This window comes from Neobacillus sp. B24 (genome assembly GCF_055381825.1).
The window spans coordinates 1,413,996-1,644,681 of the sequence record NZ_AP035777.1; the positions used below are offsets into that span (position 1 = coordinate 1,413,996).

The 230,686-nt window shown below is 42.5% G+C and carries 222 protein-coding genes, 21 tRNA genes, 3 rRNA genes, 4 pseudogenes and 2 riboswitches (2 of these 252 only partly in view); of the genes and pseudogenes, 166 read left to right on the top strand and 84 right to left on the bottom strand.

All coding sequences use genetic code 11. From position 1 onward, the window contains the following. A protein-coding gene (locus tag ACZ43M_RS06975) for an NAD(P)/FAD-dependent oxidoreductase (RefSeq protein WP_464506688.1) crosses the window boundary here: on the top strand, positions 1–52 show its 3' portion. 1,073 nt of this gene lie to the left of the window's left edge; only the last 52 of its 1,125 coding nucleotides appear in the window; its start codon lies off the left edge, out of view; it ends in the stop codon at positions 50–52. A gap of 295 nt (positions 53–347) precedes the next feature. Here ACZ43M_RS06975 and ACZ43M_RS06980 read toward each other — a convergent pair whose 3' ends face one another. Then, the gene (locus ACZ43M_RS06980) at positions 348–1,784 is read right to left on the bottom strand and encodes an IS6 family transposase (RefSeq protein ID WP_464503290.1); all 1,437 of its coding nucleotides are present in this window, start codon (positions 1,782–1,784) and stop codon (positions 348–350) included. A gap of 164 nt (positions 1,785–1,948) precedes the next feature. Here ACZ43M_RS06980 and ACZ43M_RS06985 point away from each other — a divergent pair, with 164 nt between their 5' ends. From ACZ43M_RS06985 to narI, 6 genes are all read left to right on the top strand, one after another. Next, positions 1,949–2,167: a hypothetical protein gene (locus tag ACZ43M_RS06985; RefSeq protein WP_464506689.1), complete on the top strand. Its 219-nt coding sequence runs from the start codon at positions 1,949–1,951 to the stop codon at positions 2,165–2,167. A gap of 134 nt (positions 2,168–2,301) precedes the next feature. Then, a complete protein-coding gene (locus ACZ43M_RS06990; protein WP_464506690.1) occupies positions 2,302–3,558 on the top strand; it encodes an ATP-binding protein in 1,257 nt (418 codons plus the stop codon). A gap of 126 nt (positions 3,559–3,684) precedes the next feature. Continuing rightward, positions 3,685–7,374, top strand: coding sequence for a nitrate reductase subunit alpha (locus ACZ43M_RS06995; protein ID WP_464506691.1), 3,690 nt, complete (start codon positions 3,685–3,687; stop codon positions 7,372–7,374). Next, the gene (gene narH, locus ACZ43M_RS07000; protein WP_464506692.1) at positions 7,364–8,935 is read left to right on the top strand and encodes a nitrate reductase subunit beta; all 1,572 of its coding nucleotides are present in this window, start codon (positions 7,364–7,366) and stop codon (positions 8,933–8,935) included. The genes ACZ43M_RS06995 and narH overlap by 11 nt, the downstream gene beginning before the upstream one ends. After that, positions 8,892–9,458, top strand: a complete 567-nt coding sequence (narJ, locus tag ACZ43M_RS07005) for a nitrate reductase molybdenum cofactor assembly chaperone (RefSeq protein ID WP_464506693.1) — start codon at positions 8,892–8,894, stop codon at positions 9,456–9,458. The genes narH and narJ overlap by 44 nt, the downstream gene beginning before the upstream one ends. 107 nt (positions 9,459–9,565) lie before the next feature. After that, complete coding sequence (narI, locus tag ACZ43M_RS07010; protein WP_464506694.1) at positions 9,566–10,288, top strand: respiratory nitrate reductase subunit gamma; 723 nt, start codon at positions 9,566–9,568, stop codon at positions 10,286–10,288. Positions 10,289–11,232: 944 nt separating this feature from the next. Here the strand turns inward: narI and ACZ43M_RS07015 are convergent. Further along, positions 11,233–11,658, bottom strand: coding sequence for a hemerythrin domain-containing protein (locus ACZ43M_RS07015; RefSeq protein ID WP_464506695.1), 426 nt, complete (start codon positions 11,656–11,658; stop codon positions 11,233–11,235). Between the two features lie 68 nt (positions 11,659–11,726). Next, positions 11,727–13,214, bottom strand: a complete 1,488-nt coding sequence (locus tag ACZ43M_RS07020) for a nitrate/nitrite transporter (protein ID WP_464506696.1) — start codon at positions 13,212–13,214, stop codon at positions 11,727–11,729. Between the two features lie 144 nt (positions 13,215–13,358). On the opposite strand from ACZ43M_RS07020, the gene ACZ43M_RS07025 reads away from it, so the two are divergent. The 13 genes from ACZ43M_RS07025 to ACZ43M_RS07085 all read left to right on the top strand — a co-directional run bounded on the left by ACZ43M_RS07025 (position 13,359) and on the right by ACZ43M_RS07085 (position 25,858). Further along, complete coding sequence (locus tag ACZ43M_RS07025; protein WP_464506697.1) at positions 13,359–14,036, top strand: hypothetical protein; 678 nt, start codon at positions 13,359–13,361, stop codon at positions 14,034–14,036. A 1-nt stretch (position 14,037) separates the two neighbouring features. Next, positions 14,038–14,772, top strand: coding sequence for a hypothetical protein (locus ACZ43M_RS07030; protein WP_464506698.1), 735 nt, complete (start codon positions 14,038–14,040; stop codon positions 14,770–14,772). 177 nt (positions 14,773–14,949) lie between these two features. Next, a complete protein-coding gene (locus ACZ43M_RS07035) occupies positions 14,950–15,804 on the top strand; it encodes an SAM hydrolase/SAM-dependent halogenase family protein (protein ID WP_464506699.1) in 855 nt (284 codons plus the stop codon). 16 nt (positions 15,805–15,820) lie between these two features. Next, a complete protein-coding gene (locus ACZ43M_RS07040; RefSeq protein WP_464506700.1) occupies positions 15,821–16,390 on the top strand; it encodes an ECF-type riboflavin transporter substrate-binding protein in 570 nt (189 codons plus the stop codon). A gap of 61 nt (positions 16,391–16,451) precedes the next feature. Beyond that, a complete protein-coding gene (locus ACZ43M_RS07045) occupies positions 16,452–18,164 on the top strand; it encodes an ABC transporter ATP-binding protein (protein WP_464506701.1) in 1,713 nt (570 codons plus the stop codon). Next, positions 18,155–18,985, top strand: coding sequence for an energy-coupling factor transporter transmembrane component T family protein (locus ACZ43M_RS07050; RefSeq protein WP_464506702.1), 831 nt, complete (start codon positions 18,155–18,157; stop codon positions 18,983–18,985). Before ACZ43M_RS07045 ends, ACZ43M_RS07050 begins: the two co-directional genes overlap by 10 nt. A gap of 263 nt (positions 18,986–19,248) precedes the next feature. After that, positions 19,249–19,482, top strand: a complete 234-nt coding sequence (locus ACZ43M_RS07055) for a histidine kinase dimerization/phospho-acceptor domain-containing protein (protein WP_464506703.1) — start codon at positions 19,249–19,251, stop codon at positions 19,480–19,482. 43 nt (positions 19,483–19,525) lie between these two features. Continuing rightward, positions 19,526–20,806 carry an ATP-binding protein gene (locus tag ACZ43M_RS07060; RefSeq protein ID WP_464506704.1) on the top strand — a complete coding sequence of 427 codons (1,281 nt, stop codon included), beginning with the start codon at positions 19,526–19,528 and terminating at the stop codon, positions 20,804–20,806. Positions 20,807–21,001: 195 nt separating this feature from the next. After that, entirely contained in the window at positions 21,002–22,552 is a 1,551-nt protein-coding gene (locus ACZ43M_RS07065; RefSeq protein WP_464506705.1) for an NAD(P)H-hydrate dehydratase, read from the top strand. 62 nt (positions 22,553–22,614) lie between these two features. Further along, complete coding sequence (glsA, locus tag ACZ43M_RS07070; RefSeq protein WP_464506706.1) at positions 22,615–23,544, top strand: glutaminase A; 930 nt, start codon at positions 22,615–22,617, stop codon at positions 23,542–23,544. A 127-nt stretch (positions 23,545–23,671) separates the two neighbouring features. Beyond that, the gene (locus ACZ43M_RS07075; protein WP_464506707.1) at positions 23,672–24,460 is read left to right on the top strand and encodes an arginase family protein; all 789 of its coding nucleotides are present in this window, start codon (positions 23,672–23,674) and stop codon (positions 24,458–24,460) included. Positions 24,461–24,504: 44 nt separating this feature from the next. Beyond that, on the top strand, positions 24,505–25,407 hold the full coding sequence (locus tag ACZ43M_RS07080; RefSeq protein WP_464506708.1) for a Gfo/Idh/MocA family protein: 903 nt from the start codon (positions 24,505–24,507) through the stop codon (positions 25,405–25,407). A gap of 100 nt (positions 25,408–25,507) precedes the next feature. Continuing rightward, a complete protein-coding gene (locus ACZ43M_RS07085) occupies positions 25,508–25,858 on the top strand; it encodes a nitrous oxide-stimulated promoter family protein (protein ID WP_464506709.1) in 351 nt (116 codons plus the stop codon). A 47-nt stretch (positions 25,859–25,905) separates the two neighbouring features. On the opposite strand, the gene ACZ43M_RS07090 is transcribed toward ACZ43M_RS07085, so the two are convergent. The 3 genes from ACZ43M_RS07090 to ACZ43M_RS07100 all read right to left on the bottom strand — a co-directional run bounded on the left by ACZ43M_RS07090 (position 25,906) and on the right by ACZ43M_RS07100 (position 30,312). Next, positions 25,906–27,396: a peptide MFS transporter gene (locus ACZ43M_RS07090; protein WP_464506710.1), complete on the bottom strand. Its 1,491-nt coding sequence runs from the start codon at positions 27,394–27,396 to the stop codon at positions 25,906–25,908. A gap of 201 nt (positions 27,397–27,597) precedes the next feature. Further along, positions 27,598–28,626 carry a GIY-YIG nuclease family protein gene (locus tag ACZ43M_RS07095; RefSeq protein ID WP_464506711.1) on the bottom strand — a complete coding sequence of 343 codons (1,029 nt, stop codon included), beginning with the start codon at positions 28,624–28,626 and terminating at the stop codon, positions 27,598–27,600. A gap of 777 nt (positions 28,627–29,403) precedes the next feature. Next, positions 29,404–30,312 carry a nuclease-related domain-containing protein gene (locus ACZ43M_RS07100; RefSeq protein WP_464506712.1) on the bottom strand — a complete coding sequence of 303 codons (909 nt, stop codon included), beginning with the start codon at positions 30,310–30,312 and terminating at the stop codon, positions 29,404–29,406. 222 nt (positions 30,313–30,534) lie between these two features. On the opposite strand from ACZ43M_RS07100, the gene ACZ43M_RS07105 reads away from it, so the two are divergent. Beyond that, positions 30,535–30,834 carry a hypothetical protein gene (locus ACZ43M_RS07105; RefSeq protein WP_464506713.1) on the top strand — a complete coding sequence of 100 codons (300 nt, stop codon included), beginning with the start codon at positions 30,535–30,537 and terminating at the stop codon, positions 30,832–30,834. A gap of 64 nt (positions 30,835–30,898) precedes the next feature. On the opposite strand, the gene ACZ43M_RS07110 is transcribed toward ACZ43M_RS07105, so the two are convergent. From ACZ43M_RS07110 to ACZ43M_RS07135, 6 genes are all read right to left on the bottom strand, one after another. Next, entirely contained in the window at positions 30,899–31,258 is a 360-nt protein-coding gene (locus ACZ43M_RS07110; protein WP_464506714.1) for a DoxX family protein, read from the bottom strand. Between the two features lie 88 nt (positions 31,259–31,346). Then, entirely contained in the window at positions 31,347–32,312 is a 966-nt protein-coding gene (locus tag ACZ43M_RS07115) for an AtpZ/AtpI family protein (protein WP_464506715.1), read from the bottom strand. Continuing rightward, positions 32,309–32,683 (bottom strand): ATP synthase F0 subunit B, encoded by a 375-nt coding sequence (locus tag ACZ43M_RS07120; protein WP_464506716.1) that lies wholly within the window; start codon positions 32,681–32,683, stop codon positions 32,309–32,311. The genes ACZ43M_RS07115 and ACZ43M_RS07120 overlap by 4 nt, the downstream gene beginning before the upstream one ends. Positions 32,684–32,700: 17 nt before the next feature. Then, entirely contained in the window at positions 32,701–33,075 is a 375-nt protein-coding gene (locus ACZ43M_RS07125) for a F0F1 ATP synthase subunit A (protein ID WP_464506717.1), read from the bottom strand. 11 nt (positions 33,076–33,086) lie between these two features. Next, positions 33,087–33,449 carry a F0F1 ATP synthase subunit A gene (locus ACZ43M_RS07130; protein WP_464506718.1) on the bottom strand — a complete coding sequence of 121 codons (363 nt, stop codon included), beginning with the start codon at positions 33,447–33,449 and terminating at the stop codon, positions 33,087–33,089. 229 nt (positions 33,450–33,678) lie between these two features. Then, positions 33,679–33,981: an EthD family reductase gene (locus ACZ43M_RS07135; protein WP_464506719.1), complete on the bottom strand. Its 303-nt coding sequence runs from the start codon at positions 33,979–33,981 to the stop codon at positions 33,679–33,681. A gap of 280 nt (positions 33,982–34,261) precedes the next feature. Here ACZ43M_RS07135 and ACZ43M_RS07140 point away from each other — a divergent pair, with 280 nt between their 5' ends. The 21 genes from ACZ43M_RS07140 (at position 34,262) to ACZ43M_RS07240 (ending at position 59,064) form a co-directional block, all read left to right on the top strand. Next, positions 34,262–35,026, top strand: coding sequence for a MerR family transcriptional regulator (locus tag ACZ43M_RS07140; protein ID WP_464506720.1), 765 nt, complete (start codon positions 34,262–34,264; stop codon positions 35,024–35,026). A 209-nt stretch (positions 35,027–35,235) separates the two neighbouring features. Next, complete coding sequence (locus tag ACZ43M_RS07145; RefSeq protein ID WP_464506721.1) at positions 35,236–36,249, top strand: ABC transporter ATP-binding protein; 1,014 nt, start codon at positions 35,236–35,238, stop codon at positions 36,247–36,249. After that, positions 36,230–37,198 (top strand): ABC transporter ATP-binding protein, encoded by a 969-nt coding sequence (locus ACZ43M_RS07150; RefSeq protein ID WP_464506722.1) that lies wholly within the window; start codon positions 36,230–36,232, stop codon positions 37,196–37,198. The genes ACZ43M_RS07145 and ACZ43M_RS07150 overlap by 20 nt, the downstream gene beginning before the upstream one ends. Before the next feature lie 48 nt (positions 37,199–37,246). After that, entirely contained in the window at positions 37,247–38,872 is a 1,626-nt protein-coding gene (locus tag ACZ43M_RS07155) for an ABC transporter substrate-binding protein (RefSeq protein WP_464506723.1), read from the top strand. 61 nt (positions 38,873–38,933) lie between these two features. Continuing rightward, a complete protein-coding gene (locus ACZ43M_RS07160) occupies positions 38,934–39,941 on the top strand; it encodes an ABC transporter permease (protein ID WP_464506724.1) in 1,008 nt (335 codons plus the stop codon). 13 nt (positions 39,942–39,954) lie between these two features. Beyond that, positions 39,955–40,854 (top strand): nickel transporter permease, encoded by a 900-nt coding sequence (nikC, locus tag ACZ43M_RS07165; protein ID WP_464506725.1) that lies wholly within the window; start codon positions 39,955–39,957, stop codon positions 40,852–40,854. A gap of 438 nt (positions 40,855–41,292) precedes the next feature. Then, positions 41,293–41,802, top strand: coding sequence for a shikimate kinase (locus ACZ43M_RS07170; RefSeq protein ID WP_464506726.1), 510 nt, complete (start codon positions 41,293–41,295; stop codon positions 41,800–41,802). 15 nt (positions 41,803–41,817) lie between these two features. Beyond that, positions 41,818–42,582 (top strand): type I 3-dehydroquinate dehydratase, encoded by a 765-nt coding sequence (gene aroD / locus ACZ43M_RS07175; RefSeq protein WP_464506727.1) that lies wholly within the window; start codon positions 41,818–41,820, stop codon positions 42,580–42,582. A gap of 206 nt (positions 42,583–42,788) precedes the next feature. After that, entirely contained in the window at positions 42,789–43,826 is a 1,038-nt protein-coding gene (argC, locus tag ACZ43M_RS07180) for an N-acetyl-gamma-glutamyl-phosphate reductase (RefSeq protein WP_464506728.1), read from the top strand. 68 nt (positions 43,827–43,894) lie between these two features. Further along, positions 43,895–45,121: a bifunctional ornithine acetyltransferase/N-acetylglutamate synthase gene (argJ, locus tag ACZ43M_RS07185; RefSeq protein WP_464507981.1), complete on the top strand. Its 1,227-nt coding sequence runs from the start codon at positions 43,895–43,897 to the stop codon at positions 45,119–45,121. Between the two features lie 14 nt (positions 45,122–45,135). Further along, positions 45,136–45,933, top strand: coding sequence for an acetylglutamate kinase (argB, locus tag ACZ43M_RS07190; protein ID WP_464506729.1), 798 nt, complete (start codon positions 45,136–45,138; stop codon positions 45,931–45,933). Next, the gene (locus ACZ43M_RS07195) at positions 45,933–47,132 is read left to right on the top strand and encodes an acetylornithine transaminase (RefSeq protein ID WP_464506730.1); all 1,200 of its coding nucleotides are present in this window, start codon (positions 45,933–45,935) and stop codon (positions 47,130–47,132) included. The genes argB and ACZ43M_RS07195 overlap by 1 nt, the downstream gene beginning before the upstream one ends. Positions 47,133–47,137: 5 nt before the next feature. Further along, the gene (locus ACZ43M_RS07200) at positions 47,138–48,214 is read left to right on the top strand and encodes a carbamoyl phosphate synthase small subunit (RefSeq protein ID WP_464507982.1); all 1,077 of its coding nucleotides are present in this window, start codon (positions 47,138–47,140) and stop codon (positions 48,212–48,214) included. After that, entirely contained in the window at positions 48,201–51,401 is a 3,201-nt protein-coding gene (carB, locus tag ACZ43M_RS07205) for a carbamoyl-phosphate synthase (glutamine-hydrolyzing) large subunit (protein ID WP_464506731.1), read from the top strand. The genes ACZ43M_RS07200 and carB overlap by 14 nt, the downstream gene beginning before the upstream one ends. Further along, complete coding sequence (argF, locus tag ACZ43M_RS07210; protein WP_464506732.1) at positions 51,385–52,335, top strand: ornithine carbamoyltransferase; 951 nt, start codon at positions 51,385–51,387, stop codon at positions 52,333–52,335. The genes carB and argF overlap by 17 nt, the downstream gene beginning before the upstream one ends. Positions 52,336–52,419: 84 nt before the next feature. Then, positions 52,420–53,634 carry an argininosuccinate synthase gene (locus tag ACZ43M_RS07215; RefSeq protein WP_464506733.1) on the top strand — a complete coding sequence of 405 codons (1,215 nt, stop codon included), beginning with the start codon at positions 52,420–52,422 and terminating at the stop codon, positions 53,632–53,634. 67 nt (positions 53,635–53,701) lie between these two features. Then, positions 53,702–55,078 (top strand): argininosuccinate lyase, encoded by a 1,377-nt coding sequence (gene argH, locus ACZ43M_RS07220; RefSeq protein WP_464506734.1) that lies wholly within the window; start codon positions 53,702–53,704, stop codon positions 55,076–55,078. 305 nt (positions 55,079–55,383) lie between these two features. After that, the gene (locus tag ACZ43M_RS07225; protein ID WP_464506735.1) at positions 55,384–56,241 is read left to right on the top strand and encodes a carbon-nitrogen hydrolase family protein; all 858 of its coding nucleotides are present in this window, start codon (positions 55,384–55,386) and stop codon (positions 56,239–56,241) included. Between the two features lie 11 nt (positions 56,242–56,252). Then, a complete protein-coding gene (locus tag ACZ43M_RS07230) occupies positions 56,253–56,915 on the top strand; it encodes a GNAT family N-acetyltransferase (RefSeq protein WP_464506736.1) in 663 nt (220 codons plus the stop codon). Between the two features lie 20 nt (positions 56,916–56,935). Further along, positions 56,936–57,607 (top strand): GNAT family N-acetyltransferase, encoded by a 672-nt coding sequence (locus tag ACZ43M_RS07235; protein ID WP_464506737.1) that lies wholly within the window; start codon positions 56,936–56,938, stop codon positions 57,605–57,607. A 76-nt stretch (positions 57,608–57,683) separates the two neighbouring features. Then, positions 57,684–57,795, top strand: a riboswitch (SAM riboswitch). Between the two features lie 66 nt (positions 57,796–57,861). Then, positions 57,862–59,064 (top strand): homoserine dehydrogenase, encoded by a 1,203-nt coding sequence (locus tag ACZ43M_RS07240; protein WP_464506738.1) that lies wholly within the window; start codon positions 57,862–57,864, stop codon positions 59,062–59,064. A 344-nt stretch (positions 59,065–59,408) separates the two neighbouring features. On the opposite strand, the gene ACZ43M_RS07245 is transcribed toward ACZ43M_RS07240, so the two are convergent. The 3 genes from ACZ43M_RS07245 to ACZ43M_RS07255 all read right to left on the bottom strand — a co-directional run bounded on the left by ACZ43M_RS07245 (position 59,409) and on the right by ACZ43M_RS07255 (position 60,832). Next, complete coding sequence (locus ACZ43M_RS07245) at positions 59,409–59,594, bottom strand: YfhD family protein (RefSeq protein WP_464506739.1); 186 nt, start codon at positions 59,592–59,594, stop codon at positions 59,409–59,411. A 105-nt stretch (positions 59,595–59,699) separates the two neighbouring features. Beyond that, positions 59,700–59,837, bottom strand: a complete 138-nt coding sequence (locus tag ACZ43M_RS07250; protein ID WP_464506740.1) for a YfhE family protein — start codon at positions 59,835–59,837, stop codon at positions 59,700–59,702. Between the two features lie 95 nt (positions 59,838–59,932). Beyond that, complete coding sequence (locus ACZ43M_RS07255; protein ID WP_464506741.1) at positions 59,933–60,832, bottom strand: TIGR01777 family oxidoreductase; 900 nt, start codon at positions 60,830–60,832, stop codon at positions 59,933–59,935. A gap of 71 nt (positions 60,833–60,903) precedes the next feature. On the opposite strand from ACZ43M_RS07255, the gene recX reads away from it, so the two are divergent. Continuing rightward, positions 60,904–61,710, top strand: a complete 807-nt coding sequence (gene recX / locus ACZ43M_RS07260; RefSeq protein WP_464506742.1) for a recombination regulator RecX — start codon at positions 60,904–60,906, stop codon at positions 61,708–61,710. 455 nt (positions 61,711–62,165) lie between these two features. Here the strand turns inward: recX and ACZ43M_RS07265 are convergent, their stop codons facing one another. After that, complete coding sequence (locus ACZ43M_RS07265; protein WP_464506743.1) at positions 62,166–62,840, bottom strand: SDR family NAD(P)-dependent oxidoreductase; 675 nt, start codon at positions 62,838–62,840, stop codon at positions 62,166–62,168. 75 nt (positions 62,841–62,915) lie between these two features. Here ACZ43M_RS07265 and ACZ43M_RS07270 point away from each other — a divergent pair, with 75 nt between their 5' ends. Further along, positions 62,916–63,239 (top strand): YfhH family protein, encoded by a 324-nt coding sequence (locus ACZ43M_RS07270; protein ID WP_464506744.1) that lies wholly within the window; start codon positions 62,916–62,918, stop codon positions 63,237–63,239. A gap of 48 nt (positions 63,240–63,287) precedes the next feature. Here the strand turns inward: ACZ43M_RS07270 and ACZ43M_RS07275 are convergent, their stop codons facing one another. After that, the gene (locus tag ACZ43M_RS07275; RefSeq protein WP_464506746.1) at positions 63,288–63,464 is read right to left on the bottom strand and encodes a small, acid-soluble spore protein K; all 177 of its coding nucleotides are present in this window, start codon (positions 63,462–63,464) and stop codon (positions 63,288–63,290) included. 132 nt (positions 63,465–63,596) lie between these two features. Between ACZ43M_RS07275 and ACZ43M_RS07280 the strand changes: the two genes are divergently transcribed. Beyond that, the gene (locus ACZ43M_RS07280; protein WP_464506747.1) at positions 63,597–63,866 is read left to right on the top strand and encodes a YfhJ family protein; all 270 of its coding nucleotides are present in this window, start codon (positions 63,597–63,599) and stop codon (positions 63,864–63,866) included. A 28-nt stretch (positions 63,867–63,894) separates the two neighbouring features. Here the strand turns inward: ACZ43M_RS07280 and ACZ43M_RS07285 are convergent, their stop codons facing one another. Further along, positions 63,895–64,875, bottom strand: a complete 981-nt coding sequence (locus tag ACZ43M_RS07285; protein WP_464506749.1) for a metal-dependent hydrolase — start codon at positions 64,873–64,875, stop codon at positions 63,895–63,897. Between the two features lie 240 nt (positions 64,876–65,115). Here ACZ43M_RS07285 and mutY point away from each other — a divergent pair, with 240 nt between their 5' ends. Continuing rightward, positions 65,116–66,207: an A/G-specific adenine glycosylase gene (gene mutY / locus ACZ43M_RS07290; RefSeq protein WP_464506751.1), complete on the top strand. Its 1,092-nt coding sequence runs from the start codon at positions 65,116–65,118 to the stop codon at positions 66,205–66,207. 163 nt (positions 66,208–66,370) lie between these two features. Here mutY and ACZ43M_RS07295 read toward each other — a convergent pair whose 3' ends face one another. Further along, complete coding sequence (locus tag ACZ43M_RS07295; RefSeq protein WP_464507983.1) at positions 66,371–66,553, bottom strand: hypothetical protein; 183 nt, start codon at positions 66,551–66,553, stop codon at positions 66,371–66,373. Positions 66,554–66,667: 114 nt separating this feature from the next. Between ACZ43M_RS07295 and fabL the strand changes: the two genes are divergently transcribed. From fabL to ACZ43M_RS07325, 6 genes and pseudogenes are all read left to right on the top strand, one after another. Further along, positions 66,668–67,417, top strand: a complete 750-nt coding sequence (gene fabL / locus ACZ43M_RS07300) for an enoyl-[acyl-carrier-protein] reductase FabL (protein ID WP_464506752.1) — start codon at positions 66,668–66,670, stop codon at positions 67,415–67,417. Between the two features lie 71 nt (positions 67,418–67,488). Further along, positions 67,489–67,662 (top strand): annotated as a pseudogene (locus ACZ43M_RS07305) (gamma-type small acid-soluble spore protein); the annotation flags it as partial. A 60-nt stretch (positions 67,663–67,722) separates the two neighbouring features. Then, a pseudogene (locus ACZ43M_RS07310) lies at positions 67,723–67,848 on the top strand (gamma-type small acid-soluble spore protein); the annotation flags it as partial. A gap of 268 nt (positions 67,849–68,116) precedes the next feature. Continuing rightward, complete coding sequence (locus ACZ43M_RS07315) at positions 68,117–68,374, top strand: YgaB family protein (RefSeq protein ID WP_464506753.1); 258 nt, start codon at positions 68,117–68,119, stop codon at positions 68,372–68,374. A gap of 175 nt (positions 68,375–68,549) precedes the next feature. Then, the gene (gene ntdP, locus ACZ43M_RS07320) at positions 68,550–69,080 is read left to right on the top strand and encodes a nucleoside tri-diphosphate phosphatase (protein WP_464506754.1); all 531 of its coding nucleotides are present in this window, start codon (positions 68,550–68,552) and stop codon (positions 69,078–69,080) included. A 78-nt stretch (positions 69,081–69,158) separates the two neighbouring features. After that, positions 69,159–70,928 carry an ABC transporter ATP-binding protein gene (locus ACZ43M_RS07325; RefSeq protein ID WP_464506755.1) on the top strand — a complete coding sequence of 590 codons (1,770 nt, stop codon included), beginning with the start codon at positions 69,159–69,161 and terminating at the stop codon, positions 70,926–70,928. Positions 70,929–71,067: 139 nt separating this feature from the next. Here the strand turns inward: ACZ43M_RS07325 and ACZ43M_RS07330 are convergent, their stop codons facing one another. The 3 genes from ACZ43M_RS07330 to ACZ43M_RS07340 form a co-directional block, all read right to left on the bottom strand. Then, a complete protein-coding gene (locus ACZ43M_RS07330; RefSeq protein WP_464506756.1) occupies positions 71,068–72,141 on the bottom strand; it encodes an FUSC family protein in 1,074 nt (357 codons plus the stop codon). Positions 72,142–72,443: 302 nt separating this feature from the next. Then, on the bottom strand, positions 72,444–76,913 hold the full coding sequence (locus ACZ43M_RS07335; RefSeq protein WP_464506757.1) for a glutamate synthase-related protein: 4,470 nt from the start codon (positions 76,911–76,913) through the stop codon (positions 72,444–72,446). 302 nt (positions 76,914–77,215) lie between these two features. After that, a complete protein-coding gene (locus tag ACZ43M_RS07340) occupies positions 77,216–78,511 on the bottom strand; it encodes a glutamate-1-semialdehyde 2,1-aminomutase (RefSeq protein ID WP_464506758.1) in 1,296 nt (431 codons plus the stop codon). A gap of 851 nt (positions 78,512–79,362) precedes the next feature. Between ACZ43M_RS07340 and ACZ43M_RS07345 the strand changes: the two genes are divergently transcribed. From ACZ43M_RS07345 to perR, 7 genes are all read left to right on the top strand, one after another. After that, entirely contained in the window at positions 79,363–80,382 is a 1,020-nt protein-coding gene (locus tag ACZ43M_RS07345; protein WP_464506759.1) for an ABC transporter ATP-binding protein, read from the top strand. After that, positions 80,375–81,166: an ABC transporter permease gene (locus tag ACZ43M_RS07350; RefSeq protein WP_464506760.1), complete on the top strand. Its 792-nt coding sequence runs from the start codon at positions 80,375–80,377 to the stop codon at positions 81,164–81,166. Before ACZ43M_RS07345 ends, ACZ43M_RS07350 begins: the two co-directional genes overlap by 8 nt. A 3-nt stretch (positions 81,167–81,169) precedes the next feature. Further along, positions 81,170–81,955, top strand: a complete 786-nt coding sequence (locus tag ACZ43M_RS07355; RefSeq protein ID WP_464506761.1) for an ABC transporter permease — start codon at positions 81,170–81,172, stop codon at positions 81,953–81,955. 104 nt (positions 81,956–82,059) lie between these two features. Next, positions 82,060–82,452 carry an ion channel gene (locus ACZ43M_RS07360; protein WP_464506762.1) on the top strand — a complete coding sequence of 131 codons (393 nt, stop codon included), beginning with the start codon at positions 82,060–82,062 and terminating at the stop codon, positions 82,450–82,452. 75 nt (positions 82,453–82,527) lie between these two features. Then, positions 82,528–82,995 (top strand): thioredoxin-dependent thiol peroxidase, encoded by a 468-nt coding sequence (gene bcp / locus ACZ43M_RS07365; RefSeq protein ID WP_464506764.1) that lies wholly within the window; start codon positions 82,528–82,530, stop codon positions 82,993–82,995. Positions 82,996–83,182: 187 nt separating this feature from the next. Continuing rightward, a complete protein-coding gene (locus ACZ43M_RS07370) occupies positions 83,183–83,731 on the top strand; it encodes a cob(I)yrinic acid a,c-diamide adenosyltransferase (protein WP_464506765.1) in 549 nt (182 codons plus the stop codon). Positions 83,732–83,875: 144 nt separating this feature from the next. Then, entirely contained in the window at positions 83,876–84,313 is a 438-nt protein-coding gene (perR, locus tag ACZ43M_RS07375; RefSeq protein WP_464506766.1) for a peroxide-responsive transcriptional repressor PerR, read from the top strand. A 93-nt stretch (positions 84,314–84,406) separates the two neighbouring features. Here the strand turns inward: perR and ACZ43M_RS07380 are convergent, their stop codons facing one another. Continuing rightward, the gene (locus ACZ43M_RS07380) at positions 84,407–84,757 is read right to left on the bottom strand and encodes a YgzB family protein (protein WP_464506767.1); all 351 of its coding nucleotides are present in this window, start codon (positions 84,755–84,757) and stop codon (positions 84,407–84,409) included. A 151-nt stretch (positions 84,758–84,908) separates the two neighbouring features. Between ACZ43M_RS07380 and ACZ43M_RS07385 the strand changes: the two genes are divergently transcribed. The 20 genes from ACZ43M_RS07385 (at position 84,909) to ACZ43M_RS07480 (ending at position 93,821) form a co-directional block, all read left to right on the top strand. Next, on the top strand, positions 84,909–85,784 hold the full coding sequence (locus ACZ43M_RS07385; RefSeq protein WP_464506768.1) for a nucleotidyltransferase-like protein: 876 nt from the start codon (positions 84,909–84,911) through the stop codon (positions 85,782–85,784). A gap of 273 nt (positions 85,785–86,057) precedes the next feature. Next, positions 86,058–87,607 (top strand): 16S ribosomal RNA (locus tag ACZ43M_RS07390). 199 nt (positions 87,608–87,806) lie between these two features. Continuing rightward, a 23S ribosomal RNA gene (locus ACZ43M_RS07395) occupies positions 87,807–90,744 on the top strand. 201 nt (positions 90,745–90,945) lie between these two features. After that, positions 90,946–91,062: ribosomal RNA gene (gene rrf / locus ACZ43M_RS07400) — 5S ribosomal RNA — on the top strand. The 16S, 23S and 5S rRNA genes sit together here with 15 tRNA genes alongside, the layout of an rRNA operon. An 11-nt stretch (positions 91,063–91,073) precedes the next feature. After that, positions 91,074–91,148: transfer RNA gene (locus ACZ43M_RS07405), tRNA-Asn, on the top strand. A gap of 27 nt (positions 91,149–91,175) precedes the next feature. Beyond that, positions 91,176–91,248 (top strand) — tRNA-Thr (locus ACZ43M_RS07410). Positions 91,249–91,264: 16 nt separating this feature from the next. Next, positions 91,265–91,339, top strand: a tRNA-Glu gene (locus tag ACZ43M_RS07415). Positions 91,340–91,345: 6 nt separating this feature from the next. Further along, positions 91,346–91,421: transfer RNA gene (locus tag ACZ43M_RS07420), tRNA-Val, on the top strand. Positions 91,422–91,580: 159 nt separating this feature from the next. Further along, positions 91,581–91,654, top strand: a tRNA-Met gene (locus tag ACZ43M_RS07425). Between the two features lie 3 nt (positions 91,655–91,657). Further along, a tRNA-Asp gene (locus tag ACZ43M_RS07430) sits at positions 91,658–91,734 on the top strand. Between the two features lie 8 nt (positions 91,735–91,742). Continuing rightward, a tRNA-Phe gene (locus tag ACZ43M_RS07435) sits at positions 91,743–91,818 on the top strand. Between the two features lie 15 nt (positions 91,819–91,833). After that, positions 91,834–91,906 (top strand) — tRNA-Thr (locus tag ACZ43M_RS07440). A gap of 28 nt (positions 91,907–91,934) precedes the next feature. Then, a tRNA-Tyr gene (locus ACZ43M_RS07445) sits at positions 91,935–92,019 on the top strand. A gap of 5 nt (positions 92,020–92,024) precedes the next feature. Next, positions 92,025–92,098 (top strand) — tRNA-Trp (locus ACZ43M_RS07450). Positions 92,099–92,109: 11 nt separating this feature from the next. Next, positions 92,110–92,185: transfer RNA gene (locus ACZ43M_RS07455), tRNA-His, on the top strand. Positions 92,186–92,224: 39 nt separating this feature from the next. Then, a tRNA-Gln gene (locus ACZ43M_RS07460) sits at positions 92,225–92,299 on the top strand. 5 nt (positions 92,300–92,304) lie between these two features. Beyond that, positions 92,305–92,379, top strand: a tRNA-Gly gene (locus ACZ43M_RS07465). A gap of 8 nt (positions 92,380–92,387) precedes the next feature. After that, positions 92,388–92,462: transfer RNA gene (locus tag ACZ43M_RS07470), tRNA-Cys, on the top strand. A gap of 6 nt (positions 92,463–92,468) precedes the next feature. Then, positions 92,469–92,549 (top strand) — tRNA-Leu (locus tag ACZ43M_RS07475). A gap of 723 nt (positions 92,550–93,272) precedes the next feature. Continuing rightward, positions 93,273–93,821 carry a YhcN/YlaJ family sporulation lipoprotein gene (locus ACZ43M_RS07480; RefSeq protein WP_464506769.1) on the top strand — a complete coding sequence of 183 codons (549 nt, stop codon included), beginning with the start codon at positions 93,273–93,275 and terminating at the stop codon, positions 93,819–93,821. 61 nt (positions 93,822–93,882) lie between these two features. Here the strand turns inward: ACZ43M_RS07480 and ACZ43M_RS07485 are convergent, their stop codons facing one another. Next, positions 93,883–94,524 carry a DUF421 domain-containing protein gene (locus ACZ43M_RS07485; RefSeq protein WP_464506770.1) on the bottom strand — a complete coding sequence of 214 codons (642 nt, stop codon included), beginning with the start codon at positions 94,522–94,524 and terminating at the stop codon, positions 93,883–93,885. A 258-nt stretch (positions 94,525–94,782) separates the two neighbouring features. Here ACZ43M_RS07485 and ACZ43M_RS07490 point away from each other — a divergent pair, with 258 nt between their 5' ends. The 3 genes from ACZ43M_RS07490 to ACZ43M_RS07500 all read left to right on the top strand — a co-directional run bounded on the left by ACZ43M_RS07490 (position 94,783) and on the right by ACZ43M_RS07500 (position 96,996). Next, positions 94,783–95,634, top strand: coding sequence for an aldo/keto reductase (locus ACZ43M_RS07490; protein WP_464506771.1), 852 nt, complete (start codon positions 94,783–94,785; stop codon positions 95,632–95,634). Between the two features lie 35 nt (positions 95,635–95,669). Continuing rightward, positions 95,670–96,266, top strand: coding sequence for a histidine phosphatase family protein (locus ACZ43M_RS07495; protein WP_464506772.1), 597 nt, complete (start codon positions 95,670–95,672; stop codon positions 96,264–96,266). Between the two features lie 205 nt (positions 96,267–96,471). Then, positions 96,472–96,996 (top strand): CBO0543 family protein, encoded by a 525-nt coding sequence (locus tag ACZ43M_RS07500; RefSeq protein ID WP_464506773.1) that lies wholly within the window; start codon positions 96,472–96,474, stop codon positions 96,994–96,996. A 78-nt stretch (positions 96,997–97,074) separates the two neighbouring features. Here ACZ43M_RS07500 and ACZ43M_RS07505 read toward each other — a convergent pair whose 3' ends face one another. Beyond that, positions 97,075–97,377 (bottom strand): hypothetical protein, encoded by a 303-nt coding sequence (locus ACZ43M_RS07505; protein WP_464506774.1) that lies wholly within the window; start codon positions 97,375–97,377, stop codon positions 97,075–97,077. Positions 97,378–97,545: 168 nt separating this feature from the next. Here ACZ43M_RS07505 and ACZ43M_RS07510 point away from each other — a divergent pair, with 168 nt between their 5' ends. After that, complete coding sequence (locus ACZ43M_RS07510; protein ID WP_464506775.1) at positions 97,546–98,727, top strand: NupC/NupG family nucleoside CNT transporter; 1,182 nt, start codon at positions 97,546–97,548, stop codon at positions 98,725–98,727. Positions 98,728–98,836: 109 nt separating this feature from the next. On the opposite strand, the gene ACZ43M_RS07515 is transcribed toward ACZ43M_RS07510, so the two are convergent. After that, on the bottom strand, positions 98,837–100,237 hold the full coding sequence (locus ACZ43M_RS07515) for a 6-phospho-beta-glucosidase (protein WP_464506776.1): 1,401 nt from the start codon (positions 100,235–100,237) through the stop codon (positions 98,837–98,839). 344 nt (positions 100,238–100,581) lie between these two features. On the opposite strand from ACZ43M_RS07515, the gene ACZ43M_RS07520 reads away from it, so the two are divergent. Together ACZ43M_RS07520 and ACZ43M_RS07525 are read left to right on the top strand one after the other, a co-directional pair. After that, complete coding sequence (locus tag ACZ43M_RS07520; protein WP_464506777.1) at positions 100,582–101,394, top strand: putative protein N(5)-glutamine methyltransferase; 813 nt, start codon at positions 100,582–100,584, stop codon at positions 101,392–101,394. Between the two features lie 144 nt (positions 101,395–101,538). Then, a complete protein-coding gene (locus ACZ43M_RS07525; protein WP_464506778.1) occupies positions 101,539–101,682 on the top strand; it encodes a hypothetical protein in 144 nt (47 codons plus the stop codon). Positions 101,683–101,802: 120 nt separating this feature from the next. On the opposite strand, the gene ACZ43M_RS07530 is transcribed toward ACZ43M_RS07525, so the two are convergent. Beyond that, positions 101,803–102,087 carry a hypothetical protein gene (locus tag ACZ43M_RS07530; protein WP_464506779.1) on the bottom strand — a complete coding sequence of 95 codons (285 nt, stop codon included), beginning with the start codon at positions 102,085–102,087 and terminating at the stop codon, positions 101,803–101,805. A gap of 294 nt (positions 102,088–102,381) precedes the next feature. Here ACZ43M_RS07530 and ACZ43M_RS07535 point away from each other — a divergent pair, with 294 nt between their 5' ends. The 9 genes from ACZ43M_RS07535 (at position 102,382) to ACZ43M_RS07575 (ending at position 110,107) form a co-directional block, all read left to right on the top strand. Beyond that, complete coding sequence (locus ACZ43M_RS07535) at positions 102,382–102,888, top strand: RNA polymerase sigma factor (RefSeq protein WP_464506780.1); 507 nt, start codon at positions 102,382–102,384, stop codon at positions 102,886–102,888. Beyond that, positions 102,881–103,822: an anti sigma factor C-terminal domain-containing protein gene (locus tag ACZ43M_RS07540; RefSeq protein ID WP_464506781.1), complete on the top strand. Its 942-nt coding sequence runs from the start codon at positions 102,881–102,883 to the stop codon at positions 103,820–103,822. Before ACZ43M_RS07535 ends, ACZ43M_RS07540 begins: the two co-directional genes overlap by 8 nt. A 362-nt stretch (positions 103,823–104,184) precedes the next feature. Next, on the top strand, positions 104,185–105,351 hold the full coding sequence (locus ACZ43M_RS07545; RefSeq protein WP_464506782.1) for a two-component system sensor histidine kinase NtrB: 1,167 nt from the start codon (positions 104,185–104,187) through the stop codon (positions 105,349–105,351). A 261-nt stretch (positions 105,352–105,612) separates the two neighbouring features. After that, on the top strand, positions 105,613–105,960 hold the full coding sequence (locus ACZ43M_RS07550; RefSeq protein ID WP_464506783.1) for an ArsR/SmtB family transcription factor: 348 nt from the start codon (positions 105,613–105,615) through the stop codon (positions 105,958–105,960). A gap of 41 nt (positions 105,961–106,001) precedes the next feature. Next, a complete protein-coding gene (arsB, locus tag ACZ43M_RS07555; protein ID WP_464507984.1) occupies positions 106,002–107,042 on the top strand; it encodes an ACR3 family arsenite efflux transporter in 1,041 nt (346 codons plus the stop codon). A gap of 27 nt (positions 107,043–107,069) precedes the next feature. After that, positions 107,070–107,492 (top strand): arsenate reductase (thioredoxin), encoded by a 423-nt coding sequence (gene arsC / locus ACZ43M_RS07560; RefSeq protein WP_464506784.1) that lies wholly within the window; start codon positions 107,070–107,072, stop codon positions 107,490–107,492. Positions 107,493–107,583: 91 nt separating this feature from the next. After that, positions 107,584–107,937 carry an arsenite efflux transporter metallochaperone ArsD gene (gene arsD, locus ACZ43M_RS07565; RefSeq protein WP_464506785.1) on the top strand — a complete coding sequence of 118 codons (354 nt, stop codon included), beginning with the start codon at positions 107,584–107,586 and terminating at the stop codon, positions 107,935–107,937. A gap of 25 nt (positions 107,938–107,962) precedes the next feature. Continuing rightward, positions 107,963–109,732, top strand: coding sequence for an arsenical pump-driving ATPase (gene arsA, locus ACZ43M_RS07570; protein WP_464506786.1), 1,770 nt, complete (start codon positions 107,963–107,965; stop codon positions 109,730–109,732). Between the two features lie 204 nt (positions 109,733–109,936). Continuing rightward, complete coding sequence (locus ACZ43M_RS07575) at positions 109,937–110,107, top strand: hypothetical protein (RefSeq protein WP_464506787.1); 171 nt, start codon at positions 109,937–109,939, stop codon at positions 110,105–110,107. A 67-nt stretch (positions 110,108–110,174) separates the two neighbouring features. Here ACZ43M_RS07575 and ACZ43M_RS07580 read toward each other — a convergent pair. The 4 genes and pseudogenes from ACZ43M_RS07580 to ACZ43M_RS07595 form a co-directional block, all read right to left on the bottom strand. Beyond that, a pseudogene (locus tag ACZ43M_RS07580) lies at positions 110,175–111,040 on the bottom strand (permease). Between the two features lie 15 nt (positions 111,041–111,055). Continuing rightward, entirely contained in the window at positions 111,056–111,250 is a 195-nt protein-coding gene (locus ACZ43M_RS07585) for a hypothetical protein (RefSeq protein WP_464506788.1), read from the bottom strand. Positions 111,251–111,315: 65 nt separating this feature from the next. After that, the gene (locus ACZ43M_RS07590; protein WP_464506789.1) at positions 111,316–111,480 is read right to left on the bottom strand and encodes a hypothetical protein; all 165 of its coding nucleotides are present in this window, start codon (positions 111,478–111,480) and stop codon (positions 111,316–111,318) included. A gap of 72 nt (positions 111,481–111,552) precedes the next feature. Then, positions 111,553–111,879 carry an ArsR/SmtB family transcription factor gene (locus ACZ43M_RS07595; RefSeq protein WP_464506790.1) on the bottom strand — a complete coding sequence of 109 codons (327 nt, stop codon included), beginning with the start codon at positions 111,877–111,879 and terminating at the stop codon, positions 111,553–111,555. Between the two features lie 489 nt (positions 111,880–112,368). Between ACZ43M_RS07595 and ACZ43M_RS07600 the strand changes: the two are divergent. Together ACZ43M_RS07600 and ACZ43M_RS07605 are read left to right on the top strand one after the other, a co-directional pair. After that, positions 112,369–112,814 (top strand): annotated as a pseudogene (locus tag ACZ43M_RS07600) (ArsI/CadI family heavy metal resistance metalloenzyme). Between the two features lie 95 nt (positions 112,815–112,909). Continuing rightward, on the top strand, positions 112,910–113,968 hold the full coding sequence (locus ACZ43M_RS07605; RefSeq protein ID WP_464506791.1) for a DUF3231 family protein: 1,059 nt from the start codon (positions 112,910–112,912) through the stop codon (positions 113,966–113,968). Positions 113,969–114,132: 164 nt separating this feature from the next. Here the strand turns inward: ACZ43M_RS07605 and ACZ43M_RS07610 are convergent, their stop codons facing one another. The 5 genes from ACZ43M_RS07610 to ACZ43M_RS07630 form a co-directional block, all read right to left on the bottom strand. Continuing rightward, complete coding sequence (locus ACZ43M_RS07610; protein WP_464506792.1) at positions 114,133–114,471, bottom strand: hypothetical protein; 339 nt, start codon at positions 114,469–114,471, stop codon at positions 114,133–114,135. 123 nt (positions 114,472–114,594) lie between these two features. Continuing rightward, positions 114,595–116,217, bottom strand: a complete 1,623-nt coding sequence (tnpC, locus tag ACZ43M_RS07615) for an IS66 family transposase (RefSeq protein ID WP_464507943.1) — start codon at positions 116,215–116,217, stop codon at positions 114,595–114,597. 47 nt (positions 116,218–116,264) lie between these two features. Beyond that, on the bottom strand, positions 116,265–116,624 hold the full coding sequence (tnpB, locus tag ACZ43M_RS07620; RefSeq protein ID WP_464503325.1) for an IS66 family insertion sequence element accessory protein TnpB: 360 nt from the start codon (positions 116,622–116,624) through the stop codon (positions 116,265–116,267). Continuing rightward, a complete protein-coding gene (gene tnpA / locus ACZ43M_RS07625; RefSeq protein WP_464503324.1) occupies positions 116,618–116,944 on the bottom strand; it encodes an IS66 family insertion sequence element accessory protein TnpA in 327 nt (108 codons plus the stop codon). The genes tnpB and tnpA overlap by 7 nt, the downstream gene beginning before the upstream one ends. Before the next feature lie 69 nt (positions 116,945–117,013). Continuing rightward, complete coding sequence (locus ACZ43M_RS07630) at positions 117,014–117,166, bottom strand: DUF4177 domain-containing protein (protein ID WP_464506793.1); 153 nt, start codon at positions 117,164–117,166, stop codon at positions 117,014–117,016. Between the two features lie 188 nt (positions 117,167–117,354). On the opposite strand from ACZ43M_RS07630, the gene ACZ43M_RS07635 reads away from it, so the two are divergent. From ACZ43M_RS07635 to ACZ43M_RS07650, 4 genes are all read left to right on the top strand, one after another. After that, positions 117,355–117,726, top strand: a complete 372-nt coding sequence (locus ACZ43M_RS07635; RefSeq protein WP_464506794.1) for a PH domain-containing protein — start codon at positions 117,355–117,357, stop codon at positions 117,724–117,726. A 47-nt stretch (positions 117,727–117,773) separates the two neighbouring features. Further along, entirely contained in the window at positions 117,774–118,394 is a 621-nt protein-coding gene (locus ACZ43M_RS07640; protein ID WP_464506795.1) for a hypothetical protein, read from the top strand. 883 nt (positions 118,395–119,277) lie between these two features. Beyond that, positions 119,278–119,682, top strand: coding sequence for a transcriptional regulator SpxA (spxA, locus tag ACZ43M_RS07645; protein ID WP_464506797.1), 405 nt, complete (start codon positions 119,278–119,280; stop codon positions 119,680–119,682). Positions 119,683–119,785: 103 nt separating this feature from the next. Further along, entirely contained in the window at positions 119,786–120,763 is a 978-nt protein-coding gene (locus ACZ43M_RS07650; protein WP_464506798.1) for a ring-cleaving dioxygenase, read from the top strand. Between the two features lie 54 nt (positions 120,764–120,817). Here ACZ43M_RS07650 and ACZ43M_RS07655 read toward each other — a convergent pair whose 3' ends face one another. From ACZ43M_RS07655 to ACZ43M_RS07670, 4 genes are all read right to left on the bottom strand, one after another. Then, a complete protein-coding gene (locus tag ACZ43M_RS07655) occupies positions 120,818–121,054 on the bottom strand; it encodes a helix-turn-helix domain-containing protein (protein WP_464506799.1) in 237 nt (78 codons plus the stop codon). A 211-nt stretch (positions 121,055–121,265) separates the two neighbouring features. Next, positions 121,266–121,403 carry a YvrJ family protein gene (locus ACZ43M_RS07660; RefSeq protein ID WP_066308016.1) on the bottom strand — a complete coding sequence of 46 codons (138 nt, stop codon included), beginning with the start codon at positions 121,401–121,403 and terminating at the stop codon, positions 121,266–121,268. 71 nt (positions 121,404–121,474) lie between these two features. Then, positions 121,475–121,693, bottom strand: a complete 219-nt coding sequence (locus ACZ43M_RS07665) for a DUF2922 domain-containing protein (protein WP_464505202.1) — start codon at positions 121,691–121,693, stop codon at positions 121,475–121,477. Between the two features lie 72 nt (positions 121,694–121,765). After that, the gene (locus ACZ43M_RS07670) at positions 121,766–121,984 is read right to left on the bottom strand and encodes a DUF1659 domain-containing protein (protein ID WP_464506800.1); all 219 of its coding nucleotides are present in this window, start codon (positions 121,982–121,984) and stop codon (positions 121,766–121,768) included. 321 nt (positions 121,985–122,305) lie between these two features. Here ACZ43M_RS07670 and ACZ43M_RS07675 point away from each other — a divergent pair. The 5 genes from ACZ43M_RS07675 (at position 122,306) to ACZ43M_RS07695 (ending at position 122,809) form a co-directional block, all read left to right on the top strand. Then, positions 122,306–122,396 (top strand) — tRNA-Ser (locus ACZ43M_RS07675). Positions 122,397–122,456: 60 nt separating this feature from the next. Beyond that, positions 122,457–122,532: transfer RNA gene (locus tag ACZ43M_RS07680), tRNA-Val, on the top strand. 6 nt (positions 122,533–122,538) lie between these two features. Then, positions 122,539–122,615: transfer RNA gene (locus tag ACZ43M_RS07685), tRNA-Arg, on the top strand. An 8-nt stretch (positions 122,616–122,623) separates the two neighbouring features. Next, a tRNA-Pro gene (locus tag ACZ43M_RS07690) sits at positions 122,624–122,700 on the top strand. Between the two features lie 27 nt (positions 122,701–122,727). Beyond that, positions 122,728–122,809, top strand: a tRNA-Leu gene (locus ACZ43M_RS07695). A 118-nt stretch (positions 122,810–122,927) separates the two neighbouring features. Here the strand turns inward: ACZ43M_RS07695 and ACZ43M_RS07700 are convergent. Both ACZ43M_RS07700 and ACZ43M_RS07705 read right to left on the bottom strand, forming a co-directional pair. Further along, positions 122,928–123,299, bottom strand: a complete 372-nt coding sequence (locus ACZ43M_RS07700) for an MFS transporter (RefSeq protein ID WP_464506801.1) — start codon at positions 123,297–123,299, stop codon at positions 122,928–122,930. 107 nt (positions 123,300–123,406) lie between these two features. Then, complete coding sequence (locus tag ACZ43M_RS07705) at positions 123,407–124,099, bottom strand: MFS transporter (RefSeq protein WP_464506803.1); 693 nt, start codon at positions 124,097–124,099, stop codon at positions 123,407–123,409. A 235-nt stretch (positions 124,100–124,334) separates the two neighbouring features. Between ACZ43M_RS07705 and ACZ43M_RS07710 the strand changes: the two genes are divergently transcribed. Then, positions 124,335–125,276 carry an alpha/beta hydrolase gene (locus tag ACZ43M_RS07710; protein WP_464506804.1) on the top strand — a complete coding sequence of 314 codons (942 nt, stop codon included), beginning with the start codon at positions 124,335–124,337 and terminating at the stop codon, positions 125,274–125,276. A gap of 83 nt (positions 125,277–125,359) precedes the next feature. Here ACZ43M_RS07710 and ACZ43M_RS07715 read toward each other — a convergent pair whose 3' ends face one another. Continuing rightward, positions 125,360–128,488, bottom strand: a complete 3,129-nt coding sequence (locus tag ACZ43M_RS07715) for a S8 family serine peptidase (protein WP_464506806.1) — start codon at positions 128,486–128,488, stop codon at positions 125,360–125,362. Between the two features lie 554 nt (positions 128,489–129,042). Here ACZ43M_RS07715 and ACZ43M_RS07720 point away from each other — a divergent pair. Continuing rightward, positions 129,043–129,192: a hypothetical protein gene (locus ACZ43M_RS07720; RefSeq protein ID WP_464506807.1), complete on the top strand. Its 150-nt coding sequence runs from the start codon at positions 129,043–129,045 to the stop codon at positions 129,190–129,192. Positions 129,193–129,261: 69 nt separating this feature from the next. Here ACZ43M_RS07720 and ACZ43M_RS07725 read toward each other — a convergent pair whose 3' ends face one another. From ACZ43M_RS07725 to ACZ43M_RS07745, 5 genes are all read right to left on the bottom strand, one after another. Further along, positions 129,262–129,690, bottom strand: coding sequence for a spore coat protein (locus tag ACZ43M_RS07725; RefSeq protein ID WP_464506808.1), 429 nt, complete (start codon positions 129,688–129,690; stop codon positions 129,262–129,264). A 27-nt stretch (positions 129,691–129,717) separates the two neighbouring features. Then, entirely contained in the window at positions 129,718–130,305 is a 588-nt protein-coding gene (locus tag ACZ43M_RS07730) for a spore coat protein (protein ID WP_464506810.1), read from the bottom strand. A gap of 135 nt (positions 130,306–130,440) precedes the next feature. Beyond that, a complete protein-coding gene (locus tag ACZ43M_RS07735) occupies positions 130,441–130,656 on the bottom strand; it encodes a spore coat protein (RefSeq protein WP_464506811.1) in 216 nt (71 codons plus the stop codon). A gap of 187 nt (positions 130,657–130,843) precedes the next feature. Then, positions 130,844–130,917: transfer RNA gene (locus ACZ43M_RS07740), tRNA-Gly, on the bottom strand. Between the two features lie 168 nt (positions 130,918–131,085). Beyond that, positions 131,086–131,757 carry a B3/B4 domain-containing protein gene (locus tag ACZ43M_RS07745; protein WP_464506812.1) on the bottom strand — a complete coding sequence of 224 codons (672 nt, stop codon included), beginning with the start codon at positions 131,755–131,757 and terminating at the stop codon, positions 131,086–131,088. Between the two features lie 107 nt (positions 131,758–131,864). On the opposite strand from ACZ43M_RS07745, the gene queG reads away from it, so the two are divergent. From queG to ACZ43M_RS07795, 10 genes are all read left to right on the top strand, one after another. Then, positions 131,865–132,998, top strand: coding sequence for a tRNA epoxyqueuosine(34) reductase QueG (queG, locus tag ACZ43M_RS07750; protein ID WP_464506813.1), 1,134 nt, complete (start codon positions 131,865–131,867; stop codon positions 132,996–132,998). Between the two features lie 124 nt (positions 132,999–133,122). Then, positions 133,123–134,007, top strand: coding sequence for an amidase domain-containing protein (locus tag ACZ43M_RS07755; RefSeq protein WP_464506815.1), 885 nt, complete (start codon positions 133,123–133,125; stop codon positions 134,005–134,007). Positions 134,008–134,077: 70 nt separating this feature from the next. After that, the gene (gene trmL, locus ACZ43M_RS07760; RefSeq protein WP_464506816.1) at positions 134,078–134,551 is read left to right on the top strand and encodes a tRNA (uridine(34)/cytosine(34)/5-carboxymethylaminomethyluridine(34)-2'-O)-methyltransferase TrmL; all 474 of its coding nucleotides are present in this window, start codon (positions 134,078–134,080) and stop codon (positions 134,549–134,551) included. A 58-nt stretch (positions 134,552–134,609) separates the two neighbouring features. Continuing rightward, the gene (gene nfsA, locus ACZ43M_RS07765) at positions 134,610–135,359 is read left to right on the top strand and encodes an oxygen-insensitive NADPH nitroreductase (RefSeq protein WP_464506818.1); all 750 of its coding nucleotides are present in this window, start codon (positions 134,610–134,612) and stop codon (positions 135,357–135,359) included. Between the two features lie 386 nt (positions 135,360–135,745). Next, positions 135,746–137,641: a PrkA family serine protein kinase gene (locus tag ACZ43M_RS07770; protein WP_464506819.1), complete on the top strand. Its 1,896-nt coding sequence runs from the start codon at positions 135,746–135,748 to the stop codon at positions 137,639–137,641. 293 nt (positions 137,642–137,934) lie between these two features. After that, positions 137,935–139,101, top strand: coding sequence for a sporulation protein YhbH (gene yhbH / locus ACZ43M_RS07775; protein WP_464506821.1), 1,167 nt, complete (start codon positions 137,935–137,937; stop codon positions 139,099–139,101). Between the two features lie 140 nt (positions 139,102–139,241). Beyond that, positions 139,242–140,435 (top strand): N-acetylglucosamine-6-phosphate deacetylase, encoded by a 1,194-nt coding sequence (nagA, locus tag ACZ43M_RS07780; RefSeq protein WP_464506822.1) that lies wholly within the window; start codon positions 139,242–139,244, stop codon positions 140,433–140,435. Then, positions 140,432–141,154 (top strand): glucosamine-6-phosphate deaminase, encoded by a 723-nt coding sequence (gene nagB / locus ACZ43M_RS07785; protein ID WP_464506824.1) that lies wholly within the window; start codon positions 140,432–140,434, stop codon positions 141,152–141,154. Before nagA ends, nagB begins: the two co-directional genes overlap by 4 nt. Positions 141,155–141,197: 43 nt before the next feature. Then, positions 141,198–141,920: a GntR family transcriptional regulator gene (locus tag ACZ43M_RS07790; protein WP_464506825.1), complete on the top strand. Its 723-nt coding sequence runs from the start codon at positions 141,198–141,200 to the stop codon at positions 141,918–141,920. A 146-nt stretch (positions 141,921–142,066) separates the two neighbouring features. Beyond that, the gene (locus tag ACZ43M_RS07795; RefSeq protein WP_464506827.1) at positions 142,067–143,128 is read left to right on the top strand and encodes a CAP domain-containing protein; all 1,062 of its coding nucleotides are present in this window, start codon (positions 142,067–142,069) and stop codon (positions 143,126–143,128) included. A 41-nt stretch (positions 143,129–143,169) separates the two neighbouring features. Here ACZ43M_RS07795 and ACZ43M_RS07800 read toward each other — a convergent pair whose 3' ends face one another. Together ACZ43M_RS07800 and ACZ43M_RS07805 are read right to left on the bottom strand one after the other, a co-directional pair. Beyond that, entirely contained in the window at positions 143,170–144,435 is a 1,266-nt protein-coding gene (locus ACZ43M_RS07800) for an ATP-binding protein (protein WP_464506828.1), read from the bottom strand. Between the two features lie 195 nt (positions 144,436–144,630). After that, positions 144,631–145,290: an FMN-dependent NADH-azoreductase gene (locus ACZ43M_RS07805; protein ID WP_464506830.1), complete on the bottom strand. Its 660-nt coding sequence runs from the start codon at positions 145,288–145,290 to the stop codon at positions 144,631–144,633. 228 nt (positions 145,291–145,518) lie between these two features. Here ACZ43M_RS07805 and ACZ43M_RS07810 point away from each other — a divergent pair, with 228 nt between their 5' ends. Further along, positions 145,519–146,544 (top strand): PAS domain-containing protein, encoded by a 1,026-nt coding sequence (locus ACZ43M_RS07810; protein ID WP_464506831.1) that lies wholly within the window; start codon positions 145,519–145,521, stop codon positions 146,542–146,544. Positions 146,545–146,705: 161 nt separating this feature from the next. Next, positions 146,706–147,716: a DUF1646 family protein gene (locus ACZ43M_RS07815; RefSeq protein WP_464506833.1), complete on the top strand. Its 1,011-nt coding sequence runs from the start codon at positions 146,706–146,708 to the stop codon at positions 147,714–147,716. A 62-nt stretch (positions 147,717–147,778) separates the two neighbouring features. Here ACZ43M_RS07815 and ACZ43M_RS07820 read toward each other — a convergent pair whose 3' ends face one another. Together ACZ43M_RS07820 and ACZ43M_RS07825 are read right to left on the bottom strand one after the other, a co-directional pair. Continuing rightward, the gene (locus tag ACZ43M_RS07820; protein ID WP_464506835.1) at positions 147,779–148,900 is read right to left on the bottom strand and encodes a metallophosphoesterase; all 1,122 of its coding nucleotides are present in this window, start codon (positions 148,898–148,900) and stop codon (positions 147,779–147,781) included. Between the two features lie 81 nt (positions 148,901–148,981). Next, positions 148,982–151,120, bottom strand: a complete 2,139-nt coding sequence (locus ACZ43M_RS07825; RefSeq protein WP_464506836.1) for a YhgE/Pip family protein — start codon at positions 151,118–151,120, stop codon at positions 148,982–148,984. Between the two features lie 205 nt (positions 151,121–151,325). Between ACZ43M_RS07825 and ACZ43M_RS07830 the strand changes: the two genes are divergently transcribed. The 6 genes from ACZ43M_RS07830 to ACZ43M_RS07855 all read left to right on the top strand — a co-directional run bounded on the left by ACZ43M_RS07830 (position 151,326) and on the right by ACZ43M_RS07855 (position 155,134). Next, a complete protein-coding gene (locus ACZ43M_RS07830; protein ID WP_464506838.1) occupies positions 151,326–151,646 on the top strand; it encodes a hypothetical protein in 321 nt (106 codons plus the stop codon). A gap of 169 nt (positions 151,647–151,815) precedes the next feature. Further along, positions 151,816–152,490, top strand: a complete 675-nt coding sequence (locus ACZ43M_RS07835) for a P-loop NTPase family protein (RefSeq protein WP_464506839.1) — start codon at positions 151,816–151,818, stop codon at positions 152,488–152,490. Between the two features lie 5 nt (positions 152,491–152,495). After that, positions 152,496–152,726 carry a 4Fe-4S binding protein gene (locus tag ACZ43M_RS07840; protein ID WP_464506841.1) on the top strand — a complete coding sequence of 77 codons (231 nt, stop codon included), beginning with the start codon at positions 152,496–152,498 and terminating at the stop codon, positions 152,724–152,726. Positions 152,727–152,744: 18 nt separating this feature from the next. After that, positions 152,745–153,809, top strand: a complete 1,065-nt coding sequence (locus ACZ43M_RS07845) for a 3-methyl-2-oxobutanoate dehydrogenase subunit VorB (protein ID WP_464506842.1) — start codon at positions 152,745–152,747, stop codon at positions 153,807–153,809. Then, positions 153,806–154,564 (top strand): thiamine pyrophosphate-dependent enzyme, encoded by a 759-nt coding sequence (locus ACZ43M_RS07850; RefSeq protein ID WP_464506843.1) that lies wholly within the window; start codon positions 153,806–153,808, stop codon positions 154,562–154,564. Before ACZ43M_RS07845 ends, ACZ43M_RS07850 begins: the two co-directional genes overlap by 4 nt. A gap of 18 nt (positions 154,565–154,582) precedes the next feature. Beyond that, entirely contained in the window at positions 154,583–155,134 is a 552-nt protein-coding gene (locus ACZ43M_RS07855; protein ID WP_464506845.1) for a 2-oxoacid:acceptor oxidoreductase family protein, read from the top strand. A gap of 1,494 nt (positions 155,135–156,628) precedes the next feature. Here the strand turns inward: ACZ43M_RS07855 and ACZ43M_RS07860 are convergent. Further along, positions 156,629–157,531, bottom strand: coding sequence for a nuclease-related domain-containing protein (locus tag ACZ43M_RS07860; protein WP_464506846.1), 903 nt, complete (start codon positions 157,529–157,531; stop codon positions 156,629–156,631). Positions 157,532–157,756: 225 nt separating this feature from the next. Between ACZ43M_RS07860 and ACZ43M_RS07865 the strand changes: the two genes are divergently transcribed. Further along, positions 157,757–158,098, top strand: a complete 342-nt coding sequence (locus tag ACZ43M_RS07865) for a cupin domain-containing protein (RefSeq protein WP_464506848.1) — start codon at positions 157,757–157,759, stop codon at positions 158,096–158,098. A gap of 26 nt (positions 158,099–158,124) precedes the next feature. Here ACZ43M_RS07865 and ACZ43M_RS07870 read toward each other — a convergent pair whose 3' ends face one another. After that, entirely contained in the window at positions 158,125–160,299 is a 2,175-nt protein-coding gene (locus ACZ43M_RS07870; RefSeq protein WP_464506849.1) for an MMPL family transporter, read from the bottom strand. 211 nt (positions 160,300–160,510) lie between these two features. Between ACZ43M_RS07870 and ACZ43M_RS07875 the strand changes: the two genes are divergently transcribed. The 5 genes from ACZ43M_RS07875 to ACZ43M_RS07895 all read left to right on the top strand — a co-directional run bounded on the left by ACZ43M_RS07875 (position 160,511) and on the right by ACZ43M_RS07895 (position 165,308). Next, the gene (locus ACZ43M_RS07875; RefSeq protein ID WP_464507985.1) at positions 160,511–161,449 is read left to right on the top strand and encodes a sugar-binding transcriptional regulator; all 939 of its coding nucleotides are present in this window, start codon (positions 160,511–160,513) and stop codon (positions 161,447–161,449) included. 226 nt (positions 161,450–161,675) lie between these two features. Further along, the gene (locus tag ACZ43M_RS07880; RefSeq protein ID WP_464506851.1) at positions 161,676–162,791 is read left to right on the top strand and encodes an IS4 family transposase; all 1,116 of its coding nucleotides are present in this window, start codon (positions 161,676–161,678) and stop codon (positions 162,789–162,791) included. 199 nt (positions 162,792–162,990) lie between these two features. Further along, positions 162,991–163,665 carry a deoxyribose-phosphate aldolase gene (deoC, locus tag ACZ43M_RS07885; RefSeq protein ID WP_464506852.1) on the top strand — a complete coding sequence of 225 codons (675 nt, stop codon included), beginning with the start codon at positions 162,991–162,993 and terminating at the stop codon, positions 163,663–163,665. A 19-nt stretch (positions 163,666–163,684) separates the two neighbouring features. Then, positions 163,685–163,858 (top strand): XapX domain-containing protein, encoded by a 174-nt coding sequence (locus tag ACZ43M_RS07890; RefSeq protein WP_464506854.1) that lies wholly within the window; start codon positions 163,685–163,687, stop codon positions 163,856–163,858. Between the two features lie 121 nt (positions 163,859–163,979). Continuing rightward, complete coding sequence (locus ACZ43M_RS07895) at positions 163,980–165,308, top strand: IS3 family transposase (protein WP_464506855.1); 1,329 nt, start codon at positions 163,980–163,982, stop codon at positions 165,306–165,308. A gap of 68 nt (positions 165,309–165,376) precedes the next feature. Here ACZ43M_RS07895 and ACZ43M_RS07900 read toward each other — a convergent pair whose 3' ends face one another. Further along, positions 165,377–166,378: an anion permease gene (locus ACZ43M_RS07900; RefSeq protein ID WP_464506856.1), complete on the bottom strand. Its 1,002-nt coding sequence runs from the start codon at positions 166,376–166,378 to the stop codon at positions 165,377–165,379. Between the two features lie 11 nt (positions 166,379–166,389). Then, positions 166,390–167,007 (bottom strand): DUF47 domain-containing protein, encoded by a 618-nt coding sequence (locus ACZ43M_RS07905; RefSeq protein WP_464506857.1) that lies wholly within the window; start codon positions 167,005–167,007, stop codon positions 166,390–166,392. Positions 167,008–167,341: 334 nt separating this feature from the next. On the opposite strand from ACZ43M_RS07905, the gene ACZ43M_RS07910 reads away from it, so the two are divergent. Beyond that, entirely contained in the window at positions 167,342–167,596 is a 255-nt protein-coding gene (locus ACZ43M_RS07910; protein WP_464506858.1) for a GlsB/YeaQ/YmgE family stress response membrane protein, read from the top strand. A gap of 31 nt (positions 167,597–167,627) precedes the next feature. Here the strand turns inward: ACZ43M_RS07910 and ACZ43M_RS07915 are convergent, their stop codons facing one another. Next, positions 167,628–168,551 carry an RluA family pseudouridine synthase gene (locus ACZ43M_RS07915; RefSeq protein ID WP_464506859.1) on the bottom strand — a complete coding sequence of 308 codons (924 nt, stop codon included), beginning with the start codon at positions 168,549–168,551 and terminating at the stop codon, positions 167,628–167,630. Between the two features lie 112 nt (positions 168,552–168,663). Between ACZ43M_RS07915 and ACZ43M_RS07920 the strand changes: the two genes are divergently transcribed. The 4 genes from ACZ43M_RS07920 to ACZ43M_RS07935 all read left to right on the top strand — a co-directional run bounded on the left by ACZ43M_RS07920 (position 168,664) and on the right by ACZ43M_RS07935 (position 172,907). Further along, positions 168,664–169,062, top strand: coding sequence for a YhcU family protein (locus ACZ43M_RS07920; protein WP_464506860.1), 399 nt, complete (start codon positions 168,664–168,666; stop codon positions 169,060–169,062). A 187-nt stretch (positions 169,063–169,249) separates the two neighbouring features. After that, positions 169,250–170,989, top strand: a complete 1,740-nt coding sequence (locus tag ACZ43M_RS07925) for a phospho-sugar mutase (RefSeq protein WP_464506861.1) — start codon at positions 169,250–169,252, stop codon at positions 170,987–170,989. A 145-nt stretch (positions 170,990–171,134) separates the two neighbouring features. Next, the gene (locus ACZ43M_RS07930; RefSeq protein WP_464506862.1) at positions 171,135–172,250 is read left to right on the top strand and encodes a GAF domain-containing sensor histidine kinase; all 1,116 of its coding nucleotides are present in this window, start codon (positions 171,135–171,137) and stop codon (positions 172,248–172,250) included. 12 nt (positions 172,251–172,262) lie between these two features. Further along, the gene (locus ACZ43M_RS07935) at positions 172,263–172,907 is read left to right on the top strand and encodes a response regulator (RefSeq protein WP_464506863.1); all 645 of its coding nucleotides are present in this window, start codon (positions 172,263–172,265) and stop codon (positions 172,905–172,907) included. 108 nt (positions 172,908–173,015) lie between these two features. On the opposite strand, the gene ACZ43M_RS07940 is transcribed toward ACZ43M_RS07935, so the two are convergent. Further along, on the bottom strand, positions 173,016–173,270 hold the full coding sequence (locus ACZ43M_RS07940; protein ID WP_464506864.1) for a YhdB family protein: 255 nt from the start codon (positions 173,268–173,270) through the stop codon (positions 173,016–173,018). Positions 173,271–173,408: 138 nt separating this feature from the next. Here ACZ43M_RS07940 and ACZ43M_RS07945 point away from each other — a divergent pair, with 138 nt between their 5' ends. The 3 genes from ACZ43M_RS07945 to ACZ43M_RS07955 all read left to right on the top strand — a co-directional run bounded on the left by ACZ43M_RS07945 (position 173,409) and on the right by ACZ43M_RS07955 (position 176,629). After that, on the top strand, positions 173,409–174,377 hold the full coding sequence (locus tag ACZ43M_RS07945; RefSeq protein ID WP_464506865.1) for a M14 family zinc carboxypeptidase: 969 nt from the start codon (positions 173,409–173,411) through the stop codon (positions 174,375–174,377). Between the two features lie 190 nt (positions 174,378–174,567). Then, on the top strand, positions 174,568–175,980 hold the full coding sequence (locus ACZ43M_RS07950) for a SpoVR family protein (RefSeq protein ID WP_464506866.1): 1,413 nt from the start codon (positions 174,568–174,570) through the stop codon (positions 175,978–175,980). Positions 175,981–176,113: 133 nt separating this feature from the next. Beyond that, positions 176,114–176,629 carry a DUF3189 family protein gene (locus ACZ43M_RS07955; protein WP_464506867.1) on the top strand — a complete coding sequence of 172 codons (516 nt, stop codon included), beginning with the start codon at positions 176,114–176,116 and terminating at the stop codon, positions 176,627–176,629. Positions 176,630–176,694: 65 nt separating this feature from the next. Here the strand turns inward: ACZ43M_RS07955 and ald are convergent, their stop codons facing one another. Both ald and ACZ43M_RS07965 read right to left on the bottom strand, forming a co-directional pair. Further along, complete coding sequence (ald, locus tag ACZ43M_RS07960) at positions 176,695–177,828, bottom strand: alanine dehydrogenase (RefSeq protein WP_464506868.1); 1,134 nt, start codon at positions 177,826–177,828, stop codon at positions 176,695–176,697. Between the two features lie 125 nt (positions 177,829–177,953). Then, the gene (locus ACZ43M_RS07965; protein WP_464506869.1) at positions 177,954–179,189 is read right to left on the bottom strand and encodes a PucR family transcriptional regulator; all 1,236 of its coding nucleotides are present in this window, start codon (positions 179,187–179,189) and stop codon (positions 177,954–177,956) included. A gap of 176 nt (positions 179,190–179,365) precedes the next feature. Between ACZ43M_RS07965 and ACZ43M_RS07970 the strand changes: the two genes are divergently transcribed. Further along, positions 179,366–180,178 (top strand): 5'-nucleotidase, lipoprotein e(P4) family, encoded by an 813-nt coding sequence (locus ACZ43M_RS07970; RefSeq protein ID WP_464506870.1) that lies wholly within the window; start codon positions 179,366–179,368, stop codon positions 180,176–180,178. A gap of 80 nt (positions 180,179–180,258) precedes the next feature. Here the strand turns inward: ACZ43M_RS07970 and ACZ43M_RS07975 are convergent, their stop codons facing one another. From ACZ43M_RS07975 to atpB, 5 genes are all read right to left on the bottom strand, one after another. Further along, on the bottom strand, positions 180,259–180,624 hold the full coding sequence (locus ACZ43M_RS07975) for a cytochrome-c oxidase (RefSeq protein WP_464506871.1): 366 nt from the start codon (positions 180,622–180,624) through the stop codon (positions 180,259–180,261). A 146-nt stretch (positions 180,625–180,770) separates the two neighbouring features. Continuing rightward, complete coding sequence (locus ACZ43M_RS07980; RefSeq protein WP_464506872.1) at positions 180,771–182,027, bottom strand: DUF445 domain-containing protein; 1,257 nt, start codon at positions 182,025–182,027, stop codon at positions 180,771–180,773. A gap of 114 nt (positions 182,028–182,141) precedes the next feature. Beyond that, entirely contained in the window at positions 182,142–183,113 is a 972-nt protein-coding gene (locus ACZ43M_RS07985) for an AtpZ/AtpI family protein (RefSeq protein ID WP_464506873.1), read from the bottom strand. Beyond that, positions 183,113–183,508, bottom strand: coding sequence for an ATP synthase F0 subunit B (locus ACZ43M_RS07990; RefSeq protein WP_464506874.1), 396 nt, complete (start codon positions 183,506–183,508; stop codon positions 183,113–183,115). The genes ACZ43M_RS07985 and ACZ43M_RS07990 overlap by 1 nt, the downstream gene beginning before the upstream one ends. Before the next feature lie 26 nt (positions 183,509–183,534). Next, positions 183,535–184,248, bottom strand: coding sequence for a F0F1 ATP synthase subunit A (atpB, locus tag ACZ43M_RS07995; protein ID WP_464506875.1), 714 nt, complete (start codon positions 184,246–184,248; stop codon positions 183,535–183,537). Positions 184,249–184,567: 319 nt separating this feature from the next. Here atpB and ACZ43M_RS08000 point away from each other — a divergent pair, with 319 nt between their 5' ends. Next, positions 184,568–185,107 (top strand): hypothetical protein, encoded by a 540-nt coding sequence (locus ACZ43M_RS08000; RefSeq protein WP_464506876.1) that lies wholly within the window; start codon positions 184,568–184,570, stop codon positions 185,105–185,107. Between the two features lie 42 nt (positions 185,108–185,149). On the opposite strand, the gene ACZ43M_RS08005 is transcribed toward ACZ43M_RS08000, so the two are convergent. Beyond that, positions 185,150–185,455 (bottom strand): HesB/YadR/YfhF family protein, encoded by a 306-nt coding sequence (locus ACZ43M_RS08005; RefSeq protein WP_464506877.1) that lies wholly within the window; start codon positions 185,453–185,455, stop codon positions 185,150–185,152. 261 nt (positions 185,456–185,716) lie between these two features. Between ACZ43M_RS08005 and ACZ43M_RS08010 the strand changes: the two genes are divergently transcribed. After that, on the top strand, positions 185,717–186,013 hold the full coding sequence (locus ACZ43M_RS08010; RefSeq protein ID WP_464506878.1) for a hypothetical protein: 297 nt from the start codon (positions 185,717–185,719) through the stop codon (positions 186,011–186,013). Between the two features lie 51 nt (positions 186,014–186,064). On the opposite strand, the gene ACZ43M_RS08015 is transcribed toward ACZ43M_RS08010, so the two are convergent. The 4 genes from ACZ43M_RS08015 to ACZ43M_RS08030 all read right to left on the bottom strand — a co-directional run bounded on the left by ACZ43M_RS08015 (position 186,065) and on the right by ACZ43M_RS08030 (position 189,996). Further along, complete coding sequence (locus tag ACZ43M_RS08015; protein WP_464506879.1) at positions 186,065–186,250, bottom strand: hypothetical protein; 186 nt, start codon at positions 186,248–186,250, stop codon at positions 186,065–186,067. A 102-nt stretch (positions 186,251–186,352) separates the two neighbouring features. After that, positions 186,353–187,705 carry a hemolysin family protein gene (locus ACZ43M_RS08020; RefSeq protein ID WP_464506880.1) on the bottom strand — a complete coding sequence of 451 codons (1,353 nt, stop codon included), beginning with the start codon at positions 187,703–187,705 and terminating at the stop codon, positions 186,353–186,355. A 292-nt stretch (positions 187,706–187,997) separates the two neighbouring features. Beyond that, positions 187,998–189,305 (bottom strand): hemolysin family protein, encoded by a 1,308-nt coding sequence (locus ACZ43M_RS08025; RefSeq protein WP_464506881.1) that lies wholly within the window; start codon positions 189,303–189,305, stop codon positions 187,998–188,000. A 121-nt stretch (positions 189,306–189,426) separates the two neighbouring features. Continuing rightward, complete coding sequence (locus tag ACZ43M_RS08030; RefSeq protein WP_464506882.1) at positions 189,427–189,996, bottom strand: GNAT family N-acetyltransferase; 570 nt, start codon at positions 189,994–189,996, stop codon at positions 189,427–189,429. A gap of 163 nt (positions 189,997–190,159) precedes the next feature. Then, positions 190,160–190,268: riboswitch (TPP riboswitch) on the top strand. Positions 190,269–190,390: 122 nt separating this feature from the next. Between ACZ43M_RS08030 and thiT the strand changes: the two genes are divergently transcribed. The 6 genes from thiT (at position 190,391) to ACZ43M_RS08060 (ending at position 196,275) form a co-directional block, all read left to right on the top strand. After that, a complete protein-coding gene (thiT, locus tag ACZ43M_RS08035; protein ID WP_464506883.1) occupies positions 190,391–190,984 on the top strand; it encodes an energy-coupled thiamine transporter ThiT in 594 nt (197 codons plus the stop codon). A 137-nt stretch (positions 190,985–191,121) separates the two neighbouring features. After that, entirely contained in the window at positions 191,122–191,346 is a 225-nt protein-coding gene (locus ACZ43M_RS08040; RefSeq protein ID WP_464506884.1) for a FeoA family protein, read from the top strand. Further along, positions 191,346–193,349, top strand: a complete 2,004-nt coding sequence (feoB, locus tag ACZ43M_RS08045) for a ferrous iron transport protein B (protein ID WP_464506885.1) — start codon at positions 191,346–191,348, stop codon at positions 193,347–193,349. Before ACZ43M_RS08040 ends, feoB begins: the two co-directional genes overlap by 1 nt. A gap of 22 nt (positions 193,350–193,371) precedes the next feature. Beyond that, positions 193,372–193,527 carry a FeoB-associated Cys-rich membrane protein gene (locus ACZ43M_RS08050; RefSeq protein WP_464506886.1) on the top strand — a complete coding sequence of 52 codons (156 nt, stop codon included), beginning with the start codon at positions 193,372–193,374 and terminating at the stop codon, positions 193,525–193,527. A gap of 125 nt (positions 193,528–193,652) precedes the next feature. Beyond that, complete coding sequence (locus tag ACZ43M_RS08055; protein ID WP_464506887.1) at positions 193,653–194,108, top strand: helix-turn-helix transcriptional regulator; 456 nt, start codon at positions 193,653–193,655, stop codon at positions 194,106–194,108. Between the two features lie 130 nt (positions 194,109–194,238). Then, positions 194,239–196,275 carry a transglycosylase domain-containing protein gene (locus ACZ43M_RS08060; protein ID WP_464506888.1) on the top strand — a complete coding sequence of 679 codons (2,037 nt, stop codon included), beginning with the start codon at positions 194,239–194,241 and terminating at the stop codon, positions 196,273–196,275. An 874-nt stretch (positions 196,276–197,149) separates the two neighbouring features. Here ACZ43M_RS08060 and ACZ43M_RS08065 read toward each other — a convergent pair. Continuing rightward, a complete protein-coding gene (locus tag ACZ43M_RS08065; protein ID WP_464506889.1) occupies positions 197,150–198,064 on the bottom strand; it encodes a nuclease-related domain-containing protein in 915 nt (304 codons plus the stop codon). A gap of 164 nt (positions 198,065–198,228) precedes the next feature. Between ACZ43M_RS08065 and ACZ43M_RS08070 the strand changes: the two genes are divergently transcribed. The 3 genes from ACZ43M_RS08070 to ACZ43M_RS08080 all read left to right on the top strand — a co-directional run bounded on the left by ACZ43M_RS08070 (position 198,229) and on the right by ACZ43M_RS08080 (position 202,723). Next, on the top strand, positions 198,229–198,558 hold the full coding sequence (locus ACZ43M_RS08070) for a YbjQ family protein (RefSeq protein WP_464506890.1): 330 nt from the start codon (positions 198,229–198,231) through the stop codon (positions 198,556–198,558). Positions 198,559–198,959: 401 nt separating this feature from the next. Beyond that, positions 198,960–200,711 (top strand): ABC transporter ATP-binding protein, encoded by a 1,752-nt coding sequence (locus ACZ43M_RS08075; RefSeq protein WP_464506891.1) that lies wholly within the window; start codon positions 198,960–198,962, stop codon positions 200,709–200,711. Beyond that, a complete protein-coding gene (locus ACZ43M_RS08080; protein WP_464506892.1) occupies positions 200,708–202,723 on the top strand; it encodes an ABC transporter ATP-binding protein in 2,016 nt (671 codons plus the stop codon). Before ACZ43M_RS08075 ends, ACZ43M_RS08080 begins: the two co-directional genes overlap by 4 nt. Positions 202,724–203,301: 578 nt before the next feature. Here the strand turns inward: ACZ43M_RS08080 and ACZ43M_RS08085 are convergent. Further along, on the bottom strand, positions 203,302–203,922 hold the full coding sequence (locus ACZ43M_RS08085) for an NAD(P)-dependent oxidoreductase (protein ID WP_464506893.1): 621 nt from the start codon (positions 203,920–203,922) through the stop codon (positions 203,302–203,304). 288 nt (positions 203,923–204,210) lie between these two features. On the opposite strand from ACZ43M_RS08085, the gene fumC reads away from it, so the two are divergent. Further along, on the top strand, positions 204,211–205,590 hold the full coding sequence (gene fumC / locus ACZ43M_RS08090) for a class II fumarate hydratase (RefSeq protein ID WP_464506894.1): 1,380 nt from the start codon (positions 204,211–204,213) through the stop codon (positions 205,588–205,590). An 80-nt stretch (positions 205,591–205,670) separates the two neighbouring features. Here fumC and ACZ43M_RS08095 read toward each other — a convergent pair whose 3' ends face one another. Further along, positions 205,671–205,874 carry a small, acid-soluble spore protein, alpha/beta type gene (locus tag ACZ43M_RS08095; protein ID WP_464506895.1) on the bottom strand — a complete coding sequence of 68 codons (204 nt, stop codon included), beginning with the start codon at positions 205,872–205,874 and terminating at the stop codon, positions 205,671–205,673. 434 nt (positions 205,875–206,308) lie between these two features. Between ACZ43M_RS08095 and ACZ43M_RS08100 the strand changes: the two genes are divergently transcribed. Continuing rightward, positions 206,309–206,551: a hypothetical protein gene (locus tag ACZ43M_RS08100; RefSeq protein WP_464506896.1), complete on the top strand. Its 243-nt coding sequence runs from the start codon at positions 206,309–206,311 to the stop codon at positions 206,549–206,551. 37 nt (positions 206,552–206,588) lie between these two features. Here the strand turns inward: ACZ43M_RS08100 and ACZ43M_RS08105 are convergent, their stop codons facing one another. The 8 genes from ACZ43M_RS08105 to ACZ43M_RS08140 all read right to left on the bottom strand — a co-directional run bounded on the left by ACZ43M_RS08105 (position 206,589) and on the right by ACZ43M_RS08140 (position 214,196). Next, a complete protein-coding gene (locus ACZ43M_RS08105; protein WP_464506897.1) occupies positions 206,589–207,701 on the bottom strand; it encodes an ABC transporter ATP-binding protein in 1,113 nt (370 codons plus the stop codon). Between the two features lie 108 nt (positions 207,702–207,809). Then, positions 207,810–208,715: a PucR family transcriptional regulator gene (locus ACZ43M_RS08110; RefSeq protein WP_464506898.1), complete on the bottom strand. Its 906-nt coding sequence runs from the start codon at positions 208,713–208,715 to the stop codon at positions 207,810–207,812. Between the two features lie 92 nt (positions 208,716–208,807). Beyond that, on the bottom strand, positions 208,808–208,978 hold the full coding sequence (locus ACZ43M_RS08115) for a hypothetical protein (RefSeq protein ID WP_464506899.1): 171 nt from the start codon (positions 208,976–208,978) through the stop codon (positions 208,808–208,810). Between the two features lie 77 nt (positions 208,979–209,055). Then, positions 209,056–209,265, bottom strand: a complete 210-nt coding sequence (locus tag ACZ43M_RS08120) for a YheE family protein (RefSeq protein WP_464506900.1) — start codon at positions 209,263–209,265, stop codon at positions 209,056–209,058. Between the two features lie 62 nt (positions 209,266–209,327). Next, entirely contained in the window at positions 209,328–210,374 is a 1,047-nt protein-coding gene (locus ACZ43M_RS08125) for a YheC/YheD family endospore coat-associated protein (RefSeq protein WP_464506901.1), read from the bottom strand. Then, complete coding sequence (locus ACZ43M_RS08130; protein ID WP_464506902.1) at positions 210,371–211,735, bottom strand: YheC/YheD family endospore coat-associated protein; 1,365 nt, start codon at positions 211,733–211,735, stop codon at positions 210,371–210,373. Before ACZ43M_RS08130 ends, ACZ43M_RS08125 begins: the two co-directional genes overlap by 4 nt. Then, a complete protein-coding gene (locus tag ACZ43M_RS08135; RefSeq protein WP_464506903.1) occupies positions 211,713–212,816 on the bottom strand; it encodes a YheC/YheD family endospore coat-associated protein in 1,104 nt (367 codons plus the stop codon). Before ACZ43M_RS08135 ends, ACZ43M_RS08130 begins: the two co-directional genes overlap by 23 nt. 3 nt (positions 212,817–212,819) lie before the next feature. Then, positions 212,820–214,196 (bottom strand): YheC/YheD family endospore coat-associated protein, encoded by a 1,377-nt coding sequence (locus ACZ43M_RS08140; protein WP_464506904.1) that lies wholly within the window; start codon positions 214,194–214,196, stop codon positions 212,820–212,822. A 146-nt stretch (positions 214,197–214,342) separates the two neighbouring features. Between ACZ43M_RS08140 and ACZ43M_RS08145 the strand changes: the two genes are divergently transcribed. From ACZ43M_RS08145 to ACZ43M_RS08165, 5 genes are all read left to right on the top strand, one after another. Further along, on the top strand, positions 214,343–214,690 hold the full coding sequence (locus ACZ43M_RS08145) for a YlbF/YmcA family competence regulator (RefSeq protein WP_464506905.1): 348 nt from the start codon (positions 214,343–214,345) through the stop codon (positions 214,688–214,690). 147 nt (positions 214,691–214,837) lie between these two features. Beyond that, positions 214,838–215,707, top strand: coding sequence for a Cof-type HAD-IIB family hydrolase (locus ACZ43M_RS08150; RefSeq protein WP_464507986.1), 870 nt, complete (start codon positions 214,838–214,840; stop codon positions 215,705–215,707). Between the two features lie 350 nt (positions 215,708–216,057). Next, positions 216,058–217,569 carry a coproporphyrinogen III oxidase gene (locus ACZ43M_RS08155; RefSeq protein WP_464506906.1) on the top strand — a complete coding sequence of 504 codons (1,512 nt, stop codon included), beginning with the start codon at positions 216,058–216,060 and terminating at the stop codon, positions 217,567–217,569. 798 nt (positions 217,570–218,367) lie between these two features. After that, positions 218,368–219,987 (top strand): long-chain fatty acid--CoA ligase, encoded by a 1,620-nt coding sequence (locus tag ACZ43M_RS08160; protein ID WP_464506907.1) that lies wholly within the window; start codon positions 218,368–218,370, stop codon positions 219,985–219,987. A 136-nt stretch (positions 219,988–220,123) separates the two neighbouring features. Continuing rightward, on the top strand, positions 220,124–220,915 hold the full coding sequence (locus ACZ43M_RS08165) for an enoyl-CoA hydratase (RefSeq protein WP_464506908.1): 792 nt from the start codon (positions 220,124–220,126) through the stop codon (positions 220,913–220,915). A 32-nt stretch (positions 220,916–220,947) separates the two neighbouring features. On the opposite strand, the gene ACZ43M_RS08170 is transcribed toward ACZ43M_RS08165, so the two are convergent. Further along, positions 220,948–221,133, bottom strand: coding sequence for a YhzD family protein (locus tag ACZ43M_RS08170; protein ID WP_464506909.1), 186 nt, complete (start codon positions 221,131–221,133; stop codon positions 220,948–220,950). Between the two features lie 123 nt (positions 221,134–221,256). Between ACZ43M_RS08170 and ACZ43M_RS08175 the strand changes: the two genes are divergently transcribed. From ACZ43M_RS08175 to ACZ43M_RS08200, 6 genes are all read left to right on the top strand, one after another. Next, complete coding sequence (locus ACZ43M_RS08175) at positions 221,257–222,156, top strand: ABC transporter ATP-binding protein (protein ID WP_464506910.1); 900 nt, start codon at positions 221,257–221,259, stop codon at positions 222,154–222,156. Continuing rightward, positions 222,149–223,402 carry an ABC transporter permease gene (locus ACZ43M_RS08180; protein ID WP_464506912.1) on the top strand — a complete coding sequence of 418 codons (1,254 nt, stop codon included), beginning with the start codon at positions 222,149–222,151 and terminating at the stop codon, positions 223,400–223,402. Before ACZ43M_RS08175 ends, ACZ43M_RS08180 begins: the two co-directional genes overlap by 8 nt. 112 nt (positions 223,403–223,514) lie before the next feature. After that, the gene (locus ACZ43M_RS08185; protein ID WP_464506913.1) at positions 223,515–224,732 is read left to right on the top strand and encodes a metallophosphoesterase family protein; all 1,218 of its coding nucleotides are present in this window, start codon (positions 223,515–223,517) and stop codon (positions 224,730–224,732) included. Positions 224,733–224,747: 15 nt separating this feature from the next. Next, entirely contained in the window at positions 224,748–227,735 is a 2,988-nt protein-coding gene (locus ACZ43M_RS08190; RefSeq protein ID WP_464506914.1) for an ATP-binding protein, read from the top strand. Between the two features lie 51 nt (positions 227,736–227,786). Next, complete coding sequence (gene yhaM, locus ACZ43M_RS08195) at positions 227,787–228,731, top strand: 3'-5' exoribonuclease YhaM (RefSeq protein WP_464506915.1); 945 nt, start codon at positions 227,787–227,789, stop codon at positions 228,729–228,731. An 86-nt stretch (positions 228,732–228,817) separates the two neighbouring features. Beyond that, positions 228,818–229,003 (top strand): sporulation YhaL family protein, encoded by a 186-nt coding sequence (locus tag ACZ43M_RS08200; protein ID WP_464506916.1) that lies wholly within the window; start codon positions 228,818–228,820, stop codon positions 229,001–229,003. A gap of 65 nt (positions 229,004–229,068) precedes the next feature. Here ACZ43M_RS08200 and ACZ43M_RS08205 read toward each other — a convergent pair whose 3' ends face one another. Next, positions 229,069–229,941 (bottom strand): peptidylprolyl isomerase, encoded by an 873-nt coding sequence (locus ACZ43M_RS08205; protein ID WP_464506917.1) that lies wholly within the window; start codon positions 229,939–229,941, stop codon positions 229,069–229,071. 218 nt (positions 229,942–230,159) lie between these two features. On the opposite strand from ACZ43M_RS08205, the gene ACZ43M_RS08210 reads away from it, so the two are divergent. Then, positions 230,160–230,252: a YjcZ family sporulation protein gene (locus ACZ43M_RS08210; protein ID WP_464506918.1), complete on the top strand. Its 93-nt coding sequence runs from the start codon at positions 230,160–230,162 to the stop codon at positions 230,250–230,252. Positions 230,253–230,309: 57 nt separating this feature from the next. Here the strand turns inward: ACZ43M_RS08210 and ACZ43M_RS08215 are convergent, their stop codons facing one another. Continuing rightward, positions 230,310–230,489 (bottom strand): hypothetical protein, encoded by a 180-nt coding sequence (locus ACZ43M_RS08215; protein WP_464507987.1) that lies wholly within the window; start codon positions 230,487–230,489, stop codon positions 230,310–230,312. Between the two features lie 178 nt (positions 230,490–230,667). On the opposite strand from ACZ43M_RS08215, the gene ACZ43M_RS08220 reads away from it, so the two are divergent. Further along, on the top strand, positions 230,668–230,686 hold the beginning of the coding sequence (locus ACZ43M_RS08220) for a DUF1878 family protein (RefSeq protein ID WP_464506919.1). The gene runs 320 nt beyond the window's last position; only the first 19 of its 339 coding nucleotides appear in the window; its start codon is at positions 230,668–230,670; its stop codon lies off the right edge, out of view.

Sequence of the window (230,686 nt, forward strand, 5' to 3'; positions counted from 1 at the left end):
GATAGATCCAAAGAATTATGATGTGGGGGAAGCTATGTTGTCACAACGATAAAAATGGATATCCCTTTATAAAATGGTGAATTCTATCATAAAGGTAGTGTCAAAAGTTCTATGAAAACTCCTTAAGGGGTTAGGTTCCTTTCCACATATTGGGTGCGTCGGCCCCGCAACCGCTCTTGACAAACACGCCAATGGTTTGAGATTCCTTTATCAAGGGCGACGGGGACAAAAAGAAGGCATGCCAAATAGCCCTTGGTATTTCCATTTTAAACCATTGGCAAGTTCGGTTTGTCAAGAGTTCGCTTCGCCGGTTGCTAGTGGGTTCAAGGGCTCTGCTAAACAAAAAGTTAGACTGTTTGTTCAATGATCCAATCTTGAGCTAAACCTATTAATTTAGTCCAGCGTGCAGGCATATTCGGTCGCAGTAAGAGCTCTGGATTAACCACTGGCACATTACCTTCTAACGCTGAGTGAGGCCGTAAAAAGTTAAAGTAAGCCACAAAAAGCGTCACAAACGAAACAGACCCATGTTCGGACCCAAACCCGTGTGTTGAGCGATAATTGCCCTTAAATGTGCGATTGAGTCTTTCAATCACTTGTTTGAGAGGCCTATACTCCTTTGATACAGGATCTTCATTGGTAAGCCCAATGACCTGAGTAATGTCAAAGTGAATATCATGCTGGGCGTAAAAGTGTTGGGCTAAGAGATATATCGGATTGCCGTCCACCACAAATGTAAGATCTTCCGGAATCTCTTTAAATTTCATTAGGACATCATCAATGGCACGGATTGCTGTCGCTGTATCTCGATTTGCTGACACTGGATAAGACAGAATGATCTTTTTTACCGCATCAAAGAAGAAGAACAAGTAATGCCAACGACCTTGAACCCTAATATAGGTTTCGTCCCCACAGAACTGATCAGAAAGCTCGTAGGGATAGTGGTCTACGTAAGGTTTAAGGATTAATGCAACTGCGTTCTCGTAATTTAAAATGCTTTGATGCGATATAGAAACACCATGGATATCTTTCATGAGTGCAGCTGTCTTCCGGGCCGAAAGGCCATAGTTAACGTGATAGGTTAAAATAAGCCCCAATGTATGTGGCGACACATAAAGCCTGGCCAAGTCAACCTTTGGTTTCTTAGGAGAAGCCTTTGACAATGGCTGAAAATCAATGTGGAACTGCCGGAAGATATATCTTAATTTAAAGGCTTGTGGATCCTTTTTAAACTGTTTCTTCTCTTTCGCAGACATGCCATTCAGTTTCTGCTGGTAGTAGGAACAGTCATTATTTTTACACTTGTACACGTCAAAGTCTTTTCGCTCTTTGACTTTCTCAAGGGTCCTAGAACAATGAGGACACTTCAAAATAGCCTCCTTCGAATAGCGATTTTTATCATTGAAAAGACAGGCACACACCTTACATTGAAACTGTCCTTTGCCTCCATTATTGGCATAAAGATAATCCGCTGGAGCACCACACTGCGGACATTTCATTGACTTGGGCACACATGCCTTTGTATTCGAACGCCTTTGAACAGGTTTTAGTTGTTTACCGTTCTTCTCCAGGTATTCGGTTAGGAGGCTTCGGTAATCAAGTTTCTGAATGGTTTCGATGATCGGAAGATCATCCACCTGGAGTTTACGATAAGGTTTATTTACAGGTTTTTCCTCAGGCTTTTCAAACATCCCCTTCCCAATAAGAAGGGTAAGTAATGTTCGAATTATTTGTTCTTGGTACTTAATAAAAGTTAATAAATAGGTTATAATTTGAGGGTACAAATTGTCACTTCCTATCTAGGTTGTTGAGAGTGTGGTAACCTCAATTATCCTTAGATTTAAGGGGGTGGCAATTTTTTTGCTTATAAAGCCCTCTATAATAGGATTCTATAGCCTATTTCTTATAAAAGTTTTTACAATACGATCATAAAAAGGGAGGTTTTTATATGAACATATTTAATGGTATGAACCACGACGATAAAGAGCAGCTCACGGAAATTCTTGAGCAGTCTATTGAAATAGAAGAGGACCTTATGAGGACGTATTTGATTACCGCCGAACGGGTTCACGATGATGCCCAACTGAAGGAACGGCTCGAAAATTTTGCACAAGGAAATGCCAAAAGAACGAAGCAGCTGATCGATGAACTAAACGACGAAAAATAAAGGACTCCGGTTGGGGTCCTTTTTACCTAATATTTGATTTAAAACCAAAAAAATCTTACTATAAAGTATGGGAAATTCCAAAAAACAGCAAGGGGAATATTAGAATAGAAGGCACTGGCCTTCGGGGAGTTTATATGTCAATTGATGTCAAAGTGATTCTTTACCAGGTTTTAATCGTGCTCTTTCCCATTTTGGTTTATCATTTATTTTTTCATGAAAAAAACAGCGACCGTAGAAAACCTTACTCCAAACTAACCTTCATCATGGTAATCATCCTTGTGCTTTCCATGTCGTTTCCGATTCAATTTTCTGATGGCTACATATACGATTTTCGTATTATTCCGTTTATCATTTCATTTGTTTATGGGGGAACCATCCCCGGGTTAATCACCGGAGTGGTATTGCTGGCTTACCGGTTTATCATCGGCGGAGACGGATTTTATGTGGTGCTTGTAAATTATAGTTTCACATGTATGGTTCTAATATTTATGGGGGAAAAGATACATTCCTTCCAGAAAAAAGGCAAGCTCATTTTTGTCAGTGTTGTCTTTTGGATCAACACGCTTATTGTCTTGCTAACCTTGTTATGCCAGAATGAAGTACAGCAAATCTATTTTATGATTGTTTTTTATACCATTACCTGGATTTGTTTGCTAATGGTGGTGTTTGTGATAGAAAACGTCATTCAGCAAGTGGAAATTCGTGAACAATTGCATAAGGACGAACGCTTGAACGTCGTCAGCCAGCTTGCGGCATCCGTAGCCCATGAAGTGAGGAATCCGTTAACGTCGGTGCGCGGTTTTTTGCAATTATTGTCTGATGACGAAAATCTGAAGCAAGCGCAGAAATCGTATATTGACATTGCTTTAAATGAGTTGGGCCATGCTCAGGCCATCATCAATGATTATTTGTCCTTGGCGCGTCCCAATACCGAAGAGCTTTCGGTAATCGATTTGTCCGAAGAAATCAGAAAAACGATTGCCCTGATGACCTCATTCTCCAATATCCAGAACATTCCGATTGGGACAAGGATTCAAGATGCTCTTTTTATAAGAGGCAACAAGGGAGAAATGAAGCAGGTTTTGGTCAATATTATTAAGAATGGGATTGAGGCGATGACGACGGGCGGCACGCTATCCATCCATGCTTTTGAAAAAAATGGTGTTGTTTTCATCGAAATCACCGATACGGGAAAAGGTATGACCAAGGCGCAGCTTAAAAAGTTGGGTACACCTTTTTATACGACGAAAGAAAAGGGAACCGGTGTCGGACTGACGATTTCATTCCAGCTTGTTCAGGCGATGAAGGGCAGGATTGAGGTTCAAAGCGAACCAGGAAAAGGGACGACTTTTACCATTCAATTTCCTGGCATAAAAGAAAATTTGCAGTAGCAGAGTCTTTCTAATCTTAGAAAGGCTCTTTTTTTATTAGATGTTTTTTCCAGTCTATCTACATATTAAAAGGTTGATTAGGAGATATGTAAAGATAGGAAATCTATGATGAAAGGAGCAGAAAACATGCGTAAAAAAGTATCGCCGCTTTTGAAGAAGCTGACCTATTTTGGCCGAACTCATGAAATCGCTGAAAACAGTACGCTTCAGGAGGCTGACCGCGAATCAGAGAAGTATTATCGCGAACGATGGCAGCATGATAAAATAGTCCGCACGACTCACGGAGTCAACTGCACGGGTTCCTGCAGCTGGAAGGTTCATGTGAAAGATGGAATTATCACTTGGGAAACGCAGCAAACAGATTATCCCACCACTGGGCCAGACATGCCAGAATATGAACCAAGAGGATGCCAGCGGGGAGCCTCGTTTTCCTGGTATACATATAGTCCAATCCGGGTTAAGCACCCGTATGTCCGGAGCGAGCTGCTGCGGTTATGGCAGGATGCGCGTGGAAGCTTTGATGATCCGGTTGAAGCCTGGAAGTCTATTGCCGATGACCCTGAGAAAAGAAAATTGTACAAAACGGCCCGCGGCAAGGGGGGGTTCGTGCGTTCATCTTGGGATGATCTCTATGAATTAATCTGCGCGCAAATGATTCATACATTACAAGAGTATGGACCTGACCGAATCGTCGGTTTTTCCCCAATTCCGGCGATGTCAATGGTCAGCTATGCGAGCGGGGCGAGATTTATTACGATGATTGGCGGAACCTTGCTCAGTTTCTACGATTGGTATGCCGACCTGCCGCCGTCTTCGCCGCAGGTATGGGGCGAACAGACAGATGTTCCGGAAACATCGGATTGGTACAACTCTACTTATCTGCTTGTCTGGGGTTCCAACGTACCGCAGACGAGGACACCTGATGCCCATTTTATGGTTGAGTCCCGGTATAACGGGACAAAGGTTGTCTGCGTCAGCCCGGATTATGCGGATTTCGTCAAGTTTGCCGATAACTGGCTGCCGGTACAGGCCGGGATGGACGGGGCGCTCGGAATGGGTATGACTCATGTGATTTTAAAAGAATTCTATGTTGACCGGCAGGTTCCTTTTTTCGAAGATTACGTCAAGCAATATACCGACCTTCCTTATTTAATCACCTTGAAAAAAGAGGGAGAAGAATATGTTGCTGGCCGATTCCTGCGGGCTAGTGATATAGGAATGCAAAGTGCACAAGCCGATTGGAAGACGATAGTTCTCGATAAAAAGTCTGGAAAGTTTGCCGCACCAAATGGCAGCATGGGGCACCGCTGGGAAAACATGGGGGAATGGAATCTCGAGATGAGAGATTCCGATAATGGGTTGCCCGATCTGGACCCAGTACTTTCGTTACTAGGCATGGAAGATGAGACAGGGATATTAAAACTGCCCTATTTCGGTGCTGAGCAAAATGAGATTCTTAAGCGTGGTATCCCGATTAAAAAAATTCAGCAAAACGGCGAAACCATCTATGTCACGACTGTATTTGACACACTGATGGCACAGGCAGGCGTAAAGCGCGGCAGCTTGCCTGGTGATTACCCGGCCGATTATGATGACCCGAAACCGCACACGCCGGCATGGCAGGAGGCCATCAGTGGGATTGACCGCCAGCTTTGTGCGCAAATTGCCAGGGAGTTCGCCCAAAACGCGATTGATTCCGGCGGACGTTCGATGATTATCATGGGTGCAGGAATTAATCACTGGTACAACTCGGATGCGATTTACCGGACGATTTTAAATTTGGTACTGCTGTGCGGCTGTGAAGGTGTTAACGGCGGCGGCTGGGCCCACTATGTCGGTCAGGAAAAAGTCCGGCCGCTTGAGGGCTTTCAGACGGTTGCGATGGCCCGGGATTGGGGTGGACCGCCGAGAACGCAGAACGGGACATCATTTTTCTACTTTGTTACTGAGCAGTGGCGCTATGATGACCAGCTTCCTGAGGCGCATCTATCACCGCTTTACAATAAGCCTCGCTGTAAAACGATGGCTGATTACAATGCGCTTGCGGTCAGGCTTGGCTGGGTAGCTTCCTATCCGCAATTTAATACGAATACTCTTAAACTCTATGAACAGGCGAATGCCTCGAAGCCGGAAGATGTCGCGAAATATGTAGCTGACCAAGTGAAAAAGGGTCAGTTGAAGTTTTCAGTAGAAGAACCGAGCAACCCAGTCAACTTCCCGCGGACGATGTTTGTTTGGCGGGCCAATCTCATCGGCAGTTCCTCAAAGGGGCACGAATATTTCTTAAAATATATGCTTGGCACCCATTCTGGTGTGCTGGCCGAACCGTATAAGGACCTCGGCACAACCGATGTGGACGAAAAGGCTCCGATACCGGAGGAAGGCAAGCTGGACCTGTTGATTGACGTTGATTTCCGGATGACAAGTACCGGATTGTATGCGGACATCATTCTTCCAGCGGCCACCTGGTACGAAAAATATGACATCTCGAGCACGGATACTCATCCGTTTATTCATCCGTTTAACCCGGCGATTACCCCGCCATGGGAAGCACGGACAGACTGGGATAATTTTAAAAAATTAGCGCAAACCTTTTCAGAAATGGCAAAAAAGTACTTCCCTAACCCAGTGAAGGATGTTGTCACGACCGCATTGCTGCATGATTCGCCAGATGAGATCTCACAAAAGTTCGGCCAAGTGCCAGATTGGAAGCAGGACGGAACTGACCCTGTTCCGGGACAAAACTTCCCGCGGGTGCACGTGGTGGAACGTGATTTTACTAAGGTATTTGACAAGTATGTCGCGCTCGGGACCTTTGTCAACGATAAAATTGGCGCTAAGGGATTAGTCTGGGACGTGCAGGAAGAGTACGACGAGCTAAAGGATATACTTGGAATCGCGAGGGATTCCGACACGTACAGTGATTGCCCGGATCTATCATTTGACCGGAATGTCGCCGAGGCGATTTTGACATTATCGAGTACAACGAACGGATCGGTTAACCAAAAAGCTTGGGTTGATTTAGAGAAGAAAACAGGACAAAAGCTAAAACATTTAGCGATTGAACGGGCCGAAGAGCATATCTCCTTTGATGAAATTTCTGCTCAGCCGCGAAAGGTGATCACCTCACCAGTTTACAGCGGAATTGAAACAGGTAACAGGCGCTATGCACCGTTTGTGATTAATCGGGAGCATCTGGTTCCATTCCGAACACTGACGGGAAGGCAGAGTTTCTATCTCGACCATGAAATGATGTTTGAATATGGCGAGGCCCTCCCGGTGTTTAAGGGCCCGATTAAACGGCTGGCTTTTTACGATAAGGACTGGAAGCCGGAGAGCACCAACCAGGAAATTCGCTTGCGTTATTTAACGCCGCACTATAAATGGTCATATCACAGTACATATTGGGATAACCTGCTCATGCTGACTTTATTCCGCGGCGGACCACATATTTGGATGAATCTAGAGGATGCCAAATCCGTTGGTATTGACGATAATGACTGGCTTGAGCTGTATAACCGGAACGGAGTCGTCGTGGCCCGTGCCGTTGTCAGCCACCGGATTCCAAGAGGGATTACCTATATGTATCACGTTCAAGAACGAACAATTAACGTACCGGGATCAACGATTACGAAGGACCGCGGTGGTACCTTCAACAGCCCGACCTGTTTGACGATGAAGCCAACCCATTTAATCGGCGGCTACGCGCAGCTAAGCTACGGCTTCAATTATTACGGACCGACTGGTAATCAGCGCGATGAACAAGTCATGGTTCGCAGATTGGATAGAAGTGAGGTGGATTGGCTTGAAGATTAAAGCACAGTTTGGCATGGTGATGAATCTTGATAAGTGTATCGGCTGTCACACATGCAGCGTCACCTGTAATAATACTTGGACAAACAGACCCGGAGCCGAGTATATGTGGTGGAACAATGTTGAGACAAAGCCGGGTGTAGGCTACCCTCAGGAATGGGAGAATCAAGATACCCATAAAGGCGGCTGGGAACTGCGGAATGGAAAAGTTGAGCTGAAAGCCGGAGGCCGTCTCAGCAAATTGTTGAATATTTTTTACAATCCAAACATGACTGGCATTGATGATTATTACGAGCCATGGACCTATAATTACGACCATCTTATTAAGAGTCCCCGTAAAGAACATCAGCCAGTCGCCCGGCCGAAGTCGCTGTTGACGGGTGATTTCATTGATTTGAAGTGGGGGCCGAACTGGGAGGATGACCTTGCCGGGGTATATGAAACCGGAAAGCGCGACCCGAACATGAACCAGGTCGATGCCCAGGTAATCAGCGATTTCGATCAGGCATTCATGATGTATTTGCCGCGGATTTGTGAGCACTGCATCAATCCGTCGTGTGTTTCCTCCTGTCCGTCGGGAGCGATTTACAAGCGGGATGAAGACGGAATTGTTTTGGTAGACCAGGACGCGTGCCGAAGCTGGCGCTTTTGCACAACGGGGTGCCCGTATAAAAAGACTTATTTTAACTGGAAAACAAACAAGGCGGAAAAGTGCACGTTCTGCTTCCCGAGGATTGAGAACGGACAGCCAACCGTTTGCTCGGAAACCTGTGTCGGGCGGCTTCGGTATATTGGGATTGTGTTATACGATGCTGACAAGGTCACAGCCGCAGCCTCTGTTCCGGATGATAAAGATTTGTATGAAGCACAGCTAGGTGTCTTTTTGGATCCGAACGATCCAGAGGTGATTAAGGAGGCCCGTGCACAAGGCATTCCGGAAGACTGGCTGGAAGCAGCTAAGAAATCACCGGTTTATAAGCTAGCGGTTCAGCACAAGGTGGCACTGCCGCTGCATCCGGAATACCGAACTATGCCAATGGTGTGGTATATTCCGCCGCTATCGCCGATTATTAACCAATTTGGTGGACAAATTGATCATCTTGATCCGAATGTGGTTTTTCCAACGATTGACCAATTCCGGATTCCGATTCAATACTTGGCCAATCTGCTGACTGCCGGTGACACGGAAGTCATCAAACGCGTGCTGCGCAAGATGGTGGCCATGAGAACGTATATGAGAAGCCATAATTTGAAAAAGCCATTTGATGATCAAGTGCTGGCTGCGGCCGGGCTGGATCAGGAAAGTGCGATTGAATTGTACGAGCTGTCGGCAATCGCAAAATACAATGACCGTTACGTGATTCCGAAGTCACACCGCGAAAATGCTGGAGATATGTATGCCGCCCAAGGCTCTACCGGCTATGATTTTATGGAAAGCTGCGACGGCTGCAGCGTCAGTGAGGCAGCAGGCGGCGATGAAGGTCTGTTTGCGTTCAGTGAACAGTATTGGAGGGATTTTAGTGGAGTTTTCGATGACGTGGGCGGAAAAACAGTTGATTTTTAAACTTTGTTCGATCATGCTCCGCTATCCTGACCGAGCCTGGGTTCATAATGAGGAAATATTGGAGTTAGTGGAGCAGCTTGAGGACGGGAAAATGAGGCGGGCCTTGCTGGGTTTCTTAGATTATGTGCAGGAAACGAGCTGGGAAAGCCTTACGGAAAACTATGTCAGATGGTTTGATTTGAGTGAATCGACAACGTTGTATTTGACGTATGGCATTTTTGGCGACAATCGCGAGCGCGGCCCGGCCTTCGTTCAATTAAAAATGGAATTTGCCAAGGCAGGATTTTATTTAACCGAGAATGAACTGCCTGATTATTTGCCGCTCGTGTTGGAGTTCGCCTCGATTGCTGAACCGAAACATGTCCAGAAGGTATTGGGGATTCATGGGAAGGCGATTGCGAAACTTCATGAAACACTGCAGGGGGAGCAAAACCCTTATGCTACAGTAGTGGAGGCTGTTTTGGCGGCAATGGCAAAGTTGATGCCGGAGCGGGAACAAAATGTTAATCATAATGCCAGTTAATTTTTGAGGTCGAATTGGTGGTGCTGCGGGTTTTTGTATACGTTGATGGTGGTTGAGAAACAGTCGCAGCACGAGTGCCAGTTCATCTTTGGCGGAGGGATACCAGAATGTTAACGTTAAATTATGTAGATTATTTTCTATGGGTGGTCGTCCCCTATTTATCCTTAACGATTTTTGTATTGGGTCACATTTATCGTTATAACACTGACCAATTTGGCTGGGGGGCCAAGTCCAGCGAATTTCTTCATAAGGACAATTTATTAAAGTGGGGCAGCATCCTGTTCCATTATGGAATTGTGTTTGTTTTTTTCGGGCATGTCGCAGGGGTGTTGATTCCAAAAGGGGTATTTGACTTCTTCGGCATTACGGAGCATATGTACCACTTCGGGGCGTTCTGGTTCGGTGGGCTCGCCGGAGTGGCAACCGTCATCGGCGGCTTCCTGTTAACGGCGCGGAGGTTGACAAATAAGCGGGTGTCACGTAACGGCAGGGCAATTGATTTGATTACACTGTTATGGCTCGGAGTTGTTATTGTGGTTGGGTTCACCAACACGGTCGGATATACCGCTTCGGGCGGCGAATTTGATTACCGTGAAACGATCGGGCCATGGTTTCGCGGGGTGTTAACGTTCAGGCCATTTCCGGAGCTGATGGCGTTCGCCCCGATTGGATTCAAGCTTCATGTATTTACAGCGTTTTTGCTGTTTGCCCTATGGCCGTTTACAAGGCTCGTTCATGTCTGGAGCCTGCCACTGGAATACTTGGGACGAAAGTATGTCGTGTATCGAAAAATGAATCCTCGAAAAGCGGCATTGGAGCGGAAGAATTGATTAATGGATGTGTGGCACGTAGAAGTGTGTGGTTCTACGTGCCTGTTTTGTGTGTGAGGATGTGAATTTGGTCACGTAGAAAGGTTCTACGTGACCATTTTGTGTGTGAGGATGCGAATTTGGTCACGTAGGAAGGTTCTACGTGACCATTTCGCGTGTGAGAAAGCGAATCTGGTCACGTAGAGAGGTTCTACGTGCCCATTTTGTGTGTGAGGATGCGAATTTGGTCACGTAGGAAGGTTCTACGTGACCATTTCGCGTGTGAGAAAGCGAATCTGGTCACGTAGAGAGGTTCTACGTGCCCATTTTGCGTGTGAGGATGCGAATTTGGTCACGTAGAAAGGTTCTACGTGACCATTTCGCGTGTGAGAAAGCGAATCTGGTCACGTAGAGAGGTTCTACGTGCCCATTTTGCGTGTGAAAATGAAAATTTGGTCACGTAGAAAGGTTCTACGTGCCCATTTTGCGTGTGAGGATGAAATTTTGGTCACGTAGAGAGGTTCTACGTGCCCATTTTGCGTGTGAGGATGAAATTTTGGTCAGGTAGAGAGGTTCTACGTGCCCATTTTGCGTGTGAAAATGAAAATTTGGTCACGTAGAAAGGTTCTACGTGCCCATTTTGCGTGTGAGGATGAAATTTTGGTCACGTAGAGAGGTTCTACGTGCCCATTTTGCGTGTGAGGATGAAATTTTGGTCAGGTAGAGAGGTTCTACGTGCCCATTTTGCGTGTGAAAATGAAAATTTGGTCACGTAGAAAGGTTCTACGTGCCCATTTTGTATGTGCGGATGCGAATTTGGTCACGTAGAGAGGTTCTACGTGCCCATTTTGTGTGTGCGGATGCGAATTTGGTCACGTAGAGAGGTTCTACAGTGAACAGCCGAATTTTGACGTGAGCCGCAAAGCCCAAATTAAAAAGAACCCCACTAATTAAAAAGGGTTCCTTTACTCTTCCAACAAATACTTTTCCTCTTCATGATTATGAATCTCCGCCAGCACACCAATTGCCTTAAAACGGTCAATCACACCCTCGGTGATCCCTTCCGAATCCATCAACCCCTTAATCTCCCTGACAATAATCCGAAACAGTTCATGATCTCGTTTCAATCCTACCACCGCGTCGGTCAAATCCGGATTCTGCTCAACTTTTTCCTGATAAAAGTTCTCCTCTTCCGAATCCGCATGTGCAACCAGCCGCTTCTCCCAATGGTCGACAAGAGCTTCCGCAGCAATCCGTGTGTTTCGTTCCTGATGCTCCGCTTTTTCCTGGCGAACTTTCAGCAGCAGGTCAAGCAGTTCTCTGCCTTCCGACACAACTCCATCATGAATCGAGCGGTGGGCATCCAACTTATATAAAGAAGGTCCTGACATTGTAAAAATCTCCTTTTTCAAATACTATCCTTCATTATAAGCATGATTGCCCGCCAGTAAACCCGCCATTATTTCAACTCATTGAACATCCCCACATAATTCAACGGGGTGCCATTTTCGTCTTTAATTGAACTAATGGTCAGTAACTCTAAATAAACCTGGCCATTTTTCTTCTTGTTCCAAATTTCGCCCTGCCAATGCCCGCTTTTATTGATTTCATCCCACATATTATCGTAGAAGGCCTTATCATGCTTACCGGAACGGAGCACGCCCGGTGTTTTCCCGACCACCTCGTCCTCTGCAAATCCGGTTACGGCAGTAAATGCCGGGTTCACCCGCTGGATGACGCCATTTAAATCGGTAATCATGATACCTTCCATTGTATGTTCAATCACCCGGTCAGAAACCGTCAGTTTATCATGGAAATAAAGCCCCGTTACAATCAGCCCGGCGGCGAGCGAAAATTCGGACAGTGCCATGAATCCGATCGCATAATGCCCGGTCCAGTTAAACAAGATCGTTAATACAATCGGCGGGAAGAAACCGCCGAGACCGCCCATCGCCGCGACAATCCCGTTGACAATCCCAGCTTGTTTTGAAAAATAAAGCGGTACGAGTTTAAACACAGTACCATTGCCGACGCCAGCGGAAATGGCGACTAAAATGCAGCCCACTGTATAAATAGGAAGTGATGGTGTAAACGACAATAGGAATCCAGCAAAGGTGATACAGTTAAACACTATAATTAAGATGATATAGGAATTAAATTTATCCGCCAGCCAGCCGCCAATCGGACGGAAGACGGTCGCAACTGCAATAAAGCCTGCGGTCCTAAAACCTGCATCCACTTTTGTCAAATGAAAGTGATTAACAAGGAACGACGGCAAATAAACGGTAAACGCCACAAACGAACCGAAGGTAATAAAATAAAATAAACATAAAAACCAAAGCTTGTAGCTTTTGTAAACACCCTTAATTTGCTCGGTAAGCGAGGAATTTACTTTTGGTTCTTTACGGTCTCCAAAAATAAAGGTCAGAATCGCAAATACTGCCACTAAAATGATGTATAACTGGACCGTCCTTCTCCAGCCAATACTATTGGCCAAAATTGGCGCTGAAAACGAAGTAAACGCGGTACCAATATTCCCCGCTCCGTAAATACCGTTGACAAAACCGTGCCGTTCTTTCGGATAATATTTCGGCACCGAGGTTACCCCGATGGAGAATACTGCCCCGCCGACACCAAGCGCGAGTCCGCCAATAATTAAATCTGCGAACGAGTTGGCAATGCTTATATAGAAAATAGGCAATATCAAAAACAGTAATCCAATTGTAAACATCCATCTGGCGCCGAATTTGTTTGTCCAATAGCCAATCGGCACCCGCAAAATGGAGCCGAGAATAACCGGGACGGCCGTCACGATGGATAGCTGGCCCGGTGTTAGTTTGATATCAGTTTGGATAAAAGAAATTAGCGACGAAATGATTACCCAGACCATGAATCCGATAATTAAGTTAATCGTTTGCAGTAACAGCTGCATATTGCCTTTGGCCATTGAAATTTCACCTCAAAACATAGTATCAACAAATAGTTTTTACAAAAAGCCCAATTATAACCTTGATATATATAAATTGGAAAATAGGTCTGGTCGACTCTGGTAAAATGTATTAATGTTAATGATAAAAAGTGGTGATGTTCATTGGGGATCATCGGAATACTGTTTGAGGTAATTGGCTGGGGAGCTGTCGGTTTCATAGCTTATAGGTACTATAAAAAACAAGAAACTAAACCAAAGATTTGGAAGATTATTGCCCTTATTTTTATTGGATTATTTTCTTTTTCAATCAATTGGCCCTTATTTGATAACCTTATTCGAATTTCAATTTTACCGCTCGGTGTATGGATTTTGTATTTTTTAAAAGGGAATCGGGGAAACTGGCCTACATATAGGCAATACGCATGGCTCGGTTTTTTTGCTAATTTTATATTTTTGGCCACCGCGTTGCTTAGCATTTTGGTGAATCAGGCTGTGTATCCAATAGATAAACCGCAAACCTATCTAGCAAATGTTGAGGATGCATCGATTATCAACATCCACCCCGCGGGCAAAACCGCTGCCAGCTTAAATAAGGATATTTTAAAAAAGGACATTGCTCATATGACCGAGGAACAGATTCAGGGCCAAGGTTGGTATGAACAATCTGAGACTAGCGAAGTGTTTCCCTATCAGTTGATTGGTGCCCAGCCCATGTTTGGCAGCAATCTTCAGGCAGCTGTTATTTATGTAGAAAATGATGGCAAAGGTCTGCTAATCCAAACGCCAAAGAAACATTATTATTTTCGCTCCGCTGAATCCTTTCTAAAGGAGGGAAATTAATATGAAAAAATTCATTCTTGGTGGTTTGGCGGTTGTCATTGTGCTGTCGGCGGCATTGAGTTATTGGTTTTATTTTTCAAAACCTGAGGATTATCCAAAAGATAAACAACTGCTGGAGGAGATCAATACCGTTTTTCCGGAAGTGGCCGCTGAAACTATTCAGGATAAAATTAACATTGATGAACGACATAAACTTGTACCCTTTATTACGAAAGCGAACACTTACGGCTTAAGCTATTGGGTTTGGACGAAACACAAATGGAGACCCGCTAGTATCGATAATGTCGGCGAGCCGCGAATTTGGAAGATTAAGAGTAAGGATGCTTCTTCCTATCAAATTGTTTGGAATATCCATCCTGATGATAAGGTAAGTATCATGAAGTTTTACATGCTAAAGGCTCGACAGTATCTGTTTCAAAATGGCGAAAACTTTTACTTTCCAAGAATTCAATTGGAGAAAGTTGTTTCCCTGCAACATCAATCATATGGTGTCATGAAGCTTCCGAGTGAGTGGACGTCAGTAGTTGATTCCCTTGGAAAAACACAGGCGGGGAATCAGTGGGGCTTAGGGTTCAATAACGAGTTTCCTGCTAGGAGTTTGTCCTTTGGCTGGACACCGTATAACGACGCTAATGAGGAAACATTCCCTAAGAAATCTGTTAATGGCAATTCTTTTTCAGATGGTGATGAATTCATTGATATTGTCCCTTTTGTAAATAAATCAGACCTTGAGTAATGGGGAAATAGTTTATGATTGAAACAGCTTTGGCTTTCCTGTATGATTATGATAACTATTTTTTCAGAATATTAACGATACGTTCTTATCGCCTTGATAAGGCGTGTTTTTTTAGCAAATAAAAAAATATACTAGTTTCATGGTTTGCACATAAAATATGGAAAAGGGTGGAATGAAATGAGTGAAGCATTGGTATTGCAATCGGACTTTGGCATTAGTGATGGGGCGGTTAGTGCGATGTATGGGGTTGCCTATTCTGTTAGCCGCAATATCCGGATATTTGATTTAACCCATGATATTCCCCCGTACAACATTTGGGAGGCATCCTATCGGCTATTGCAAACGATTGCGTATTGGCCAAGTGGGACGGTGTTTGTGTCTGTTGTCGATCCGGGTGTAGGTTCACAGCGGCGCAGTATTGTGGTAAAAACCGTTGATGAGAAATATATTATTACACCGGATAACGGCACATTGACCCATATCAAACACTTTACCGGGATTGCAGAGGCGAGGGTTTTGGATGAAACCGCTAACCGGCTGCCGAACTCCGGTGAGTCGTATACGTTCCATGGCCGGGATATTTATGCGTATACAGGCGCGCGCCTAGCGTCAGGTGTGATTTCGTTTGAAGAGGTTGGGCCTCAGGTGAAGGCAGAATCGGTGATTGAGCTGCCGTTGCCCCATGCCTACCTAACGGATAAAAAAGTCACTGGAATTATTGAAGTTCTGGATGTTCGGTTTGGGAATTTGTGGACTAATATACCTCGTAATCTATTAAAAGAGGCCGACATCCATTATGGGGATCGATTGAAGGTGACGATTGGCAACGGCACCCGTCAAGTGTATGAAAACATCATGACCTTTGGCCGTTCGTTTGCTGATAGTTTGGTAGGAGAGCCGCTTGTTTATGTGAATTCGTTAGACAATCTCGGTGTGGCGATTAACCAAGGGTCATTTGCCAGTGCCTATCATATCGGGTCCGGGGTTAATTGGACAATGACGTTGAAAAAGGCTGAGAAACAATTTTATTAAGGAGAGTGAAGTGTGAATGGGTGAAAGTAAATTATCAACGAAAACGATTGTGGCGATAGGGATCGGAACTGCCGTATTCGTGATTTTGGGTCGGTTTGTTTCCATTCCGACTGGAATTCCGAATACGACGATTGAAACCTCGTATGCGTTTCTGGCGCTAATGGCAGTAATCTTTGGGCCAATTGCCGGCGGCTTGATTGGGTTAATCGGCCATGCATTAAAGGATGCGATTTTCTATGGCTCGCCGTGGTGGAGCTGGGTGGTTGTTTCTGCCTTCGTCGGACTGTTAATCGGAGCAGCTGCTCGAAAAATCAACATTGAAGACGGCGAATTTGGCGCAAAACAGATGGTATCGTTTAACATTGCTCAGGTGATTATTCAGGCAATTGGCTGGATTTTAATTGCCCCGACACTTGATATTTTAATATACGCCGAGCCGGCCAATAAAGTATTTATTCAAGGCGTCGTGGCCGGTGTTTCCAATATGGTAACCGTTGGGGTGATCGGCACGTTATTATTGGCTGCCTATGCCAAAACACGAAGCAAGACCGGTAGTTTGGAAAAAGACGAGAGTATTCAAAAATAGTGATAAACAATGGTCTGTCCGTTCGCGGCCAGGCCTTGTTTTTTCGAGGAGAAACAGTTAGATGAAAAAACCAATTATTGAGTTTGCGCATTTCGGCTTCAAATACCGTAGCCAGGCTAAACCCACTTTAGATGAAATTAACTTGACCATTTATGAGGGGGAAAAGGTTTTGATTGTCGGGCCGTCGGGTTCGGGGAAAAGTACCATTGGCCATTGCTTGAATGGGTTGGTGCCGTTTTCGTATCGCGGCGAGATTACCGGAAGTCTAAAAATTAACGGGAAGGAAACGAAGCAGGAGAGTATTTTTTCCATGTCCAAAATGGTCGGGACGGTATTGCAAGACCCGGACGGCCAATTTATTGGTCTAACGGTTGCTGAGGATATAGCTTTTTCCTTGGAGAACGACTGTATGCCGCAGTATGAAATGAGGGGGAAAGTTCAGGGGATTGCGGAGCTTGTTGGGATGGAGGAGCACCTTGGTCATTCTTTGCATCATCTATCCGGCGGCCAGAAGCAAAAAGTGGCGCTCGGCGGGGTGATGGTGGATGATGTCGACATTCTTCTGTTTGATGAGCCGCTGGCGAACCTTGATCCCGCCTCCGGTAAATACGCGATTGAGTTAATTGACCAAATACATAGGGACTTTAACAAGACAGTGATTATCATTGAGCATCGGCTCGAGGATGTGCTGCAGCGTCCTGTTGACCGAATTATCGTGGTGTACGACGGCCGTATTGTTGCGAACCAGCATCCATCACAGCTGCTCGCGGCGGATGTGCTGGGAGAATGTGATGTGCGGGAGCCGTTATATGTACGGGCTTTAAAATATGCCGGCTGTACGGCTACACCGGAAATGAAGCTAGAGCACATCGAGAGTTTGGATATTGAGCCTTTTAAAGACAAGCTGGTGGAGTGGTTCCAGGCTGGGGAACCGGCTGTACCGGGAACAGTGGGGGCACCAATTTTACAATTGGAGAATATCCAGTTTAGCTACCAATCTGATCGAAGAATCCTTGACGATGTTTCTTTTTCCATTGGAAAAGGGGAGATGGTCAGCATTGTTGGCAGGAACGGGGCTGGGAAATCGACGCTGACAAAGCTGATTTGCGGATTTGAAGTGCCCGACTCTGGAAGGATTCTCATCGAGGGCCGTGATGTAGCGGGGGATACAATCAAAGAACGTTCTTTGAAGGTTGGCTTGGTGATGCAAAACCCAAACCATATGATATCCAAGCATCTAATTTTTGATGAAGTCGCGCTTGGGCTGGTTGTAAGGGGTGTGCCGGAAGCGGAGATAAAAAGGCGTGTGGAGGAGACATTGGAAATTTGCGGTTTGCTGCCGTATCGGAAGTGGCCGATTTCCGCTTTGAGCTTTGGGCAAAAGAAGCGAGTGAGTATTGCCTCGATTTTAGTGCTGGAGCCTAGAATACTGATTCTGGATGAACCCACTGCTGGTCAGGATTTTCGCCGCTATACCGAAATCATGGAGTTTTTGCGGGAGCTGAATCGGCATGGGATTACCATTTTACTAATCACCCATGATATGCACTTGATGCTGGAATATACGGAGCGTGCGATTGTTTTGGGTGATGGCAGGGTGATTGGTGATGATACTTCGATTAATGTGCTGGCAGACCCCGGTGTGGTTGGGCAGGCAAACCTGAAGGAAACGTCGTTATTTGCACTTGCGGACATGGCTGGCATTTCACAATCCCAGGAGTTCGTCCTGCGGTTTATTGCGCATGACAGGAGGGTGGGGCGGCAATGGCAGTAGACATGCTTTCTTATATTGATCGGCGTTCTCCTATTCATCTATTGACCGGTGCGACAAAGCTGCTTTGTTTTATCATGTGGTCGTTTGCCGTGATGCTTACCTATGATACACGGATTCTCTTATTATTATTTATTGTTAGTATCGTCGTTTTTATCGTCTCAAAAATTAGACTGGCCGAGATTGGCTTTGTCCTAGCGTTTATACTGGTGTTTTTGCTGATTAATAACGTGGCCATTTATATTTTCTCCCCGCAGGAGGGTGTGAATATTTATGGCTCTCAGCAGGTAATAGTCGAATTCGGCGGGCGGTATAACTTAACGCTGGAGCAATTATTCTATCAGTTTAATGTTACCTTGAAGTATTTCACGGTGATTCCGGCAGCGCTGCTATTTATCGTAACGACCCACCCGTCAGAATTTGCTTCATCGTTAAATAAATTGGGAGTCAGTTACCGGATTGCCTTTTCCGTCGCGATTGCCCTCCGCTATATTCCTGACATTCAACGGGATTATCGCAACATCGCCCTGTCGCAGCAAGCAAGGGGCCTCGATATGTCACGGAAAGAAAAACTGTCCAAACGGATTAAAAACGCCGTTTCAATCATCTTGCCATTAATCCTGTCAAGCCTAGACCGCATTGAAACCATCAGCAACGTCATGGAACTCCGCGGCTTCGGCAAAAACAAACAACGCACCTGGTACAGCGCCCGCCCCTTCAAAATCGGCGACTATATCGCACTAGCGCTAATCGCGGGACTGTTAGTGCTATCTCTGGCCGTAACCTACTACGACGGCAACCGGTTCTACAACCCATTCACGTAGGGAATAGTAGTATTGGTGTCAGGCACCAGCCGTGGACATTTGTCCGCGAGGGGTGGACAACTATTGGTCCTTCTGTTAGAAGGGCCTGTTTTTATGGGTAAAGTGTAAAAAAAATGGTTCTTTAGCACTATGTTCGGGGGAGAATATTCCATAGTTTATAGTATATACATGTCATAATTTTCTAGTAAAATATATTTAGTTAGTAGAAATATTCGAAATATTAGTAACTGATGGTATAAATGTTTGAAAGGAGTTTTTATATAATGAAAACGGGCGAAGGGACACTCAGTGAATTGGGAAGTCACCATCATGTGAGCCAATTAGCCTCTATCGGGCAAATTGCGGCGGGGATTGCCCATGAAGTAAGGAACCCATTAACAGCAGTAAAAGGGTTTTTGCAACTTCTACAACAAGATCAAAGGGTGGAATATATTGACATTGCTCATTCAGAGTTGGATAATGCACTGAAGACACTAAACAACCTTCTCAAAGCCTGATTTGGAGGATGAAGAATATCAAAGTATATATTTATCAGTAGAAATGGAATCAATCATTAATTTGTTTCAGGATAAAATGTACCAAATAGATGTGATCACCGATTTTAAGGATACAGATTCAGCCATTTACGGTCGAAAAAATCAGTTTAAGAAAGCGTTCTTTAATTTGATAAAAAACGCCATAGAGGCAATGAAGGGCACGGGGACACTCACACTGACACATCGTGTGATTGGTCATGAGGTAATTGTTACAATAAAGGATACAGGAGTGGGGATTCCGGAGGAGAAGCTTTCCCTTTTAGGTACACCTTTTTTTACAACAAAGGACGACGGGACTGGAATGGGGCTTGCTCAGGTTTTTTCGGTTATTTACCAACACGGCGGGAATATCATCGTTGAGAGTAAGGAAAGTCAGGGGACGGTATTTACTATTAAAATACCGCAGCACCACAATAAAACACAACGTGGAGTGAGGAAATTGGATATCCTTTATGAAGAAACCTATAGTATTAAAGACTTCTTCTTGGAAAATCAGAAATTATTTGAAGATCGATTGCTAACAGAGGCTACTAATGTTAGAGACAAAATCGAAGAGATACATAATATTGGAAATATTAATCTATTAAGCAATGCCCATAAGCTTGTATTATACGTAGTAGAGGGCAGGGAGCATGAGTTAATTTCGTTTGCAAAGCAGGAAGGCCGGGCTTGGGCAACCCATTCCTTGACTCTTGCCTTCAAGCTGGAGTGGATCCAGGCAATAAGAAGGACGCTTTGGGATTTCTTATACAACTTTGACACCTTAACGAATGTGGAAAGTGACCGAGCTGACTTTTTCACCATGGAAAAAAGTATTAATGAATTGATTGATCAATTTTTCACCTATTTCTTTATCAGCTATAATAAATATAAGGATGAGCAATTGGATAAGCAGAGACTGCTCGTTGAAAACTTGTCTGTTCCGATTATCCCGATTAATACTAATATTTGTATCCTGCCGCTAATCGGGGCAATTGATGAAATTCGGGTTACTACGATTCAGGACAAAGTGTTTGCTGAGGTTGAGAATCGGCAGATCCAAACGTTAATTATTGACCTTTCTGGTGTTGCTTCTATGGGACAGAGCGCAGCACATAGTTTTATAAAAACTATTGATGGCTTATCGATGATGGGTTGTTCCACAATCCTGACTGGCATGCGTTCAGAGATCGTCAAGCACATGATTTCTTTGGGGATCCCTTTATACAAAAAAGCTGCCTTTAAAGGGACTCTGCAGCTTGCATTAAATGATGTAATCTTTCAGACAGAATCACTTGAATCATAATAAAGAAGGGGTGGCCTTGCATTGGCCACCCCTTTGTTCCATTAATGGGTAATTGGTGTCAGGCACCATCCGTGGACATTTGTCCGTGCGGGGTGGACAACTCTGAACTTCATCCTTCGTTCACTTCATTATGTGCGGTAGGGGGTTGGTTTCTTATATAATGAGGGAAAAGGGTTGTCTGAGGAGGGATTGGCTGTGTTTGTTGCGGGGCAGAGGGAAATGCAGTTGATGGACAGGTATATGATGGAACGGCTTGGGCTGCCGGGTGTAGTGTTGATGGAGAATGCGGGGGCAAGGGTGGTTGAGGAGATTCTTGCATGTTTTCCATCCAGTAAGGCGCGGGTTCTTGTTCTTGCTGGCGGCGGGAATAATGGCGGCGATGGGTTTGTGATTGCCCGCCGGCTGATTGACTTGGGAATCGAGGCGCAGGTATGTTTGCTTGCTGACCCTGTTCGAATCAGCGGGGATGCTAAGGTCCATTACCATGTGTACAGTAATCGAGAGCTGCCAATCTATTATTTGCATGAAGTTTCTCCGGTAAAATTGAAAGCAAAACTGGAGTGGGCTGATGTTATTGTTGATGCGATATTGGGTACAGGGGTTAACGGTCCTGTCAGGGATCCGCTGGGCGAAGTGATTACGCTAGTAAACCAATATAAAGGGAATAAATTGATCCTATCTGTAGACATCCCTTCCGGTATAAGCAGTGATACGGGGAGAGTAGATGGAGTCGCCATCAAGGCAGACAAAACGGTCACCTTTGTTTTTCCGAAAAAAGGGTTCTTTCTTAACCAAGGTCCTCATTACATCGGAGAGTGGAAGGCAGTTGATATTTCAGTTCCCCCTTCGATTGCTAAGGAACTAGGGCTCCACATGCCCAAATTGATTACCGAAGATCTTGTGGTAAATTCGATTCCCAAAAGGCCGGCAACCGGCCACAAAGGGACATTCGGTCATGTCCTTGTCCTTGGCGGTTCCCGGCCATATGTTGGCGCACCGATTTATAGTGCAAAAGCAGCGCTTCATTCCGGAGCAGGATTGGTCACGTTGGCTGTTCCTGAAAGCCTTTATCCAATGGCGGCGGCTCAATGTTCCGAGGCGTTATTACTACCGTTACCGGAGGGAAATGGCCATTTTGCCGCAAGGGGTATCCACGAGCTTGCACCTGTGCTGCAGCAATTTGATTGTGTCGCAATTGGACCGGGAATGGGCAGGTTTCCAAAGGGAGAAGAGTGGCTCAAATCATTGCTTCACGTATTAACTGGACAGCCGCTTATCGTAGATGCCGATGGTCTATATTTGCTTCGCAACAACTTAGACCAAGTGAGAAATTACCATGGGCCAATTATTTTTACTCCACACCCTGGTGAGATGGCTAGGTTGGCGGGGAAATCAGTTCAAGAAGTGGAAGCAGACCGCTTGGAAATGGCGACAACCTTTGCAAAGGCGAATAACATATTTTTGTTGTTAAAAGGTCATCGCACTGTTATTGCTGCCCCAACTGGTGAGGTATACATCAACCCTTACGGCCATGATGCCCTGGGCAAAGGAGGAAGCGGCGATGTGCTGACGGGTCTTATCGCCTCCTTCTTGGCTCAGGGAGCTTCGCCGATTGCTGCAGCTATTTCGGCCAGCTATCTCCACGCCCGTGCAGGGGAAGAAAAGGCTAAAACCTTATCAAACTACGGTGTTATGCCTATGGATATTATTGATGGAGTAAAAGAACTATTGAGGGATTCCTTCTGAATGAAGGGCTTCTTTTTTCATAAAAACTTCTATCTTACCTCATACTACTATGGGTGATGTTTATGGGATGTCAATCAAATGATGAATTAAAGGCGTTTGTTGATGAAGCACGAAAAGTAACAAAGGACGGGAAGGTTGCCGATTACATACCTGCCCTGGGAAAGGCGGATCCTCAGGAATTGTCGATTGCCGTTTACTATCCGGACGGGCAGTGCTTTTCTGCAGGGGATGTTCAAACCAAGATCACGCTTCAAAGCATTTCTAAGGTAATCAGCCTCGCCCTTGTCTTAATGGACAGAGGCAGGGATACTGTGTTTAAGCGGGTAGGAATGGAGCCGACCGGAGACCCATTTAACTCGATTGCAAAATTGGAAACGATGGCGCCAGCCAAACCGTTAAACCCAATGATTAATGCGGGGGCGCTGGTCGTGACCCATATGATTAAAGGCAACTCGGTAAATGAACGATTTCTACGGCTGGCTGAATTTGTCCGGGAGATGGCCGGTGATTCTGCCATCAGTTTCTGTGAAGAAGTGGCCCGTTCCGAATTCGAGACGGCCAACCTAAATCGCTCTTTATGTTATTTTTTAAAGCAGCATCATATCATTGAAGAAGACGTGGAGGAGCTGCTGGATTTATATACGAAGCAGTGTGCGATTGAAATGGATTGTCTCGGGCTGGCACGGATTGGCCTGGTATTTGCCATGAATGGCAAGGATCCGCAAACTGGAAGGCAAATCATGCCGGTTGAGATTGCCCGGATTTGCAAGACGTTTATGGTGACATGCGGGATGTATAACGCTTCTGGAGAAATTGCCATCAAGGTTGGTATCCCGGCAAAAAGCGGTGTGTCTGGCGGTATCATGGGGGCAGTACCGGGAAAGGCTGGCATCGGCATTTTTGGCCCGGCGCTGGACGAGAAAGGAAACAGCATTGCCGGCATCAAGCTGCTCGAACTCCTTTCGAAGCAGTACAACTTAAACATGTTTTAACAGGGCAGCCATAGGTAAATGGGCTGCTTCTTTCTTTTTTAAAAGGACAAAGATGATATAATAAAACTATAAAACTATATTTCTAATAACCTTATTTTTCAAAAAAATAACAGGGAGATGAGGAATCATGGGGTTATTAAGAAAAGAAATCTCTATTCTGCATTTTGATGAACAGTACTCTACACAAAGGAACCTGCTCCTGACTCAGCATGAAGATCTAGATTTTCGAAACATTAACCACGTGAACCTTTATTGCGAAGAAACATCGCTCCGCCAAATCGCAAATGGTCTGGAAAAACGAAGCCAAAAAGGCATCACCTTTATTGGCAGCGGGAACTACCACTATGTTTCCTTTCTGCTGCTAAAGGAATTGACAAAGCCCTTTACCCTTGTACTATTTGATAACCATCCCGACCTCGGTTCGGCACAACTTCAAGATGAACCATTGCTCTCGTGCGGCTCATGGGTGTCCTATGCCCTGAAAGAATTACCGTTATTACGGCAAGTTGTCATCATCGGTCCCACTACCTTCATAGATCATTACCCAACCAGCCCTCGTGTGGTCATCTTTCCCTTTGATGGCAGACACCAATACTCGATTAAATCCATTCTTTCAGCCATTCATACGGAACATGTTTATATTAGCATTGATAAAGACGTCATAAGCCCAAGTGAAGTCAGTACCAACTGGGACCAGGGCATAATGACGATTAAAACCCTGACACATTTTTTGCAAGCTATTTTTAAACAAAAGCAGGTGGAGGGAATCGATATTTGCGGTGAAGCCCAAGTATCGCCTGTAAACGCGTTTCTTCCAGACTATCAAACGATAATTTCAAAAAATGAGCAAGCAAACCTGAAAATTGTACAAACTTGTCTGGATGCCGCTTATCAACAGACTCAAGGTGCATCATAATGGTAAAATAAACATATTAAAAAGGAAAGAGGAGATGTGCCATTATGAAATTTGGAGTTATCGGGCTTGGTGATATTGCTCAGAAGGCCTATTTGCCGGTGTACAGCGCCATCAAGGATGTGGAATTTCATTTTTATACAAGAAATCAGGATAAGCTGAGGGGCATCGCTAATCAGTATCGGTTTGCGCATATGCATGAAAGCCTTGAGGCCCTAATCGACAGCGGCATCAATGGAGCTTTCGTTCATTCTTCAACATCTTCCCATGAGGAGATTGTACAGCTGCTGTTAAATAACAATATTCACGTATTTGTGGACAAGCCGATTACAGATAATTACGAGGGAGCCAAACGGCTTGTGGAAATGGCGGAAGAAAAAGGGCTTACCTTGATGGCCGGTTTTAATCGAAGATATGCGCCATCTTATAACAAGTTGAAAGAAGTTGGAAACCCTAATCTAGTATTGGTTCAGAAAAACCGTCACAACCTGCCAGGCGAGCCTAGAACGTTTATTTTTGATGATTTTATCCATGTGGTGGATACGATGCGCTATTTATTCCCGCATCCGGTGCATCAGTTACTTGTAAATGGTAGAAAGGAAGACGGCTTGCTATACCATGTCGTAGTTCAATTTCTATCAGTAACCGGCGAGACGGCCATTGGCATCATGAACCGGGACAATGGAACGAATGAAGAAATTGCTCAGGTTATGGGGCCGCTAGAGAAACGCACTGTTCACAATGTCTCGGAATTAGTAATCTCAAAGGGGATGGAGACATTTGAGGCCCGGGGGAATGATTGGGAGCCAACTTTGTCTAAGCGCGGGTTCGAGGGAATGGTCACAGACTTTATTCAGGCGGTACAGACCAATTCCAAGCCGGCCATCACGGCAGAGGATGCACTTAAAACCCATGAAATTTGCGAAAAAATCCTGGACGCACTTGAATAAAATTTAAATTGTGCGGGAATTGTAAAATCTCTTCCATCAATCCGAAATCTCCTGTGCTATGGTTAAGATAGGAAGATGAATTGGATGGGGGTTTTTCTATATGGGTGCCCGCTTAATTGAACCGAATACAGGTCCAAACATTCAAAAAGAAAAAGAAATTGTCAAAGAGATGATCACGATTTATTGCAGCAAGAAGCATAGACATGTTAATGGAGTTCTTAAAAATGGGATATGCAAAGACTGTGAGGATTTAAAACACTATGCCCTTATGCGGCTGACATTCTGCCGCTTTGGCGAGGACAAGACCGCTTGCTCTAACTGCAAAATTCATTGCTACAAGCCAAAATACCGTGAAAAAATGAAGGTCGTCATGCGCTATTCCGGACCTTGGATGATGCTTTATCATCCGGTTTACGCAGTAAAGCATTTGTTCAATGGAAGATTTAAATAAAGTAAAAGGGTGCAATCTCTTAACGAGACTGCACCCTTTTTGCATTATTAGCGAATGCCCTTCATCAGGCTCTGAATTTTCGGAGCCATCATTAGTAGAAGGATTCCTAATACTAGTGAAGCACCACCGATAATTCCGAAGTAGGCCATTTCGTTTTCAGTTGTATAGAATTTCACGATTTGTGCATTGATTGCTTGCGCTGCTGCACTGGACAAGAACCACAAGCTCATGGTTTGTGCCGAGAACGCTGCTGGAGCCAGCTTAGTTGTAGCAGATAAACCAACAGGTGATAAGCATAATTCCCCAAGAACTACAATTAAATAGCTAAGCACTAACCATAATGGGTTAACTAGTGCATCTGTACCGCCAAAGTAGGCAGGAAGCAGAATCACGATAAAAGATAGACCAGCGAACAACAATGCCAATGAGAATTTTTGTGGAATGGTTGGCTCATATTTTCCAAGCTTCACCCACAACCAGGCAAAAACTGGTGCTAATGTAATGATGAATAATGGGTTAAGTGATTGGAACCATGCTGGAGAAATCTTGATTCCGGCAAAGTTTAATTGTGTACGAGTATCCGCATAGCTTGCCAAGATGGTTGATCCTTGCTCTTGGATCGCCCAGAACATAACGGATGCAATAAATAACGGAATATATGCGATCAGACGAGAACGTTCTATATCTGTCGTTTTTTTGCTGCGGTACATCACAATGAAATACATTGTAGGAATTAAGATACCAAGAATACCAATCAGATTAACGAAAGTTTCAAAAGTTAAGTATCCAGTAGAAATGGCGATGACTGCTAAAATAACAATGACAACGACAGCAATTCCAATAATAGTAAATACCTTTTTCTTTTCAGCAGGTGACAGTGGATTGGAAACAGTCGTACCTGCAAGACCAAGATTCTTTTTCTTGGTTAAAACAAACATGATTAAGCCCACGAACATACCGATCGCTGCGATACTAAAGCCTGCATGGAAGCTGTAATCCATCAGGGAGCCAACGATTAATGGTGAGATGAAGGCACCAAGGTTAATTCCCATATAGAAAATACTAAAGCCGGCGTCACGACGATTGTCGTTTTCTGCATACATTTCACCAACAACGCTGGAAACGTTTGGTTTTAGTAACCCAGTCCCAAGAACGATCAATACCATCGAAACGAAGAATAAAGTGATGGTTCCCGGAATAGCCAAGGCAATATGACCAAGCATAATTAGAATACCACCGTAGAACACGGCCTTTGAAGTACCGAAAACCCGGTCAGCTAACCAGCCGCCGATAATCCCGGACATGTATACCAGCGATCCGTAAATGGACATGATCGAAAGGGCAAGTGTCTTGTCCATTCCGAGTCCGCCTTTGGTAACTTCATAGTACATATAGAATACAAGGATAGCTCTCATTCCATAATAAGAGAAACGCTCCCAGAATTCAGTGAAGAACAGTGTGAATAGTCCTTTTGGATGTCCAAAAAATCCCTTCTGAGGTACACTGTCCACAATCTTCTGTCTATTTAAGTTTGACATGTAATTTACCTCCTTTTATTATTCTATAATACTTTCTAAAGTTTGGAATCGTCAAAAACTTTTTTTTGGAAATACATTTACAATTTAGAAAAACCCTTGATATTATTATGTTTTACAGAGCTAATTTTTAAAAAGAAAGTTATTTTAAAATAGTAAATATATTTCCATTATTCAAATAAAAAAGCCCTTGAAAAGGACTTTTTAAAGTAATTCGCCCATAACGCTGCTTTGTGCAGCCTGGTCTTTCGGTATGATGATAGATCGGCACTGGCTGCTTTTTAAATAGCTGTAAATGATTTGTGCTTCGTCCAAGTCATCTCGTGTAACCGTTAAAGATGGCGTCCCTTGCTTGAAATATTTCGTGATCTGACCTGCCAATTCTGTTGAGTTCGCTTGTCCCCTACTATATTTCTTTGAAAAAAGCACTTTATTGCCTTTTATTAAAAAGAACTTAAACGTCGTTTCATCCAAGTCCTCAATAACCGCAATGTTTTGATTCTCCTCAGTAAATTCGATGACCCGCTCTTTATTGAGTAGGAAGTTGACTCTATCTAGTGAGTCTCTTAGCTTTGCCGCTGTTTCAAAGTCATACTGTTGGGCGGCAGCTTGCATTTTCTGTTCTAGTTCTTCAAGAATGCTCATGTCTGAGCCGTTAAACATAGCGATGATTTTATCGATAATCCTGTTGTATTCTGCTAGTGCTGTTCCGCCGATACATACGCCGATGCACAGTCCTAAGGCGTGGTTCAAACAAGGTGTGTTTTGCTTAGCTCGGCCGCAGCAGTTGATTTTAAAGGTATCTTTAAGTGCTTGAAGCGCTTTTTCCACGGTATGTTTGCTAACAAATGGACCGAAATGAAGGCTCCCGTCCTTAGGGGTGTCAGTTAGGTCAAACCTGCGCAATTCTTTATCACTCCGTACTGTTATATAGGTATAGGACTGCGGGTTTTTCATTTTCCGGTTGTAATAAGGCTTCATTTTCTTGATTAATTTGCATTCCAGCATAAATGCTTCAAATTCGGTATCGGTGTTGATGGTATCGAGGTCTTTGATTGAGGCTGCCATCTTTTTAACCTTTGGTGTATGGGCTTTGGATTGATAAAAGTAGGACTGTACCCGTTTCTTCAGGTTCTTGGCTTTCCCTACATAAATAATGGTGTTTTGGCTATCCTTCATGAGATAAACGCCTGGGGTTGAGGGAAGGTTTTTTACTTTTTCTTTAAGATTCATAGACGACCCACTCCTTTCCTGTTTATAGTGTAGCATATAGGTCTCTTTGGGTGCGGTATTCCACTATTTACCGATGTTTTTCCTCTATCTACCAATCCTTCCTATATATTGAAATTAGAATACAAGAGTACATTTTTAATATAAAGGGAGAGAGTGTATATGAGGAAACAGAGAAAGAAATTGAAGGTGACAGAAGGGGTGTCAGCGGTAAAAAAGAAGGTTTGATTTTTCCCATGAAGGCGGGAAAAGGGGGAGGACGGTAAAAAAGAATAGTTTATTTTTCCCGTGAAGATGCCAGAAGGGGTGCCAGCGGTAAAAAAGGGGTTTGATTTTTCCCGTGAAGGTGCCAGAAGGGGTGTCAGCGGTAAAAAAGGGGGTTGATTTTGCCCATAAAGGTGGAAAAGGGGGAGGACGGTAAAAAAGAATGGTTTATTTTTCCCGTGAAGGTACCAGAAGGGGTGCCAGGGGTAAAAAAGAAGGTTTGATTTTTCCCATGAAGGCGGGAAAAGAGGGGCGACGGTAAAAAAGAATGGTGTATTTTTCCCGTGAAGGTGCCAGAAGGGGTGTCAGGGGTAAAAAAGAAGGTTTGATTTTTCCCATGAAGGCGGGAAAAGAGGGGCGACGGTAAAAAAGAATGGTTTATTTTTCCCGTGAAGGAATTAAGAAGGGTTCACGAGTAAAAATGAACGATTTATTTGAATGAGAAATTTTTGCAAACAAAGAAAAAGAGACCCTGTATCATAATGAAAAATATGATACAGAATCCCCCATCAAGGATTACACTTTTAAAATAAAATAACGAGTTTTTGTATTTCCGATAGAATGAAAGTTTTGTAATAATATTCTTCTAATTGTCTTTCGAGACACCATTCCTCCACACCATTCATAAACCAGACTTGTTGTTATCTTCATCCCCGGAAAAAGCATCATCAACTCCCGTACACTCCGCAAAACGGCCGCATCTACTGCTTCCTCAGCCCCGCAATCATCACATACAACTTTTTCCCCCTTTACGGATGTCGAAAGTTTATGACAAGAGGAACTCATGATACCCTTTCGGAGTTCTTCGAAACTATACTGAGGATAGGAAGCATAAGGAGAATCTACCAAATCCAGTGATACCAAGAGGTCCGCAAGCTTTTCTTGGGCATTATTGAGCTTCGAGTACTCGTTATTTAATTTTTTCAAAAAGCGGTTTACTTGTGACGGGTGAATAACGAATTCATTTTGAGGAGCATTGTACAAGGTAAACTCGGGGTTAATATAGACCAGGTAAGACCGGATGTCAAAGTGGAATCCGTATTGTTGAAGTAATTGACGAAATAAGTCCTCGGCACGTTGTAACTGGTTCAGTGGATCCTTCAAAAACTTATCTGCTTTCTTGAAATGTCCTTCGGAGTCATAGTGGTAGTCGCCTTCAAAGTTTTTAATATCAATGAGGTAGATTTTTTTTAGAAAAATTAGGATTTTATCAATTTGAAAGGTGCTATCCCCCGACTTGAGCAACAGCCCGTTGATAATCCAGCATTTGCTGTGGAGCAGCTCGTCGGTCAAGGAATCAAACTTTATCTCACCAACTAAGCCTTTTTCTATTTTCCACTTTTCGTCTTCCAGTAAATCCATCCTTCCATTCAATGACCTTGCCATTAACAATTCTTTCGGCACCTGCCGCGGTTTCTTTATCATAATTCACCATCCTATTTTTAATTGAATACCACTTTTATAGTACAAAAGTTTCAGACCGATTTAGACAAAATATATGTATTTTCTGTTAACAATCATTTGAGCTTCGGCAATGCTGTAGAAAAAATAATAACGCTGTATATATTTGTTTATCGATAGTGATTGAATGCGTTTTCAATTCCCTTGATAATTTAACTTGTGGTGACTGGAGATATTAAAATTCCTGTGCTTGCGATGCATGACATTGGCGACCTGTTTGTTCCGTTTAGCATGGAGCAGATTTATGCCAAGAGAATTAATGAAAAAGGTAACTCCGATTTGTTCGTTCCAAGGGCTATTAGGGGTATTGGACACTGTGACTTTACAGAGGCGGAAGAAGTGGCAGGATTCTCTGACCTTGTTAAATGGGTGGAAGAAGGGAAAAAGCCTGAAGGGGATGACATTTTGAACCCACAGGCAGTAGCTGCCCCAACATTCGGCACAAAATTTACGAGTGAATTACGTGGATTCGATCCATTGAAATAACAACTTGAAAATGGGATTATCCCCAAAGTCATTTAACTGACTTTGGGGATAGTCCCGATTACTTTTATTTAGGATACCTTTTATATAAAGCAATCAACAAAACTAACATGACGATGTCCAACCTGGCATTAAAGGCAAACTGCAAAATTCCCGAACTCAGGAGCGGCAATTTTGTGAGCAGGATGGCGGCAATCATAATGGTAATAAGGGGAATGACGGCGTTTTTTACATAACGGTTTGCTAAAATTAATCCTCCGCAGCCAATCTCCAGCAGGATAACGATCTTTAACATCAACTGTGAATAAGGGAGTCCGATGTTAATAAAATGATTGGCGATATCGGCGTTCAGTAGTTTCATAAGTCCAGAAATGATAAAAACATATGCCACTGCATAGCGAATCCATTTCATGGCGGTAAAATTCATGTTTGTCCCAGCCTCCTTTATAAACCTTATGCAGCAAGGGGGACAAACCATGACTACAAAAAACAGCAGGTTCTGAAAACCTGCGTCATTAACCGCCAACGAGTTTTTTCTCAGGTTTCTGGTTGGTGATCAGCCCATCGTAGTCGGTAAAATAAAAGTCAATCGGCGGCATGCTGTCGAGATAATGGCCTTGGAGAAGCTGGTGGTAGTTGACCCGACATAGTGGATCGTATGGACGGATTGGGCACGTTTTATTTACTTTATAGAACAAGTAAACAGCTTTTTGAACTTTATCGAGAAGGGGAGGGATGTCCTTATCTGTTTCCTTATAAATGGTGAACGTCTCTTTTGACATATAATACGACTGAGCGGGAATTCCGCCAAGATACGGAGCCAGTTGTTCAAAATCAATGCTGTAGTCGTCTTTTATCAAGATACTGCGGCTAATCCCTTTTGGCAGATCGGCCGCGAATTGGCGGACACCTTCACGGATATCGGAAAGCGTTACCGGAATCACCGGCCAGTCCCCGGTCTCAGGCTTTTTCTTGATGCCAATTTTAACAGGCGGTATTTTTCCTTTCTCCCCATGGGTGCCAAGGTATTTTATCATCATTGCGTAGCCTACCAAGCTTCCAATCGCGATTCCTAAAAAGATTCCAATAATGGTGAAGCCCGGGTAGATTCCCAATTGCGCATCCAATTTTGTCCCGTGCTGATAACCGCCGTAAATTGATAAGGCAAGTGCAACCCCAACCATCAGATGGAGCGATAGGGTTTGCACCAGAAAATTGATGAATGCTTGGAAGTTAGATTCTGTGCTGGTATAAAGCGTTGCAAGAAACCTGGTCACATCCGTTTTTAATTCCTCGGAAATCGGCAGCCCCTCCATAAAATTTTCAACGATGTGCTTTGAATCTTCAGGGTCATTTTTCAAGGTATAAGCGAACTTTTCGAAATTTCCTTTTCTATATTGGACATAGACCTTTTTAGGCTCGTTTTCAATGATCATTTTTTCAATTAACTTCCCGTGTTCTTTGACGAATTCATATTTCATGATGCACCACGACCTTTCAGCCCCCGCAATTCGTTTTCATAGGCTTCCGTCCGGATGGTGAAGGCTTCTTTTCTGGCTGCTTTTAAAATAATATTCGCTTCTTCGCGGGCTTTCGCAATGATTTGCTTGGCCTCCTGGCTTGCTATGTCCGTCATTTCCCGCTGCTTCAACAGCTCCTCTTCGGCTTCACGTTTATAGGTTTCAGCCAGGTTTAGTTGGTTATCAATAGATTCTCTTCGATTTTCCATCGCATCCACGAGCTTACCGAGAAACTTTTTCTTAAGAATCCAAATTAAAGCGGTAAAGATGACTGCTTGATAGATCATTGTCCCCAATGACACCGGCATCCCGAAAATTTCAAATTCCCCCATTTTTTCCACCTCCTTACTTACGCTTCGGCCTCATTTACCCGTTGGCCGATATAAACCATAAACAGTGTCACGAAAATGTAAGCTTGAATCCCGCCAATGAACAGGCAAAATACCTGCCAAATCATCATTGGTATCGCTGCAAGCAGACCAGTGCCGATTCCAATAAAGATGCCGGATTGGAATCCTTTCCAAGCGGCAGCGGCAAGAATGCCCAGCATCACTTCCCCAGCATAAATATTCCCGAATAACCGGAGTCCAAGGGTAAGCGTCGTGCAGAACTGTTCTAAAATATTGATAGGGAACAAGGCCTTAAATGGTTTGAAAAAGCTTAAGAAGTAATTTTTCCATCCATGGAGGCGGATGTGGATAAAATGAGTGTAAACAATCATCATGATGGCGAGCGTCATCGTGACATGCGCATCGGCGGTGGGTGACTTCCACCAGGTGGCTTGATCTTCTCCGGCGATGAAGGAGAAGGGGACGCCCAGTGTGTGTTGGCAATGAACAGATAGAGAATCAGCCCGACGCCGCCGGCGAGGATGAACAGATTGTCTTTTCGGCCCATGGAGTTCATCATGATATTTTGGATAAATTCGATGACCCATTCCAATAAATTTTGCATTTTACCGGGTTTTTTCGTCGTGACCTGCCGTGTGCAGAGATAGGCAAATACTAGTACAACAAGGGCGGCGGTGGTACTGGTTAAAATAATAGAGAGGTCGAAGGTTAACCCAAAGATTTGAACGAGAGGACGTGTGGTGTGCATAGATAATCCCTCCTTTCTGGACTAATTTGCTGACAGAAAGTGCAGGGGGAGTGGAGTTGGAGAGTATGGTACCTTATAGTTCTATTGTACTACTGTTTTTTGTGAAAAGGTATACTTAGAGTGTTAATAATTTTGAGATTCTGAATATTAAACTTCCTACTATTGTAATAAGGAGAATATAAAAAAGGAAGACCCGTGTTGATTGGATCTTCCAGCTTCTTGTGAAATCTTAATCTGTAATTAAAATGACAGGCGGCTTATGCAAAAATGGCATAAGATTTATTACATCGCCTTGGACATCCCGGCCTTCAGCGGATGATAATGCTTGAGTTAGTTCTTGAGGAGTCTCGAAAATAAGCTCAGCACAAAGATAGGGTTGTTCAGCAGTGTTTTGTGCTTGCAGGACGCGATGAACTTCAGCAGCTTTTATATGAGGCAGCTTTTGTGCTAACGGAATATGCACATTAAAATAATAGTTTTCAAATCCTTCTTGATCCTTCGGTTGATCATAAATTACTACCAATTTAGCCATCACAATTTCCCCTTCCAACAAATAGATTTACAAGCTCACCCCTCTATTATAAAAGGAAAAAAGACCCAACATTAACAAAACCGTTCGACATCTTTTTCTTTGGTTTTAATTTGGGGTTTTATTCCATTTGGTGTCAGGCACCACTTGTGGACATTTGTCCTCCTGACGTGGACAGTCGCCGAACTCAACCTTTTTCATTTCTCTTGAAAAAATAGGCATACTAGTGGTTGACTTTGACGCTGCGTAAAGGTGTATTGTTGTTGTTGAGGAGGTGAACAGCATGGAGTATACGGTTCAGAAGCTTGCCAGTTTGGCGGGGGTTAGTACGAGGACGCTCAGGTATTATGATGAAGTGGGTATTCTTAAGCCGGCAAGAATCAATTCGTCAGGCTACCGGATTTATGGTCAACAGGAAGTGGATATGCTGCAGCAAATTCTCTTCTATCGGGAATTAGGTTTAAGCCTTGACCATATTAAAGCAATCGTGACCGACCCTGGCTTCGATCGCAAGAAGGCACTCAAGGAACATCGCCAGCAGCTCCTCGAAAAACGAAAGCAATTGGATTTATTAATTGCCAATGTCGAAAAGACCATTGAGGCGACAGAAGGGAGAATGAACATGTCTAATAAAGAGAAATTTGAAGGCTTCAAGAAAAAGCTGATAGATGATAATGAGCAGAAGTACGGCAAGGAGATTCGTGAAAAATATGGCGACGAAATGGTGGAACAATCTAACGCCAAACTCATGAATATGACCCAGGAGCAATATGAGGAAGTGACGGCTTTAGCAGAGCAAGTGACACTGACCCTCGCTGAGGCGGTTAAAACTGGTGACCCAGCTGGGGAGTTGGCGCAAAAAGCCGCAGAACTTCACAAAAAATGGCTCACTTACTATTGGAAAGAATACAGTAAAGAGGCCCATGCCGGTCTTGCCCAAATGTATGTCGACGACGAGAGATTCACGGCCTATTACGATAAGGAGCAACCGGGAACAGCACAATTCCTCCGAGATGCAATTCTTATTTATACTGGTTTAAAGCAATAGAGTAAAATTTGGCATCTGACACCCACAACGGGAGTCAGGTGCCTTTTTTTGACAATTTTCCCCGAAACATCCTAAATTCCCCATACAAATTTTGACAAAATTCTTGTTGGGCATTATGCCATAATAGTCATAATATTGGATAATTTTAAAAGTTTTGCCATGTCAATACTATCTGGTACTAGATTTGAAAAAAAGTAGGTGTAAGCAATATGGACAAACAATCGATCCTGCAAATAAATGATTTAAAGGTATCCTTCCAATCGGGCAAAAAGCTGCTTCCAGCTGTCGATGGCATCAGTTTCCAACTGAAGGAAGGGGAAATCCTCGGCATTGTCGGTGAATCCGGCAGCGGGAAGAGCGTAACATCGCTGGCAGCCATGGGACTGATTCCTTCACCGCCCGGCAAAATTGAAAATGGAGACATTATTTTTGAAGGAAAAAACCTCACACATATCTCGGAAAAAGAATGGCGAAACATCCGAGGCAATCAGATTTCGATGATCTTTCAGGAGCCGATGACCTCGTTAAATCCGTTGTTTACGATTGGCAATCAGCTCACCGAAGCCATCCGATTACATACGGACCTCTCCAAAAGAGAAGCCAAGGTCCGCAGTATTGAATTACTTAAACTAGTTGGAATTCCGCGGGCGGAAGGGATTCTATCTGAGCATCCGCACCAGCTTTCAGGCGGTATGCGGCAGCGGGTAATGATTGCGATGGCCATGGCCTGTAATCCAAGGGTGCTGATTGCGGACGAGCCGACAACCGCACTCGATGTGACAATCCAGGCGCAAATTCTCGCCTTAATGAAAGACTTAAATAAAAAGACGAACACCTCTATTATTCTGATCACCCATGATTTGGGAGTTGTCGCTGAAATCTGCGAGCGCGTTATCGTTATGTACGCCGGCCAAATTGTCGAGCAGGGCGATGTGAAAAAAATCTTAAAAGACCCGCAGCACCCTTATACGAAGGGCTTATTGAAATCAGTTCCAGATTTAAGAGCCAAGAAGGAGCGGCTCTACAGTATTCCTGGGACGGTACCTGTTCCAGGGTCCATTCAGGCAGGCTGTCGCTTTGCCGCGAGATGTGCTGACCGCTTCGAAAAATGTCAGGTGTCAGCGCCGGATTTATATCATTCGGAAAATGATGGACATGAAGTCCGCTGTTTCCTGCACACCATGAAGGAAGGGAGTGAACACCATGTCGGAGTTACTTCTTGAAGTAAATGGCTTGAAAAAATACTTTCCGATCGCAAGCGGCCTGTTTGGCAAAAAACAGGGTGAAGTCAAAGCGGTCGATGATGTTTCTTTTTACGTCAGAAAAGGCGAAACGCTGGGAATCGTTGGCGAGTCCGGATGCGGAAAATCAACGACCGGCCGCCTGCTCATGCGGCTCATCGAAGCCAGTGACGGGAGAATTATTTTTGAAGATAAAGAGATTACTAAGATGTCAAAGCAAGAGTTACGAAAAATTCGCCGTGATATCCAGATGGTATTCCAGGACCCGTATGCCTCGCTGAATCCCCGGCATTCGGTCGAGCAAATTCTCGAAGAACCGCTGATTGTTCATGGAATCGGGACAAAGGAGGAGCGTCAGAAGCGGGTAAAGGAAATGCTTGAAGTTGTCGGCCTAAGCAGCTATCATGCCAAGCGCTACCCGCATCAGTTCAGCGGCGGCCAGCGCCAGAGGATTGGCATTGCTAGAGCGCTGATGACGAAACCTAAGTTGATTATCGCTGATGAACCGGTGTCGGCCCTCGATGTTTCAATCCAGGCCCAGGTTCTCAATTTAATGAAGGACATTCAGGAGGAGTTTCAACTAACCTACATATTCATTGCCCACGACTTAGGGGTTGTCCGCCATATTAGCGACCGGGTCGGCGTGATGTATTTAGGCAGATTAATAGAATTGGCAGAAAGTGAAGAACTCTACGAAAATCCGATGCACCCATACACAAAAGCACTACTGTCAGCGGTTCCGATACCGGATCCGGATTTAAAGAAACAACCCATTTTAATACAGGGCGAGCTGCCCAGCCCGGCTAATCCGCCGTCTGGCTGCGCTTTCCACACAAGGTGTTCGCAGGTAATGGATATTTGCAAATCGGCCAGACCCGCCGAACACAATCACAACGGTCACTATGTTGCCTGTCACTTATATAACTCGTGAGAGGCGCATTGATGATATAAAAACAAATTTTACACAGGGGGAAACAGAATGAAGAAGAATTCTTTTAAAATGCTGTTGATTGCCATTATGGCCATTAGCATGTTTCTAGTTGGCTGCAGCGGCAAATCGGAAGAAACAGGCGGAAAGAAGGAGCCTGCGTCAAACGGCGGTTCCAGTTCAGGTTCTACTAAGGATACGCTTGTTTTCGGGCGCGGCGGTGATTCCACATCCCTAGACCCAATCACGACAACAGAAGGGGAAGCTTTTAAAGTAACTGAGAATATTTTTGAAACATTGATCCAGTTTGGGGATCAAGATATGTCCCTTAATCCTGGGCTTGCTGAATCGTGGGAGCCTTCCGAAGATGGATTAACTTACACCTTCAAGCTTCGCAAGGGTGTTAAATTCCATGACGGAACCGACTTTAATGCAGATGCCGTTGTCTTCAACTTCAAACGCTGGGCAAGTGGGAATGCAGATAAGTTCCCTTACTACTCCAACTTCGGCGGCTATGAAGGTGATGCCGGCCACGTGATTAAAGAGGTAAAAGCGGTTGACGAGAATACAGTGCAATTTGTGTTAAATCGAACTCAAGGTCCATTCCTAAAGAACCTTGCCATGTCTCCATTTGGTATTGCCAGCCCGGCAGCCATTGAGAAGTATGGTGATGACTTCAGAAGCCATCCAGTAGGTACAGGTCCATTCAAATTCGTGGAATGGAAGCAAAATGATACTGTAACGCTTGAAAAGAACCCTGATTACTGGCAAGAAGGACTGCCAAAATTAAATAAACTGATTTTCCGGGTTATTCCTGAAAACACAGCGCGCTTGAATGCGCTTGTCAATGGAGAAATTGACATTATGGATGGCCTAAACTATTCCGATGAGAAAACGGTCACATCAAATGCAAACCTGCAGGTTGTAGAACGTCCATCGATGAACGTTGGTTACCTAGGTATGACAGCAACACGGAAACCATTTGATAACAAGCTTGTTCGCCAAGCGATTAACCATGCGATTGATAAGAAAGCCCTTATTGAAGCTTTCTATGCAGGAAAAGCAGAACCGGCGATTAACCCAATGCCGCCGAATATTGATGGCTATAACAAAGACATTAAGGATTACCCTTATGATTTGGAAAAAGCAAAAGAGCTGTTGAAGGAAGCAGGCTATGAAAAAGGCTTCGAAATCGACCTATGGGCAATGCCTGTGGCTCGTCCATATATGCCGGAAGCGCAGAAAGTTGCTGAAGTAATCCAAGATAGCTTGAGCAAGATTGGCGTAAAGGCCAATATCAAATCTGCTGAATGGGCTACCTATTTGGATGACGCAGCAAAAGGCAAGTTTGATATGTTTATGCTTGGCTGGACAGGTGACAATGGCGATGCTGATAACTTCCTGTACACATTGCTCGACAAAGATAGCATTGGTAGCAACAACTATTCCTACTACAGCAATGATGAACTTCATGATATCTTGATTGCTGCGCAATCTGAGCCTGACAAAGACAAACGTAATGAGCTTTACAAGAAAGCCCAAGAGATTATTAAAGATGATGCTCCATGGGTGCCGCTTGTACACTCTAGACCGTTATTGGCTGCTGCAAAGGATGTATCAGGTTATTTGCCGCATCCAACCGGCTCTGAAGCTTTGACAAAGGTTGAATTCAAATAATGATTCCAGGAAGGGGAGGTAGTACTAACTCCCCTTTTTTTCAAAAAAGAGGTGAAAAGAATTGTTCACTTATACGATTCGCCGCGTGTTGTCTTTAATCCCCGTACTATTTGGGATGACGCTTGTTGTTTTTGCCATTATACATGCGATTCCGGGAAATCCCGCCCAAGTCATCCTTGGACAAAAGGCCACTGCCGAAGCGATTGCCACTTTAACAAGAGAGCTGGGGCTGGACCGGCCGTGGTACATACAATATTTTGATTATGTTGGACAACTCCTTCAAGGAGATTTGGGGACCTCCTTAAGAACAAGAGGTCCGATTAATGTAGAGATTTGGCCGTTTCTAGCAGCGACAGCCGAATTGACGCTTGTGGCGATGATCATTGCTGTCGTGATTGGCGTTAATGCAGGGATTATCAGTGCCTGGTTTTCAAGGTCATGGTTTGATTATGGCGCTATGGTACTGGCGCTCATCGGGGTATCGCTGCCGATTTTTTGGCTCGGCTTAATGTTTCAATGGGCTTTTTCAATTGAATTGGGCTGGCTTCCGACAACCGGCCGGGAAAATGTCCGTGATCCTGTTACGGCCATAACAAACTTCTATCTCATCGACTCCTTGCTTCAAGGGAGACCTGATCAATTTGTTACCGTATTGAAGCATTTGATTATGCCAAGTGCCGCGCTTGCGACCATTCCTATGGCGATTATTGCGAGAATGACCCGGGCGACAATGCTTGAGGTCATGAAGTCCGATTATGTACGGACCGCGAGAGCCAAGGGCCTGAGAATGTTCTGGGTGGTGTACAAGCATTCCTTGAAAAATGCCATCATCCCTGTTTTGACCGTTATCGGTTTACAAACCGGACTTCTTTTGGGCGGAGCGATTTTAACAGAAACGATCTTCGGTTGGCCTGGTATTGGCCGTTATTTATACGAAGCCATCGCCTACCGTGATTATCCGGTTATCCAGTCGGGGATCCTACTCATCGCTGCGATCTTTGTTTTGATTAACTTGGTTGTCGATCTGCTGTATGTCCTGGTCGATCCAAGAATCAAGTACAACAAATAAGGAGGGATAAAGAATGGCAGAACTAGTGAAAAATACAGCCGATATCTCGATGATACCCGCCGAAGAAAAGCTGATTCCTCCTTGGAAAGAGGCATTGCAATCTTTTTATAAAAATAAACTAGCCGTTATTGGAATGGCGATTGTGCTGTTTTTTATTGTGCTTGCCGTAATTGCACCTTGGGTAGCACCCTATGGCTTTAAGGAGCAGGTGCTGGCCGACCGGATGCAGGCCCCGTCGAGCAAGCATTGGTTCGGCACAGATGACTTTGGCCGCGACATTTTCTCGCGAATATTATATGGGGCGCGGATCTCTTTATGGGTAGGATTCTTCTCCGTTTTAGGATCCGTTGTCGCCGGGACTTTTCTCGGTATTGTCGCCGGATATTACGGCCGCTGGGTTGACGGGATTATTTCACGTGTGTTTGATATTATGCTGGCGTTTCCTAGTATTCTCTTGGCGATTGCAGTGGTATCGATTTTAGGACCATCTTTACAGAATGCGTTGATTGCGATTGCAGTTATTAATGTGCCGAACTTTGGCCGGCTTGTCCGCTCTAGGGTGCTTAGTGTGAAGCAGGAGGAATATATCATGTCTGCCCGCGCCATCGGAATGAAGGACTCACGAATTCTGTTCCGGCATATTTTGCCGAATAGTATCTCGCCGGTTATCGTTCAAGCGACGCTGGCTATTGCCACGGCAATTATTGAAGCGGCTGCACTGGGGTTCTTGGGATTGGGTGCCCAGCCGCCAGAGCCAGAGTGGGGCAAAATGCTTGCTGACTCGAAAAACTACATTACCCAAGCACCGTGGACATTGTTTTTCCCGGGGATTGCGATTATGCTGACTGTACTTGGGTTTAACCTGATGGGGGACGGCCTGCGGGATGTACTCGATCCGAAAATGAAGCAATGAACGTGGAGGCTCCGATGAGGAGTCTCTTTTTATATGGGTAAATTAGCAGAATATTTTATGTCTTTGAATGAAATATAGTGTAATATGAAAATAACTTTTATAAAAAGCGCTATTGAGGACAATGTTCGTGAATTTTCAGGGGTAAGTGTCCTCAATAAGGCGGATAGAGGACACTTTTGGTTAGAATTAAGGCGGTGGTGTCCTCAATAAGGCGGATAGAGGACACATTTGGTTAGAATTAAGGCGGCGGTGTCCTCAATAAGGCGGATAGAGGACACATTTGGTTAGAATTAAGGCAGAAGTGTCCTCAATAACGTGAATAGAAGACACTTCTTGATAGTTTTATGTTCAAACTGTCCTTAATACATATGGAAAAATAGTTTCCGTAACATTTTCGTTGGGTAATTTTAAAATTAGTAGAATGGATGGAGTTTTTTTATGGTACATAATGGGAAAACCCTGGTATTTATAGGATTTATGGGGGCCGGCAAGACGACGGTAGGAAAACTGGTGGCCCAGAAATTAAATAGAAAGTTTATCGATACAGATGACGTGATTGAAAAGGAATTTGGTATGCCAATACCAGAAGTTTTTAAAAAATACGGGGAACCGGTATTTAGAGAAAAGGAAAAGAGCGTAATAGCCGACTTAACAGGAAAAACGAATTTGGTACTATCTTTAGGTGGGGGAGCCTTTTTACAAGAAGAAATCCGCGAAGCATGTTTATCCAATGCAAATGTCATTTTTCTAGATATATCATTTGAGAGCTGGAAAGACAGGCTGGAGCTAATTATTGATAACCGCCCTGTACTTCAAGGCAAATCAATGGAAGAAACTAAAGAGCTTTATAAAAAACGGCAGGAGGTTTACGCAAACCACCATATAAAAATACAGGTAGATAACAAAACTCCTGACGAGATTGCTGATGAAATATTGGCGAAATTATAAGAAGGTGTGACTTAAATGAAGAAAGTAATTAATGTTGGAGGGGTCACAATTGGTGAAGGAGCCCCGAAAATCTGCGTCCCACTGGTTGGCATAACGCTGACTGAATTAATAGAAGAAACTCAATTTTTAAAGGAACTGGACTTTGATCTGGTCGAGTGGCGGGTAGATTACTTTGAAAGTGTTGAAGATATTGAAAAGGTTAAAGACGCACTTTTACAACTTCGAACAATACTTAAAGACGCACCGCTTATTTTTACTTTTCGAAGTAAGCGGGAGGGCGGCGAAAAGGAAGTCAGCAATGAGTATTATTTCGAACTAAACAAAGCAGTGGCTGAAACAGGTTTGGCAGACTTTATTGATGTTGAGCTATTTAATGAAGAAAAGGACATCAAAAATCTGATAGAATTTGCTCATAAAAACAAAACCCTTGTTATTATTTCAAATCATGATTTTCATAAGACACCTCCAAAAGAAGAAATTGTGACAAGGCTGCGTAAAGCTCAGGAATTAGGAGGGGACATTCCAAAGATAGCTGTTATGCCAACGAGTACTGTTGACGTTCTAACATTGTTGGAGGCGACCAATACCATGTACAAGGAGTATGCTGATACGCCAATCATTACGATTTCAATGGGTGGTACTGGACTTATAAGCCGATTCTCAGGAGAGGTGTTTGGCTCAGCCATTACATTTGCATCTGCTAAAAAAGCTTCAGCACCGGGGCAGGTGTCTATAGGGGAATTAAAAAAGGTTTTGGATTTAGTACATTCCAATTTATAAAGCATTCTATAGGGACCTTGATGGTCTCTTTTTTTATGCAGCTATGCATGATGGTTGTATAAATATAAACAAATAATTGAAAGCGTTTACAAAATAAAGTGCGTAAAAATTAAATAAATAATGAAAAATAAGTAATTTATGGATTGAATAATTATATACATGTATGTATAATAATTCATTATAAAACAATGCGGGAGTGAGAGAAATTGAAGGCTGCGATAATTGGCGGCACCGGGTATGGCGCAATTGAGTTAATAAGGCTTTTAAAAAAGCATCCTAATATTGAACTTGGTACAGTTGTTTCTAACTCCCAGGCAGGAAAGAGCTTTAGTGAAGCATATCCGCACCTAACTGGATTAATAGAACAACCTTTGGAAAAATTCAATCCAAAAAGTTTAGCAGAAGATAACGATCTCGTTTTCCTGGCAACTCCTTCAGCGGTCAGCAGCAATCTTGTTCCGCAGCTCAGGGAATACAGCTTGAAATGTATTGATCTATCCGGGGACTTTCGACTAAGGTCCACCGAAGAATATGAAACGTGGTATAAGCATGCAGCTCCACCGGGAAATTACCTAAACGAAGCGGTGTATGGGCTAAGTGAAATTTATGACGAACAAATAAAAAATGCAAATTTAATAGCAAATCCAGGATGTTACCCTACCGCGGCAACTCTCGGATTGATTCCGATTTTAAAAAATAATGTAGCAGATTACGAGAGTATCATTATAGATGCAAAATCGGGTGTCAGCGGTGCAGGAAGGGGACTTTCGTTAACCTCTCACTACGCTGAAATCAATGAAAACCTAAAGGCCTACAAACTGGGAGCACACCAGCATATACCGGAAATCGAACAGGTTCTTTCAGATGAAAGCGGGAATCCAATAACGGTTACCTTCACAACGCACTTGGTACCGATGAACCGCGGAATTATGTGTACAACTTATGTGAAACTGAAAAACAAACTCTCTACAGAAGACGTCCATCAACTATACGATGAATACTACAAAAATAAACCATTTGTAAGAATCAGGCCTCTGGGAACAGTACCGTCAACAAAAGAAGTTCTCGGAAGCAACTTTTGTGACATCGGTCTTCATGTCGATCAACGTACAAATCGCCTAACAATCATTTCAGTGATTGACAATCTAGTAAAAGGCGCCGCAGGCCAGGCCATCCAAAACGCAAATATCATGTTTGGCTGGGATGTCAGGACGGGGCTTGATGACATCCCAATATATCCATAATGAAAAAATAGCTTAATAGGTAAAGAGCTTTACGAACGAACAGGGACCAAAAGGGGGAAATTACAATGATTCAAGCCACATCCAGTCAGAAAATAGTTGTACTTGAAGAAGAAGGCGTTACTTTACCGCAAGGGTTTAAGGCGGGGGGCATGCATTGCGGGGTTAAACGGAAACGGCTTGATCTCGGTTATATAGTTTCAGAGGTCCCGGCAGCAGTTGCGGGAGTATATACGACAAATATTTTTCAGGCAGCACCGCTTCTGGTGACTCAAGAAAGCATAGCAAAGGAAAATAAAATTCAAGCGATCATAGTGAACTCCGGAAACGCCAATGCCTGTACAGGGGAACAAGGGTTAAAGGATGCAGTTACAATGCAAAATGACTTTGCAGATCAGCTAGGGATCGATCAGCATTTGGTAGCAGTTACATCAACAGGGGTGATCGGCGAATTGCTGCCAATGGATAAAATTCAGGCAGGAATTAGTCAAATTCTTAATGATGAATATGAAGCTCAAGACAATTTCCTGCAAGCAATCCTGACAACCGACACTTGCGTGAAGCACACCGCAGTTCAATTACAACTTGATGGCAAAACCATTAGCATCGGCGGGGCATCAAAAGGTTCCGGCATGATTCATCCAAACATGGCTACCATGCTCGGCTTTGTCACAACAGATGCAAATGTTGCTCATGAAGACCTTTTAGCCGCGCTTAGAGAAGTGACAAATCAAACCTTTAACATGATAACTGTCGATGGTGATACGAGTACAAATGATATGGTTCTGGTTATGGCTAACGGACTTGCAGGGAATGATCAACTGACAAAAGACCACCCAGAGTGGGATACATTTGTGAATGGATTAAAGATTGTCAGTGAATCTCTAGCGAAAAAAATTGCCCGAGATGGAGAAGGAGCAACAAAGCTAATTGAAGTTCAGGTGAACGGAGCATTTAGTTACGAGGCGGCAAGAGCTGTTGGTAAATCCATTATTTCTTCTAATCTTGTAAAATCGGCTATCTTCGGAACAGATGCAAACTGGGGCCGAATCGTTACAGCAATCGGGTATAGCGGAGTTCCGGTGGAGCCAAACGGAGTCAAAGTTGCTTTAGGATCATTCAAAGTATTTGAAAACGGCCTGCCATGCCCATTTGATGAAGCGGCAGCCAAGAGTTATCTGGAGCAAGAAGTTGTCCAAATTTATGTTGACCTAAACCAAGGCGGCTATAGTGCTACCGCATGGGGATGCGACCTTACTTATGACTATGTGAAAATTAACGCATCCTACCGCACTTAAAGGAGGAACTCCAAATGAAATATTTAGTCATAAAGTGCGGTGGAAGTGTGTTAGAAAATCTACCAAGGTCATTTTATGAAGACATTGTCCGGATGCAGGAGTTAGGGGAATGGACGCCCGTCCTTGTCCATGGCGGCGGTCCTTTAATCAATCAACTTTTAAAAAGCTTAAACATAGAAACGAAGTTCATTAATGGCCTCAGAGTGACCAACCACGATGTTCTCGACATTGTAGAGATGGTCTTAAGTGGAATGGTCAATAAACAAGTCGTCAGAAACATTGTAGAAGTAGGCGGCAGCGCCATTGGCGTGAGCGGCGTGGATGGCAATCTGCTCCAAGCAGAACCAACTTCCGATGCCAAAACACTTGGTTACGTTGGAGAGGTGGTCGGTGTAAATAAAAAAGTCATCGATGGAATCGTTAGCCAAGGGTGCATTCCCGTGGTTTCGCCGATTGGAATCGATACATGCGGCCAGCGTTACAATATCAATGGCGACATCGCTGCCTCCGCTGTTGCGAAAGCACTCGAGGCGAAATTATGTTTTATCAGTGATATCCCAGGAATCTTAGTTGAAAAAAATGGCGTAAAAACAAAAGTAGATAAAGTCTCAAAAGCCATTATCGAGGAAATGATCGAAAATCAAACCATCTACGGTGGGATGATTCCGAAGGTTAAAGCGGCTATTGATGGCCTAGTTCATAACATCCCTGAAGTCGCCATCATTAACGGCTTTGAAAAAAGCAGTTTACTAGATTACGTGAACGGAAAACAAATCGGTACTAAAATCGTTTTAGAAGAGGAGATAGCGTAATGCCAAATAATAATACCATATCTCAACTTTCGCCTGTCATGCCAACCTACGCCCGCTTTCCAGTGACGCTGGTCAAGGGAAAAGGCAGCTATGTATGGGATGACAAGGGTACACAGCTATTAGATTTCACCTCCGGCATTGCCACCTGCAACCTCGGCCATGTACCGGAACCAGTTAAAGCAAAGCTCGAAGAACAGCTGCAAAACCTGTGGCACTGTTCAAACTTATATAACATTCCGAATCAAGATCAACTGGCAGCCCTGCTAACAGCCAATAGCTGCGGTGACCAAGTGTTTTTCTGTAACAGCGGAGCAGAAGCCAATGAAGCGGCGATCAAGCTTGCTAGAAGATATGCCAACAAGGTGAAGGGAAGCGGTTCGTCAGAAGTCGTAACTTTCAAGCAATCGTTTCACGGGCGGACATTGGCAACCCTAACTGCAACTGGCCAGGAAAAAATCCAGCATGGCTTTGCGCCATTAATGCCAGGTTTCAGCTACCTGCCATACAACGACATTGAAGCGCTTGATGAACTGGAATCCAAACTGCCGGCAGGCGTTCTGCTTGAACTTGTCCAAGGGGAAGGCGGCGTTATTCCTGCCAATCCAATCTGGGTGCAAAAACTAGCAGAAATCTGCAAGCAACACAACATTCTTCTAATGGTCGATGAAATTCAAACGGGTATTGGCCGGACAGGGACACTTTTTGCATATGAGCAATATGGCATTGAGCCAGACGTCATCAGCGTTGCCAAAGGCCTCGGTTCCGGTTTCCCAATCGGTGCGATCATCGCGAAAGAAGAAGCTGCAAAGGGCTTCGAACCTGGCAGCCATGGCAGCACATTTGGCGGAAATCCGCTTGCAACTGCTGCAGGGGTGGCAACCATTACACATATAGTTGAAACCAACATACTTAACCAAGCAAACGAAATGGCACCGTACCTGGACCTTCAGCTCCAAGGCTTGAAACAAAAATACGATTTTATTAAAGACATCCGCGGCAAAGGGCTGCTAAAAGGGCTGCTAGTCGAAACCGATGCAGCAGCCATTGTCAAAAAAGCCATCGAGCATAAGCTGCTGATTTTAACAGCAGGACCAGATGTGGTACGAATTTTGCCGCCATTAACTGTGACGAAGGACGAAATAAACGAATTTACTATAAAGCTGGAAAAAACCTTCCTAAGTTTAGAGAAAGGCGAGTGAGTGATTTGGAGCAGGGTTACCTTACTTTGGAAACGGGAGAGGTCTTTGAAGGCATATTGATTGGAGCTGACAAAGACTCCCTCGGAGAAGTCGTTTTTAATACAAGTATGACTGGGTATCAGGAAATCATCACCGACCCTTCCTATGCCGGTCAAATCATCACGTTTTGCTATCCGATTATCGGAAACTACGGCATCAATGCCTTGGACGATGAAAGCATTTCACCTGCACTCGCAGGTGTCGTGATCGGCGATTTATGTGAAACACCAAGCCATTATCAATCATTCCAAAAATTTTCCGAGAAACTAAAGCAGGCCGGCGTTCCGGGGATTGCTGGAGTAGACACAAGGCTGCTTGTAAAAACCATTCGCAGCCGGGGCACGGTCAAAGGCTTTTTAAGCAAAATGTCAGAAGCAAGCTTCCCAGCAGCCGAGCAAGCACCACTATGGGTGGATCAAGTTTCCACAAAGAAGACGCAATACTTCAAAAATAACGGCCCGCATGTGGTCCTGATGGATTTTGGCTTTAAAAAGTCAATCCTAAACGCCCTGCTGGCAGAAGGCTGCGCCGTCAGTGTAGTTCCGTATAATACATCATTTGAAAAAATAAAAGCCCTAAATCCGGATGGCGTCTTACTTAGCAACGGCCCTGGCGACCCGATGTCCCTGAAAAAGTGGTTCCCGGAAATTAAAAAAATCAGCCAGCATTATCCGACACTTGGAATTTGTCTAGGGCACCAGTTAATCGCCCTTGCCTATGGCGCCAAAACTGAAAAGCTTGCCTACGGTCATCGCGGCGGCAACCATCCAGTAAAGGAATTAAATACTGGAAAAGTGAAAATTACAGCCCAAAACCACGGCTATGTAGTCGTTGATAACAGCATTGACAGTAAGGTGTTCGATGTCACCTACCGGAATGTAAACGACAAGTCGATTGAGGGTTTGCAGCATAAAACTTATCATATTAAAACTGTACAATTTCACCCGGAAGCCCATCCGGGGCCAAGTGATACCGCACATATTTTAACAGAATTTGTTACACAGATTGCATCAATGGGAGAGACACGTTATGCCGTTAAATAAAAATCTGAAAAAAGTGCTAGTAATTGGCTCAGGTCCGATTGTCATCGGGCAGGCAGCAGAATTTGACTATGCTGGCACACAGGCGTGCATCGCCCTGAAAGAAGAAGGACTGGAAGTGGTCCTCATTAATAATAACCCGGCAACGATCATGACCGATGAGGCCGTTGCCGATAAAGTATATATCGAGCCGTTAACGGTTGAAAGTATTGAAAAAATTATTGTAAAAGAAATGCCGGATGGGGTCATTGGTACCCTTGGCGGTCAAACCGGCCTAAACCTTGCCGTTCAGCTCTTTGAACAGAAGATCCTTGAAAAATACAATGTCGAGCTGCTCGGAACGTCCGTTGAGTCGATCAAAAACGGAGAGGACCGTGAGCGATTCCGCAACCTGATGCTGCAAATTGGCGAACCGATTCCAGAATCGGCCATCATTCACAGCTATGAAGAGGGCCTGGAGTTCGTAGGGCAAATCGGCTACCCAGTCATTATTCGACCGGCATACACGCTGGGCGGGGACGGCGGCGGCTTTGCCTATAACGAAGAGGACTTGGAAGTTGTTCTGAAAAAAGGTCTGGCAGCCAGCCCGATTCACCAGGTGTTGGTCGAGAAAAGCATCAAGGGCTGGAAGGAAATTGAATATGAGGTCATGCGTGATGCCAATGATACATGCATCATCGTTTGCAACATGGAAAACATGGACCCGGTCGGTGTTCACACTGGCGATTCCATTGTGGTCGCCCCGTCGCAAACGTTGACAGATGTACAGTATCAAATGCTCCGTGACGTTTCGATAAAGGTGATTCGGGAACTCGAGATTATTGGCGGCTGTAACATTCAGTTCGCGCTCCACCCTGAATCCAACCAGTATTACATTATTGAAGTCAATCCAAGGGTGAGCCGTTCATCGGCACTTGCTTCAAAAGCTACCGGCTATCCGATTGCAAGGATGGCGGCAAAGTGCGCGATTGGCTACCACTTGGATGAGATTGTGAATCCGATAACAGGCAATACCTTTGCCTCGTTTGAACCAGCGATTGATTATATTGTCGTAAAACTGCCGCGCTTCCCGTTTGACAAGTTCCCTGAAGCGGACAGAACACTGGGGACACAAATGAAAGCCACCGGTGAAGTAATGGCGATTGACCGGACGTTCGAAGGGGCGCTTAACAAAGCGATTCGCTCCATGGAAATGAACGTATATGGGTTATGCCGCGAAGGATTTTTAGCAGAAGTGGATTTGGAACCCCTTCTTGAAACAGCCAACGATCAGCGGCTGTTCGTCATCGCTGAAGCTTTTAAGAGAGGCTGCACTCTTGAGCAAGTTCAGCAGTTAACCCAAATCGACCCATGGTTTTTACACAAAATCAGCTCAATCGTCGCGTTGGAAACAGAGCTTGCAACCTACCAATGGAGCAATGTCCCGCTTCAGCTTTTAAAACAAGCCAAGCGCAATAACATTGCCGACAAGCTATTATCGCAAATTTATCATATTCCGGAAAAACAAATCAGAAGCAAGTGGAAGGAACAAAACTGGAAGCCAGGCTATAAAATGGTTGATACATGTTCGGCCGAATTTGATGCCGTCACACCATACTACTATTCTACTTGGCACGGCTTTGATGAAGTGGAGCCGACGGAAAAGAAAAAAATCCTTGTTATTGGCAGCGGCCCAATCCGGATCGGTCAAGGAATTGAGTTCGATTACTGTTCCGTGCACGCCGCGAAGGCCCTCAAGAAAAAAGGCTACGCAGCGGTTGTCATCAACAACAATCCAGAGACAGTAAGTACCGATTATTCCGTTGCTGACAGCTTATACTTTGAACCGCTCGCAGCCGAAGATGTTCTTCATGTAATTGAAAAAGAACAGGTAGAAGGTGTGCTGATTCAATTCGGCGGGCAAACGGCGATTAATTTGGCCCACGAGTTAGAAGCAGAGGGCATTAACATTTTGGGAACGTCGGTGAAGGATGTTGACCGTTTAGAGGACCGGAAAGAATTTTATGGCTTGCTGGAGGATCTGCAGATTCCACATATTGAAGGGAAAATGGCCCAAACACCAGATGAACTTTTCATTGGTGCTGCGGAGCTCGGGTATCCCGTTCTAGTAAGGCCATCGTATGTCATCGGCGGCCAGGCGATGTTTACGATTTTTTCAGAAGAGGAATTATCGGGCTATATCAAACAGCTAGATTCACACGAAAAAATGTGGCCGTTATTGGTAGATAAATATGTGCCAGGGCTGGAATGCGAGATTGATGTCATCAGTGACGGCGAGCAGATTGTCGTACCGGGCATCTTTGAACATATTGAAAAAGCCGGCGTTCACTCCGGTGACAGTATTTCAGTGTTTCCGCCAATTACGATCACCCCAAAAATGAAAGAAACGTTAATAAATTACGCTGATCTAATTGCGAAAGAAGCGCAAATCGTTGGGATGATGAACATACAATTTGTCATCCACGAAGATACGGTTTATGTACTTGAAGTCAACCCGCGCTCGTCGCGCACCGTGCCAATCATCAGCAAAGTGACTGGAATACCGATGATTGAATTGGCCGTTGGCGCACAATTGGGAGATACACTTACTGGTTATACTCCAGGACTCCAGCCGGAACCAAATTATTTTTCCGTCAAAGCACCGATTTTCTCCTCCAGCAAACTAAAAGGAGTGGACCATGTGCTCGGACCGGAAATGAAATCGACAGGTGAAGCACTCGGGCTTGGCCAGAGCTATCAAGAAGCGTTTGAAAAAGCGATTCCTTCTCTTGGTGGAGGAAACTATATTTTATGTTCCATCTCCGACCGTGAAAAGCCGGTCAGTCTTCCGATTATTGCGGAACTGGTTAAAACAAATAAGCTCGCCGCAACCGAGGGCACGGCGGAATATCTGCAAAGCCACGGCATCACTGTTGAAGTAGTAGTCAAGGATGAAAACGATGTCCTGCAATTTTTCAAAAATCAAAAGGTAAAAGGTGTTATCAATATTCCGAATCAAGGCCGTAACAAACAGAAATTCGGCTTCCAAATCCGCGAACATGCCGTCCGCTACAAGGTGCCAGTGTTTACTCATTTGGATACGGTGAAAGCGATGATTGGGCTGCCAACGGTTTCGGATTATTACGTTCAGACGGTCAGCGAGTTCTACGAATTGGAAAAGAGAGGTGTTGTCCATGCTAAAGGCAACTAATATAGACTTAAAAGGGAAAGACTTCTTACAGCTATCTGACTATACAAGCGAAGAAATTCTTTATTTGCTAGATGTGGCCCAGGAATTGAAGGCATTGCAAAAGCAGGGAAAACCACAACCCTATTTGAACGGAAAGGTATTGGGGATGATTTTTGAAAAATCATCCACCCGTACTAGGGTGTCATTTGAAGTTGGCATGCTTCAGCTTGGAGGTCATGCGATTTTCTTAAGTTCCAAGGATATTCAGTTGGGGCGCGGTGAAAGTATTTCCGATACGGCAAAGGTACTGTCACGCTATGTTGATGGCATCATGATCCGTACATTCGCCCACGATTCAGTGGAAGAATTGGCAGAGCATGCCACAGTGCCAGTCATCAATGGACTGACCGACCTGCAGCACCCGACTCAAGTAATGGCTGATCTGTTAACGATTCTTGAGCATAAAGGCAAGTTATCGGGCCTGAAATTGGCCTATATTGGCGACGGCAATAATAACATGGCCCATTCCTTAATGGAAGGCGCCGTCAAGGTTGGAATGGATATCTCGGTTGCCTCCCCGCCGGGCTATTTGCCGAATGGCTATATTACTGAAAGAGCAATTAAAGCTGGCAAACAACATGGATGCAATGTGACGATTACCAACGATCCGGTGGAAGCTGTTTCCGGGGCAGATGTGATTGTGACCGATGTTTGGACCTCCATGGGGCAAGAGGAAGAGACTCAAAAACGATTGCAAGCATTCCAGGCCTACCAAGTCAATGCAGAATTATGCAAGTATGCAAAAGAGGATTTCCTGTTTTTACATTGTCTGCCGGCCCATCGCGGCGAAGAGGTAACCGCAGAAATTATCGACGGCCCGCATTCAGTTGTTTTTGATGAAGCGGAAAACCGCCTTCATGCCCAAAAAGCAATTTTAAAATTATTACTAGCTTAATAGTGGATTTTTTCGAGAAGTTATGTATAATAATACTTATGAATGAATAATAATACGAACATCAAATGGTAAGGAGCGTTACAAATGGCAAAGGAAAAAATTGTGTTAGCCTACTCAGGCGGTTTAGATACATCGGTTTCGGTGAAATGGATTCAAGAAAAATACGGCTATGACGTCATCGCGTTAGGGCTGGATGTCGGTGAAGGCAAAGACTTGGAAGCTATTAAAAATAAGGCGTTGAACGTCGGGGCGATCAAGGCCATCATGGTTGATGCCAAAGAATTGCTAGCCAAGGATTATATTTTACCAGCTTTAAAGGCTAATTGTTTATATGAAGGGAAATACCCACTATCCTCCGCACTATCAAGACCGTTAATTTCAAAATTATTGGTCGAGGTGGCAGAGCAAGAAGGCGCTGCTGCGGTTGCCCATGGCTGTACCGGAAAAGGAAACGACCAAGTTCGTTTTGAGGTTTCTGTTCAAGCATTAAATCCAAGCTTGAAAGTAGTTGCGCCAGTACGTGAATGGGGTATGACCCGTGACGAGGAAATCAAATATGCCGAGAAAAACGGGATTCCAATTCCAGTAGACTTGGATAATCCATTCTCGATTGACGCCAACATTTGGGGCCGCGCCTGCGAAGCAGGTGTGCTCGAGGATCCTTGGGCTGAGGCACCTGAAGAGGCTTATGACTGGACCAATCCGATCGAATTGACTCCAGATGCTGCAGAGTATGTGGAAATCGAATTCGAACAAGGCGTTCCAGTTGCCCTTAATGGCGATAAATTACCGTTAGTTCAGTTGATTGAAACGTTGAATGCACTTGGCGGCAAGCACGGTGTCGGGCGTATCGATCATATTGAAAATAGATTGGTAGGAATCAAGTCTCGTGAAGTTTACGAAAATCCAGCAGCTTTGATTTTAATCAATGCTCACAAGGAGCTTGAGTTTTTAACATTGCCACGCGAGGTAACTCAGTTTAAGACCCAAGTGGAGCAGCAAATGGCGAAAATCATTTATGAGGGCCTTTGGTATTCACCATTAAAAGCTGCGCTTGATGCGTTTATCGACGAAACGCAAAAAGTCGTGTCAGGCACCATCCGGGTCAAGCTTCATAAAGGCAATCATACCGTTGTCGGCCGTAAATCCGTACACAGCCTTTACAATGAGGAATTGGCCACGTATACAAAAGGCGATGCTTTTGATCATAACGCGGCTGTTGGCTTCATCAAGCTTTGGGGACTGCCGACAAAGGTTTATACAGAGGTAAATAATAAAGCGACAGTTTTAAATAAATAATAGGAATTGGAGCGGATTGCCCTCGAAACTTCTTTTCGGGGGCTCCCATTTTTAGGAGGATATTTCAATGTCAAAGTTATGGGGCGGACGTTTTACAAAGGAAACAAACAAGCTAGTTGAGGAGTTCACCGCATCGATTTCCTTCGACCAAAAGCTGGCCAAAGAAGATATCGCCGGGAGCCTCGCTCATGTGCAAATGCTTGGTGAATGCAGCATCATTCCTTTGGAGGATGCGGAGAAAATTAAAGCCGGCCTGCTAAAGATTAAGGAAAAAGTAGACCGCGGTGAAGTGGAATTTTTAGTGGAAGATGAAGATATTCATATGAATATTGAGCGGCAGTTGATTGAAGAGATTGGTCCTGTGGGCGGCAAACTCCATACTGGACGCAGCCGTAACGACCAGGTTGCCACCGACATGCATCTTTATTTACGGACAAAAACAACTGAGCTGATTAAATTGGTGGAGGATGTCCAGAAGGCAATTATCGGTCAAGCAAAGGAGCATGTGGAGACGCTGATTCCGGGCTACACCCACCTGCAGCGTGCCCAGCCTGTTTCCTTTGCCCATCATTTAATGGCGTATTTCTGGATGTTCGAGCGCGATAAAGAAAGATTGCTAGATTCATTGAAACGGGTGAACTGGCTGCCACTGGGATCCGGGGCTTTAGCTGGGACAACTTTCCCGATTAACCGTGAACTTGTCGCAGGGCAGTTGGGCTTTGAAACGATTTATCCGAATAGTATGGATGCCGTCAGCGACCGTGATTTTATCCTCGAGTTTCTGTCGATTGGCTCAATCATCATGACGCACATTTCCCGTATATCGGAGGAGTTTGTAATTTGGTCAAGCCAGGAGTTTCAGTTTATCGAGTTGGATGACTCGTTCTGTACTGGCTCAAGCATTATGCCGCAGAAAAAGAACCCGGACGTGCCGGAGTTGTTGCGCGGGAAAACCGGCCGTGTGTACGGCAATTTGGTTGGTTTGTTGACGGTGTTGAAGGGTCTGCCGCTCGCCTATAACAAGGACCTTCAGGAAGACAAGGAAGGCATGTTTGACACGGTGGAAACGCTGGAAGGGTCATTGAAGCTGCTGGCACCAATGATTGAAAGTATGACGGTTCGCAAAGATGTCATGCGTAAAGCCATCAATAACGATTTTTCCAATGCGACCGATATTGCCGATTACCTTGTCCGTAAAGGCCTGCCATTCCGTGAGGCTCATGAAGTGATTGGAAAAATTGTTCTCTATGCGATCCAGTCCGGCAAGTTTTTATTGGATTTGAGCATGGAAGAGTATAAGGAATTTAGTTTGTTGTTTGAAGAGGATATTTACAAAGTTTTGGCCCCGGAACATGTTGTGGCGGTGAGGAACAGCTTTGGTGGGACTTCGCCGGAGCAGGTGCGAGCGCAGATTGAGCTGGGTGAGGGGAAATTGGAGCATTAAAAGGGGTAACTTTTTGCTCTGAAAAATATATCAACACACTTTAGGTGGATATCGACATATTTTCAGCAGATATCAACACAAAACTGAAGGATATCGACACAATATCAGCGGATATCAACACAAAATACGAGTATATATATAGTCGAGCCAGCGACCAGCTGGCTTGTTCTTTTATACCAGGGGTGGCTTGGTATGGAGGGGATGGTAAAAAAGATTTACGAGGCGCATTTCATTTGTATTCCCTCCATAAATAGTAGATAATCTCCATTAGGAATCAAACAAATCATCCAACAAGGAGGCCAAAAATGAAACTAAGAGTTTCTGCAGTTCAGTACCATCTACATACAATCCATTCCTTTGAGGAGTTCGCCGCCCAGTGCGAGCATTACATAAAAACAGCCGAGGAATTTGGGGCGGAATTTGTCCTGTTTCCGGAATTCTTCACGACCCAGCTGCTGTCTATCGGTAACGGTCAAGGCCAGAGCCTGACAATCAACGATCTGCCAAGCTTCACCGAAAATTACAAAGAACTTTTCGCCAAATTTGCCAAACAAACAAACATGCACATCATTGCCGGAACGCATGTTATTGAAAAAGACGGCAAGCTTTATAACACTGCGCACCTGTTCTACCCGGACGGCAGAATCGGTGAGCAGGCCAAGCTCCATATTACCCCAACTGAAATTAAAGAATGGAATATGGCACCTGGTGACTCTTTTCAAATTTTTGAAACTGACAAGGGGAAAATTGCCCTGCTGACCTGCTATGATATCGAATTTCCAGAAATCGTCCGCATGGCTAAGGCAAAGGGCGCTGACGTGATTTTCTGCCCATCCTGTACAGATGACCGCCACGGCTTCCATCGTGTCCGCTACACCAGCCATGCCCGGGCGATTGAAAATCAGGTATATGTGGTTCTAACCGGAACTGTCGGTGCGCTGCCAACAGTCGACTTCATGCGTGCAAACTTCGGCCAGGCTGTCGTTATTACGCCTAACGATATCCCATTCCCGCCGCAAGGTATTCAAGTGCAAGGGGAAATCAACGACGATATGGTTGTCACCGCAGACCTCGACCTTGATCTGCTTTACGAAGTAAGAGAGCGCGGTGCAGTCACTACTTGGCGCGACCGCAGAACGGATCTATACACAGATTGGCAATAGGGGTGAGCCCAATGTACCGAAGTGAATTTTACGTGTACGACCAAGACCGGCTCCTGCCGATTTGTATCCGTAATTACACGAAGGATGATTTTGACCAACTCATTGATATCCAGGCGGAATGCTTTCCGCCCCCGTTTCCCTCTGAACTGTGGTGGAATAAAGAACAGTTGACCAGCCATGTTACCCATTTCCCGGAAGGGGCTTTATGTGTAGAAATCAACGGTGAACTCGCCGGGTCGCTTACCGGTCTCGTCGTTGAATTTGACTCGAACGACCCTAACCATAACTGGGAGAAAATCACTGACCACGGCTATATTCGCAACCACAATCCCAACGGCAACACGCTGTACATCGTCGACATCAGTGTCCGTCCCCAGTACCGCAAGCTTGGACTTGGCAAACTAATGATGCAGGCGATGTACCATGTTGTGATTGAAAAAGGCTATGATCGGCTGCTTGGCGGCGGGCGGATGCCGGGCTACCACAAGGTCGCTGAAACCATGACACCAAACGAATATTTGAATGCAATTATAACAGGCCAGCTCAAGGACCCGGTTATCAGCTTTTTGCTGCGCTGCGGACGCGTACCACTAGGTATCGCCGAAAACTATCTTGAAGATGAAGAGTCCTGTAACTACGCTGCCCTGATGGAATGGAAAAATCCGTTTAAATAAAAAAGGAGATTCACAAACCTATGGAATACAAACGCATTATCAATATCACTGACCCGAATTTCAAAAAACTGCACGACCTAATGGGACAAATTTTTCCGCCGGAAGAAGTCCTCGAGTACGATCTTTGGAAGGAGCCGCTTGAGGACCCATCGATTCGCGTGTTCGTTGCTGTCGACAACAATCAAGTGGTCGGGGCGACCGAATATCGCTATTATCCTGACTGGAACATTGCGATGACTGATTTTACCATCATCAGCAAACCGGGTCTGAGCCTAGGCCGTTTCCTTGCGCAAAATCGCTTAAAGGATCTTCAGCAGCTGGCAAAGGAAAACGGGAAAGAATTATTCGGGATGTTTGCCGAAATATATGACCCTTACCGGGTGGAACATCATGAATTTGGCGGCGTTAAGGTGATGGATCCGTATGTTCGCCGCGAAGTGTTGTCACACCTGGGCTATAAGCGCCTGGACCTAAACTACGTCCATCCGTCATGGGAAAACAACGGAGAGGCAGTCAAGGGTCTCGACCTATGCTTCATGCCGACTAAAGATGAGCTTGACCAGCTCCCGGCAGCTCTAGTTAAAGACTTCCTGACGACATATTATGCCGTGCTGTCAAACAAACCACAGGAATGGCTGGATATGGTTGAACGGATCAGCGGGCAAGAATCCATTTCATTATTGCCACTTTAACTATTGACTTTAATGGAAGATTCAGCTAATATTTCTTTTATAACTTGGAAATGAACGAAAATTTAAAAATATAAATCTCTTATCCAGAGAGGCGGAGGGACTAGGCCCGATGAAGCCCGGCAACCTTCAAGGTATTCCTTGAAAAGGTGCTAATTCCTGCAGGTTATCTTTAACCTGACAGATAAGAGGAGGACGAATCGCCCTCTTCTTATCGAAGGGGGTTTTTATTTTTTCGAAAAAAGGGAGGGAATGAAATGGCAGTGTTAAAGGTAGCTATTCTCGGTTTTGGTACCGTTGGAGAAGGGGCATATCGGACGATTTCTTCCCACGGGGAAGAACTGGCTGCTGTTTTGGGAAAAAAGGTGGAAGTGGCTGCCGTACTGATAAAAAATAAACAGAAGAAAAGGGATATTGCTCCGGAAGTGCTACTCACTACAGACTTCGAAGAAATTCTCCAATTGCCGCAGGTGGATATTGTGGTAGAAGCCATTGTTGGCAAAGAACCGACCTTTACCTATTTGAAAAAGGCAATACAACACGGCTGCCACATCATTACCGCCAACAAAGAAATGTTTGCTCATCATGGGAGTGAACTCATGGAACTGGCTGAGCAGCATAACGTTTCTGTCGGCTTTGAGGCGACAGTCGCCGGGGGTATTCCGGTCATCCAAACGTTACGGCAATTGTTAAAAATAAACCGTGTCCAACAGATTCAAGGAATCTTAAATGGGACGTCGAATTTTATCCTGACACAAATGCGGGAAAAGCAGCAGTCTTTTGCGGAAAGCTTATCGCAGGCGCAGCAAAATGGCTATGCCGAGGTAGACCCAACGAACGACGTTGAAGGCTTCGATGCCTTTTATAAAACCATGATTCTAAGCCGTATTGCTTTTGGGGAAGAGCCGGATTGGCATGGGGTAGAGCGGCAGGGGATTACCGCTATCACCAGCGAATTAATTGAAGCGGCAGGAAAGTTAGGGCTTCGTTTTAAACATGTTGCCAGCCTGACAAAGGTTGGGGAGCAAATCAAGGCTTCGGTGCAACCTGTACTTGTAGGTGATGAGCATCCTTTTTATCATGTCGAAGGGGTCGAAAATGCGGTCAATGTGTACTCCGATATTGTCGGCCGGATTACCCTGCAGGGCCCTGGCGCAGGAATGTTTCCGACCGCGAGTGCTGTCATCGAAGATCTGGTTTACGTCTGTCAAAACCCTTCCGGTAGGAAAAAGTACTCGCAAACTCCTGTTGCTGATCGTGAGCATAATGAAGGGCTAAAACAGGAATTATGGTTAGTACAGGGGCATCATGATACCCTCGCAACAGGTACAATAATAGATGAGGTCGGTAACGGAATCAGGGTCATCAAAGCAAGCAAATCTGATTTGGAACAGCTCGAGAATATTCTTTATTTTGCGATTCTTGGAGAAGTGGAACAGAAAGAAGTAGTGGTGGTGTAAGATATTTTAGGTTTACAACATATCCACATTGGTTAGTTCACAATCTAGTCAAATTTCCAACATAAATATGTTAAGAAACTGTGAAAGCAGTTGTTTAAAAGGGTAACCGGGAGTATAGTAAGGGTGTAGACAAGAATGTTTTGCCAACTTGATCTATGGGAATTACAGCAGTGCCGAGTTCTAGCCGTTGCCAAAACGGATACCTCTCTTTAGAACTCATGATTCATATGATTTCCCCCTTTTTTCATTATAAAAGAAGCAGGAATCCTGCTTCTTCTTTTTTTATGCCTTCGATGCCCGCCATTTCTTTCTGACCAACAGGCAAATAAGAGCTGTGATCAACATTAGCGGTTACGATTTTGTACGCGCTGATTGGCGGCATTTGCCCGTGCTTGTGCCTCCATATCCGCTCCGTCAGCCATTTCTTTTGAAAATTCTACATCCTGCCCGTCTGATTTCATGTTACTTGGAACCTGTGGAAGTGATGCTTTATTTCGGTCACGAGTTTTATGTCCGTGTGAACGGCCCATGAAAAAAACCCCTTTCAATGGTAGCTAGTGGAGCCGCAATCGCTACGCTCCCCTTACTAGCTTTACCAAATAAAAGAGGTCCATTAATGGAAAAAATTATGTATCTTACTGTCTGCCTTTGCGGTTCATGTAGCCGGCGGCACGGTCCGCCATTTTAAATTCATGGCCATAGGTTACTTCCTGCATGCTTGTTAAATTTGTACGTTCACGATCCTTATTGCGTTTTTTGTTTTCCGACATCATGATTCATCCCTTCCAAATTTATTTAAAGCAGGTATAAATGGTACATCATGTACACGTTTCCATTTTTGCCTTTTAAAAAAGGAATAATACCATTTTTACGAAAATATATTTTCTAAGGCGCTTTTTAAATCGGGATAGGTGAATTCGTAGCCATTCTTTAATAACTCGTTTGGCAGCACCTTCTGCCCGTCTACCACTAACGTGCTCATTTCTCCCAATAAGAACCTTAGCGCCAATTCTGGAACCGGTAGCCAATGCGGCCGCTGCAGCACCATCGCCAACGACTTACCAAACTCATTCATTGTTACCGGGGAAGGAGCGGTAAAATTCACCGGACCAAGAATATCCTCATTCTCCATCACAAACGTAATTCCCTTGACCACATCAGCAATATGAATCCACGACATCCATTGCTTTCCTGAGCCCATCGGCCCGCCGATAAAGGCTTGATAGGGAAAAAGCATTTTCGAAAGTGCGCCTCCCTTTTTGTCCAAGATGATGCCAAATCGACACAGAATCGTCCGCACTCCAAGTTCCTCGGCTTTGGATGCTTCTTGCTCCCAATCTATGACTGTTCTTGATAAAAAGTCTTCTCCTGAACCTTTGTCGGCTTCGATAAATGTTTGTTCCAAAGATGTTCCATAAAAACCAATCGCGCTGGAGTTAATCAAGGCATGAGGTTTACTCTTCAATTTTCTCATAATATTTAAAAGTTCTCTGACTGCATCAATTCTGCTGGTCAATATTCTTTTCTTTCTTTGCTCCGTCCAGCGCCCACTGTTAATCGATTCGCCCGCAAGGTTGATAAATATATCGGTTCCTTCCAATTCATCAGTCGGATTAGATTGTTCCGTAAGCCACTGAACATAGCGGAATTTTCCAGTTCCGCTCGCAGGCCTTCTGGTTAACACAATCACCTCATGCTCCTGCTGGACCAACTCCCGGACCAGCGCTTTCCCGACAAATCCCGTTCCTCCGGCAATAGCAATCCTCATGTCGCTACGCACCCCCCTTTAAAATATTGTATAATATTTGTAGAAGAATATGGCAAAGTGAAGTGAACAATATGGGCATTATTACAAAAATAACTACCCAGCAAAAAAATCAAGATCGGTTTAATGTGTTTATGGATCGCGGCAGCGGCGAAGAATATGCCTTCAGTGTCGACAGTGATGTATTAATCCGGTTTCAGTTAAAAAAAGGCATGGAAATCGACGAATTTTCGTTAATGGAAATCCAGTTTCAGGACGATATTCGCAAGTCCTATAACCTTGCGATTAACTATTTGGCTCGGAGGATGAGGTCAGAAAAGGAAGTACGGGATTATTTGCAGAAAAAAGAGGTCGAAGAGCCAGTCATTAATGAGGTGCTGCATAAATTAATCGCTCAAAAATACCTAAATGACGAGGATTTTGCTATGGCCTATGTGCGGACACAGGCCAATACAACGGACAAGGGACCGGATAATGTTAAGCAAGAATTGAAGGAAAAAGGAATCAGTGAGCAAATTTTAGCTGCAGCCTTGGACGAGTTTCCACTAGAGCAGCAGATTGAAAAGGCGGTTAAAATCGCCGGTAAATTTTTTAATAAAAATTCCAAAGATTCCATGCGTATTCAAAAGCAAAAGCTTGAACAAACGCTGCTTCGAAAAGGGTATTCTTTTGAGGTAATCGGAATTGCCATCAGTGAAACTGAGGAAGAGAACGTTGACGAGGAGATGGAAGCGATCCGCTTCCAAGGAGAAAAGGCACTGCGGAAATACGGGCAGTTGAGCGGGTACGAATTTCAGCAGAAAATGAAGCAGACCTTGTACCGGAAAGGCTTTGCGATGGATTTGATTGAGAAATATCTTGGGGAAATAGAAGATTCGTAAGGGTACATTTCATTCTAAAAGACAAAATTGGAAACTGTTGCGGCAAAAGTGTCTAATAGACCGTTTCTAAAAGACAAAGTAGGTCGGGAATCGGAGAAAGTGTCTAATAGAGGGCATCTAATAGACAAAATCGGTGAGTGAAGAGGAGAAAGTGTCTAATAGAACGCGTCTAAAAGACAAAAGTAGGTCGGGAATCGGAGAAAGTGTCTAATAGAGGGCATCTAATAGACAAAATCGGTGAGTGAAGAGGAGAAAGTGTCTAATAGAACGCGTCTAAAAGACAAAAAAGCTAAGTTTTTTGCAGAAATGTCCTTTATGAAGCTACTGAAAGACAAAATCAATACGTGGAGCAGGTAAACTGTCCTTCATCAAGCCGATGAAGGACAAAATCATCGAGACAGAGAATCAAACTATCCTAAGCTAAAAGCGGAAACACTGGCAATGATACTAGCCAATTACTTTTTCCTTTCAATAACAATTGTATCCTGATCAATCTGCTCCATGATAACCTCTGCTACAGATCTTGGGGAAGGTAGCTGGGACGGGTCTTTTACATAGTCGCCTGCATCCCAAAACGGCGTATTCATGCCGCCCATATAAACCGCATTAAACTTTATCTTGCTGCCTTCATATTCCTTTTGCAGCGCTTCGGTAAAGCCCCGGACCGCGAATTTGCTGGCACAATAAACAGCCTCGCTTACCTTACCACGCAACCCCGCAGTTGAAATAATATTCATGACCCGGCCTTCACCCCTCCCAACCAACAAAGGTAAAACAGCTTTCGTCATAAGAATTGTACCGAGTACATTCGTATCTAACATTTCTTCAATTTGCTTTTCGGTTATATCAACGAACGGTCCGAAATGGCCGACCCCGGCATTATTCACCACACCGTAAATATCATACTTCTGGCATGCATCACTAATTACCCTCGTGACCTCAGCTCCATTACTAACATCCATCTGAAGGAAATCTGCTCTACCGCCACTTGCCTCAATTTCGTGTTTGACTCCAGATAATTTTTCAACTGTTCTTCCAGCCAGTAAGATATGAAAACCTTTTTGTGAAAAAAGCAGTGCAAGTTCTTTCCCTAATCCGGAACCTCCGCCTGTAATAACCATCGAATTCATATGGAACCTCCGTTAAGACTTTATTAATTTCATAAAAATAATTATACTAAAATAAAGAGATAGGAGTGAAGAAGGATGCAGCAGGAGAAACGGTATAGCGACATGACAGAACATGAATTGCGGCAAGAAATTTCCAAGCTTCAGGAGCAGGCGCGAAAAGCGGAGCAAATGGGAATGGTTAATGAGTTTGCCGTGCTCGAACGCAAGGTACATATGGCTCGGGCGTATATGCTGGACCCGAAAGTGTTTAAGCCGGGCGAAATCTATGAAATTGAAGGCGCACCTGGGGAATATTTTAAAATTGATTATATGAATGGCGTATTTGCTTGGGGCTATCGCACAAAAGGTGACGGGAAGGAAGAGGCGCTGCCAATTTCTTTGCTGAAGTGGTTGAAATAATGTGAGTAACAAGCCAGAGGAAAATCTCTGGCTTGTTGTGATGGCAAACTACTTCCATACTTGCGGCGATTCATCGTCCCGCTGGCCTGACGCGCGCATCCGTTCCTGAGGATGTGTGTTGATGGTGCCATCGGCTCGCTTGGAAGCATATTCTGCTTTCGCCCGCGGCTCTCCCTCAAATTTGTTGTTAGATTGATTTGGAAAACCTGTCTGTTTATTTCTCATGCTGTACCTCCATTAATGGATTCCAGAACGTGATAAGCAAAGGTGCTTCACAATGCTTGCCACGCATCATTAGTATGGACGTTAATTTTTTCACTTATGTTAAAAGAATAATGGCAAAGAAGGGGCTTACCGATGAATGACTATCATGAAAAATTGACCAAGCTGCTGCTTGAAAAAAATGATCAAATTTCCTATAACCAAGCTCGTACATGGGTTGAACTGCTGTGGGAGGACTTTGAAACCACATATGCCCGGGCTGGCGAAGAATACATGGGCAGTGAAATGACCGAACGAATCGTCAAACAGTGGATACAGAATTATGGGGACAAACTTCATGAATTTACCGCTACCAACCCCAAATTTGAAAAATACTTTAATGAATCAAACCAAACTTTACACTAAAAAACTCGCCAATCGGCGAGTTTTCCTTTTAACCCGGTAGTATTCCCAATTTTTTACGCAGCTTTTTCTCGCTGAACACCCAGCCGGTATAAGAAGTTATGGGCTTTAAATCCAAATCTAATTGGACCACGGCGACAAATGGGTAGTGACCGTTACTTCGGTATCGCAAGTCGATGAACCGAACTTCGTAATAGGTATTGTATTCATCCACTTCCCAGCGATAAACGGGAGAGAACGAGAGAAAGGCCGCGATATTATCATCTTTTTTAGCTGCTTCAATCACTGGAGTATTCGGAACTGGAATTCGTCTGAAACGGTCGAGAATTTCCACTTTACCATTAATTGAACTTCCTACAAAAAAGATGTTCTCATTCATTGCCGCAATTTTCCATTGATGGAACCGCATTGTTGGAGCAATAATGATTTCTGTTGCATCGGGAATCAGAGCGCGAACTCCGACTAATACCCGCTTTTTTGCTTGGATCCTCAGGATATAGTAGCCAATGATGATGGCATACATGATCAGAAATGTGTATCCAGGGTTTGCACCAGCAATCCAAATAAGAATCCCTACAATGTGAATGCCAAAAATGACAGGGTCGAATGTATTGATTACCCCTAGCGCCACCCATTTTGCTGAGAATGGTCGAAGCGCCTGAGTGCCATAGGCATTAAAAATATCAACGAAGACATGGATAAAAACAGCGGCAAATGCCCAAGCCCATAAATGAAGAAGATTGGCATCCGAAAAGAATGGATAAATAACCGCCGTTATGAGAAGCGGCCACAGAATAACCGCGGGGATGGAATGGGTTGCGCCGCGATGATTGCGGATATAAATGGCATTATTTCTTAATTTTAACACTGTATCAATATCTGGTATTTGCGAACCAGCAATCGTTGCAATTAAAACACTGGTAGTAGTAGCGTGATTGGCTGCAACTGCCGGATCAAGTGTTGCTAAACCGCCAAGAGCAATCCCCATCACAACATGAGTTCCAGTATCCAAGAAAAATTTCCCCCTTGTTAAAGTTCTTGTCAAATTCGGCAATTTGACTTATCGTAATACAGAATTACTTATTTTATCTGGCCAGCGCCTAGCCCCTCGGGTCATAAGTCAATCCGTCGTGAAGGTTAAAAAACAACCTTCCTGCCGGCTTGCTTACGCAGTCGGGCTGACCGAGGCGCTTCCGCTTTTATTATTATATTCCCTAATTTAACTTGGTTTACTAATAGAGGAGTAAATGTTATGTCAATTGAACTAAAAAATGTCAAAAAAATCAATATAAATGCATTTCAGAATGATTTGATCTCATGGTTTAAAGCAGAACAGCGGGACTTGCCATGGCGAAAGGATCGCGACCCCTACAAGGTATGGGTGTCAGAGATTATGCTTCAGCAAACACGGGTGGACACTGTCATTCCTTATTTTAACAGGTTTATCGACTGGTTTCCGACGATTGACGATTTGGCCTGGGCGGAAGAGGACAAGATTCTGAAAGCTTGGGAAGGTCTTGGATACTATTCACGGGTTCGGAACCTGCAGTCAGCGGTACGGGAAGTAAAGGAAAAATATAATGGTGAGGTTCCGAGTACCCCTGAGGAAATCAGCGGACTGAAAGGTGTCGGCCCCTATACGGCTGGGGCAATTTTGAGCATAGCTTACGGCATTCCGGAGCCGGCCGTGGATGGCAATGTCATGCGTGTGCTGTCAAGGATACTGTCGATTTGGGTGGATATTGCCAAACCTTCTTCTCGAAAGGTGTTTGAGGAGGCGGTCCGCGAGCTGATCTCACATGAGGATCCTTCTTCATTTAACCAGGCTTTAATGGAGTTGGGGGCGTTAGTTTGTACGCCAACGTCACCATCCTGCCTGCTGTGTCCGGTGCGCGAGCATTGCCAGGCTTTTGAGGAAGGGGTTCAATCAGAACTGCCAGTCAAAACGAAAAAAACGAAAACACGCAATGTCGAACTTGCAGCAGCGGTTTTAGTTGATGATAACGGGAAAATATTGATTCACAAGCGCCCGTCTGACGGCCTGCTGGCGAATTTATGGGAGTTCCCGACAGTTGAAATTCTGCACCCATTGCAGCACGAACGGGAGCAGGTAGTGACACTCTTTAACGAAACCCATGATTTAAAAATTGGTCTTGAACAAATTATTGGCCAAATCCAACATGTATTTTCACACCTTGTTTGGAATATGAGAGTTTATATTGGAAAAATAAATGCAGAAATGGAAGAAAGCAACGAGTGGAAACTGGTTACAGTGGAGGAAATCGCTGATTATGCGTTTCCGGTGCCGTATCAGAAGATGTTTAAGCTTTATTTAGATAAGTGACATTAATCTACGTGCGTTTAAACGGAAAAGAGGCAAAAGAAGCAAAAGAGGTCACGTAGCGAGGCTCTACGTGACCTTTTAAACAAAAAATACGCAAAAAAGGTCACGTATCAAGAGTCTAAGTGACCGTCAATCCAAAAGTAACCAAAACGGTCACCTAGATTTATCCTTTCAACCCGCCCCGATGTTCAATCTCCTCGACAATTTGTTTGTGGATCGATTGTCCCTCACTGTTTAAATAAGGGGTCATTTGCTGCAGGGCATGGTGAAAATAGGCGAGCTCTGTATCGTTCCAATCCGCTTTTGCCATCATCGATAACTCCGTGATATCCCGGCCTTCATACATGTCAATTCTCCCTTTCAAAGCATAGTCTCCATTAGTTTTTTTATAAAAATTGTCATCTATTCACGGAAAGGCTAAAATAGTAGCAATACATAATAGTGGGAAGGGATTGTAACCATGACACAAAAAGTAGCATTAATTACCGGCAGCAGCAGAGGAATCGGCAAAGCAACCGCGCTTCGCCTGGCACAAGCCGGATACGACATTGTGATTAATTATGCGCGCAGCAAATCTGGCGCACAAGAAACAGCTGAGCAAATCAAAGCTCTCGGCAGAAAAGTTTTAGTCGTAAAAGCAAATGTAGGCGATGTCGCCAAAATTAAAGATATGTTTGCCCAAATCGACCAAGAATTTGGCCGCCTTGATATTTTTGTCAATAACGCTGCCTCTGGGGTTCAGCGCCCGGCAATGGAGCTGGAAGAATCCCATTGGGACTGGACCTTAAATATCAATAGCAAGGCACTCCTTTTTTGCGCTCAGGAAGCGGCCAAGCTGATGGAGAAAAACGGCGGCGGGAAAATTGTCAGCATCAGCTCTCTAGGATCCATTCGCTATCTGGAGAACTATACAGCAGTAGGCGTATCCAAAGCAGCTCTTGAAGCCCTGACAAGATACCTTGCGGTGGAATTGGCGTCAAAAAACATCGTTGTTAATGCGGTTTCTGGCGGTGCGGTTGATACCGAAGCACTAAAGCATTTCCCCAATCGTGACGAGCTGCTTCAGGAGGCGGCGGATAAAACGCCGGCTGGAAGAATGGTGGAGATTGAGGACATGGTCAATTGCGTGATGTTCCTGCTATCTGACGAGTCCAGCATGATTCGCGGCCAGACGATTATTGTCGATGGCGGCATATCCTTACTTGTATAAAAATATTCCTAAAAAACTTTTGGATAATCTCCACGGAAGCGGGTAAATTAATTTCTGTGGAGGTGATAACAATGGCAAATTTCAATCAACAGCCTAACAAAACTTCTGCTGGAACTAACATTCAGCAAGTAAGGCAACAAAATGCTCAATCTCAAGGTGCAGGTGGTGCAGGTCAATTTGGCACTGAGTTTGCAAGTGAGACAAATGCACAAGAAGTGAGACAACAAAACCAAGCTTCTGCTCAACGTGGCGGAAATGCTGGTTCAGGCTCTGCTGGCGCAGGCTCTGCCGGTGCAGGCTCTGCTGGTGCTTCTGGCCAATTTGGCACTGAGTTTGCAAGTGAAACAAATGCACAACAAGTAAGACAACAAAACGCTCGCTCTGCACAAAAGGGCGGCAACGCTGGTAACAGTCAATCCGGCCAAAGCTAAAAGAATATTTACCTTAGGAGGCGCTCATTTTCGGAATGTAGTGCCTCCTTTTTGTGTGCCAAACGACTCGACAAAACTTCTATTTTTTCAACAAAGGATAATCATAATTTTTTCGAGAATACATATTAGGTATCAATGGAAACTCGCCGATTGGCGAGTCCGTTAGGACGAAGACAGAGGCGTAGTTGGAATTATGCGTTAGTAAATGATAAAATTTGGTAAAAATTTTATCATTTACTATTAGCCAAAAATGAAGGCGGTGAGGAACATGAATCAATTTAATCGATTAGTTTCCGAACAAATGGTAACAATGGAAAAACTGCTGTTTTTGCAGGCGGAGCTTGAGCGTTGTCAACAAATCCAAGCGGAATTGCAAGAATTACAAAGCGAAACGGATCTGGAAACGATCCAAGCGGATATACAAATGATGAAGAAAGAGTTAAAAGAGATACAGTTAATTTTTGAAAAACAAACAGAAGAAGTCATCAATTCCTACCGGGAAATGAATCTATCACCTTCACTTTAACAAAAAATACGCAATTTTTTTCAAAGAGCCAAGGGAAATATGGCTCTTTTGTTTTAAATTTAGGCCTCAACCGTTATAATAATAAAAAAAAGGAATTTTCTTTGTTGCCTTTTGTCGTTTATTTATTTTATGTTCGGATTAGGTGCAAAGCGTTCAAGTGAAGGTAGGGGAGAAAATGGGCGTACCCATCGAAGGTGAACCAGTACAAATACATAGCTACAAACACAATGGGCACATCCATCGCGTCTGGGAAGAAACAACCGTTTTAAAAGGGTCACAAAATTTAGTTATTGGTGGAAATGATCGAACACTTGTAACCGAATCAGATGGAAGAACGTGGATTACCAGAGAACCGGCCATTTGCTACTTCCATTCGCAATATTGGTTCAATGTCATTGGCATGATTCGTGAGGACGGGATTTATTACTATTGTAATATCAGTTCGCCGTTTATTTTTGATGGTGAAGCACTTAAGTATATTGATTACGATTTAGATATTAAAGTGTATCCTGATATGACCTTTAATTTGCTGGACGAAGATGAGTATGAACGTCATCGCCGCGAAATGAATTATCCGGATGTGATTGACCAAATTCTAAAGCGGAATGTCGATAAGCTGATTCAGTGGATTCGCCAGCGCAGCGGCCCATTTGCCCCAGATTTTATCGATATCTGGTATGAACGGTATTTAACATACAGACGTTAGTTGGTATGTGTTGGTTCAAGCGCCTGTTGATGAAGGTCAACAGGTGTTTATTTTTGAAAAAATTAAGGGGGGATCGGTTTGGATAGCATCAGGCGTTATCTGCAATTTGTCAAACCGTATCGCTGGCAAATTATCGCTACGATCTTCATTGGCATTATTAAATTTTCCATCCCGCTGATTATACCAATTTTAATAAAATACGTGGTGGATGATATTGTCGGGAATCCGAAATTAGTAGCGGATGAGAAAATTGACAAGCTGTTGATGATTATGGGCATTATGATTGTCATTTTTGTGATACTCCGGCCGCCGATTGAGTATTACCGCCAGTATTTTGCACAGTGGACTTCGAACAAAATTCTGTACGATATCCGCAACAAGATGTATAAGCATATTCAAAAATTAAGCTTTAAATATTACGCCAACACCCGGGCCGGTGAAATCATTTCACGGGTGATCAATGATGTGGAGCAGACAAAAACGTTTGTCATGACTGGGTTAATGAACCTTTGGCTCGATATCGCCACTATTGTTATTGCCATTATTCTTATGTTTTCTATGAATGTAAAACTGACAGCCGTTTCGATTTTGCTGTTCCCGCTGTATGCCTTTTCCATAAGGTACTTCTTTGGAAACCTGCGTATGCTGACTAGAAATCGCTCTCAGGCGCTTGCCGAGGTGCAAAGCTATCTCCATGAACGGGTCCAGGGGATGCCGGTCATCAAGAGCTTTGCCATCGAGGAATACGAGCAAACCCAATTTGATAAACAGAATAAAAATTTCTTGGATAAGGCGTTGAAGCATACAAGCTGGAACGCCAAGTCGTTCTCGGTCGTGAATACGATTACCGATATTGCACCGCTGCTTGTGATTGGGTATTCTGCCTATCTCGTGATTCAAGGGCAGCTTTCGCTAGGAACGATGGTCGCCTTTTTCGCCTATATCGATAAGCTCTACAGCCCGTTGCGCCGCTTGGTCAACTCCTCGACAACGATTACCCAATCGTTCGCCTCGATGGACCGGGTGTTTGAATTTTTGGATGAAAAATATGATGTCGTTGATGCTGCGGATGCGGTCGAGTGCGAGGGCGTGAGGGGGAACATTTCCTTTGAGGATGTTTCCTTTACCTATGATGAAGGCCATGAACTGGTGCTAAAAAACATTTCCTTGGATGTAAAAAAAGGCGAGACGATCGCGCTCGTTGGGATGAGTGGCGGCGGAAAATCGACGCTGGTCAGTTTGATTCCTAGGTTTTACGATGTTACGGAAGGTCGGATTCTGCTTGATGGCCGCGATATTCGCGAATTTAAAGTTCAATCATTAAGGGATAAAATTGGTGTCGTGTTCCAGGATAATATTTTATTTAGCGAATCCGTGAAGGAAAATATACTGCTGGGGAAACCGGGGGCGACGGAGGAAGAGGTGTTCCGGGCCGCCAAGGCTGCGAATGCTGACGAGTTTATTCTTCATCTTGCACAAGGCTACGATACGAAGGTCGGTGAGCGGGGCGTGAAGCTATCTGGCGGTCAAAAGCAGCGAATCGCAATTGCCCGGGTATTTTTGAAAAATCCACCGATTTTGATTTTGGATGAAGCCACTTCGGCGCTTGATTTAGAGAGTGAGCATTACATTCAGGAAGCGCTCGATGAATTGGCGAAGGACAGGACCACCTTCATTGTTGCGCACCGGCTTTCAACGATTACCCATGCTGACCGAATTGTGTTAATTGAGCACGGCCAAATCGTTGAAATTGGAACGCATGATGAGCTAATGGCTAAACAGGGGCATTATTATAAATTATTTCAGGTGCAGCAAATCGAAAAGAAAAGTGAAGAAGCGACAGTTTAGCACCGAGTTTCAGCGACGCGCAAATAAAAGGGTACGACTCGCAAATAATACCTGTAAAATCGCCATAAAAGACACGAAAGTCACAAATAAATCGATAAGCTCCACAAATAAAAACCCGAAGCTGACTGCTTCGGGTTTTTTAATGGTCTTGTTCTTCAATGGAAATTTCATTGTTATGGTAATAATGAAAGCTGGTAATCAGCACGTCTAGATGCTCGACTTGCTCACTGTAATCAATGATCGAGGCGACAATTTGCATGGTATGGTAAAGATGCGGATTATTCTCTTCGGCCATTTCCTTTTGATGCTGTAAAAAGAAGTGGAACAGCTCTTCTTTATTGATGGCTACCTTTTCCTCATGGCTTGAAGGCGGGGTTGGGATTTTCCCGATAAAACGCAGCATCAGCTGTTCGTGAAAATAAAGGAGATTATCTACTTGCTCCTGCAGTGCAGACCGAAATTCCTCTGGCAGCCCTAGCACTTCATTTTCAAAGCGATGGAGCCTTTTTAACGTATCCAGTCCTTTTCTAGCGGTTATCGTCATCTGCCGGTATACGACAAGCTTCCGGGACTTCACTAAGTGGTTTCTTTTGAAATAATCCCGTTCTTCCTTGTACAAGGAGTAATACTGCTCCATTTCTTTAATATCGTCTTTTAATTTACCGATGTCGGTTTTCAGAAGCTGATGATCAAAATCCTGCCGGGTGCTTAAGCGGATCCATTTGATGATTTCCCCGGTGGTATCGACGATTTTATGATAAAGCTTATTTTCATATTTCGGCGGCATGAACACGAGATTGACGATAAACGCTGAAAATACCCCAATCATGATGGTGGAGAAGCGGATAGTGGCAAAGGTCAAAAAGTTGCCGCCTGGCGCTTCCATAATCGAAATCAGCGTCACAAGGGCGAGCCCGATGGTGTTGCCGAGTTTGAGTTTGAGGTTAACAGTAATCAGGATAATGGCAGCAAGGCCAATGACGATAAAATGATTTCCCAACAATAATACAAAAATAACGGCCATGATCGCGCCAATCAGATTCCCCTGCACTTGTTCGATTATCGTCAAATAGGAGCGATAAATCGTTGGCTGGAGGGCAAAGATGGCGGCGATGGCTGCAAAGACCGGAGAAGGGGAGTGCAGCAGCTGGGCTAAATAAAGTGCTAATACAATTGCAATTCCCGTTTTAAATATGCGGGCACCTAACTTCATTAGTAAAAGTATTCCTTTCCAAATAATAATCTTAAGTTTAGCATGCTCAATAGTAAACAATATTGTATCATACAGGGATTTATTTCAGTTGGCAAGCAAAATTATATGACATTTTTATTAAAAAATGCTTAACAGAAATTTTATCCGCGGAAAAATGGGGGATATCCGCTAAAATCTAAATATATCTGCGAAAAATTCGATATATCCGCGAAAAAATCATTTTATCCGCGAAAATCAAAATATATCCGCGAAACGCAAAAAAGCATCCGCCACAACACATGCAGCGGATGCTTTCCTGGATTTTACTCAGTAGATACAGATGGATCAGCTTGTTCTTTAACCGGACTAATCTGAACAAAGTGCTGCTCAGGGGAGTCTAATAGCTTGCGAAGCTGGTTTGCTTCATCAGACTGACCATTCTGCTCTAGTAAATCTGTATATTTGGTTAAAAGCTCAGTAATATCTTGCTTTCCGTTTTCGTTTAAATCAAGCACGGACACCTTCGCGCCTTTGGCAATCCGGCGCTTAATGGCATCCTTCGTCAGACCCATTTCCGGCTGGTGACGAATGTAGACGACGCCTCCGGTCATTCCGGCGCAAATCCATGGACCTGGGTCGCCGAGTACGAGGCCGCGGCCGTTGGTCATATATTCAAAGGCAAACCCTTTAATATTGGCATTGGCACCGATATTGCCGGCTTCTTTTTCTGGAAGGTGCTTTTTCACCTGCCCGCCGATGATTAAATCGGCACCTGAAAGCCGGATTCCGGCACGGGCATCAGCGTTGCCCTGGGCCACCAACAGACCCTTTTGTGCTCCATAGCCAAAGCCTTTACCGACAGAGCCATTTAAATATTGGCCGTTTTGCCCTTTGGACTTCAACACCTGAATGTTTCCGCCGAAGGAAGTTTTACCGACACCATCTTGGCCGCCGCCGTTTACAGTAATTTCAATGCCTTCACTGTTGTAAGCCCCAAGTCCATTTCCTGGAATCGATCCATCCTTGTACTTCAGCTGAACCTTAGGCAGCTGCTTGTAGGAGCCATCGAGTCTGCCGCGAACGCGGTGGCAGGAAACCCGGCTTCCCAATACGCGCTGTTCAGAAGTGACACTGACAAATTCTCTTGAAGCGTGGAGCTGATCCACGCTGCCATCAAGATACTCTGCACCGGCAGCAACCTGCAATTGTGCTTCAGCTGCCGCTTTAGAAGCTTCAATTCTGGCGAACTGACCAATTTCGAGCGGCTTCAGCAAGTAGGAGAGATTAAGCTGGTTCTCGCCTTTTACTTGTTCTAACAGCTCCGAATGACCGACAGCCTCCTGCAGGTTGCGGATACCAAGGGAAGCAGCTAATGCTTTTACTTCGTTGCCGAAAGCAGTGAATAGATTCATGATTCCTTGAACGGCCAAATCTAATTGACGAGGAACGAAACGGCGCAATCCGTGTTCTTTTGCCTGTACCTCTGATTCAATTTGTGTAGCTATTCCGACGTGGCAAGTATCCAAGTGACAGCCGCGGCATGTCGTACAGCCGATAGACAGCATCGCAAGTGTACCAAAGCCAACCCGGTTAGCGCCGAGGAGCATGATTTTGACAACATCCATTGCACTCTTCATGCCGCCGTCTGCCCAAAGCTCGACCTTGTGGCGCAGGCCGCTTTCCAATAACGCATTATGAGCCGCTTTTACCCCGATTTCAACTGGGAGACCGACATGCTGCAGGGCGTGAATTCTTGCGGCACCAGTACCACCGTCAAATCCGCTTAAGGTGATGATATCGGCACCTGCCTTGGCAATTCCAACGGCAATTGTTCCGATATTAGGCACAACCGGAACCTTAACGGCAATCTTCGCCTGGTCATTGGCGGTTTTTAATTCCTGAATCATTTGCGCCAAATCTTCAATCGAATATATATCATGGTTATTTGATGGTGAAATCAAGTCAGAACCAAGTGTTGCATTACGGGCCGCCGCTACTTTGGCCGTAACCTTGGACCCTGGCAAGTGACCGCCTTCACCAGGCTTCGCGCCCTGGCCAATTTTAATTTCCAATAGATTCGAAGAGTTCAACAGCTCGGCGTTGACACCAAATCTTCCTGAAGCAATTTGCTGTCCACGCGTTCTCGGATACTTTCCGAGCATATCCTTAATTTCGCCGCCTTCACCGTTCAGGCTCACCATGTTCAAGCGGTCAGCACCTTCGGCATAAGCTCTGAAGGCAATTTCATTCTGCGACCCGAAGGACATTGAAGAAATCAAGAACGGCAGATCATGGTCACCGACAGAAATATCGACTTCTCCAGGTGACACAGAAGTTTGCACTTTCTTTAACCCGACTAAATGTCTGATCGTAGTTGGGTTCTCTGATTCCTGCTCAGAAATTTTTTCGCGATAACCGCTGTAATCTCCTGTTGCTGCCACATCGCCGATTGCTTTCCAAATCCTTGGGAACAGGTGGAAGGTTTTTCCGACACGTTCTTTCTCATTTTGGTAATCCTCGGCCCGCTTGAAGGCATCAAGCTTCATACTTTCAAAATTGGTCTCAAGTTCAGTTGAGCCAAAGAAGTTCACAATATTTAATACACCGGCGACTTCTTGATGCAAGCCAATGCTTGAGAACAGGCGTCCATAGCCGCGCAGTTCATGAATGCCGATTGTAGAAATGACTTTTTCAAGACCTTTGGTCAAAGCGCTGTGCAAGTTCATCAGCGGCGTGGTTGTGTCGCCAAGAACTGTTAGGAACATATAATATGGGCTGATTAAATCGGCACCCAAGCCAAACACCGTAATCATATCATGCAAGGAGCGAATCGATGCTGAACGCAATACCAACGAGCAATCACGGCGAAGCTCTGCCTTCACTAAGGCCTGGTCTATTGCCGATGTGACAAGATGCGGGTCGATCCAGTAATAATCCTCTTGATGGGCTTTCGCATCATCAAGGATCAGCAGTGTTTTACCTGACTGAACTGATCTAACAGCCTCATCCGCAAGTCTGACAAGTGCCTCTTCTAGATTTTCATTTTTAGAAAAAGTAGTTGAAATATAAGCAGCCAATTTCTGTTCCTGGAAATGCTGGACAACTTGATCAAAGCTTGGCTGTCCCAAAGCTTCCGAACAACTAAAGCCGGCTTTTCCTTCCAAGAGGATAGGCGTTGTCAGTTCCATCACCGTTCCTGATTCCTGGGCTGCATTTAAAACCGGACGTTTACCAATGATGACGCGAGTGGAGAAATGCTCCGTTTCCCGGTCGCGGTCAATCGCCGGATTGGTTACAACCGCAACGCTTTCCTTGATATAATCGGCAATATTGACGCGCTCAGGGTTAAGGGCCGCTAGCGGGGCATCATGGCCAAGTGAACGGATCGGCTCCACACCTTTTTCTGCCATTTGTTCAACCAATTGGATATGGTCACGTTCCCAGCCAAATGCTTTATACTGACCGTTATGAAGTTTATCCGGATAACTCATCGTTATTGTTTTTGATAACACTGGCGGCTGCAAACGATGTCTTGCATCGTTTAGCTGCAGCCTTGTAGAGAAGCGATTATACACTTCATGTTGATAGTCGCTATGTTCAAAAACGGCCAATACTGACCCGTTCCACTTGAAGCCAACCTTCTCACCAGGGGAGAGCGGCTTCGGTTCATTCACGTACTCACCTGATGGAATAATTCCTGGCTCAGAGGAGAACAGGTAGGAGGCTTCGGTTTCGAGCATCCAAAGCGGTCGCAATCCCAAAGCGTCGACGCTAAATACCGCTTCATCTCCGTAGCGGGAGATGATTCCTGCGGGCCCTTGGGCAAAGTGGCCCCACGCTTCACGCAAATAAGTATATAAATCTTGCAAATGCTCCGGATAAGCTTTGATTTCATTAATGATTGGCGGGAACAGAAGGTCCATCGCTTCGAATAATGAATAGCCATCGCGGCAAATCAGGGTTTCCATTGTCCGGCTTAAGTCTTGTGAATCACTGCCATCCTTGACGAGCGGTACACCAATCATCTTCGCTTCATCGCGCAGTTTAGCTATCGTATTAATTTCACCGTTGTGGCCTAGAACGCTAAATGGCTGAACCCGGAAAAAGCTAGACAGCGTATTAGTAGAATAGCGGTTGTGGCCCAGGGTCATCGTTGAAGCGACAAGCGGGCTGGCAAGATCATGATAGTAGCGCGGCAAAATATCACCGGCACCCATTACTTTGTACACCGCATGATTTTGGCTTAGGGAAGCGACATGGACATCGTCATTCTTCTCGAAATCTACTAATGTATCAAAAAGAACCTTGTTCAATTCCTGGCCTTTCCTATCAGAAAGGCAGGCAAATTGCCAAAAAACAGGGTTCTCCTGGATCGCAATCGGCCCTAAGGCAGAGGAGTCGGTTACTTTGTCGCTTTCAAAAACTAGTTGTAGGCCATGTTCCGTTAGTTTGCTGATTAATTCTTGTTTCGTAGATTCCCAGTTTACTTTTTTGCTGATAAACACATGCCCGACGGCGAATTCTTCTTTTTCCACAAGGGATGGATCAAGGTCGGCTAGAAGGAGTTTTTCCTTCCAAAGCTTGGTTGGGATATCGACATGAATTCCAACGCCGTCCCCCTCACCGTTGATAAAACCTGCACGGTGGTTCATGGTCACCAGGGCGTTAATACAATTAAAGATATTTTTCCTAGTTGGAATTTTGCTTTTTTCAAGGCTAGCTACGATTCCGCACGCATCATGTTCTTGTTTGTGGAAATCTTTAAATAGGGAAGGGGTCCATCTTTGTGTCATATTTCGGGCTTCTTCAGTGGTCCTAAAGTAAGCCGCTTCACCTCCTATGAAACTGTTTATGATAGAAATACTTACATACTTTAATGGGGCAACTTGATAAAGGGAAAAATGCAGAATAATAATCTAATATTATCATAAGAATTTTCAGAATCCAAATAAATATTCAGTGTTTTGGATACGGATTTAGCATTGATTTAATCTAAAAAAGAGATGAAAAGCTATTGGTGTAAACGTTTTCAAATATTTCCACTAAAGAAAAAGAGAGCTGAAATAGCTCTCTTTTGTGCATAAATTTTGCATATTTATTCCTGTTTTAGTGATGAAAATGCATTTCTCACTGCATGAAGAGTCGCTTCCACGTCTTCTTCTGTATGGGCAATGGTGAGGAACCATGCTTCGTATTTCGATGGAGCAAGGTTAATTCCTTGGTGCAGCATTAGTTTGAAGAATTTCCCGAACATTTCTCCATCGGTGTTTTCGGCTTGCTCATAGTTTTCAATTTTTTCATTTGTAAAATATACCGTGAACGCACCCTTTAAGCGGTTGATGGTGATTTGGATATTGAATTCCTTTGCTGCGGCCAATATGCCTTCTTCAAGCATCCCACCCAAGCGGTCAAGGTAGTCGTACACGCCAGGCTGCTTTAATACTTCCAAACAAGCGATTCCCGCAAGCATGGAAGCAGGGTTTCCAGCCATCGTTCCGGCCTGGTAGGCTGGTCCGAGCGGAGCCACTGTTTCCATGATTTCTTTACGGCCGCCGTAAGCACCGATTGGCAATCCGCCCCCAATAATTTTTCCAAGTGCGGTTAAGTCAGGTTGGATGCCGAGCAGGTCTTGGGCACCTCCGTACATGAAGCGAAATGCAGTAATGACTTCGTCGTAAATAACCAGTGCACCGGCTTCGTGGGTCAAGTCGTTGACTTGTTGCAAGAAGCCTGGTTTAGGTTTTACAATTCCAAAGTTGCCGACGATTGGCTCGACAAGAACGGCGGCGATTTGGTCGCCCCATTTTTCTAAAGCTTGTTTGAATGGCTCAATGTCGTTGAATGGGACCGTAATCACTTCTTGAGCAATTGATTTTGGTACCCCGGCGGAATCTGGTGTGCCTAGTGTTGATGGACCAGACCCTGCGGCAACAAGTACTAGGTCAGAGTGTCCGTGATAACAGCCGGCAAACTTGATGATTTTGTTGCGTCCGGTATAGGCGCGGGCTACGCGGATAGTTGTCATGACGGCTTCTGTACCGGAGTTCACAAATCGGACTTTATCCAGCGAAGGGATGGCTTCCTTCAGCATTTTGGCAAATTTCACTTCATGCGGTGTTGGCGTTCCGTAAAGGACACCGGTTTCCGCTGCTCGCTTGATGGCTTCGGTTATGTGTGGGTGTGCATGGCCAGTGATGATCGGACCGTACGCCGCGAGATAGTCGATGTATTGGTTGCCGTCGACATCCCAGAAATAAGCGCCTTGGCCCCGCTCCATCACAACTGGAGCACCGCCGCCCACGGCTTTGTAGGAACGGGACGGGCTATTGACGCCGCCGACAATATGCTGTAGCGCTTCATTATGTAATCGTTCTGAATTGGTAAAATGCACAATTATTACCTCCTTATGGTTTCACTTTCCTATTCTATCACGATTTCGTTGTATTAATGTTTCGACTATTTGGGGGAGGGGTGAATGTAGGACATTTTTTGTGTTGAGTGGGGAAGAATTGTCTTTCATGAGGAGGAAAGAAGGATAAAAACGTGGGGAAAGAGGCAGGAAATGTCTTTCATAAGGCTGATGAAAGACAAAATTGTGGGTGGCAAGATTCAAATGTCTTTCATAAGGCGATTGAAAGACAAAAACCAGGGTGGGCAGGCTGAAACTGTCTTTCACCAAAATTATTGAAGACAATATAAACTGCAAAATTACCATTTTTGTCTTCAAGAGCACCGTTGGCAGCATTTTTGCTAGCAAAATTGTAAAAAGTGTTGCCAATCGGATGTATAGCCGACAGATCTGCTAGCAAATTTGGAAAAAGTGACGCCAATAGGGTGTATAGCTACCAGTTTTGCTAGCAAAATTGTAAAAAGTGTCACCAATAGGGCGTATAGCCGACAGTTCTGCTAGCAAATTTGGAAAAAGTGTCACCAATAGTGGTGATAGCCGACAGATCTGCTAGCAAATTTGGAAAAAGTGACGCCAATAGGGTGTATAGCTAACAGTTTTGCTAGCAAAATTGGAAAAAGTGTCACCAATAGTGGTGATAGCCGACGATTCCGCTAGCAAGTTTAGAAAAAGTGTTGCCAATCATGTGTATAGCTGACAGATTTGCTAGCAAGTTTTGAAAAAGTGTCGTCAATAATTCCGATAATGACATCTAATGCGCCAAAGTTGTGTTACCACCCCAATTTGGCTAAACTAAAACATTGGGGTAAGCAAGAGCAACAGGAGGCTAATAAATGACACAACGTGCAATAGAAGTAGATAACTTGCGAAAAGAGTTCAAGTCCTATTCAAGCAGGTCCGGCTTAGCGGGGGCGTTCAGGGATCTTTTTACAAGAAATTATAAAGTGGTTCCGGCGGTGAATGATATTAGTTTCACTGTGAACCAGGGCGAGATGGTCGGATACATTGGCGAGAATGGTGCTGGTAAGTCAACAACGATCAAAATGCTGACGGGGATTTTAACACCAACATCGGGAAAAATCACCGTGAACGGGATGAACCCCCACAAGCAGCGCGAACAATTCGTACAAACCATTGGTGTCGTCTTCGGACAGCGCTCGCAGCTTTGGTGGGATATCGCCGTTCAGGAATCGTTCCGCCTGCTCAAAAAGGTATATAAGGTGACTGACGAGCAATATGACGATCATATGAACCATGTGATTAAAACACTAGATATCGAGCCGCTTCTTGATAAACCGGTAAGAAAACTATCGCTTGGCCAGCGGATGCGCTGCGAACTCGCGGCAGCACTGATTCACAACCCGCCGCTCTTGTTCCTTGACGAACCGACGATCGGCCTGGATGTGCTCGTGAAGTTGAAAATCCGGGAATTTTTAAAGGAAATTAACGAGAAATATAACACCACGATTCTATTAACCACTCATGACCTTTCTGATATTGAGGCATTGTGTGATCGCGTCATCATGCTTGATGAGGGAAAAATCATCTATGACGGGGCGCTCAAAAATTTGAAGGAAAACATGGGAGAAGGCAAAGAGCTGCAATTTCAATTTCTTGAAAAGGTCGACCTCCAAGCAGTCAAAACCCTCACATCGGGGATGTCAGTTAAATGGACCCTTGATGAAAAAGAGCATATCTTTACGGCAAACGTCGAAGACCATGATGAACTCGTGTCAATGCTGATTTCCAAGGTTGTGGCCAATTATAAAATAAAGGACATCAAAATTAACGAAACCTCAACGGAAGAAATTATCCGCAATATTTATGAAAAGGGTGCGGTGGAAGTTGGATAAATATTTAGAGATGATTCGCATCCGTTTCTTAATGATGCTGGCGTATCGGACGAATTATTATACCGGCATTCTCATTTACAGCATCAACATAGGGGCTTATTACTTTTTGTGGAAAGCAATTTACGGGGCAAAAGGGGATATTCAAGGATTATCCGTTACCCAAATAACAACCTATGTGGCGATTTCGTGGATGGCGCGGGCATTTTATTTCAATAACCTTGACCGGGAAATGGCAATGGAAATACAAGAAGGAAAAGTCGCAGTCGAGTTAATCAGGCCATACAACTACATGGTGATGAAAACGATGGCGGCACTTGGGGAAGGGATTTTTCGCCTGTTCTTCTTCTCGCTTCCGGGACTCATCATTGTCTATTTCATTTTCCCGATTCAATTTACTTGGGACCTAGGTGTCTGGGGGCTGTTTGCACTCTCAATTCTATTAAGCTTTTTCATTAATACGCAACTGAACTTGTTAACAGGAATTACGACTTTCTTCTTATATAATAATGCTGGGCTTATTCGTGCCAAACGGGTGGTTATTGACCTGTTTTCCGGACTGATTTTGCCGATGAGCTTTTTCCCTGGCTGGGCACAAGAAATCATGAAATTCCTGCCGTTTCAGGGTATCAGCTATATCCCAAGCATGATTTACACCGAAGGCTTTACACATCAGCAAGCGATTGCGGCACTTGGCCAGCAATTTCTGTGGGTGCTTATTCTCTATATTCCCATTCAATGGCTATGGGTCATTGCGAAAAAGCAGCTTGTGATTCAAGGGGGGTAAGCTGTGTTCTACGTATCGATGTTTTTTCAATACATGTCACAATATATTAAAACAAGACTGCAATATCGAACGGATTTATTTGTTGAATTTTTCTCAGATTTGCTGTCGCAGGCCATCAATCTTATCTTTATTCTAGTGGTGTTCGGTCACACCGATTTATTGAGCGGCTGGAGCAGAGATGAAATCATTTTTATTTACGGGTTTTTCCTCGTGCCGTTCGCGGTGTTCTCGGCGTTTTTTAACATTTGGGATTTTAATGAACGTTATATTGTTAAAGGGGAACTCGACCGGATCCTGACCAGGCCGATTCACAGTCTGTTTCAAATCATCCTCGAGCGGCTGGAACTAGAATCGCTGTTAGGAGGAATTACCGGCATTGCAGTGATGCTTTATGCCGGCAGCAGGCTGGGGCTGACCATCGAGTGGTATGAACCGTTCCTCTTTATCGTATTTGTCCTTGGCGGGGCGCTCGTTTACGGCGGTATTTTCATTATGCTGGCCTGCATCAGCTTTTGGGCGGATGCGAGAACGTCGCTAATGCCGATGATGTACAACATCAGTAACTACGGGCGCTATCCGGTTAACATTTACAACAAATTGATCCGGTTTGTGCTTACATGGATCCTGCCGTTTGCTTTTGCCGGTGTTTATCCTGCTGCGTTTTTTCTTGAAAAAGACGAGTGGTATTGGTATTCGTTTTTAACACCGCTAATCGGCATCCTCTTTTTTGTGTTATCCGTTCTGCTCTGGAATCAGGGCGTTAAAAAATATCGCGGCGCAGGGAATTAGCGCTACATCAAAAACCATACGACTTGTCCGGTTTTTGATATTTTATGAACCAAGCCCGCATAGACATAGAGTAGCTGTTATTCGAGTTATGAGGTGGTTGCACTGTGATTTTTTTCTTGCTGCCAATCGTGATATTTTGCATTTTTATGAGTATCCGCACGTTGTTTATCCCGAATACACTCAAAGGAAAATTAGTGTCGGTCGATAATTTTTTCTACTTGGCGACAGTCTATCTGACGATTATCATCGGTTTTGGGCTTATTTATTTAATTTTTGAGCTAGTGGGGATGTCAGTTATAACGGAAGTGAGTAAAGAACGGCGTTACAATCTTTTTGAAACGAGCTTTTATTTTAGCTCAATGATGCTATTTTCGGTTGGCAACGGGGATGTCACTCCACATGGGATTGGCCGGTTTATTGCCTCAATCGAAGCGCTGATTGGGTACACCCTGCCAGCAGCGTTTGTCGCGAAAGTCATGTTTGACCGTGAAAATTAGGACAGGAAAGTTGCATTATCAGGAAAGTATCGGTAGCCTATAATCAGGAATATTTTTCAAAATGGAGTGAATGAAATGACAATTGAAATCGGGACTAAAGCACCAGGTTTTACATTGGAAGCCCAAACGGGAGAAACCGTTACGTTATCTGACCTGCAAGGAAAAAATGTGGTCATCTACTTTTACCCGAAAGATATGACGCCAGGCTGCACCACCGAGGCTTGTGATTTCAGAGACCAGTATCAGGAGTTTGCCAACCTGAATGCCGTCATCCTCGGAATCAGCCCGGACCCGGTGGAGCGTCACCAAAAGTTTGTTGAGAAATACAGTCTGCCGTTTCTGCTGCTGGCCGATACCGACCACCAAGTGGCTGAGGCGTATGGTGTTTGGAAGCTAAAGAAAAACTTTGGCAAAGAGTATATGGGGATTGAACGTTCCACCTTTGTCGTCGATAAAGAGGGGAAGATTGCCAAGGAATGGCGTAAGGTTGCAGTTAAGGGCCATGTGGAGGAAGCGTTGGCATTTATTCGTGAAAATTTGTAGCCTATTTTGTGATTAAAAGGCATTTGTCCAATGCAAGAATGCTGGATTTGAATATCATTCTATTAGGGCATACCTCCTCAGATAAAATTTTAAGGGTCGCGAGCGGCCCTTTTTTTTATGAAAATTTACTTAAAATCAATATAGATGATATGATAAAATTAATCATTTTTTCAAGGGGGAGCGGCACATGAAAATTTATACGAAAACAGGAGATAAAGGAACAACTTCACTCATTTACGGACAGAGAGTAGCGAAAAATGATTTACGGGTGGAAGCGTACGGTACCTGTGATGAAACCAATTCGATGATCGGACTTGCGCTCAGTCATTTAACCAAGGAAAATTTTCATGGAAAAGAAATAATTGAAAAAGTTTATCATAAAATACAAACAAACCTATTTCATGTCGGGGCGGAATTGGCCACGCCGACAGGGAAGGAAGTTAAGTGGTCGCTCACACCTGCGGATATCGAAGAAATGGAAAAGCAAATTGACAAATGGGACTCTGAGCTGCCAGCCTTAACTAATTTCATTTTACCAGGCGGGCATCCAGCTGGTGCTGCGTTTCATGTTGCCCGGACGATTGCAAGACGGGCGGAAAGATGTGCTGTCGGCATTGGTGAAGATGTGAACCCGCTTGTATTGGCCTATTTAAACCGTCTTTCTGATTTGTTGTTTGTAACGGCGCGTTATGTGAACCATCAACTAAGGGTAAATGAACAAACATTACATAGTTGATTTTCATAAAATAATGGTGAACTTGATTAAAATGATGGTAAAAACATGCTGATAGCGGTATTACAAAGTTGACAAAAGTACAAAATACCTAGTAAACTAATTATAACAATTATAAAGTAAGAATCTTTTTTAGAAGGAAGGTGCATGGCGATGAATCAATTAAAAGAAGCGTTGGATACCTTGAAGGATACCGGAGTACGCATCACTCCACAACGTCATGCGATACTTGAATTTTTAATAAACTCGATGTCACATCCTACCGCAGATGAAATTTACAAAGCCCTAGAAGGGAAATTTCCAAATATGAGTGTGGCAACAGTTTACAATAATTTACGGGTATTTCGTGAAGTGGGTCTTGTTAAGGAATTAACCTATGGGGATGCCTCAAGCCGCTTTGATTTTGTCACCTCTCATCACTACCATGTCATTTGTGAGAAATGCGGAAAAATCGTTGACTTCCATTATCCAGGTCTCGATGAAGTGGAGCACTTGGCAACACACGTGACTGGATTTAAGGTGGCCAACCACCGCATGGAAATCTACGGCACATGTCCGGAATGTTCCGGTAAAGAAGTTCATTAATGACACAAAGGCTGATTAACGGAATCGGCCTTTTTTAATTACTATTAAAAAAAGGATGACCGAAGCTTGCTTTGAGCTTAAGTCATCCTTTTCTCATTTGCTTGTTTTCTTATTATAGTCTTCACTGAATTCCTTGCCCTCAAGATTACGGTCAAGGGTTAACGGTTCATTACAATGCATGCAAATATCGACTCTGCCGAGAATTTTTGTTGGTTTCCCGCAGCTGGGGCACTTGACCTGAACGGTTCGCGTTGACAGCATCCCAATCCAAAAATAAACGACGGTGCTGGCAACAATAAACAGCAGACCGATGAGCATGAAAATGGTCATAATAACTGGTGAGGTACGAAAATAAATGCCTCCGTACATAACAATAAACCCGGCAAAAATTAACCCTAGGGCAAAGGACCTGATTTTATTTATTTTACTCGAATATCTAGCCACAGTCTCTCCCTCCTAGACAAACTATATCACAAATTTAGCGGAAGAGAAAAAAGGAATAAAGAAGGTGTCGAATTTTGTCTTAAATTTTAGCAGGATATTTCCTATTACTGTCGAACATATATTGCTAACGAAGAAAATGGAGGTAAATCGAATGGAAGACATTCTTCGGCCCATCTATCAAGAGCGGGCAAGCCAATCGAATACCCTGGGGATTTTATTGGTAGAAAAGAAACAAAGAATGAGTCAAACAACCGATTCTTTTGATGTGATTTTATTAGTGATTGTTAAGGAAGCGGAGCAACCGGTATATACAAAACTTTACTCTTATGATGATAAAAAAGCGGCAATGCATGTGATTACTGTAGATAAGCTGCAAGAATGGCTGTTATTAGGGAATAACCGCAAAATCTTTGAATGGCTGCATAATTCGAAAATCATCTTTGACCGGAATGAATACGTGGCTAACTTAAAAACAGAATTGCAGGAGTTCCCATTCAATGGCCGAAAAATAAAAATGGGACTGGAATTTGCCAAGCTGATTCGCCGTTATGTTGACGGGAAAGCCCTTTTTGAAAATAAACAGTATCTAGACGCCTATAATCATGTTGTCCATTCGCTGCATCACTTGGCAAGACTGGCCATCATCGAAAATGGCCTGCATCCTGAACTGACCGTGTGGCAGCAGGTTAAGCAAATCGAACCGGAAATCTATAAATTATATGAGGAACTTGTCAATAGTGAGGAGACTCTCGAGCAGCGGCTGGAGCTCTTATTCCTGGCCAGCGAATTTTTAATTCACTCGAGAACCAAGATCGGGACAGCACACCTTCTAAGTATATTAAGTAACAAGGAGTATTGGATGTTTCATGAAATCATGAGTGAAGATGAATTGCGACCATATTCCGTAGATATGTCTGTACTGCTTGAATACTTGATTGAAAAACACTTATTAGAAATTGTAAATCTCGAAACTAAAGGCCAAGGGGTTTTCCATCGCTGTTATCGTGTCAGCGAAAAACTATTGTAAAAAAACAAAAAAAGCTATTGACCTTTTCGTGAATACTTGATATATTAATAACCGTCGCTGCGAAACATCATTCAAAAAGCTTTCAGCAGCTGACGGTTTTCAAAAAAAGGTGTTGACATTAAAAAGCACCATATGATATATTAAGAAAGTCGCTTTTGAGCGATTGCGAAAATAGTTCTTTGAAAACTAAACAAACAAAAACGTCAACAATAAAATTATTCATTCCTAACGGAATGAAGCCAACGTAACTTTTATAAGCTAATCAACTCATCTTTTTTGGAGAGTTTGATCCTGGCTCAGGACGAACGCTGGCGGCGTGCCTAATACATGCAAGTCGAGCGAATCAATAGGAGCTTGCTCCTGTTGGTTAGCGGCGGACGGGTGAGTAACACGTGGGCAACCTGCCTGTAAGACTGGGATAACACCGGGAAACCGGTGCTAATACCGGATAATTCTTATCAACACATGTTGGTAAGCTGAAAGTCGGTTTACGCTGACACTTACAGATGGGCCCGCGGCGCATTAGCTAGTTGGTGAGGTAACGGCTCACCAAGGCGACGATGCGTAGCCGACCTGAGAGGGTGATCGGCCACACTGGGACTGAGACACGGCCCAGACTCCTACGGGAGGCAGCAGTAGGGAATCTTCCACAATGGACGAAAGTCTGATGGAGCAACGCCGCGTGAGCGAAGAAGGCCTTCGGGTCGTAAAGCTCTGTTGTCAGGGAAGAACAAGTATCGGAGTAACTGCCGGTACCTTGACGGTACCTGACCAGAAAGCCACGGCTAACTACGTGCCAGCAGCCGCGGTAATACGTAGGTGGCAAGCGTTGTCCGGAATTATTGGGCGTAAAGCGCGCGCAGGCGGTCCTTTAAGTCTGATGTGAAAGCCCACGGCTCAACCGTGGAGGGTCATTGGAAACTGGGGGACTTGAGTGCAGAAGAGGAAAGCGGAATTCCACGTGTAGCGGTGAAATGCGTAGAGATGTGGAGGAACACCAGTGGCGAAGGCGGCTTTCTGGTCTGTAACTGACGCTGAGGCGCGAAAGCGTGGGGAGCAAACAGGATTAGATACCCTGGTAGTCCACGCCGTAAACGATGAGTGCTAAGTGTTAGGGGGTTTCCGCCCCTTAGTGCTGCAGCTAACGCATTAAGCACTCCGCCTGGGGAGTACGGCCGCAAGGCTGAAACTCAAAGGAATTGACGGGGGCCCGCACAAGCGGTGGAGCATGTGGTTTAATTCGAAGCAACGCGAAGAACCTTACCAGGTCTTGACATCCTCTGACACTCCTAGAGATAGGACTTTCCCCTTCGGGGGACAGAGTGACAGGTGGTGCATGGTTGTCGTCAGCTCGTGTCGTGAGATGTTGGGTTAAGTCCCGCAACGAGCGCAACCCTTGATCTTAGTTGCCAGCATTTAGTTGGGCACTCTAAGGTGACTGCCGGTGACAAACCGGAGGAAGGTGGGGATGACGTCAAATCATCATGCCCCTTATGACCTGGGCTACACACGTGCTACAATGGATGGTACAAAGGGCTGCAAAACCGCGAGGTTGAGCCAATCCCATAAAACCATTCTCAGTTCGGATTGCAGGCTGCAACTCGCCTGCATGAAGCCGGAATCGCTAGTAATCGCGGATCAGCATGCCGCGGTGAATACGTTCCCGGGCCTTGTACACACCGCCCGTCACACCACGAGAGTTTGTAACACCCGAAGTCGGTGGGGTAACCGTAAGGAGCCAGCCGCCTAAGGTGGGACAGATGATTGGGGTGAAGTCGTAACAAGGTAGCCGTATCGGAAGGTGCGGCTGGATCACCTCCTTTCTAAGGAATCGTTAGTCCTTACGGACTAATAAAACGTTGATTGTTTTCTGTTTGTTTAGTTTTGAGGGAATTATTCTCTCAAAGCTTTTTTATTCGTTCTTTGAAAACTAGATAATCGTAAGAAGAAGTAACCAAGTAAAAACCGAGTGATCGCCATTTTAGTTTTTCTCTCTAATGAATGTTAGAGTAAAACCTTTTAGGTTAAGTTAGAAAGGGCGCACGGTGGATGCCTTGGCACTAGGAGCCGATGAAGGACGGGACTAACACCGATATGCTTCGGGGAGCTGTAAGTAAGCTTTGATCCGGAGATTTCCGAATGGGGGAACCCACTGCTCGTAATGGAGCAGTATCTTTACCTGAATACATAGGGTATGGAAGGCAGACCCGGGGAACTGAAACATCTAAGTACCCGGAGGAAGAGAAAGCAAACGCGATTCCCTGAGTAGCGGCGAGCGAAACGGGAACAGCCCAAACCGAAAGGCTTGCCTTTCGGGGTTGTAGGACACTCAACATGGAGTTACAAAGGAACGGGGTAAATGAAGCGGCCTGGAAAGGCCAGCCGTAGAAGGTAAAAGCCCTGTAGTTGAAACTTCGTTCCCTCCTGAGTGGATCCTGAGTACGGCCGGACACGTGAAATCCGGTCGGAAGCAGGGAGGACCATCTCCCAAGGCTAAATACTCCCTAGTGACCGATAGTGAACCAGTACCGTGAGGGAAAGGTGAAAAGCACCCCGGAAGGGGAGTGAAATAGTACCTGAAACCGTGTGCCTACAAGTAGTCAAAGCCCATTCATGGGTAATGGCGTGCCTTTTGTAGAATGAACCGGCGAGTTACGATTACATGCGAGGTTAAGTTGAAAAGACGGAGCCGCAGCGAAAGCGAGTCTGAATAGGGCGTCATAGTATGTAGTCGTAGACCCGAAACCAGGTGATCTACCCATGTCCAGGGTGAAGTCCAGGTAACACTGGATGGAGGCCCGAACCCACGCACGTTGAAAAGTGCGGGGATGAGGTGTGGGTAGCGGAGAAATTCCAATCGAACTTGGAGATAGCTGGTTCTCTCCGAAATAGCTTTAGGGCTAGCCTCACGTAGTAAGAGTCTTGGAGGTAGAGCACTGTTTGGACTAGGGGCCCTCATCGGGTTACCGAATTCAGACAAACTCCGAATGCCAATGACTTATCCGTGGGAGTCAGACTGCGAGTGATAAGATCCGTAGTCAAAAGGGAAACAGCCCAGACCACCAGCTAAGGTCCCAAAGTATACGTTAAGTGGAAAAGGATGTGGAGTTGCTTAGACAACCAGGATGTTGGCTTAGAAGCAGCCACCATTTAAAGAGTGCGTAATAGCTCACTGGTCGAGTGACTCTGCGCCGAAAATGTACCGGGGCTAAACGTATCACCGAAGCTGTGGGTGGACACCATTAGGTGTCCGCGGTAGGAGAGCGTTCTAAGGGCGTTGAAGCTAGACCGTAAGGACTGGTGGAGCGCTTAGAAGTGAGAATGCCGGTATGAGTAGCGAAAGACGGGTGAGAATCCCGTCCACCGTATGCCTAAGGTTTCCTGAGGAAGGCTCGTCCGCTCAGGGTTAGTCGGGACCTAAGCCGAGGCCGAAAGGCGTAGGCGATGGACAACAGGTTGATATTCCTGTACCACCTCTTTATCGTTTGAGTGATGGGGGGACGCAGGAGGATAGGGTAAGCGCGCTGCTGGTTATGCGCGTGTAAGCAGTTAGGCTGAGAAGTAGGAAAATCCGCTTCTCACATAAGGCTGAGCTGTGATGCCGAGGGAAATATAGTACCGAAGTTCCTGATTCCACACTGCCAAGAAAAGCCTCTAGCGATGATATTAGGTGCCCGTACCGCAAACCGACACAGGTAGGCGAGGAGAGAATCCTAAGGTGAGCGAGAGAACTCTCGTTAAGGAACTCGGCAAAATGACCCCGTAACTTCGGGAGAAGGGGTGCTCATTACGGTGAATAGCTGTGATGAGCCGCAGTGAATAGGCCCAGGCGACTGTTTAGCAAAAACACAGGTCTCTGCGAAGCCGCAAGGCGAAGTATAGGGGCTGACGCCTGCCCGGTGCTGGAAGGTTAAGAGGAGGGGTTAGCGTAAGCGAAGCTCTGAATCGAAGCCCCAGTAAACGGCGGCCGTAACTATAACGGTCCTAAGGTAGCGAAATTCCTTGTCGGGTAAGTTCCGACCCGCACGAAAGGCGTAACGATCTGGGCACTGTCTCAACGAGAGACTCGGTGAAATTATAGTACCTGTGAAGATGCAGGTTACCCGCGACAGGACGGAAAGACCCCGTGGAGCTTTACTGTAGCCTGATATTGAATTTTGGTACAGCTTGTACAGGATAGGTAGGAGCCTGAGAAGCCGGAGCGCCAGCTTCGGTGGAGGCGTCGGTGGGATACTACCCTGGCTGTATTGAAATTCTAACCCGCACCCCTGATCGGGGTGGGAGACAGTGTCAGGTGGGCAGTTTGACTGGGGCGGTCGCCTCCCAAAGAGTAACGGAGGCGCCCAAAGGTTCCCTCAGAATGGTTGGAAATCATTCGTAGAGTGTAAAGGCACAAGGGAGCTTGACTGCGAGACCTACAAGTCGAGCAGGGACGAAAGTCGGGCTTAGTGATCCGGTGGTTCCGCATGGAAGGGCCATCGCTCAACGGATAAAAGCTACCCCGGGGATAACAGGCTTATCTCCCCCAAGAGTCCACATCGACGGGGAGGTTTGGCACCTCGATGTCGGCTCATCGCATCCTGGGGCTGTAGTCGGTCCCAAGGGTTGGGCTGTTCGCCCATTAAAGCGGTACGCGAGCTGGGTTCAGAACGTCGTGAGACAGTTCGGTCCCTATCCGTCGTGGGCGCAGGAAATTTGAGAGGAGCTGTCCTTAGTACGAGAGGACCGGGATGGACGCACCGCTGGTGTACCAGTTGTCTTGCCAAAGGCATCGCTGGGTAGCTATGTGCGGACGGGATAAGTGCTGAAAGCATCTAAGCATGAAGCCCCCCTCAAGATGAGATTTCCCATAGCGTCAAGCTAGTAAGATCCCTGAAAGATGATCAGGTTGATAGGTCAGAGGTGGAAGCATGGTGACATGTGTAGCTGACTGATACTAATCGATCGAGGACTTAACCAAATAGAAAAGCGGAGGCGACTGTCCAACTTCGACAGACGTTGGAGGGCCGGCACGGCAAATCCCGATTTTGGATTTGTTGGGACGGACCGAAACGGCCGAGAAGTTAGGAGCCAAAGCTAGACAAGTCAAAATGATTATTCGGTTTACTGAAACTTCTTCTGCATTATCTAGTTTTGAGGGAATGAAACCTCAAAAGAATAGTCTGGCAACTATGGCGAGAAGGTCACACCCGTTCCCATACCGAACACGGAAGTTAAGCTTCTCAGCGCCGATGGTAGTTGGGGCAAGCGCCCCTGTGAGAGTAGGACATTGCCAGGCTGTAATATTATTCCGCAGTAGCTCAGTGGTAGAGCTATCGGCTGTTAACCGATCGGTCGTAGGTTCGAGTCCTACCTGCGGAGCCATTTTATTTTACAAAGAGTTTTGGCTATGCTTCCATAGCTCAGTAGGTAGAGCACTTCCATGGTAAGGAAGAGGTCAGCGGTTCGAGCCCGCTTGGAAGCTTACCTAATTTAAAAACGGCCCCTTGGTCAAGCGGTTAAGACACCGCCCTTTCACGGCGGTAACACGGGTTCGAATCCCGTAGGGGTCACCATTCATTGGAGGATTAGCTCAGCTGGGAGAGCATCTGCCTTACAAGCAGAGGGTCGGCGGTTCGATCCCGTCATCCTCCACCATATTTAATATTTTTTTATTGTCGCGGGGTGGAGCAACGAGCGTTGCTTCGAAGAATAATCTGCGAGTTGTATCAATCGAGCTGCTGCTTGATTAAGCTTTCTGAGATTGATACAGTCATGCGTTATTTTAGCATGACGTAAACTTTTACTTCTTATTGTCGCGGGGTGGAGCAGTCCGGTAGCTCGTCGGGCTCATAACCCGAAGGTCGCAGGTTCAAATCCTGCCCCCGCAATTCGGTCTGGTAGTTCAGTTGGTTAGAATGCCTGCCTGTCACGCAGGAGGTCGCGGGTTCGAGTCCCGTCCAGACCGCCATTTATGATGGCTCAGTAGCTCAGTCGGTAGAGCAATGGACTGAAAATCCATGTGTCGGCGGTTCGATTCCGTCCTGAGCCACCATTTTGATTCAATTTTGCCGGTATAGCTCAATCGGTAGAGCAACTGAATCGTAATCAGTAGGTTGGGGGTTCAATTCCTCTTGCCGGCACGTTAGGCTGGCGCTTGCATAGTATAGTGGTGGGGTAGCGAAGTGGCTAAACGCGGCGGACTGTAAATCCGCTCCCTCAGGGTTCGGCGGTTCGAATCCGTCCCCCACCACCATTTATAGGGGTATAGTTTAAAGGTAGAACGAAGGTCTCCAAAACCTTTGGTGTGGGTTCAATTCCTACTACCCCTGCCAATACTATAGTGGCGGCTGTGGCGAAGTGGTTAACGCATCGGATTGTGGTTCCGACATTCGAGGGTTCGATTCCCTTCAGCCGCCCCATAAGTTTTTATTGAAAACACTAGTGAAATATTATATTATTGGGCTATAGCCAAGCGGTAAGGCAACGGACTTTGACTCCGTCATTCGTAGGTTCAAATCCTGCTAGCCCAGCCAAATATGCGGAAGTAGTTCAGTGGTAGAACACCACCTTGCCAAGGTGGGGGTCGCGGGTTCGAATCCCGTCTTCCGCTCCATTCATGATGGCGGCATAGCCAAGTGGTAAGGCCAAGGTCTGCAAAACCTTTATCCACCGGTTCGAATCCGGTTGCCGCCTCCATATTATGCCGGTGTGGCGGAATTGGCAGACGCGCACGACTCAAAATCGTGTTCCTCTGGAGTGTCGGTTCGACCCCGACCACCGGTATCAATTAAAAGTAAAAAAGCCGATGCTTTGAACAAACAAAGCATTGGCTTTTTTGTATTTTAGGCATTATTTTGTGATTATTGTTTTTTACCAACTTTAATAATGCCCGATAGCCGAAATTTTTCCATGGTACAGGTACCATGAGCCTCTTATAGTGCTCGATACGCGAATATTTTCCTTGTCACAGTCACTATAAAGCCTTTCATAATGCCCGCAGTACGAAGATTTAGCAAGTCACAGTCATTATGAGCCCTTTATAGTGCCCGTTGTGCGAGATTTTAACATGTAACGGTCACTATGAGGCTTTCATAGTGACCTTTCCACAAAGATTTAGTATGTCACAGGCATTATGAGTCCTTTATAGTGCCCGTTGTGCGAGATTTTAACATGTAACGGTCACTATGAGGCTTTAATAGTGACTACTGAACGAAGTTTAAGCATGTCACAGTCATTATGAGCCCTTTATAATGCCCGTTGTGCGGGATTTTAACATGTAACGGTCACTATGAGCCTTCCATAGTGACCGCTGCTCGAAGTTTAAGCATGTCACAGGTATTATGGGCCCTTTATAGTGTCCGTTGGGCAAGATTTTAACATCTCACGGTTACTATGAGGCTTTCATGATCCCGTAGCACTTTTTTGAAAGAAAGTAAGCTAATAATTCCTTACATAAAAAATGAGTAGATAGGCAATTGTAAACATGAACTCATTTTAGGAGGAAAGATGATGAAGGTATGGAATCATTTATTGGTTAGCCTATATATTTGTGCTTTGATTACAGGGTGTAATATGAAAGACGAAGGAAGAGCAGATGATCATTCTGGTGAGGAAAGCAATCGGAATTTCGGAGCATTAAATGCCGGACATGCTCAAGGTGGTCCCGATATTGATTTTATGAATACTACTGCCAATAATACAAACCAAAATCATAATGCCCGTTTTCATGTCGCCGACCAAGCTGAAAAGAGAGTTCAAACATTAGGAGAAGTAAATCGTGCAAATGTGATTGTGAAGAATCATGACGCTTATGTAGGGGTAGAAATGGATGACGATTTCCGAGGAGAGATTACTCCCATACTTGAGGACCAAATCAGTATACTGGTTAGGGAGACGGATTCATCCATTCGCAATGTCTATGTTTCGAGCAACTCTGATTTCGTAAACCAAATGAGTCATTATAGAAGCATATTAAGAAGCAGCAAACAACAAACTGGATTATCCGATGATTTTAATCAATTGGTAAACAGTCGCTTTCAATACCATAATAGATAGAAACAAAAGGCCAGGAAGAGGGTTCCTGGCTTTTTGTATATTTGGAAACTTCCTCACCTTATTATTGCAAATATTTCGGAGGAGTGTTTTTATGTTCTTTGCTATTCACTTCGGCAAAAATATCTTCCTGACTCTCGGACTTATACTGTTTATTTACAATGGCTAAAATTTCATTAATATGTGTAAGTTGTGCATTGCTCGGCAGTAAATTTATCATTGTTCTTTTGAATTCCTCGAATTCCTTTTTCGTTACTGGCTGGGCATCGTCCTTTAACTCCAAACCTAATTGGCCATTTGGTTCCAGGGTTGCCCATTTGACATCACTAATTCTAGATATCCCACTTTGTCTAAGTTTCATTTCAAGCTGGTCTACTGTTAACCTCAATTTCCTTAGGTTTTCTATATTTAGTGTTCCATTATCAATGACAACTTTTGCTTTACCTGTAATCACTTTTTCAAAAGTGTCTGACTTCATTTGTAAGAATTCCAATAATAATAGTTTCCCCACAAGGACACCGCCAACTAAAAAAGTAGTCCAAATATTTTCTCCTGCTACAGGCTGGATGAGTAATGAGCCAATAGCTATCATAATCACGGTTTCAGCCAATGTCATTTGTGAGATTGTTTTCCTGCCCGCTATTCTTAACAGGACGGTTCCTGCAATAACAATTAAAATCGCTTTCCATATGTAATCCCATTCCATAATCGTGATCACCATGCCTTTGAAAAAGGGTTAATTTAAATTTTTCCTAAAATAACCTATTATATTCGTTTTATTTGACAGGACGGCTAGGGGTAAATTTTAGGATATTTAGGACTGTGATAGGATTAGGCAATAATTTGAGATGATTGGACTAACGCAGTGATAGTGTATCTGTTTAAAATAATAATAGAACCTTATTGATGTCGACATTCATCCACATTGATACGGGAAAATTTATGGTAAAAGAGGATGTAAAATATGCAAAATGTAATCTTGAATAATGGTGTTGAGATGCCGATACTTGGATTTGGTGTTTTTCAGATTCAAGATCCAAAAGAATGCGAACAAGCTGTTTATGATGCGATTATGGCTGGCTATCGCCTGATTGATACCGCAGCCTCTTATTTAAATGAAGAAGCAGTAGGAAAAGCCATCAAGCGGAGCGGAGTCCCGAGAGAGGAATTGTTCATCACCACAAAACTTTGGGTTCAGGATACTGGTTATGAGAGTACGAAAAAAGCTTTCGTTAGATCTCTAGAAAGATTGCAGTTAGATTATTTGGACTTATATTTAATTCACCAGCCTTTTGGGGATGTGCATGGTTCTTGGCGTGCGATGGAGGAATTGTACCGTGAAGGTAAAATCAAAGCAATCGGAGTGAGTAACTTCCAACCCGACCGTTTGATCGATTTAATTATTCATAATGAAGTGGTTCCGGCTGTTAACCAGGTTGAAACCCATCCATTCAACCAGCAAATACAAAGTGCTAAGTTTATGAAAGAGAACAATGTACAAATAGAGTCTTGGGGACCTTTTGCTGAAGGTAAAAATGATATCTTCCAAAATGAAATTTTAGCATCAATCGCGGCAAAGTATAATAAATCCGTTGCCCAAGTGATTTTACGCTGGTTAACACAAAGAGGAGTCGTGGCGATTCCAAAGTCTGTTCGTAAGGAAAGAATTGTGGAAAACTTCGATATCTTTGACTTTGAACTTAACATGGAGGATATGGAGAAAATTGCAGCTCTAGACACAAAAGAAAGCTTATTCTTTTCTCATAGAGACCCTGAAATGGTGAAATGGATTGGTACTCGTAAACTTGATATATAGGCTCTTCTAACATCGACCGGGAAGGATACAATATAATGAAAAAAACATTATACCTAATGAGACATGGACAAACAGTGTTTAATAAAAGAAGGAAAGTTCAGGGGTGGTGTGATTCGCCTCTTACAAAATTGGGAATACAACAAGCTGAGGTTGCTTCAAAGTATTTTAGAGATAATAATATTACTTTTGACCATGCCTATTGCTCCACATCGGAAAGAGCAAGCGATACGTTAGAAATTGTGACTAACTTGCCTTATAGAAGATTAAAAGGATTAAAGGAATGGAACTTTGGAACTTTTGAAGGTGAAAGTGAAGATTTAAATCCTGCACTTCCTTACGGTAATTTCTTTGCTAATTATGGTGGAGAAGAGGAAAAAGAATTTCAAAAAAGAATGGCAGACACTGTGCAAAAAATAATGGAAGAAGATAATGAAGTAGTTTTAGCTGTTTCGCATGGAGCAGCTTGTAGAAAATTTATGCAGTACTGGGAACATACAAGTTCAATTAGACAAAAAGAAAGAATCGGCAATTGCTGCATTTTAAAATTTGAATATGAGAACGAAGAGTTTACATTAGTGGAAATTGTTAATCATGACTTTAGTATTTTAAAAGATGAAGTTCCAGTAATATAACACCTTCGATTCTAGAACAGCGAGATTCATTTTGAATCTGGCTGTTTTCTATTTATGAAACAACATGTTTCCTGAGGTTTTTCTATGAAAGACTAGGATGCATGTATTTCATTAAATTGGATTGGAAACACTACGGTATATTATTTATAATACACTTGGTAAAATAGGGCAATCTACTATTAATTAAAACTTTAAGGTTCAAATTATGCACATAGTCTTTAATGCATTGTTCTTAATAGCAGGAATTAAATGGGGAGATTGGAGAAGGTGGAGAGATTATTATCCCACCATTCTGTTCTTTATTTGTGTAGATGCGTTAAAAAACTTCCTGCTCTATAATTATTCGATGTGGACATACCAAGAAACATTTTTTGCAAAGAGTATTTTGCAAAATAATACATTTATTAACCTAATGATTATGGCTATTGTCTATCCTTCGACAGTCTTGATCTATCTTGGCCGTTTCCCAAAGGAAAGATGGAAGCAATTCCTATGGGTGTCTTTATGGATCTTTATTTACTGGATAGTGGAGTTCATTAATCTGAAGTATCTAAACTTGATTAATCATCATCACGGATGGAACATGTGGTGGTCGTTATTGTTCCTGGGTGTTATGTTTCCAATGTTTAATATTCACCATAAACATCGTTTGTTGGCTTGGCTGCTATCCGTGTTATTTACACTGTTTTTATGGAATGTGTTCAACGTTCCACTTGAACAACTACAATAAAAAATGAGCCTATATATGCATTTGAACGCTTATATAGGCTCATTTTATGTTAAGCAAGCACCTGATGGCTGAAATGGACTAATCGTACTGGACTCTTTCAACACCATCAATGATGTACTCAAGTTCTGTGAAAAAGTTGAGTTCAAGCGGGGAAGGGAGGAGTTCAATCAGCTCTCTTATTTCACCTAGATTTTCTGCCTCTTCAATCGTGGCCGGCGGTTGTTCCAGATGCCGATACCAACTCTTTAATTCATCGATAAATTCATAAAAATGCCTCTCGAAACGGTCTGCGCATTCCTCACTATCATCCTCTGAAGCTTTTTTCATCATTTCCCAATCTTCCAGTGCGATTTCCAATTTCCCTTTTACAGTATTAAACAAAGAATTCAGCCCCTTTTTCAATCAGTTTGTACTCTTCACATTGTTCGATAGATTTTTAAAATAAATATGGACAAAATATACTATTGCATTGGGTAACATTCAAGGTTACTATACCATAGGTCGTGCTGGACCGAGTACATAATGTTTTCATGCATCAGGAGGTTAAAAATGCACTATGTTATTTCGATTTTAGGTATTCTGGTTGTAATCTTTGCCGCTTGGCTGGCAAGTTCCAATCGAAAAGAGGTAAAATTCAAACCTATTATTATGATGATTGTCATTCAAATCATTTTAGCCGTTTTGCTGTTAAATACAGAAGTTGGCTTTATCCTCATTCAAGGGATTTCAACGATATTCAATAAACTGCTGGAATATGCCAATGAAGGAGTTTCCTTTGTGTTTGGCGGAATGGCGAACAAAGGTGAGGCACCATTCTTCCTGACGGTGCTGCTGCCAATTGTGTTCATTTCTGTTTTAATTGGAATCCTGCAATATTTGAAAATTCTTCCGATTATCATGAAGGGAATCGGCTGGCTGTTAAGTAAAGTGAATGGCATGGGTAAACTTGAATCGTATAACGCGGTTGCGTCCTTAATGGTCGGCCAATCCGAGGTCTTCATTACGGTCAAGAAACAGCTGGGCCTGCTTTCCAAACAGCGTCTGTATACGCTCTGTGCTTCGGCGATGTCGACTGTTTCGATGTCAATCGTTGGCGCCTACATGACGATGCTGGATCCCAAATATGTTGTCACCGCTTTAGTGCTAAATTTATTTGGCGGATTTATCGTTGCTTCACTTATTAATCCCTACCAGGTACAGCCAAATGAAGATATCCTAGAGATTCAGAACTTCGAAAAACAGTCCTTTTTCGAAATGCTGGGAGAGTATATCCTGGATGGGTTTAAGGTTGCTGTGATTGTCGGTGCGATGTTAATTGGGTTTATTGCTTTAATGGCGGCCATCAATCATGTGTTCCAGTTATTGTTCAGCATTACTTTCCAGCAGCTCTTAGGATATCTCTTTGCTCCGATCGCCTTTATTATGGGTATTCCATTATCCGAGGCAGTCAGTGCAGGAGGGATTATGGCAACGAAGCTGGTGACCAACGAATTTGTAGCAATGTTGGATTTATCTGGAGGGACTCATCACTTCAGTGAACGCACACTTGGAATTCTTTCCGTATTTCTCGTTTCCTTCGCTAACTTTTCATCCATCGGTATCATTACTGGTGCGGTCAAAAGTTTGAATGAAAAGCAGGGCAATGTCGTAGCCCGTTTCGGCTTGAAACTGTTATATGGTGCTACACTTGTCAGCATTCTCTCGGGTGCGATTGTTAGTATTATTTTATAAAAACAAGTCGGGACTTGAAAATATGCAGGAAATTAGCGCGAAAAAAACAGACAGAGTTCTTCTCTGTCTGTTTCTCTTCTATATCTATTTATGCGATCGCTTTTTTTTATTAGGCAGAAACTACTTCTTTAGATAGATTTCTAGCGATTTCGTCTTTTATGGTAACCCCTGCAGCTTCTAATTCTGCAATTTTTTCAGCAAATTGTGGCAGGAATTGTTTATGGGCAATTAATAATTCATCAAGTACACGTTTTGCTGTTTCACCGCTAGGGATGAGCGGATTGATAATAAATGCTTGCAATGCTAGAGCGTAATTGCCGGTAACAGCTGCTTCTTCTACAACTAACTCCATATTCTTCATGACTTGCAGCCAGCCTCTCTCAGCCGGTTGAAGCGAACCGAAGGCAATCGGTCTTGCACCTGCAGCGCCGATATAAGCAGATACTTCCACAACATCGTCTGGTGCAAGGTCTGGAACAGCACCGTTATTTTTTGTTGAAACAACGATGTGTGTATTTTTATTTCCATAGATGGAGGCAATCGTTTCACATGCTGCATCTGAATAGTGCGCGCCGCCACGTTTAGCTAACTGTTCAGGTTTATAATTTAAGTTAGGGTCTTTATATAACTCAAATAGTTCAGCTTCTGTCTGTTTCACTTGCTGCGCACGAGTTCCAACATTCGGGTCATTGTACTCTTCTACCATATGATTTAACATCTCTTCATAACGGTAATAATAACGATGGTAACCACAAGGGATCGCATTCATCTGTTTCAATTGCTCTTTAAAGAACTTAGTGTCATGAATATTTGCAGGGATACCGGCATCCCCTTGATACATTTTATCAATAATCTCAGCTGTCACATCTTTGCCTTGTAAATCTTTCACACGATGCCAGTGGAAATGATTTAGTCCTGCGAACGCATAAACAAGCTCGTCTAAAGTTTTTCCGATTAGTTTTGGTTCATGCATCATGGCACCAACCGGAACATTACATAATCCAAGAACTTTTTCCCATTTACCATAACGAACAATGGCGTCTGTTACCATGCCGCTTGGGTTCGTAAAGTTGATTAACCAAGCATCTGGACATAATTCCTTCATATCTTCCACAATGCCTAATATAACAGGAATCGTTCTGAAGGCTTTGAAAATTCCACCTGCACCATTTGTTTCTTGACCCACCATCCCGTAGGATAAAGGAATTCTTTCATCTTTAATTCTAGCATCTAGTAAACCAACTCTAAATTGAGTAGTTACAAAGTCAGCATCTTTTAACGCTTCGCGACGGTCTAATGTTAAATGAACTTTTACATCATAAGGAGAAGCATCCCACATTCTTTGAGCCATCTCACCAACGATTTCAAGCTTTTCCTTTCCAGCTTCAATATCAACAAGCCAAATTTCTCTAATTGGCAATTCTTCATATCTTTTTATGAAACCTTCCATCAATTCTGGAGTATAGCTGCTACCTCCACCAATGGTTACGATTTTAACACCTTTTGTCATCTTAATTCCCTCCAGTTATAAGTAACTTGTTATAAGAAGTGATGAACCTTATGACTGGATTGTAACAGTGTAATTGAAATGGGTAAATGGGTTTGGCGCTGGTAGGCAATAATGACAACTATTGTGATTTGTTACAAAAGAGTAACACCTTGTTACTCTTTTGGCAGGCTAGGAATTTAGATTATTTATTACTTAAACAATACGCAACTGGCTATTGTGAGATGTCGAGGCCGGAAAACCGGAGAGTTACATTAGACTGGTGCATTTTTCTGAATTAAAGCTTAAGAAGGACATTCATAATATGCCTAGAATAAAAAGATAAGGTACTTGTCATTATGGGAGCGGTGAGAATCATAGAGCAGAAGATTAATTTTGTTTTAGATTATAAAACGGAAGAGAGCATCATCCACAGACTGCGGACCGTGGGGTGTGTTTTCGCTGAAGAAGAAACACAGTTACTTACCTCTGAGGCTAGAAGTATAGAGGAATTAATGTTTATGGTAGAAAAACGAGTAAGTGGTTCACCGATTGAATATGTACTTGGGTTTACAACGTTTTGTGGTCTGCGAATAGAAGTAGAAACTGGAGTTTTTATACCACGTCGACGGACGGAGTTTCTGGTTGGGCGAGCAATAGCGTTAACCTGCCCAAATGATCTTGTTTTGGATTTATGCTGCGGGTCTGGTGCTGTTGGGGCTGCAATCGCAACTAACCGTAAAAAAATCTTATTACACTCTGTTGATATTGACCCTGTTGCTGTAAGATGTGCTTCCCGTAACCTAACTAAGATTGGGGGTCATGTGTATCAAGGTGACTTATATGAAGCATTACCCCAATCATTGAGAGGACAAGTGAACATCATCGTGGCTAACGTACCTTACGTTCCTACTGACTTTGTCAATCTTCTTCCCCGAGAGGCACGTTTATATGAACCAATTGTGGCACTTGACGGTGGAAATGATGGACTTGACCTTCATCGTAAGGTAGCGGAAAAGGCTCCCCAGTGGCTGGTTCCCAGGGGGCATCTATTGGTAGAGACAAGCGAAATGCAAGCTGAAAAAACCAGTCAAATCTTTGTTGAGGCCGGACTCATGACTAAAATAGTTAGAGATGAAGAATTGGATGCAACAGTTGTGATTGGAACAAGAATTGGCTAAGCATAACTACAAAATATGTTTCTTCTTTTTGTTGAGCTTTCTTGATATAACGGGAATTTAGTTTATCATAGGTCAATATGATATTACATAATTACCCAAATGGGTTATTATTAATTTAATAAATTGACTGAAGTGGGTGTGAAAATGGATTTACTGATTGGATTCTTAGTATTTGCGGGGATTTTTGCGGTTTATGATGCTTTAAGAAAAGTGAATAATAATATCTTGGACCAAACTGCAGAAATAAAAAAATTACGTGAAGAAATAGCCAAAGGTACTAAGAACTAGAATGTACTCTTCAACGGGTGCTTAAATTAAGGATGTAACCTTTTGGATTGAATTAAAAAGCTGCCTTATTGAGCCAGCCTAGTAGTATCAAGTTGTTGAAAAAGGGAGTAAATGAGAAATTTATTTTTTGTTCCTGACACCCCTAAATGATAATAAAGCTGTTTTTAATGACGCGTAAGACCCTATAGCGGCGTATCCATAAAACCACCCCATAAAAATACCTGCTACTAGATGATGTTTGTGACTAATAAAAATGGAAATAACTAATCCAAAAATAAGTGCAATAGTTGGGACAAACTTTTTTGGAATCTTTAGCAGCACCTTAAGTATTTCTGTAAAAATCATTATTAACGGAACTGCTATTACTGCATCCCAAAAATTAGTATGTATCGTAGGGAAATCCATTTGGAACCCACCTTTTTACATTCATTATGTCCTTATTATAGAAAAATAATAGTGAGGGGTTGGCGGGAAAGAAAAAGAAAAAGTAAAATTTATAAAACATTAATTGTAATGGAATGTGTATAGTTCAATTAAAGGTGCTATTCTCAAAGGGAGAGTAGCTTTTTTATTTTTATCAAACATAATCTCATCCTACATAGACACTGTTATGCATTCAAAAAATATTTTTAGTTTAGCTGTAAACTTTTTTGGGGGATCAGACTCTTTATATTTGAAGGACTTTAGAAAGGAGGAGCTATGGATTCTCAGCTTTTGTTGGAAATATACAATAAACAAGCAAAAATGATTTATTTCTATTTAAAAAAGAACGGTTGTAGCCATGAAGATGCTGAAGATATTGTTCAGGAAAGTTATATGAAATATATCACATGTAGTAGTGGTGTTCCTTCGGATAAAGCCCTTTCCTATATTTTCGCCATTTCAATGAATGAATTTAAAAAAATGTTAAAGAAAAAAAGAAAAGAACAAGTGATTTCAATCGATGACCATCGGTTCTGGAATAATTTTTCGAATGACGAAGGCACAGAATCCAGCGTATTAACTATCGAAATGAATCAGGAGGTCGCAACTACTTTAAAACACATTCAAGAAGTCTATAAGCAGCTTCTCCTATTAAAATATGAATTTGAACTTAGTTATAAAGAGATTTCATTATTACTAGGAATGAAGGAAGAAACGATCAGAACCTATTTATTTCGGGCAAGAAAGGCATTTCAAAAGAAGTGGAGGAATCTACATGAATGAATACACAGAGGATATTTTTGACGAAAAGAAGATAAAAAAGGCGATAAAAAAGGGCAAAATGAAGACGATCATGACGATTGTTATCATCTCTGTCATCGTATTCGTTATTTTAAACATTGCCAATTTCGCTATTTCTGCTTATTTTAGCCAAAAGGCATTTAAGCAATGGGACGCATATGTCCGACTTAGCATTCCGAATGGTTATATCAGTGAAACCGTGGATTCAAGAGGTTTGCTAGGAGGAATAAGTCATTATAAAATTTCTAAGGATATGAAAATTAAATCGCTCGTTATCGAACAAAAGCAATATCAATTTGGTTTGAATCCATCAGTTTTAATTTCAAGAGGTTCAGGCGGCAATATTGGAGTGACAGGAGAGGATTGGCAATTTTCCTATAAAGAAAATGGTTGGAGAGAAATGCTGTTTTTTCATCCAAAGATTGCTTATAAAAAATATAAAAATGATGAAGATCTAATTAATCAGATGCAAGGGGATAAAATATATGAGGTAGCTCTCTCCTTTGATAAGCCATATAAGCAAAGTGAATTGCCTCTCTTTGAGCTCCCTGAAATGACATGGTTTTGGGTCAACACCTATAGCAATAGCCAAGTAAAAACGTTCCAACAAGAGGCGAAGGAAAACGATTGGTCTTCATCGTTTATCAGGGAGAATGAAGCATTAGGTTTTTCTATAAGAGACAATTATACTTCAATGACAGATTTGACGCCTGAATATGATGAGTTTTTAAAGTTACTAAAAACAAGTAATTACAGTGAACATAAGAAGGCCTACAACAAGATGAATGATATTAAGATAGACGATGTAGAAATATTAGGGGCCGTCGTCTATGGGACGAAGGATGAAATCGCGGAAATCATAAAAAATCCAATTATTAAAGCTTCTTCACTAGGCGGGGTAATTGATAATTATTAAGGGATAGAATTGTACTTTCATTATGATACGGTGAAATGAGGAGGGGAGATGATAACTAGAAGAAAGTTTGCAGAAAAAAAGGGCTCTATCAAATTAGTAACCCTTTCGGTTCAGGGAGAGAAATTAGTAAATGACATAATTAGCATCATTATTAGAACATAAATAATAAAGAACGGTACAGATGTAAAACAAAAGATCCGTACCGTTTTTGGCATAAAATTTCACCTATTGAACTATCGGTGAACAACACGAACACAAAAACAGTCTTTTCATATATAAAGGTAAAATTATACTGAGCCTTTGATCGTAAAATTGTGTATAATTAGATGGTTAACTATAGGTAAATGAATTGGAGACCAACTATGTTTTTTCGTTTAATGTATCAAATTGTCTTGCCAATTTATGTTATATTTGTGATTTTTTCTTCGATAATCTTGGAGAGATCTCAAAACGACATTTTAATCATCTTACTAGGCATTCTTTTTATAACAAGCATTTATTTGGAAAGGATATACCCCCGCTATTTTATTTATATATCGACTATAGAAATAATTTCGTTACTATTGTTTCATTTTACAACCCAACTAAATTGGTGTTACTCGATTTATATTATTTTACTTAGTAAATTTTTATTTCACGTCAAAGGAGTCGTCAAGGGAATTTCTCTTGGTTTTGTTTTAATTACTTTTTATACTGTTATACGAATTTCTTATACTCCTGAAAATTCCTATAGCTTTCTTGCAATTGGATCAGACTACTTAACTTCTCTTGCTGTAGTGCTCATCATTCAATATATCATTGAAATGGAGAGAAAAAAGAATCACCTCATAGAAGAGAAAAAACGTGAAGAATTACGCTATAAAGAGGAAAAAAACAAGCTTTTAGCTGAAATGGCTGCTGGACTTGCACATGAGGTTAAAAACCCTTTAACAATCATTCAAGGGTTCCTTCAACATTCCAAAGAGCATGATTATAATATACAACCCTGGTATGATTTAATCCAAGGTGAAGTTAGTAGGATGAATAAATTAACTGTCGAATTCCTACAATTTTCAAAACCAAAGGTTTCTTTATACCAAACTTATTCCATCCATGAGTGTCTAGAGAAAGTAATCTCGCTAACAGAATCCAAAGTCATCAGTTCGGGACACCAAATCGTATACACAAAGTATAACCCCCATCTTTTTATAAATATGGACTTTGATAAAATGGTACAGGTTTTTGTTAATTTAATTAACAATGCCATTGAATCTATGGTTGAAAATGGAGATATTACAATTCGATTGTTAAATGTTGAGAACAAAGCGGTTGTTGAGGTTAGTGATACTGGTGTAGGTATAAGTGAGACAGAACTAAAAAAAATCTTTAGTCCATTTTATACAACGAAATCTGAAGGAACTGGGCTTGGGCTTTCCATTTGTCAGAAAATCATTCAGGATCATGGCGGAACCATTAATGCCACAAGTATTCTGAAAAAAGGAACTTCCTTTACTATTTGTTTTCCTTTGAACAGTATACAGGAACAATAAATATAAGTTGAGTCAAAATAATCTATCAAAAAAAGTGCAGGCATCCAATTTCCTGGATGCCTAGTACTTTTTTTCTTTTGAATGACTGTTTTTCATTTACAAACACTTTACAGCAAAGTACTTGTATTTAATTTTTTTTTGCTCTAACATATAAGCGAATAGTTATATATTAATTTGTTACGTAAAACATAAATATTTTGGTACTACAATAAATTTTAAATAAGAATATTATTATTTACTTATATAGGAGGGGTGTCTTACATGTTGAAATCCATTGTTGATTTAGAGCGGACTGCTACTGTTTTAAAATTGTTAGGTGACAAAACACGTTTGACCATTATGGCCATTTTAAACATACGAGAATGTTGTGTTTGTGAATTTCAAGAAGTGTTTGATATGAGTCAGCCATCAATCAGCCAGCATCTTCGAAAATTAAAAGATGCAGGAATGGTTAAAGAGGAAAGAAGGGGTCAGTGGATTTATTATTCCCTTAATCAAGAGAGTGAGCTTTATGGACTTATAGAAGATATTTTGGAACATGTACCAGTCCAAAACGATAAAATCAAAATCATTGAAAAAAGCAACCCTACGCTTCGGTGCGGTTGTTAGTTTTACTATAGATTGGGAGTGTGAAAATGAGTAATACAGAAATAAAACGTCTATCCTTCTTGGACCGATACCTAACGCTTTGGATCTTTCTAGCTATGGCAGTTGGTATTGGATTGGGTTTCATCTTTCCAGGATTCGTAGAAGGGATGAACAGTTTGCAGGTGGGGACTACATCAATCCCATTAGCCATCGGTTTAATTTTAATGATGTATCCTCCCCTTGCAAAGGTCCGTTATGAGGAAATTGGGCGAGTTTTTAGAGATGTAAAGGTGTTAATACTTTCACTTGTTCAAAATTGGATTATTGGACCAATTCTTATGTTTTTATTAGCCATCATCTTTCTTCCTGATAAACCTGAATATATGGTCGGTCTAATCATGATTGGTTTAGCTCGTTGTATTGCGATGGTGATTGTTTGGAATGACCTTGCAAAAGGTGATACAGAGTATGCAGCGGGTTTAGTAGCATTTAATGCTATTTTCCAAATGATTTTCTTTTCGGTATATGCCTATGTGTTTGTAACTATTATTCCAGAATGGATGGGCCTAGAAGGAGCAGTCATAAACATTACCATGGCGGAAGTAGCTAAGTCCGTATTCATCTATTTAGGAATACCATTTATCGCTGGTATGATTACACGTTTTACAATGGTAAAAGCAAAAGGCAGACATTGGTATGAGAAAGTGTTTATTCCTAAGATTAGTCCTATTACGCTAATTGCTCTTTTATTTACTATAATCGTTATGTTCTCTTTAAAGGGAGATGCTATTGTCAGCTTACCGCTAGACGTAGTACGTATTGCGATCCCATTGTTAATTTACTTTGTATTGATGTTCTTTGTTTCATTTTATATGGGAAAGAAAATTGGAGCGAATTATCCCGTAACAACAACTCTAGCGTTTACAGCTGGAAGCAACAATTTTGAATTAGCGATTGCTGTAGCCGTTGGTGTATTTGGAATCCATTCTGGTGCAGCTTTTGCAGCTGTTATTGGACCACTTGTGGAAGTACCTGTCATGATTGCATTGGTTAACGTGGCACTTTGGTTTAAACGAAAGTATTTTAAAGAGCATGCAGCTTAAAAACTAATAATAAAGGTGGATTACAACATGGAGAACAAAAAGAAAATCTACTTCTTATGTACAGGAAACTCTTGCCGCAGCCAAATGGCAGAAGGATGGGCAAAAAAACATTTAGATAATGAGTGGGAAGTAAGAAGTGCAGGTATTGAAGCACATGGTTTGAATCCTAATGCAGTAAAAGCGATGAAAGAAGCTGGACTGGATATTTCAAATCATACTTCCGATATTATCGATCCTGAGTATTTAAACAATGCTGATTTAGTTGTCACTTTATGTGGAGATGCTGCGGATAAGTGTCCGGTCACACCGCCAAAGGTAAAACGAGTTCATTGGGGATTTGATGACCCTGCTAAAGCTCAAGGAACAGAAGAAGAAAAATGGGTTTTCTTCCAACGTGTCCGTGATGAAATTGGTGACCGCATTAAACGTTTTGCTGAAACTGGCGAGTAAAAAAGACAGCCAAGGGTTCTATACTCTTGGCCTAACATTTACCGCTTATATAAGTAAATACTTATATCATTTACATTAGGAGAGTGTTTATATGGGTAAAGTAGAAATCTTTGATCCAGCATTGTGTTGTCCCACAGGTGTTTGTGGTCCGAGTGTGGATCCTGAACTAATAAGAGTGGCTACTGCCATTTTTCTATTAGAAAAAAGAGGTTTTGATATTAAACGGTATAACCTTGGAACTGAACCTGCCAAATTTGTTGAAAACAATGAAGTAAACAAAGTCCTTTACGAGAAAGGACCCGATTCACTCCCTGTTACCGTAGTTGATGGCAAAATTGCTAAGATTGGAGTTTATCCAGCCAACGAAGAATTTGCGGAATGGTTTAATGTAAAAGTGGAAGATCTGTCTAAAAAAAGTGCTGGTTTAAAAATTGAATTAAAATAGTCTACTTAGGAAAGAAGTGAATACCATGTTTCAATTGTTCGATACGAAAATGATTGTAAACACGAAATTTTTATTCTTCACAGGTAAAGGCGGGGTAGGAAAGACTTCAACAGCTTGTGCAACTGCAGTTACCTTAGCGGATGAGGGCAAAAAGGTTTTACTTGTTAGTACAGACCCAGCCTCCAATTTACAGGACGTTTTGGAGGTTGATTTAACCAATACTCCGCTGGCAATCCCAAATGTGCCCAATCTTTATGCATGCAATCTTGACCCGGAAGAAGCTGCAAAGGCGTACCGAGACAAAATTATTGGACCTTATCGCGGGAAACTTCCTGAGGCAGTCGTGGCTAATATGGAGGAACAATTATCAGGTGCTTGTACAGTCGAGATTGCCGCATTTGACGAATTTACAAATTTACTTGGTGACCCAACTGTTGTTAATGCTTATGAACATATCATTTTTGATACAGCTCCAACTGGCCATACACTACGACTTCTCCAGCTGCCAACGGCTTGGAGTGGCTTTTTAGAAGAAAACACACATGGCGCCTCTTGTTTGGGGCCTTTATCTGGGCTGTCTGAAAAGAAACAAATATATTCCTATACGATGGAAGCACTTTCTGATTCTACAAAAACAACCCTTATCCTAATAGCGAGACCTGATGATTCCTCTTTGCTTGAAGCAAGCCGTGCATCAAATGAATTAAAAGAAATTGGGATGACAAATCAGACTCTAGTCATTAATGGTTTATTGCAATTATATTTAGCCGATGATAAAATTTCGTCTTCATTTTATGAACGACAACGAAAGGCGATTGAACAAATGCCTTTGGAATTAAAACAAGTTGTCACTTATTCATTGCCATTTGTTTCGTATTCTTTAACAGGTATTGAAAACCTTCGTAAGTTATTTAAGCAAAATACAATGCTAGCAGAACAATCGGATGTTAATGGGAAAGCAATCACTCTACCTGGTTTGAGTAAGGTAATTGATGACTTTTCAACTAACAAAATAAAAGTGCTTCTCACAATGGGGAAGGGTGGAGTTGGAAAGACGACAATGGCATCAGCCATTGCCGTTGGATTAGTAGAAAAAGGTCATAAAGTCCACCTAACGACGACTGACCCAGCGGCCCATTTAGAATTTGTGTTTCAAAATAGTCAGTATAGTGATCAATTAACCATAAGCCGTATCAGTCCTGTAGAAGAAGTTGAGGCGTACAAAGCAAAAGTTATATCAAAAGTAAGTGCTGAGCTTGATGAGGAAGCAATTGCATATGTACAGGAAGATTTGAACTCTCCTTGTACGGAGGAAATTGCCGTATTTCGTGCGTTTGCAGAAGTTGTAGCAAAATCTCAAGAGGAAATAGTGGTCATTGATACGGCACCAACAGGACACACATTACTCCTTTTAGATGCTGCACAATCTTACCATAAAGAATTGGCTCGCTCTACAGGGGAAATTCCTGAGAGTGTGAAAATGTTGTTGCCTCGATTAAGGAATCCAGAAGAAACCAGTGTGGTTATTGTAACCTTAGCAGAAGCTACTCCTGTATTGGAAGCTAGTCGGCTGCAGGACGATTTAAAACGGGCAAATATTATGCCAAAATGGTGGGTAATTAATCAGAGCCTTAACGCAACTGAAACAAGGGACCCTATATTAAAGGGAAGAGCACACTCTGAAGAGGGCTGGATTCAAAAGGTTACTACAGAATTAGCTGAAAATTGTGCAATAGTTCCGCTAATGAGTGAAGTAAACACTGGATATAAAGAGTTAAGAAAGTTTTTCGTTTGAAACATCAAATGAAGTATTGCAACGTATAGGGTAAAACTTTTTTATTTCCAGTTTTAATAAAACACAGTAATATAAGTAAGGGAAGGTGAAGCGGAGATGAATATTACAGATCAAGCTCGTGATGTATTGAAGCAATTGTTCCAAGAAAACAATGCTAATAACATTCGTGTCTATTTTGCAGGCTTTGGCTGAGGACAGCCACAAGTGGGACTGGCTCTGGATGAGCCAGATGAAAAGGATAAAGTAGTAACAATTAATGAAGTATTAGTGGCAATTGATCCTGATATAGAGCAATATACGGAAAGTCTTACTCTTGACTTCAGTAATGAAGCCAATGGACTCGTGTTATTAGGAAATGAAAGTAATTGTTGTTAAATATTAAAAGGAGAAGCAATTAGTCTTTAAACTAACTGCTTTTCCTTTTTTTATCGTTTATCGTACTCTAGATGAGATAAAAGACAAATCCTGAGATAGTCGACATGGCGAATACTGAAAGAACAAAAGTAAAAACTAACTGCTTTTTAAACATGGATTTTAGTAGGATTACCTCTGGTAAGCTGGCACCTGCGGAACTGATAATCATGGCCATTACAGGCCCTAATGCCATTCCCTTAGCAATTAGAATTTGTGAGATAGGAATCATACTCGACAGGCGAATATATAAAGGGATCCCGATAATGGCAGCGATAGGGATTAACCACCAATGTTCTTCACCAAAAACGCCTGAAATCCATTCTGTTGGAACTAGCCCTGAATGATAGCACCGATTGCTGCGCCAATAATTAAATAAGGATAAACACTTTTCATTAAATCAAGAGTTTCTCTCAACGCTAGTTTCACATTAAATTTTTGATGTTTTTCCTCGTAGCCTGTCATCACTACATTTTTTACTGACTTTTCAAAGCCTAATTTTTCAAGAGTAAAGCCTATGATGATTGAAAAGATTGTCGTTAGAATGGTGTAGATAACGGTAACTTTCCACCCAAGGACTACGCCCATAATGGTAAGAATGGTTGGATCAAGTACAGGAGAGGCAAACAGAAATATCATCACAATTCCAAATGGCATTTTTTTCTTTAGCATATTTACTACAACAGGTATGGTTGAACAGGAACAAAAAGGAGTAATAAAAGCAAAAACAATGGCTGCAAAGGCGGCGATCAATTTGTTACGACCAGCGAGATTTTTCTCGATCTTCTCATAAGGTATATAACCTTGAAGAAGGCTAATTAGGAAAGAAATAACAACGAAAAGAATCGTTAATTCCAGTGCAATATAAAGAAAACTTTTAAGCGCGTCTAACCACATATCCAGAACTCTCCCTTAACTCTCACAAATATAAACGCAGTTATTTTTTGGTTCTTCGGTCTTCGTACCCTCTATAAAAGAGAATTTTTGTAACATTTTACTAAGAAGAGAATCCTGGTTTAAAACGGAAAATTTCCATGCTTCAGAAGATTTTTTCTCCATTTCTTTCTGCTTTATGTTAACAAGAACACCATAATTATAGTGAATCATAATAATACCCCCTGATATTTTTGTTTTAATCAAAAAAAGTTGATTTAATCAATAAAAAATTAAAATTAGGCGCATGCGCATTGGCAGCAAGGGTTTACAGTAGGTTTCTTACCAAGAGTAGTTTCCTTCTCCGAAGGATGGACAAAATACTTCCAAGCCTCTTTTGCAGCCCTTTCGGTTTCTTCCTGGCGCATTTTCATCATTTGAAATACTGTGTACTCATTAAACATTTAGATTCCTCCTATAAATCAAAATATATTTATATATTAATCAAAAAAAATTGATGCAATACTTAAAAAAATTTAGCAGCAAGTTGGTTTGAATACACAGCAAAGTTCGTGCGACAACAAATGGTTAAGTTCCTCTTGATTTAACTCGTAATAACTCCATGTTCCCCGTGTTTCTTTTATTATAATGTTAGCATCTAACAATATTTTTAAATGGTAAGATAGCTTCGATTGAGCCATATCAACCATTGGTGCCAGATCGCATACACACATCGCACCTTTTTGAGTCAAAATATTCATGATCTGAAGTCTCTTTTTATCAGCTATCGCTTTAAATTTTAACTCATACTTTTCAAAGAATGATTCCATGGATATATCTTGTAATTGAATTTCTTCCTTCATCAATTTCACCTACTTTTTAAATCAAATAATCTTGATATATCCATCATATATCCAAAATTTTCATATGTCAATCCAATTTATCAAATAAAATTGATTCAATTTAAATGCCTAAATGTAGCAAATGGCCATTATTGTCTTGAATCAAATTTTTTTGATGAAAGGGTTGCAATTAGAAAAAATTGCTAATATAATGGGATTATAAATCAAAAAAAATTGATTTATCTACATTAAATCAATTTTTTTTGATTTAAATAAACCATTAATGATGAAGGAGCTGGGAAAAGTGGGGTTTATAAAAAAGTTAACAGGTAAAGTAAGTTCAAAGTCGTCAGGTTGTTGTGGTGTAGAAATTAAGGAGATTGAAGAAACTCAAGAAGAGTCTTGTTGCGAAACATCTGAAGCCAATACATCTTGCTGTGAAACCACCAATAAACAGCAACCTTCTTGTTGTTAAGATTAGTTGAAAATAATCCATTTGGAGGGCATATCATGAAAATGCATGTTGGAATCAATGTTACTGATTTAAATAAATCAATTGAGTTTTATTCCAAGGTTTTTAATGTGAAACCAGTAAAAGCTAAACCCGATTATGCAAAATTTTTACTTGATAATCCAGACTTAAACTTTACCTTAAATCTAAAGGACAAAGTATCAGGAAACCAGGTTGGACATTTTGGTTTTCAAGTGGATAATCTCGATGAAGTCCTCCAACACAAAGACCGTTTACAGAATTTAGGTTTTTTTGCAAGGGAAGAGATGGACGTAACATGTTGCTATGCAGCACAAGATAAATTCTGGGTAACCGATCCAGACGGAAACGAATGGGAATTCTTTTATACTAAAGGAAATGTAGAGAGCGTGACGACTGATTCAGTTTGTTGCAATACCAACCAGTAAAAGTAGAAACCAATACGTCTTCCTCTTGCTGTTCTTAAGCTGGGTGAGCACTATGCTCTCCCAGCTCTTTTTTTTGAATTGAATTTTTTCCAATGGAAATCCTAAGCAAAAGCGCGTGAAAAGGAGATTGGTTATGACCGCCGATATAGATTTAAATCCAATGAATGTGTTGAAACCACTCAATATCAATCCAAAAATATTAGATGAGACCAAGCCTTTAACGACTTTTGAAATGGGGAAACTTTGGGCTACCTATATGGGAAACAGCATGTCTATCCAAATCTTAAGTTATTTTCTTCAACATTGTGTAGATGAAGATATTAAGATGGTATTGGAAAATGGTTTAGCCTTATCAAAAGATTTTACACAGAGGATTGAAGGGTTTTTAAAAAATGAAAATTTCCCGATCCCAGTTGGATTTACTGAAGATGATGTAAATCTAGGTGCCCCACGCTTATATGCAGATGAATTTTACGTTCATTATCTAAAATATGCCGCTAAGGCAGGCATGAGTCTTTACGCCGTAGCAGTACCATTGGTTTTGCGGGAGGATATTAGGGAGTTTTTCATTTATTGTAATCAATGTACTACAGTGTTCTTAGGACAAATTAATAATATCCTAATGGAAAAGAAACTCATTGCTGAAGCTCCTATCATTCCAACACCAGATGGAATTGAAAAAGTGAATAAACAAAGTTATTTAAATGGTTTTTTTGGAGATGTCCGACCATTACAGGCCTTAGAAATCATACATCTTTGGGATAATATCGAGAATAACGTCACCAGTATGGCTTTATTATTGGGATTCCATCAAGTTGTCCAAGATCAACAGATAAAGGCATTGTTTAAACGTGGTTTAGATATGACTGATAGAGCGGTTAAACAGTATAAAGAAAAACTGCATGTTGATCACATTCAATCACCGTCATATCTAGACCATTTAGTTTTACCATCTGCCTATCCACCTTTTTCCGATAAGATCATGCTGTTCCATAAAGTGGACATGTTCGCCATGAAGATAAGGTCATTCGGAAACTCAATGGCGGTAACGGCTAGAAGAGATATAAATTTCTTGTATGGAAGAACCCTTGCGAACATTGGCTTATTTGTTGACGATGGTATGAATATCTTAATTGATAAAGGTTGGGTGGAAGCACCGCCAAGGGCTTATGACAGGGATAAGGATTTATAGCTTAATATTATAAGAAAACAAATGTAAGAGCCTAGAACATGCAAGTTATTATGAACTACTTGCATATTTTGGCTCTCGCCTTGCGACGGGTACCATGGGGACGGTTCTGATGGCTCTAGGGGAGCCATCAGAACCGTCCCCATGGAGTTCCTTTGTAGTTCACACTATTTTCCACTTTCACTCAGTTTATAAAAAGTTGTTGGAAACATAAATCCCCGCATTGCGATACGTTTCTTGTCATTTTTCACCGCGTATATTTCCATACCATCTTGAGTTTTTCCAATTTGTCTGCCAAGCTTAAAACGGTCATAGTCATCAGGGTATATGTACTGTTCAGGTTCGGAGGTATATGTTTGGCCATTAAAACTTAATGTTTGTAGAGCATATTGAGTCCCATTGATTATCGTTGTATCAAAGTTCCTGTCCTCATCGTAGATTGGTAATTCATGGCCGCAACCGATGAGTAACAATATAGTAGTAATAGATAATAAATATTTTTTCATTTACCGATTAATTCTTCTTCCTTTTCATAACAGCAATGACTTCTCTTGAGGTGCCTTGGCCGAAACTGGTGTCAAGTAAGCGTAAAATAATCCCCACCTGTGAACCAGGCGGGGATCGCGTTATTATTTAGGTAAGTTTTTAAAATCTCTACAAACAATTGGAAGTGTTGTTGACCAAGGCAGCACTTTATCCAGGGCATTTTTATCTGTTAGATCAATGTTGGGTAACCTCCCAAAAAGAAAGCGAAGATAACAATATGGATTTAACCCATTTTCCTTTGCTGTCTCCACAATACTATAAATAATTGCACTAGCCCTTGCACCTCTCGGTGTATTTGAGAATAAGAAGTTTTTTCTTCCAATCACAAAGGGCTTGATTGAACGCTCACTTCGATTATTATCAATCTCCAAACGTCCATCCTCTAGGTATGCCACTAATTTATCCCATTGATTAAGACAGTAAGTTACCGCCTGACCTAAAGCACTTTTTGGTAACGCTTGTTGCTGCTGTATTTTTAGCCATGACAAAAAAGCATCCAAGACCGGCTTGCTGCGTTCTAAACGTTTTTCGTATCGTTCTGCATGGGATAATTCTTTTAGATCACGCTCAATGCGATATAGTTGGTTACAGTATTGGAGACCTTCTATTGCTGCTGCTCCTGATGTCAGACGCTTTGAAGAAGGCAATACTTTTAAAGCCTCATCAAATTTACGTCGAGCATGGGCCATGCAACCGACTAGTTTTACATTAGGTACCTTATGGTACCCGGCGTATCCATCAACCTGTAAATATCCTTTAAACCCTGACAGGAATTTCTCGGCATTTTTACCTGACCTAGTTTCCTGATAATCGTAAAGGATGATTGAAGGTCCTTCCTTTCCAGTGCGGTAGAGCCAGAGATATGATTTTGACGTGGCTGGCCGACCGGGTTCGTGAAGTACCTGCAGAGTCGATTCGTCCGCATGCAAAATATCCTTTTCCAAAAGAAGTTGATGCATGCGATCATAAAGTGGACTCAACCACCGGCTGGCCCCGTGAATCATCCAATTGGCAAGAGTTTGGCGTGATAACGGTACCCCCAATCTGGAAAATTGCTTTTCTTGGCGATATAATGGCAGCCCATCCACATATTTTTGATTCATAATATGTGCCATTAGAGATGGAGATGCTAAACTTCCCGAATGAACCGGTCTAGGCATTGGTGCTGTTACAATCGGAGTTTCCAATTCCTCTCGCTCACAATGGCGACAAGAATAAATGTGTTGAATATGCTTGACCACTTTCAATTCCGCAGGAATGTATTTCAGTTCCTGGCGTACTTGCGTACTCATTTCATGTAGGTTTCCACCACAACACGAACAAACCTGCTCTTCAGGGGATAGACGATAGTCAATCGTCTCCACAGGCAAGTTTTCTAACATCATTTCACGTTGGCCGCTAACTTTGCGGCGCCGTTGATAGGTAATGGAGTCCAAAGTAGGTTCTGGCAAATCTGGATTGGCTTCTTTTTCGACTTCATTGAAAAGTTCCAATTGATCGGGGTTAGTTCTTTCGCTGGAAAAGCCGAATCTATTTTTCTGCAGAAGGCGAAGCTGTTCTTCAGTCCATTTTAATTTTGCCTCTAACGAGCTCTGCTTTTTTAGCTTCGCCTCTAATTCTGCATTTTGCTTCTCCAGCATTTCCAAGCGTTGCAGAAGTTCTTCAATTGTAGGGGTTGGGGTAGTAGAATTCACTGTCTTTTTCATAAATTTATTATACGACAAAATGGGCGAATTCCCTGATTTTTCATTATTTAAATTACTGTTCTTGCCGTTACAACAGGGTGAGCATGTTTTTGTTCCAATGATAATCCATCGAGGAGCCACCGCAATTGTCGAGGACTAATTTTCAAAGGAGCTGTACTATTACTTTCAGATGGCCAATGAAAATTTCCTCTCTCCAGCCGGCGATAATAAAGCCAAAAGCCGTTATGCTCCCACTGAAGAATTTTTAACTTGTCCCGCTGCCGGTTACAAAAAACAAATAGACTTGAAGAAAAGGGATCTAGTTCGAATTCTTCTTTTACAAGAGCAGCCAATCCATCGATAGATTTCCGTAAATCTGTGCTACCTCGTGCGAGGTAGACACGATCTACCGTAACTTCTTTTAACATACTGATTTCAATGCCTTTACTACTTCCGCCAGTAGTTTTGGATTGAAGCCAGGTTTAACCTCGATGGATGCTGAACCAACTTTAATATTTAATGTTTCATTTTGTTGCTCATCAGATTCTTCTAATGCTATCGGTATCCACTTGTTATTGGATTTTTGGCTTGAATCAGAACTATCGATTTTATAAAGCCAATACTTTAACTGATGAATACTTATTTCATTGATTTCACACCATTTGGATTGGGTTAGACCACTCGTCTTGTAAAGGGCGATCCTCCGCTCCCATTCTTTATACAATTCTAGATTATTTCTCTTGGACATAGAAAACCTCCTCAAACCTTGATTTGAAGAGATTATCTCACAGGTACTATATATGTTAATAGGTGGATTCTATTTGACGCTTACGGTGTCAAAGCAGGAAATCAGTTCCCAGCCATTGTTTCCATATTCATTAAGTCCTTTTTCGAATTCATCTTCATTCAGCTTCCCGCCGAAAAAGCCCCCCGGTTTAAACTTAATTGTTTTATATTCCCATCTTTCCATAAGCTTCCCCCATTTATCATGTATTACATATATTTTACAGTTTTGTACAAGTTATATAAAGCTAGAAGTTATGTGTTAAACATGAAAAGCATTTGAATTGTTTCTTTGTATTTTCGAAGAAAAAAAGGTTTTAGTAAATATTTACAGAATTTAATTTGTGAAGAAAAAATATATAGGAGGCGTTTTTAATGGCTGCTGCAGCACAGGGAATCTTGCAATGGACGTTCATCTCTGAATGTCCAATTCCAAATGATGTGAACGGAATTTTAGTCGATGGGGAAGTGGCGATTGCTGCTTATAAAACAATTCGCGATAGTGCAATCTTCACCAATAAAAGATTAATCGTAAGAGACGCTCAAGGGTTAACTGGAAAAAAGGTCGAGATTTATTCCCTGCCGTATTCTTCCATTAATATGTGGTCAACGGAAAACGCGGGTAGTTTTTTTGATGTGAATTCAGAGGTTGAATTATGGACGAGGGCTGGCCACATAAAAGTAAATCTAAAAAAGGGTGTTGATATTCGAAAGATTGACAAGCTTATTGCCAATGCAATCCTTTAACAAGATATAACTCCTAATTAGTTTAGGGAGCAGGGGAGACGGAGAATATGAAGCGTATGGGATTCGAACCACCAACAGAACACTATGATGAGCGAATAGTGGATATCGATGAGCAAATTTGCGAGTTAATCAAGAAACGGAAAGACCTCTCGAATAATAATCCTGGATTTCCAACCGAAAAACTTATTACAGAGTGGTCCCAAAAATATAGCTTAAATGAATTATTTTTAAATGGTGTGTTTGGACATTTTTATAATGAAGAGTTATTCAAACCGATTGTAGAACCAGAAGGATTTGTTAAAAATATTCCGATCTTGAAATCATTTGAAAGAGCTGATTTGTTTTACACGGTGACATTTGTCCGTCAATTTCAAAATGCCAGTGTGGTTCATCTTACCATTGATCGGGATGATACCGATGAAATGCCAGGAGCTTTTCGGGAACATCATCCTTGGTTTCACCTTTCCATAGATGACGGTGAAGGGACAGATTACGACTGCCGAAATGAAGGCGGGGGCGGTTCAGGTGGGCATACATCCTATACTTATATCATATCACCACCTATTCCAGACGATTTTTCTAACATAAAATTTGTCTTTAAGGAAAGTAAAACTCCATTTAAAGCAAAGCCGACAGGGTTTGAATTCACCATAAAAATGGACGACTAATGGATAGTGCCATAGGGATAGGCTACAAGTAGAAGTGTTAGCGCACTTCTCTTTTTTATTTAATATCTTTTTTTTATTCTTACTTCTCTTTTGGTTTTATTACAATTCGTGGCAAGCTATTTCCTGTCACAGAAATTTGAAATTAAATTGATTGATATGATGTTTTATGTTGGAGTATTCACTACTGCCATATCGCTTTATTTCACTAGTGAAGGGGGGATTGTTACTAATTATAGCGAAGCAGAGACAGCAAGCAGTTTTCAAGGTCTAAAAAGTAAACATACCTTTAAAAGAATAATTGCTTCATTAAACTTGAACTTTATAAACGTAGGGTCAATTTTATTTCCACTCATCGTTATAACAGTCAGCCTTTTTTATTGAAGGGCCTGAAGAGGAAGGGGTTCCTCTAAAGGATACCGGTCCTGTCGCAAATCCTCAAAATGTCATCGAAAATGTAGCCCAATTTGTATTGCAATTTATATCTGTTAACAAATAAGGGGAGAAATTTCTCTTAATTTAGAAATACCACTGAAAATCACTTGAATAGACGGACAGATTCCGACTATTGACTCAAAAAACATAAAAATGGCTGATTTTGCTTAGCTTAATCGGAAAAATTCCGCTTATATACCCCAAATCAGCCCTATTCTACAGTTTAACCGAAAAATTTCCGCTTATTATTATTAATACCAATGGTTACTCATTAAGGACCAGTAAAAAACGAGTGTCAATTTCATATGCAAATTGTAATTATTTGCTGTTGACATTTAGAGAAGAAGATTTATAATTAATGTATCTTTAATTCGAGATATTTAAATTCGAGGTAAAAGGTGAATCTATTTGATATTAGTTGAACTGACAAATCACCGAAGGAGTGTTCATAATGGTAACTTTATATATTTCACCTAGTTGTACTTCGTGCCGGAAGGCGAAAGCTTGGTTTGATGAACATCATATTCCTTACAAAGAAAGAAATATCCAACATGAAGGGCTTACATTGGATGAGATTAAGAATATTCTCCACTTAACAGAAGAGGGTACAGATGAAATTATCTCAACTAAGTCAAAAGTCTTTCAGGAGTTAAATATAAATATCGATTCTCTATCACTTCCAGAATTGTATACGATAATTGCAGAAAATCCTGGACTATTAAGGAAACCCTTAATTCTTGATGAAAAAAGATTAAAAGTTGGGTTTAATGAAGAAGAGATACGGAGCTTTTTACCGCGGAATATGCGTGTACTCCAACTTGATGAAGTCAATGGCTTAATGGAAGAAGCACAATAAATTCTGTGTGCCTGCCATATTTTTTTAAAACTACATCGAAAATAAGAATTGGAAGAAATACTATGAACATACATCCTAAATTTAATTTTTGGAGGAATATAAAATGAATCAACTGAAGGGCATACATCATGTAACAGCTATTACAAGCAGTGCAGAAAAGAACTATGAATTTTTCACTTATGTTTTAGGGATGCGTTTAGTTAAAAAAACAGTCAATCAAGATGATATTCAAACCTACCACCTTTTTTTTGCAGATGATAAAGGCAGCGCAGGTACAGACATGACTTTCTTTGATTTCCCTGGCATTCCGAAGGGTGTACACGGGACAAACGAAATTTCAAAGACATCTTTCCGTGTGCCAAGTGATGCTGCATTAGACTATTGGGTAAAACGTTTTGATCGTTTAGAAGTCAAACATACGGGGATCAAAGAACAATTTGGAAAGAAAACTCTTTCTTTTGTTGATTTTGATGATCAACAATACCAATTGATTTCAGATGAGGTCAATAAAGGAATAGAATCGGGTACACCTTGGCAAAAGGGGCCAATTCCACTTCAATTTGCCATTACTGGTTTAGGGCCCGTCTTTGTGCGAATTGCAAACTTCGATTACTTTAAAGAAATGCTGGAAAAAGTCCTACTGTTTAAAGAGACTGCTCAAGAAGGGTCATTCCATTTGTTTGAAGTAGGTGAAGGCGGCAATGGTGCCTCGGTTATTGTGGAATATAATGCGGTTCTTCCTGATGCCCGACAAGGATATGGAACGGTGCACCATGCGGCATTTCGAGTGGAGGATCGCTCTGTATTAGAAGAATGGATTGAACGGATGAGCAGTTTTGGATTCCATACATCTGGTTATGTCAATCGTCACTTCTTCGAGTCCTTGTACGCAAGAGTTGCTCCACAAATATTATTTGAGTTTGCCACAGATGGTCCTGGTTTCATGGGAGATGAACCTTATGAAACGCTAGGGGAAAAATTATCATTACCTCCATTTCTAGAGCCTAAGCGCGCAGAAATAGAAAAATACGTTCGCCCAATTGATACAGTGAGAAGTACAAAGGAATTCATTAAAGAATAAAACAAACCTGACTTAAATAAAGACGATCATTCTACGCTGAGGAATGATCGTCTTTCATTTTTTTAATTTTGAATAAATCAGTTGTTTAAGTTCGGTGATGACATTTTGAAAGGGATAGTGTTGTAGAAGCATAGCATGATGGAGCGAACTGCCATCAATGACGCCCCAGAAGATGAGAGAAAGTTCTTCCGGATTGCCTTTGCTCATTTTAGAATGGTTTACGATATCCTCCATTGTAGCGACTTGAAAGCCTTTTTGGGCAAAACATTCAAAAGCACTTTTTAGTATCAAGGCTTTTTAATTTTTTTTATAATTCTCAGAGACGATTGGCAATGATGCACCCCCTCAGATATTAATACTCATTCAAAATATTATATAAAAAGGTGTGATATGGCAATTAAATGAATAAGGTACTGCGAGCAGGTTGTTTTTTTTTGAGTTGGGAAAAATAAGAACCCTAAACTTTTTGATTTAGGATTCTGAGATACAAACATAATATATTTCACCCTTTCATTCGCTCGGGCAAATTTTGAATCGATTGAACCACTAAATCGAGCTTGGATTCAATCCGGTAAAGCAGATAAAGGGTCACGACGATGGGAAAGCCTACCTCGCTGACGAGTGGGATGAGTTGGTCCACGAATGTTTACTCCTTCCTTGAAAATTTATTAAAAAGGCCGGGTTCATTGACTGAATCCGGCCTCCGTTTCATTAAACAATCTCATATTCAACGATGTTGCGATCGACGACGCGAGCGCCTTTAGCCTCAACGTAGCGGCCGCTCGCTGATGTGAAGACATCTGCCGCGATGATTTGTTCCATTGCCTGCTTTACTGCTGCTTCGTCAATGGGTTCCTTTGGATTATCCAAGGAAAGGCGGGCTGTCTTGCCGAGCTCCGTGACAAACTGTAATTCTAGTGTTTTTGCCATTGTTTTCACCTCCTTTTCGATTCTTGCACCATCAGATCAGAGTACGGGGTGCACTAATGTTTACTTAAAGGATTAAGCAGTGACTATGGTGTTGTCGCTACGCTCCACTGTGTTTAGTGGATCATTGCATAATGTAGAAATCGCCATCGATGCTTGGAATAATTGATCCCCCGTAACTTCCTTTCTCACGTTACTAAACGTTTTAGACTTGTAGATTGTTTTACCCAAATCATCAAGGCCTACCTCAAACATCAAACGAAGCTTCGTGCCTTCCAAAATTGATTGTGCCATTGTTTCTCACCTCCTTTCACCCTCTATATACCGTTCTAAGGGTGAAAAGGACAGGGGGGGAGGAAATTTTTTAAAAAGCATTTAGGACACATCTGGATTGGCTTGAGTTACATTAGTACATTTACCGATACGTCGACGAACCGTGATACAACCCGTCGACAAAAAGAAAAATAAAAAGAAAATAAAAAAGAAAAATAACAACAATGGAAAGCATTTCAGCCAAGTAAATGCTTTTTTTGTTGAAACAGGGCAACAGGATTGGAAAAAAATACTCTTGGCTAACGACTCAAAACGTGATATTATTTTAAAGCTGACTCATGTGGAGAGCTGTCCGAGTGGCCGAAGGAGCACGATTGGAAATCGTGTATACGTTAATCGCGTATCAAGGGTTCAAATCCCTTGCTCTCCGCCATATGATAGTTTCATATATTCATCTTGGTCGAGCAGTTAGGACTTTTGGTTATAACATATTGGAGGATTAGCTCAGCTGGGAGAGCATCTGCCTTACAAGCAGAGGGTCGGCGGTTCGATCCCGTCATCCTCCACCATTAAATGCGCCCGTAGCTCAATTGGATAGAGCGTCTGACTACGGATCAGAAGGTTATGGGTTCGACTCCTGTCGGGCGCGCCATATATGTTCGGGAAGTAGCTCAGCTTGGTAGAGCACTTGGTTTGGGACCAAGGGGTCGCAGGTTCGAATCCTGTCTTCCCGACCAGTAAAATCACTGCCATCTTTACACTTTGCCGGTGTGGCGGAATTGGCAGACGCGCACGACTCAAAATCGTGTTCCGTAAGGAGTGTCGGTTCGACCCCGACCACCGGTATCATTTAAGACCAGAAAGCCAAAAAGGTCAATGCTCTGAAGCAATTCGAGCGTTGACCTTTTTTCATTTTAATAGACGAATACGATACTCTAATCGTGTAGACAACTATTTACGGTTATTAAGAAACAGAAGCCTTTGGTACAGCCTTAGATTCCTTTAAGAAAATCCAAGAGAAAACAATAAATGTGATAAAGGCAAAGACTCCATTATATAAAAATACTTGACGCATTCCGAGATAGTCACTAGCAACACCGCCAGCAATACTACCGATGATTCTAGCAAGTCCCAAACTAATTAAACCGTTAATTGTCTGTCCAGATGCCTTTAATTCCTTAGGCACTTCTTGATTAATAAAAATAGCCAGTGTTACGGATAATACGATAAAAATTACGCCATGGAACAATTGCATCGGCAGTACCATGAATGGATTATGTACCCAGTAAAGGAGCAGCCAGCGAATGCCCGCGAAGAATGCAGCTCCTAATAACACCACTGGAATACCAAATCATTGGGTAATTTTATGACCAAAAAGCAAGAATGGTATCTCACTTATTGCCGAAACAAGCATGGACCAGCCGAGCAAACTGTTATCTGCGCCTAATTGTTTGTATAAATAGGGAAAAAAGCGTAATAATAGCCAAGAGTCACCTGTATCATAAAATTAATCGTGATATACAGTAGCAGCTTTCGGTTTTTTAATAGTACTAGCAAAGAAACTTTGTTTTTACTAGTCTGGTGCCCCTTTATTTTAGGGAGTTTGGTACAAATTAAAAGTGTCAGAAGCATAATAACTGTAAATACAATAAAAATACTGTTTATATTTCTGCTTGCAATAATACCAAAAACAACAGACATCACGGCATATCCAATTGTTCCTGCCAATCGAATTGGGCCAAAATTCCATTTGGTTTTAGACAGATGTTCCAGGGTGATGGCATCGCTAATCGGGTTGATCGATGACTGAAAAAATGCAGTCAAGCATATTATGATCAATAAATAAAAATATTGATCAGATAGTGGAAATAACAATACCGAAATAGCACTTCCCAGGGTCAGCAATTGCAGGACTTTGTTTTTACTTTCTGACCGATCTCCGATGGTGCCCCAAATAGGTTGAGCAAGAATCGCAATTAAGGGGCCAAAGCTTAAAAGGGTAGCAATCGACGTCTGGCTTAATCCGATATCTTTTAAATAAACGGGCATAAATGTTCCATAAACGGCATTTCCCATATAGGAGATTGCGTACAAACCAAGAAATAATAGATACATATACGAAGATTTTTCTGCCATGACTTCACCTCAGGTGCCTTGTTTTAAAGTTAATTTTACATGGAAACTAGCAATTATTCTATGTGTTAATGAGTATAGGATGTAATTATCGTTTGAAAAAAGGGCGAATTTGACAATATACTGCAGGTTCGATATATTTTTCTTAGGTTAATAGGAAGATGAAGGATCGGAGGCTCACACAATTTTTTACGGCAATTGGGTGGGTCTCCTTTTTCTTTATAAGGAGAGATAATCGATGATGCAAACAGAATTTTCCTATCAAGGTAGTGATGGACTGGAAATTTATGCAGTGAAGTGGGGGGGAGAGAGCTCGGAAAAACCGAGAGCGATTGTTCAAATCTCCCACGGAATGGCAGAGCATGTAAAGCGGTATGATTCTTTTGCAAGAGTGCTAGTTTCACAAAATATATTTGTCTATGGAAATGACCATCGCGGCCATGGGATGACAGGGTCTAAGACAAACAGCATCGGGTATTTTGCCGATGAGGAAGGGTTTGAAAGGGTCGTGAACGATATGGAAGCGCTAACTTCCATCATTGAAAAAGAATATCCCGGCGTGCCGATCTTTTTATTCGGCCATAGTATGGGTTCGTTTTTATCGAGGCGGTACATTCAACTTTACGGAAACAGGCTTGCTGGCGTTATTCTTAGCGGTACAGGCGGGGATCCTGGAATCATAGGGAAAATCGGCAAGATGATAGCAGCGCGTGAGAAGAAAAAGAAGGGCAGCAGAACGCCGAGTCCATTAATGAACAAACTCACCTTTGGCAGCTATAATAAAGCGTTTAAACCAACCCGGACAGATTTCGATTGGCTCAGCAGAGATGAACAGGAAGTAGATATGTATATAGCTGATCCTTTATGCGGTGGTGTTTTTACTGCCGGATTTTACTATGACCTGCTCGAGGGTCTTGAAACGGTAAATAAACCTGAAAATATTATGGCGACACCGGCCAGTCTGCCGATTTTTCTCATTTCTGGCAGCAAGGATCCCGTTGGGGGAGACACGAAAGGGGTCCTTAAGTCCTTCCAGGCGTATAAGGCGGAAGGGATGCAAAATGTTACGTATAAATTTTATGAGGGTGCCCGCCATGAATTGCTGAATGAAACAAACAGGGAAGAAGTCCAAGACGATGTTATTCATTGGATTGATACCCATTTGAGATCAATAGGGTGACTGGGCACCATCCAAATCCATGTTAACTTTTATGGGGAACAAAAAGGCAAGCAACCTGGAAAGATTGCTTGCCTTTTGCTGATTTATTTCTGATTTCCGGTAGTTCCGTTGTTGCCATTGCTGCCGACTTTTACAGTGTTGGAGGATTTGTTACCCGCATTGTCAACGGCAATAACTTCGACCGTTTGGCCATTTTTTACTGGCTGGTCTAGAACGAAGGAAGTTTCACCCTTTACATATGGTTCTTCTGAAACACGTTCACCATCAACCTCAACATACCAGTAAGCCACACCACTTGTTTTATCCGAAACATCCACAGACACTGTTTTGCTGTCTGTGCCTAAGGTTGTTTTAAGTTTAGGAGATGTTACGTCAAGTTTTACTGGCAATGTAACGATTTGTGGTTTAGCACCTTCATAGTCAAGAGTTGCTGCTACCTGCAAGTAATATTGGCCTTCAGGAGCTCTCTTACCGTTAAGCATTGTACCATCCCAAGTCCAGTCAGAGAATAGGTAGTACATTGCGCCTCTTCCGCCATCATAGTAGTTTTTAGGTACTTCTACTTCTGAGGCAATTTCTTTTACTACCTTGCCATCAGTATTCACAACATTTAAATTAAATTTCTTTGCATTGCGAAGGAGAGATAAAATGTAAGTTGCCTCATCATTTGTCCCGTCACCATTTGGTGAAATGGCAATAAGATTTGGATTCAGGTTACCAGTTGCTTGATCAAATCCCAAGAAATCGTAGCTGCCGCCGCCAACAGGCGTTACAACTCCTGTGTATCCGTAGTAAGACATTGGATCCCAAGCAGGGGTGTCTACAATTGGTGCCGCATTCCAATCACCTTTAAAGCCAGCGTAAGGGACAACTAAGTCCGGATTTGAATCCGTTGGGTCCGTTAGTTTTACAAAACCTTCTAACCAATAACCATTCGTGAAATAGGATTTTAAATCTGCATCCCAGTCGCTAACATCAACAGTGACGTCAAATGATTTTGTTCCCTTTGCAGGTACTTCGATTGTACTGGTTGTCTTACCATTAACAGTTGCAACCTGCCCTAAATCAATTGCACCGAACATGTTAGGTGCTGAAACAAACACGCCACCGCCGTTAATAGGAGAATCTGTTTGTGCACTTGCATTGACATCATATGTTACAGCATTGTCAGAGTAGTTTTCTGCTGTAAGGGTAAATGTTACCGTATTGCCTTTAACCTCTTTAAGAGCTACTTTTGCTTCGCCAGTTTTTGAATCTGTCACCGTTACAGGCGTTGTTAATGCTGCATGAAGCTGCATTAACCCAGCTCCTTGACGGCGAGGAGATACTGGTGCTCCATCAAAATCAACTGGCTTCGCTGTATTTAATAGGAATTTCTTTGCAAGCTTTGCTCTTGCCGCCCCATTAAGACCAAATTCTTTATCAACTCGTTCTAAAACTAAGGCTGATCCACCGGACACGTGTGGAGCTGCCATTGATGTACCACTCATAATTTGGTATTCATCATGATTTGCAGTAGAGTAAATTTGTCCGCCTGGTGCTGTGACTTCTGGTTTGAAATCAAGGTTTGGTGTAATACCCCATGAACTGAAATCACTCATTTTGCCTGCTGCACTGTTCGGTACTGCAGTTTTTTCGCCACCGAAGGTAACTGTAACTTTTTGGCCTGCTTTAAGTGCTGCTGCAAAAGTATCTCCATCGGATTTCAACATGAATAATTGAGGAATGGTGATTTTAGCATCTGTTGCCATATTTACTGTTCCATCTGTGTTGTTGTAAACAATGACACCTGCTGCTCCAGCAGCCTGTGCATTCAATGCTTTCGTCACAAAATCTAATGTACCCCGTTGAATTAGTGCGAATTTGCCTGTCAAGTCCTTACCTGCAAAATCAGCAGGAGCTCCAATACCCGCATGAACTAATTCAAAGCTTTCTCCAATTTTAGGAGCTGTTTGTCCTGCAGACAGGAACATAGTTTGTTTTGCTTCGCCCCCATTAATTGAAACATTGGCAGCATCAACAGTTAACGTGGTATTTTCGTATGAAGCTACTGAAATAGAATCATAGGATACACCTGGTGCTCCCACTACACCATAGTCAGGATTGGATGCATATGGGTAGAAATAGCCGTTTCCAAAGTAAGTAGAGTTACCTGCTGAAATCGACATCACCACTCCGTTGTCAACCGCGCGTTTCACGGCTTGTTGCTCAGGAGATTCAGCATCAACGAATCCGGCAGGAGAACCAAGACTCATATTTAGTACATCTGCCCCAAGCTTAAGTGCATCATCAATCGCTTTAATATAAATATCGCCATAAGTGGTTGCTTCATTTTCACCAAAGACACGTAAAGCTAATAATTGCGCTTCTGGAGCAACACCCTGGATGCCTCCGTTTCCTTCGTCACCGTTTGCGGCAACGGTTCCAGCTACGTGCATTCCATGCATCCCGGTATCCACATTGTCATCAACGATGTCATCATTACCATCATAATAGTTCCAGCCGTAAGGAACTTTCTCAGTCCAAAAATGTCCAGGGAGACTAGACTCAACAATCTCACTGTTCACTTCAGCCTCAGACAATTCTGCTTCGGAACTATCTGTTAATGTAAAGTCTTTATGGGAAGGATCGATACCGGAGTCAATGATCCCGACAACCATTCCCTCGCCTTTGTTCTCGAAATCGTTCCAAGCTTGTTGAGCCTGAACCAGTTCTTTACTGTATTTCATATCAGGCTTTTCAGTTGGAAGTGTATACTCTGTGGCCATATAGACTTGTTTTACTCCGGATACTTCCTTGATTTTTTCAATATCACCGTATTTCACTTTGGCACTAAAGCCGTTTACGATGGCATTAAATTCTTGCTCGTATTTAATGCTGACATTTTTCCCTTTGATTTTATCTTTTGCCGCTTTTTGTTGGTTTTTCGCAGCCTTTTCAAGCTGTTTACGCTCTGCTTTAGCTAGCTTATCATATTTTACACCTTTTTTCGTTGCGGTTTGTACTGGGGCACTGCCATCCAATTCAACAATAACGCGAACTTCTTTATTTGGATCCACACTTTGGAGGTCAGTGGCCTTGAGGCCTGTTTTCGATAGCGTCGGCTTATGTAAATCTAATTGTTTCGGTGTAAGATTACCTGTTGCAGCAAAACCGCTACTGCCAATCGATAATAATGAAACTAGTAAAATTGCAGTGATTTTATTACCCATGTTACTCCTCCTTTAATTTTTTTAAATAGAAAAATAGTAGATGTAGCCCCCTTTTTACTAGTGTAATTATACTGAAAACAAATAATTTTCAGTATAATTACACTATACTAAATTACTATTTTTAGTAATAGCGCAAAAAGTCGCAGTAAAAAAGCGCTATTCTCCTAACGTTGTAGATTCTTGTCTGTTCTTTTCACGGGAAAGAGGACTATTGCATAGGTATTTAGTCGAAACTACAGAGGTTATTGGGAAAAATCAGCTTTTTTACAATGAAAATTCACTAGAAATAAATAGAAATTTCCCGAAAAGTATTTTGGTTTTAGAGGTTTAGCGTATGAGGGATATGAGGATTTTGGACTAAGTATTCTAATGCTTGCGCTTTTAAAATAGTATAGAAAAAAAGTTTAAGTCAGTTTCGTGCCATTTCTCTGTTTCTAACTGATGATACTACAAAAGTAATAGAATCTCAGGAAAGATTGTAAAAATGTCGTATAGCCTATTTAAAAAAAAGGTTATATATATAGTTTATAAGCATTTACCTGGGGGTGGAGTCAATGGAGAAAAATACTCATGTGATCTATAATGGAAAAGATTATGAAATCATTTATACATACACTTCTGGATACTGTGAAATAAAAGAAAGGGATTCATTATTTAAAGTGGAATTGGTTCCGATCGAGGAATTAACGAAGGCTTTAAGTTGAATTAGTCCTCATCTTATATAAAGCGCAAAAAGGAGAACACATCTATTTGTGTTCTCCTTTTTACTCAGATCACCCTACGTCTAATTTTGCAACAATTGTTGCTAGAACTTGGAGCAATGCATTAATATTCACAGCGATTTGTGTATCGGTTGCTTTAACCTCTACATTTTTAGAACCATGAATAACCGTCTTTTGTGTGTTGCGTTGTCTGTTTTTAAATAATTGTTTCAGGTCTTCGACCACTGCGGCACCCTTTGTCGAGTCTCCAAGAGTAATGGTGATGACAATGGCAATGGCAGCTTGAATGGCTGCTTGTAAGGATAGTGCAATTTGCGTATCAGTCGTGTGGACGTCCACTTGCTCAGAATCTTTTATAATAATCCACTCATATGATTGTTGTTTGTTTGTAAATACTTGATCGGCTTCTTGCATGACTTCTGCTTCCGATTTACCATCTTTATCGCATTGATCTAATGCTCTCCATTTTTTTTCAGTCATTTTTTTCACCTCTCCCAATTTTTGTCTTTAAGCAATGTCTAACTTAACCACTAAGGAAAGCAGCACTTCAAGTAGAACATTAATGTTTACGGCAATATCAGTGTCAGATGTTTTCACATTAATGTCTTTTGAATTTTCGATAACAATTTTTTGCTTATTACTTTGTTCAGAGTCAAAGTATTGCAGTAAATCTTGAGCAATACTATTCCCTTTGTCATTATCAAAAATAGTAATTCGTAGGACTAAGGCAATGGCTAGCTGCAGAGCGATTTGTAGGGATGCAGATGCTTGAGTAGCAGTAGTGTGGACACAAATATTGCAGGACTCTTTAATGTAAATTAATTCATCTGAATCTTGCTCCATTGCTGCAAATTGATTGGCATCTTGAGTAACATCGGCTTTGTGAGAATCTTTGTTCTCAGGGTAATACCCGTACGGAACATGTTCCATCGATTTATCCTCCTTTGACTTATCTTCGAATGAATGGTCCTCAAAAGGCTTGAAGTCATGAGTCTTATCCTCATATGGCATAAAGTCATGAGGCTTTTCCTCATAATGGTGATTTCCATGGCCTGCTGGTTCATGGTAATAAGTCTCGTGGTCATGGTAGTGCACGTCAGATGACTCTTCGCGTGATTTTCCTTTATATTCATCTTTGTAGTGCTTCTTGTCTTTATCTGAAGAATGCTTTTTCTTTTTGTTCGATTTATTTCATAAAAAAAATAACGCCCATCTTGAGCGTTATTTGAATTATACATTTTTACTATTGGATGAGGATTCGCTATTCACAAATGCATCTACCTGTTTTCTTAGGTCATCGACTAGTTCTTTAATCATTTGTTTCTCATCAGCTGATAGTTTGCTTTTGCCTTCTTCTAAATTGATTCCATTTGTCTTAAAGATATCGCTAACCAGCAGGTCAATTAGTTTATTTGGAATATTAGGATTTTGAGGCACATCACTCATATTTATCACTCCCTAAATTATTCTTACTATTGCAGAGTATGCGCCTTGTACTAAGAATTCCTGCACGAATATCACGGGTAGTCATTTTAAAGTGAAAATTAGAGGTGGGAGGCAGACAGGAGCGGATAAAATGAAAAAACGCAGCGCATCGTTCTTAATCGAAACAATACACTGCGTTAGCTATGTATGGAGCGGGTGATGAGAATCGAACTCACAACAACAGCTTGGAAGGCTGTGGTTTTACCACTAAACTACACCCGCAAATAGAAGTTATAACATGAAGATATGTTGGTCATGGCCTTTTTATCACCTAAAATTTATGGCAAACAGGTGAACAACTGACTTTTATAATATTACACACTATCTCCACATTCGTCAAGAAAAAAACTCGAATTTTGTCGAAAGATTTTCTTCGTCAAAAAAAGATGCCTATTGGCACCTTAGTATTCGGTATGTTGCTTCGCCTCCATGGATTTGCACGAACATATTCATCAGTGACTCTGTCAGTTTGTCAGCATTTTCCATGTCTGTTGATGGCCGTAAATAAATGATTTGCAGGGCATTTTTTGTATGAAAGGTAACAGCAGTCCTTTCTGAATCGACAAACGGACTGCCAAACGGGCCGTTTTGGTCGGCTGTTAGAATAAGCCGGTCTAAAGAATTGCTTCTGCCGTTCAGGCCTATGTATTCCTCACCAGCTTTTCCAAGGCGAATTTCCACCGGCCCCTGCAGCAAATCGACATCGTAAAGGCCGATTGGCACCTGATATTGCAGCGAGAAGAAATTATATAAGTCCACCGCACTTTGACCAGAGGCAAAATAGTTTTGCTTTTTTACTCTTCTAAATAATGCCTCTGCGGAATGACGGTACCTGTTCGGATCTTTTCCTGTCTTTTTAAAAATGGTTCGCCATTCGTGAATTCCCGGTACGTCAGCTACACTTTTGTCCTCCAAGTCAAAGTAAATGGACTCCTGAAAAAGCTGCAGCCGGCCTTTCAACATTTGTGGCGATTCCCCGACCGTAATATTACTATACTCAATGATTCCCACTTTAAAATCGGGAATCCGTTCTGATATTTCCGCTGAAACACGAATTTCCAACGTTTCCACCTCCAAAATTGCTTGAAAATAGTTTATCATAGATAGATGTGAAACCAATAAATTCAACTTTTATATAGATCAAATTTTTAAGAAGGGAGGTTTGTGGTATGAATGTTCATAAATTAAAAGAAGAAATTATTGCCTATAGTAAGGAAATCGGCATTGATAAAATCGGTTTTACTACGGCCGACCCGTTCTTGGAATTGAAGAATCGCCTGCTTCGCCAGCAGGAGCTTGGTTACCAATCCGGCTTTGAAGAGCCTGATATTGAAAAACGGGTTACACCCACGTTGTTGATGAATGGTGCCCAATCAATCATATCCATCGCTCTTGCCTATCCTGCCAAAATGACCAATCGCGTAGAGAGTAAAAAAGGCGCGCGTCGGGGCATGTTTGCTCGTGCTTCGTGGGGCCAGGATTATCATCATATTTTACGAGACAGGCTGGGGAAACTTGAGGCGTTTATTTTATCAAAAGTACCGGAGGCCAAGTTAAAATCGATGGTCGATACAGGGGAATTGTCAGACCGGGCTGTAGCGGAACGGGCAGGAATCGGCTGGAGCGGAAAAAATTGCGCAATCATCACGCCGGAGTTCGGTTCGTATGTGTATATCGGTGAAATGATTACGAATTTACCGTTTGCGCCGGATGCACTAGTTGAGGACCAATGTGGCGACTGCACCAAATGCTTGGACGCATGTCCGACCGGAGCGTTGGTCCAGGGCGGACAAATCAATGCCCAGCACTGCATTTCGTTTTTAACTCAGACGAAGGAACTGATTCCCGATGAATTCCGTGAAAAAATCGGCAACCGTATTTATGGATGTGATTCCTGCCAGACTGCCTGCCCGCATAATAAAGGAAAGAACTATCATTTTCATGAGGAGATGGAGCCGGACCCCGAAGCCGTTAAACCTTTATTAAGGCCAATTTTAAAATTAAGCAATCGCGAATTCAAACAGAAGTTTGGATATCTGGCCGGTTCATGGCGAGGGAAGAAGCCGATTCAACGGAACGCGATGATTGCCCTGGCCCATTTTAAAGATGAAACAGCCGTGGATGACTTGGTTGATGTGCTAGAAAACGAAGGAAGTCCTGTTGCCAAGGGGACAGCGGCTTGGGCGCTTGGCAAAATTGGCGGCGAAGTGGCCCTTGCTGCTTTGGAAAAAGCTCGTGAACGAGAAAATGATGCTGCAGTTATAAAGGAAATTGAAAAAGGTTTGAAATTGATACGAAGTTGAGATGAGTGAACTTAGGGTTCGCTCTTTTTTTATGCCCTTAGCCCCAATTATGAAAATTTCAGTTGCTTCTGATTTTAAAAGCCGCCGAGTTTCATATGAATGAATGGAAGGGAGTGGGGAAAATATGCATAAATCACTTCAAGACTTGTTCCAATTCAGGGTTCAGCAATTTGTTTCAAGTGGGCGAAGTGCCAGCGATTATTTTTTAAAAGCGGAGCGGAAGCTAGAGACGATGGCAAAACGATCGGCTGAGATTGTCAAAGTGAAGGCAACTGGAAAAATAATTGAAAGCAACGATGAAGATGAATTTCAAACCATTAAATATCAAGCTCATTATCAATATTTGGTTAAGCAAAAAGGCGAGCTTTATATGGAGGAAGAGGGAGAGGAAAGAATCGCCAAGTTCTATCAGGGTGCACTCATCATGGATGAGGAAATGACCCCGCCTGTTTATACAGGGTACCAATCGGAAGGCTCCACACCGGAAGACGAAGGTGATGAGCCAACCGAAGAACGGATTAGTTACCAATATAACCGACGTAATGCCGTCCAGTATGCCGAGCGTTGGTGGAATAGCTATAATCCTGCCTATATTAAATTTGAAAATGATTGTACGAACTTTATTTCGCAATGCCTGCATGCTGGGGAGGCCCCAATGCGGGGATATCCTAATCGCGGCACAGGCTGGTGGCTGCAGAGTAAAAACTGGAGCTACAGCTGGGCGGTCGCTCACTCGTTAAAAACCTATCTGCCAAATTCCAAGCTCGGCCTTAGGGCAAGAGAGGTCAGTTCCCCAGACGAATTGCTATTAGGGGATATCATTTGCTATGATTTCGAGGGGGACGGCAGGTTCAACCACAATACGATAGTGACTGGAAAAGATGCATACGGGATGCCGCTTGTGAATGCCCACACCTACAACAGCAGGCAGCGCTATTGGGCCTATGAGGATTCCTCTGCCTATACCCCAAATATTAAGTACAAGTTTTACACCATTGTGGATGGATGAGGCTGTGTTCTTGAAGGGGAAAAGGATAGTGGTATAATAGCAGGTAGAGTTTTAATTTGAGGTGAAAGTCATGCCAGTGCATGTAGTTTTATATCAGCCAGAAAACCCGGCAAACACCGGTAATATTGCCCGTTCCTGCGCGGCAACTAATACTACGCTTCATCTAATCCGCCCATTAGGTTTTTCTCTCGAGGATAAAACGTTAAAACGGGCCGGCCTTGATTATTGGGAATTCGTAAATATCCTTACTTACGATTCGTTAGATGACTTTTATGAAAAAAATGCCGGCGGCCAATTTTTCTATTTAACTAAACTTGGCCAAAAGGACCATACAGCTGTTGATTACAGCGACCACAACAAGGATTACTTTTTTATTTTCGGCCGCGAAACAACAGGGCTGCCACAAGAGGTCATTGAAAAAAATAAAGATGTCACGTTAAGAATCCCGATGAACGATAATGTCTCTTCTCTGAATTTATCCAACACAGCGGCGATTTTGATTTACGAAGCCTTAAGGCAGCAAAACTATCCAAATCTAAAATAGAAGGAAGGGGTCCGGCAACAGGGCCTCTTTTTTTCAAAAAAGAAAGGACGAATTTCAAATGAACGAAGTAATCAAAACCATCCTCAACCACCGCTCACTTCGGCAGTTTGAGGACAAGCCATTAAGTGATGAGCAAATAAGAACAATTGTCGAAAGCGCCCAGGCTGCTTCGACGTCAAGTTTTATCCAGGCCTACTCGATTATCGGCGTCAAGGATAAAGAGAAAAAGAAGAAGTTGGCGGAGGTTGTGGGTAATCAACCATATGTGGAACACAATGGTCACTTCTTTGTGTTTTGTGCTGACCTTTATCGCCATACCCTTATTGGTGAGCAGGAGCAAAAAGATGTACTCCCATCAATTGAAAGTACAGAGAAATTTATGGTTGGCTTGATTGATGCAGCGCTGGCAGCGCAAAATGCGGCCCTTGCTGCTGAGTCAATGGGGCTGGGGATTTGTTACATAGGCGGCATCCGCAACAATCTGGAAGAAGTTCAAAACATGTTGAAAACGCCGGAGCGGGTCATTCCGTTATTTGGTCTTGCCGTTGGCTATCCGACGAACATAACCGGGCAAAAACAAAGACTTCCGTTTGAACACATTTATCACGAGGATGAATATCAGCAGGATCAAGAGACCTATCTGAACCAGCTAAAAGAATACGACCAACTCATTTCGAACTACTATCGCGAAAGAACAGGCGGAAAGAGAGCGGACCGCTGGACTGAACAAATGGCCAACATGCTCGAGCGCAAATCAAGGATGTATATGAAGGAATTCATTCAAAAAAATAAACTGGATTTAAGATAAAAAAATGGCTGCCCATAAAAAAGGCAGCCATTTTTTTGTTAAGCTTCGCACGCATAAATTAGAACTGCGCCTCATGAACCGTCCTAACGGAATTGCCAGTCGGCGAGTTTTCATCTATGCACCTGGTTTATCATTATACCCTGAAGTGAAGATTGCAGCCAAAAATGCGACCATGACTAATAGGATTAAGAATAAGCTCATGTTATGTAAATCCCCCTTCGTTAATACACATATAGTAATATTATAGCCTAACTTAAAAAAATGAAAAGGGTTAGATGTTATAAACATAGCAAAAAAAGAAAAACAACCCATCGTGACGCATGTTCGATTGACCAAGTGCATAGAGTATATTAATCGTCTCTGATTAACTACAGGGGGAGGGCTATATGGATATTTTAAGAAAAATCGAGAGGTATCGTGAAGAAGAGGAAAAACTTCGCTGGGAAGGAACATTCTCCGATTATTTACAGTTGTTAAAGGAAAAGCCATGGGTAGCGCAGTCGGCACATTCTCGAGTATATAATATGATCAAAGATGCTGGAATTGAAGAAGTTAATGGGACGAAGAAATACAATTTTTTCAGCAATGAATTATTTGGACTTGAAGAAGCTTTGGAACGCCTCGTAGAAGAGTATTTTCACCCAGCGGCGAAACGTTTAGATGTCAGAAAACGGATATTACTGTTGATGGGCCCGGTAAGCGGCGGTAAATCCACGCTTGTAACCATGTTAAAAAGAGGCCTTGAAAAATATTCGCATTCAGAACGGGGGTCCGTTTTTGCGATAAAGGGCTGCCCAATGCATGAGGACCCACTTCATTTGATCCCGCATCACTTGCGTAAGGATTTTCATGATGAATATGGAATCCGGATTGAAGGGAATCTGTCCCCGCTCAATATGATGCGGTTGGAGCAGGAATATGGCGGCAGAATTGAAGATGTGTTAGTTGAACGAATCTTCTTCTCCGAGGACAAACGGACCGGAATCGGAACCTTCAGTCCTTCTGATCCGAAGTCTCAGGATATTGCCGACTTGACAGGAAGTATTGATTTCTCCACCATTGCCGAATATGGTTCGGAGTCAGACCCACGGGCCTACCGTTTTGACGGGGAGCTTAATAAAGCGAACCGCGGGATGATGGAATTCCAGGAAATGTTGAAATGTGATGAAAAATTCTTATGGCATTTGCTATCCTTAACACAGGAGGGCAATTTCAAAGCAGGCCGCTTCGCGTTAATCTCAGCAGATGAGCTGATTGTCGCACATACAAACGAAACAGAATACCGCTCGTTTATCTCCAATAAGAAAAATGAAGCACTCCATTCCAGAATTATCGTGATGCCAATTCCTTATAATTTAAAAGTGTCCCAGGAAGAGCGAATTTATGAAAAAATGATCCGTGAAAGCGATGTGGCGGATGTTCATATTGCACCGCATACATTGCGGGTGGCGGCCATGTTTACGATACTGACCCGCTTGAAGGAGCCTAAAAAGGGCGACATTGATTTGATTAAGAAAATGCGCCTATATGACGGTCAAAATGTGGAAGGCTTTAATTCGGCTGATGTTGATGAACTGAAGAAGGAATACGTGGATGAGGGCATGAGCGGTATCGACCCGCGCTATGTCATTAACCGGATTTCCTCCACGATTATCCGTAAGGAAGTTCCATCGATTAATGCCCTTGATGTCCTGCGTTCGTTAAAAGACGGGCTCGACCAGCATCCATCGATCACAGCCGAGCTTCGTGAACGCTATATGAATTATATTTCACTGGCACGGAAAGAGTATGACAATATTGCCAAGAAGGAAGTTCAAAAAGCATTTGTTTACTCATATGAAGAGTCTGCCAAGACATTAATGGATAATTACCTTGATAACGTAGAAGCGTACTGCAACAAAGCTAAGATGCGCGATCAGTTAACGGGTGAAGAAATCAATCCGGATGAGAAGTTAATGCGTTCAATTGAGGAGCAAATTGGTATTTCCGAGAATGCGAAAAAAGCGTTCAGGGAAGAAATTTTAATTAGAATCTCCGCCTTTGCCCGAAAAGGCAAGCGGTTCGACTACAATTCACATGACCGCTTGCGGGAAGCGATTCAAAAGAAACTGTTTGCTGACCTGAAGGATGTCGTCAAAATTACTACATCAACAAAAACGCCAGATGAACAGCAGTTGAAGAAGGTTAACGAGGTTGTAGCCCGTTTAATCGAAGAACATGGCTATAACTCCACCTCTGCGAACGAATTGTTACGGTATGTTGGAAGCTTATTGAATAGGTAATGGAAATAGACTGGCGGAAACCTCTGCCAGTCTGTTTTTTTCATATTTAAACTATGTAAAAAGGATAATACAAACCGGTTGATTGTAGCGGAAGGCAACAGACAAGTAAAAAAGCTCGTCCATTTTCATAGGCGAATTAACTAATTGTCGAAATAATTTGTAAATTATTCTTTGTTTCTGCATAGGATAAAGTAATCCATTTTTATATCCATTTTTTCATTCGCGTTATTGTATGTTAGTGATTCCAATGTGTGCATGTCAAACTTAATATTTTTTTCAAGGAGGGGTTTGTAATGACTGACAACAACCATCAATTTGTGATTTCGAAAGAAGATTGGTCCCTCCACCGTAAAGGCCACGATGACCAGCAGCGGCATCAGGAAAAAGTGCAGGAGGCCATTCGCAATAATTTACCTGACTTAATTACAGAAGAAAGCATCATCATGTCTAATGGTCGCGATGTGGTAAGAATTCCAATACGTTCACTCGACGAATATAAAATTCGTTATAATTATGACAAAAACAAACACGTGGGCCAAGGTGACGGGGACAGTCAAATCGGGGACGTAGTGGCGCGTGACGGATCGAGCGGGCAAAAAGGGCCGGGAAAAGGGCAAGGCGCAGGAGACCAGGCCGGGGAAGATTACTTTGAAGCGGAAGTCTCACTTATGGAACTGGAGGAAGCATTATTCAAGCAACTGGAGCTTCCCAATTTAAAACGAAAAGAAGAGCAGGAGCATCTTGTCGAAAATATTGAATTCAATGATATCCGGAAAATCGGACTAATGGGGAATATTGATAAGAAACGCACAATGATGACCGCCTTTAAACGAAATGCAATGAGCGGCAAGCCAGCCTTTCATCCTATTTATAAGGAAGATTTAAAATTTAAGACCTGGAATGAAATCGTCAAGCCGGATTCCAAAGCGGTGGTCATCGCAATGATGGACACAAGCGGCAGTATGGGGATTTGGGAGAAATATATGGCACGCAGCTTTTTCTTCTGGATGACACGGTTTTTACGGACGAAGTATGAAACAGTGGAAATTGAATTTATTGCCCACCATACCGAAGCCAAGGTCGTATCGGAAGAAGATTTCTTCTCCAAGGGTGAGAGCGGTGGTACAATCTGTTCTTCTGCCTACCGAAAGGCATTGGAAATTATTGAAACAAAATATCCACCACAGAAGTTTAACATTTACCCATTCCATTTTTCCGATGGGGATAATCTGACATCAGACAATGCACGTTGTGTCAAGCTGGTGGAGGAATTAATGAAGCTGTCCAATATGTTCGGCTATGGGGAGGTCAATCAGTATAACCGGCATTCGACGCTCATGTCCGCCTATAAAAACATCAAAGATGAGCGGTTCCGCTACTATATCCTCAAGCAGAAAGCTGACGTATTCCATGCGATGAAGAGCTTCTTCCAAAATGAAGACTCTGAAGTATTTGTATGATGAGATGCGGGACGTTAATTTCCACATAAAAAATCGACAGGTAAGAAGTACCTGTCGATTTTTTCTTGTATTAATTGGTATAGACAACTATACCTAGTGCATGCTAAAATGAACGTATCAACCGAAAGGAAGTTTTGAACATGGATATTAAGCCTATTCTACTCAAAGGTATGCGTGTTTATTCGGAAACTGGAATTATTGAAAATGGCTATATAAAAATAAGTGATAAAAAAATTATCGAAGTAGGGGCGGTAGAAGACCTCAAGGAAGACACAGGCTTTGACGTAGTAGTCCTGCCGTCTGATTACCATGCTGTTCCCGGCTTTATTGATGTCCATATCCATGGAGCGGCCGGTGCCGATACAATGGATGCTACAAAAGAAGCCCTTGATACAATGGCAACTGCCTTGCCAAAAGAAGGGACCACTAGCTTTTTGGCAACGACTATGACTCAGGAAACAGGCCAAATTGAAAAGGCGTTGGAAAATGCCGCCCAATATGTAATAGATCAGCCATCCGAGGGTCAAGCAGAAGTTCTTGGTGTCCATCTGGAAGGACCGTTTGTAAATCCAAATATGGCTGGGGCTCAGCCGCAGCAGTATATTATTGACCCAGACCTGGAATTATTTAAAAAATGGCAGAAAATCGCGAATGGCACGATCAAGCAGGTCACTGTTGCTCCGGAACAACCTGGCGGTATGGAGATGGTGCGCTACTTAAAGGAAAACTCCATCATCGCTTCGCTTGGACATACCCATGCAACATATGAACAGGTCGGACAAGCAATTGAGGCTGGTGCCAGTCAGGTAACCCATCTGTATAACCAAATGCGGGGGCTGCATCACCGTGAGCCAGGAGTTGTCGGTGCCGCTTTTTTACGAGACGAACTAAAAGCCGAACTCATTGTGGACGGCGTTCACTCCCGTCCAGAAATGGTGAAACTTGCCTACCAACAAAAGGGCAGTGATGGATTAATTTTAATTACAGATTCTATGCGGGCAAAATGCCTGAAAAACGGTCAGTATGACCTTGGCGGCCAGGAAGTAACGGTTAAGGACGGAAAAGCAGTGCTTGCTGACGGTACTCTTGCGGGGAGCATTTTGAAGTTAGGGCACGGTGTTAAAAATATTGTTAATTTTGCAGGCTGCACTTTGGCAGAGGCAGTGGAAATGGCCTCAGTGAATCCAGCCAAACAGCTAAACTTGTATGACAGAAAGGGCAGTATTGCCCAGGGGAAAGACGGGGACATCGTAGTCCTAGATGATAACATGGAGGTTTCCATGACTTATTGTCGAGGAGGACTAGCTTTTAAAAGGGAGATGGAAGATCAATGAAGCTAATCGAAGTAAAAGACTATAACGACATGAGCCAAAAAGCCGCCCAAATGATCATTGAAAAGATTCGCCAAAACCCGAGCATGAATCTGGGACTGGCAACAGGCGGAACGCCGGTGGGAACCTACCAGTCTTTAATCAAAGACCATCAACAATATGGAACATCCTATCAAAACATCACCACCTTTAATCTTGATGAATACATTGGGCTTACGGGTGACAACCCAAACAGCTACCGATATTTTATGAATGACAAGCTGTTTGACCATATTGATATTGATAAGAACAATACCCATATTCCGAATGGCAATGTAAACGATATGGCTGCAGAGTGTGCCCGTTATGAAAACCTGATTGCCGACCATGGCGGTATTGATTTGCAAATTCTTGGGATTGGCGGTAACGGCCACATTGGGTTTAATGAACCAGGAACCTCATTTGATTCCACCACCCATATCGTTCAATTGGCCGCTTCAACGATTGAAGCAAATGCCAGATTCTTTGAGCAAATTGAAGATGTACCAACACAGGCGATTACGATGGGAATTGCAAGTATCATGCGCAGCAAAGAAATCCTTTTGTTAATCTCAGGGGAAAATAAGCGGGCAGCCTTGGACCAGTTGTTAAACGGCGATATCACGGAGCAATTTCCAGCATCTGTATTAAAAAAACATCCCAATGTCACAATCATTGCCGACAAAGCGGCCCTTTTCGTTTAATATAGATACCATAAGTATAAAAGAGAAAGGTGTTCCATGGAGAATGATAAATAAAAATTCCCCAATACCGCTATATTATCAGCTTGAAGAACATATTATACAGTTAATTGAAAAGGGTGACTTGCGTCCGGATGATGCCTTGCCTCCGGAACGGGAGTATGCGGAAAAGTTTCAAATCAGCAGGATGACGGTCAGACAGGCTTATACAGAGCTTGTTAATAAAGGATATTTGTACCGGCTTCAAGGCAAGGGAACCTATGTGGCCGAGCGGAAAATTGAACAGCCGCTCCAAGGGCTGAGGAGCTTTACTGAGGAAATGAAAGTCATGGGGATGGAACCGGGCAGTCAGCTCATTCATTTTGAAACGAATGCTGCTGCTGGCTATATTGCCCAACAGCTTTCGATCCCTGAATCGGCGCCTGTTTATGAAATTAAGCGTGTTCGCACAGCGGATGGTGTCCCCATGGCGATTGAAACAACCTATATCCCCGCTGATTTGCTTCAGGGGATTACCGAAGACATTGTCAATCAGTCGCTTTATGCCTATATTCAAGAGCAGCTGAAATTAAGTATTGCCAGTGGATCTCAAGTCATTGAATCATCGATTGCCAGTCAGAATGAAGCAAAATTGCTGCAAATTAGCAAAGGGGCACCGGTGATGCTCATTGAATTTACCACCTATCTTGAAAACGGGGTCCCTGTTGAATTTGTAAAATCTGTATACCGTGCGGACCGGTATAAATTTATTTTGAATATTAATCGCTAACCTCTAACAGATGCAGATTGCGTCTGTTTTTTTTTATTTAGGAAATTGGTCCTACATACGTTATTTCCCATTAATACTTTTGTTAAAAAAATTAAAACTAAAGATGCAAGACAAATGATTTTTTTAATTAAAAGGGGGTTTGACGAGTGATAAAAAAATCAGCAACGATGATGGTAACGGCCATCCTGTCAATAGGATTGGTCGCTTGTAATAACAATGATAAAAATGACTTGAATAATGATCGAGTGGGCATGAATAACCGTGACAATGGGGTTTTTAATGTCGGCAACGGCAAGGATAATGGCATTGACCACAACGGACCGCTTACAGAGGATTATACCAATAATGATAACAACGACAGTGATTTAGATCGGAACTTGACTAATGATAACCGAAACGATCATGATTTTGATTTGAACCTGTTTGACGGCAACGACAACAACCGGAAAAACAGAAGAAACAATGATGACATGATTTCGGCTTACCAAACCAATTTAAATAGTGATCAGTATCCACATACGAGAGCAATCCTGATCAGAGACGCAAAATATCAGTATGTGAAGATTGACCCAAAACAAGGCAATTGGTTCCAAACTGGGGTAATTAATCTGCCTCCGAACTTTAATTTCCAAAACCCAATAGCCCAGGCACCAACGGGACAGCAGGCCCAGCCTGCACCAGCCCAGCCTGCGCCTAAGCAAACAACACCAGCACCACAGGCTAAGCCGTCACCGGCACCAGCTCCACAACAGAAAGCCCAGCCTGCACCACAGACGCAAACACCTCCACAAAAGCCGGCACAACGAAGTACAACTCCGGCTACTGGAGGGAACAGCCAATATGTTCAACAGGTTATTGATTTAACGAATCAGCAGCGTAGTAAAAATGGTCTTCCGGCGCTAAAGGCTGATACGCAGTTAAACAGTGTAGCGCAGAAGAAAGCATTGGATATGCAGCAAAATCACTATTTCTCGCATACCAGCCCAACATATGGTTCACCGTTCGACATGATGAGGGATTTTGGTGTAACCTATAAATCTGCAGGTGAAAATATTGCCCAAGGACAGCAAACACCACAAGAGGTCGTCACTGCTTGGATGAATAGTGAAGGGCACCGGAAAAATATCCTAAGCGCCAGTTATACCCATATAGGGATTGGCTATGAAGCTTCTGGAAAGCACTGGGTACAGATGTTTATTGGAAAATAATCGTGGAAACAAACAACCGACGGCAGCATTGCCGTCGGTTTCTAGTCATACTGAAGTTCTTTTCTGATGATCGAGGTGAGAGCAGGAAATTTAAATGAAAAAGTGGTCCCAACATCCAATTCACTTTCAACGGTAATAGAGCCATCCATGGCACGGACAATACTATAAACCACCATCATCCCAAGGCCGGTACCATTTTTGCCCTTCGTCGAATAGAAGGGTTCACCTAATCGCTCCAGCTGTTGAGTAGTCATGCCAACTCCAGTATCGTTTACAGTTACTGATACGTATTCTTGGCTATATTGTGTTGAAACCATCAAAGAGCCGCCATTTGGCATGGCTTCAATGGCATTTTTAAGTACATTCACAAAGCACTGGCGGAATTTCTGCCGATCGCCTCTAATAATGCCTAACACCGAGAAATCCGTTAGTATTTCCACCGAATACTGGTTGGCCAGTGGTTGAACAATGCTGATGATTTGCTTCAGTTCACTTTTGACATTCAAGTCCTCAAATTTTTCAATCGCCGGCTTGGCAAATGTCAAATAATCCTGGATGACCCGCTCCGCAGAAACTAATTCATCCCTTACAATTGATAGATACTCTTTTCGCTTTTGTCTCGGCAGGTAATCGTCTTCAAGGAGTTGGACAAATCCGCTTGCCGCTGTCAGAGGGTTGCGAATCTCATGGGAAATGGCTGCCCCCATTTGTTCGACCGCCTTTAATTTTTCCGCCTTAATAAGCTGCTGCCGCATTTCATCATTTTTCCTGACAAATTCGATTGAATAAGCAGCAATTCCAATGCCGGTTGCAGGGATCACCATATAGGCAAACCAGACGTCGAACCAATTTGAATGGGTATCGGATAGTACCATACCGAAGACTGTAAGGGCGGCGAGTACCATTCCAACACAAATGGCTATGAGTATGCGGCGGGACGGCAGCTGCCTTATAAACCATTGGTGCATCCGCCAAACGACGAGGGCATAAGGGATAAAGAGCAGCATCGTCAGGAAAAGACCTGAATTAATCCCATATATACTTCGAAGGATGAGCATAGCGGCAACAAGGATCGGGCCCACGCCCACATATAAACCGCCAACTACTAAAGGAATGATGCGCAAGTCGAATCTTGCATAAGAAATAGGGCTATAGGAGAATTGAATGCAAATCCATAGCATTGCAATAAAGAATAATGTAATAGAGGATTTTGACAGGGTTAACTTGTTACTTTTATCTATAAAAATTAAACTAAAAAAAAGCGAAATCACGAGAAAGGAGAGATTTAAAAAAAGATGCTTCGTCACTTCCACTTGCTTCACCGTCCAATAGGAGCTCTTAGGAAAATTTTACAGCGGATTTCCACAAGTTACAACATAATTTATAATTATTTCCGGGAAAATAAGCGGAAAAGCTCAAAAAAAAGGAGGCCTTTGTACCCACCCTCCTATTTTTCGCTAATAATAGACCGATATAATGTTTCTGAGCAATAGTTTATTTTTTTATACTGTAATCGGAGTTTTGGCCAAATCCCTCGCAGCCAAAATGGCTCGTTCTGTCGCTGCCGCTACAATTTCTGGGGCTTTCCGAGGATTTAAATCCAAGCCCTCGGCAATGACGGTATCCATCATCTCAATACCAAGGAAATTCATGGCGATTCTTAAGTAACGGTCGCCAGACTCGAGTTCCTGCATTGGGGTGCCAGTATATTGTCCGCCCCTAGTCTGGATATGAATGGCACGTTTTCCGCAGAGCAGCCCCTTAGGCCCGTTCGCCGTATGAACGAAGGTTTTTCCGGCAATAAACAGGGTATCAATGTACGCTTTTAGCACAGCAGGAGAGTTTAAATTCCACATTGGCGAAACAAATACATAATAATCATAGCCGATAAATTCATCCGCAAGCGCGTGCATTTTCAGGATTTTTTCCCGTTCAGCCTCTGAAAGCTGATCCAATGTATAGCCATAACCTGCTAGTTTGCCGCGGGCAAACACCAAGTCTGCATCCATTTGCACAAAATCCAAAGAAAATAAATCAATTCTGTTTATTTCTACCTCCGGGCGTTCCTGGTGGAAAGCATCAAGAAAGGCTTCTCCAATTTTCAACCCCTTGGATTTCTCAAGGCCTTTCGGATTAGCCGAAATATAAAGTAATTTTGCCATTATCACACAACCTATCTATTAAAATAATCTTCATTACTACTATTATAAAAAAATAACTTTTCCTTAAACATGAACAAAACGTGAAGTTCTTGAACATTAAGTGTCAATAATCAACGAGGTTATTTTCATTAAATTGTTAGAATTGAAAAAAATTTGCATTTAAAATAAAGTTAAAATAGGGTTATATTAAATAATTTTTAGAACGTTTAAAAAGGCAGGGATCCTATCGTGAACCAACCATCACCTGATGTTGAGAACATAGAAGAATTGAAATCAAGAATCAGAGAGCTGGAAGAGAGAGAAAAGGAACTGGAGAGGAAGCTCCAAGTGAATCAATCTTTGCACTCAATGATCCTTGATTCACTGCCGATTAATGTCTTTTTGGAGGACCAACAGGGTAGAACCGTATTTGCCAATAAACAGGCATGTCAATTAAATGGGATGAAGTTGAAAGATTTGGCTGGGAAGACTGTCTATGATTTTTTCCCGAAACCAATTGCTGATCTGAACCGAAAAGTAGATTTGGAGGTTTGGAAGAACCGCAGTCTGATTACAAGGGAAATAAAGGTTGGTTTCCAAGGAAGGGAGTCCCATATGTTTACCGGGAAAACGATTATTGAGCTCCCGGAATTTGATAAGGAGTATCTGCTTGGTTTTGGGTTGGATATTACCGATTTGAAAAAAGCTCAGGAAAAGATTGCCCAAATGGCTTATTATGATGCCTTGACCGGACTTCCCAATCGCTGGTTTGTTCAGTCTTATCTTGAAAAATTTCAACATGAAATAGAAATGGACGAACCGCTACTTGGCGTCCTGCTTCTAGATTTGGATCACTTCAAGATTGTCAATGATAGTTTAGGACATCATGCCGGGGATCTGTTACTACAATGTGTTGCAGAACGATTAAGGTCAACCAAGGGTGAGGAACAGGTTATTGCCCGATTGGGCGGTGATGAGTTTATTTTTCTTCTTCCAGGTATTGGTAATCCCGAGGAGGCAGCGTTGTTAAGTGAACACATCTTATCGGTACTGGATGAGCCATTTACGGTACACGGTCAAAGCTTTAAAATAACTCCGAGTATCGGAATCAGCTTATATCCCTCTCACGGTGAGGATATGTATACTCTTTTTCAAAATGCTGATATAGCCATGTACCAATCAAAGGAAGAAGGCAGAGGCTGTTATACCTTCTTTACCCCAGACCTGAAACATAGTGCATTGAAACGAATGAATACCATAAGTGCTGCCCCTTAACAGGCAGTATTTTTTTGTTAATAGGAATTAACGACTCCTCATGAACCGTCCTTAGGGGCTCGCCGATTGGCGATTTTTCATATGATTTGTCAAACTATTTAAAAAAATATTATAATAGTTTTATATTCATAAAAAATCTACTAATAAGGATTTGGAGAAAAATGATTGGTTTAGTTGTTATTTTACTGTTGGTTTTGTTTTTGCCCTTTTTTGTCAAACAGGTAGAGCACAATTTGGAGATTTTTTTATTCATTATGGGAATTGCCGCGGCTTCCATTAGTGGGATGATGGATTTCCACTTAATTGAAAAGGCTTTGATCGATCCAATCAATATTACCATTGCGGTTTTAGTTGCCGGCTTATTATGTAAATGGCTTCAAGGCCCGCTCGAAAAGTCTATCCTGTTCCTGTTTAAAAAGATGTCACCACCCATCTTTTTTGCTTTAACAGTAATCGTGTTAGGACTGGTTTCTAGTATTATTACCGCTATTATTGCCGCAATTGTACTAGTTATTATTATCAATGTGCTGCCGCTTGACCGTAAAGCGGAGATACGTCTTACCGTATTGGCCTGTTTTTCAATTGGCCTTGGGGCAGTGTTAACACCGATTGGCGAGCCATTATCCACGATTACGATTAGTAAATTAAATGAGGACTTTTTCTATTTAATTCGCCTGATTGGTGTTGAGGTTATTCCGGCGGTGTTGATCTTTGGTTTACTAACCGTATTTCTGGTCAAGCCAGTGGAATCTTCTAGTGGTTTGGAATCAGAACAAAAGACTGAAAGCTACAAAGAAATCGTGATTCGCTCAGCAAAAATTTACTTATTTGTGATGGGGCTGACATTCCTGGGACATGGGTTTGAGCCGTTAATCAATGAATACATAATTGGGCTTCACCCGGCATTGTTATATTGGATTAATATGATTTCCGCCATTTTGGATAATGCTACACTAGCGGCAGCAGAAATTAGCCCCGCAATGGATGCTAAAACAATCCAAGCAGTATTGCTTGGTCTGATCATAAGCGGTGGGATGTTAATTCCCGGAAACATCCCTAATATCATTGCAGCCGGAAAATTAAATATTACTAGTAAAGAATGGGCCCGGTTCGGATTGCCAGTGGGGCTCATAACAATGGCCATTTATTTTATCATTTTGTTAGTCATATAATAACGATTCATATTGTATTCATTATCAGCTTAAAGACAATGAATACAATATGAATTTTTTTGTTAGAAGAAGCTAGACTCTAATTTTCTAATCGTATTTACCGTTTCTTTGTGTTCAGGTTTTAGCAATTCAAATAAGGCATTATCCGTTTTCACCAATGGATTGCCATCATCATCGGCAATTGGGCGGGCGAATGATGTTCCTTTTATGACCTTCCACTTTCCATCTTTCTGTTTGAGTTTTAAATCAATGATTCCAAGATGGCTACCGAACGCACCAGGCATCACCACGGGTTTGCCATTAATTTCACCGGTTTCCAAGTTGGTTTTCGGAAGTTTTTCATAAACTGGTCCGGGGAAAACGCTGTGCGAGTGTCCAGAGAGAATGGCGTCAATACCCGGAATTTTTGTTAAATAATAAACCGCATTTTCGGTATCGGGAGAATAAGATTCAGCACTAATCCCGGTATGAGCAAGGGCAACGATGATATCTGCTCCTTCACCCTTCATAATCGGTACATACTCTTTCGCTGCATCGACAATTGGCTTAGGGAAGACTCTTCCTTCCAAATTGGATTTATCCCATTTCATGATTTGCGGCGGCATTAGCGCAATCACACCGATCTTCAAATCATGAGTTTCTCCATTTAGGTCGGTAAACTTCCTTTTTAAAATCACATACGGTTTAAAATAGGGAGTGTTCGTTTTTACCGAAATGACATTGGCATTAATCGCTGGCATTTTTGCGCCTTTTAACGCGGCATTTAAAAATTTCAATCCATAATTAAACTCATGGTTGCCTATCGCAATCGCATCATAGTTTAAATGATTGAAAGCGCGGTAAACAGGGTGAACCTTTCCTTTATAAATCCCTCTAATCCTCGCGAGATATTCTCCAAGTGGATTCCCTTTGAGATGGTCGCCCCCATCAAATAACAGGGAATTCTGCACTTCTTTTCGGGCCTGACGGATGAGCGTTGCCGTTTTCACCAGGCCAACCTTGTTGTTCACTTTTGAAAGATAATAATCATAGTTGATTAAGTCCGCGTGTAAATCGGATGTCTCTAACAGCCGTAATTGTATCGTCGGCTCATTTGCAGGAACCATAGCAAAGAAATGAGAAGCAGGCATGTGCCAAACCAACAGGATGGTGATAAAAAAGAGCATGGCGGTCTTTTTAAACACTTGCAGTAACCTCCTCATGGTGTAAGTTCCAATAGTATTTGTTGTTTTAAACGAATTATTATAAAACGGAGATTCTTCCTATTAGTGGAGGAGTCTGCTTTCTGTCGCTTTCCGTTTTAGTCCTCCGCCATATTTTTCAATTGGTTCTTTCAGGACTAAGCCGAACAGTAATGTGACTATAGCAATTCCCAAGAACACGGCCAAATCTCTTTTCACGATTTCCCATAGAATGCCGCCGGTTGCTTCCCGCATCAGGCTGATGGCGTAGGTAAACGGCAAAAACGGATTAATTTTTTGAAAAAATGCCGGCATCACCTGGATTGGAAAGGTTCCACCTGCCGCCGATACTTGCAGAACCAATAATATAATTGCTGCACCTTTGCCGACATTGCCTAAAATCGACACCAGCGTATAAATGATTAACATAAATAGCCCGCTGCACAATAATCCAAATAGGATAAACCATAGCTTGTCGGCCACATATGTTTTTAGCAGAAATATATCACCCAAGGTCACAATCAAGGATTGGCACAGGGCAATTGTCAAAAAGGTGAGAAATCTGCCCAAATAAACATGGTTTGGCCGATAGTGTGTTGGCAGGCCATGCACCTCAACGGATATTAAGGAGATCAACAGCGTCGCACCAACCCATAATGATAGGGTAGTAAAAAATGGCGACATCGCCGAGCCGTAATTAGGGATGGGATACAGTCTTTTCTCCTTTAACAGGACAGGCTCCGCAAAGAAGTCGCTTTCTTTTTTTACATCATTCCGTAATAAATCAATAATATCTAGGATGTCCTCGGTTTGTTCAAACTCACGAATTTTCGCCGCCAGCTCCGTAATTTTTTGCTTAATGGCTGGAAAGTCCTGTTGCAAGAGTGCCAAATCTCGTCTTCCGATGGCAATCCCTCCAGCGGCATCATTCAGGATTTTCTTAACTCTAGGCAGAGTCTCGTCTGCATTTGTAAAAAATTCATTTGCCTTAAGTGGCAGTGCTTTGGCTGTTTGTGTTATCTTTGCAAATTTCGGTGCAATTGCTGCATCATAATTATTTACTAGTTCGCCAAGAGCAGTATTCGCTGCCGCTGCCCGTTGATTGATTTTTTGTAACATCTCCTCTGCAGGGGCTGCAGCACCTTGAATAGATTGCAGATTTTGCAATAAGGTTTGTGCGTCCGTTTTTTGCTGTGATAACCTGCTGATTTCAGAATCAAAGACTGTTGTCTGCCCAAGTCCATTGAGACCGTCAAACAGATTGATGAAAAGTGATTCTATTTTTGCCATAGTTGATAAGCGGTGTATTCCATCATTTAGAGCACTGTCTTTCTCCTCGACACTGGCAGTGGTTGACAATAATATGCCTGTTGTTTCCTCGACCCCCGCGGATATCTGCTCCAGATAAATGAGATTTTGTTTGACGGTTGGCGCAAGGTTAGCAAGCGCCTCTTGATTACTGTCCAAAAAGTCATTGACCTTTTCCGATAGCCCGCGGGCTTGAACGATGGTGCCTTCCACCTCTGTTACAAATGATTGCAAATCAGCGACTATTTTCTCCGCTTGCTGTGCATCTTCAGCTGCCGTATTCATGATCGTTTCCGCCTCTGATAAATGGTCGTTTAACCAAAAAATCATACTCTTCAGTTTTTCGAAAGAGGGCAAATTCTTTTGCAGCTCGATGCCAAGCTCGTTAAAAATATCAAAGATGACCCCATTGGCTGTTTTGATAAAATTCTTTGTTATTTGCTCTTTCATTCCAGTTGCCCCTTTGGCAGTGATTTTCGGGGCAATCGCATTAATTTTTTCATTCACGACATAAGTAAGCTGTGGCTTTTCCGGGTTATCGCTTAAGACGGTTGCGATTTTTTCGGAAAAATCCTTTGAAATCGTAATGCTGGCAAAGTATTTTCCGCGTTTGACCCCCTTATCGGCCTCCGGGGCATTCACGAATTTCCAGCCAAGTGAATTATTGTTCTTAAGCGAGTTGATTACTTCTTTCCCAATGTTAATCGACTTCCCTCTGATCACAGTCCCTTTGTCCTCGTTTACTACTGCAATCGGAAGTCCTTTCGTATTGCCGTACGGATCCCAGGACGCCTTGATGTTAAACCAGGCATAAAAGGACGGAAGCACTATTAATGCCATGATAATAATGGCCGCAGCCCAGTTCGAGGTTATACTTTTCAGGTCATCCCGGTAAATCTTGAAAATCTTCTCCATTTGTAAACCACCCTTTTGTTGGTACTCTTAGTATCCGTCCAATTTAAGAGTTGATACGTATACATACCGAGCGATGGGGCAGGTTGTAAACAGACAGAAATTTGTCAAAAACATGTGAATAAATCGTGAAAAAAGCCGTTTCCACCATTTATAAAGGGATAAATTTTATATAATGGTGTCAGTAAAATACTGGGGGTATTTGGACATGAATATTACAACAATTATTGAACTAGAAAATCAAGAAGTGGAAGCGATTGCCGGTGCAAAGTTAATTTTTGCACAGGAACAAATTGAAGAGAATATCATTGAAACTTGCGTAGAATGCTTTCAAATAGAAGGCTCTGAAGAAAAGATCTCAACTGATGAGGCCATGGAAAGAGTATTTAAGCAGTTGCAGCAAGAAGGGGTTATTCCGGCAACTGTTGAGGATTTTTCCTTTGAAATGCCATCGTGCGAAAGACTGAAAAGCAAGTCAGACCAGTTGGCTGAACTGCCGCAAAAAGTGATTCTTTCGTTTATGTCATAGCGTGAATTTCCATCGAGAAGGTGGGATAAGAAGTTCTTCGGAGCTTCTTTCTTTTTAACCCTGTGACTTAAGTCAAAGCGGGCCACGTAGGCATTATTTTATAATAGACTTAAAGAAATTTTTGGAATACAGTTTGCAAACGCTTACATATAGGTGGTGAGTATTTAACTTGGATTTTAATAGAGTGGTTATTTTTACAGGACATTTTGGCAGCGGCAAAACAGAGCTGGCCATTAATCATGCTTTAGCTGTAAGGAAAAAGCATGAGAAGGTGGCAATCAACGATTTGGATATCATTAATCCATATTATCGCTCGCGTGATGTGGCAGCCATTTTTAAGGAGCATGATGTGGAATTAATCGCTCCGCAGAGCCGCTTGGCGACATCTGACCTGCCGATTGTTTCCGGTGAAATCTATCGGGTAATCCACGACCCGCGCTATGTGCTAATTGTCGATGCGGGCGGTGACAAGGACGGGGCAACTGCGCTCGGACAATATTATCATGAGTGGAAGGACCTGCAGCCTGAAGTTTGGTTTGTCCTGAATGGGAATCGGCCCTATGTCTGTACGTTAGAGGGAGCCTTAGTTACGATTGACCAAATTGAGCATGCTTCCCGCTTGAAGGTGACAGGCGTGATTAACAATTCCAATATCGGACTGGAGACTTCGGTGGATGATATTTTTAGAGGTTTAGAGTTAAGCGAGCGGGTGGCACAGCACCTGAAGATCCCTTTATTATATACAACCATTTCCAGTCATTTGAAAAATCAAGCAGAGAATTTTGCGCAGAGTCATGAAGTTGTCTATATACAGCGGTTTATGAAATTACCTTGGGAAGGGTGAATTCCGTGGAAAAACGAGTCCTTTTTAATGAAGATATTTGTAAATCTTGCAGCCTTTGTGTTCAGGTTTGTCCAACGAATGTTATTTTTCTAGCAGACTATTTAAATGGCAAAGGCTACCGCCCAGCCACCGTCGTCGATCAGGAGCATTGCATCAGCTGTGCTAAGTGCGCTCAAGCTTGCCCGGATAGTGTCATCTCGGTGTACCGGCCGGTAAAGGTTCTGCAAACTGTGTAAGAGAAGGGAGTTTTTGGTATGGGGAAAGTGTTAATGAAAGGAAATGAAGTAATTGCCGAAGCGGCTGTTCATGCCGGCTGTAAATATTTTTTCGGTTACCCGATTACGCCGCAAAGCGAGCTTGTTGCCTACATGGCAAGGAGGCTGCCTGAAGTTGGCGGACTGTTCCTGCAGGCTGAAAGTGAAATCGCGGCAATCAATATGGTATACGGTGCAGCAAGCGCAGGGGTCAGGGTGATGACCTCTTCATCAAGCCCGGGTTTCAGCTTAAAGCAGGAGGGCATTTCGTATTTGGTAGGTTCAGAGCTGCCGGCAGTGGTCGTCAATATTGCCCGCGGCGGCCCGGGACTGGGGAATATTCAGCCAGCGCAATCGGATTATTTTCAGGTGACAAAAGGCGGCGGCCACGGAGATTACAATATTCCGGTATTGGCTCCGGCCAGCCTTCAGGAAATTGTCGATTTGACCCAGGAGGCATTTGATATCGCAGACCGCTATCGGTCGCCGGTTATTTTGTTAGGTGACGGCATGCTTGGACAAATGATGGAACCTGTCGAGTTTACTGAGCGGTCTGTCGTCAGGCAGTTTGAGAAGGAGTGGGCAACGACCGGCACTCGCGGCGACGGCGGCCCGAAGACGATTAGCTCTTTGGATCTCGATGCGGAAACCCTTGAGAAGCGCAACTGGAATCTGCAGGCAAAGTTCTCGTTGATGAAGGAAAATGAAGTCCGCTATGAAACGTTTATGGTCGATGATGCGGACTATATTATGGTTGCATTTGGCACAGTGGCTAGGATTACGATGAATGCCGTGAAGCGGGCTCGTAAAGCGGGCCTGAAAGTCGGGTTGATTCGGCCAATTTCGTTATGGCCATTCCCGGATAAACCATTCCTTGAGACTCGTGATCATGTGAAGACTTATATCTCGGTTGAAATGAGTGCCGGCCAAATGGTTGAGGATGTCAGACTCGCAGTGAACGGCCATGCCCCGGTAGACTTCTTCGGCCGAACCGGCGGTGTTGTCCCGACCCAGGAAGAAATTTTTGAAAAAATCATCGCAGTTGCCGGAGGTGTTTCGGTATGAAAATGAAGACCGTATTTACAAAAACAACCGGATTAACAGATAAACCTACTCATTACTGTCCTGGGTGTACCCATGGGGTTATCCACCGCTTAGTGGCCGAGGTTTTGGAGGAAATGGGCATTCTGGAAGATACTGTTGGCGTGGCCTCGGTCGGTTGTTCCGTGCTTTCCTATGAATATTTTAATTGTGATATGACCCAGGCAGCCCACGGCCGGGCACCGGCTGTGGCAACCGGTGTGAAACGGGTGCTGCCTGACCGCTTTGTGTTTACCTATCAGGGGGACGGCGACCTTGCTTCGATAGGCATTAGTGAAGTCATTCACGCTGCGGCCAGAGGCGAAAATATTACCGTTATTTTTGTCAATAATGCCATTTACGGCATGACCGGCGGGCAGATGGCACCGACCACTTTGATTGGTCAAAAAACAGCGACGACTCCGTTTGGCCGGGATCCTCGAGTTCAGGGCTCGCCGATTAAGGTTTGTGAAATGATTGCGACATTGGATGGCGCGGCATATATCGAGCGGGTGTCGACCCATGATGTTCCGCATATTGGGAAAGCCAAAAAGGCGATTCGACGCGCTTTTGAAACACAGAAGAAAGGGCTGGGTTTTTCGATGATTGAGATCCTTTCGACCTGCCCGACTAACTGGGGAATGGACCCTTCTGAGTCTCTGGAATGGGTGAAAGAGCAAATGGTTCCGGTTTATCCGCTTGGCGTTTATAAAAATAATGCCAATGGCGGTGTGAACTAAAAAAGGAGGGGTTAAACCATGCTCGAGGAAATGATTATAGCCGGCTTTGGCGGACAGGGCGTTATGTCGATGGGCCAGCTGATTGCTTACGCCGGCATGATAGAGGGAAAAGGCGTTTCCTGGCTGCCGTCCTATGGACCGGAGCAGCGGGGCGGGACGGCCAACTGCGCAGTGGTGGTAAGTGATGACCCTGTAGGCTCGCCGGTAGTGACGCAGCCAACAACAGCGATAGTCTTAAATAACCCTTCGTTTGATAAGTTCGAACCGCGGGTCCGTCCCGGCGGGCTGCTGATCGTGAACTCTTCTTTAGTCATGAAGGTATCAGAGCGAACGGACATCAAGGTAGTCGAGCTGCCAGCCACGGATTTGGCCAATGACCTAGGCAACTCCCGGGTGGCTAATATGATACTTTTAGGGGCTTTTTTGGAGTTTTCTAAGATCGTCTCTGAGGATTCGATTATTGAATCACTGCGGAAGGTACTTGGCGAGAATAAGTTACATTTAATTGAGGTCAATAAATTGGCTCTGAAAAAGGGAGCCGCTCTGGTTGTTGGGGCGGGGGTAGGGTGAATAGTGTTTTTGGGAATCAGCCGTTTGGTGTGAGACAGCGGCTGGTTTTTTTTGTTTTTATTAAAAGGGGTAATTGAGGGTTTGGTCGATAGTTGATTTGCTAAAAAAATGAGTTGCAGTACCTATAAAAGGCTAATAGTGACCGAGTCGTGAAGGAAAAACAGAATCGGGTAACTATAAAAGACTTATAGTGCCCGAGTCGCGGAGAAAAACCAGAATCGGGTAACTATGGAAGGCTTATAGTGACCGAGTCGCAGGAAAAAGCCAGAAGTGGGTAACTATAAAAGACTTATAGTGCCCGGGTCGCGGAGAAAGAACAGAAGTGGGTAACTATGAAAGGCTTATAGTGCCCGAGGTGCGGAAAAAAATCGGAATTGGGTAACTATGAAAGGCTTATAGTGACTGAGTCGCGGAGAAAAACCAGAATCGGGTAACTATGAAAGGCTTATAATGACCGAGTCGGGGAGAAAAACCAGAATCGGGTAACTATGGAAGGCTTATAGTGACCGAGTCGCGGAGAAAAACCAGAATCGGGTAACTATGGAAGGCTTATAGTGACCGAGTCGCAGGAAAAAGCCAGAAGTGGGTAACTATAGAAGGTTTATAGTGACCGAGTCGCAGGAAAAAGCCAGAAGTGGGTAACTATGAAAGGCTTATAATGACCGAGTCGGGGAGAAAAACCAGAATCGGGTAACTATGGAAGGCTTATAGTGCCCGGGTCGCGGAGAAAGAACAGAAGTGGATAACTTTAAACGGTTTATAGTGACCCAGTCGCGGAGAAAAACCAGAATCGGGTAACTATGGAAGGCTTATAATGACCGAGTAGCAGGAAAAAGCCAGAAGTGGGTAACTATAAAAGGTTTATAGTGACCGAGTCGCAGAGAAAAAACAGAAGTAGGGAACTATGAAAGGCTTAAAGTGCCCGGGTCGGGAGAAAAATTAGAATCGGGTAACTATGAAAGACTTATAGTGCCCGGGTCGGGGAGAAAGAACAGAAGTGGGTAACTATGAAAGGCTTATAGTGACCGAGTCGCAGGAAAAAGCCAGAATTGGGTAACTATGAAAGGCTTATAATGACCGAGTCGGGGAGAAAAACCAGAATCGGGTAACTATGGAAGGCTTATAATGACCGAGTCGCGGAGAAAGAACAGAATCGGGTAACTATGGAAGGCTTATAATGACCGAGTCGCAGGAAAAAGCCAGAAGTGGGCAACTATGAAAGGCTTATAATGACCGAGTCGCAGGATAAAGCCAGAAGTGGGTAACTATGAAAGGCTTATAGTGACCGAGTCGCAGGAAAAAGCCAGAATTGGGTAACTAGAAAGGCTTATAATGACCGAGTCGCAGGAAAAAATAGGACGTAGGTATCTATGAAAAACTATATAGTGTCCAAGTTGGTCTAATAAGTTGGTCCATGGTCACTATGAAAGCCCCATAGTGACCATGGACCGTTAATCTTAAAGGTTTGGGGAAATATAGGTAAATTACAATGACTCATTTCTCATAATAACAATATTTCCCTTTGCCAATTGCATTAAAATTCGTTTTTAAAATTCTTCTAATCATTTTTTTAGGAAAAACCCCACCACACCACTCAAAAACCAAATTCGTCGTAATCTTCATCTCCGGAAATAGCATTATCAACTCCCGCACACTCCGCATTACAGCTGCATCCACCGGCTCCTCGGCACCACAATCTCCGCACACAAGTTTATTTCCTTTCACAAAGGTAGACAACCTATTACATGTCCCACAACTGTTACCCTTTCGAAGCCCATCATAACTATATTCAGGATACGTCGCAAATGGTGAATCCACCAGGTCAAGGGATACCAATAAATTGGCAAGATTCTCGTGGCCTTCGTTTAGCTTGGAATACTCGGAATTCAATTTTTTCAAGAAACGATTGAGTTGTGTTGGGAATATAACAAATTCATTTTGAGGAGCATTATATTGTGTATATTCGGGGTTGATGTAAACCAAGTAAGATTCGACTGGGAAATGAAATCCATATTGTTGGAGCAATTGGCGGATTAAGTCATCCGCGCGTGCTAACTGGTTAAGTGGATCCTTTATATATTTATCAGCTTTTCTTAGGCACCCATCAGAATCGTAGTGGTAGTCGCCTTCAAAATTTTTTACATCTGTGAGGTAAATCTTCTTTTGAAAAATGAGGATCTTGTCAATTTGGAATGTACTATTTCCTGATTTGAGCAACAGCCCATTAATGATATTGCACTTGCTCTGGAGCATCTCATCTGTTAGAGCATCGAATTTTACCTCACCGGCATAACCCTTCTCTAAAGTCCACAAATCACTATCAACCAACCTCATGCGAGCGTTTAAAGACCTCTTCTTCAACAATTCCTTCGGCACACATCGCGGTTTCTTAATCATACTCCACCATCCTTTACAAATTGTATAACTAATTAACAAAAATCAACACTTTCATTTTACAAAAATTTTCAGATAACCCGAGAGAAAAATATGAATTTTTTGTTAACAATTACCAAAACCCCGATGTTTAAATCGTGACATCTTAAAAGCAGTGACTTGGCTCACTTAATTGAAAATCATTATCAACTATAATAACATCAGAGGAACCAAAGGAGGAACAGCCAAATGGAAACGAATTCTGTGAAAGCTTTTATGGAATACAGCGAGGAGAAGTTCACGAAGCGGGTCATCTACAAAAAAGGTGAAACGACTGCGTTTATCCTAAACTTTCTGCCAGGGCAGACACTGCCGACACACAAACATCCAGGTACAGAGGTTTATATATATGTCATCACCGGAACCGGCACCATCATTATCGATGGTGCAGAAACGGAAGTAACTGAACGAGACCTGATCCATGTGGACAGCGAAGAAGAAATGTCATTTAAAAATAGCGGCACAGAAGCAATCAGTCTGTATGTCACTTTAAGCAAAATGCCAAACGAAAACTACGCAAAAAACATCTAACACAACAAAGCCAGCCCGATAAAAAATCAGGCTGGCTTTTTACGATGCTCCACATCATGTTTATTTTTAAAGCCAAAAAACCACCAGTTCCAATCACCCAACAGCTTCATCAACGACGGCACCAGCACCATCCGCACAATCGTTGCATCAATAAAGATGGCAATCGCAATACCGACCCCCAGCTGCTTGATTGGCATCACCCCAGTAAAAGCAAACGCACCGGTGACAACAATCATAATCGCGGCAGCGGAGGTAATAATTTTACTCGTGTAGGTTAACCCTGAAATGGTTGCTTCTGTATTATCGCCGGTCATCAGATAAAATTCCTGAATCCGGGAGATGAGAAATACCTCGTAATCCATCGATAGTCCAAATACCAAGGTAAACACAAACACCGGCAGAATCAGGCCGATATTAACCGGTTCTACTCCTAAATGCCCTTGCTGAAAAATCCACACGACAATTCCGAACGTACAGCCGAGGCTTAAGGCGTTCATCAAAATCGCCTTCAACGGAATCAGCACCGAACGAAACGCAGCCATCAGAATCACTAGCGTTGATATCATAATCAACAGCATGCCATATGGTGCCTTATCGATGATTTCATCGAAAATTTCCTGCTCAAATTTAATCGACCCGCCGAAGGTGGCATCAACCCCCAAATCCTTGCTGGACCAATCATGTATCCATTCACGGGACTTAGCCGTGTGCCCACCTGCCTTTAGATACACCTCAATCAGCATTTTATTATCTCTGACAAAGTGACTTAGCAATGGTGCAAGTTGAGTTTTGTCCCCAATACTCAGCAGCTGCTGGAATTGATCTGGGTCCTTGACTCCTGCTTCCGAAAACACCGAGTCAACAGAATAAACGAGTGAATCCTTTTCAAGCTTGGAAATCACTCCTTGGACCTGCCACAAATTCACCCCCGATAACACATCACCATTTGTTTCTAAAACAATCGAGACCTTTTTTTCGTCGCGTTTTTCTTTTTCAAAAAAATGCTCCCGGAACTTTTCTAAGGCAACCCGAGATGGGTATTCGGGAGGCAGGGAATCCGTCCCCGGGATGGTAAGTACCATTTGCCGCACCGGCATCAGCCCGGCTAATAGAATTGCTAGTGCAGCCACCGTCATCAGCACCGGCTTTTTCATGACCAGCTTGGCGAACGAATGCCAGGCACTTGTCCCATTGCCAGATAAACGCAGAACACTAAATTTGTTGATTCGCGGTCCCAACAGTGCCAAAAACGCCGGAAGAAACGTTAATGCACAAAGGGCGGAAACCAACACGACTGTCATCCCGCCAAGGGCAACATTTTGAAAAATATCAATTTGGATAAACCAAAGTCCCGACAAACCGATAAACACACAAAGCCCTGAAAAAATAATCGAGCGGCCTGCCGTGGCGACCGTGACCGAGATGGCCTCCGCAACTGTACCTCTATTTAATTCCTCTTTATACCGATTGATGAACAGCAAGGCGAAATCAATGCTCAAGGCAAGGCCAATCATCGGAACAATATTCAAGATGAAAATCGTTAAATCGGCACTATAACTGAAAAAATAAACAATTCCCATCGTAGTCAGGATCGAAAGGACACCGATGATGAGCGGGAGCGAGGCAGCAACAAGGCTGCCGAAGGCGAGAATCAGCACCAACAGGGCAATCGGCAGACCGATCATCTCAGCTTTGGCCAAATCCTCCTGGCTTGCGGTGTTTAAATCTTTGACAATTACTGGTTCGCCGGTCACAGTCACGGATAGCCCTTTTTTGTTGCTAAGCAATTTCTTTAAATCACTGATCTCCGAACTGAGGCTCTCTGCCTTTTTATCAAAGGTCAGCAGACCATAGGCGACATTTCCCTTGATCATCCCCTCACGGTCAAAGGGCGTGATGATTCCTTTCGCATCGTCAAAATCTTGAAGCCTGTCAAACGTATCCTCAATAAATTCAGTGAACCTGTTATCACTGACGGACTGCCTTTTTTCAAAGACAAGGATGATCGAAGATTTTGCCTGGCCAAAGTCCTCCTCCAAGATTTTGCGAGTTTTATTATATTCTCCGTTATATTCAAAACCGTTGCCGCTTAGGACAGTAGGCAGTTTTACCGCGAAGTATCCAAACAGCAAAATGGCGAAAACCCAAATCGCCAGTACTACTTTGTAATATTTGTATATGAATTCACCCAGTTTTTGCATCCAATACCCTCCAGTTTTGGAAACTGATTATCCATGTTAAGTATACAGAAAATTGGAATGATAACCTTTGACCATTTTGTGACGATTCACCACAAATACTTTAATAAAGATTTCCCTTAAAAGAAGGCCGTGATGCATTTTGAAAAAATGTTCACCGCTAATTTTACAAATGTTATAATGAAGGTAATTTCATGAAGTTTAGGTGATGGCAGTGGATCAGGAAAAATTAGCGAAGGTCATCGATGCGGCCAAATTATATTATTTATTGGACTATAATCAGAACGAGATTGCCTCCATATTGGGAGTATCGAGACCGACAGTATCAAGGCTGCTGCAGCAGGCAAAAAGTGAGGGCATTGTTCAAATTACGATTATGGACCCGACGGAAAACGTGGATAACCTTGCGAACAAACTTGAGGAGAAGTTCCAGTTAAAAAAAGCGGTGGTAGCATCGGTTCCCCAGTATGAAAACCATATTGTGAAAAATTATCTCGGGGAAAAAGCAGCATCCTATCTCGATGAAATTGTCAAAGACGATGACATTATTGGGGTGACTTGGGGAACCACGGTTTACCATGTAGCGATTGAATTAAAGCAGAAATTTGTTAAAGGGGTTAAAGTTGTCCAATTAAAGGGCGGGGTAAGCCATTCCGAAACGAATACGTACTCATCCGAAATATTGTATTTGTTTGGCAAAGCCTACAATACAGCGCCGCACAATCTGCCGCTGCCGGCCATCGTCGACCATGTGGTGGTGAAACAGGCGATGGAGGCAGACCGCCATATCCGTAAAGTTCTCGATTTAGGAAAACAGGCCAATATTGCTCTGTTTACAATTGGTTCGGTGAAAACAGACTCGTTATTGTTCCAACTGGGGTACTTTTCGGATAGTGATCTCCATTCGCTTGAAGGGAAGGCGGCAGGCGATATCTGTTCACGGTTTTTTGATAGTGAGGGGAATCTCTGCAACGAAAGCCTTAATGATAGAACGCTCGGTATAGACCTGCATGATTTAAAAAATAAGGAATATTCGATTTTGGTTGCTGGTGGTCCGAATAAAATAGAAGGAATATTTGGGGCTCTAAAAGGCGGATATGCCAATGTTTTGATTACTGACCAATATACAGCAAAATTCTTATTGGATAAATAGGTTTGTGACAGGAATAAGAAACTTTTATCATTTGTTCAGTTACTGATTTACAAATGTTCAAATACTTTGATATAGTTATTTTGGGTCACTAGTGTTGCATTAATTTAAATTCACTATTAAAAATACTCAAAATGTTCAATATTATTATTTTGTGCAAAGAAAAAGTCCTTTATAATGGATTAGTCAGGTGGTAACCCGTCCAAATCCACTAAAAAAGGACCATCACATGGACAAGATTACACGAAAAACTTCATTTGGACAATGGTTTTCACCTATAAATCTTCAATTATTTGAAGAAAACGTGAAAACGATGAAATTAGATTACTATACGAAAAAATTAACGACAGAGTCATTTCTAAAATTACTACTTTTTGCGCAGCTACAAGAAATTGAAAGTCTGCATGCGCTGGGTGATTGTCTTTTCGATGACCAGCTTCAAAAAGGGATAGACCTTGATTCTATTAGTATTTCTCAGTTGTCACGGCGGTTAAACGGCATAAACCCTGACCTATTTCAAAGGCTTTTCCTTGATTTAGTGTCACAAATTCATGCCAAAACGCATTACACGAAACTCGTGATGCCGTTAAAAATCATTGATTCAAGCACATTGCCACTTAATTTGACCAATCATAAATGGGCTAAATTCCGCAAAACAAAAGCAGGTGTAAAGTTACATTTGCGCCTTGTGTTTATGGAAAAGGGTATATCCTATCCTGAAAAGGCCGTTATGACAACGGCAAAAGAACATGACCGTGGTCAGCTTGAAATCATGGTTGATGACAAGGAATGCATGTATGTGTTTGACCGTGGTTATCTAGACTACGAGCGCTTTGATCGCATGACTGATGATGGCTACTTCTTTCTTTCACGGCTACGCAAAAATGCAGTCATACGGAACGTTTACGATTTTAAGCTACCCAAGGATACAGCTGTTTTATCAGACCAAATGGTGTTGATAGGTACGACTCAAAACCGTGCTGAAAATTACTTTCGGCTTCTAAAAGTGATTGATTCAAAAGGAAATGAACTTCATTTAATTACAAATCGTTTTGATATAAGCGCCGAAGAAATTTCAGAAATGTATAAATCACGGTGGGCAATTGAGCTGTTTTTTAAATGGATCAAACAACATCTCAGCATCAAAAAGTTCTACGGTCAAAGCGAATGGGCGATTCAAAATCAAGTATTTATCGCACTAATTGTTTTTTGCCTACATGTTCTCGTACAAATCGAGACCAGAAGCAAGCGAAAAACCTTACAGATTAGCCGTTATCTAAGGGCTGCATTGTGGAAACCAGCGAATGTTTGGCTTCGAAAGATTGAAGGAAAAGCCATCCCTTAAATATGCAAATTGTCGTCGTTGCAAAAGTCTAATTGTAAATAAATTTCCAAATGGATAGGGCCACCTTTGATTGGGTATTTACTTTTTTGCCTCTAAACAGGGAAGGTGAGTAAACTGAAAATTATGACACTATTTATGCAACACTAGTGATTTTGGGTAAATTAACAATAGAAAAAAACAAAACGGGGGTTAGATAAACATGAGCCAAACTATTGCAGGAAAGATTGATCATACATTATTAAAAGCAGATGCCACAAAAGAGCAAATTGTTACATTGTGCGAGGAAGCGAAAGAGTACTCGTTTGCATCCGTTTGTGTTAATCCGACTTGGGTAAAAACTGCCGCAGAATTGCTAAAGGAAACACCAAATGTGAAGGTTTGTACTGTTATCGGTTTCCCGCTTGGGGCCACGACATCTGAAACAAAAGCGTTTGAAACAAAGAATGCCATTGAAAATGGTGCAAATGAAGTAGATATGGTAATTAATATTGGTGCGTTAAAGGACAAACAGGATGACCTGGTTCAACAGGATATCAAAGCCGTCGTTGATGCGGCCAAGGGGAGGGCACTTGTAAAAGTAATCATCGAGACCTCCCTGCTTACAGATGAGGAGAAGAAGCGCGCCTGTGAATTGGCTGTGAAAGCCGGGACTGATTTTGTCAAAACATCAACTGGATTTTCAACCGGCGGGGCAACAGTCGAAGATATTCGCTTAATGCGTGAAACCGTAGGACCCGATCTTGGTGTGAAAGCATCCGGCGGTGTGAGAAGTCGTGAGGACGCGCTAGCCATGATTGAGGCAGGGGCAACTCGGATTGGGGCAAGCTCAGGTGTCGCCATTAGCAAGGGTGAAGTTTCATCAAGCAACTATTAATTAATGGTGAGGGAATCTTATGAAGGAAGTTTTTCTAGCACTAATTGCTGGTTTAATTGTCGGGATGCTGTTTAAATTTTTAAAATTGCCGCTCCCCGCGCCGCCAGTGTTCTCAGCTGTCGTTGGTGTATTTGGTGTTTACTTTGGAGGCGTACTTCTTGATTGGATCATGAAGATATTTCAGCATTCATAATAAAAAAAGAGGCTTTTCGCTAGAATGGTACCTGTAGGTAGGACACTTGTAAAAAAGAGTGTTCAACCTGCAGGTATTTTTTATATACTTGAATTTCAGAATATGGGGATTAGGGGACAACATGAGTAAAATAACTTTTTCATCTAAAGAGATAAATACACTACAAAAAAATCCAAATGTACAGCGTGTCAGCGAAAAATCCATTACCTATACAGAAGAATTTAAAAATAGATTTATCGATGAATACCAAGTCGGCAAACTCCCACGTCAAATTTTTGAGGAGAATGGATTTGATGCGGACGTCATTGGCATAAAACGAATTGAACAGTCGGCCTGTAGGTGGAAAAAAGCCTATGAAATGAATGGCTTGATCGGGCTTACAGATACAAGAAAAACATCCTCCGGCAGACCTTTAAAACGGGAGCTTACACCCTCCGAAGTAATTGAGAGACAAAGAGCCAGAATTGAGCTATTGGAAGGGCAGGTAGAGCTGTTAAAAAAGCTAGAAACGACCGAAAGGAGGCTGCTAAACGCAAGCGAGAATCTAAATCCAAATAAGGCATATCAATTGATCCAGGAGACGCTTGAGCAAAACGGTTTTAAGGGAATGACTAGGTACTTTTGTGAGCTTCTGGGTGTTTCCCGGTCTGGATACTATAGTTACATGAAGGCTGCCTCTGTTCGTGAAGCAAGGGAGAAGTTAGACCTCGAAGCGAAGGAACTCATTTTAAAGGCTTTTGACCGAAGAGGATATAAGAAAGGTTCACGCTCCATCAAAATGATTTTGAAGAATGAGTTTGATGTTAACTTCAGCCGTAAAAAAATCCGGAGAATAATGAGGAAATATGGAATTGTCTGTCCTCACAGAAAGCCAAATCCATATAAAAGAATCGCCAAAGCAACAAAGGAGCATCAGGTCGTACCAAATAAGTTAAACAGGGAATTTAAGCAAGGTGTACCAGGGAAAGAATTATTAACGGATATTACATATTTACCATATAACGGAAGTAGTATGGCCTATTTGTCAACCATAAAAGACGCCTCCACCAATGAGTTATTAGCTTATCATATTTCAGATCGTATCACTTTAGATATCGCAACAAAGACCATCGATAAATTAATGAAAAATAAGAAAATTAGTTTACATTCGGAGGCATTTATCCATTCTGATCAAGGGAGCCATTACACAAGCCCAAGATATCAGAAATTGTTAAAAAGACATGGTTTAGACCAGTCAATGTCTCGGAGAGGAAACTGTTGGGACAATGCCCCGATGGAGTCTTTCTTTGGGCATTTAAAGGATGAGGTAGACTACCAGTCTTGTAAAACATTAGATGAACTGGAGGCGAAAATAAATCATTACATGGTTTACTATAACAATTATCGATATCAATGGAATTTAGAAAAGATGACCCCTATTCAATATAGGAATCATCTTTTAGCTTCATAACTCTTTTTTTCATGTGTCCTTGACATGGGTGCCAGATTACGCAACAGTGCGAAAAGCCTCTCTTTATATTAAAAGAACAGATGAAGAATGAAATAGAAAAGACCGGCCAGTAAGGCAGAGATAGGCAGGGTAATCACCCAGGTGATAAGCATGCGCTGTGCCGTCCCCCATTTGACCCCCTTCAGGCGATGGGCTGACCCGACACCAAGGATACCGGATGAAATAACGTGGGTTGTACTAACCGGCAAATGGATATAGGTAGCACCAAAAATAATAGCCGCACCTGTCAAGTCGGCCGCAACACCATTGATCGGGCGAATTTTCATGATCTTCCCGCCAACCGTTTTAATGATTTTCCATCCGCCAATGGAGGTTCCAAGACCCATGGCTAGAGCACAGGAAAATTGAACCCAAAAAGGAACATCGGCGTTATGAGGAAGAAAATTATTCGCTATTAACGCCATGGTGATAATCCCCATTGACTTCTGCGCGTCGTTTGTCCCGTGGGAATAGGACTGCAATGCCGCGGTGGCAATCTGGATATAACGGAAATTCCGGTTTGTTTTGGTTAAATTAAAATTCTTAAATACCACTTTAAAGATACTGTAAACAATATAGCCGACAGCAAAGGCTAAAATTGGTGAAAGAATAAGAGCCTCAATAATTTTGATGAATCCTGTATAATTCAGGACATTTAATCCCTCAGCGGCAATCGCTGCTCCGGCAATCGAGCCAATCAGAGCATGAGAGGAGCTGCTCGGGATGCCGTAATACCAGGTGATTAAATTCCAGGCAATCGCTGAAAGTAAGGCGGCTAAAATGACAATGGAACCGTGTTCTAAAAGGAAAGGATCGACAATATCCTTTGAAATGGTTTTGGCGACTCCTGTAAAAGTCAGGGCCCCAATAAAATTCATTGACGCTGCCAAAAGAATGGCCTGGCGTGGCCGCAATGCTTTAGTTGAAACGGAAGTGGCAATTGCATTAGCCGTATCATGGAAACCATTGATAAAGTCAAATGCAAGGGCACCAATCACAATTAATATGGTTAAAACGAATACTACACTCATATAAGGGCTCCTTAGGCATTTTTCATAATGATGGTTTCAAGCGTATTGGCAACCGTTTGGCAGCTATCCGCAATATCTTCAAGGTTTTCATAAATTTCCTTATATTGAATAATCCGGATTGGATCCTTTTCTACATTAAACAGGTTTTTAATCGATTGACGTAACACATTATCACATTTTGATTCGTAATCTTTGATTTTTATGGCATGCTCTCTAATTTGCGGCAGCTTTTTATTGGAAAGCAGTTCAACGGATAAATCAATTTCATGGACACTGCTTTGGATGGCGCTCACGAATTGCAGCATATATTCATCCGCTTGGGTTATGTTATACATTTCGAACAGTGCTGCTGTCGCTTCTAGGCCATCAAGAATATCATCCATGGTCATGGCAAGTTGCAGGATATCCTCACGCTCAATTGGCGTAATGAACGCATCATTCAGCTCCTTAATAACCTCATGGACAAAGGAATCTCCCTTTGATTCAATTTCTTTCATTCTCTCCGCGAACACTTTCAAATCGCTGATTTCCTTTAATTTGTATTCAGTGAAGAAATTGACACCTTCTTTCATGTTAGAGGAAATATTATGTAACAACGCCGAGAATTTGTCTTGTTTTCTGAATGCCATATGGTTGGACCCCCAATATTTTATAAAAATAACGTACTAATTTTATCTGAAAAATGCCGATAAAAGAAACAGTAAACGTGCAAATTTACAAAAACTTAACATTAGAATTTTCTGATTATTACCTTCTACCTTGATACTTTTTTACTTTTGCCAACAATTTTTAGAATATGTATGGCTTTTTTCCTTAATCAGGCAGAAATGCCTAAAAATACTCTTCAGCCTGTGAGTATAAAAATTATATTTGGGTATGTTAATTCGTACAAGCAGTTTTAACTGTTTTGCAAGGCTCGAGACGCTTATCATTAAGTGAATTAGTGAAAAGGAGTGTTATAACGTGAGCTTTATTTGGGCATTGATTGTCGGAGGTATTATTGGTTGGTTGGCCGGCCTTATCGTAGGCAGGGACGTACCAGGGGGCATTATTGGGAATATCATTGCAGGTTTTGTTGGTGCATGGCTAGGGCAAATGGTGTTAGGAGATTGGGGTCCAGAAGTGGCTGATTTTGCAATCATACCCGCCGTCATTGGCTCGGCTGTGTTGGTCCTGCTGCTAAGCTTTATCATGAGATCGTTCCGAAAAGCCGACTAAATACAAAAAGTCTCCCTAAGCGGGAGGCTTTTTATAATGTATGGACATCCACCATTTTAAAAATGACGGGTTTATCGCGGAACGGAGCATGACAGACAATGACTTCCCCCGTAAAAGGGTGGGTAAATTGCAGCTTGGCGGCATGCAGTGCCTGCCTGTCGGTCACCGGTTTTCCGCCATACAGCGTGTCGCCCAGTAACGGGTGGCCAATATGACTGAAATGGACGCGGATTTGATGGGTTCTTCCTGTATCAAGCCAGCATTTTACATACGTTAGCTTTTCCTGTTTATCTTCCAATACTACCTGGTAATGGGTAATCGCCTCTTGTCCGGACGGAGATACCCGTCTTCTTGTTGGGTGATGGCGGTCCCGGCCAATGGCTGCGCCAATCGTGCCACGTACTTGTTTCAAAAACCCATGCACCAATGCTATATAGGTCCGTTTGATGTTTCGTTTCTCAAGCTCCCGGTCCAAAATTGCACCTGCCAAGGCGTGCTTGGCAAACAGGATCGCTCCTGACGTATCTCGGTCCAAGCGATGCACCTGTCTGATGTCGCGGTTTTCCCCTTGTGCCAGTAAATGAAAACAGGCCGCATTTACCAGTGTATCTGTTTCCTGCTTGTTATCGTTAGGATGGGTATTCATAAACGGCGGCTTATTCAGAATCAGGACATGGTCGTCCTCAAAAAGAATCTCAAGCTCCCGAAAATGCGGAATGATATGGGTTTCTTCAGATTCAAATAAGCGAAGCTGAAGTTTTGAGCCGGTAACAAGGGGCGTTGTCCAATTGGCCGCTTGCCCATCAACCGTAACCTTTTTCTCCATTCGAAACGTATGGGTTAGTTTTTTCGGGACTTCCCACACTTCATGAAACAAACCTTGTACTGTTTTTCCTTGCCAGTTCTCTGGGACAATGATTTGGAACCATTCGCCCATTCGGCTTGTATGTAGCATTGTTTATCTCACCTGCCATCCACTAATTACCACCGGAAAGGCAGTAATAGATATGGTATTCTTAACATATATAATACGACAGAAAACTGCGATGGCAAAGGGTGGGTTAGTAGTGAAGATTGTTTTTGCCTCGACTCCGAGTCAAGAAGAAGAAATCTGTGAGTTAGTGCGGTATATTTATACCAATATTTTTCCGCGTTATTTTACCGATGAAGATATTAATGAGTTCCAACAATTAAAAATATTGCATACCTCAGAACAGCACTTTCAGGAAATGGGTACCTTAAAAGATGCGTTTCAAGTAATGGCGAGTATCCAAACACTGATCTCGATTCTTGAATCGCCGCAGCTTGATGACCAATATGAAGAGTTGTTTAATAAAAATGTGGCGACTCTTGAAGAGTTTGGCTTGGTGTTTCCGTTCTCCTACGAACAATTCATCGATGCGAAACATATGAAAAACACGATGCTGAGTATCTATACTAAAGCAGACAATGAATTGCTAGTTTAGGAAAAAGCCTGCCGAATAGGCTTTTTCTTTTTTTATGGTTTCATGTATTATAGTAGTTGACTGCGATATACATAATGAATGCGAAAATTGTCGGTTTATTTAAGACAATTTTTAAAGGAGTACACCACTTGCACTTCGAAACAATAGTATTGTAAAGCGCAACTTGAAGAGGAGGGGGTCCTTAAGGATGGACTGGAGAGCAACAGCTAATAGCTGGCTGGAATTTAATGATTTGGATGCAGAATTAAAACAACAATTGATGGAACTCAAGCAAGATGAAAAACAGCTTGAGGATGCCTTTTACAAAAATCTGGAATTTGGTACAGGCGGGATGCGCGGAGAAATCGGTGTCGGCACAAATCGGATGAATCTCTACACCGTCCGCAAAGCATCGGCTGGACTTGCTGCATACATAGAAGACCATGGCGATGAGGCAAAACAACGCGGGGTAGTTATTGCCTATGATTCTCGTCATAAATCACCGGAATTTGCCTTGGAAGCGGCCAAAACACTGGCTACACAAGGTATTCAAACTTATGTATTTGACGAACTAAGACCAACACCGGAATTATCATTTGCATTAAGACATTTAAACGCTTATTCCGGAATCGTGATTACCGCTAGTCATAATCCACCTGAATACAATGGCTATAAGGTTTATGGCTCTGATGGCGGACAGCTGCCACCGGCTCCTGCCGATGAGGTCATTGCCAAGGTAAATGGTATTGAGAATGAGTTATTGATCGAGGTGGACAGTGAAGAAACACTGCGGGCCGCCGGATTAATTAAAACCATCGGGGCAGAAATTGATCAGGCCTACACCGAAAAACTAGAAACCATCTCTGAAAACCCAGAGCTTGCCCAAGAGAGTGATATCAAAATTGTCTTTACTCCGTTACATGGGACAGCCAACAAGCCTGTCCGGGCCGCACTTGCTGCGTTAGGTTATGAAAATGTTACCGTGGTGAAAGAACAGGAGCTTCCAGATCCGCAGTTTTCGACGGTGAAAAGCCCGAACCCGGAAGAGCATGCAGCCTTTCAATTAGCCATCCGCGAAGGAAAACGCGTAGGCGCTGACCTTTTAATCGGGACCGACCCGGATGCTGACCGCTTGGGAATTGCTGTGTTAAATCCTGATGGTGAATATATTGTTCTTACAGGGAACCAAACGGGTGCATTATTACTGGATTATTTGTTATCCCAGAAAAAGCAAAAAGGTACACTGCCCCAAAATGGTATCGTATTTAAAACAATCGTAACTTCAGAAATTGGCCGCAAGATTGCTGCTGATTACGGGTTGAAAACTGAGGATGTTCTGACTGGCTTTAAATTCATTGCTGAGAAAATCAAACAATATGAAGAAACCGGTGAGCACACCTTCTTGTTTGGCTATGAAGAGTCATATGGCTATTTAATCGGCGACTTTGCCAGGGATAAGGACGCTGTTCAAGCTTCTCTATTAGCAACTGAAGTATGTGCCTTTTATAAAAAACAAGGCATGTCCCTTTACGAGGGTTTAATGAGCGTATTTGAAAAATACGGCTATTACCAAGAAGGGCTTCGTTCCCTAACCCTAAAAGGAAAAGAAGGAGCAGAATTAATTCAGAAGATCCTGACTTCATTCCGCGACGAGCCGCTGGCGAGTCTTGGTTCCGTAAAAGCAGTGGCAACCGAGGATTATTTAATTGGAAAAAGGGTTACAGAGTCTGGGGAAGAAAGTATCGATCTGCCGCAATCCAATGTGCTGAAATATTTGTTTGAGGATGGATCATGGGTGTGCTTGCGTCCATCTGGGACGGAGCCAAAGGTTAAGTTTTACTTTGGTGTTAACAGTTCATCACTGGAAGAAAGCAAAGCAAAACTCCAGCAAATTGAACAAGATTTTATGTCGGTTGTCGATCAAAAAATTAAACAGGCTCAATCCTAAATTATGACCCGAAAGGCGGTATGCCTTTCGGGTTTTGTTTTAAGGTTACGACTTTAGTCCTAGAAAATTCAATACTTTTTTCTAAGGTGTTAGGATTCAATCTTGATATAATGAGAAAAAGACCGTAAATTCGGAGGATTCATAAATGGAGGAGAACCATGTATCGGATTTGCAAATATTAAAGGAAATTGCCGAGCTGCTCAATCGGGGAATAGACCCGTCAATCGTCCTTTCAGAGGTTTTGAAGAAGCTGCTGCATGTTACTGGCCTACAAACGGGATGGATTTTTTTAATCGATGATTCCGGCATATTTACACTGGCGGCGAGGGAAAATTTGCCTCCTGCCCTATCTGAAAATAACTTTACGCCCATGTGCGGCGGTGATTGCTGGTGTATCGACCGCTACAAGGATGGCAGGTTGGATAAGGCGACCAATATTATTGAATGCAAGCGTCTAGAGGATGCGATTGAACGTAAAGCAAGTGATACATGGGGATTAACCCATCATGCCACCGTACCGCTTAAAGCTGGTGATGAAAAATTTGGCATCCTAAATGTTGGTTCTCCTTATAAGCGGCGGTTTACGAACGGAGAACTGGCACTGTTGGAATCAGTGGCCCTGCAAATTGGTACCGCGTTAAAACGAATGAAATTGACGCAGAAAGACCAGGAACTCGCGTTAACAGCAGAGCGGAACAGGCTGGCAAGGGACTTGCATGATTCGGTCAATCAATTGCTGTTTTCCTTAAGTCTGACAGCATCTGGCGGAAAAGAACTGAGTGATAGCACTGAAGTGAAAGAGACATTCGGATACATTCAAGATTTGGCTCAGGAAGCTCTAAATGAAATGAGGGCGTTAATTTGGCAGCTGCGGCCAAGGGGATTGGAGAAAGGCATTGTCAGTGCGTTATGCAGTTACGGAGAAATGCTTGGGTTAAGGGTCAATATCAAGGTGAATGGGGTCATCCATCTGCCATGCGCCATTGAAGAGGGGTTGTGGCGGATCGGACAGGAGGCATTGGCTAATTGCAAAAAACACTCTGGTCAATCGACAGTCGACCTATCGATTGAAGCCGCCGAAAACTATATCATGTTTTTATTTAAAGACAAAGGCAGCGGTTTTATCTATGATGAAAGCAAAGAGCTGCCATCACTTGGGTTAAAAAGCATGAAGGATCGGACGAATTCCTTATCTGGGACTTTTAAGTTAACAAGCAAACCGGGCAAAGGGACAACGGTGAGGGTAAAAATACCGTTTTAGGGAGAGAGCGAGATGAGTATCAGAATATTGATTGCCGATGACCATCATGTGGTTAGACGCGGTTTGGTCTTTTTTCTAAGGACGCAGGAAAATATAGAAATTATCGGGGAAGCGCAGAATGGGCAGGAAGCGGTAGAAAAGGCGGAAGAACTAAAGCCGGATCTTGTCCTAATGGATTTGGTCATGCCTGTTATGGACGGAATTGAAGCGACAAAGAGAATTATTCAAAAACAACCGACGCAAAAAATTATGATTCTAACCAGTTTTTCTGACCAGAATCATGTAATTCCGGCGATTGAGGCCGGCGCATCAGGCTACCAGTTAAAGGATATTGAACCGGACGAACTGGTTAAGGCCATCAGACAGCTAATGCAAGGAGAGAATCAGCTGCATCCAAAAGCGACCACGCATTTATTGTCGCGCTATACGTTAAAAAATGAAGAAAAAAAGCCATTGGATGAATTGACCAAACGGGAAATTGATGTACTGAAGGAAATCGCCAGCGGAAAAAGCAATAAAGAAATTGCCTCCTCATTATTTATTACTGAAAAAACTGTTAAAACGCATGTTTCAAGCATTTTAGCAAAGCTCGAGGTTGCAGACCGGACACAGGCGGCACTTTATGCTGTCCGCAATGGTGTAGTAAAAAATGAATAATAAACATGAAAACACGGCTCTCCAAATTAGGAAAGCCGTGTTTTTGGTGGAATTCTATAGCCCGGTTGTAAAAAAGTTCCTCAACTAAATTGGTATCCCTTAGTTTTTTCAGGAAAAACTATACATCGGTATCTCATTATCGTCACTTTCAAAGGTCTCATTAGCATGGTCGATGTAACGAAGCAGGTTATAAAGATTTTTTTCAATCACGGTGTAGTCACGTTCGAAATTGTAGGCATGCAGGAAATGTTCAATTTTCTTTGATAAAAACTGGTCGGTGGTTCGAACCATTAAAATCAGTAAATTATCCCATTCAGATCGGTGCGTGTAATATAACGCCCGGTCGTAATCCATTTTATTCATTCAGTTGTCTCCTCCTCGATTAGGAGTTGATATTATTGTACGACATTTTAATAAGAACACCCGCAGAAAATGTTGACACCCACTGATAGTGCGGATTGCAACTTTTACCTGTATAAAGAATGAAAAAAGTGAGGAACTATGGCGAGATTATTATGTGCATTATTGGTATTTCTGGCGCTGGGTGATAAAGTCCAGGCAAGCATTGCAGAAACAAATAAACCGTATACATATGAAGCATTTGAACAGGACCTTGGGCAAATAAGGGAGAGGTATGGAGGAAATCTTGAAACGAAAATTATTGGAACGACTTATTTCGGACGAAATATTTGGGGAATTAAGCTAGGCAAAGCCAAAAAAAATATCGTATTAATCGGTGCCCACCATGGCAGAGAATGGTTGACTTCCATGCTGCTAATGAAGATGCTCGATAACTATGCCGCAAGCTATGTGCAAGATCGCAAAACCACCGCGCTGCTGGATGAAGTCTCGATTTGGTTTATCCCCATGCTAAATCCGGATGGGGTGGCCATTCAGCAGCATCAATTAAAAGGATTTCCTCCCATCCATCTCCAGCAATTAGTCATGATGAACGATGGGGAAACTAATTTTGAAAGATGGAAGGCTAATGGAATCGGAATTGATTTAAACCGTCAGTATCCTGCTGGCTGGAATGAGCTTAAGGATGGTTCAGAGACCCCTTCTTATAAGTTGTTTAAGGGGAAAGAGCCGTTCCAAGCAAAGGAAGTGATTGCCCTGAAGAATTTGATTGAGGAGATTAATCCATCGATTGCGGTTGCCTATCACACAGCAGGCCGGGAAATTTACTGGAGTTATCAAAATGGAACATTTGGTAAGCGTGACCACTCATTAGCGAGAAAAATTGCCTCACTGACAAGATACAAATTGGCGAAACCTCCGAAGGATGCGATTGGCGGGGGATTTACCGATTGGTTTATTTCAAGCTATCACCGTCCGGCGTTAACCATTGAGATTTGCCCCCTTGTCGGTGAAACAAGCCCTCCGCCTTCCATGCTGCGAAACGAGTGGAAGCGGAACAAGCTGGTTGGCCTAAAATTAGCACAAGAAGCAAAAAAACTCACACACTGATTTATAATCCAACCTATCTTGGCTAATAAGAAATTATAAAATTTATCAAATTTTATAATTTCTTAACGCATAAATTCAACTAAGCCTCTGTCTTCGTCCTAACGGACTCGTCAATCGGCAAGTTTTCATTTATTCATCATTCCCCGCTTCCCTTCATACATTGTGGTAAGAGGAAAAGGGGGAGTGGCTGATGAATGAGGCAGATAAGAAAGCACTGGAATATGCCATTGGTGAAATAACCGAGATCGCAACCGGCTTTGGTCTGGACTTTTATCCGATGCGATACGAAATTTGTCCTGCTGAAATTATTTATACGTTTGGGGCCTACGGAATGCCAACCCGATTTTCACACTGGAGTTTCGGAAAGCAATTCCATAAGATGAAACTGCATTATGATTTGGGACTAAGCAAAATTTATGAATTGGTTATCAACTCTAATCCATGCTATGCGTTTTTACTTGACTCCAACTCGTTGATTCAAAACAAACTCATCGTTGCCCATGTATTGGCCCATTGTGACTTCTTTAAAAATAATGTCCGGTTCCAAAATACGAAGCGTGATATGGTCGAAAGCATGGCGGCAACCGCTGAACGGATTCATCAGTATGAAATTCAATATGGAAAAAGAGAAGTCGAGACGTTCCTCGATGCGATTCTATCAATTGATGAGCATATTGACCCTTCGTTAATGCGGCCAAAGCTTGCCTGGTCTATTGAAGATGAGGATGAGGAAGACGATGTGGTTCGTGCAGTATCACCGTACGATGATCTTTGGAAGCTGGATGACAAAGGGAAGAAAGAGGAAAAACCAAAGCGGAAAAAGAAATTTCCGCCGCGGCCGGAGAAAGATTTGTTATTGTTCATCGAATCCTACAGCAGGGAGCTTGAGGATTGGCAGCGCGATATTTTGACGATGATGCGGGAAGAAATGCTTTATTTCTGGCCGCAGCTTGAAACCAAAATTATGAACGAAGGTTGGGCTTCCTACTGGCATCAGCGGATTCTCCGGGAAATGAATTTGACGAGCGGGGAAGCAATTGAATTTGCCAAACTAAATGCTGGGGTCGTCCAGCCGTCAAAAACAGGCATCAACCCATACTATCTGGGCCTGAAAATATTAGAAGATATTGAAGAGCGATATAATAATCCGACAGAAGAAATGAAGCGACGAGGAGTGGAGCCAGGTTCCGGCAGAGAGAAAATGTTTGAGGTCAGGGAAGTTGAATCGGATATCTCCTTCTTGCGAAATTATTTAACAAAAGATTTGGTTATGAGGGAGGATATGTATCTGTTCCAAAAGCAGGGCCGTGACTATAAAGTTGTTGATAAACAGTGGGAGCATGTCCGCGACCAGTTGGTTAATATGCGGGTAAACGGCGGGTTCCCATATATTACGGTCAACGATGGCGACTATTTAAAAAACGGCGAGCTTTATTTGAAGCACTGGTTCGAAGGTGTCGAGCTAGATGTTAAGTATTTGGAGAAGGTCCTGCCTTACGTTCATCAGCTGTGGGGCCGGCCGGTTCATATGGAAACCACTATTGAAGAGCGGGCGATGCTATTTTCTTATGATGGTAAAGGCATTCATCGGAAATATCTATAGAATTTATGAGCTATCTTGCAGTTGCAGGATAGCTTTTTTCGATAATAAAGAATGTTGAATGAATAAATATAGGGTCGGATTGGAATTAATAACCTAATCAAATATTGAATGAAGAATTGAAGGATGATTTCCGGTGATTTATATTTATAACGATTATGGTGGTACCCATACGACTTCTTTGGCAGCTGCCTATCATTTAAAGCAATTGCCTCAATCAGAAGTTAAGCTGACTAAGGATGAAATACTTAATGTTAAATATTTCAACAAACTTTCAAAACAGGATTTTGGAAAGCTAATTTTTCACGGGATTGACGACGAGGGTCATTCTGTTTATACAATCGGCAGGAAACGGAATAAATATGTTGTGCCAGCAATGAAAGAAATAATCTTATTACTACAGGAAAAATTCCAAGCTGATGAAAAAATAGTATTTTCAAATACCTCACCTACTGTTCCGTTATTGATGTCACTGGGAGGATTTTTTTCGAGAGGGTTAAAAATTGACTTTATCGGTGTACCATTATTAGTGAAAGGTGCCAAACAGTGCTGTGATAATATTTTTAGGCTGGTGGAAAATACGAAACGTGTTGGCAGTACAACTTTTAATGAAAATGTGATCATTTTGGAAAATGAAATGTATAAAAACTAAATGGTTTTCCGGCCAATAAAAGAATTAGGCCCCCTCATCGGATTGTTGAGGGGACCTGACCATATTTAAATAGCAGAAAGTTCTTTTTCTAATGCTTTTTCTACGGCAACATATTGATAGCCAAGATCCTTAGCCACTGCTTCATAGGTAATTTCGCCGTTTGCCACGTTCACGCCAAGCTTTAAAGCCGGATTTTCGGCAATCGCCTTAAAGACGCCTTTGCCGGCAATCTGTAATGCATAAGGAACTGTCACATTGGTTAACGCAATCGTTGACGTTCTTGGAACGGCCCCAGGCATATTGGCAACAGAGTAATGGATGACGCCATGTTTTTCAAATGTTGGGTTATCGTGAGTGGTTACATGATCAATCGTTTCCACAATTCCGCCTTGATCAATCGCCACATCAACAATAACGGCCCCCGGCTTCATCGCTTTGACCATTTCTTCAGTTACAAGCTTAGGAGCTTTTGCACCAGGAATAAGGACTGCACCAATTAATAGATCGGCCTCTGCAACACCCTCGGCAATATTATAAGGATTGGACATTAATGTTTTAATTTGGTTTCCAAAGATATCATCTAATTGGCGCAGACGGTCAGCACTTAAGTCGATGATTGTTACATCAGCACCGAGGCCAATCGCCATTTTTGCTGCATTTGTTCCGACAATTCCACCGCCGATAATCGTTACTTTTCCACGATTTACACCTGGAACACCGGCAAGAAGAATCCCTTGCCCGCCATTATTCTTTTGTAAGAAGGAAGCACCGATTTGAGCTGCCATACGGCCGGCCACTTCGCTCATTGGTGTCAGCAGGGGAAGAGTTCTGTTGACTGAAACTGTTTCATAGGCAATGGCAATAACACCTTTATCTTTAAGGGCTTGTGCCAGCTCTGGCTCGGCAGCAAGGTGTAAATAAGTGAATAAGACCAATCCTTGGCGGAAGTATTGATATTCGCTAGGGAGCGGTTCTTTTACCTTCATGATCATTTCTGCTTTTGTCCAGACTTTTTCGGCAGTCTCAAGAATTTCAGCACCGGCTTTTTCGTAAGCCTCATTGGTGAAACCGCTTCCAAATCCAGCATCCTTTTCAATAAACACATGATGGCCGGCAGTGACGAATGAACTGACACCAGCTGGGGTAAGGGCTACCCGATTTTCGTTGTTCTTGATTTCCTTAGGTACACCAATAAACATTTCCTAATTCCTCCTATTTTTTAACAAGAAATTCCTATGAATAAAGTATAAATTGTTTATCAGGGAAATTCTTTGTTGGTAATGGAGAAAGATAAGGGAAGTTTTTGGGGATTTTCACAAAAGCTTTAAATCCCCAGGTATTTTTCCAGCTTTAAATCTAGGAACAGCATCATTTTCTGATTAGGATCTTTGAAGTTAACATCCCCAATTTCGGAAATTCGCTTCAATCGGTAATTTAACGTATTGGCATGAACATTTAAGACTTTTGCCGCTTCATTCATGTTATTGTCGCAATTTAGAAAAACCTCTAATGTTTCCACAAGGTTGCTATTATGCTTTTGATCATACAGCTGAAGCCTTTTTAAAGAATAATTTTCGTAAGCTTCCTTTTTTCGCTTTTCCAAAAGAAGATCAAAGAGTTGATATATACCTAGTTTGTGATAGTTGTAGATATTTTTTGTTTCGTGTGGAAACTTGGCTTTTATTGATAGGACAGCCAATGTTTCTTCATAAGCCTTCGTGATTTTTTGATAATCATGATAAATGCTGCTATAGACAGGGATGAGATGATTGATTCCGTAGCGATCTGCCATTTTCACTGCAAACATTTGTGAAAATTGTTCTAATTCCAAGAATGGGTTGGCAATGTGATCCGTGGAAACCAACAGTATTAACTGATTACAATCAATGGTAGTAAGGATAATTTTTATCCGCTGATTCGTTTTTAATAAATACGAGATGGATTGTTCATCCTGATTGCTTATGTTTTCCTGAAACTGAAAGACGATAAGTGCGAAACAGGATGGCGGTGTGATTTGCAAGCTGTAGAAGTGCTCGCTGATTTCACCTGGATCATTTAAATGCCCCGTTAATAGCTTCCAAAAAAATTCTTGGAATCGCTCTTCTTTTTTATTTTTTCTCGTTTGCAGCTGTAACAGCTTATTTTTTACCGCCTCTGCCGCTTTTTTTAACAGTGTAAAGTCTTCATCTGTTAACGTTCTGTCGATTTCCAAAGCCCAGATAAAGCCCAGAACTTCATCCTGTTTCCAAATCGAAATAGCCACCCGATGGCTTAGACCAATTTCATCCATATTTTTTACCCGGATTGGCTCCTTGGTTTTTAAAAGGGAGGGAATCGTACCTTCTTTCCAAAGCTGATTAATCACTTTTTCCGGCACCCGCCGGCCAATAATCGTGGAGATTCGGGCTGGGTCGGTTCGTTCGTCATGAGTGCTGTAGGCAAGAAGCCGGTGATTGGCATCCTCAATTGTAACCGGGCATTGTAACACCTGGCTAATCAAGTCGGCGAATTCATCTAAACTATCAAATGATGTCTTAAATGGATCATATCTAGTATTCAAAGAGATAGCCTCCATACGTTTATGTAAAACCTTTGTGATCTTCGCATCCTCTTGTTTAATTTTACAAAAAAATCAGTAGAAGTTCATGTATTTCTACAAAATAGCTGACAAAAATTTCAGGTTGAATAGTTGGATTCTTCACATACTATTGGTAAAGCTGAAAGGGGATTTTCAATATGAAGAAACTAATAACATCGATATGTGCCATTGTGCTGTCCATGGCGGTGAATGCTGGGATTGGTTTAGCCCAAACAGGAGCAAGCCCAAAGAACCCATTGCTTGAGCAAAATACAATGTCGGTTCTTTGGTTTCAAAAGTCTGGAGAAGCGAAAGCGTTATATTATCAAGGCTATAATATTGGAAAACTGCGATTGGAAGAAATTTTGAAACATAAATGCAATGGAAAAAAGCCAGCCATAGTACTGGATATTGACGAGACGGTGCTGGATAACAGTCCATACCATGCCTGGAAGGTCCGAACAGGAAAAGGAGATATGTTAGATTGGAGCGATTGGTTCGACCGGGCTGTGGCAAAGCCACTTCCAGGAGCACTGGATTTCCTTAAGTTTGCTGATTCAAAAGGGGTAGCCATTTACTATATATCGAATCGGATGGAGGCCCAAAAGGAAGCGACGATTAAAAATTTACGGCTTGTTGGGGCACCACAGGCAGACGCGGAACATGTCCTGTTAATGCAGGATGGAGAACTCGGAAAAGAGACACGCCGGAAGCATGTGGCAAAGACCAATGAGATTGTCTTGCTGTTCGGGGACAACCTAAACGATTTCAAAGGTTTTGACCAATTGTCTGCTTCTGAAAGAATCAACAGGGTGGAGCAGGACTACAATGATTACGGGAATAAACTGATCATGTTTCCTAATCCGATGTATGGGGACTGGGAACTTGCTATTTATCAATATGACTTTAGCAAATCTGCTGAGGAAATTAGCAAACTCAGAAAGGATAACCTTGAGGGATTAAAACCTTAAACCAAGGAAACGCTGCAGCCAACCTACTGCAGCGTTTGTTTGCATATGGACGTGAAAAAAATGGAAGAATTAGTCCTGATTTAATTTTTTACATTGGAAAGGATATTGATCGCGAAGACGATTACACCCAAGACCATTAAAGTCCCACCGGCAGCAACTGCAGGACCAGCGGCACCTACACCAGAAACAAGGAAGGCAAGACCGACCATCATGACGGGCAAGGCAATATTGTGAATCCAAAAATGGACCTTTGCCAGCGTGGTTTCAGCCGCTTTAGGAAAGGCGACATAAATAAGACCAGCTAGTGTCATGGCCGTCCAGCCTAGCAAATTGATATGGACATGGACAGGAGTGTAGTTGAAGTTTTCCGTCATCGACATGTACATCCCAAGACAAACCCCAACAACAAAATAACACACCGAAATCTTAATAAACTTTACACCCAAATGATCTCCTCCTATAAAATTTATGACTACAGTAGTAAATATGAAGGAGTTTTTGGTTGTAGAACCTTAATTTATAGGGACAAAGTTTGATTTTTATTATGATTTCGAAGAAAATGGCATAAAAAAAGCACCTTTGGAATAGGTGCCTAAAACAATGCTTTGATCCCGACCAAAACAAGACCGATTAAGAAGCCGCATACGGCCCCATTGACCCGAATCCATTGCAGGTCTTTGCCGACATTTGTTTCAATCATGGTAATGAGCGTCTTTGTATCGAGCTTATCGAGATTTTCTTTCACAAGCTGACCAACTTTTGCGTGATTTTTATCAACGAAGCCGGAAATTTGCGTTTTAATCCAAGCCTCCAATTGATCCATTTTATCAGTATCGGAAATGAGGCTGCTAATGCCATCCTTAATAAAGGGGAGAACATACTCCTCATAAAAGCTTGGCTCATCTACAAACGCCAATGCCTTTTGCTGGATTTGGCTTAACAACCCGATGATTTTTTCTTCCACTTGCCAGTTTTCAATCGCTTGCGTTTTCAATCCGTTTAGCTCTTGGTAGATTTTTTCATCGGTTTTAATGTTTTCAAGTTTTTGATGAATATGCATCAACAAGGTTTGTCTGTTCTGATTAAACGGGTCACGGTAACTGTCAATCCCTTTAAGAATCAGATTCTGAATTATGCTGCCCAATTTTTCTTCATTAATCAGATTGCTAAAGGAACGCAAGGCTATTTGCATGAACCCATCTACTTTTATATTTTCAATCATATCGACAGCCATACCGCCAAGACGATATTTGGTACTATCCTTCTTGGCCCAATCATCTACTTCTTCGATGATGAAATCCAAAGCTTTCTCATCGTATTTTCTTACCGAAATTTGATCAACTAGTAATGGCAGGTAATCCTTGATATCCAGAGTGTTGAGCTGGGCTTTTATTTCCTTTTCAACAATTGGAGCTAGTTTGTTTACGTTAATCATTTTAATTAAATGCTTTGCCAGTCCTGTTGTATTCTTTTTCACTGCATCCGAATGGATTTCCTGATTCACAACGGCAAATATTTTCTCGGTAAATCGAAAGCTCTCGATTTTATCCCGTATGCTCTCTTTTGTCAGCCAATCATTCTCCAGCATGGATATGATTTTAGCAATGATTTTGTCCCGATTTTTTGGCAGCAATGCGGTGTGGGGAATCGGAAGTCCCATCGGATGCCGAAATAGGGCAGTGACCGCAAACCAGTCGGCAAGGCCGCCAACCAGCCCTGCCTCAAAGCCGCCCTGCAGGATTGATTTCCAAATGGATGGCTCAAGCGGAATGGTTGCTAGAAAACCGACCGCCATTACTATAAGCGAAATGGTCGCCAAATGCCTTGAATTATTTTTTGTTTCTGTCATCTTGTACCCCTCATTTATATGAAAAATAACATTTGATGCTATTATCTCAATAAATCTGGAAAAAAAGCAAAAAAAAACTGCCTATTTGCCCTTAATAAATGAGAAAAGCTCCTCTCAGGAAAGAGAAGAGCTTTTTTTCTGTGGTTTAATATGAGTAACAAGGCCATCCAAATCAGTAATATAAAATTGGGTTTTCGGTTCGAATTTCAGGTATTTTTCTTGCTGCAGTTGATAATAATTCACTTTGTGAAGCGGGTCGAATTGCAGCATTGGATAATTTTTTTTCTCCTTTACATATAAATCAACTGCTTTTTGAACCAAATCCATTTCAACCGCAATCTCTTTTTCATGTTCCTCAAATAAATCATACGTTTCTTTCGACATATAGAAGTTTTTTGAAGGAATGCCGCCCAGTATATTGGCCAGTTGGGAAAAGTCAATACTGTTATCGTCCTGAACAAGGATGGTTCGATAAACGCCTTTTGGAAGTTTATCAGAAAACTCCCTAACTGCTTTTCGGACCTCTTCAATGGAAACTTCAATGATTGGAAAGTTACTCGTGTCGACTACCGCCTTTTCAACAGACTTTTGTTTCTCCTGTTCTCCTTGTTGGAGCGGTGTTTTAAAATACTTTTGCACCATATAATAAACCGTTACGGCTCCAAGACCAATTCCTAGAAATGTCCCGATTAAGGTTAATAAAGTATTGTATCCAAATTTTCCGTCTAAGAAACTGCCTAGTTTATACCCCCCAAATACACAGAGAGCAATGGTAATGCCAAAAACCATATTTAAAGAAAGGGTTTTCATAAGAAAGGTCGTAAATTCGTTCCAATGTTCCTCATTCTTATTATTCCCTTTATCAAAAAACTTTACGACTTCTTTTCTCATTTCTTCAGAAACATTATTTTCTTTGAAAAACCCTTCCAAATACTCGATTTCGGTTTTATCTTCGTTTTTTAGCAGACAGGCTGTTTTTTCGATTGCACCTTTTGTGTAATGGACGTAAATCCATTTCTCTTCAAATCCTAGTTCAAGATTTTCCGTCACTCTGCCCAAGTATTTGGTAAACTTGTGCTTCATCATTATGCCCCCTTAATTTGTTCTGTATGTGAAAAGGATAGGCTGTGAGCAGGGAATGCTTCTGTATTTGCCTCTTTTAGGATTTGTTTGGCTTCCTCTTTAGCTGATTGGATGATTAGCTTGGCTTCACTTTCTGTTCGCCTTCGTATTTCTCTGGCATCGCTTTTGGCCTGCTTGAGGACCTGTTCGCTCATTTCCAAATTCTTTTCCGCCTCAATTTTATATTGTTCTGTTAATTGGAGCTGATTTTGAATATGACTTTTTCGGTTCTCAAGAACGGCTACGAGTTTTTTAAAGACGAGTTTTTTTAAAATTAATACGAGTACAGTAAAAATAAAAGCTTGGTAAATCATCGTCCCCAACGATATAGGCAATCCCAATAATGTAATGTCCCCCAATTCCTTTTTCTCCCCTTTCTATTAGATTATGTTAAACGGTGAGCAATGTAAACCATTGTTAAAGTAACAAAAATATATGCCTGAATTCCTCCGATAAAAATGCAGAATACCTGCCAAATAATCATCGGGAATGCAGCAAGCGAGGCAATTAAAAAGCCTTTCGTTACGGCCGCTGCCAATAAGGCAAGCATAACCTCACCAGCGTAAATATTTCCAAACAATCGAAGCCCTAAAGTTAACGTTGTGGCAAATTGTTCTATGATATTAATGGGAAACAGGAATTTAAACGGTTTGAAAAAGCTGACAACATAATGCTTAAAACCATTTTGCGCAATATCAATAAAATGGGTATAAGCGATAATCATGATTGCCAATGTCATCGTGACATGGGCATCTGCTGTCGGAGATTTCCACCAGGTAACAGGATGTTCTTCTGCTGTCATGATGGAGAAGGGGACCCCCATTAGATTTGCGATAAATAAGTACATTAACAAGGAAACTCCGGTTGACAGGATAAATAAATTGTTGGATTTCCCAATCGAATTATTCATGATATCCTCTACAAATTCGACAATCCATTCCATAACATTTTGCCATTTTTTTGGTATGTATGTATCAGGATTACGTGTGAATAAAAAGGCAATAAGAAATACAAGGATGGCAGCAACAGTACTTGTTAAAATAATCGACAAATCAAACGTTAAGTTCATCCACTCAACTTGAGGTTTTGCATGTTCCATGATGTTCACCCCCTTTCATAACCAGGTAGGGAACCAACATGATGTGGAACAGTAGAAGAGAAGTTCGCATCTATATTATAACAGAAAAGAATATTATTGTAAGATAGTTCACAATTTATTCCTAATTTTCTGAATATAAAGTGTAGTCATGCTTTTTATGGTAGCAATCATTTTATCGTTAGTAATTTTATTATTTTATTTTTTTAATTACAAAAGAAAAAAAATTCCTATTTTCTGCAACCCTTTTTACTTTTCAACGTCTTATTAAATGTTGTATTATAATCAAGGCTCAAAAATAGAAAAAAATGGGGGTAAAACGATGAAGAAATTTTTATTATCATTCGCAGCCTTAACAGTTGTGTTCGCGCTTGCAGCATGCTCGGGCAGTAACGAAAGCAAAACAGAAAAGAAGGATACGAAAACAACCGAAGAAGCAGAGGCACCGAAAGCTGATGTGAAAAAGGAATTAGTTAAATTCTATAACGAGCTTGCAACAAAAGTTAACGCAAAAGATGCTGAATTAAATGCTTATGTTGCAAAAGCTTCTCAGGAAAATCCGAAGCCGGAAGACCTTCCGACTGCTGAAGATCGAGCCAAAGCAAGCGAATCAGCAGCAGCTGTAGCTACAGAGCTAAATAACACACAAATTCCAGCAGAATTAAAAGATCACCAAGCTGACCTTGAAGCAGCAGTTAAAGAATACGCAGCCTCTTATCAAGCGAAAGCAGACGAATTGAAAAAGGATGCACCAAACTTTGAAGCGGCTGATACTACCTTTGCAAACGCAGAAGAAGCGCTAGGGAAAGTATTCCAAGCTGAAAAACTATTCCCGCCAAGCTTGGGTAAACAAGTAGACTAATCCATATAGGAACAAGCCGAGACAGAAGTCCCGGCTTGTTTATTAATGTATCGTACTAAACTCTTTGTATGTTACCTGCAATTCATTTAAAAGCTGATCTACAGACAAATAGGTTTCAGTATCCTCAAAAAACCACATATCATTTTCTTCAACGAAGAAATCCATTCCCTTAACCTTTTGAGTAAATGCGGCATTTGCTGGTGTTTCTATTGAAAAAGCAAGACTGTAACCCTTATGCTTTTCGCCAAAACCGGCATATTGCGGGTACATCCGAATGGTAAAAGGAACGTTGAATTCAAATTCTTTTTCAAACCAATTCACAGCTTTTTCGTCAATCGTAATGAACATATTTAGCACCAACCTTTGTTTATGTGGTTTATTTAGCAAGAAAAAGTTCAGGTAAAAGATTACCCGACTCAAGATTATTACTTTTCCATGTTAGTGCCTATGATAATATTCACTATATTTCTTAAAAAAGCAAAGTTTTAAAAAATGTTCATTTTTTTCTAAGATTGGATTGATACTAACCCTATAATTGTTACTGTTATTGTAACATCTCTACAGTGAAAACGATGGTATGATAGATATATCCGAAAGGGGTTGTGATCGATGGAAAAAGAATTTGAAAAGCTAAATGAAAATGTTAATGATATAAAAGATCTTATCAAAGCGTTTAATGCGACGTTAGACCATATTGAAAAAAGGTTGGCTCGATTGGAGAAGGTTGATAGCATCGAGCACCGAGTTGCCGTTAACCAAATTGATTTATCCGATATTAAAGAATCATTGGAGCGTATTGAAAGTAAACAGGGAAATGACATTCAGCATCTGAATCGCCGCTTAGATTCTCACCTTGTCAAAATTGCAAGAGTGGAAGAAGAAGTTCTCATGCTTAAATCAAAATAAAAAAGATTAGGAAAAGCTTCCTAATCTTTTTTTTGGAATAAAAGACAGCGCTTACCTACTCTTGATTAGTGCTTTTACGCCGTAATAGAGTATAGCGAATGCAAAGATTAGAATCGCTAGAGCGCCGATAACATGAAAGAATGATGACAGGCTTGCTAGAAATGAAATAGCTGGCATCTTAATAAGGGCAAAGCCTGCTAAGATACAAGCTAAAAATAAAACTGCTGTTTGATTCATTTTTATCCCCTCCTTGCTAGCAGGATATGCAGGATGTTTGTCTGATGTATAGTTCAACTGTCCCATTTTTGGGCAAAAAAAAACCTGTCATCGCAGGTTTTTTTAGTAAAGGACCTCAGATTTCGGCAGGGCAATCTGTTGAATATTTGCTTCGCCGTCCTTGGCCGTTTTGGTTACTTCAATATATTTTATATGATGGTCTTCCATTTCAATGATTTTAAAGGCAAATGTGCCATGAATCATGATGTCGCCTTCTTTAGCTTCGTAATTCTCAGTTAAAATCCAGCCGCCAATGGTATCGACATCTTCATCGTCAATTTCAACGCCAAGCAAATCATTGACTTCTGAAACGAGCACCTTTGAATCAATGATATAGTGGTGTTCTTTCACTTTTCGAATTTCTGAAATTTCGTCATTATCGAACTCATCGCGTATTTCGCCGACGATTTCTTCAAGAATATCCTCAACAGTGACAAGCCCTGATGTACCGCCATACTCATCCATTAATACCGCCATATGAAGGCGGTCCTTTTGCATCTTTACAAGCAAATCATGAATTGGAATCGTTTCAATCACTCGAATAATCGGGCGTGTATAATCTTCAAGGGTTTGATGGGATATTTTTTCGTTTCCAATCAAATCCGTCATAATTTCCTTAATATTAACAAGGCCGATGATATGATCCTTATCGCCGTCAATGACCGGATATCTGGTGAACTTTTCCTCACGGAGAATCTTCAGAACGTTTTCCAACGTTTCATCCTTGGACAGTGAGACAATTTCGGTCCTTGGAACCATGATTTCTTTGGCTATGCGGTCATCAAAATCAAAAATTTTATTCACATACTTAAACTCTGATTGGTTAATTTCGCCACTTTTATAGCTTTCTGAAAGGATAATTCGCAGTTCTTCCTCCGTATGGGCAATTTCATTTTCCGAAACGGGCTTCAAGCCAAAGAGACGGGATACAATCCGGGCTGAACCGTTCAGCACCCAAATAAATGGATACATCACTTTATAAAAAAAGATTAGTGGCCGTGATAAAGTGAGGGTAATCCATTCGGCTTTTTGAATGGCCAGGGTTTTAGGGGCCAGTTCTCCAACCACAACATGTAAAAATGTTATCGACGCAAAGGCAATGGAAATCGATAATATTTTTGTTGCACTTTCAGGAATGTTTAAGGCCGAGAAGACCGGACCGAGCAAATGCTCAATGGTTGCTTCCCCAATCCATCCAAGACCTAGTGCTGTGATGGTGATTCCCAACTGACAGGCTGAAAGATATTCATCCAAGTTTGAAGTTACCCGTTTCGCCGCAATGGCTTTCGAATTTCCTTCCTCGATTAACTGATCAATCCTTGAGCTTCTAATCTTGACAATAGCAAACTCTGAAGCTACAAAAAAAGCAGTTAAAGCAATTAAAATGGCTATTAAAACCAAGTTAAATATGTCCAAATAATTTCCCATATCCCGTCTAATTAGACGAGCAGGGTGTCACCTCCTAGTTTTTTAAAAGACTAACTGGAACCCGTGAATAAAGGCTCGTTAACTTTTCCTTATGCTGCCAATTCCATTTCGACATATTGATAATTTAATAAATTAATAAATATTATAAAGAATATAAACTATACAGTCAAACGTTCTAGTTTTTATAGGTCATCTTATCTACAATTTATGGTAAAATACCAACAATATGAACATATTTATTCAAAATATTTAGAAAATAATTAGTTAAAATAACGCCCCCTTATTCAGGAGACGCTGACAGTTTCTTCACTTCAATAAACATGATATGATGGCCTTCAATTTCGTTGATTATGAAAGCAAAACCATCCCTTTCCATGATATCCCCTTGTTTGACATCGAATTTCTGGGTTAGAAACCAGCCGCCAATCGTGTCAACATCATCATCCTCAAGAGCAGTACCCAACAGATCGTTTACCTCGCTAATTAAAACCTTCCCGTCCAACAGGAAGTGATTTTCTCCAAGTTTTCGGATAAGCGGAAGCTCATCGATATCAAACTCATCGCGAATTTCGCCAACAATTTCTTCAAGAATATCCTCAACCGTCACAATACCAGCAGTCCCGCCATATTCATCTGAAAGCACCGCCAAATGGGAACGGCTTTTTTGCAGCTTTACCAACAATTCTTGAACCGGGATGGTTTCGATGACATAGGTGACAGGCTTTAAATAGTGCTCCAGTGGTTCTTCGTCGGTGCATTTTTGCTGGATGCAATCAGTTAAAACTTCCTTAATATTAACCACACCTAGAATATTGTCCTTGTCACCGTCAATAACTGGATATCGCGTGTATCCTTCTTCACTGACTGTATCAACAATCTCTTTAAGGGTTGCATCCTTAGAGAGTGTGATCACTTCTGTTCTTGGTACCATGATTTCTTTGGCAATCCGATCATCAAATTCAAAAATCCGATTCATGTAGCTGTATTCGGATTGATTGATTTCACCGCTCTCATAGCTTTGGGATAAAATCATCCTTAATTCCTCTTCAGAAAGAACTATGTCCTGTTCCGAAACGGGTTTTATCCCAAATAGACCTGTTACAAAGCGGGCGGAGTGATTGAGTGCCCAAATAAACGGATACATCAGCTTATAGAATAGGATTAAGGATGGCGCGAACATCAAAATGATTTCTTCCGATTTTTGAATTGCGAATGTTTTGGGGGACAGTTCCCCAATCACAACATGAATATATGTAATCACTATAAATGATAAGATTACCGAAATAATATGCTCCAGTGATGCCGGAATGTGTACCCAGTCAAAAATTGGATTTAACAGCCTGCGGATCGTTGGTTCACCAAGCCACCCCAAAATTAACGAGGTGATGGTAATGCCGACCTGCGTCGCTGATAAAAAACCATCTAAATTCGAAATAACCCGCTTGGCCGCCTGCGCTTTTTTGTTGCCTTCTGAAACAAGCTGGTCGATTCTGGTTCCCCGCACTCGTACAATCGCAAATTCAGAAGCGACAAAATAGGCAGTAAAAGCAATCAGGATAGCAATTGTTAAAATATTGATCCAAATCATTGGTCGCCCTACAAACGTAAGGCACGCCACCTCACTTACATTACTCTTTCTCTCATTATTGCCTTAACGGACCAATTCTACTTGTATAAAATAGAAAAAAGCTGTCAAGAGTGACAGCTCTTTAAATAGAACTAATACCCTGCACCGGAATGACATTCCATTCCCGGGCTAGTTTGCTGTAGATGATGATGTCGTGGAAGTATCCATTTAAATGCTCACCATCTCTAATGATTCCCTCTTTCTGAAACCCAAGCCTTTCGGGAATGGCCTGGCTTCTATGGTTCCCCAAGCCGCAGCGAATCTCAATCCGATTCAATCCGAGATCAAAAAAAGCATAATTAAGGAGGGCTTTAACTGTTCTGGTCATAATTCCGTGACCTTCCGCGTTTTTGGCCAGGTAATAGCCGATGCTGGCCATTTTGTTGTACCAATCAATTTGATGGAGGCCGATTGACCCAACCAGCTTTCCTTTATAAATAATGCCGAGGTTACAAGCGCTGTTTTCAGCAAATTGATTGAGCCAGACGGGAATGACCGATTCAAATTGAAACGGTGTGGTCATACTATCCACCCATGGCAGCCATCTGCGCAAGTGTTCGCGATTCTCTTCGACAAGCTGATAAAGCAGCAAGGAATGATGGCGTTGAAACAATTGCAACTCTAAATCATGATCAACCTTTAAAGTAAACATAGGGCAATACTCCTGAAAAATTTTTTTCTACATCATATGCAATTCTTCAGATGCTGACAGTTTTATTAAAAAAGATCTCGGGTGCAGGTTTTCATCACGAAGTGAAGGTTTTCCTTGTCAAAGAAATGAAACAGTAGTATAGTCGAAGGTGGAATAAGTGAATATTTTCCACAGGGGGAGCTGCCAATCGCGCGGCTGAGAGTGAACGTTATAGTTCTGACCCTATGAACCTGTTAGTTAATACTAGCGTAGGGATGTGGTTTTGCCTAAGTATTTAAGCAATGCAGACAAACCTATGTTCTGCATTGCTTTTTTTATTGGAAAAATCGATTCTTACCCTTGCCTGCTAGCTGAAACAGGTGGCGAAGTACAATATTTTAAGGGGGAAATTGGAGTGAACAGTAAGAGAAGTAACACACGTTTTATCACAGAGGTGGCTGTTTTTTCAGCATTAGCCTATTTATTGGATTTGGCGGCGAACATTATGTCATTAAAAATTTGGCCGCAGGGAGGCTCGATTTCGATTGCCATGGTGCCAGTATTTCTGATTGCGTACCGTTGGGGAATAAAAGGCGGTCTGTTAACTGGATTCTTGCTGGGATTATTGCAGTTTATTCTTGGATTTGCCCAAATCTATACAATTATTCAAGGTATCATTGATTATTTTATTGCCTTTACCGTTGTCGGCCTTGCTGGTGTGTTTGCACGTCAAATCAAGCAGTCTTTTGAAAAAGGGGAAAAAGGTAAATGGATGACGTATGTGACGCTTGGCGCTTTTCTCGGCAGCTTCCTGCGCTATATCTGTCACGTATTTTCCGGGATTGTCTTTTTTGGCGAATATGCTCCGGAGGGACAGCCTGTATTGTTATATTCATTAATCTATAATGGAACCTATATGCTGCCAAACTTCATCGTTAGCGCTATTATCATTATTCTAGTCATCTCGGCCTTGCCTAAAAAAATGTTTATTCAGCAATTTAATCACTAAGAAGAAGAGCCTAGCGCTTTTCTTTTTTTTTCGAACAATTGTCAAAATTACCTCTCCAAAAATTTAAAAAAAAGAGTTATAATGACAATATAAGAAAGAGAATCATTCTCAATTAAAATGGATTGGGTGATAATGACATGTTCGCTTCATTAAAAGCAGGAGATAAAGGTAAGATTATAAATATTTCTCATGTGAGCCGCCTTGTCCAAAGACGTTTGCTTGATTTGGGCATCACCGAAGGGTCCGAGGTGTGCGTAAAGTGTGTCATGCCATTTGGCGGCCCAATTATGATTGAATCTTGCGGCCAGTGTGTTGGAATTCGCCGCAAAGAAGCAGTTCAGATTGAAGTGGTGAAAGTATAATGGAAATTGCTCTTATAGGTAACCCGAATACGGGAAAGACATCTTTGTTTAATAATCTAACAGGTTCCTATGAGTACGTCGGCAACTGGAGCGGTGTTACGGTTGAAAAGAAGGTCGGCGTCTTTAAAAATAATATTGGTCATTTGATCGACCTGCCGGGTGTTTATACGCTGAACCCGCTGTCAAAAGACGAAGGCGTAGTGACTTCCTTCTTTTTAAATGAGCCGGTTGACCGCTTGCTTAATATATTGGATGCTTCACAATTAGAACGTAATTTGCATCTTACTTTGCAATTGCTTGAATACGAAAGACCACTGCTTATCGGCTTAAATATGATGGATGTTGCCCACAAGCGTGGGATTCATATTGATGTCAACAAGTTGTCCGACATGCTTGGCGTGCCGGTTGTGCCAGTTGTGGCCCGGAGCGGCAAGGGCTGTGATAAACTTGTCGATGTCATTTCTACAAAATCGCTTCAGCCTGTTAAAAAGAACCTTGTTTATTATGGCAAAGAGGTGGAGGCGGCGATTGCGGAATTGTCCAGCGAGATGTCCGGAAAAACGGCTCACTCCCATCACTGGCTGGCGATTCAGTATTTTGAAGGAAACGCCTATGTTAAAACTTACTTGGAATCCATTGTCGGTGAACAGAAATTATCAGCGATCCTGACAAAACTGGAGGCCGATGTATTAAAACAAAATGATGTCAAAACATTGGCAAACTTTATTTATTTAAAAAGAAAAGCAGCGATTGAGAAAATCGCCGCCGATGTTGCCATCAAAAAGGATGCCGTTATACCGCTATCTGAAAAAATTGATGCCATTGTTACGAATAAATATTTGGGTATGCCCATCTTTTTATTGTTCATGTATTTGATGTTTATGCTGACTTTTGATTGGCTCGGAACACCGTTATCAGATGTGCTGGATAGCTTCTTAACCGGGCCCATTACGACGTGGTTTGAAACAGCATTAAGTGCCGTCAACGCTTCCGATTTTATTCGGGCGTTAGTGCTTGAGGGCTTAGTTGCAGGGGTTGGCGGAGTGCTCGTCTTCGTACCGCAAATCTTTATCCTATTTTTCTTTATTTCGTTACTGGAGGATTCCGGATATATGGCCCGGGTGGCGCTGGTCATGGACAGAATCATGGAATCCGTCGGGTTGAACGGCAAAGCGTTTATTCCGATGATGATAGGATTTGGCTGTAACGTACCGGGAATCATGGCGGCAAGAACAATTGAAACACCGCGGGAACGCCTGTTAACTATCTTGTTAACACCGCTTATGTCATGCTCAGCGCGTCTTCCGGTTTATGCGCTGTTTGTCGGAGCCTTTTTTGCCGGCCATAAAGCCTTCATTGTTCTCAGCCTGTATGTGCTGGGCATCGTTGTTGCGCTTACGTTGGCAAAAATCTTTTCTTCTACACTATTAAAATCGGAAACATCGTTATTTGTCATTGAACTGCCGCCATACCGTCTGCCGCAATTCCAATCGTTATGGAGAAGCACTTGGGATAAAGGAAAGGGCTTCGTAAGGAAGGCTGGAACGTTTATCTTTGCCGGTTCTGTGTTTATCTGGCTATTGTCATATGCTGGCCCTCATGGATTAAAAGTGGATATGGATGACAGCTTTTTAGCAGCAATCGGCGGCGTGATTGCCCCGATTCTGGAGCCAATTGGCTTTGGCACCTGGCAGGCCTCAGCGTCGTTAATTACTGGATTCCTTGCGAAAGAAGCCATCATTTCAACCATGAACATCATTTACTTTGTACCGAATGATGCCAGCCTGCAAGGATTATTAGCAAACTATTACTCGCCGTTATCGGCCTACAGCTTTATGGTATTTATTTTACTATACATTCCATGCCTTGCGACGACCGCAACGATTTATAAAGAAACAGGTTCAAAGAAATGGACAGCTTTTTCCATTGGCTACGCGCTTGCCATTGCTTATGTTTTATCCTTGATTATTTTCCAAGGTGGTAAGCTGTTCGGACTTAGCTGACAAGTAAGGGAGATGGGCAAAAATGATTGCTAGTATCGTGATTGGCGTTGCCATATTTGGCTATGCTGCATGGGCCATGGTGAAATTTATTAATAAATCCAAAAAAGGCAAATGTGCCGCCTGCGATTTGAAAAACTCCTGTTCAAGTGGCTGCAGCATGCCGCCTGAACTCAAATAGACCTGACAAAGACTGCTATTGTTTCCTGATAGCAGTTTTTTTGTCATTTTGCTATGTTATCTGTTGTGATATCAAGATAGTTTAGTGTAAAATTTCACTAGATGCTAGTGAAGGAAGGGCTTGGAATGACCAGGGATGAAATTATCAAAAGTGTATCGGAAAAACTTCGGTTAATCCGGACTGAGGCTGGCTACACACAAGATAAAATGGCAGATATCATTGGTGTATCGAAAAAAACACTTGTCCAAATCGAAAAAGGCAGATTGCTTGCCAACTGGTCTACGGTTGTTTCCATCACTGCCTTGTTCCGCGAAACGGAAACCGTCCAATATTTATTTGGTAACGAGCCGTTGGAAGTGCTGGAAACAGTCGCGAGGGAAGGAATTGATGTTAGAAAAACCAAAACACTTGGCGGCAGGATTTGGTGGCGTGTGCTCCATCGGAAAAATGGATTTATCCTGCAACAAAACGTCCTCAGTAAGCATTTCCGCATCCTGGATGAACGCAATTACCGGATTTTCTCAAGCTTTGATGAAAAACTGTCCAAGCATCGCTTTAAAGAATTAACAACTGAAGGATAACCAGAAAGATGGGATAACGTGCCCGTCTTTTTTTATTAAAGGTCATAAAAAGGAGAAAGTCTCCGAATATTATACCTGTTACAACTACCTATATATCAATTTGTATTTTCACATCTTCGGAGGTAGACGGATGGGCTTGTTAAAGAATTTAAAAAAATGGCATCTGCTTCAGGTCAGTTTATTAATCGGATTAATTATGATTTTATTATTTTTTGGTTTGCTGCATTATTTTTCTAAGGGTGCTGATATTTCAGGCTTAAAAAATGAACTCCCGCAGCCGACTGTATTTTATGATGCGGGCGGGAACGTAGCCAGTAAGGTTTCGGCCAATAAAAATGAAGGGGTCCCGCTCAAGGATGTACCGACTTCAATGAGAAATGCGGTCATTGCGATTGAGGATCACCGGTTCTACAGCCATAATGGTGTGGATATAATTGGGACATCTCGGGCGCTTGCTCGTGACCTCAAAGCTGGGGCGATGGTCGAAGGCGGCAGCACGATTACCCAGCAATTAATCAAAAACACACTGCTTACCTCGCAAAAAACAATCACGCGAAAAACGCAGGAAGTTTTTCTAGCGTTGGCTGTGGAACGGGAGTATTCAAAAGAAGAAATTCTGCAAATGTACTTGAACCAAATTTATTTTGGAAATGGGGCCTGGGGAATAAAGCAGGCCGCCAGCAAATATTTCGGGAAGGATGTTCAGGAACTTTCGATAGGTGAATCCGCCATGCTCGCTGGACTAATCAAGGCTCCTTCCGCATTGAATCCCTATCATCATATGGAAAAAGCAATAGAAAGACGGAATCTCGTGTTAGCGCAAATGAAGAATCATGGATACATTTCGGAACGTGAGCTTGAGGGGGCAAAGCGGGAAAGTATCGCGCTGAACGATAAGGGCGGCGACCCATTCCGCGGAAAGTATCCTTATTATGTGGACGGAGTATTATATGAGGCGATTCACGAGTACGGACTTTCGCAAGATGAATTGCTGACCGGCGGCTATCAAATTTATACGGAGCTTGATCCTAACATGCAGGCGGCGATGGAGAAAACGTACCAAAATGACGCGCTATTTCCTAAGGGCGCAGACACGCTTGTGCAAAGCGGAGGTGTGTTGGTTGACCCGAAAACAGGTGGGGTGAGGGCACTCGTCGGCGGCCGTGGAGAGCACACCTTTATGGGCTACAACCGTGCGGTACAGTTGGAAACCCAGCCAGGTTCCTCGTTTAAGCCATTGGCTGTATATACTCCTGCATTGGAAGAAGGATGGAAAATTACCGACATGCTGAAGGATGAGCAGCTGAAGTATGGTAACTATCAGCCGAAAAATCACGACTCCCAATACGAGGGTGAAGTGCCCATGTATGAGGCCGTCATGGAATCGAAAAATACTTCAGCTGTTTGGCTGTTAAATGAACTGGGTCTTGAAAAAGGGGTCGATTCGGTCAAGCGTTTTGGGTTTGACTTGTCGAAAGAGGATGAGAACCTAGCAATGGCGCTTGGCGGCTTGCATAAAGGCATTGCACCGCTTGATATGGCAGAAGCGTTTTCTGTTTTTCCAAACCATGGTACGCGCATTGAAGCACATACGATTACAAAAATTGTCGATCGCAACGGAAATGTAGTGGCACAGTGGAAGGGGAAGAAAGAAAAAGTTACCACAAGAGCTGTTACGAACAATATGACAACCATGCTGCTGGGGGTGGTTGAGCACGGCACTGGGAAAGCGGCGCAAATTCCTGGGCGCGAAACCGCCGGAAAAACTGGCTCCACCCAGGTTCCAATTAAGGGTATAAATGGCGTGAAGGACCAGTGGTTTGTCGGCTACACTCCTCAATTGGTCGGCGCCATCTGGGTTGGTTACGATAAAACTGATGAAACGCACTATCTAACGCCAACAAGTGGTGTCGGCGCGGCGGTCGTATTCCGAGAAACGATGGAACAAGCGCTGGCGAATGCGCCGGCTGAGAAATTTGGTGTTACTCATGTTGGTACGTTGATGGAGAAGCGCGAAAATGAAAAGCTGTTGGAGAATTTCCAAAACAACTTCAACAACGAAGTCCAAAAATGGGAAGACAAATGGAACAAACAAAAAGAAAAGTGGGAAAAGAAGAAGAATAAGGGAAAAGGCAAGGGAAACGGAAAAGGCAAGGATAAGGAATAAGTGGTGATGGCACAGGACGAGTTTTTTGGTCCTGTGCTTTTTTTGAGAGTTTATTAGTGATTGACGTTTAAAGTTCTACGTGGCCAAAACGGCTGGGTGCCAGAGAAACCGGTAACGTAAAGGTGCTGTACGTGCCCAAAACCGCTGGGTATCAGAGAAACCGGTAACGTAGAGGTGCTGTACGTGCCCAAAACGGCTGGGTACCCAGAGAAACAGGTAACGAGAAAGGTTCTACGTGCCCAAAATCGCGGGAAACCAGAGAAAAAGGTCACGTAGAGAGGTTCTACGTGCCCAAAATCGCTGGAAACAAGAGAAAAAAGTCACGTAGAGAGGTTCTACGTGCCCAAATTTGTTGGAAATAAGAGAAACCGGTAACGTAGAGAGGTTCTACGTGCCCAAATTTGTTGGAAATAAGAGAAACCGGTCACGTAGAAAGGTTCTACGTGCCCAAAATCCCGGGAAACCAGAGAAAAAGGTCACGTAGAAAGGTTCTACGTGCCCAAATTTGTTGAAAATAAGAGAAACCGGTCACGTAGAAAGGTTCTACGTGACCAAAATCGCGGGAAACCAGAGAAAAAGGTCACGTAGAAAGGTTCTACGTGCCCAAATTTGTTGAAAATAAGAGAAACCGGTCACGTAGAAAGGTTCTACGTGCCCAAATTCGTGGGAAACCAGAGAAAAAGGTCACGTAGAAAGGTTCTACGTGCCCAAATTTGTTGAAAATAAGAGAAACCGGTCACGTAGAAAGGTTCTACGTGCCCAAAATCGCGGGAAACCAGAGAAAAAGGTAACGTAGAGAGGTTCTACGTGCCCAAAATCGCTGGAAATAAGAGAAACCGGTAACGTAGAGAAGTTCTACGTGACCAAAATCCCATTATTCCTTACTTACAAAATAAACCCATCTCCCATAGCCTTTTAATTGATAATTTTTTAAAAGAATTTGTCTAATTGTTTTTTTAGGAACAAGTCCCCCGCACCACTCAAATACCAGATTTGTAGTCACTTGGAATTCCGGAAAAAGTAATATCAATTCATCGACACTTCGCATAACTGCCGATTGCACCGATTCTTCCAAACCAGTTTCCGCACATACAATCTTATTGCCCCGAACAAAGGTAGACAGCTGGTGCGACGATGGACCAATAATACCTTTTTGTAACCCGTCATAGGTATAAGCAGGATAGGTTGAATAAGGGTAAACTCCCATATCGAGCGAAACTAATAGATCTGCGAGCTTCTCATGTCCTTTCGTAAGGGTAGAAAATTCTGAATTCAATTTTTTCAAAAAGCGATTAAGTTTTGTTGGAAGAATCACCGAATCATTTGGAGGAGCTTGATATAAGGTGAAATCGGGGTTGATATAAACCAGATAGGCCTCGGTAGTGTATTTTAACCCATATTGTTGAAGTAATTGGCGAAACAGTGATTCGCACCGCTGCAACTGGATTAGCGGATCATCAATCTCTTTCCCTGCCATAGTCTTAAGTTTCTTAGGCTCATAAATATATTCGCCTTCAAAATTTTTAACATCAATAAGATAGATTGTTCTTTGATAGATAAGCACTGTGTCGATTTGGAAATATTTGTTGCCAAGCTTTAGAAGCAAACCATTGATGATATAGCATTGATTTTGAAGTTTCGCGGTTAATTCATCGAACCTGCCTTCACCTTCAAAACCTTTTTCTGCAGCATAATAGCTCCACTTGTCTTGCTCTAATAGGATCATCCGTGCATTTATCGACCTCATTTTGTGTAATTCCTCTGGTATCTGTCGAGATTTCTTAAGCATATGCCACCGTCCTTTTTTATTATATCGAATTTAATTTAACAGAAAATTCAGCCCTGGTTCGTCCAAATATATGAAAATTATGTTAACATTTGAAAAATAAAAGAATGAAACCATCCTCTTGAAAAGTAAAATAATAGTAGATAGCCAGAAAAGAGGTGCTCAAGATGATCATTGTAACGACAGAGTCTGTTCCCGGTAAGGAGATTAAGGAGTACATCGGTTTTGTGAAGGGAAGTACGGTTCAATCGAAGCATATTGGCAAGGATTTATTGGCGGGCCTGAAAACCATTGTTGGCGGCGAAATTAAGGAATATACCGAAATGTTAAACGAAGCCAGGAAAAAGGCGATTGACCGGATGGTAGAGGAAGCACGCGATTTCGGGGCTAATGCCATTGTCGGGATGAGACTGCAGTCAAGTTCGGTCATGCAGGGCGCATCAGAAATCATTGCCTACGGAACCGCCGTCTGGGTCGGCGACGATAAACAGGGATAAATTTCTGAAATTTGGGAATTGACATTTAAAATACCGAGTGATAATCTAACAAAGTAAGAAAAAAAGGAAATGGAGGGTTACGAAATGACTATGTTAAACAGAGTGAAAAGCACAACTGAATATGCTGACGTAACCTGTCCAAACGTGGTTTCCTTTTAAAAACAGGGCCATCATTTAATAAACCAATCACACAGGTTGCGTGCGTTATTGACTCGTGACGTGTGTTTTTTTGTCTCAATTTTTACGTGAGGCATACTGCACAATCCTGCGGTATGCCTTATTTTTTTTCAAAACAAAATAAAGGGGGAAATACCGATGTTACTAAACAGAAAAATCAGGCTCTCACACAAAGCAGGAGATCTTGAAGGCGGCTAGCAGAAATACAAAGGGGGAAGACATCCATGTTTTCAGTACTAAAAAAATTAAGTTGGTTTTTTAAAGAGAATTGGCGGCGCTATTGTGTGGCGATTTCCTTATTAATATTCGTCGGCATTCTGGAAGTGATCCCGCCGAAATTGATTGGAATGGCAATCGATGATATCCATGTCGGCAGAATGAGCGGGATGAAAATACTCCAGTATCTCGGCATATTGCTTTTCATCATGGTCTCAACCTATGGAATTACCTATATCTGGCAGTACAAATTATTTGGCGGGGCATTTTTGGTGGAACGGAAACTACGTTCTCGGTTCATGAACCACCTGCTAAAAATGACTCCGGGTTTTTATGAAAAAAATCGCACCGGAGACTTAATGGCCCGGGCTACCAATGATTTAAAGGCGATATCGATTACCGCCGGTTTCGGAATACTAACACTGGTGGATTCAAGCGTCTGGATGCTGACATTGCTGCTGACGATGGGATTTTTCATTAGCTGGAAGCTGACATTGGCAGCAATTATCCCACTGCCGATTATGGCAATCTTAATTCAAATATACGGCAAAAAAATTCATTCCCTGTTTATGGAGGCGCAGGATGCGTTTGGAGAATTGAATGACCGCGTTCTCGAGTCTATCGCCGGTGTAAGGGTGATTCGCGCTTATGTTCAGGAAAAAGCGGATATACAGCGGTTCCATCAGCTGACCGAGGATGTGTATCAAAAAAACGTTAAGGTCGCGAGAATCGACTCCTTATTTGACCCAACAATCAAGATCCTTGTTGGAATTAGCTATTTAATCGGGTTAGGGTATGGCGCATATCTCGTTTTTCATCAGGTAATCACCTTAGGGAACCTTGTTTCCTTTAATGTTTACTTGGGAATGCTGATTTGGCCGATGTTTGCAATCGGCGAGTTAATTAATGTGATGCAGCGGGGGAACGCCTCATTAGACCGTGTAAATGAAACTCTCGCATATAAAGAGGATGTCGGGAACCCGGCAGAGCCAAAAGGGATCCAAAACCCTGATAATATACACTACGACAAGGTGACTTTTCGTTATCCATCATCCAGAACTGATAATCTGAAAGCGGTAAATGTGAAACTAATCCAAGGGCAGACCCTCGGGATTGTCGGCAAGACAGGCAGCGGCAAAACAACGTTTATTAAACAATTATTGCGGCAGTACCCGCTGGGAGAAGGGGAACTATCGATTGCCGATGTCTCGCTGGAAGAGCAAAGCCTGGAGCAGGTCCGCAGCTGGATTGGCTATGTGCCGCAGGACCATGTACTTTTTTCAAAAAGTGTAAAAGAGAACATTCTTTTTGGCGCCAAAGATGCAACAGAGGAAGATTTGCAAACAGCGATTAATCTTGCCGCATTCCGCAAGGACCTGGAAATGCTTCCGGAAGGGCTGCAAACGCTAGTTGGCGAAAAAGGCGTCGCCCTTTCTGGAGGTCAAAAGCAAAGAATCTCGATTGCCCGCGCCTTAATCAAAAATCCGGAAATTCTCATTCTCGATGATTCCTTATCGGCGGTAGATGCCAAAACCGAGAAAGCAGTCATCGATAATATCCGTGACGTGCGTCAAGGCAAAACAACAATTATTACGACGCATCGTATGTCGGCAGTCCAGCATGCCGACCACATCATTGTTCTGGATGACGGCAGGATTGTGGAGGAAGGTACCCATGAAGGGCTGCTTGAGCAGGGCGGCTGGTATCAGGAACAATTTTTACGTCAGCAAGTGGAAAACAAAGAGGAGGTGTCAGCATGACTACCGGGAGAAGGTTATTAAACTATGCATTAGCCTATAAAAAGATGATCATTGCTGCTTTAGTTATGCTGACCATCTCTGTTGTTACTGATTTGGCTGGACCATTTATCGCCAAAAACGTGATTGACCAGCACATTTTAGGAATAGAATCGCCTTGGTATGAAACAACAAAAGGTGAAAAAGCAGTGCATTTTAACGGAAAGTACTATAAACGGGAAAAGTACCTGACAGAAAGCGATCAAAAAGGGAAAAGAGTCGGTATCCTGCAGGTCGGAACAAAATTCGTATTTATAGATGAAGAGATTACATTTGATGGCAAGCGGACTATAAAACAAGATACACTGACCATCACTAAGGGCTCAGACCAAGCTGAATATAAGGCGCAGATTATAAAAGGTCCTGAGCTGCTCGCCTTCTACCAGCCGGAAATTTCCGGGATTTTGAAATTGCTGGGGATCTATTTCGGTTTAATGGTGATTTCGGCATTTTTTCAGTTCGGCGAACGGTTTGTCCTGAAAAAATCGGCCAACCGGATTATCCAAAAAATGCGCGAGGATGTATTCGGCCAAATTCAACGACTGCCAATCCAGTATTTTGATAATCTTCCGGCGGGAAAGGTGGTCGCAAGGATTACCAATGACACGGAAGCGATTCGCGAGTTATATGTTACTGTATTGGCCACGTTTTTTACAAGTGTTATTTATATTACCGGTATTTATGTCGCGTTGTTTATTTTAAATGCCAAACTTGCAGCCATTTGCTTGTTGTTGTTGCCGCTTCTGTATATCTGGATGATTATTTACCGGAAATATGCCTCCAAATACAATCGGATCATTCGCTCGCGCAACAGTGACATTAACGCGATGATTAACGAATCGATTCAAGGGATGAGCATTATTCAAGCCTTCAATCGTGAAGCGCAGACAAAAGAAGAGTTTGAAACTCTCAACCACGGTCATTTTAAATATCAGAATAAATTGTTAAACCTGAATGCCTTGACGGGGCATAACTTGGTAGGGATCCTAAGAAACTTGGTTTTTGTGGCGTTTATTTGGTATTTCGGGGCCCAGGCACTGTTGCCGGCAAATGTGATTTCGCTGGGTATGCTGTATGCGTTTGTTGACTATATTAACCGTCTGTTCCAGCCAGTTCAGGGGATCGTCAATCAGTTAGCCAACCTCGAGCAGGCTCTGGTAGCCGGTGAACGGGTATTTACGCTCATGGATGAAGCAGGGGAAAACGTCAGTGAAGAGCGAACCTCAAGAATAAAAGGATATGTGTCATTTGAAAATGTTTCATTTGGCTATAAAGAGGGAGAATACGTTCTTAAAAATATCGATTTTGAAGCGAAGCCCGGTGAAACCATTGCCTTGGTGGGCCATACCGGTTCCGGAAAAAGCTCGATCATGAATTTGCTGTTCAGGTTTTATGACTGCCAAAAAGGAAAAATCCTTATCGACGGTAAGGATATCGAAACCTTCCCAAGACAAACAATCCGTGACCATATGGGGATTGTCCTCCAGGACCCTTATTTGTTCACCGGAAGTATTGCATCGAATGTCAGCTTAGATGATCCATCAATTACCCGTGAAAAGGTTGAAAAAGCCTTGAAGGATGTCGGTGCGGAAAAGGTATTTAAGAATTTAGAGAATGGCTATGATGAACCGGTAATTGAAAAAGGCAGTACGCTATCGAGCGGTCAGCGTCAATTGATTTCTTTTGCCCGGGCACTTGCTTTTAATCCGGCAATTTTAATTCTTGATGAAGCGACCTCAAGCATTGATACGGAGACGGAGGCGCTGATTCAAGAAGCGATGGATGTGTTAATGAAGGGCAGAACAACGTTTATCATTGCCCACCGCTTATCGACCATCCGCAATGCCCATCAAATTCTTGTGCTGGACCGTGGTGCCATTGTGGAAAAGGGAAATCATGATGACTTGATGGCGGCCAAGGGGAAATATTATCAGATGTATCAGCTTCAGCAGGGAGGCCATGGCCTCGCTGGTTAAAAAAGTGGACTCCCTAGAGATGCAAACAAAGAAGACACACTGGATTTCATATAGAGGAAATTCAGTGTGTTTTTTGTGGTTTTATCAGGATTGGCTGCCAATATGTTTATTAGGAAATAGTTGAATAGATCCTTGCTGAAGCGATAGAGGACAGAACGTTTGAAAAATCAGGGTGAAGTGTCCTCAATGAAGGCGATAGAGGACAGAACGAAGGGAAAGTCCGGTGGCAGTGTCCTCAATGAAGGCGATAGAGGACAGTAAGCTTGAAAAATCAGGGTGACGCGTCCTCAATCAATGCTATAGAGGACAGAACGAAAGGAGAATCCAGTGGAAGTGTCTTCAAGCACCTTATTGCAGCATTTCACAGTTGTTTTTCGGACTTCAACTACGCCAATAGTCTTTATTGGAGCAGTCCACAGCTCATTTCCCCTCATCAACTACGCCAATAGTCTTTATTGGAGCAGTCCGCCGCTGATTTCTCTTCATCAACTACGCCAATAGTCTTTATTGGAGCAGTCCACAGCTCATTTCCCCTCATCAACTAACCCAATAGGTTTTTATTATAGACGTTGCTTCATTCAATAGGTCAGCCCGACCCGGCAGCGAATGAATTCCTTGCTAAATAGCTGCTGAAAAGCAAAGTCCCCGGTATCAAACACCGAAATGGAAGAAGGATTCTCCGGGAGCATGTCTTTTTGGTATCGGTAGATTCCGACTCTTTCACCAATAGGCAAATAGGTCGGGCAGACAACTGTCCAATCTAGGTCGGAATCCTTCAGCAATAAATAGGCCTTTAAATGTTCTTCGGCATCCTTTGTTGTTGTGCGCCGCGATTCCGACGATTGAAACCGGTATAACAGAGGTTCCGTTCGGGCCTGGAGGATTCCCGCTGTTCCAATCGTGATAATCCTTGAAATCCCCTGTTTTTTCATATGTTTAATAATATAGGTCATCGATTCGGACAGCGTTGTGCCGCCGCCGGTATTTAACGCACTAATTACAACATCGGCGCCTGTCATGACACGGGCAACAGCTGCTTCATTTAAAATATTTCCTTCCGCAACACTTAATCGTTGATTTTCTTGCTTTATTTTTTTACTATCCCGCACGAGCGCCTGGACGTTGAATGGCTTAGCTAAAGCATTGGCCAGAATTACGGAGCCTACTCTGCCTGTTGCACCAAAAAGACAAATGTTCACAAAAAGTTCACTTCCTTAAGACGAAGGTGTTATTTTTATCACTGTTAAACATAAAGGGCAATGTTATGGTATAAATGTTTACCAAAAAATTTCACATTGGGGTGGGAAATCCATGACTGATTATTCAGTAGTCCTTATCATCGGCAGCATCTTAATTCTTTCTTATTATATCGGATATACAATCTTAAAAGCCTAAACTGCAGACTAAGTGTCTGTAGTTTTTTTCTTGTTACATTATATGGTAATGTATGGATATCCATATATAATTTACAAAAAGGTGGTATCCGTATGGAGAATTACCGTATTGAAAAAGACACCCTCGGTGAGGTCCGCGTACCGCAGGATAGATTTTGGGGGGCGCAAACCCAGCGAAGCAAGGAAAATTTTAAAATTGGCAGTGAAGTTATGCCGCTCGAGCTTATTTATGGTTTGGTGTATATAAAAAAGGCGGCCGCAATGGTCAACTTCACATTAAACAAGCTTAGTGAAACAAAAATGAATGCTATTACAAAAATTTGTGACGAAATCCTAACCGGAAAATACGATGAACATTTTCCGCTATCTGTATGGCAGACCGGAAGCGGCACGCAATCCAATATGAATGTCAACGAGGTAATTGCGAATCGTGCAAATGAGTGGCTAAGCCGACAAAATCACACAGAGGTAATTCACCCAAATGATGATGTGAATATGTCACAGAGCTCAAATGATACGTTTCCAACAGCTATGCACATTGCAGGTTATAAAAAACTGACACAGGATTTGCTGCCAGCAATTAAAGAACTGAAGAATACCCTGCTGGAGAAAGAAAAAGCTTTTTCGAAAATCGTCAAGATAGGCAGAACCCATCTCCAGGATGCTACACCGTTGACACTAGGGCAGGAAATTAGCGGCTGGCGCTATATGCTTGAAAAAAATGAAAAAATGATTACAGAGGTAAGTCACTACATGCTTGACCTCGCCATTGGCGGTACGGCAGTTGGAACCGGCATTAACGCCGGGCCTCAATTTGCACGAGAAGCGGCCAAGCAAATCGCTGAACTAACCGGTTATCCTTTCCGGTCATCGGAAAATAAATTCCATGCCCTTACTAGCCATGATGAAATCGTGCTTACCCATGGTGCGCTAAAGGCACTTGCCGCCGACCTGATGAAAATTGCCAATGACGTCAGATGGCTCGCAAGCGGTCCGAGAAGCGGAATTGGGGAATTGAATATTCCCGCCAATGAACCGGGCAGTTCCATTATGCCGGGAAAAGTCAATCCGACCCAAAGCGAAGCGTTAACTATGGTGGCCTGCCAAGTATTTGGAAATGACGCAACGATTGGTTTTGCAGCAAGCCAGGGGAATTTTGAACTAAACGTGTTTAAGCCGGTGATAATTTATAATTTTATTCAATCCATCAGGCTGCTTTCCGACGGGATTCATTCCTTTAATGAAAATTGTGCCGTCGGAATTGAGGCGAATCTTGAAGTGATTAAGGGGCACGTGGAGCGGTCGTTAATGCTGGTAACTGCCTTAAATCCGCATATTGGCTATGAAAAGGCGGCCGAAATTGCCAAGCTTGCTTTTAAAGATAATAGCACCTTAAAGGAAGCAGCTCTAAAAACAAACTATGTAACATCAGAGCAATTTGATGAATGGATGAAACCGGAAAAGATGATTTAGCACAAGGGGAAACCCCCTCCGACAAGGGAGGGGGTTTCTAAGCCATATTATTAATTTGTTTCAATCAGTTTTTACTTTAATTAGCGTTGGAAACCGCCAAGTTGAGACTCAGCCATTGATACAAGACGCTTAGTGATCTCTCCTCCGACAGATCCGTTAGCACGAGAAGTAGTGTCTGCGCCAAGATTTACGCCAAATTCTTGAGCAATCTCATACTTCATTTGATCAAGTGCTTGTTGTACTCCTGGTACTAAAAGTTGGTTAGAGTTGTTGTTACTTGCCATAGTTGAATAACACTCCTCTTATTTATTTTGGGGTTAGTATGGAATTGAACCATATTAGGAAAGCCACCATGGCCTAACCCATGTTAAGATAATGTCCAGCTTCAGCGCCTAGGGGCTCGAAGGTCTACAGCCAATCCGTCCTGAAGGCTAAAGAGCAGCCTTCCTGCCGGCTCGTCTTATGCCTGTCACCCCTGTTCGAGGCGCTTCCGCTTTTCTTAGTTGGATGAACCGGAGTTGCACCGGTTGTAACCCTTGTATGGCTTCATCCATCGGTGAAAGTTGTTTAACCCTGTTGGTGATTGGTGGGTTGTAATCATTATTATGACTAATTTGTGAGAGCTTATTCGATTTTTTTGAATGGAAATTTATTCCCTATTATCCGGTCCATAAAATACGCAAACTATGGCTAAATCAAAATCAAAAGGGTGAGCTGAATGTCAATATGCCCGGTTTGCAATGGCCTTAGGGATGTTTTTTTATTATGTACGAACTGTGGGGAACCGATGATGGAAAGCGGCAGATTAATGGACTATTATGATGATTATAGCCCGTATATGGAAATTGATTTAATGAAGATGGAGGATGGCTATGCTGATACGCATTCCGGCCATAAGTGTCCACATCTGTTTCGCTGCCCGGCCTGCCATCAGGATGATGTTATATTTATTAAAGAATAAGAGGCCGACAGTTGTCAGCCTCTTTTTAAAGGAAATATTATTTCTCTGATTGTGGGCGAACGCGAAGTTCCGTCTCACTGTCAAAGAAGTGTGCTTTATTTAAATCGAAAGCGAGTGCCAGGCTATCACCAGGTTTTACATCGGCACGGGAATCTAGTCGGGCAACAAAATCTTGGCCATCGACGCTTGAGTATACCATTAATTCTGCACCGGTTAACTCAGCAACATCAATATTAGCTTGAATTTTTGTACCGGAAGAAGATTCGATGAATACTGGCTCATCATGGATATCTTCAGGGCGGACTCCTAAAATCATTGATTTTCCGACATAGCCCTGTTCGCGAAGATATTTCATTTTTCCTTCTGGAACGGAAATCACATTTTTACCGATTACAAATTTGCCATCTTCCAACTTTCCAGTAAAGAAGTTCATCGCAGGGGAGCCGATAAAGCCGCCAACAAACACGTTCTCTGGCTTTTCATATACTTCTTTAGGCGAACCGACCTGTTGGATGATTCCATCCTTCATAACGACAAGGCGAGTAGCCATTGTCATTGCTTCTGTTTGGTCGTGGGTTACATAGATCGTTGTTGTATTTAAGCGGCGGTGCAGTTTGGCAATTTCTGCACGCATTTGAACGCGAAGCTTGGCATCAAGGTTGGATAATGGCTCGTCCATTAAGAATACCTTCGCATCACGGACAATCGCACGTCCAAGAGCCACACGCTGACGCTGACCGCCAGAAAGCGCCTTTGGTTTACGAGTTAAATAAGCTTCAAGTCCAAGAATTTTGGCCGCTTCTTTCACTCGGCGATCAATTTCATCTTTCGGAAATTTGCGAAGCTTCAACCCGAATGCCATGTTATCATACACTGTCATATGTGGGTAAAGAGCATAGTTTTGGAATACCATCGCAATGTCGCGATCTTTCGGTGCTACATCATTTACACGTTTCCCGTCAATGAAGAAATCACCTTGGGAAATTTCCTCAAGACCGGCAATCATTCTCAAGGTTGTCGATTTACCGCAGCCTGATGGGCCAACAAATACGATAAATTCCTTATCATCAATGTGTAAATTAAAGTCCTTTACTGCAGTTACTTTGTTATCATAAATTTTATAAATATGATCTAATTTTAACTCAGCCATTTGGCAAGCCCTCCTTGTTTTTCCTCTTACCATCAGTTTACAAGGAAAGAAGAATAATCTGTAGGGTCAGGCTGCACAAAAATGAAAGCGGTTTTTTTGGGCAGGTTGTCAGTTTTGCTGCTGTTCAAAAAGCTGACAGGCTAGAAAAACCGTAAATGCTCCGTAAAAATCTTTTAAGCCAATTCCTGTTTTCTCCGTAAATTTTTCTAGCCGGTATTGCAGCGTATTACGGTGGATGTATAGTTTTTTTGCTGTCATGCTGGCATTTAAATTGTTTTCAAGAAATACTTTGATCGTAGAGTACATCTCCGGATCGCCCGTAAATAGTTCAAAGATTTCATTAGGAATATGTTCCATTAACTCCATGGACAAATGGCTGGCCAGATAGGCCGGGAAAATTCGTTCATAGGTAAACAACCGGGAATTAGCTAAATGTGTGACAGCAAAGTCAAAATATTCCCGTTCCCGTTTAAAAATCCCTGGAAGAAGTGCTGATAATCGATAGAGTTTTCCTACGAAGAAAGAAATTTTTACATATAAATCACTTTCTAATGTTTCGGACATTGCAATTAACTCTTCCTCAGAAAGAGAAATTTGTTTCTTCCCTTCAATGACGGCTCCCTTAACAGGACTTTCCCAAATAATGATGACGTCCTCAGTGAAAAAACCCTTTAAGGCAGCCTCGATTTCAGATTGACTAGTAGGGGATCCATTGGTTTGGAATTGAATAAAGCGAAATTCTTCGTCCGTTGGTGTAACTGGGAGTGGCCCATCATACAATAAAAATCTATGCCACTTACCCGATGCCGTATCGACTGCTGCTGGCTGCTCCTCAACCAATTGATATAATGTTTTAAGTAAATTTAATTCTTTTTCGCTGATGTCTGTCTTCGGAATGCCAAGCCAATGGTTATCGGCCTCATCAAAAAATAAATAGTAATCCTTTGATGGCAGTTGCGGCCTTTGTGAAAATAGGACGGAATTTTCAAATACGGATAATAGTTTTTTTAGCATATCATTCATTTCCCCAATACAATTATGTATGGCTCCTATTATAACAGACTTAAGTATGTAAAAAAGCCGGATCGTTTGACCCGGCTTGTTCATTAGGTTTGATGGGGTGGTTCTTCTTCGGGAAGTTCCCGTGCTTCTTCAATATTTGTGGTATCATGGCGGGCATACACCGAACCGCCGGACATTCCCTCATTAATCATTCTGTCGATATCCACATAGGCTTTGTCTCTGCCTTCATAGTTAGAGCCTTTTTTCTCGTCCATGGCCATCGCCCCTTTTCATGAAAATCTTTCCTTAGTTTAAGAAGAAGGTACCATTTTCATGCAAAAAGCTGGCGTGATTATTCATAGACATGATAAAGCATTAATTCATGAATCTGACTCTTTAGCGCTTGTATTTCCTCTTGTTCCGGGGTAATCGAGGTCCATTCAATCATGCCGGTTTGATGATAGACACCCGTATATCTATGTTTTTTATAATAAAAGGAAAAATTCCAGCCGGGAATATTTTTATTTTCGAATAATGGTTTAAATTGAAAGTGCGTAATCATCGTCAGAATCCCCCTGTGGTAAACTTGGTTACTTCTTAAGCTTAACCTGTTTTAGGAGAGATTTAAATAAATTTTTTGGAAAGCCGGAGGAATAGCTGGCAGAGCTGCTCGATTTTTTGGGCTTCGATTTCCGGCTCATCAAAGCTCATTGGTTTTGAATTGACTTCAAAAATATAATAGTCCCCGGTTGTGCTGACAGCTCCATCAATCGAAAACTCCCCGAAGTAGCCAAACTGCTCCGAGAGGGCCGTGCCGACTGGAGAGACGATGGTATGGATAAATTCATCATGGGCGGCGGTCTGCACCTGTTGGTATGGAAGCATTCTGCCGCCCGAGGGGATATGGGTGGTTATGTCTTGTTCCTGTGATTGCCTGATACCAATGCCTGTTACTCTATATCCCTTAGGAGCACCATGGGCAAGAATCCGGAAGTCATAACGAAACCCCTCGTATTGTGCGGAGTCAATTTCTTCCTGGGCTAAATATTTTCTTGCAAGCAGTTCTTCGTGCCATTCCTCCCAAAACTGCAGGAAGTATGGAAATCTCTGTGACGTTTTTCGGCCTTGCAGTTGCAGCTTATGTTCTGCATCTAAAGATAAACGAAAAATCCCTTTCCCTTTTGAAGAATTGGCAGGCTTTAAGTAAATGCTGCTATGCGTGGTTAGAAAGGCATGCAATTCATCTGCAGACGTAACTAACATCGTGTCCGGCATGTAACGCTTTAGTACTGGATGCTCTTTTAACAGTTGAAATAATTCAAATTTATCAATAAAACATGGATTAAAGAATGGAATATTTTTTTCTTTTAATAAGGAAAAAAAGCTCCGGCACTCCTCCTGCTCCTCGGCTTTGCGAAAGGGGATTCGATTATAAACGAGATCAGGGTAGGGGAACCGCTCCTTCTTCCAGCTGTTTTCTTCTGGATGGAATATATAGCCGTCAATAAAGTCTTTCCCAGCATCCTCATGGGTAAACACAAAGCTTATTCCACCCAGTGAAATAAGCTTTTTTTGCAGTTCTATAAACAATGGTCCATTACCGGTTATATTGCCATTGGATTTTCGCCCCGCCATAATCCCGACCACAGGGCGTGTTAAACACCTGTTCATTTGAATATTTCCTCTGGATGCAGTAGTGATTGCTCGGTTAAATAGACAGCAAAAGCGAGAGATAATTTTCGGGTGAGGAAATCAAATTGCTGCAATTTCGGATGGCAGAAAATCGATCTGCCCGGTTTGGAGTTGGCTTCAAACAGCCATACATCACCATTGCGGTCGATCCCCAAATCAAAACCGATTTCTCCAATAATTCCAGAAATGTTCCGCTCCAACGCCTTGCTTAATGCAAGGGCGGCTGTTGAAAGTTTTTCAGTGTATAGTTCACATTCTTCATTTGGAAAAATTTCTGCAATCGTTTTAATTTCGCCGCCGTTACGTTTATGGGTTGTCACGGCGCCTTGACCGGCAATTTTTGCAGCAATCGCCGTTACCTGCCAATTTCCTGCCTCATCCTTATTGGTATGGACGCGAAAATCGACGGCGCGCTGGTCAGAACGAATTAAATGAATTCCTTGCTGTACGACCATATTCTGCAGCGATTGATCGGGGAAGACCCATTTAAACAATTTTTCTAAGCTGGGAAATTTCCGCAAACGGTTGACTTCATCCCGGTCCTGGTAGCGGCAATAATAATCACCGGAATCTCGGTCATATAAGATTTGGTGAATCCCGAGCCCCAGACTGCCATTTCGTGGCTTAATATAAACATGGCCGTACTTTGCCAGCATACTTTCAATCCCGGAAAAGGAAGTGAAGGGATGGGTTTCCGGAAGATAGTTTTCAACGGTACCGTCTTGAAGGAGCCGTTCATAAATATCAAGCTTGTTGAAAAAGCCGGGATTATACCAAGGGATAAGGTAATCCTTTTGCAGCCGCTGTTTTACCCTCGTTAATTTTCGGCTGTTTTCACTTTTGCGATTGGGCAGCCGGTCATAAATGACATTTGGAAATGGCACTTCGATACTCTTCCAGCTTTGATTTTGGAAAAAGAGCCCCTCGATCGTTCCTTGCTCCCAATCAATGTGCTGCTCTCCAAAAATGAACACACATGCCCCGACATTTTTGCTGACGGATAAAAGCTTGGAAAAAAAGGCAGTCCGTTCTCCGATTGGCTGTTGTGAGGGCTGGGTAAAGCCTGCGGTGAAAATGCCGACAAGCGGTCCGATTGAGAGTACCCCATTATCGACAAATGCATGGAGTGGAAGGTTTAAATTTGGAAATTGCAGTACTTTTTGCATCGCGCGGCTGATGACAATCCGATTATTGCTGTCAGGGTGGGGGCGGAAATCCACCTCCATTGATTTTGAACCAAAGGCAATTTTGGTCAGTGCCTTGCCCTCCAGAAAAGCAGGAGGGCAAAAAACGATAAGCTGGTCGTTTTGAGCTACTTCAATGTGATAACGTTTTCTCATACATGTTCTTCCTTTCTTTAGCATCTGTCTGGGAAAGGAGTACTGCATAAAGTAATGGAGCCCGGAAAAGTATGTCTTTCAAATTTGGCCGGGTTTGCAGGAGAACCTTCCGGCCAGGCTTCGAGTTGATATCAAGAATCCAAATCGAGCCGTTTTTAGCGATGCCGATATCAACGCCAAGCTCAAACAAAGGCAAAAATTCTGTTTCTAAGAGCAGAGGTAGTTCCCGAAGAATGTACTCCAGCTCTTGTTTCATGTATTCAACCTTGGCAGGCGGAATGGCTGCTGCCCATTCGCTAAAGGTAATCGCCGATCCTCCGGCGCTTAAATTTGAAAGGATCCCGCCGGTTGTCCCGACCCGGATTCCTCTGCCGCGTTCACCCCAAACCCCTTTGTCATTTTTTTGCAACAGGATGCGAATATCAAACGGTTGAGAGTCCTGATTGGACAACTCAAGGTATGGCTGCATGAGGTATTGATGCCGGCGCAATAATGATTGCAGCCATCCAGTCAGCTTTGCCTCATTAGGAAAAATTCGCGATATAATCTGTTGCTGTTTTTCTGTTTTCACATGAAAGGTTTTGTCACTTTTCCGTAAATAGTAAATCCCATAGCCCTGCGAGCCGTTGATTGGCTTGATGATGATTCTTTTTCGGGTGTGAAGTTCTTTTAAAACAGCACTGGGATCAAGAACAGATAGGGTCGGCGGCAGGTAGGCCGACAATACCGTGTCCTTTAAGGCTTGATACAACTCCAGCTTGTTAGGAAGCCCATAGCCTAAAAAGGTAATATCCTCCCGGTTTTTTAGCCAGGAGACAATGGGCAGGCATTGTTTGGAGTGCTCATCATCACCGTAAAAGCAGCGGTCATAAAGGATGGCCGGAATCGGAAACTGTGCATCCTCCCAGGATTGCGACTCGAAATCAAATTTTTTACCTTGAACATTTAGGGTATGCGGGTTAATTTTCGAGGGGATAAAGCGGCGGCATTCCACTCCGAGAGATTCCCCGAGCCTGGCAATTTCAGTTATATAGGAAGCTTCACTGTCTATTGAAAGGGACATAATTCCCAACGTTATCATGGTTTAATTCTCCTTTTCTATTAGGAAATCAAATGCGAGTATAGTACAAAACTGGATAAGGGCTCTGGCGGACGGCCTAATCTTTCCTTGGTCATCTTCGAAACCTTTCGAAGGTTTCGAGTTTACTTCAATCAGCCATGGTGTTCCATCAAGGTCCACACCGATGTCAATCCCAAGCTCACCAGTAATGCCAGGTTCCGAAATGCTGACAGCTTCGGCGATGGCCAATGACAGTGCTTTGATTTGGGCCAATGCTTCATATGCCCCTTTTTTCGTCAGACCTGCTTGCAGTACTGTTAGAGGTTTCATGCTGCTGCCGCCGCGCGCCAGATTTGAGACGAACTCTTCATTGCCTCCAATCCTGGCGATTATCGAGGTGATACCCCAGTGATGATTGGAATTCTTATGGCATAGTACTCGGAAATCCACTGCTCTCGTTTCATAGGTTAAAAACGGTATCCCTTGTTGAATCACATAAATGCGTCCCCGCAACAACGGTTGGACAAATGGGTAAAGCTCTGAAAGCTGGAAAAGTTTCTCGGGATTCTTCTCCCAGTGACTTAATGAGGATTTCAATGAAAATAGCTCCGCTGATTCTCGGGTAATTTTAATAATGTTCCGGCCTTGGCTGCCATGAACCGGTTTTAGAAACACAGTTTCATACGTTTGTACAAAGTCATAAAGATTTTCTTTTGAAAAAATTTTCGTCTCTGGGAGTCTGGATATAAGTTGATCGTCATTGCTTACCAGTTGGTAGACATCCCATTTTGACAAAAACCGGTCATTAAAAAGTGGAATTCCCAGTTGTTCAAGTTGGCTGCGAAATCTTTTAAATGAAGGACTGTATTCTAGTTTGCGGGAATGAATTCGGTTATAAATAACATCGGGAAGTGGTAACGCTGCAGGAACCCAGGTATCATCATTAAAATAATATCCCTGATTGGGAAATTGATCATGACGATACACATAGAGTAAACCTCCGCGTTCCTGGGTCCCACGGTGAAGTTCTTCACAAAACGCATGAATACTTCTGAAATTTGGTTCCTCGTGCTCCTTGACCGGGAAATCTGTTACTAATCCGATTACGGGACCGAGCAGCAAGGTGTGAGTTTTTTCTTGGTAGAAGGCTTGAAACTTGTATCTATTAAGCGGGAGGCTAAATTTTCTAAAGATATTTTCAGAGACGAGCAGCTCGTGGGCTGCCATATCTCTTATTTGGATATTCGCAGTTACTGCTGTTTTTCCCAGCGAAATTGTAATTGTTTTCGTATTGTTCAGTTGTAACTGTTGCGACAATTTTGAAGAGAGTTGAATGGTTTGGTCATGATGGTTTGCGGATTTTTGGGCTGCAACATTTACTGAGATTAATGAAAATTCCATAATCACCCCTCATTTATTATGGTATCTAGGCGTTTGTATAGTTATCGTATGTAACATTAAGCTGTATGGTGATTTGAACCTTCTCGCATTTGGGTGAATAGTTTGTTATAGTTGTAAGGAATTGTTTACCTAAAGGAGTGAATCAAATGGCAGTTAATTTACATGATTCAGCGTATGCATTGGAAACAGCCATCCGTCAAAGTGAGGAATATCTAGCGTTAAAGAAGGCATATCAGGAAGTCAATGCCGATCCTCAAGCAAAGCAAATGTTTGATCAATTTCGTCAAATTCAAATGAACTTGCAGCAAAAACAAATGATGGGTCAAAATATTTCCGAACAAGAAGTACAACAAGCACAGGCAACAGTTGGGGTGGTTCAGCAGAATCCGAAAATTGCCAATCTGATGCAGGCTGAACAACGAATGAGTATGATTATCGGTGAATTAAACCAGATTATCATGAAACCGTTGGAAGAGCTTTACGGACAGTTTTAAGATATAATTTTTAGCTTTCGGATCTGTTCCGGAGGCTTTTTTCTTTTATAGGAAATTACATCAGATTCTCAAGCCCTGTTCTATAAATGGATGAAAACTCATAAAAGTTAGATAAGGGTAATTTCACCAAGAACAGGGGGCAACATGATGATTTATCGCTTGCTTGCTATAAATATTGATGGCACCTTGCTGCAATCAAATGGCAAAATTCATAAATCCTCAAAGGAAGCCATTGAATATGTAAGGCAAAAAGGTATCTATGTCACACTTGTTACATCCCGAAGCTTTGCTTCAGCTCGAAAAGTGGCCAAAGCATTAAACATACCAACACCGCTGATCACACAGCAGGGAGCTTTTATTTCAGGTGCTGAAGAAAAACCGATTTATGTGAAACGAATTAATGAAGATATCACCTATGATACCATCCGGTTCCTTGAGGGGATGCCATGCCAAATTCGTCTTGTTCATGAGGATTTCTCCGTTGCCAATAAGCAGAAGCTTCGCAACAATCTTTTGTCGAAAACCGTGTTTACATCAGGTGATCCGATGTTTTACACCCAGCAGTTTGTTCCGTCTGTCAGCGAATATTTGCATGAACAGCCGATGACACCGCCAAAGATTGAAGTTTATTTTGAAGATAAGAGCGACTTGGTTGATGTGAAAAAGGCCTTGGAGGGCATGTTTACCGAAATTGATGTGATCCAGCTTGATTCATTGCGGGTCGACATTGTTCCAGCAGGCGTTTCCAAGCTGACAGGCCTGGCCTACCTCGGCAATCAACTCGGGTTTCAACTGAAAGAAATGGTTTATATTGGTGACAGCATTGACGATATTCCGTTGATCGAGGCTGTCGGGCTCGGTGTGTCGATGTGGAATGCTCCGTTTGATGTGAAACGGGCCTCAGATTGGATCACCAGATCCAAGAATGAAAACGGTGTAGCATATATGGTAATGGAACATTTCCGAAAACAACAGCCAATCGAATTTTTGCGGAAGATGAAGATCATCAAAAAGTAATTCGCAAATAAAATTGGGATTTTCGCAAATAAATGACTGGAATTCACAAATAAAACTGACAAAATGCGCAAATAAAATTGGTTAAATCGCAAATAAACATCTCAAAGGTATCAGCAGCTTAAGCTTCTGATATCTTTTTATATACATGCAAATAATTTCCACTGTATTGACCTTGTATTTTCGATTCTGTAAACTAAAGGAAGTTTAACTATGTCTAGCTCCAGCGCCTAGCCCCTCGAGGTCATAAGCCAATCCGTCATGAAGGTTAAAAAGCAACCTTCCTGCCGGCTCGTCTTATGCTTGTCGGGGCTGACCAAGGCGCTTGCGCTTTTCTATGAAAGGTGATTGCATTGCGAATTTCCATACTAGGATTAGAGGATGAAAGATTCAATCGGCCGCTGCAGCTGATTGCTAACTTATTTTTTGAAGAATCACAGATTTTGCAGGCTGATGCCGCAGATACTGATTTATTGATAAAATTTGATTTACAGGTTGGTGAGAAGGTTTCCGTTACCGCGCAATTAACTGGCCAGGATGGAAAAGCCGTCTCTGCTGATTACCAAACAGATTTAAATCGTGCAGATTCAGAGAAAGAGCGCTTTAAACAAATCAAAAATGCCGTTTCTCACGTTTATTTAACCGTCCTGCAGGATTGGACAGGCATGACTCAAAAATGGGGCATTCTCACAGGGGTTCGGCCAACTAAGCTGCTTCATAAGAAAATGCAGGAAGGGATTCCGGCAGAAGTGGCCCATCAGCAATTAAAGGAAGATTACTTAATTACGGATGAAAAAATCCAGTTGATGCAGCAAATTATCGACCGCCAGCTGACAGTCGTCCCGGACCTGTATTCATTGCGAAAGGAAGTCAGCATCTATATCGGCATCCCGTTCTGCCCGACCAAATGTGCTTATTGCACGTTCCCGGCCTATGCCATTAATGGGCGCCAAGGGTCCGTTGATTCATTCTTGGGCGGCCTTCATTATGAAATGCGTAAAATTGGCCAATGGCTGAAGGAAAAGGGTGTCACAATTACCACAGTTTATTACGGTGGCGGCACCCCGACGAGTATTACCGCGGAAGAAATGGATATGCTTTACGAAGAAATGTATCAATCATTTCCTGATGTTGAAAATATCCGTGAAGTCACTGTTGAGGCTGGACGGCCGGATACGATTACGCCTGAGAAACTGGAAGTCTTGAAAAAATGGAATATCGACCGGATTAGTATTAATCCGCAATCGTATACACAGGAGACGTTAAAGGCGATTGGCCGCCACCATACAGTAACGGAAACTATCGAAAAATACCATTTGGCTCGTGAAATGGGTATGAACAATATCAATATGGATTTGATTATCGGCCTGCCGGGAGAAGGAATGGCGGAATTTACTCATTCGCTGGAAGAAACAGAAAAGCTAATGCCGGAATCGTTAACGGTCCATACATTATCGTTCAAGCGTGCCTCAGAAATGACGAAGAACAAAGAAAAATATAAGGTTGCCGACCGTGGTGAAGTTGAAAGTATGATGGAACTGGCTCAGGATTGGACAGCAGACCACGGCTATGTCCCGTATTATCTATACCGCCAGAAAAACATCCTTGGCAATCTTGAAAATGTCGGCTACTCTCTGCCGAATCAAGAGAGCATCTATAACATCATGATTATGGAGGAGCAGCAAACCATCATCGGACTAGGCTGCGGTGCCTCCAGCAAGTTCATCGATCCAGTGACCGGCAAGATTACTCATTTTGCCAATCCAAAAGATCCAAAATCCTATAATGACGGTTTTGAAGCGTATACTGATGAGAAAATAAAAATATTAGATGAATTGTTCGCGGAAAAAGGTTCTCCTGCTTAATACAGGAGGACCTTTTTTGGGGAGCACAGTGGCCGGAGTAGCTTGTAGGATACTCTACGTGCCCAAAACAGCTGGAAGAAAGAGAAACTGGTAACGTAGAGGGGTTCTACGTGACCAAAATAGCTAGAAGAAAGAGAAACTGGTCACGTAGAGGGGTTCTACGTGACCAAAATAGCCGGGAAAAAGAGAAACTGGTCACGTAGAGGGGTTCTACGTGACCAAAACAGCTGGAAAAAAGAGAAACTGGTAACGTAGAGGGGTTCTACGTGACCAAAATAGCTGGGAAAAAGAGAAACTGGTCACGTAGAGGGGTTCTACGTGACCAAAACAGCTGGAAAAAAGAGAAACTGGTAACGTAGAGGGGTTCTACGTGACCAAAATAGCTAGAAGAAAGAGAAACTGGTCACGTAGAGGGGTTCTACGTGACCAAAATAGCCGGGAAAAAGAGAAACTGGTCACGTAGAGGGGTTCTACGTGACCAAAACAGCTGGAAAAAAGAGAAACTGGTAACGTAGAGGGGTTCTACGTGACCAAAATAGCTGGGAAAAAGAGAAACTGGTCACGTAGAGGGGTTCTACGTGACCAAAACAGCTGGAAAAAAGAGAAACTGGTAACGTAGAAACCAGCTGCCCACCTACCAATCAGAAACGATACCTAATTCAAGCAATTTTTCCCTCTATTCAGAAATTCAAGTTCTTAATAAAGGATTCTCTCGCAACAATGTAGAATAAATTAAAGGAACAAGTTCATAGAATGCTATGAGTCTAAAACGCTTTCATTATGGGGGGGATTAGTTTTATGATGGTAACACCTTTAACCATGACGCAAATGATACAGCGGGCTGAACGATATTTTCCGAACAAGCAGGTCGTTTCAAGGACGGAGGGCGGTATCCAACGCTTCACGTACAAACAAATTGCCGAACGGACCAGAAGGCTCGCAGATGCCTTAACAAAACTAGGCATCCAAAAAGGGGACAGGGTCGGCACATTGGCTTGGAATCACCATCGCCATTTGGAGGCCTATTTCGCCATCCCTTGTATTGGCGCTGTTCTACACACCATTAACATTCGACTTTCACCACAACACATCAGTTACATTATCAATCATGCCGAAGATAAAATACTCCTCGTAGATTCTGACATCCTTCCATTGCTAGAAAAATGCGCAGCCGAAATAAACACGGTAAAGGCATTCATCATTATGACCGACAAACAAGAACTCCCTGAGACAACGCTGACAAACGTATACCATTATGAAGATTTGTTAGCCCAAGCAAACCCGAATTTTAAATACCCAACTGACATTAACGAAACCGATCCAGCAGGAATGTGCTATACCTCCGCCACAACAGGAAATCCAAAAGGGGTTGTCTATTCCCATCGCGGCATATTCCTGCACAGCATGGCATTAGGTCTCGCCGACACAGCAGCAATCAGTGAAAATGATATTGCCCTGACCGTTGTTCCTATGTTCCATGCTAATGCATGGGGGATGCCATTTGCCGGTGTTTGGTTTGGCACCACCTTGGTTCTGCCTGGACCATACTTTACTCCAAAACTATTAGCAGAATTAATTCAGCAGGAAAAAGTAACGATCACAAGCGGTGTGCCGACGATTTGGCTGGGATTGCTGAAAGAGCTTGAGGAAGGCAATTATGAAATGAGCAGCCTTCGCGGAATCCTATGCGGCGGCTCTGCGGCACCAAAGGGTATGATTAGAGCGTTCGAACAGAAATATAATGTACCATTCATGCACGCCTATGGCATGACGGAAACAAGCCCGCTGGCTGTGTTCTCCAAATTAAAAAGCTATCAAGAAGAGTTAGATTATGAGGAAAGATTGGAAATTCGGGCAAAGCAGGGTGTGCTGGTTCCCGGGCTTGAAATGAAAATCGTCGGCAAGGATGGCGAGGTCGCCTGGGACGGCAAGGAAATGGGCGAATTATGCTTAAGAGGGTCTTGGATTGCTTCGGAATATTATAAGGATCAGCGGACGCTTGATGCCTTCCACGATGGCTGGCTCCATACCGGGGACGTCGTCACCATTGACGAAGAGGGCTTTATCAAGATTGTTGACCGAACAAAAGACTTAATCAAGAGCGGCGGCGAATGGATTTCCTCGGTCGATTTAGAAAATGCGCTAATGGCCCACGAGGCTGTGTTCGAAGCAGCGGTGGTTGCTATTCCGCATGAAAAGTGGCAGGAGCGCCCAGTTGGCTGCGTCGTGTTAAATGACGCATACAAAGATAAAGTCACCAAGGATGATTTATTGGAATTCTTAACACCGCAATTCGCCAAATGGTGGATTCCAGACGATATCCTATTCTTTGAGGAAATCCCTAAAACATCCGTAGGGAAGTTCTTAAAAATGGCACTTCGCGATCAGGTTCAGAAAGAAGTAAGCCAAAAAGGGTAATAATAGTGAGGACAAAAGGTATATCTGCCTTTTGTCCTTTTTATGTAAAAAATTCAATATATTTAGAGAGTTTGCTTTTTTTCTTGCTATTTATCTATATAATGGAGTTGAACAAAGAATTTGGGAGGGGTTAAGCATGTCGTTAAATTTTGTGACCGATAAAGTGGCATTAACCGTAAATGGCCGCGTCGCAACGCTGGAAATGAACCGGCCTGAAGCGCTTAATGCCATGGATGTGGACATGATTAGGGGACTTGTTGGCAAGCTGAAGGAAATTAGCGAATCGGAGGCGATTGATATTGTCGTGCTAACCGGAAAAGGAAGGGCTTTTTCCGCTGGCGGCGATATCAAAACAATGCTTTCCAACATGAATGAAAAGGATTTTTTCCCGGTCATGGACTGCATCAGCGAGTTAATTATTACGCTTTATAGCATTTCTAAACTGACTATTAGTGTGGTCTCTGGTGCGGCTGCTGGACTTGGATTCAGTTTGGCGTTGGCGACGGATTATATTATCGCTGACAAAGCTAGTAAACTGGCAATGAACTTTATCGGAATCGGCCTCATACCTGATGGCGGGGCGCATTTCTTTTTGGAAAAAAGACTTGGTGAAACAAAGGCGAAGCAGGTAATCTGGGATGGAAAAATGATGACTGCAAAGGAAGCGCTCGCAATCGGTCTTGTCCAGGAAGTGGCCGACGGTGACCTTCAAGAGGCTGTACATAATAGAATAACAGATTGGCTGAATCGACCTGTACAGGCGATGATTAAGACAAAGAAGATTCTGGCTGAAAAAAATCGTCCGCAGCTATTAAAAATATTAGAATTAGAGAAATATGGCCAACAAAAAATGCGAGAAACAGAAGATCATAAAGAAGGCATTAATGCGTTTCTCGAAAAAAGAAAACCAAATTTCACTGGTAAATAAAAAAACAAGAAGCCAATCACGGCTTCTTGTTTTTATGGATGAAATAACAACAATTTCCCCGCCGGCGAGGTGCAGCGGTGTGTTTTCTCAAGTAAATTTTTCTCCGCTAACAGTTTTTCCCCTTGTTGCTTTGCACCCTCATCATTTTCTGCCTGAAAGGCTTCATCCAAGATTTTTTCCCCATTTGCTTCAAATGCCGTTAATTTATACGTTTTCATCTCACATACCCCTTTGAAAAGTATTACTACTGTTATTTTTGCATAATTTTTTAAATAGTGCAAAAAGAATTTAAAAAACCATAATATGGTATAATTGTATCGGGAAGGAAAGGAGTGACTAGAATGGTATTAAAATTAGAACATGTCATGAAACGGTTTGGCCAATTTACAGCCGTGAATGACCTGTCGCTTACCATACCAGAAAAAGAAATGTTCGGTTTTCTAGGTGCAAACGGAGCTGGAAAAACGACTACCTTCAGGATGATACTAGGTTTGCTGGATGCCAGTGCAGGTAAAATTAGTTGGGACGGTAAACCGCTAAACTATTCAACCAGCCATCTCGTTGGTTATCTGCCTGAGGAGCGGGGACTCTACCCAAAACTGAAGGTACGGGAGCAAATTGTCTATTTAGCCAGATTGCGAGGAATGGACAAAGCACAAGCACTAAAAGAACTAAAAGTATGGCTGGAGCGGTTTAAAGTGCCTGAATATGAAAATAAGCGGGTCGAGGAACTATCAAAGGGGAATCAGCAGAAAATCCAATTTATTGCCGCAGTGATTCATAAGCCCAAGCTGTTAATTTTGGATGAACCTTTTAGCGGATTGGACCCAGTCAATGTTGAGATGTTAAAAGAAGCCGTATTGGCTTTAAAGAATAGCGGGACCACAATTGTATTTTCAAGCCATCAAATGCATCACGTTGAGGAAATGTGTGAGCATTTATGCATTTTACATAAAGGTAAACCGGTAGTACACGGCGCCTTAAAGGAAATTAAACGTGCGTTTGGGAAAAAGAATCTGATCATTCATGCCGATTTTCCATTGGATTACTTGAAGGACTTTCCTGGAGTTGTCAAAACGAAGCCAACTATGGAAGGAATAGAATTACAAATCGAGGGAGAAAGTGTAGCAGAAAGCATACTTAAGGAAATTGTCAGCAAAGGGTTTGTTCGTAAATTTGCCCTTGAAGAGCCGTCTTTAAATGATATTTTTATAGAGAAGGTAGGCGACTCCTATGAATAACTTCTGGATCATTTTATCTCATACGTATCTTAACAAATTAAAGAGCAAATCGTTTATTGTCACCACGCTGTTGACGGTTGTCATCGTCTTGGCGCTAACCAACATTCAAAATATCATTGAGATTTTTGATAAAGATGGCGGGAAGGATACGGTTGCCGTTCTCGATGAAACCGGACAGCTTTATGAACCGTTGAAACAGCAAATGAAAACAATTAACAAGGACATTAAACTTACACAATATAAGGGTACAGAAAAACAAGTTGAAAAAGCGGTGGAAGATGGCAAATACAACGGCTTCATCCTGTTAAGCTATAATGAAGAGGAACTGCCGGAAGCTACTTACAAGGCGATGAGTATCGCTGATTCTACTCTGTACACTGACCTCCAGTCCGGCTTGCAGCAGGTGAAAACGATGCTTGCCGCGTCCAAAATTAACTTGACCCAGGCACAGCTGCAAAAGCTGTACGAACCGATTGCATTCGATAAGGTCGCGCTTGAGAAAAATGCAAAAACGGAAGAGGAATTGAATCAAGCTCGAGGGCTGGTTTATGTCCTGTTATTTATCATTTATTTTTCAGTCATCATGTATGCGAGCATGATTGCCATGGAAGTGGCAACAGAAAAATCATCGAGGGTAATGGAAATTTTGATTTCCAGCGTATCGCCGATTAAGCAGATGTTTGCCAAGATTATCGGCATCGGTCTCTTGAGCATGACACAATTTGCAGTCTTTCTGATTGTCGGTTATTACTCACTTCAACGCAACATGGATTCGTTAAAGGACGGTTTCTTTGGAGTATATGGATTTGGCAGCATTCCAACAGCAACGATTATCTATGCGGTTATTTTCTTTATCCTTGGCTATTTTCTTTACGCGACGCTTGCCGCGTTTTTGGGGTCACTTGTCAGCAGGATAGAAGATGTCCAACAGATGATTACGCCAATGACTTTACTTGTCGTGGGTGGATTTATGATTGCGATGTTTGGTCTTGGCAAGCCGGATGCCGCGTTTATTACCGCGACTTCCTATATTCCATTCTTTACCCCGATGATTATGTTCCTTCGTGTCGGGATGTTAGCCATCCCAATTTGGGAAGCGGCCTTGGGGATCTTTCTTCTGGTGGCAACGATAGTAGCCTTGGCGGTATTTGGTGCAAGAGTTTACCGGGGCGGCGTATTAATGTATGGCAGGTCCAACTCCTTTAAAGATATTAAGCAGGCATTGGAGTTAACGAAGAACGAATAGAGTATTCTTGAGCTTTACCATTTTTGGTAAAGCTTTTTTGTCCTTTTTACACAGAACGTGCATTCGTGTTTTAAAGGTGCTACAATAAAGGAAAAAGCAGTGAGGAAAATTTATGAAAAAAATATCATTTATACATGGTGCCGATTTGCACTTGGATAGCCCGATGGTCGGATTACGGCACTTGCCTAAGACTATTTTTAGCAGGGCAAAAGAGAGTACGTTTACTGCCCTTAAAAAGCTTACTGCAGCAGCAATACAGCATAGTGTTGATTTCGTTATTCTGGCAGGGGATTTGTTTGACGGGGAGGACCGAAGCTTGCGCGCCCAGTCACGATTTCGTGGTGAAATGCAAAAGCTGGCCCAGCATTCCATTCCTGTCTATATTGTGCACGGCAACCATGACCATCTAAATGGTTCCTGGGTACATTTGGATATGCCGGATAACGTCCATGTGTTTGGGAGCAAGGTGGAAAGAATGGAGCTGCTAACGAATAGTGGTGTGACAGTCCATCTTTATGGCTTTAGTTACCCGACACGGCATGTGTTTGAACGGAAAATTGATGAATATGTCAAATCAGGTGAAGCTGATTTTCATATCGGGATTCTCCACGGCAATGAAAGTTCAGGGGCTGAGCATGATAACTATGCACCATTTTCTGTGAAGGATCTTTTAGAAAAAAACTTGGATTACTGGGCTTTGGGACATATTCATAAAAAGGCTGTTTTATCGGAGAACCCGCCGATTATTTATCCGGGTAATATTCAAGGAAGAAATAAGAAGGAAAGTGGCGCAAAAGGTTTTTATCATATATCGCTATCTGAGCTTGGCGCAGAATGCAGCTTTATCGATACAGCGGATATTGTTTGGGAGGAAGTGGAGGTCGACGCCGCCAAGGCAGAAACCCTCAATGATATCCTTAGCTTATGCCAATCCACAATCCATTCTTGTCGAAAGACTAACGCAGGCACGTTCTTATCACTAAAATTAACTAACATCCACCTGGATGATGAGCGTGAAAAAAGAACGTTGAACGGGGAGCTTCTGGACCTCCTTTTGGATGATGAACAGGGTGAGGAATCCTTTGTCTGGATTATCGATATCACATTTTCAGAAAGAAAGCTTTTAGATAAAGAGAAATTGAAACGGGAAGCCAATTTTTATGGTGAGTTGTTTCAAACGATTGAGCATTTTGAGGATACGAGCAATGCTTTGGCCCCCTTGTATGAGCACCGCTTAGGGAAAAAATATTTGTCCCATTTATCTCCTGGGGAACAGGACGAATTAGTCCAAGAGGCCGAAAAACTATTAATTCAGTATCTATATAAATAGAAGGGAGTAAATCTATTGAAAATTGTTTCTATGCATATTTATGGTTACGGCCAATTAGAAAATATTGAAATCCATGATTTAGCAGATTTTCAAGTTTTCTATGGTGAGAACGAAGCCGGCAAATCAACGATTATGTCGTTTATTAACAGCATTTTATTCGGATTCCCGACCAAACAGCAATCTGAGCTTCGTTATGAGCCTAAGCACAGTACAAAGTACGGCGGAAGTATTAGGATTTTCCACCAAGACTTTGGTTTTGCCGTGATTGAACGGGTGAAAGGCAAGGCTGCAGGCGATGTCAAAGTCCTGCTGGACAATGGCACCATTGGCGGCGAAGAGCTTTTAAAAGAATTGCTGGGGAATTTTGATAAAGGGCTGTTCCAGGCTATCTTTTCATTTAATATTCATGGACTGCAAAACATTCATCAAATGAGGGGGGAGGAGTTAGGCAGATTCCTATTCTCGGCTGGCACATTAGGAACGGAAAAGCTGGCAAAGGCAGAAGCTGAGCTTCAGAAGGAGCTTGATTCCCGGTTTAAGCCAGGCGGAAAGAAGCCTCCATTAAACGAGAAATTGCATGAGCTGCATGAAATCAATGGGGAATTAAAAAGTGCTGCAGCCAAAATGAAGGAATACCAACCGCTTATTGAAGAAAGAGAAAGCTTTCTCCAGGAAATACAGAATATCAATCAGCAGTTGTCAAATGTTCAGGAACAATATGAAAAATTAACTGAGTGGAAGCGAATCCATTCATTTGTAAAAGAAGAAAAGCTGACGATAAAAGAGCTTGAAGAACTAGGAGAAATCGAATTCCCTGTCCGTGGTTTGGAAAGATTGGAGCAGTTAAATCAGCTTATTCTTCCATACAATGCTGAACTGGTCAGCATGAAAGAGAGAATCGAACAGGCCAAGCTTGAACTGATGGAGCTTGCACCCCATGAATCATTTCACAAAGATGAGCCGGCTATTGCGCATCTGCTTAATCAAGTTCCTGTTTTGGAACAATTAAATGTTGAAATGGGCCAGTATGAACAAATGCTGGCAGGCTTGGAAAAAGAGCTTTCAGTCATTACCGAAAGACTTCATTTGCCGTTAAACGAAGAAGAAATCCTGGAAATCAACACCAATATGTATATGAAAAAACAGGTTGAAGACATTTCTAGACGTGGGCAAAAGCTGTCGGAAACAAAGGTTGACCTCGACAATAAGCTTCAGGAAGAAAAGTATGAGCTGGAGCTAGTGGAAAAAGAAGCAGGGTTAACCGCTAGTCTGTGCCTGCCAAAACAAGAACGTGCACTTCTGGAAGAGCAAGTACAGGGAAACGACAAAAGAAGCCTTGAAGAAGAATTAAGAACCATTAAAGACAAAATAAACTTTTACCAGCACGCAATGGAAAATGAGCAGGCATCGAGAACAAGGCTTAAGCAGCAATTCTTTGCGATTGAGTTCATCTTAATTGGATTAACCATTTACGGTGGGTTTACAAAGCAATGGATATTGCTGTTCCTGGGTTTGGGGTGCTGTGCGGTTTTAGCATTTTTTATGTTCCAGAGTTTAAAAGGTTCAAAACAAAAAGAATCCAACATAAAAATGAAGGATTTAAAAAAGCAAGAAACACAAATACTTGAAAAACTCCAGTCAGCAACATACTTAGATATTGGCATGGCTGAGGAAAAGCTAAAGCGCGATAACCAACGGATACAGGAGCTGCAAGTAATGAAACTAAAGCTGCAGCAGCAGCAAGCCCAAGTCCAAAGAGTGAAGGTTAAATTAGAAAACTGGGAGCGCGAGTCAGACGACTATCGCGAAGCGCTGGTGACGATCGGCAGTGAGCTGAAAATACCACAATATATGGCTGCCTCATTTTTACAGGAAGCCTTTGGCCAAATCGAACAGTATAAAGAGAAGTGTCGCGAGAAACATCAGCTGCTTGAAAAAATGGCGAAAAATAATCAGAAACAGAAGAGAATCAGTGACGAGTTAAAAAATTACGAAAATCGTTACCTGCCCCAACGAGGCTCTGATATACATAAAACCATCTTTTTATTGCGCGAGAAACTTACAGAAGAGCAGGAAAAGCGGATTAAGCTCCGCGAGCGGCAAGCGAAACTTACCGAAATGGAAAACGACCTGCAACAAAAAAATAAAGAGCGAGAACAGCTAGAGGCAGAATATATCAAGCTATTGCAAGAAGCCAATGTGGAAACAAAGCAAGAATTCTATCAACTAGGCGAAAAGGCTGAAAGACAGAATGAGCTTTTGGATAAGCTGGAAAACCTTCAGGGGAGGCTTCAGTTCTCCATCCTTTCAAAGGAAGAGTGGAATCAATTTTTACCCATTCATAATTGGGATGATTTAATCACTGATTGTCAGCAGCGTTCCAAAGATTTAAAGGCAAGATTAAAGGAGCTGCAGGAGGCGCAGGCACAGGTTAAAGTTGAGATTGGGATACTCGAAGAGGGCGGCACCTATTCCGAAATCCTCCATCATTACAAACAGAAAAAATACGAATTGGAAGAAATGGCGAAAGAGTGGGCAGTTTATTCGCTGGCTCAACAGATTCTTGCGGAAACAATTGAAAAATACAAGCATGAACATTTGCCGCGGATGCTGGAGAAAGCGGAGGAATTCTTGGCATTTCTCACAAATGGCAGCTATTATCGGATTCATCCTCATCCATTAGGAACTGGATTCCTCGTCGAAAGGAAGGACCATACGCTGTTTGAGGCAAACGAATTAAGCCAGGCCACAACAGAACAACTTTACGTTTCTATTAGACTGGCTTTGGCGATCACTTTATATGAAAAATATCAGTTTCCGATTATCATTGATGATGGTTTTGTTAATTTTGATGCCCCAAGAACGCAGAAGGTCATGGAACTTTTGCAGAGCTTGGACCGAAAGCAGATTTTATTTTTTACCTGTCATCAGCATTTACTGCACCTGTTCTCAAAAGAAAATATTCTTTATATGGAAAAAGGTGCTGTTCAGATTATTTCATAGAGTAAAAGATGAATATGGTATACTCAAACTATTGGAAGGAGCGTGGTTAGGTTGGCAAAAGGAATATTGCAGTACGAAGTCGGAGCTCAAGTAGAGCTGTTTCTATTAATAAAAAATTCAACTAAAGGGATTGCCAGTAACGGTAAGCCGTTCTTGACCCTTATCCTGCAGGACCAAAGTGGAGAAATTGAAGCAAAGCTTTGGGATGCGAATGAAGAGGATGAAAAAAATTATGCACCGCAAAGTATTGTTAAAATTCTAGGGGATATCCAGAATTATCGCGGCAAGAGCCAATTAAAAATTCGTCAAATTCGCAAATCAGGCCCTGCAGATAGTGTAAAGCTGGAGGATTTCCTCGAGACTGCCCCTTTAAGTCAGGATGTAATGGTGAGCAAACTGACTCAATATATTTTTGACATGAAAAATCCTAACATCCAACGGATTACCCGGCATTTAATCAAGAAACACCAAAAGGCGTTTCTTGAATATCCGGCAGCTACGAAAAATCATCATGAATTTGTTTCAGGTCTTGCCTATCACGTTGTAAGCATGCTTGATCTAGCCAAGTCAATTGCCGACCTTTATCCAAGCTTGGACCGAGACCTGTTATATGCCGGTGTCATTTTGCATGATATGGGGAAGGTAATGGAACTGTCCGGTCCGATTTCAACGGTCTATACTCTTGAAGGCAACTTGCTTGGTCATATCACTATAATGATAACGGAAATCGGTAAAGCAGCGGAAGAGCTGGGGATTAACGGGGAAGAGGTATTAATTCTTCAGCATTTAGTGCTAAGTCACCATGGTAAAGCAGAGTGGGGCAGCCCAAAACCGCCGCTCGTGAAAGAGGCGGAGATTCTTCATTATATAGATAATTTGGATGCGAAAATGAACATGCTTGACCGGGCTTTGGAACGGGTCAAGCCGGGGGAATTTACCGAGCGTGTTTTCGCTTTGGATAATCGTTCATTCTATAAACCTGTTTTTCACAAATAACCCGGACTACGGGTTATTTTTTTTTGCCTCAAAGCATAATTATGTAGTAAAAAAGTGGACAACCACTTTGAAGGGAGCAAACGAAATTGACTATTCCTATTTGGGTTTATGCTGTAGTGGTTGGGATTGTAATAAGTGCGTTAATGGCCATCAAGACAGGAAGAGAAGAACGTGAGTTGGAGGCAGAAGATATCGAGCGCGAGGGCGAGATTTACATGAAGCGTCTGGAGCGGGAAAAGGAAGCTCGTAAAGGAATCAATGCCACTGAATAGCCTGGGGTAAGGTGAACTATCAAATAAAAAAAGGCTCCAACGCGAAGGCGTTGGAGCTTGTTTATTTATTGAGCTGCTGTAGAAGTACTTAGATTTAATGCGTCTTTAAGGTCTTTATCATTGACCTTAACATCGGCATCTTTCAGTTCACGTTCCATAGCTTTGTTGATTTCTTCAGTTGTCAATTTTGAAGATTTTACTTCATATTCCACTTGCTTCTTCATGTCCTCATAGGGCTTTTTCTCTTTTTTGTCAGTTACTTGAATAATGTGGTAGCCGAATTGAGATTTTACCGGTCCACTGATTTCATTTACTTTTAACTCGTATGCCGCCTTTTCAAAATCAGGATCCATTTTTCCAGCACCAAACCAGCCTAAGTCTCCGCCATTTTGAGCAGAAGCAGTGTCAGTAGAGTATTCTTTTGCCACCTCTTCAAATTTAGCGCCGCCATCCAGTTTTTGCTTTACTTCCTTTGCTTTTGCTTCGTCGGCAACCAAAATATGGCGGGCCTTAATTTCAGGCTTGTAGTTATCGTAGTAATCTTTTAATTCTTTTTCTGTTACTTTGATGTCCTTCATAGCTGCTTTTTCTTGAAGCATGCCAAGTTTCATCGTTTTCTTCAAGTCATCTTCACTCTTATAGCCGTATTGCTGAAGAGTCATTTCAAAATTCTCACCAAGATCTTCTTTTAATTGCTGAATTTTCTCGTCTAATTCCTTGTCTGTTACTTTATATTTTTTTGACAGGACTTTTTCGTAAACGAGCTGCTGAAGTGCTTGATTCCCGAATTTATCCTTCATCGCATTATAAAGCTCTTCTTGGGTTACATCCCCTGCTTTAGATTCGACGACTTTTTCCGAACTTTCACCATTACCATTACATGCAGTTAATCCAAGAACCCCGCCGGCGATTGTCAGGGCTAATATCCATTTTTTCATGCTGAATCTCTCCTAAACAGTAAATTCTTATGGTCTTTGTCCATATCCTCTACTATAACGTAAAATGGGAACCACTGCAAAAATAATCTCATTTTTTGGGCTAATCGAAGTTATACAAGCCTTTGAATGACTTTTCCACGAAAAATGAGGTAAAAGCCTAATCGAATTGGATAGGGGATGAATAGTATATCGTAGCTAAAATAAAGGAGGTAGAGAACATGTCTGGTGGAGCAGGTTACGGTGCAGGCTTTGCGTTAATCGTAGTTCTTTTCATTCTATTGATTATCGTTGGAGCTGCTTATGTTTGGTAATAGGTGGTAAATGGAAAAGCGATGAGAATTCACTCATCGCTTGTATTTTGTCTGCCTTTATGTATACAGAATTTCAAGATACGAAGAAACCAGCAGGATGGTAACCAGCACATTAATGGTTCGGAAAACTTTGTGTTGACGTTCTTCAGGTATTTCTTTTTGCATGCAAAGGCTGTTTGTCATTTTATTTACATAAAATAAGATGAAAATGGACAGGACGATAAAAATGGAGATCATCACCGATTCCCCCCTAGTGTTATACTTCCGCTTTTCTCCTTACAATAGCAAATTTTTATAAAAAAAGATAGTGATATAGATTGACAGAAGTTCATGATGTTGTATGGGATTAAAATGTTTACCATAAGCAAAAAAAGGTGAATAATAAAGAATGAACGGTGGAATGGAGGGTTGGCGTATGCAAGAATTTGAGCAGC

What these genes read in the sequence shown, in the direction of transcription:
- ACZ43M_RS07510 (WP_464506775.1), top strand. Translation starts at nt 97,546, where the DNA reads ATGCACTATGTTATTTCGATTTTAGGTATTCTGGTTGTAATCTTTGCC.
- arsA (WP_464506786.1), top strand. Translation starts at nt 107,963, where the DNA reads ATGTTTCAATTGTTCGATACGAAAATGATTGTAAACACGAAATTTTTA.
- ACZ43M_RS07850 (WP_464506843.1), top strand. Translation starts at nt 153,806, where the DNA reads ATGAAAATGAAGACCGTATTTACAAAAACAACCGGATTAACAGATAAA.
- tnpB (WP_464503325.1), bottom strand. Translation starts at nt 116,624, where the DNA reads ATGTTAAAAGAAGTTACGGTAGATCGTGTCTACCTCGCACGAGGTAGC.
- ACZ43M_RS08065 (WP_464506889.1), bottom strand. Translation starts at nt 198,064, where the DNA reads ATGCTTAAGAAATCTCGACAGATACCAGAGGAATTACACAAAATGAGG.
- ACZ43M_RS07755 (WP_464506815.1), top strand. Translation starts at nt 133,123, where the DNA reads ATGCATAAATCACTTCAAGACTTGTTCCAATTCAGGGTTCAGCAATTT.
- ACZ43M_RS07735 (WP_464506811.1), bottom strand. Translation starts at nt 130,656, where the DNA reads ATGAGTGATGTGCCTCAAAATCCTAATATTCCAAATAAACTAATTGAC.
- mutY (WP_464506751.1), top strand. Translation starts at nt 65,116, where the DNA reads ATGTCAATTGAACTAAAAAATGTCAAAAAAATCAATATAAATGCATTT.
- ald (WP_464506868.1), bottom strand. Translation starts at nt 177,828, where the DNA reads ATGTTTATTGGTGTACCTAAGGAAATCAAGAACAACGAAAATCGGGTA.
- ACZ43M_RS08030 (WP_464506882.1), bottom strand. Translation starts at nt 189,996, where the DNA reads ATGTTTACTTTAAAGGTTGATCATGATTTAGAGTTGCAATTGTTTCAA.
- ACZ43M_RS07640 (WP_464506795.1), top strand. Translation starts at nt 117,774, where the DNA reads ATGAAGCGTATGGGATTCGAACCACCAACAGAACACTATGATGAGCGA.
- ACZ43M_RS08050 (WP_464506886.1), top strand. Translation starts at nt 193,372, where the DNA reads ATGATTGCTAGTATCGTGATTGGCGTTGCCATATTTGGCTATGCTGCA.
- trmL (WP_464506816.1), top strand. Translation starts at nt 134,078, where the DNA reads ATGCCAGTGCATGTAGTTTTATATCAGCCAGAAAACCCGGCAAACACC.
- ACZ43M_RS07815 (WP_464506833.1), top strand. Translation starts at nt 146,706, where the DNA reads ATGATTGGTTTAGTTGTTATTTTACTGTTGGTTTTGTTTTTGCCCTTT.
- yhbH (WP_464506821.1), top strand. Translation starts at nt 137,935, where the DNA reads ATGACTGACAACAACCATCAATTTGTGATTTCGAAAGAAGATTGGTCC.
- deoC (WP_464506852.1), top strand. Translation starts at nt 162,991, where the DNA reads ATGAGCCAAACTATTGCAGGAAAGATTGATCATACATTATTAAAAGCA.
- ACZ43M_RS08010 (WP_464506878.1), top strand. Translation starts at nt 185,717, where the DNA reads ATGGAAAAAGAATTTGAAAAGCTAAATGAAAATGTTAATGATATAAAA.
- ACZ43M_RS07715 (WP_464506806.1), bottom strand. Translation starts at nt 128,488, where the DNA reads ATGGGTAATAAAATCACTGCAATTTTACTAGTTTCATTATTATCGATT.
- ACZ43M_RS08105 (WP_464506897.1), bottom strand. Translation starts at nt 207,701, where the DNA reads ATGGCTGAGTTAAAATTAGATCATATTTATAAAATTTATGATAACAAA.
- ACZ43M_RS07945 (WP_464506865.1), top strand. Translation starts at nt 173,409, where the DNA reads ATGGCGAGATTATTATGTGCATTATTGGTATTTCTGGCGCTGGGTGAT.
- ACZ43M_RS07500 (WP_464506773.1), top strand. Translation starts at nt 96,472, where the DNA reads ATGCACATAGTCTTTAATGCATTGTTCTTAATAGCAGGAATTAAATGG.
- queG (WP_464506813.1), top strand. Translation starts at nt 131,865, where the DNA reads ATGAATGTTCATAAATTAAAAGAAGAAATTATTGCCTATAGTAAGGAA.
- ACZ43M_RS07270 (WP_464506744.1), top strand. Translation starts at nt 62,916, where the DNA reads ATGCAGCAGGAGAAACGGTATAGCGACATGACAGAACATGAATTGCGG.
- ACZ43M_RS07275 (WP_464506746.1), bottom strand. Translation starts at nt 63,464, where the DNA reads ATGAGAAATAAACAGACAGGTTTTCCAAATCAATCTAACAACAAATTT.
- ACZ43M_RS08015 (WP_464506879.1), bottom strand. Translation starts at nt 186,250, where the DNA reads ATGAATCAAACAGCAGTTTTATTTTTAGCTTGTATCTTAGCAGGCTTT.
- ACZ43M_RS07985 (WP_464506873.1), bottom strand. Translation starts at nt 183,113, where the DNA reads ATGATGAAGCACAAGTTTACCAAATACTTGGGCAGAGTGACGGAAAAT.
- ACZ43M_RS07770 (WP_464506819.1), top strand. Translation starts at nt 135,746, where the DNA reads ATGGATATTTTAAGAAAAATCGAGAGGTATCGTGAAGAAGAGGAAAAA.
- ACZ43M_RS07525 (WP_464506778.1), top strand. Translation starts at nt 101,539, where the DNA reads ATGGATTTACTGATTGGATTCTTAGTATTTGCGGGGATTTTTGCGGTT.
- ACZ43M_RS07515 (WP_464506776.1), bottom strand. Translation starts at nt 100,237, where the DNA reads ATGACAAAAGGTGTTAAAATCGTAACCATTGGTGGAGGTAGCAGCTAT.
- ACZ43M_RS07335 (WP_464506757.1), bottom strand. Translation starts at nt 76,913, where the DNA reads ATGACACAAAGATGGACCCCTTCCCTATTTAAAGATTTCCACAAACAA.
- ACZ43M_RS07605 (WP_464506791.1), top strand. Translation starts at nt 112,910, where the DNA reads ATGACCGCCGATATAGATTTAAATCCAATGAATGTGTTGAAACCACTC.
- ACZ43M_RS08075 (WP_464506891.1), top strand. Translation starts at nt 198,960, where the DNA reads ATGTTTTCAGTACTAAAAAAATTAAGTTGGTTTTTTAAAGAGAATTGG.
- ACZ43M_RS07060 (WP_464506704.1), top strand. Translation starts at nt 19,526, where the DNA reads ATGGAATCAATCATTAATTTGTTTCAGGATAAAATGTACCAAATAGAT.
- glsA (WP_464506706.1), top strand. Translation starts at nt 22,615, where the DNA reads ATGGGATGTCAATCAAATGATGAATTAAAGGCGTTTGTTGATGAAGCA.
- ACZ43M_RS07145 (WP_464506721.1), top strand. Translation starts at nt 35,236, where the DNA reads ATGGACAAACAATCGATCCTGCAAATAAATGATTTAAAGGTATCCTTC.
- ACZ43M_RS08185 (WP_464506913.1), top strand. Translation starts at nt 223,515, where the DNA reads ATGAAAAAAATATCATTTATACATGGTGCCGATTTGCACTTGGATAGC.
- ACZ43M_RS07665 (WP_464505202.1), bottom strand. Translation starts at nt 121,693, where the DNA reads ATGGCAAAAACACTAGAATTACAGTTTGTCACGGAGCTCGGCAAGACA.
- ACZ43M_RS07595 (WP_464506790.1), bottom strand. Translation starts at nt 111,879, where the DNA reads ATGAAGGAAGAAATTCAATTACAAGATATATCCATGGAATCATTCTTT.
- ACZ43M_RS07865 (WP_464506848.1), top strand. Translation starts at nt 157,757, where the DNA reads ATGGAAACGAATTCTGTGAAAGCTTTTATGGAATACAGCGAGGAGAAG.
- ACZ43M_RS07830 (WP_464506838.1), top strand. Translation starts at nt 151,326, where the DNA reads ATGAATATTACAACAATTATTGAACTAGAAAATCAAGAAGTGGAAGCG.
- ACZ43M_RS08180 (WP_464506912.1), top strand. Translation starts at nt 222,149, where the DNA reads ATGAATAACTTCTGGATCATTTTATCTCATACGTATCTTAACAAATTA.
- ACZ43M_RS08110 (WP_464506898.1), bottom strand. Translation starts at nt 208,715, where the DNA reads ATGCTAAAAAAACTATTATCCGTATTTGAAAATTCCGTCCTATTTTCA.
- ACZ43M_RS07635 (WP_464506794.1), top strand. Translation starts at nt 117,355, where the DNA reads ATGGCTGCTGCAGCACAGGGAATCTTGCAATGGACGTTCATCTCTGAA.
- ACZ43M_RS08080 (WP_464506892.1), top strand. Translation starts at nt 200,708, where the DNA reads ATGACTACCGGGAGAAGGTTATTAAACTATGCATTAGCCTATAAAAAG.
- ACZ43M_RS07530 (WP_464506779.1), bottom strand. Translation starts at nt 102,087, where the DNA reads ATGGATTTCCCTACGATACATACTAATTTTTGGGATGCAGTAATAGCA.
- ACZ43M_RS07705 (WP_464506803.1), bottom strand. Translation starts at nt 124,099, where the DNA reads ATGGCAGAAAAATCTTCGTATATGTATCTATTATTTCTTGGTTTGTAC.
- aroD (WP_464506727.1), top strand. Translation starts at nt 41,818, where the DNA reads ATGAAGAAAGTAATTAATGTTGGAGGGGTCACAATTGGTGAAGGAGCC.
- ACZ43M_RS08175 (WP_464506910.1), top strand. Translation starts at nt 221,257, where the DNA reads ATGGTATTAAAATTAGAACATGTCATGAAACGGTTTGGCCAATTTACA.
- argB (WP_464506729.1), top strand. Translation starts at nt 45,136, where the DNA reads ATGAAATATTTAGTCATAAAGTGCGGTGGAAGTGTGTTAGAAAATCTA.
- ACZ43M_RS08100 (WP_464506896.1), top strand. Translation starts at nt 206,309, where the DNA reads ATGTCAATATGCCCGGTTTGCAATGGCCTTAGGGATGTTTTTTTATTA.
- ACZ43M_RS07585 (WP_464506788.1), bottom strand. Translation starts at nt 111,250, where the DNA reads ATGATTCACTATAATTATGGTGTTCTTGTTAACATAAAGCAGAAAGAA.
- recX (WP_464506742.1), top strand. Translation starts at nt 60,904, where the DNA reads ATGGGCATTATTACAAAAATAACTACCCAGCAAAAAAATCAAGATCGG.
- ACZ43M_RS07930 (WP_464506862.1), top strand. Translation starts at nt 171,135, where the DNA reads ATGGAGGAGAACCATGTATCGGATTTGCAAATATTAAAGGAAATTGCC.
- ACZ43M_RS07590 (WP_464506789.1), bottom strand. Translation starts at nt 111,480, where the DNA reads ATGTTTAATGAGTACACAGTATTTCAAATGATGAAAATGCGCCAGGAA.
- ACZ43M_RS07100 (WP_464506712.1), bottom strand. Translation starts at nt 30,312, where the DNA reads ATGATAAAGAAACCGCGGCAGGTGCCGAAAGAATTGTTAATGGCAAGG.
- tnpA (WP_464503324.1), bottom strand. Translation starts at nt 116,944, where the DNA reads ATGTCCAAGAGAAATAATCTAGAATTGTATAAAGAATGGGAGCGGAGG.
- ACZ43M_RS08165 (WP_464506908.1), top strand. Translation starts at nt 220,124, where the DNA reads ATGTCGTTAAATTTTGTGACCGATAAAGTGGCATTAACCGTAAATGGC.
- ACZ43M_RS07535 (WP_464506780.1), top strand. Translation starts at nt 102,382, where the DNA reads ATGGATTCTCAGCTTTTGTTGGAAATATACAATAAACAAGCAAAAATG.
- ACZ43M_RS07855 (WP_464506845.1), top strand. Translation starts at nt 154,583, where the DNA reads ATGCTCGAGGAAATGATTATAGCCGGCTTTGGCGGACAGGGCGTTATG.
- ACZ43M_RS07495 (WP_464506772.1), top strand. Translation starts at nt 95,670, where the DNA reads ATGAAAAAAACATTATACCTAATGAGACATGGACAAACAGTGTTTAAT.
- ACZ43M_RS08005 (WP_464506877.1), bottom strand. Translation starts at nt 185,455, where the DNA reads ATGTTCATTACGATTGACGAAAAAGCTGTGAATTGGTTTGAAAAAGAA.
- ACZ43M_RS08040 (WP_464506884.1), top strand. Translation starts at nt 191,122, where the DNA reads ATGTTCGCTTCATTAAAAGCAGGAGATAAAGGTAAGATTATAAATATT.
- ACZ43M_RS07080 (WP_464506708.1), top strand. Translation starts at nt 24,505, where the DNA reads ATGAAATTTGGAGTTATCGGGCTTGGTGATATTGCTCAGAAGGCCTAT.
- ACZ43M_RS07245 (WP_464506739.1), bottom strand. Translation starts at nt 59,594, where the DNA reads ATGGGCCGTTCACACGGACATAAAACTCGTGACCGAAATAAAGCATCA.
- ACZ43M_RS07130 (WP_464506718.1), bottom strand. Translation starts at nt 33,449, where the DNA reads ATGCACACCACACGTCCTCTCGTTCAAATCTTTGGGTTAACCTTCGAC.
- ACZ43M_RS07370 (WP_464506765.1), top strand. Translation starts at nt 83,183, where the DNA reads ATGAAAATTTATACGAAAACAGGAGATAAAGGAACAACTTCACTCATT.
- ACZ43M_RS07710 (WP_464506804.1), top strand. Translation starts at nt 124,335, where the DNA reads ATGATGCAAACAGAATTTTCCTATCAAGGTAGTGATGGACTGGAAATT.
- ACZ43M_RS07155 (WP_464506723.1), top strand. Translation starts at nt 37,247, where the DNA reads ATGAAGAAGAATTCTTTTAAAATGCTGTTGATTGCCATTATGGCCATT.
- ACZ43M_RS07905 (WP_464506857.1), bottom strand. Translation starts at nt 167,007, where the DNA reads ATGGCATTCAGAAAACAAGACAAATTCTCGGCGTTGTTACATAATATT.
- ACZ43M_RS07090 (WP_464506710.1), bottom strand. Translation starts at nt 27,396, where the DNA reads ATGTCAAACTTAAATAGACAGAAGATTGTGGACAGTGTACCTCAGAAG.
- ACZ43M_RS07085 (WP_464506709.1), top strand. Translation starts at nt 25,508, where the DNA reads ATGGGTGCCCGCTTAATTGAACCGAATACAGGTCCAAACATTCAAAAA.
- ACZ43M_RS07250 (WP_464506740.1), bottom strand. Translation starts at nt 59,837, where the DNA reads ATGATGTCGGAAAACAAAAAACGCAATAAGGATCGTGAACGTACAAAT.
- ACZ43M_RS08170 (WP_464506909.1), bottom strand. Translation starts at nt 221,133, where the DNA reads ATGAAAACGTATAAATTAACGGCATTTGAAGCAAATGGGGAAAAAATC.
- ACZ43M_RS08145 (WP_464506905.1), top strand. Translation starts at nt 214,343, where the DNA reads ATGGCAGTTAATTTACATGATTCAGCGTATGCATTGGAAACAGCCATC.
- ACZ43M_RS07345 (WP_464506759.1), top strand. Translation starts at nt 79,363, where the DNA reads ATGACACAACGTGCAATAGAAGTAGATAACTTGCGAAAAGAGTTCAAG.
- ACZ43M_RS08000 (WP_464506876.1), top strand. Translation starts at nt 184,568, where the DNA reads ATGAAGAAATTTTTATTATCATTCGCAGCCTTAACAGTTGTGTTCGCG.
- ACZ43M_RS07860 (WP_464506846.1), bottom strand. Translation starts at nt 157,531, where the DNA reads ATGATTAAGAAACCGCGATGTGTGCCGAAGGAATTGTTGAAGAAGAGG.
- ACZ43M_RS07040 (WP_464506700.1), top strand. Translation starts at nt 15,821, where the DNA reads ATGGGTGAAAGTAAATTATCAACGAAAACGATTGTGGCGATAGGGATC.
- ACZ43M_RS08135 (WP_464506903.1), bottom strand. Translation starts at nt 212,816, where the DNA reads ATGATAACGTTGGGAATTATGTCCCTTTCAATAGACAGTGAAGCTTCC.
- ACZ43M_RS08025 (WP_464506881.1), bottom strand. Translation starts at nt 189,305, where the DNA reads ATGATTTGGATCAATATTTTAACAATTGCTATCCTGATTGCTTTTACT.
- ACZ43M_RS07110 (WP_464506714.1), bottom strand. Translation starts at nt 31,258, where the DNA reads ATGAATTTTACCGCCATGAAATGGATTCGCTATGCAGTGGCATATGTT.
- ntdP (WP_464506754.1), top strand. Translation starts at nt 68,550, where the DNA reads ATGGGCGTACCCATCGAAGGTGAACCAGTACAAATACATAGCTACAAA.
- ACZ43M_RS08210 (WP_464506918.1), top strand. Translation starts at nt 230,160, where the DNA reads ATGTCTGGTGGAGCAGGTTACGGTGCAGGCTTTGCGTTAATCGTAGTT.
- nikC (WP_464506725.1), top strand. Translation starts at nt 39,955, where the DNA reads ATGGCAGAACTAGTGAAAAATACAGCCGATATCTCGATGATACCCGCC.
- ACZ43M_RS07050 (WP_464506702.1), top strand. Translation starts at nt 18,155, where the DNA reads ATGGCAGTAGACATGCTTTCTTATATTGATCGGCGTTCTCCTATTCAT.
- ACZ43M_RS07890 (WP_464506854.1), top strand. Translation starts at nt 163,685, where the DNA reads ATGAAGGAAGTTTTTCTAGCACTAATTGCTGGTTTAATTGTCGGGATG.
- ACZ43M_RS07980 (WP_464506872.1), bottom strand. Translation starts at nt 182,027, where the DNA reads ATGACAGAAACAAAAAATAATTCAAGGCATTTGGCGACCATTTCGCTT.
- ACZ43M_RS07095 (WP_464506711.1), bottom strand. Translation starts at nt 28,626, where the DNA reads ATGAATCTTAAAGAAAAAGTAAAAAACCTTCCCTCAACCCCAGGCGTT.
- ACZ43M_RS06985 (WP_464506689.1), top strand. Translation starts at nt 1,949, where the DNA reads ATGAACATATTTAATGGTATGAACCACGACGATAAAGAGCAGCTCACG.
- ACZ43M_RS07265 (WP_464506743.1), bottom strand. Translation starts at nt 62,840, where the DNA reads ATGAATTCGATGGTTATTACAGGCGGAGGTTCCGGATTAGGGAAAGAA.
- carB (WP_464506731.1), top strand. Translation starts at nt 48,201, where the DNA reads ATGCCGTTAAATAAAAATCTGAAAAAAGTGCTAGTAATTGGCTCAGGT.
- ACZ43M_RS08060 (WP_464506888.1), top strand. Translation starts at nt 194,239, where the DNA reads ATGGGCTTGTTAAAGAATTTAAAAAAATGGCATCTGCTTCAGGTCAGT.
- ACZ43M_RS07790 (WP_464506825.1), top strand. Translation starts at nt 141,198, where the DNA reads ATGATAAATAAAAATTCCCCAATACCGCTATATTATCAGCTTGAAGAA.
- ACZ43M_RS08115 (WP_464506899.1), bottom strand. Translation starts at nt 208,978, where the DNA reads ATGGACGAGAAAAAAGGCTCTAACTATGAAGGCAGAGACAAAGCCTAT.
- ACZ43M_RS07940 (WP_464506864.1), bottom strand. Translation starts at nt 173,270, where the DNA reads ATGAATAAAATGGATTACGACCGGGCGTTATATTACACGCACCGATCT.
- ACZ43M_RS07610 (WP_464506792.1), bottom strand. Translation starts at nt 114,471, where the DNA reads ATGAAAAAATATTTATTATCTATTACTACTATATTGTTACTCATCGGT.
- ACZ43M_RS07825 (WP_464506836.1), bottom strand. Translation starts at nt 151,120, where the DNA reads ATGGAGAAGATTTTCAAGATTTACCGGGATGACCTGAAAAGTATAACC.
- ACZ43M_RS07035 (WP_464506699.1), top strand. Translation starts at nt 14,950, where the DNA reads ATGAGTGAAGCATTGGTATTGCAATCGGACTTTGGCATTAGTGATGGG.
- perR (WP_464506766.1), top strand. Translation starts at nt 83,876, where the DNA reads ATGGCGATGAATCAATTAAAAGAAGCGTTGGATACCTTGAAGGATACC.
- ACZ43M_RS07480 (WP_464506769.1), top strand. Translation starts at nt 93,273, where the DNA reads ATGATGAAGGTATGGAATCATTTATTGGTTAGCCTATATATTTGTGCT.
- ACZ43M_RS07330 (WP_464506756.1), bottom strand. Translation starts at nt 72,141, where the DNA reads ATGAAGTTAGGTGCCCGCATATTTAAAACGGGAATTGCAATTGTATTA.
- ACZ43M_RS07485 (WP_464506770.1), bottom strand. Translation starts at nt 94,524, where the DNA reads ATGGAATGGGATTACATATGGAAAGCGATTTTAATTGTTATTGCAGGA.
- ACZ43M_RS07015 (WP_464506695.1), bottom strand. Translation starts at nt 11,658, where the DNA reads ATGTCAGGACCTTCTTTATATAAGTTGGATGCCCACCGCTCGATTCAT.
- ACZ43M_RS07235 (WP_464506737.1), top strand. Translation starts at nt 56,936, where the DNA reads ATGGAATACAAACGCATTATCAATATCACTGACCCGAATTTCAAAAAA.
- ACZ43M_RS07140 (WP_464506720.1), top strand. Translation starts at nt 34,262, where the DNA reads ATGGAGTATACGGTTCAGAAGCTTGCCAGTTTGGCGGGGGTTAGTACG.
- ACZ43M_RS07115 (WP_464506715.1), bottom strand. Translation starts at nt 32,312, where the DNA reads ATGAAATATGAATTCGTCAAAGAACACGGGAAGTTAATTGAAAAAATG.
- ACZ43M_RS08160 (WP_464506907.1), top strand. Translation starts at nt 218,368, where the DNA reads ATGATGGTAACACCTTTAACCATGACGCAAATGATACAGCGGGCTGAA.
- ACZ43M_RS07915 (WP_464506859.1), bottom strand. Translation starts at nt 168,551, where the DNA reads ATGCTACATACAAGCCGAATGGGCGAATGGTTCCAAATCATTGTCCCA.
- ACZ43M_RS07545 (WP_464506782.1), top strand. Translation starts at nt 104,185, where the DNA reads ATGTTTTTTCGTTTAATGTATCAAATTGTCTTGCCAATTTATGTTATA.
- ACZ43M_RS07315 (WP_464506753.1), top strand. Translation starts at nt 68,117, where the DNA reads ATGAATCAATTTAATCGATTAGTTTCCGAACAAATGGTAACAATGGAA.
- ACZ43M_RS07045 (WP_464506701.1), top strand. Translation starts at nt 16,452, where the DNA reads ATGAAAAAACCAATTATTGAGTTTGCGCATTTCGGCTTCAAATACCGT.
- ACZ43M_RS07215 (WP_464506733.1), top strand. Translation starts at nt 52,420, where the DNA reads ATGGCAAAGGAAAAAATTGTGTTAGCCTACTCAGGCGGTTTAGATACA.
- feoB (WP_464506885.1), top strand. Translation starts at nt 191,346, where the DNA reads ATGGAAATTGCTCTTATAGGTAACCCGAATACGGGAAAGACATCTTTG.
- ACZ43M_RS07150 (WP_464506722.1), top strand. Translation starts at nt 36,230, where the DNA reads ATGTCGGAGTTACTTCTTGAAGTAAATGGCTTGAAAAAATACTTTCCG.
- ACZ43M_RS07630 (WP_464506793.1), bottom strand. Translation starts at nt 117,166, where the DNA reads ATGGAAAGATGGGAATATAAAACAATTAAGTTTAAACCGGGGGGCTTT.
- ACZ43M_RS08120 (WP_464506900.1), bottom strand. Translation starts at nt 209,265, where the DNA reads ATGATTACGCACTTTCAATTTAAACCATTATTCGAAAATAAAAATATT.
- ACZ43M_RS07055 (WP_464506703.1), top strand. Translation starts at nt 19,249, where the DNA reads ATGAAAACGGGCGAAGGGACACTCAGTGAATTGGGAAGTCACCATCAT.
- ACZ43M_RS07870 (WP_464506849.1), bottom strand. Translation starts at nt 160,299, where the DNA reads ATGCAAAAACTGGGTGAATTCATATACAAATATTACAAAGTAGTACTG.
- ACZ43M_RS07075 (WP_464506707.1), top strand. Translation starts at nt 23,672, where the DNA reads ATGGGGTTATTAAGAAAAGAAATCTCTATTCTGCATTTTGATGAACAG.
- ACZ43M_RS07845 (WP_464506842.1), top strand. Translation starts at nt 152,745, where the DNA reads ATGGGGAAAGTGTTAATGAAAGGAAATGAAGTAATTGCCGAAGCGGCT.
- ACZ43M_RS08140 (WP_464506904.1), bottom strand. Translation starts at nt 214,196, where the DNA reads ATGGAATTTTCATTAATCTCAGTAAATGTTGCAGCCCAAAAATCCGCA.
- narI (WP_464506694.1), top strand. Translation starts at nt 9,566, where the DNA reads ATGTTAACGTTAAATTATGTAGATTATTTTCTATGGGTGGTCGTCCCC.
- ACZ43M_RS07225 (WP_464506735.1), top strand. Translation starts at nt 55,384, where the DNA reads ATGAAACTAAGAGTTTCTGCAGTTCAGTACCATCTACATACAATCCAT.
- ACZ43M_RS07540 (WP_464506781.1), top strand. Translation starts at nt 102,881, where the DNA reads ATGAATGAATACACAGAGGATATTTTTGACGAAAAGAAGATAAAAAAG.
- arsD (WP_464506785.1), top strand. Translation starts at nt 107,584, where the DNA reads ATGGGTAAAGTAGAAATCTTTGATCCAGCATTGTGTTGTCCCACAGGT.
- ACZ43M_RS06990 (WP_464506690.1), top strand. Translation starts at nt 2,302, where the DNA reads ATGTCAATTGATGTCAAAGTGATTCTTTACCAGGTTTTAATCGTGCTC.
- fabL (WP_464506752.1), top strand. Translation starts at nt 66,668, where the DNA reads ATGACACAAAAAGTAGCATTAATTACCGGCAGCAGCAGAGGAATCGGC.
- ACZ43M_RS07720 (WP_464506807.1), top strand. Translation starts at nt 129,043, where the DNA reads ATGGAGAAAAATACTCATGTGATCTATAATGGAAAAGATTATGAAATC.
- ACZ43M_RS07935 (WP_464506863.1), top strand. Translation starts at nt 172,263, where the DNA reads ATGAGTATCAGAATATTGATTGCCGATGACCATCATGTGGTTAGACGC.
- ACZ43M_RS07295 (WP_464507983.1), bottom strand. Translation starts at nt 66,553, where the DNA reads ATGTATGAAGGCCGGGATATCACGGAGTTATCGATGATGGCAAAAGCG.
- ACZ43M_RS07895 (WP_464506855.1), top strand. Translation starts at nt 163,980, where the DNA reads ATGAGTAAAATAACTTTTTCATCTAAAGAGATAAATACACTACAAAAA.
- tnpC (WP_464507943.1), bottom strand. Translation starts at nt 116,217, where the DNA reads ATGAAAAAGACAGTGAATTCTACTACCCCAACCCCTACAATTGAAGAA.
- ACZ43M_RS07170 (WP_464506726.1), top strand. Translation starts at nt 41,293, where the DNA reads ATGGTACATAATGGGAAAACCCTGGTATTTATAGGATTTATGGGGGCC.
- arsC (WP_464506784.1), top strand. Translation starts at nt 107,070, where the DNA reads ATGGAGAACAAAAAGAAAATCTACTTCTTATGTACAGGAAACTCTTGC.
- ACZ43M_RS07385 (WP_464506768.1), top strand. Translation starts at nt 84,909, where the DNA reads ATGGAAGACATTCTTCGGCCCATCTATCAAGAGCGGGCAAGCCAATCG.
- ACZ43M_RS07550 (WP_464506783.1), top strand. Translation starts at nt 105,613, where the DNA reads ATGTTGAAATCCATTGTTGATTTAGAGCGGACTGCTACTGTTTTAAAA.
- ACZ43M_RS07120 (WP_464506716.1), bottom strand. Translation starts at nt 32,683, where the DNA reads ATGGGGGAATTTGAAATTTTCGGGATGCCGGTGTCATTGGGGACAATG.
- ACZ43M_RS07490 (WP_464506771.1), top strand. Translation starts at nt 94,783, where the DNA reads ATGCAAAATGTAATCTTGAATAATGGTGTTGAGATGCCGATACTTGGA.
- ACZ43M_RS07725 (WP_464506808.1), bottom strand. Translation starts at nt 129,690, where the DNA reads ATGACTGAAAAAAAATGGAGAGCATTAGATCAATGCGATAAAGATGGT.
- ACZ43M_RS07950 (WP_464506866.1), top strand. Translation starts at nt 174,568, where the DNA reads ATGAATGAGGCAGATAAGAAAGCACTGGAATATGCCATTGGTGAAATA.
- ACZ43M_RS07255 (WP_464506741.1), bottom strand. Translation starts at nt 60,832, where the DNA reads ATGAGGATTGCTATTGCCGGAGGAACGGGATTTGTCGGGAAAGCGCTG.
- ACZ43M_RS07880 (WP_464506851.1), top strand. Translation starts at nt 161,676, where the DNA reads ATGGACAAGATTACACGAAAAACTTCATTTGGACAATGGTTTTCACCT.
- ACZ43M_RS07670 (WP_464506800.1), bottom strand. Translation starts at nt 121,984, where the DNA reads ATGGCACAATCAATTTTGGAAGGCACGAAGCTTCGTTTGATGTTTGAG.
- ACZ43M_RS07900 (WP_464506856.1), bottom strand. Translation starts at nt 166,378, where the DNA reads ATGAGTGTAGTATTCGTTTTAACCATATTAATTGTGATTGGTGCCCTT.
- ACZ43M_RS07805 (WP_464506830.1), bottom strand. Translation starts at nt 145,290, where the DNA reads ATGGCAAAATTACTTTATATTTCGGCTAATCCGAAAGGCCTTGAGAAA.
- ACZ43M_RS08095 (WP_464506895.1), bottom strand. Translation starts at nt 205,874, where the DNA reads ATGGCAAGTAACAACAACTCTAACCAACTTTTAGTACCAGGAGTACAA.
- fumC (WP_464506894.1), top strand. Translation starts at nt 204,211, where the DNA reads ATGGAGAATTACCGTATTGAAAAAGACACCCTCGGTGAGGTCCGCGTA.
- ACZ43M_RS08150 (WP_464507986.1), top strand. Translation starts at nt 214,838, where the DNA reads ATGATTTATCGCTTGCTTGCTATAAATATTGATGGCACCTTGCTGCAA.
- argH (WP_464506734.1), top strand. Translation starts at nt 53,702, where the DNA reads ATGTCAAAGTTATGGGGCGGACGTTTTACAAAGGAAACAAACAAGCTA.
- ACZ43M_RS07030 (WP_464506698.1), top strand. Translation starts at nt 14,038, where the DNA reads ATGAAAAAATTCATTCTTGGTGGTTTGGCGGTTGTCATTGTGCTGTCG.
- nagB (WP_464506824.1), top strand. Translation starts at nt 140,432, where the DNA reads ATGAAGCTAATCGAAGTAAAAGACTATAACGACATGAGCCAAAAAGCC.
- ACZ43M_RS07195 (WP_464506730.1), top strand. Translation starts at nt 45,933, where the DNA reads ATGCCAAATAATAATACCATATCTCAACTTTCGCCTGTCATGCCAACC.
- ACZ43M_RS07650 (WP_464506798.1), top strand. Translation starts at nt 119,786, where the DNA reads ATGAATCAACTGAAGGGCATACATCATGTAACAGCTATTACAAGCAGT.
- ACZ43M_RS07240 (WP_464506738.1), top strand. Translation starts at nt 57,862, where the DNA reads ATGGCAGTGTTAAAGGTAGCTATTCTCGGTTTTGGTACCGTTGGAGAA.
- ACZ43M_RS08055 (WP_464506887.1), top strand. Translation starts at nt 193,653, where the DNA reads ATGACCAGGGATGAAATTATCAAAAGTGTATCGGAAAAACTTCGGTTA.
- argF (WP_464506732.1), top strand. Translation starts at nt 51,385, where the DNA reads ATGCTAAAGGCAACTAATATAGACTTAAAAGGGAAAGACTTCTTACAG.
- atpB (WP_464506875.1), bottom strand. Translation starts at nt 184,248, where the DNA reads ATGGAACATGCAAAACCTCAAGTTGAGTGGATGAACTTAACGTTTGAT.
- ACZ43M_RS08125 (WP_464506901.1), bottom strand. Translation starts at nt 210,374, where the DNA reads ATGAACAGGTGTTTAACACGCCCTGTGGTCGGGATTATGGCGGGGCGA.
- spxA (WP_464506797.1), top strand. Translation starts at nt 119,278, where the DNA reads ATGGTAACTTTATATATTTCACCTAGTTGTACTTCGTGCCGGAAGGCG.
- ACZ43M_RS08205 (WP_464506917.1), bottom strand. Translation starts at nt 229,941, where the DNA reads ATGAAAAAATGGATATTAGCCCTGACAATCGCCGGCGGGGTTCTTGGA.
- bcp (WP_464506764.1), top strand. Translation starts at nt 82,528, where the DNA reads ATGACAATTGAAATCGGGACTAAAGCACCAGGTTTTACATTGGAAGCC.
- ACZ43M_RS07135 (WP_464506719.1), bottom strand. Translation starts at nt 33,981, where the DNA reads ATGGCTAAATTGGTAGTAATTTATGATCAACCGAAGGATCAAGAAGGA.
- ACZ43M_RS07925 (WP_464506861.1), top strand. Translation starts at nt 169,250, where the DNA reads ATGGACTGGAGAGCAACAGCTAATAGCTGGCTGGAATTTAATGATTTG.
- ACZ43M_RS07970 (WP_464506870.1), top strand. Translation starts at nt 179,366, where the DNA reads ATGAAGAAACTAATAACATCGATATGTGCCATTGTGCTGTCCATGGCG.
- nfsA (WP_464506818.1), top strand. Translation starts at nt 134,610, where the DNA reads ATGAACGAAGTAATCAAAACCATCCTCAACCACCGCTCACTTCGGCAG.
- ACZ43M_RS07125 (WP_464506717.1), bottom strand. Translation starts at nt 33,075, where the DNA reads ATGATGATTGTTTACACTCATTTTATCCACATCCGCCTCCATGGATGG.
- ACZ43M_RS07230 (WP_464506736.1), top strand. Translation starts at nt 56,253, where the DNA reads ATGTACCGAAGTGAATTTTACGTGTACGACCAAGACCGGCTCCTGCCG.
- ACZ43M_RS07280 (WP_464506747.1), top strand. Translation starts at nt 63,597, where the DNA reads ATGAATGACTATCATGAAAAATTGACCAAGCTGCTGCTTGAAAAAAAT.
- ACZ43M_RS08130 (WP_464506902.1), bottom strand. Translation starts at nt 211,735, where the DNA reads ATGAGAAAACGTTATCACATTGAAGTAGCTCAAAACGACCAGCTTATC.
- ACZ43M_RS08215 (WP_464507987.1), bottom strand. Translation starts at nt 230,489, where the DNA reads ATGATCTCCATTTTTATCGTCCTGTCCATTTTCATCTTATTTTATGTA.
- nagA (WP_464506822.1), top strand. Translation starts at nt 139,242, where the DNA reads ATGGATATTAAGCCTATTCTACTCAAAGGTATGCGTGTTTATTCGGAA.
- ACZ43M_RS06995 (WP_464506691.1), top strand. Translation starts at nt 3,685, where the DNA reads ATGCGTAAAAAAGTATCGCCGCTTTTGAAGAAGCTGACCTATTTTGGC.
- ACZ43M_RS07020 (WP_464506696.1), bottom strand. Translation starts at nt 13,214, where the DNA reads ATGGCCAAAGGCAATATGCAGCTGTTACTGCAAACGATTAACTTAATT.
- ACZ43M_RS08070 (WP_464506890.1), top strand. Translation starts at nt 198,229, where the DNA reads ATGATCATTGTAACGACAGAGTCTGTTCCCGGTAAGGAGATTAAGGAG.